Annotated in this window: 148 protein-coding genes and 3 pseudogenes; 67 read left to right on the forward strand and 84 right to left on the reverse strand. The window is 70.0% G+C overall.

All coding sequences use genetic code 11. The features are described from left to right. Nucleotides 1-36: 36 nt before the first annotated feature. The 4 genes from AC1DU4_RS02015 to AC1DU4_RS02030 all read right to left on the reverse strand — a co-directional run bounded on the left by AC1DU4_RS02015 (nucleotide 37) and on the right by AC1DU4_RS02030 (nucleotide 4,659). Nucleotides 37-1,485 (reverse strand): aldehyde dehydrogenase, encoded by a 1,449-nt coding sequence (locus AC1DU4_RS02015; RefSeq protein WP_477837442.1) that lies wholly within the window; start codon nucleotides 1,483-1,485, stop codon nucleotides 37-39. Nucleotides 1,486-1,582: 97 nt separating this feature from the next. Next, entirely contained in the window at nucleotides 1,583-2,797 is a 1,215-nt protein-coding gene (locus tag AC1DU4_RS02020) for a phosphotransferase family protein (RefSeq protein ID WP_477837443.1), read from the reverse strand. 184 nt (nucleotides 2,798-2,981) lie between these two features. Then, nucleotides 2,982-3,869 (reverse strand): ROK family protein, encoded by an 888-nt coding sequence (locus AC1DU4_RS02025; protein WP_477837444.1) that lies wholly within the window; start codon nucleotides 3,867-3,869, stop codon nucleotides 2,982-2,984. A 22-nt stretch (nucleotides 3,870-3,891) separates the two neighbouring features. Beyond that, a complete protein-coding gene (locus AC1DU4_RS02030; protein ID WP_477837445.1) occupies nucleotides 3,892-4,659 on the reverse strand; it encodes a class I SAM-dependent methyltransferase in 768 nt (255 codons plus the stop codon). Nucleotides 4,660-4,795: 136 nt separating this feature from the next. Between AC1DU4_RS02030 and AC1DU4_RS02035 the strand changes: the two genes are divergently transcribed. Beyond that, the gene (locus tag AC1DU4_RS02035; RefSeq protein WP_477837446.1) at nucleotides 4,796-6,034 is read left to right on the forward strand and encodes a glycosyltransferase family 4 protein; all 1,239 of its coding nucleotides are present in this window, start codon (nucleotides 4,796-4,798) and stop codon (nucleotides 6,032-6,034) included. Here AC1DU4_RS02035 and AC1DU4_RS02040 read toward each other — a convergent pair. Then, a complete protein-coding gene (locus tag AC1DU4_RS02040; protein WP_477837447.1) occupies nucleotides 5,972-7,813 on the reverse strand; it encodes an MmpA family trehalose lipid delivery protein in 1,842 nt (613 codons plus the stop codon). The two genes, AC1DU4_RS02035 and AC1DU4_RS02040, sit on opposite strands and share 63 nt — an antisense overlap. Before the next feature lie 32 nt (nucleotides 7,814-7,845). Here AC1DU4_RS02040 and AC1DU4_RS02045 point away from each other — a divergent pair, with 32 nt between their 5' ends. Further along, complete coding sequence (locus AC1DU4_RS02045; RefSeq protein ID WP_477837448.1) at nucleotides 7,846-9,057, forward strand: polysaccharide biosynthesis protein; 1,212 nt, start codon at nucleotides 7,846-7,848, stop codon at nucleotides 9,055-9,057. Here AC1DU4_RS02045 and AC1DU4_RS02050 read toward each other — a convergent pair whose 3' ends face one another. Together AC1DU4_RS02050 and pgfA are read right to left on the reverse strand one after the other, a co-directional pair. Continuing rightward, nucleotides 9,058-9,813, reverse strand: a complete 756-nt coding sequence (locus tag AC1DU4_RS02050) for a Mut7-C RNAse domain-containing protein (RefSeq protein WP_477837449.1) — start codon at nucleotides 9,811-9,813, stop codon at nucleotides 9,058-9,060. 131 nt (nucleotides 9,814-9,944) lie between these two features. Beyond that, a complete protein-coding gene (gene pgfA / locus AC1DU4_RS02055) occupies nucleotides 9,945-11,141 on the reverse strand; it encodes a cell envelope lipid trafficking protein PgfA (protein WP_477837450.1) in 1,197 nt (398 codons plus the stop codon). Between the two features lie 206 nt (nucleotides 11,142-11,347). On the opposite strand from pgfA, the pseudogene AC1DU4_RS02060 reads away from it, so the two are divergent. Further along, a pseudogene (locus AC1DU4_RS02060) lies at nucleotides 11,348-12,397 on the forward strand (acyltransferase family protein); the annotation flags it as partial. 23 nt (nucleotides 12,398-12,420) lie between these two features. On the opposite strand, the gene AC1DU4_RS02065 reads toward AC1DU4_RS02060, so the two are convergent. From AC1DU4_RS02065 to AC1DU4_RS02085, 5 genes are all read right to left on the reverse strand, one after another. After that, nucleotides 12,421-16,893 carry an alpha-(1->3)-arabinofuranosyltransferase domain-containing protein gene (locus AC1DU4_RS02065; RefSeq protein ID WP_477837571.1) on the reverse strand — a complete coding sequence of 1,491 codons (4,473 nt, stop codon included), beginning with the start codon at nucleotides 16,891-16,893 and terminating at the stop codon, nucleotides 12,421-12,423. A gap of 13 nt (nucleotides 16,894-16,906) precedes the next feature. Beyond that, on the reverse strand, nucleotides 16,907-17,077 hold the full coding sequence (locus tag AC1DU4_RS02070) for a DUF2613 domain-containing protein (protein WP_477837451.1): 171 nt from the start codon (nucleotides 17,075-17,077) through the stop codon (nucleotides 16,907-16,909). 41 nt (nucleotides 17,078-17,118) lie between these two features. Then, nucleotides 17,119-18,573: a glycosyltransferase 87 family protein gene (locus tag AC1DU4_RS02075; RefSeq protein ID WP_477837452.1), complete on the reverse strand. Its 1,455-nt coding sequence runs from the start codon at nucleotides 18,571-18,573 to the stop codon at nucleotides 17,119-17,121. 105 nt (nucleotides 18,574-18,678) lie between these two features. Continuing rightward, complete coding sequence (locus tag AC1DU4_RS02080) at nucleotides 18,679-19,770, reverse strand: isochorismate synthase (RefSeq protein ID WP_477837453.1); 1,092 nt, start codon at nucleotides 19,768-19,770, stop codon at nucleotides 18,679-18,681. 47 nt (nucleotides 19,771-19,817) lie between these two features. Continuing rightward, on the reverse strand, nucleotides 19,818-20,285 hold the full coding sequence (locus AC1DU4_RS02085) for a universal stress protein (RefSeq protein WP_477837454.1): 468 nt from the start codon (nucleotides 20,283-20,285) through the stop codon (nucleotides 19,818-19,820). Between the two features lie 89 nt (nucleotides 20,286-20,374). Here AC1DU4_RS02085 and AC1DU4_RS02090 point away from each other — a divergent pair, with 89 nt between their 5' ends. Both AC1DU4_RS02090 and AC1DU4_RS02095 read left to right on the forward strand, forming a co-directional pair. After that, nucleotides 20,375-21,577: a glycoside hydrolase family 3 N-terminal domain-containing protein gene (locus tag AC1DU4_RS02090; RefSeq protein ID WP_477837455.1), complete on the forward strand. Its 1,203-nt coding sequence runs from the start codon at nucleotides 20,375-20,377 to the stop codon at nucleotides 21,575-21,577. Between the two features lie 130 nt (nucleotides 21,578-21,707). After that, the gene (locus tag AC1DU4_RS02095; protein WP_072843320.1) at nucleotides 21,708-22,307 is read left to right on the forward strand and encodes a TetR/AcrR family transcriptional regulator; all 600 of its coding nucleotides are present in this window, start codon (nucleotides 21,708-21,710) and stop codon (nucleotides 22,305-22,307) included. Nucleotides 22,308-22,377: 70 nt separating this feature from the next. Here the strand turns inward: AC1DU4_RS02095 and AC1DU4_RS02100 are convergent, their stop codons facing one another. Both AC1DU4_RS02100 and AC1DU4_RS02105 read right to left on the reverse strand, forming a co-directional pair. Further along, complete coding sequence (locus AC1DU4_RS02100) at nucleotides 22,378-23,253, reverse strand: MaoC/PaaZ C-terminal domain-containing protein (protein ID WP_477837456.1); 876 nt, start codon at nucleotides 23,251-23,253, stop codon at nucleotides 22,378-22,380. Continuing rightward, nucleotides 23,253-24,599, reverse strand: coding sequence for a 3-oxoacyl-ACP reductase (locus AC1DU4_RS02105; protein WP_072843318.1), 1,347 nt, complete (start codon nucleotides 24,597-24,599; stop codon nucleotides 23,253-23,255). The genes AC1DU4_RS02100 and AC1DU4_RS02105 overlap by 1 nt, the downstream gene beginning before the upstream one ends. A 131-nt stretch (nucleotides 24,600-24,730) precedes the next feature. Here AC1DU4_RS02105 and AC1DU4_RS02110 point away from each other — a divergent pair, with 131 nt between their 5' ends. Then, entirely contained in the window at nucleotides 24,731-26,077 is a 1,347-nt protein-coding gene (locus AC1DU4_RS02110; protein ID WP_477837457.1) for an acetyl-CoA C-acetyltransferase, read from the forward strand. Between the two features lie 142 nt (nucleotides 26,078-26,219). Here the strand turns inward: AC1DU4_RS02110 and AC1DU4_RS02115 are convergent, their stop codons facing one another. Further along, nucleotides 26,220-27,761 (reverse strand): GMC family oxidoreductase, encoded by a 1,542-nt coding sequence (locus AC1DU4_RS02115; RefSeq protein ID WP_477837458.1) that lies wholly within the window; start codon nucleotides 27,759-27,761, stop codon nucleotides 26,220-26,222. 802 nt (nucleotides 27,762-28,563) lie between these two features. On the opposite strand from AC1DU4_RS02115, the gene AC1DU4_RS02120 reads away from it, so the two are divergent. Then, the gene (locus AC1DU4_RS02120) at nucleotides 28,564-29,397 is read left to right on the forward strand and encodes a glycoside hydrolase family 19 protein (RefSeq protein WP_477837459.1); all 834 of its coding nucleotides are present in this window, start codon (nucleotides 28,564-28,566) and stop codon (nucleotides 29,395-29,397) included. A 700-nt stretch (nucleotides 29,398-30,097) separates the two neighbouring features. Then, entirely contained in the window at nucleotides 30,098-32,563 is a 2,466-nt protein-coding gene (locus tag AC1DU4_RS02125) for a VanW family protein (RefSeq protein ID WP_477837460.1), read from the forward strand. 96 nt (nucleotides 32,564-32,659) lie between these two features. Here the strand turns inward: AC1DU4_RS02125 and AC1DU4_RS02130 are convergent, their stop codons facing one another. The 3 genes from AC1DU4_RS02130 to AC1DU4_RS02140 form a co-directional block, all read right to left on the reverse strand. Further along, nucleotides 32,660-34,495 carry an acyl-CoA dehydrogenase gene (locus AC1DU4_RS02130; protein WP_477837461.1) on the reverse strand — a complete coding sequence of 612 codons (1,836 nt, stop codon included), beginning with the start codon at nucleotides 34,493-34,495 and terminating at the stop codon, nucleotides 32,660-32,662. Nucleotides 34,496-34,594: 99 nt separating this feature from the next. Further along, a complete protein-coding gene (locus AC1DU4_RS02135) occupies nucleotides 34,595-35,194 on the reverse strand; it encodes a class I SAM-dependent methyltransferase (RefSeq protein ID WP_477837462.1) in 600 nt (199 codons plus the stop codon). Between the two features lie 35 nt (nucleotides 35,195-35,229). Continuing rightward, a complete protein-coding gene (locus AC1DU4_RS02140) occupies nucleotides 35,230-36,300 on the reverse strand; it encodes a DUF4185 domain-containing protein (RefSeq protein ID WP_083577063.1) in 1,071 nt (356 codons plus the stop codon). A gap of 333 nt (nucleotides 36,301-36,633) precedes the next feature. On the opposite strand from AC1DU4_RS02140, the gene AC1DU4_RS02145 reads away from it, so the two are divergent. Further along, complete coding sequence (locus tag AC1DU4_RS02145) at nucleotides 36,634-37,653, forward strand: beta-ketoacyl-ACP synthase III (RefSeq protein WP_477837463.1); 1,020 nt, start codon at nucleotides 36,634-36,636, stop codon at nucleotides 37,651-37,653. A gap of 59 nt (nucleotides 37,654-37,712) precedes the next feature. Here AC1DU4_RS02145 and AC1DU4_RS02150 read toward each other — a convergent pair whose 3' ends face one another. The 4 genes from AC1DU4_RS02150 to AC1DU4_RS02165 all read right to left on the reverse strand — a co-directional run bounded on the left by AC1DU4_RS02150 (nucleotide 37,713) and on the right by AC1DU4_RS02165 (nucleotide 45,422). Next, on the reverse strand, nucleotides 37,713-41,291 hold the full coding sequence (locus AC1DU4_RS02150) for a protein kinase domain-containing protein (protein ID WP_477837572.1): 3,579 nt from the start codon (nucleotides 41,289-41,291) through the stop codon (nucleotides 37,713-37,715). A gap of 187 nt (nucleotides 41,292-41,478) precedes the next feature. Then, nucleotides 41,479-43,200: an Ig-like domain-containing protein gene (locus AC1DU4_RS02155; protein WP_477837464.1), complete on the reverse strand. Its 1,722-nt coding sequence runs from the start codon at nucleotides 43,198-43,200 to the stop codon at nucleotides 41,479-41,481. 38 nt (nucleotides 43,201-43,238) lie between these two features. Beyond that, nucleotides 43,239-44,975, reverse strand: coding sequence for an Ig-like domain repeat protein (locus AC1DU4_RS02160; RefSeq protein WP_477837465.1), 1,737 nt, complete (start codon nucleotides 44,973-44,975; stop codon nucleotides 43,239-43,241). 243 nt (nucleotides 44,976-45,218) lie between these two features. Further along, nucleotides 45,219-45,422: a cold-shock protein gene (locus tag AC1DU4_RS02165; RefSeq protein ID WP_072843309.1), complete on the reverse strand. Its 204-nt coding sequence runs from the start codon at nucleotides 45,420-45,422 to the stop codon at nucleotides 45,219-45,221. A gap of 556 nt (nucleotides 45,423-45,978) precedes the next feature. Here AC1DU4_RS02165 and AC1DU4_RS02170 point away from each other — a divergent pair. Both AC1DU4_RS02170 and AC1DU4_RS02175 read left to right on the forward strand, forming a co-directional pair. Next, on the forward strand, nucleotides 45,979-46,380 hold the full coding sequence (locus AC1DU4_RS02170) for a hypothetical protein (RefSeq protein WP_477837466.1): 402 nt from the start codon (nucleotides 45,979-45,981) through the stop codon (nucleotides 46,378-46,380). A gap of 316 nt (nucleotides 46,381-46,696) precedes the next feature. After that, the gene (locus AC1DU4_RS02175; RefSeq protein ID WP_477837467.1) at nucleotides 46,697-47,308 is read left to right on the forward strand and encodes a hypothetical protein; all 612 of its coding nucleotides are present in this window, start codon (nucleotides 46,697-46,699) and stop codon (nucleotides 47,306-47,308) included. A gap of 107 nt (nucleotides 47,309-47,415) precedes the next feature. Here the strand turns inward: AC1DU4_RS02175 and AC1DU4_RS02180 are convergent, their stop codons facing one another. Beyond that, nucleotides 47,416-47,796, reverse strand: a complete 381-nt coding sequence (locus AC1DU4_RS02180) for a hypothetical protein (protein WP_072843305.1) — start codon at nucleotides 47,794-47,796, stop codon at nucleotides 47,416-47,418. Nucleotides 47,797-47,975: 179 nt separating this feature from the next. On the opposite strand from AC1DU4_RS02180, the gene AC1DU4_RS02185 reads away from it, so the two are divergent. After that, nucleotides 47,976-48,443, forward strand: a complete 468-nt coding sequence (locus AC1DU4_RS02185; protein WP_477837468.1) for a PaaI family thioesterase — start codon at nucleotides 47,976-47,978, stop codon at nucleotides 48,441-48,443. Nucleotides 48,444-48,476: 33 nt separating this feature from the next. On the opposite strand, the gene AC1DU4_RS02190 is transcribed toward AC1DU4_RS02185, so the two are convergent. Continuing rightward, entirely contained in the window at nucleotides 48,477-49,067 is a 591-nt protein-coding gene (locus AC1DU4_RS02190; protein ID WP_477837469.1) for a helix-turn-helix domain-containing protein, read from the reverse strand. Between the two features lie 47 nt (nucleotides 49,068-49,114). Between AC1DU4_RS02190 and AC1DU4_RS02195 the strand changes: the two genes are divergently transcribed. Beyond that, nucleotides 49,115-49,975 (forward strand): class I SAM-dependent methyltransferase, encoded by an 861-nt coding sequence (locus AC1DU4_RS02195; RefSeq protein ID WP_477837470.1) that lies wholly within the window; start codon nucleotides 49,115-49,117, stop codon nucleotides 49,973-49,975. Between the two features lie 24 nt (nucleotides 49,976-49,999). On the opposite strand, the gene AC1DU4_RS02200 is transcribed toward AC1DU4_RS02195, so the two are convergent. Continuing rightward, the gene (locus AC1DU4_RS02200) at nucleotides 50,000-50,659 is read right to left on the reverse strand and encodes a DUF305 domain-containing protein (RefSeq protein WP_477837471.1); all 660 of its coding nucleotides are present in this window, start codon (nucleotides 50,657-50,659) and stop codon (nucleotides 50,000-50,002) included. Further along, nucleotides 50,656-52,173 (reverse strand): LVIVD repeat-containing protein, encoded by a 1,518-nt coding sequence (locus AC1DU4_RS02205; RefSeq protein WP_477837573.1) that lies wholly within the window; start codon nucleotides 52,171-52,173, stop codon nucleotides 50,656-50,658. Before AC1DU4_RS02205 ends, AC1DU4_RS02200 begins: the two co-directional genes overlap by 4 nt. Before the next feature lie 200 nt (nucleotides 52,174-52,373). On the opposite strand from AC1DU4_RS02205, the gene AC1DU4_RS02210 reads away from it, so the two are divergent. Then, on the forward strand, nucleotides 52,374-52,931 hold the full coding sequence (locus AC1DU4_RS02210) for a TetR family transcriptional regulator (protein ID WP_477837472.1): 558 nt from the start codon (nucleotides 52,374-52,376) through the stop codon (nucleotides 52,929-52,931). An 82-nt stretch (nucleotides 52,932-53,013) separates the two neighbouring features. On the opposite strand, the gene AC1DU4_RS02215 is transcribed toward AC1DU4_RS02210, so the two are convergent. The 8 genes from AC1DU4_RS02215 to AC1DU4_RS02250 form a co-directional block, all read right to left on the reverse strand. Beyond that, nucleotides 53,014-53,925 (reverse strand): SDR family oxidoreductase, encoded by a 912-nt coding sequence (locus AC1DU4_RS02215; protein WP_477837473.1) that lies wholly within the window; start codon nucleotides 53,923-53,925, stop codon nucleotides 53,014-53,016. Between the two features lie 101 nt (nucleotides 53,926-54,026). Next, a complete protein-coding gene (locus AC1DU4_RS02220; RefSeq protein WP_477837474.1) occupies nucleotides 54,027-55,190 on the reverse strand; it encodes a thiolase family protein in 1,164 nt (387 codons plus the stop codon). A gap of 30 nt (nucleotides 55,191-55,220) precedes the next feature. Further along, the gene (locus AC1DU4_RS02225; protein WP_477837475.1) at nucleotides 55,221-56,000 is read right to left on the reverse strand and encodes a crotonase/enoyl-CoA hydratase family protein; all 780 of its coding nucleotides are present in this window, start codon (nucleotides 55,998-56,000) and stop codon (nucleotides 55,221-55,223) included. Continuing rightward, on the reverse strand, nucleotides 55,997-56,761 hold the full coding sequence (locus AC1DU4_RS02230) for an SDR family NAD(P)-dependent oxidoreductase (RefSeq protein WP_477837476.1): 765 nt from the start codon (nucleotides 56,759-56,761) through the stop codon (nucleotides 55,997-55,999). Before AC1DU4_RS02230 ends, AC1DU4_RS02225 begins: the two co-directional genes overlap by 4 nt. A gap of 82 nt (nucleotides 56,762-56,843) precedes the next feature. Beyond that, nucleotides 56,844-57,992 carry an acyl-CoA dehydrogenase family protein gene (locus tag AC1DU4_RS02235; RefSeq protein ID WP_477837477.1) on the reverse strand — a complete coding sequence of 383 codons (1,149 nt, stop codon included), beginning with the start codon at nucleotides 57,990-57,992 and terminating at the stop codon, nucleotides 56,844-56,846. 50 nt (nucleotides 57,993-58,042) lie between these two features. Continuing rightward, nucleotides 58,043-59,233: a CaiB/BaiF CoA transferase family protein gene (locus tag AC1DU4_RS02240; RefSeq protein WP_477837478.1), complete on the reverse strand. Its 1,191-nt coding sequence runs from the start codon at nucleotides 59,231-59,233 to the stop codon at nucleotides 58,043-58,045. Then, nucleotides 59,230-60,567 carry an MFS transporter gene (locus AC1DU4_RS02245; protein ID WP_477837479.1) on the reverse strand — a complete coding sequence of 446 codons (1,338 nt, stop codon included), beginning with the start codon at nucleotides 60,565-60,567 and terminating at the stop codon, nucleotides 59,230-59,232. Before AC1DU4_RS02245 ends, AC1DU4_RS02240 begins: the two co-directional genes overlap by 4 nt. Before the next feature lie 181 nt (nucleotides 60,568-60,748). Further along, a complete protein-coding gene (locus AC1DU4_RS02250) occupies nucleotides 60,749-61,753 on the reverse strand; it encodes a LysR family transcriptional regulator (RefSeq protein WP_477837480.1) in 1,005 nt (334 codons plus the stop codon). 153 nt (nucleotides 61,754-61,906) lie between these two features. Between AC1DU4_RS02250 and AC1DU4_RS02255 the strand changes: the two genes are divergently transcribed. Then, nucleotides 61,907-62,326, forward strand: a complete 420-nt coding sequence (locus tag AC1DU4_RS02255) for a YciI family protein (protein WP_477837481.1) — start codon at nucleotides 61,907-61,909, stop codon at nucleotides 62,324-62,326. Between the two features lie 15 nt (nucleotides 62,327-62,341). Next, a complete protein-coding gene (locus tag AC1DU4_RS02260) occupies nucleotides 62,342-63,628 on the forward strand; it encodes an RNA polymerase sigma factor (protein WP_477837482.1) in 1,287 nt (428 codons plus the stop codon). Nucleotides 63,629-63,803: 175 nt separating this feature from the next. Here the strand turns inward: AC1DU4_RS02260 and AC1DU4_RS02265 are convergent, their stop codons facing one another. After that, nucleotides 63,804-64,223, reverse strand: coding sequence for a hypothetical protein (locus tag AC1DU4_RS02265; protein WP_477837483.1), 420 nt, complete (start codon nucleotides 64,221-64,223; stop codon nucleotides 63,804-63,806). Between the two features lie 74 nt (nucleotides 64,224-64,297). Here AC1DU4_RS02265 and AC1DU4_RS02270 point away from each other — a divergent pair, with 74 nt between their 5' ends. Then, the gene (locus AC1DU4_RS02270) at nucleotides 64,298-64,510 is read left to right on the forward strand and encodes a hypothetical protein (protein WP_477837484.1); all 213 of its coding nucleotides are present in this window, start codon (nucleotides 64,298-64,300) and stop codon (nucleotides 64,508-64,510) included. 83 nt (nucleotides 64,511-64,593) lie between these two features. Here AC1DU4_RS02270 and AC1DU4_RS02275 read toward each other — a convergent pair whose 3' ends face one another. Both AC1DU4_RS02275 and AC1DU4_RS02280 read right to left on the reverse strand, forming a co-directional pair. Next, nucleotides 64,594-64,914, reverse strand: coding sequence for a hypothetical protein (locus tag AC1DU4_RS02275; RefSeq protein ID WP_477837485.1), 321 nt, complete (start codon nucleotides 64,912-64,914; stop codon nucleotides 64,594-64,596). Between the two features lie 174 nt (nucleotides 64,915-65,088). Further along, nucleotides 65,089-65,748, reverse strand: a complete 660-nt coding sequence (locus tag AC1DU4_RS02280) for a hypothetical protein (protein WP_477837486.1) — start codon at nucleotides 65,746-65,748, stop codon at nucleotides 65,089-65,091. A 254-nt stretch (nucleotides 65,749-66,002) separates the two neighbouring features. On the opposite strand from AC1DU4_RS02280, the gene AC1DU4_RS02285 reads away from it, so the two are divergent. From AC1DU4_RS02285 to katG, 3 genes are all read left to right on the forward strand, one after another. Beyond that, nucleotides 66,003-66,374, forward strand: coding sequence for a hypothetical protein (locus AC1DU4_RS02285; RefSeq protein WP_072843290.1), 372 nt, complete (start codon nucleotides 66,003-66,005; stop codon nucleotides 66,372-66,374). Between the two features lie 404 nt (nucleotides 66,375-66,778). After that, nucleotides 66,779-68,473 carry an alkaline phosphatase D family protein gene (locus AC1DU4_RS02290; protein WP_477837487.1) on the forward strand — a complete coding sequence of 565 codons (1,695 nt, stop codon included), beginning with the start codon at nucleotides 66,779-66,781 and terminating at the stop codon, nucleotides 68,471-68,473. 440 nt (nucleotides 68,474-68,913) lie between these two features. After that, the gene (katG, locus tag AC1DU4_RS02295) at nucleotides 68,914-71,073 is read left to right on the forward strand and encodes a catalase/peroxidase HPI (RefSeq protein ID WP_477837574.1); all 2,160 of its coding nucleotides are present in this window, start codon (nucleotides 68,914-68,916) and stop codon (nucleotides 71,071-71,073) included. Nucleotides 71,074-71,099: 26 nt separating this feature from the next. Here the strand turns inward: katG and pdxR are convergent, their stop codons facing one another. After that, nucleotides 71,100-72,545, reverse strand: a complete 1,446-nt coding sequence (gene pdxR, locus AC1DU4_RS02300; protein WP_477837488.1) for a MocR-like pyridoxine biosynthesis transcription factor PdxR — start codon at nucleotides 72,543-72,545, stop codon at nucleotides 71,100-71,102. Nucleotides 72,546-72,625: 80 nt separating this feature from the next. On the opposite strand from pdxR, the gene AC1DU4_RS02305 reads away from it, so the two are divergent. Continuing rightward, the gene (locus AC1DU4_RS02305; RefSeq protein ID WP_477837489.1) at nucleotides 72,626-73,252 is read left to right on the forward strand and encodes a pyridoxamine 5'-phosphate oxidase family protein; all 627 of its coding nucleotides are present in this window, start codon (nucleotides 72,626-72,628) and stop codon (nucleotides 73,250-73,252) included. Between the two features lie 52 nt (nucleotides 73,253-73,304). Here the strand turns inward: AC1DU4_RS02305 and AC1DU4_RS02310 are convergent, their stop codons facing one another. The 5 genes from AC1DU4_RS02310 to AC1DU4_RS02330 form a co-directional block, all read right to left on the reverse strand. After that, entirely contained in the window at nucleotides 73,305-74,120 is an 816-nt protein-coding gene (locus AC1DU4_RS02310; protein WP_477837490.1) for a mycofactocin-coupled SDR family oxidoreductase, read from the reverse strand. Beyond that, the gene (locus AC1DU4_RS02315; RefSeq protein WP_477837491.1) at nucleotides 74,117-75,661 is read right to left on the reverse strand and encodes a flavin-containing monooxygenase; all 1,545 of its coding nucleotides are present in this window, start codon (nucleotides 75,659-75,661) and stop codon (nucleotides 74,117-74,119) included. The genes AC1DU4_RS02310 and AC1DU4_RS02315 overlap by 4 nt, the downstream gene beginning before the upstream one ends. Before the next feature lie 22 nt (nucleotides 75,662-75,683). After that, nucleotides 75,684-76,286 (reverse strand): TetR/AcrR family transcriptional regulator, encoded by a 603-nt coding sequence (locus AC1DU4_RS02320; RefSeq protein ID WP_477837492.1) that lies wholly within the window; start codon nucleotides 76,284-76,286, stop codon nucleotides 75,684-75,686. Nucleotides 76,287-76,422: 136 nt separating this feature from the next. After that, entirely contained in the window at nucleotides 76,423-78,861 is a 2,439-nt protein-coding gene (locus tag AC1DU4_RS02325; protein ID WP_477837493.1) for a beta-glucosidase, read from the reverse strand. 148 nt (nucleotides 78,862-79,009) lie between these two features. Then, nucleotides 79,010-79,627: a TetR/AcrR family transcriptional regulator gene (locus tag AC1DU4_RS02330; protein ID WP_477837494.1), complete on the reverse strand. Its 618-nt coding sequence runs from the start codon at nucleotides 79,625-79,627 to the stop codon at nucleotides 79,010-79,012. 147 nt (nucleotides 79,628-79,774) lie between these two features. On the opposite strand from AC1DU4_RS02330, the gene AC1DU4_RS02335 reads away from it, so the two are divergent. After that, complete coding sequence (locus AC1DU4_RS02335) at nucleotides 79,775-80,752, forward strand: poly(ethylene terephthalate) hydrolase family protein (protein ID WP_477837495.1); 978 nt, start codon at nucleotides 79,775-79,777, stop codon at nucleotides 80,750-80,752. A 99-nt stretch (nucleotides 80,753-80,851) separates the two neighbouring features. Here AC1DU4_RS02335 and AC1DU4_RS02340 read toward each other — a convergent pair whose 3' ends face one another. From AC1DU4_RS02340 to AC1DU4_RS02350, 3 genes are read right to left on the reverse strand one after another with little or no spacing between them, the layout of a single operon-like run. Next, nucleotides 80,852-81,616, reverse strand: a complete 765-nt coding sequence (locus AC1DU4_RS02340; RefSeq protein ID WP_477837496.1) for an SDR family NAD(P)-dependent oxidoreductase — start codon at nucleotides 81,614-81,616, stop codon at nucleotides 80,852-80,854. 20 nt (nucleotides 81,617-81,636) lie between these two features. Further along, the gene (locus AC1DU4_RS02345; protein WP_477837497.1) at nucleotides 81,637-82,773 is read right to left on the reverse strand and encodes a thiolase family protein; all 1,137 of its coding nucleotides are present in this window, start codon (nucleotides 82,771-82,773) and stop codon (nucleotides 81,637-81,639) included. A gap of 58 nt (nucleotides 82,774-82,831) precedes the next feature. After that, the gene (locus AC1DU4_RS02350; RefSeq protein WP_477837498.1) at nucleotides 82,832-84,307 is read right to left on the reverse strand and encodes an aldehyde dehydrogenase family protein; all 1,476 of its coding nucleotides are present in this window, start codon (nucleotides 84,305-84,307) and stop codon (nucleotides 82,832-82,834) included. 96 nt (nucleotides 84,308-84,403) lie between these two features. Between AC1DU4_RS02350 and AC1DU4_RS02355 the strand changes: the two genes are divergently transcribed. From AC1DU4_RS02355 to AC1DU4_RS02380, 6 genes are read left to right on the forward strand one after another with little or no spacing between them, the layout of a single operon-like run. Beyond that, nucleotides 84,404-85,021, forward strand: a complete 618-nt coding sequence (locus tag AC1DU4_RS02355) for a TetR/AcrR family transcriptional regulator (RefSeq protein ID WP_477837499.1) — start codon at nucleotides 84,404-84,406, stop codon at nucleotides 85,019-85,021. After that, complete coding sequence (locus tag AC1DU4_RS02360; protein WP_477837500.1) at nucleotides 85,018-86,031, forward strand: TIGR03617 family F420-dependent LLM class oxidoreductase; 1,014 nt, start codon at nucleotides 85,018-85,020, stop codon at nucleotides 86,029-86,031. Before AC1DU4_RS02355 ends, AC1DU4_RS02360 begins: the two co-directional genes overlap by 4 nt. Then, nucleotides 86,028-86,843, forward strand: coding sequence for an enoyl-CoA hydratase/isomerase family protein (locus tag AC1DU4_RS02365; protein WP_477837501.1), 816 nt, complete (start codon nucleotides 86,028-86,030; stop codon nucleotides 86,841-86,843). Before AC1DU4_RS02360 ends, AC1DU4_RS02365 begins: the two co-directional genes overlap by 4 nt. Beyond that, entirely contained in the window at nucleotides 86,840-87,820 is a 981-nt protein-coding gene (locus AC1DU4_RS02370; protein ID WP_477837502.1) for an SDR family NAD(P)-dependent oxidoreductase, read from the forward strand. Before AC1DU4_RS02365 ends, AC1DU4_RS02370 begins: the two co-directional genes overlap by 4 nt. A 9-nt stretch (nucleotides 87,821-87,829) precedes the next feature. Beyond that, a complete protein-coding gene (locus AC1DU4_RS02375) occupies nucleotides 87,830-90,073 on the forward strand; it encodes an acyl-CoA dehydrogenase (protein ID WP_477837503.1) in 2,244 nt (747 codons plus the stop codon). A 1-nt stretch (nucleotide 90,074) separates the two neighbouring features. Continuing rightward, nucleotides 90,075-90,896, forward strand: coding sequence for an SMP-30/gluconolactonase/LRE family protein (locus AC1DU4_RS02380; RefSeq protein ID WP_477837504.1), 822 nt, complete (start codon nucleotides 90,075-90,077; stop codon nucleotides 90,894-90,896). Here AC1DU4_RS02380 and AC1DU4_RS02385 read toward each other — a convergent pair. From AC1DU4_RS02385 to AC1DU4_RS02400, 4 genes are all read right to left on the reverse strand, one after another. After that, nucleotides 90,870-91,472 carry a TetR/AcrR family transcriptional regulator gene (locus tag AC1DU4_RS02385; RefSeq protein WP_477837505.1) on the reverse strand — a complete coding sequence of 201 codons (603 nt, stop codon included), beginning with the start codon at nucleotides 91,470-91,472 and terminating at the stop codon, nucleotides 90,870-90,872. The two genes, AC1DU4_RS02380 and AC1DU4_RS02385, sit on opposite strands and share 27 nt — an antisense overlap. 99 nt (nucleotides 91,473-91,571) lie before the next feature. Next, the gene (locus AC1DU4_RS02390) at nucleotides 91,572-93,092 is read right to left on the reverse strand and encodes a long-chain-fatty-acid--CoA ligase (RefSeq protein WP_477837506.1); all 1,521 of its coding nucleotides are present in this window, start codon (nucleotides 93,090-93,092) and stop codon (nucleotides 91,572-91,574) included. Between the two features lie 158 nt (nucleotides 93,093-93,250). After that, complete coding sequence (locus tag AC1DU4_RS02395; protein WP_477837507.1) at nucleotides 93,251-93,805, reverse strand: TetR/AcrR family transcriptional regulator; 555 nt, start codon at nucleotides 93,803-93,805, stop codon at nucleotides 93,251-93,253. A gap of 43 nt (nucleotides 93,806-93,848) precedes the next feature. Beyond that, nucleotides 93,849-94,739 carry a crotonase/enoyl-CoA hydratase family protein gene (locus AC1DU4_RS02400; protein WP_072843270.1) on the reverse strand — a complete coding sequence of 297 codons (891 nt, stop codon included), beginning with the start codon at nucleotides 94,737-94,739 and terminating at the stop codon, nucleotides 93,849-93,851. Nucleotides 94,740-94,987: 248 nt separating this feature from the next. Between AC1DU4_RS02400 and AC1DU4_RS02405 the strand changes: the two genes are divergently transcribed. The 4 genes from AC1DU4_RS02405 to AC1DU4_RS02420 all read left to right on the forward strand — a co-directional run bounded on the left by AC1DU4_RS02405 (nucleotide 94,988) and on the right by AC1DU4_RS02420 (nucleotide 100,223). Continuing rightward, the gene (locus AC1DU4_RS02405; protein ID WP_477837508.1) at nucleotides 94,988-95,716 is read left to right on the forward strand and encodes an SDR family NAD(P)-dependent oxidoreductase; all 729 of its coding nucleotides are present in this window, start codon (nucleotides 94,988-94,990) and stop codon (nucleotides 95,714-95,716) included. 38 nt (nucleotides 95,717-95,754) lie between these two features. Beyond that, complete coding sequence (locus tag AC1DU4_RS02410; RefSeq protein WP_477837509.1) at nucleotides 95,755-97,011, forward strand: serine hydrolase domain-containing protein; 1,257 nt, start codon at nucleotides 95,755-95,757, stop codon at nucleotides 97,009-97,011. Then, nucleotides 97,008-98,525, forward strand: a complete 1,518-nt coding sequence (locus AC1DU4_RS02415; protein ID WP_477837510.1) for a flavin-containing monooxygenase — start codon at nucleotides 97,008-97,010, stop codon at nucleotides 98,523-98,525. The genes AC1DU4_RS02410 and AC1DU4_RS02415 overlap by 4 nt, the downstream gene beginning before the upstream one ends. A gap of 72 nt (nucleotides 98,526-98,597) precedes the next feature. Continuing rightward, nucleotides 98,598-100,223 (forward strand): AMP-dependent synthetase/ligase, encoded by a 1,626-nt coding sequence (locus tag AC1DU4_RS02420; protein WP_477837511.1) that lies wholly within the window; start codon nucleotides 98,598-98,600, stop codon nucleotides 100,221-100,223. Nucleotides 100,224-100,274: 51 nt separating this feature from the next. Here AC1DU4_RS02420 and AC1DU4_RS02425 read toward each other — a convergent pair whose 3' ends face one another. The 4 genes from AC1DU4_RS02425 to AC1DU4_RS02440 form a co-directional block, all read right to left on the reverse strand. Continuing rightward, nucleotides 100,275-101,651, reverse strand: coding sequence for a flavin monoamine oxidase family protein (locus tag AC1DU4_RS02425; protein WP_477837512.1), 1,377 nt, complete (start codon nucleotides 101,649-101,651; stop codon nucleotides 100,275-100,277). A 93-nt stretch (nucleotides 101,652-101,744) separates the two neighbouring features. Continuing rightward, entirely contained in the window at nucleotides 101,745-103,346 is a 1,602-nt protein-coding gene (locus AC1DU4_RS02430) for a hypothetical protein (RefSeq protein ID WP_477837575.1), read from the reverse strand. 292 nt (nucleotides 103,347-103,638) lie between these two features. Then, nucleotides 103,639-104,670 carry a phosphotransferase family protein gene (locus tag AC1DU4_RS02435; RefSeq protein ID WP_477837513.1) on the reverse strand — a complete coding sequence of 344 codons (1,032 nt, stop codon included), beginning with the start codon at nucleotides 104,668-104,670 and terminating at the stop codon, nucleotides 103,639-103,641. Continuing rightward, complete coding sequence (locus AC1DU4_RS02440) at nucleotides 104,663-105,808, reverse strand: Rv3169 family protein (protein WP_477837514.1); 1,146 nt, start codon at nucleotides 105,806-105,808, stop codon at nucleotides 104,663-104,665. The genes AC1DU4_RS02435 and AC1DU4_RS02440 overlap by 8 nt, the downstream gene beginning before the upstream one ends. 99 nt (nucleotides 105,809-105,907) lie before the next feature. Here AC1DU4_RS02440 and AC1DU4_RS02445 point away from each other — a divergent pair, with 99 nt between their 5' ends. Further along, nucleotides 105,908-106,558 (forward strand): helix-turn-helix domain-containing protein, encoded by a 651-nt coding sequence (locus tag AC1DU4_RS02445; RefSeq protein WP_477837515.1) that lies wholly within the window; start codon nucleotides 105,908-105,910, stop codon nucleotides 106,556-106,558. Between the two features lie 13 nt (nucleotides 106,559-106,571). Here AC1DU4_RS02445 and AC1DU4_RS02450 read toward each other — a convergent pair whose 3' ends face one another. After that, complete coding sequence (locus AC1DU4_RS02450; RefSeq protein WP_477837516.1) at nucleotides 106,572-107,564, reverse strand: AraC family transcriptional regulator; 993 nt, start codon at nucleotides 107,562-107,564, stop codon at nucleotides 106,572-106,574. 466 nt (nucleotides 107,565-108,030) lie between these two features. Here AC1DU4_RS02450 and AC1DU4_RS02455 point away from each other — a divergent pair, with 466 nt between their 5' ends. The 5 genes from AC1DU4_RS02455 (at nucleotide 108,031) to AC1DU4_RS02475 (ending at nucleotide 113,756) form a co-directional block, all read left to right on the forward strand. After that, nucleotides 108,031-108,921: a TauD/TfdA dioxygenase family protein gene (locus AC1DU4_RS02455; protein ID WP_477837576.1), complete on the forward strand. Its 891-nt coding sequence runs from the start codon at nucleotides 108,031-108,033 to the stop codon at nucleotides 108,919-108,921. Between the two features lie 82 nt (nucleotides 108,922-109,003). Next, nucleotides 109,004-109,594 (forward strand): hypothetical protein, encoded by a 591-nt coding sequence (locus AC1DU4_RS02460; protein WP_477837517.1) that lies wholly within the window; start codon nucleotides 109,004-109,006, stop codon nucleotides 109,592-109,594. Between the two features lie 264 nt (nucleotides 109,595-109,858). After that, a complete protein-coding gene (locus AC1DU4_RS02465; RefSeq protein WP_477837518.1) occupies nucleotides 109,859-111,406 on the forward strand; it encodes a long-chain-fatty-acid--CoA ligase in 1,548 nt (515 codons plus the stop codon). 72 nt (nucleotides 111,407-111,478) lie between these two features. Further along, nucleotides 111,479-112,414: an alpha/beta fold hydrolase gene (locus tag AC1DU4_RS02470; RefSeq protein ID WP_477837519.1), complete on the forward strand. Its 936-nt coding sequence runs from the start codon at nucleotides 111,479-111,481 to the stop codon at nucleotides 112,412-112,414. A gap of 13 nt (nucleotides 112,415-112,427) precedes the next feature. Continuing rightward, nucleotides 112,428-113,756, forward strand: coding sequence for an MFS transporter (locus AC1DU4_RS02475; protein WP_477837520.1), 1,329 nt, complete (start codon nucleotides 112,428-112,430; stop codon nucleotides 113,754-113,756). Between the two features lie 96 nt (nucleotides 113,757-113,852). On the opposite strand, the gene AC1DU4_RS02480 is transcribed toward AC1DU4_RS02475, so the two are convergent. Both AC1DU4_RS02480 and AC1DU4_RS02485 read right to left on the reverse strand, forming a co-directional pair. Continuing rightward, a complete protein-coding gene (locus tag AC1DU4_RS02480) occupies nucleotides 113,853-116,273 on the reverse strand; it encodes a glycoside hydrolase family 5 protein (protein WP_477837521.1) in 2,421 nt (806 codons plus the stop codon). Nucleotides 116,274-116,392: 119 nt separating this feature from the next. Then, the gene (locus AC1DU4_RS02485) at nucleotides 116,393-117,259 is read right to left on the reverse strand and encodes a hypothetical protein (protein WP_477837522.1); all 867 of its coding nucleotides are present in this window, start codon (nucleotides 117,257-117,259) and stop codon (nucleotides 116,393-116,395) included. A 205-nt stretch (nucleotides 117,260-117,464) separates the two neighbouring features. On the opposite strand from AC1DU4_RS02485, the gene AC1DU4_RS02490 reads away from it, so the two are divergent. Then, on the forward strand, nucleotides 117,465-118,928 hold the full coding sequence (locus AC1DU4_RS02490; RefSeq protein WP_477837523.1) for a flavin-containing monooxygenase: 1,464 nt from the start codon (nucleotides 117,465-117,467) through the stop codon (nucleotides 118,926-118,928). A gap of 40 nt (nucleotides 118,929-118,968) precedes the next feature. Here the strand turns inward: AC1DU4_RS02490 and AC1DU4_RS02495 are convergent, their stop codons facing one another. Together AC1DU4_RS02495 and AC1DU4_RS02500 are read right to left on the reverse strand one after the other, a co-directional pair. Continuing rightward, on the reverse strand, nucleotides 118,969-119,865 hold the full coding sequence (locus tag AC1DU4_RS02495) for a mycobacterial-type methylenetetrahydrofolate reductase (protein WP_477837524.1): 897 nt from the start codon (nucleotides 119,863-119,865) through the stop codon (nucleotides 118,969-118,971). A gap of 5 nt (nucleotides 119,866-119,870) precedes the next feature. After that, nucleotides 119,871-120,641 carry an SAM-dependent methyltransferase gene (locus AC1DU4_RS02500; protein ID WP_477837525.1) on the reverse strand — a complete coding sequence of 257 codons (771 nt, stop codon included), beginning with the start codon at nucleotides 120,639-120,641 and terminating at the stop codon, nucleotides 119,871-119,873. A 268-nt stretch (nucleotides 120,642-120,909) separates the two neighbouring features. On the opposite strand from AC1DU4_RS02500, the gene AC1DU4_RS02505 reads away from it, so the two are divergent. The 3 genes from AC1DU4_RS02505 (at nucleotide 120,910) to AC1DU4_RS02515 (ending at nucleotide 124,952) form a co-directional block, all read left to right on the forward strand. After that, nucleotides 120,910-121,314 carry a DUF4259 domain-containing protein gene (locus AC1DU4_RS02505; protein WP_477837526.1) on the forward strand — a complete coding sequence of 135 codons (405 nt, stop codon included), beginning with the start codon at nucleotides 120,910-120,912 and terminating at the stop codon, nucleotides 121,312-121,314. A gap of 96 nt (nucleotides 121,315-121,410) precedes the next feature. Next, complete coding sequence (locus tag AC1DU4_RS02510) at nucleotides 121,411-122,343, forward strand: hypothetical protein (protein ID WP_477837527.1); 933 nt, start codon at nucleotides 121,411-121,413, stop codon at nucleotides 122,341-122,343. A 281-nt stretch (nucleotides 122,344-122,624) separates the two neighbouring features. After that, on the forward strand, nucleotides 122,625-124,952 hold the full coding sequence (locus AC1DU4_RS02515) for an FHA domain-containing protein (protein ID WP_477837528.1): 2,328 nt from the start codon (nucleotides 122,625-122,627) through the stop codon (nucleotides 124,950-124,952). A 73-nt stretch (nucleotides 124,953-125,025) separates the two neighbouring features. On the opposite strand, the gene AC1DU4_RS02520 is transcribed toward AC1DU4_RS02515, so the two are convergent. Continuing rightward, entirely contained in the window at nucleotides 125,026-126,279 is a 1,254-nt protein-coding gene (locus tag AC1DU4_RS02520; protein ID WP_477837529.1) for a DUF4303 domain-containing protein, read from the reverse strand. 48 nt (nucleotides 126,280-126,327) lie between these two features. On the opposite strand from AC1DU4_RS02520, the gene AC1DU4_RS02525 reads away from it, so the two are divergent. Further along, nucleotides 126,328-127,074 carry an SMI1/KNR4 family protein gene (locus tag AC1DU4_RS02525; RefSeq protein WP_477837530.1) on the forward strand — a complete coding sequence of 249 codons (747 nt, stop codon included), beginning with the start codon at nucleotides 126,328-126,330 and terminating at the stop codon, nucleotides 127,072-127,074. Between the two features lie 137 nt (nucleotides 127,075-127,211). On the opposite strand, the gene AC1DU4_RS02530 is transcribed toward AC1DU4_RS02525, so the two are convergent. Continuing rightward, on the reverse strand, nucleotides 127,212-128,249 hold the full coding sequence (locus AC1DU4_RS02530) for a beta-ketoacyl-ACP synthase III (protein WP_477837531.1): 1,038 nt from the start codon (nucleotides 128,247-128,249) through the stop codon (nucleotides 127,212-127,214). Between the two features lie 88 nt (nucleotides 128,250-128,337). Between AC1DU4_RS02530 and AC1DU4_RS02535 the strand changes: the two genes are divergently transcribed. Next, nucleotides 128,338-128,922, forward strand: coding sequence for a TetR/AcrR family transcriptional regulator (locus AC1DU4_RS02535; RefSeq protein ID WP_477837532.1), 585 nt, complete (start codon nucleotides 128,338-128,340; stop codon nucleotides 128,920-128,922). Between the two features lie 32 nt (nucleotides 128,923-128,954). On the opposite strand, the gene AC1DU4_RS02540 is transcribed toward AC1DU4_RS02535, so the two are convergent. Continuing rightward, a complete protein-coding gene (locus tag AC1DU4_RS02540; RefSeq protein WP_072843501.1) occupies nucleotides 128,955-129,500 on the reverse strand; it encodes a hypothetical protein in 546 nt (181 codons plus the stop codon). A gap of 153 nt (nucleotides 129,501-129,653) precedes the next feature. Further along, the gene (locus tag AC1DU4_RS02545; protein ID WP_477837533.1) at nucleotides 129,654-130,577 is read right to left on the reverse strand and encodes a LysR family transcriptional regulator; all 924 of its coding nucleotides are present in this window, start codon (nucleotides 130,575-130,577) and stop codon (nucleotides 129,654-129,656) included. Nucleotides 130,578-130,670: 93 nt separating this feature from the next. Between AC1DU4_RS02545 and mqo the strand changes: the two genes are divergently transcribed. Continuing rightward, nucleotides 130,671-132,167 (forward strand): malate dehydrogenase (quinone), encoded by a 1,497-nt coding sequence (gene mqo / locus AC1DU4_RS02550; protein WP_477837534.1) that lies wholly within the window; start codon nucleotides 130,671-130,673, stop codon nucleotides 132,165-132,167. A 37-nt stretch (nucleotides 132,168-132,204) separates the two neighbouring features. Here the strand turns inward: mqo and AC1DU4_RS02555 are convergent, their stop codons facing one another. The 5 genes from AC1DU4_RS02555 to AC1DU4_RS02575 form a co-directional block, all read right to left on the reverse strand. Further along, a complete protein-coding gene (locus AC1DU4_RS02555) occupies nucleotides 132,205-133,284 on the reverse strand; it encodes a metallophosphoesterase (RefSeq protein WP_477837535.1) in 1,080 nt (359 codons plus the stop codon). Between the two features lie 157 nt (nucleotides 133,285-133,441). Then, a complete protein-coding gene (locus AC1DU4_RS02560; RefSeq protein ID WP_477837536.1) occupies nucleotides 133,442-133,795 on the reverse strand; it encodes a glyoxalase superfamily protein in 354 nt (117 codons plus the stop codon). Between the two features lie 97 nt (nucleotides 133,796-133,892). Further along, nucleotides 133,893-134,960 carry an ABC transporter permease gene (locus AC1DU4_RS02565; RefSeq protein WP_477837537.1) on the reverse strand — a complete coding sequence of 356 codons (1,068 nt, stop codon included), beginning with the start codon at nucleotides 134,958-134,960 and terminating at the stop codon, nucleotides 133,893-133,895. Further along, complete coding sequence (locus AC1DU4_RS02570; RefSeq protein ID WP_477837538.1) at nucleotides 134,957-135,817, reverse strand: ABC transporter ATP-binding protein; 861 nt, start codon at nucleotides 135,815-135,817, stop codon at nucleotides 134,957-134,959. The genes AC1DU4_RS02565 and AC1DU4_RS02570 overlap by 4 nt, the downstream gene beginning before the upstream one ends. Next, nucleotides 135,814-136,215, reverse strand: coding sequence for a GntR family transcriptional regulator (locus AC1DU4_RS02575; RefSeq protein ID WP_072846814.1), 402 nt, complete (start codon nucleotides 136,213-136,215; stop codon nucleotides 135,814-135,816). Before AC1DU4_RS02575 ends, AC1DU4_RS02570 begins: the two co-directional genes overlap by 4 nt. 270 nt (nucleotides 136,216-136,485) lie before the next feature. Here AC1DU4_RS02575 and AC1DU4_RS02580 point away from each other — a divergent pair, with 270 nt between their 5' ends. The 4 genes from AC1DU4_RS02580 to AC1DU4_RS02595 all read left to right on the forward strand — a co-directional run bounded on the left by AC1DU4_RS02580 (nucleotide 136,486) and on the right by AC1DU4_RS02595 (nucleotide 140,582). Next, nucleotides 136,486-137,139, forward strand: coding sequence for a hypothetical protein (locus AC1DU4_RS02580; RefSeq protein ID WP_477837539.1), 654 nt, complete (start codon nucleotides 136,486-136,488; stop codon nucleotides 137,137-137,139). 372 nt (nucleotides 137,140-137,511) lie between these two features. Next, complete coding sequence (locus AC1DU4_RS02585) at nucleotides 137,512-138,963, forward strand: carotenoid oxygenase family protein (RefSeq protein ID WP_477837540.1); 1,452 nt, start codon at nucleotides 137,512-137,514, stop codon at nucleotides 138,961-138,963. Between the two features lie 180 nt (nucleotides 138,964-139,143). Then, nucleotides 139,144-139,722 carry a carboxymuconolactone decarboxylase family protein gene (locus tag AC1DU4_RS02590; protein ID WP_477837541.1) on the forward strand — a complete coding sequence of 193 codons (579 nt, stop codon included), beginning with the start codon at nucleotides 139,144-139,146 and terminating at the stop codon, nucleotides 139,720-139,722. Then, on the forward strand, nucleotides 139,719-140,582 hold the full coding sequence (locus AC1DU4_RS02595) for an RNA polymerase sigma-70 factor (protein ID WP_477837542.1): 864 nt from the start codon (nucleotides 139,719-139,721) through the stop codon (nucleotides 140,580-140,582). Before AC1DU4_RS02590 ends, AC1DU4_RS02595 begins: the two co-directional genes overlap by 4 nt. Before the next feature lie 44 nt (nucleotides 140,583-140,626). On the opposite strand, the gene AC1DU4_RS02600 is transcribed toward AC1DU4_RS02595, so the two are convergent. The 7 genes from AC1DU4_RS02600 to AC1DU4_RS02630 all read right to left on the reverse strand — a co-directional run bounded on the left by AC1DU4_RS02600 (nucleotide 140,627) and on the right by AC1DU4_RS02630 (nucleotide 149,962). Continuing rightward, nucleotides 140,627-143,245, reverse strand: coding sequence for a LuxR C-terminal-related transcriptional regulator (locus tag AC1DU4_RS02600; RefSeq protein ID WP_477837543.1), 2,619 nt, complete (start codon nucleotides 143,243-143,245; stop codon nucleotides 140,627-140,629). Between the two features lie 92 nt (nucleotides 143,246-143,337). After that, nucleotides 143,338-145,203: a phosphocholine-specific phospholipase C gene (locus AC1DU4_RS02605; RefSeq protein WP_477837544.1), complete on the reverse strand. Its 1,866-nt coding sequence runs from the start codon at nucleotides 145,201-145,203 to the stop codon at nucleotides 143,338-143,340. A 2-nt stretch (nucleotides 145,204-145,205) separates the two neighbouring features. Beyond that, nucleotides 145,206-145,889: an HAD family hydrolase gene (locus tag AC1DU4_RS02610; protein ID WP_477837545.1), complete on the reverse strand. Its 684-nt coding sequence runs from the start codon at nucleotides 145,887-145,889 to the stop codon at nucleotides 145,206-145,208. Nucleotides 145,890-145,948: 59 nt separating this feature from the next. Further along, on the reverse strand, nucleotides 145,949-147,070 hold the full coding sequence (locus AC1DU4_RS02615; protein WP_477837546.1) for an ABC transporter ATP-binding protein: 1,122 nt from the start codon (nucleotides 147,068-147,070) through the stop codon (nucleotides 145,949-145,951). Next, nucleotides 147,067-147,900, reverse strand: a complete 834-nt coding sequence (locus AC1DU4_RS02620) for an ABC transporter permease (RefSeq protein WP_477837547.1) — start codon at nucleotides 147,898-147,900, stop codon at nucleotides 147,067-147,069. The genes AC1DU4_RS02615 and AC1DU4_RS02620 overlap by 4 nt, the downstream gene beginning before the upstream one ends. Beyond that, a complete protein-coding gene (locus AC1DU4_RS02625) occupies nucleotides 147,888-148,817 on the reverse strand; it encodes an ABC transporter permease (RefSeq protein WP_477837548.1) in 930 nt (309 codons plus the stop codon). The genes AC1DU4_RS02620 and AC1DU4_RS02625 overlap by 13 nt, the downstream gene beginning before the upstream one ends. Then, complete coding sequence (locus tag AC1DU4_RS02630; protein WP_477837549.1) at nucleotides 148,814-149,962, reverse strand: ABC transporter substrate-binding protein; 1,149 nt, start codon at nucleotides 149,960-149,962, stop codon at nucleotides 148,814-148,816. Before AC1DU4_RS02630 ends, AC1DU4_RS02625 begins: the two co-directional genes overlap by 4 nt. A gap of 209 nt (nucleotides 149,963-150,171) precedes the next feature. Between AC1DU4_RS02630 and AC1DU4_RS02635 the strand changes: the two genes are divergently transcribed. The 6 genes from AC1DU4_RS02635 to AC1DU4_RS02660 all read left to right on the forward strand — a co-directional run bounded on the left by AC1DU4_RS02635 (nucleotide 150,172) and on the right by AC1DU4_RS02660 (nucleotide 156,820). Continuing rightward, entirely contained in the window at nucleotides 150,172-150,930 is a 759-nt protein-coding gene (locus AC1DU4_RS02635; protein WP_477837550.1) for a GntR family transcriptional regulator, read from the forward strand. Next, nucleotides 150,923-152,056 (forward strand): alanine racemase, encoded by a 1,134-nt coding sequence (locus tag AC1DU4_RS02640; protein WP_477837551.1) that lies wholly within the window; start codon nucleotides 150,923-150,925, stop codon nucleotides 152,054-152,056. Before AC1DU4_RS02635 ends, AC1DU4_RS02640 begins: the two co-directional genes overlap by 8 nt. Before the next feature lie 251 nt (nucleotides 152,057-152,307). After that, a complete protein-coding gene (locus AC1DU4_RS02645; protein WP_072846825.1) occupies nucleotides 152,308-152,676 on the forward strand; it encodes a hypothetical protein in 369 nt (122 codons plus the stop codon). Between the two features lie 494 nt (nucleotides 152,677-153,170). Then, the gene (locus AC1DU4_RS02650) at nucleotides 153,171-154,565 is read left to right on the forward strand and encodes an amino acid permease (protein WP_477837552.1); all 1,395 of its coding nucleotides are present in this window, start codon (nucleotides 153,171-153,173) and stop codon (nucleotides 154,563-154,565) included. Between the two features lie 87 nt (nucleotides 154,566-154,652). After that, nucleotides 154,653-156,200, forward strand: coding sequence for a histidine ammonia-lyase (gene hutH, locus AC1DU4_RS02655; RefSeq protein WP_477837577.1), 1,548 nt, complete (start codon nucleotides 154,653-154,655; stop codon nucleotides 156,198-156,200). A 23-nt stretch (nucleotides 156,201-156,223) separates the two neighbouring features. After that, nucleotides 156,224-156,820 carry a HutD family protein gene (locus AC1DU4_RS02660; RefSeq protein WP_477837553.1) on the forward strand — a complete coding sequence of 199 codons (597 nt, stop codon included), beginning with the start codon at nucleotides 156,224-156,226 and terminating at the stop codon, nucleotides 156,818-156,820. Nucleotides 156,821-156,870: 50 nt separating this feature from the next. Here AC1DU4_RS02660 and AC1DU4_RS02665 read toward each other — a convergent pair whose 3' ends face one another. From AC1DU4_RS02665 to hutU, 6 genes are all read right to left on the reverse strand, one after another. Next, nucleotides 156,871-157,899, reverse strand: coding sequence for an SDR family oxidoreductase (locus AC1DU4_RS02665; RefSeq protein ID WP_477837554.1), 1,029 nt, complete (start codon nucleotides 157,897-157,899; stop codon nucleotides 156,871-156,873). Further along, complete coding sequence (locus AC1DU4_RS02670; RefSeq protein WP_477837555.1) at nucleotides 157,896-158,435, reverse strand: TetR/AcrR family transcriptional regulator; 540 nt, start codon at nucleotides 158,433-158,435, stop codon at nucleotides 157,896-157,898. Before AC1DU4_RS02670 ends, AC1DU4_RS02665 begins: the two co-directional genes overlap by 4 nt. Before the next feature lie 33 nt (nucleotides 158,436-158,468). Beyond that, nucleotides 158,469-159,656 (reverse strand): SRPBCC family protein, encoded by a 1,188-nt coding sequence (locus AC1DU4_RS02675; RefSeq protein WP_477837556.1) that lies wholly within the window; start codon nucleotides 159,654-159,656, stop codon nucleotides 158,469-158,471. A 276-nt stretch (nucleotides 159,657-159,932) separates the two neighbouring features. Next, entirely contained in the window at nucleotides 159,933-160,895 is a 963-nt protein-coding gene (gene hutG / locus AC1DU4_RS02680; protein ID WP_477837557.1) for a formimidoylglutamase, read from the reverse strand. Beyond that, the gene (gene hutI / locus AC1DU4_RS02685; RefSeq protein ID WP_477837558.1) at nucleotides 160,892-162,088 is read right to left on the reverse strand and encodes an imidazolonepropionase; all 1,197 of its coding nucleotides are present in this window, start codon (nucleotides 162,086-162,088) and stop codon (nucleotides 160,892-160,894) included. Before hutI ends, hutG begins: the two co-directional genes overlap by 4 nt. 3 nt (nucleotides 162,089-162,091) lie before the next feature. Next, the gene (gene hutU, locus AC1DU4_RS02690) at nucleotides 162,092-163,786 is read right to left on the reverse strand and encodes a urocanate hydratase (protein WP_477837559.1); all 1,695 of its coding nucleotides are present in this window, start codon (nucleotides 163,784-163,786) and stop codon (nucleotides 162,092-162,094) included. A gap of 176 nt (nucleotides 163,787-163,962) precedes the next feature. Here hutU and hutC point away from each other — a divergent pair, with 176 nt between their 5' ends. Continuing rightward, entirely contained in the window at nucleotides 163,963-164,736 is a 774-nt protein-coding gene (hutC, locus tag AC1DU4_RS02695; RefSeq protein WP_072846830.1) for a histidine utilization repressor, read from the forward strand. Between the two features lie 51 nt (nucleotides 164,737-164,787). On the opposite strand, the pseudogene AC1DU4_RS02700 reads toward hutC, so the two are convergent. Further along, a pseudogene (locus AC1DU4_RS02700) lies at nucleotides 164,788-168,129 on the reverse strand (NAD-glutamate dehydrogenase); the annotation flags it as partial. Between the two features lie 101 nt (nucleotides 168,130-168,230). Beyond that, nucleotides 168,231-169,031, reverse strand: a complete 801-nt coding sequence (locus tag AC1DU4_RS02705) for an IclR family transcriptional regulator (RefSeq protein WP_477837560.1) — start codon at nucleotides 169,029-169,031, stop codon at nucleotides 168,231-168,233. Nucleotides 169,032-169,203: 172 nt separating this feature from the next. Between AC1DU4_RS02705 and AC1DU4_RS02710 the strand changes: the two genes are divergently transcribed. From AC1DU4_RS02710 to AC1DU4_RS02730, 5 genes are all read left to right on the forward strand, one after another. Further along, nucleotides 169,204-169,869: a HEAT repeat domain-containing protein gene (locus AC1DU4_RS02710; protein WP_477837561.1), complete on the forward strand. Its 666-nt coding sequence runs from the start codon at nucleotides 169,204-169,206 to the stop codon at nucleotides 169,867-169,869. Nucleotides 169,870-169,883: 14 nt separating this feature from the next. Then, the gene (locus AC1DU4_RS02715) at nucleotides 169,884-170,906 is read left to right on the forward strand and encodes a MerR family transcriptional regulator (protein ID WP_477837562.1); all 1,023 of its coding nucleotides are present in this window, start codon (nucleotides 169,884-169,886) and stop codon (nucleotides 170,904-170,906) included. Between the two features lie 48 nt (nucleotides 170,907-170,954). Next, nucleotides 170,955-171,227 (forward strand): hypothetical protein, encoded by a 273-nt coding sequence (locus tag AC1DU4_RS02720; RefSeq protein WP_477837563.1) that lies wholly within the window; start codon nucleotides 170,955-170,957, stop codon nucleotides 171,225-171,227. Nucleotides 171,228-171,317: 90 nt separating this feature from the next. After that, nucleotides 171,318-171,689, forward strand: coding sequence for a DUF4259 domain-containing protein (locus AC1DU4_RS02725; RefSeq protein ID WP_477837564.1), 372 nt, complete (start codon nucleotides 171,318-171,320; stop codon nucleotides 171,687-171,689). A gap of 14 nt (nucleotides 171,690-171,703) precedes the next feature. Next, nucleotides 171,704-173,305 (forward strand): hypothetical protein, encoded by a 1,602-nt coding sequence (locus AC1DU4_RS02730; RefSeq protein ID WP_477837565.1) that lies wholly within the window; start codon nucleotides 171,704-171,706, stop codon nucleotides 173,303-173,305. On the opposite strand, the gene AC1DU4_RS02735 is transcribed toward AC1DU4_RS02730, so the two are convergent. Then, nucleotides 173,191-173,958: a Rieske 2Fe-2S domain-containing protein gene (locus AC1DU4_RS02735; RefSeq protein ID WP_477837578.1), complete on the reverse strand. Its 768-nt coding sequence runs from the start codon at nucleotides 173,956-173,958 to the stop codon at nucleotides 173,191-173,193. The two genes, AC1DU4_RS02730 and AC1DU4_RS02735, sit on opposite strands and share 115 nt — an antisense overlap. On the opposite strand from AC1DU4_RS02735, the gene AC1DU4_RS02740 reads away from it, so the two are divergent. The 6 genes and pseudogenes from AC1DU4_RS02740 to AC1DU4_RS02765 all read left to right on the forward strand — a co-directional run. Beyond that, the gene (locus AC1DU4_RS02740) at nucleotides 173,939-174,736 is read left to right on the forward strand and encodes a hypothetical protein (protein WP_477837566.1); all 798 of its coding nucleotides are present in this window, start codon (nucleotides 173,939-173,941) and stop codon (nucleotides 174,734-174,736) included. The two genes, AC1DU4_RS02735 and AC1DU4_RS02740, sit on opposite strands and share 20 nt — an antisense overlap. A gap of 40 nt (nucleotides 174,737-174,776) precedes the next feature. After that, on the forward strand, nucleotides 174,777-175,028 hold the full coding sequence (locus AC1DU4_RS02745) for a hypothetical protein (RefSeq protein ID WP_477837567.1): 252 nt from the start codon (nucleotides 174,777-174,779) through the stop codon (nucleotides 175,026-175,028). A 103-nt stretch (nucleotides 175,029-175,131) separates the two neighbouring features. Continuing rightward, a pseudogene (locus AC1DU4_RS02750) lies at nucleotides 175,132-175,263 on the forward strand (agmatine deiminase family protein); the annotation flags it as partial. Between the two features lie 98 nt (nucleotides 175,264-175,361). Continuing rightward, entirely contained in the window at nucleotides 175,362-176,018 is a 657-nt protein-coding gene (locus AC1DU4_RS02755; RefSeq protein ID WP_477837568.1) for a hypothetical protein, read from the forward strand. A gap of 47 nt (nucleotides 176,019-176,065) precedes the next feature. Continuing rightward, a complete protein-coding gene (locus tag AC1DU4_RS02760; protein WP_477837569.1) occupies nucleotides 176,066-177,715 on the forward strand; it encodes a GMC oxidoreductase in 1,650 nt (549 codons plus the stop codon). Between the two features lie 49 nt (nucleotides 177,716-177,764). Continuing rightward, nucleotides 177,765-178,104 (forward strand): putative immunity protein (locus AC1DU4_RS02765; protein ID WP_477837570.1); only part of this gene is annotated, 340 nt, incomplete at its 3' end.

The raw sequence follows: 178,104 nt of genomic DNA on the forward strand, positions 1-178,104 counted from the left end.
AGGTGCACGCCGCGCGTTCGTCGGTCAGCGGGAAGCTCAGGCGCCGTAGCCGGGCGGCATCAGGATGGACTTGAGCTCGCAGTACTCGTCGAGTCCCTCGGGGCCGTTCTCGCGGCCGATGCCGGAGTTCTTGTAGCCGCCGAACGGCGAGCCCGGATCGAAGGCGTACCAGTTGATTCCGTAGGTGCCGGTGCGGACCTGCTTGGCGACCTCGAGGCCCTTCTCGATGTCGGTGGTGTACACCGAGCCGGCCAGGCCGTAGTCGGAGTCGTTGGCGATCGCGATGGCCTCCTCGACGGTGTCGTAGGCGATCACCGACAGGACGGGTCCGAAGATCTCCTCGCGGGCGATCGTCATCGAGTTGTCGACGTCGGCGAAGATGGTCGGCTCGACGAAGAAGCCCGTCTCCAGGCCGGCCGGCACGCCGCCGCCGACGACGACGCGGGCGCCCTCCGCCTTGCCCTTCTCGATGTAGCCGAGGACCTTGTCACGCTGCGCGGCGGTGATGATCGGGCCGAGCTGCGCGGCCGGGTCGTCCGGCATGCCCATCGGCAGGAAGCCGACGAAGTTGGCCATGGCCTCGACGATCTCGTCGTAACGCGAGCGYGGCGCCAGGATGCGGGTCTGGCCGACGCACGCCTGGCCGGAGTTCATCAGGCCCGACAGCACCAGCATCGGCATGGTCGCCGGGACGTCCATGTCCTCGAGCAGGATCGCGGCGGACTTACCGCCGAGCTCGAGGGAACAACGCTTGAGGTTCTGCGCGGCGATGGCGCCGATCTTGCGGCCGACCGCGCTGCTGCCGGTGAAGGTGATCTTGTCGACGTCGGGGTGCGAGACCAGGTACTCGCCGGTGGGGGCGCCACCGGGGACGATGGACAGCACGCCCTCCGGCAGGCCGGCCTCGGCGAAGATCTCCGCGACGAGGTTGGCGTTCATCGGGGTTTCCGGCGCGGGCTTGAGCACCATGGTGCAGCCGGAGATGATGGCCGGCGCCAGCTTGTTGACCAGCAGGAACAGCGGGACGTTCCAGGCGATGACGGCGGCGACGACGCCGACCGGCTCACGCAGGACCTTGCAGACGCCGAACGGTCCGGTGCGCTCCTCCTCCCAGGAGAACGACTCGGCCAGTGCCGCGTAGCTGTTCAGCACGGCCAGCGACGGGGTCTTCTGCATGAGTTCGACGCCCGCGCGCGGCGCGCCCATCTCGGCCGTGATCAGCGTGCACAGCTCGTCGGAACGCTCCTCGATCAGCTTCGCCGCCTTGACGAGGATCTCGGCCCGCTGCGCCGGGGTGGTCTGCGGCCAGGGGCCGGTCTCGAGCGCGGTGCGGGCGGCGGCGACGGCGGCGTCGATGTCCGCGGGGGCGGCGACGGGAACGCTGCCGACGCGCTCCTCGGTGGCGGGCGAGAACACCTCGAGGCGCTCGTCGGTGGCGGGTGCCACCCACTGGCCGCCGATGTAGAGCTTGTCGTAGTCAGTCATGAGTTCTCTTCCTTGCTGGTGTGGGTTTTCGGGCTCGTGGTGTGAAGGTCGCGTGGCCGCGTGCGCTACGGCGGCGGGGCGCCGGTCCGGGTGGGCGTCACGACACCCCCGACCAGTAGGTGCCGTCGAGCATCGCCTCGAGGGTCGGGCGGTGCAGGATCATGTCGTCCGGGTCGGCCGGGGGCGCGGCCTGCCCGAACGCGATGGCGCGCGCCTGCACGCGGAACATGACCGTCGCGTGCCGCAGCGCGGCGAAGAGGATGTAGTAGTCGAGGTTCTCGGCCCGGTGCCCGGAGGCCTGGGTGTACCGGGCCTCCACGTCCTCACGTCGCATGAAGTCGGGCAGCCCGGGCAGGCCCGCCAGCGTCGAAAGGTCCTCGAAGAACCGGTGCTGGAAGATCATCCACCCCAGGTCCACCTCGCGGGGTCCGACCGTTGCCATCTCCCAGTCCAGCACCGCGACCGGCGCGAAGTCCCGGTACATCATGTTGCCGATCCGCGAGTCGCCCCAGCACAGCACCGCGGGGGAGTCGTCGGCCGGGACCGTCGCCTCCAGCCGGTCCAGGCAACGCTCGATCAGCGGGGACCGCGGGCCCTGCGCCGAGGCCCATTCGTAGTACTCGCGCTGGTTGGCCAGATAGGCGCGGAACGCCTGCTCCCCGGTGGGGCCGCCGCCGGGCAGCTGCAGGAAGTCGAAGTGCCGCAACGGGTCCTCGATGGCGTGCAGCTTCGCGAGCACGTCCACCGAGGAGTCCTGCAGGGCCCGGCGCTGCTCGGCGGTGGCCTCGGTCAGCCAGGAACCGAAGGTGTAGGGCATCACGTCCGGCGGGACGATGCCCTCGATGCGCTGCATCACGAAGAACGGAGCGCCGAGGGCGGTCGCGTCGGGCTCCGACCAGTACGTGGCCGGCACCGGCACGTCGGTGAGCTCGCCGACGACCCGCATCACGTCGAACTGGGTGCCCATGTCGTAGCTGGGGAAGATCGGCATCGTCGCGGCGGCCGGTTCGACCCGGGCGACGAGTTCGTGGGTCCGTCGTGCCCCCGGCGCCTCGTGAATGGCGTCCTCCGCGGACTCGGTCCACGTCGCGTCGAACAGGATGGTCTCGCTGGACATGCCGTTCGCCGCGGGCAGGCGCACGTCGGTGACCTGTGGGTCGGCGCCGTCGTGCAGTCGGGTCCGGAGCCAGGCCTGCAGTTCGCGGCCCAGTTCGGCGGTGTCGCGTTGGGAACCGCTGGGCCGAGCGACCTCGGAGTAGTTCTCGTTGTCGCCCGGAGGTGCGTCGGTGGGTGCGGTGTCGGCTGTGCTCACGGTGTCCTCGTTCCGTCGTCACCGTGGCCGCGGCGCGGTCCGACGGTGAAATAACCGAGTGTGGTGAGGAGCACAGTAGAACACGTTACAGAACCCTCGCGGGCAAATCAGCCCCCATTTCGGTCGAGGTTGGAACGAAACCCCGAATCGGCGTCCGACCAGGGCCGATGTCGGGTGGGTTTCGCTACTCCGCCAGCATCAACGCGCCCGCGCCGAACAGCGTCGCCCGACCGCCGAGCTCCGCCGGCACGATCCGCAGGCCCCGGCTGAAGGACAGCCGCGCGTGCCGGTCCGCCGCCTCGCGCATCGGGCCCCACAGCGGCGCGCCGGACTGCCCGAAGCCGCCGCCGACCACCGCCAGGTCCAGGTCCAGCAGCGCGGCGGTCGACGCGATCGCCGTGCCGACCGCGGTGCCGGCCCGGTGCAGCGCCGCGAGTGCCACCGCGTCGCCCGCGTCCGCGGACTCGGACAGTTCGTGACCCGTCGTCCCGGTCCAGCCGCGGGCGTTGGCCCAGCGAACCGAGGACGGTCCGCTCGCGACCGCCTCGAGGCAGCCGAATCCGCCGCACACGCACGGCACGTCCTCGGCCCCCGGGACCACCACGTGGCCGATGTGTCCGGCGTTGCCGGTGCGCCCGCCGACGACGCGACCGTCCAGGATCAGGCCGCCGCCGACGCCCGTGGAGACGATCATCCCGATCTGGTTCGCGGTCCCGCGGCCGGCTCCGAAGCGCTGCTCGGCGAGTGTGCAGCAGGCCCCGTCGACGGCCAGCGCCACGCGGGCGCCGGGGAACAGCGACCGGACCGCGTCCACCAGCGGGAAGCCGGTGCGCCACTGCGGGATGTTGAGCGGACCGACCACGCCCGCGTCGACGTCGACCGGGCCGGCCGAGCCGATCCCCACCGCCGTCACCGGCCGCCCGTCCGCGACCTCGCGCAGCAGCGTCTCCGTCGCATCCCAGACCCCGGCCGCGGGCGTCGGGACGCGTTGCTCGCCGAGCAGCTCGCCGTCGGGGGAGAGCACCCCCGCCGCCAACTTGGTGCCGCCGATGTCCAGGGCGAGAACGGTCATCCGCGCAGGCTATCGGAGCCGCCTACTTGCGCATCACCAGGACGAGGTTGCTCACCAGCAGCTCGCGCAGCCACGGCAGTCGCACCATCCACCACGCCCAGCGCGGGTGGTAGCGCGGGAAGGCGGCCAGCAGCCGACCCTCGGAAGTCGAACGTGCCCAGCGCAACCCGTCCGCGGCGCCGACGTCGAACAGGGAGACCCCGAACCGGTTCTTCGGCTCGTGGCCCTGCTTGCGGGCGTACCGGCGGGCCGCGTACTCGCCGCCCAGGAAGTGCCACGGGCCGGTCTCGTGGCCGCCGAACGGCCCCCACCACAGGGTGTACGAGAGGATCATCAGGCCGCCGGGCCGGGTGACCCGCAGCATCTCCTCGGCCATGGTCCACGGCTCGGGGACGTGCTCGGCGACGTTGGAGGAGAAGCAGATGTCGACGCTGGCGTCGCGGATCGGCAGCGCCATCCCGGACCCGCGGATCGCGTCACCGGCGGTCAGGCCCGCCGCGTGCATCTCGCTGGGGTCGGGCTCGACGGGGACGTACCGCGCGCCGGCCGCGCGGAAGGCCTCGGCGAAGTAGCCGGGCCCGCCGCCGACGTCCAGGACGATCCGCCCGGACAGCGAATCCCCGTTCGCCCCGGCGTAGAGGTCCTCGACCAGTTCCAGCGAGTCGCGGGCCAGGGCGCCGTAGAAGATGTCGGGATCGGTCTGCTCGTAGCGGAAGTCCGAGAGCAGTCGCACCGACCGACGGAGGGTGGCCCGGCGGGCGAAGACACGGGTCACGGGGAGGGCGGTCACGGGGAGCAACCCTAGCGAGCGGCGGCGCCGACGCCGGTTTCCGGTCCGGGACCGCAACAATTCGCAGCGTGCAGCCGATAAGGTAGTCGTCGGCCGCGCCGCGGCCGTCACCGCCCGAGGGTCCAGGAGTAGTGCCGTGCGCGAGGTTCTGTTGTTGTGCTGGCGCGACACCGGGCACCCTCAGGGAGGTGGCAGCGAGCGCTACCTCGAACAGGTCGGCACCGGACTCGCGGCCCGCGGCATCAAGGTCACCCTGCGCACCGCCGGTTACCCGGGGGCGCCGCGGGAGGAGTTCGTCGACGGCATCCGGATCAGCCGCGGCGGCGGGCGGTTCACCGTCTACCCGCGGGCGCTGGCCGCGATCGCGGCCGGTCGGCTGGGTTTCGGCCCGCTCCGCGGCATCGCTCCCGACGCGGTGATCGACACCCAGAACGGCATCCCCTTCTTCGCGCGCGCGGTCGCGGGCGCGCCGATCACCGTGCTGGTACACCACTGCCACCGCGAGCAGTGGCCGGTCGCCGGGCGGCTGGTCGGCCGGATCGGCTGGTGGGTCGAGTCCGTGCTCTCGCCGCGGGTGCACCGGCGCAACCAGTACCTGACGGTCTCGCTGCCGTCCGCGGAGGAACTGACCGCGCTCGGCGTGGACCGTGAGCGGGTCGCGGTGGTGCGCAACGGCGCCGACGAACTGCCCGCCGCCGTGCCCGCCGGTGACGAGGCCACCCGGACCACGCATCCGAGCGTGTGCGTGCTGTCGCGGCTGGTGCCGCACAAGCAGATCGAGGACGCGCTGTCCGCGGTCGCGGCGCTGCGCGGCCGCACCCCCGGGCTGCACCTGGACGTGATCGGCGGCGGCTGGTGGGAGGAGAACCTGCGCGAGCGGGCCCGCGAACTGGGCATCGCCGACGCGGTGACCTTCCACGGCCACGTCCCCGAGGACCGCAAGCACCAGCTGCTCTCGCGGGCGTGGGTGCACGTGATGCCCTCCCGCAAGGAGGGCTGGGGCCTGGCGGTGATCGAGGCCGCGCAGCACGGCGTCCCGACCGTCGGCTACCGCAGCTCGCGCGGGCTCACCGACTCCGTCGTCGACGGCGTGACCGGCCTCCTGGTGGACGACGCCGCACAGTTGACGATCGCGGTGTCGGAGCTGCTCGACGCCGCCGAGTTGCGCGGCGATCTCGGTGAGAAGGCGCGGATGCGGGCGTCGGAGTTCTCCTGGACGCAGACCGCGGCGGGCGTGCACACCGTGCTCGCGGAGTCGGCCTCCGGCCGTTACGTCTCGGGCCTGATCGGGGCGCCGGACGCGGCGGCCGTCTCAGACCCGGTCGGCGCGGGTCCGGCCGCGGTAGGCCAGGGCGCCGAGCGCGCTACCGCCTAGCAGCAGCGCCCACGCGAGGTGCGCGGCGACCGCCGCGGCCCTGGCCCCCGCCCGGTGCGGCGGCGGCGCGGGTTCGCCCGGTACCCGGTACAGCGCCAGGTGCTCGTCGGCGAACACCGGCTCGAGCTGCGCCAGGGTGCGCCCGGCGTCACCGACCGGTCCGGCGGCGTCCCGCTCGACGAGCACCCAGCCGACCCCCAGACCGGGCAGGTGGTCGGCGGGACCGCCGCCGATCAGCAGCGCCTCGACCCGTTCGGCGCGGGCCCCCTCGCCCCCGATGTCCGTGGACTGCCCGGCGTCGGTGACGAGCAGCCGGCCGGTCTGCGGCACGTCGAGCGGCAGCAGCCGCGGCGCCGGGTCGAGCACGGGGGCGTCGCCGCTGTACGGGAACCGGCGGAACGTGCCCGACGGCAGCACCGCGACGTCCCCGGAATTACCCTCGAGCCGCGCCGCGACCTCCGACCACGACGACGGGTAGCGCACGGGACGCAGCGCCCCGCCGACGCCCCACGCCAGGTCCGGCAGCGCGATCAGCACCGCGGCGATCCCCACCGCGGCCGCCGCCGGATTCCTCGCGGGCGACGGCGTGGCCCGCTCACGGTCGCCGAACACCCGGCGGCCGAGCCGGTCCAGGGCGCCCGCACCGGCCGCCGCGGCCAGCGCGTAGCCGGGGACCGCGAGCGCCACCCACTTCTGGGCGTCGCGCAGCAACCCGGCGCCGGGCACGTGCACCACCGCCCACTCGCCGGCCTGCAGACCCCAGCCGGTGGCGGCGAGTGCGGGCAGCGCGACCGCCGCCGCGGCCGTCACCCCCAGCGCCGCGATCACCGGGTTCCCGCGACGGCGCCACAGCGACGGCACCCCGGCGGCCACCACCGTCAGCAGCAGCGCCGTGCCGACCAATGCCCACGGCGAGGTCCGGCTGCCCGGCACCGCGTCCGCGTTCCAGATCCCGCCGAGCCCGGCGAGGCTGCCGACGGTCGCCAGGCCGGGCTCGGCGCGGGCCGCGAAGGCGGCGACGCCGGCCGGGTCCGAGCCCTGCGCCCCGGCCCCGGACAAGACGGTCGCGACCAGCCACGGGGCCGACGCGACGAGGGCCAGCGCGGCGGCGGTGAGCAGCCGCGGCGTCCGGGCGCCGACGCCGCCGGGCAGCGCCAGCAGCACCAGGGCCACGGTGGTCGCGAGGATCGCGCCGGTCGGTGTCAGGCCGGCCGCGGCGAGCGTCAGGCCCAGCGGGCACCAGGCCCGCGGCGACCACGGCGCGGCGGACCGGCGCAGTCGCAGCGCGGCGAGCACCGTCCACGGCAGCGCCGCGTACCCGGCGAGCAGGCTCCAGTGCCCCTGCAGCAGCCGCTCCGCGACGTAGGGGTTCCAGATCGTCACCGTCGACGCCAGCAGCAGCGGCCCCAGCGCGACGGTCGGCTGGGGGCACCTCCCGCTTGCGGGGGACAGCGCCGACACCATCCGGGCGGCGCCCCAGCCGGCCAGCCACAGCGACAGCAGGGTCAGCGCCTTGACGAGCAGGCCGCCGTCGACCACGGTCGACGCCACCGCGAGCAACGCGTCCTGCGGGACCGCCCGGGCGGCCGCGTCCGTCAGGCCCAGCGCGGAGTCGGTGAGGTACGACCGGGGGGTGCTCACCGCGTCGCGTAACAGCAGGTAGCCGGGCCCGAGCAGCGGCCCGAGGACCAGCGCGGCCAGCACCAGGCTGTACGCCGCGGGGACGGCGTCGCGCGCGTCGAACCGGGCCCGGAGGAGCCCCGCGGGCCGCGCGATCATGTCCGCACCCTAACGGGTGCGATCATGGGCGGATGACACCTCGCCTCGCCACCCCGTCCGCGGTGGCGGGGATGACGATGGTGACGGTCGGCTCGATGACCGCGAACGTGGCGTCGTACCTGCTGGCGCTGCTCGCCAGCCGGCTGCTGGGGCCCGCCGGCTACAGCGAGTTCGCGAGCCTGCTCGCCGCGCAGTTGGTCCTCGCGGTGCCGGCCCTGGCCCTGCAGACCGTGGTCGCGCGGGAGGTGGTCCTCGGCGGCAGTGACGACGCGCTGCGCAGGCTGGGCACCCGGTGCGCGGCGATCGTCGCGGTGATCGCCGCGCTGCTGGTGGTCCCGGTCGCCGCGGTCCTCGACACCGGGGTCGGCGCGACCGGCGCCGCCCTGCTCACCGCGCCGATGCTGGTCCTGCTGGCCACCGAACAGGGGCTGCTGCAGGGCCGCGGCCGGTTCGGGGAGTTGAGCGTGGTGCTGGCCGCGGCGGGCCTGGCGAAGGTGGTGCCCGCGGTGGTGGTGCTCGCGCTCGGCGGCGGACCGGGAGCCGCGTTGGCCGCCGCGGCAATCGGGACGGGGACGGTGGCGGTCGGGGCACGGGTGGTCGCGGGCCGGGGCGCCGCCGCACCGTCCGGCCAACGAGTGGCGGAGTGGGGGCACCGCCCGCTTGCGGGGGTGGGGGTCGCGGCGGTGCTGCGGGCCTCGCAGGTGCAGCTCGCGCTGATCGCGTTGTCGTCGGTGGACCTGCTGCTGACCCGGGTGGTGCTGGACGAGGCGCAGGCCGGGCAGTACGCCCTGGGCGCGGTGGCGACCAAGGCGGCGTTCTGGCTGCCCGCCGCGGTCGGGGTGGTGCTGTACCCGAGGATGGCCAACCCCGCGGACTCGGCGAAGGCGGTGCGGTCCGCGCTCGGCGTGCTGGTGGGTCTCGGGGCGGTGGCGGTGGTCGGGGCCGCACTGGTCGCGCCGCTGGCGCCGCTGCTGGCCGGGCAGGACTACGCCCCGGTGCAGGGGCTGCTGTGGGCGTTCGCCCTCGCCGGCGCGTGCCTGGCGGTGCTGCAGGGGGCGTTGCTGTCCGCGATCGCCCGCGAACGGACCCGGATCGCGTTGGTCGCGTGGGTGGGGCTGGCGGTGGAGGTCGGGCTGATCCTGGGGTTCGTGTCGAGCATCCGGCAGCTGATCACCGTCGCGGTGGTGACCGCGGCGCTGACCGCCGCGGTCGTGAGCGTCGCGGCGTTGCGCTCCGCCGACTGATCACAGCACCACCCCGACGGCGGCGAGCCGCTCCCGCAGCCGCTCCGGATGGCTCCCGGGCCAGTACAGCCGCCCGCAGCCCGGGCAGCGGGTGAACTCGCGGTACTCGCGCGCGACGGCGTCCGGCACCCGGCCGAGTGCGGCCGCGCGGGGCACCCGTTCGAGCGGGCTGTTGCAGCGCGCGCACCGGGTCAGCGGCGAGATCCGGGACCACAGGTCGAAGCGGTCGAGCACCTCGCGCAGCTGCCGTCGCGGGTCGGTCTGGTGCACGAACGCGCCGTGCGTGAGGCAGGCGTGCTCGAGGAGTCCGACGTCGCGGGTCAGCACGGTACGCCGCTCGGCCCGCGAGATCTCGAGCAGTTCGTCGTCGCCGAAGTCGTTGCGGTACCGGCAGTCGAACCCGAGCAGACGCAGGTAGCCGGCCAGCCGGCCCAGGTGCACGTCCGCGACGAACCGCGGCTCGCGCAGCGGCAGCGGCCGCAACCGGGTGACGCCGGTCAGGTCGAACCGCTCGAACACCGGGTACACGGCCACCCGCTCGCCGCCGCGCACCCGGTGCCCGAACCCCACCGAGACGCCGTCCACGAGGATCAGGTCGACCTCGGTGTGCGGGACGCCCAGCGACTCGATCCGGTCCTTCACCGAGGGGGTGCCGTCGAAGGCGTGGGGGAAGGTCCGCCTGCGCAGCGCGGGCGCCAGGAAGTCGTTCAGCTCCTCGTAGAAGCGGAACTCGCAGTGGTGTCGGGGTGGTCGCATCGGCGTCGTCCCGGGGGTCTCGGGCGACCGGTCTCGACCGCCTCGTCCCGATTGCCAACGTACGCCCGCGGCAGGAACGCGGAAGGCCCGCACTCGGTGTCGAGTGCGGGCCCTCCGTGGATGTAGCGAGATTACAGCCGGGTGGTCGGCGGGTCCTGCTCGCGCGGGTCGACGGCCGGGAAGACCTCGGTCTCGTCCGCGGTCCAGTCCTGACGGGGAATCATCTCCGTCGCGGGGTCCTGCGAGTCGTACGAGCCGTAGGTCGGCTCCGCGGCGTTGCCGGGCTCGGTGGGCACCGGGCCGGTCTCGGCGTTCTCGGCCGGGTCCTTCGGGCCGCGACCACCACGGATACCGAGGAAGATGCCGGCGGCCAGCGCGATCACGCCGAGGATGCCGGCGATGATCGGCACGGTCCGGCCGAAGGTCGACAGCTTGTCAGCGCCGTCCTTCGCCTGTCCGACCTGGTACTCGATGGTCTCCTCGTTGAACGGCAGGGTCACCTTGAGGACGGTCACCTCGGGGTTGTTCGCCTCGCGGGCGTAGTACTGGTACAGCTGCTCCTGGCCCTTGACGATGACGCCGGTGACCGGGTCGACCCAGAGGTCGCGCTCGTTGGTGTACCAGCGGCTCATCGTGACCGGTGCCGCGCCGCCCGGGACGCCCCAGGTGTCGGCGGGGAGGCTCAGCTTGTTGGTCGCGGACGGTGCCACCTTGGAGAGGTCGACGGGGGCGACCTTCTGGTTGTAGTGGTACACCTTCAGTCCGTTGATCTCCGTCTCCTCGACGAAGTCGATGTCATGGGTGGCGCGCGCGTTCAGGTCGAAGTACGGGTACGCCTTCTGCTCCGCGTCGAACGGGAACTTGTACTGCAGCCCGTCGCGGTCCGGGATCTCCTTGGCGGGCTTGTCCGCGTCGATCTGGATGGTGCTGGTGCCACCCGGGATCGGCATCGAGCTGACGCGGTCGAGGCTGATGGTGTCCACGCTCGCGGTCAGCAGGCCGGTGTCGCCCTTCTTGTCGGTGCGCCGCACCGTCTGACCGGCCTGGACGGTGATCTCGTCCGCGTTCGACGGGTCGACGACGGTGACGTAGCGCTGCGCGACGATCGGCACGCCCGTGTCGACGACGGCCTTGCCCGCGGCCAGGGCCTTCGCGTCGAGCACGTCGCCCTTGCCCTCGGCGATCGTGGTGACCTCGAGGTCCAACGGGGTCTTCTTGAGCTGGCCCACGGTGTAGGTCGGGATCAGCAGAGCGGCCGCCAGTAGGAATGCGCCGAGCCCCACCAAGATGCAGGCGAGTGTCCTGCTCGGCCCTGAGCGTTCCGCCATACCGATTCTCCTTAGTCCTTCGTTGCCACGTCCCCGAGGCGGGGCCCGCAGGCCACGCCGAGCGAAGAGTGTCCGCACTGGGACACTCGGTGAGCCAGACAGTAACAGTGTCCAGCCCCAGATTGAGCTGGCACGCTCTATTTTGGGCACCGTAAGACGCGCCCGTGCGCGTGTGCGGCGCCGGTCCGGGGCAGACTGGACGCCAAATGGCTACCCAGGCAGCACTCGCGCAGCGCCCCACGTCGACCTCCCGGGGCTTCGTTCCCGCGCTCGACGGCATGCGCGGTCTGGCCGCGGCCGCGGTCGTCGTCACCCACGTGGCCTTCCAGACCGGGGCCACGTCGACGCCCGTCCTGGGCCGGGTGTGGGGCCGTTTCGACCTGGCGGTGGCGGTGTTCTTCGCGCTGTCCGGATTCCTGCTCTGGCGCCCGCACGCCGCCGCGGCCCACGGACTCGGTGCTGCGCCGGGAACCGGCCGCTACCTGCTGCACCGCGCGGCCCGGATCCTGCCGGTGTACTGGCTGGTGGTGTGCGTGGTGCTGTTGTTCCTGCCGGGCGCGGGCGGCGGCGGGACGGTGTGGGCGGCGAACCTGGCGTTGGTGCAGGTGTTCGTCCCCCTCACCCTCACCGACGGACTCACCCAGATGTGGAGCCTGTCGGTGGAGGTGGCCTTCTACCTGCTGCTGCCGCTGTTCGCCTGGGCGATGGTGCGGCTGCGCGGGCCGTCCGCCCGGCTGCGGGTCCCGGTGCTGCTCGGTGTCGCCGCGCTCAGCCTGGCGTGGGGGTTCCTGCCGATCCCGACACCGGACGGCATCCACGCCGACAACTGGCTGCCCGGGTACCTGCCGTGGTTCGGCGCGGGCATGGTGCTGGCCGAGCTGGTGATGCTGCCGGACTCGCCGGTGCACCGGCTGGCGCGCCGACGCGGCCTGATGGCGACGGTCGCGGTGCTCGCCTTCGGGCTGGCCTGCACGGAACTGGCCGGCCCGGAGGGGCTCACCCGCGCGGCGCCCTGGCAGTACGCGACCAAGATCGCGCTCGGCGCGGTGCTGGGCTTCGCGCTGCTCGCGCCGCTCGTCCTCGACGGGTCCCGCGAACACCGTTGGCTGGCCGGCCCGACCGCGCTGGCCGTCGGCCGCTGGTCCTACGGACTGTTCGTCTGGCACCTCGCGGTGCTCTCGATCGTGTTCCCCGTGTTCGGCATCGCGCCGTTCAGCGGCAGCTTCGTGTTCGTGCTGGTGCTGACGCTGGTGCTGAGCCTGGCGGTCGCGTCGGCCAGCTACGCGCTGGTGGAGGAGCCGGTGCGGCGTGCGCTCGCCGGCTGGGAGAGCCGGCGCCGGGCCGCCCGGGCCGCCCGCGCCGAGATCGGCAGCACCGCCAGGCCCACCGCGACCACTGAGACCAGCGCCGCCAGCTGAACCAGGGCCGAGTGCCCGACGTACCCGGTCGGGGACCGCCAGGGCCCGGTGGAGAGCAGCACGGCGCTGAGCGCCGTGCCGGCGCCGGCGATGCCCACCAGGACGCGGGCGGCCGTCGCGGGCGAGCGCCGCACCCCGACCGTCACCGCGAGCGCGGTCACCGCCGCCGCGACCAGCGTGCCGACCGGGCCGGCGACGAGGGTGGCCAGCGCCAGCACCCCGAGGTAGCCGACGGTGACGCTGCGCCAGGTGCGGGGGGCCGGGCCGAGGCCGTCCTCCGTGCGAGGACGAGGGCGCGGCCACGCCGCGAGCGCCAGCAGCGGGATCAGGGCGAGCAGTCCCACCCCGATGCCGAGCCGGTACCAGCGGTCGGTGGGGTAGGTCAGGGTGACGGCGCCGTCGGTGCCGGCGGGCAGGATCCAGCCCTGCTGCCAGCCGTCGACCACCACCGGGGCGAGTTCGGTGCCGTCGGCCGCGGCGGCGACCCAGCCGACGTTGTGCGACTCCGGGACCACCAGCAGCCGGTCGGCGGCGGCCGGGTCGACGCGCAGGTCGCGGCGGTCGGCGGACCAGCCGTCGGTGGGCACCCGGGTGGCGGGCAGGGCGACGGGCACGGCCGGGGCCGCGGCGACGCCCGTCGCGGTGAGCGCCAGGGCGTCCACCGAGAACGCCGGACCGGGCACCACCACCACGTCCTGCCGTCCTGCCGTCAGCGGGACCGCCAGGTCGACGCCGTCCGAGGGGGAGTCCTGGTCGGCGGTGACGACGCCGTCGGGCCCCTCGACCGAGCAGACGGTCGCGGGCACCGGTGCGCCGGAACGCAACTGGCCGACTGTCGCGGTGACGGAGGTCCGCAGCACGTGGCCGGCGAACGAGACGGCCGGTCCCTCGTCGCAGCCGACGGTGACGGTGCGCTCGGTCGCCGACCACGGGTCGTCGCCCGTGCCGGCGACCGGGCGGTCGCCCGTGGTGAGCACCCCGACCTCGGCGAGTCCGGTCGGCTGCTGCTGGGCGAACCCGAAGGCCGTCCGGTCCAGCAGGTCCTCCCAGCCGACGATGCTCAGCTCGATTCGGTCGGTGACGGCCGGTTCGAGTCGAATGACCTTGCCGTCGTTGACTTCTCGCACCTGCGGTCCGGTGCCGAGGTCCACCGCGACCGAGGTCGGCGCGGCGGGCAGCGTGCCGAGGCTCGCCGTCAGGTCCAGGCCGGTGACCAGGGTGGGCTCCGGAAGCGTCAGCGTCAGAGTCGGTTTCGCGCCCCGGCCGCGGGCGCTCTCGGACGGGGCGATCCAGGTGGTGCGGGGGTCGCCGTCGACGGCGGCGGAGGCGGCGCCGCGGGCGTCGCCGATCGCGGCCTTGCCCACCGCGAGTGCCCGGTCGGGGTCGGCGAGCAGCGCGTCGAGCGCCGCGCCCTGCCGGGACCGCACCAGCAGTCGCGGCGCGACGGCGGTGTCGTGGGGCACCGACAGGGTGCGGTCGAACACCCCGGGCTCCTCGGGGTGCAGGGCCAGGCCGACCTGGCAGCGCACCCGGTCCGCGGCGTCCACACAGCCGGTGTGGCCCGGGAGTTCCTGTCCCAGGTCCCAGCCGGCCACGGTCGCACCGGCGGGGGTCGGGGGCAGCACGGTGCGGTGCCGGATCGGTACCGGCACGGCGTGGTCCGAGTCCGAGTAGTCGTCCACGCCCAGCTCGCTGATCCCGAACTGCATTCCCGCCGAGCCGTCCTCGGTCCTGACGGCGGTCACCTTCAGCCACGGTGTGGGCCCCGGCGGCAGTGAGACCGTCAGCTGCGCCCCGGGTTCGGTCACCCGCACCATGGTGCTGCCGTTCGGGGTGGTGACCTCGATCAACTTCACGGGGGGGCCGAGCGCGGCGGCGCTGGTGCGCAGGTGCAGCAGCCCGCGGGTGATGGGGGCGTCGAGGTCCACCCGAAGCCACTGCCCGAGAGCGCTTTCGAGTCCGTTGCTGAACCAGCCGGTGGACTCGTCGCCGTCCACGGTGGCGGCCGGCCCCGCACCCGGTGCGGTACCGCCGAGCTGGGTGGCGTCCGACGCCGAACTCGAGACGGTGATCGTGGCGCCGTCCCACTGGCCGGTGACCAGGGGCGCGCCCTCCACCGCGTAGTCGGGCACCCGGTTGTGGGTGCGGCGCGGGTCGTCCGGGGCACGCAGCGCGGAGCTGTGGTTGTCCACCTCGCCGAAGTCGGTCTCCCGGTCGGTCGGGGTGTCGGTGACCGTGACAGTCTCGACGGGCAGTCCCGCACGGGCCGCATCGGCGGCCAGCAGCACGGGCGCGGCGGTCGGCCCCGCGACTGCCGTGTCGCCGTCCGGGGGCCGGGAGTTGAGCCGCAGCAACGACTCCGGGCCGCCCTGCAGGACCGGCACGGAGGCCAGGTCCACGGTGTACGGACCGGCGGCGACGGGGTCGGGCCGGGCTGGGTCCTCGACCCGGAAGATCTCGATCGCCGGGTACCGCGGCCGCAGGTCCCCGTCGGCGACGAAGCCGTCCACGTGCCCGGGGCCGACGTCCTCGCCGAACTCCGCGACCTTCGTCAGCCCGGGCGAACCCTCGACCGCCTGGTGGACCAGCAGCGGGCGGGTGGAGCGGGAGGTGTCGGGATCGAGGTCGTTGCGCACCACCAGGTAGCTGATGCCCTGCCCGAGCAGCGTCGGGGCCAACCCGTCGGAGGGGCTGCCGTCGGCGATCAGCCGCTGCACGGAGTCGAGGGCGCGGATCGCGCCGGGCGGCACCAGCGGCACCACGTCGCGGACCGCCCACGGGGTGCTGGCCAGCGCCTGCAGCGGCTCGTCGCGGGTCAGGCCCCACACCTGGCTGGCGAACGGGGCGCCGGGCACCAGCAGCGCGCGCTGCGCGTCCGAACGGTCGGGGGAGTCGCCGCCCGCGTGCTCGTCGAGCCAGTCCGCGGCCTCCTGCCAGTAGCCGGGCACCTCCGGGTAGGCGCCGCGCGGGGCGATCCGGCCGGTCCAGGCCACGGAGGTGGCGAGGGTGAGGGCGACCAGGAGCAGGCTGGTCACCGCGACCATCGGCTCCCGCTCGGGGTGCGCGAAGGCACTGCGCCAACGCGGCCCCGGCACGGACCCGGGCAGCGGGACCTTCGCCAGCAGGTGCGCCAGGCCCAGCACCAGAGGCAGCCGGACCAGCGGTTCGAGTTTGTGCACGTTGCGCAGCGGGGCGCCGCCGGAGTCGAGGAACTGCCGGACGGTGTCCGCGACCGGGGACCCGAGTTCGCCGACGTAGCCGGCCGCCAGACCGGCCAGCCCGACGAACAGGATCAGCGTCAGCCGGCCCCGCGCGGGCATCGCCCGCATCGCCAACCCGGCCATCCCGGCGGCCGCGATCAGCCCGGTCGCGACCACCGCGGCCGGCTGGGTGACCAGCACCGCGCCGCCGATGCGCTCGGGGGAGACGAACGGCGTCCAGCTGTCGGTGCCGCGCAGCACCTCGGCGAGGCTGGTCCACTGGGTGGTGACGCCCGACGACTCGATGTAGTCCAGGAACGGCGGGCTGACCCGGCCGAGCAGCAGCAGCGGCACCATCCACCAGGCGACGGCGACGACGCACAGCGGCAGCCACCACACGGTGAAACGCCACCAGCGGCGGTTCGGCCGGTGCGCCACCCACCACAGGGCGGCGACCAGGCAGGCGGCGGCGGTGGCGACGGCGTTGACCGCGCCCATCAGCGCGACGGCCAGCGCGGACTGCGCGGCCAGTCGCGGCATCGAGGCGCTCCGCGCCTGTGCGCCTTTCTGGTCGTGCTGACTACCGGAAAGGCGCACGGGCGACGTAGTCGCCAGGATCACCGGGAGCAGCACCCAGGGGGCCAGCATCATCGGCAGCGACTCGGAGGAGATCGAGCCGAGGGTGGTCAGGACGCGGGGCGCGAAGGCGAACGCGACCGCGGCGACGATCCGGGAGCTACGGCTGCCGACGCCGAGCGCCTCCGCGACCCGCACGACGCCCCAGAAGCCGGCGACCAGCAGCAACGCCCACCACAGCCGTTGGGTGATCCACGGCGGCACGTGCGCGAGCTGGCCGAGTGCGAAGAACGCGCCGTGCGGGAAGAAGTAGCCGTACGCCTGGTTCTGCACCTGGCCGAGCGGGGCCTGGCTGCTCCACAGGTGGGAGGCGCGGGCGAGGAACCCGATCGGGTTCGCGGTGAGGTCGTACTTGGTGTCGGCGACGAGCAGTCCGGGGGACTGGATGAAGACGAGCACCAGTGCCACGACGGAGGCGCCGAACAACCACCGCCTCGAGAGGGGTTCGGTGTTCGGCGCCTCGGACGTCGAGACTTCGGTGGTGCGGGTAACCGGGATCGTCGTGGAGCGGTTAGCGGCTGCCGTACTCGACCTGGTTCAGCAGGGAGGACGTGTTGTTGCCGCTGGTGTCGACGTCCGGACGGGTGTTGTCCGAGGCGGCCGCGGTAATGCCGAACACGGCGCCGAAGCCGAGGATCGCGCCGACCACTGCACTTGCCACACCGGGGACAAGGAACTTCATCTCGGATCTCCCATTTACTGCTGCCTGGACAACGTGTCGCGTCAAGGTATCACCCGGGCCGCCGGTGTCGGGTCCGCTTCCCCCTCGTCGGCCCGTTGCGTCGGCCGGATCGGCTCCGGCGCCGCGCCTTCCAGGACATTGCCGCCGGGGTCCGCGCCGGCGACGGCGGCCGGCAGCGGGAAGTCGTCGACGGCGCCGCGGGATCGGACCAGCAGGGTCGCGGCCGCGACGACGGCGAACGCCAGCGGGTAGCAGCCCGCGTAGACCGGTGCCAGGACGTGCGCCCACCACCGGTCTGGGTCGAACGGCATCATGAACAGCCCGATGCCGATCGGGTGCTCGGCGCCGTGCAGGCCCGGGCGGTCGGCGTAGTCGTGCCACCAGGTCAGCGCGGGGAGGGCCGCCGCGATCGGCACCAGCCACCGCGACGGCGCCGCGGAGGTGAGCGCGAAGTGCAGGGCCAGCACGAACAGCGGCACGAACCACACCCAGTGGTGTCCCCACGAGAACGGGGAGACGGTGGCCGCCGTCATCCCGGTCAGCACGACGGCGAGCAGTTCGTGCCCGCGACGGTGCGCGACCCGCGCGGCGGCGACACCCAGGACCACGGCGGGCACCGCGAACAGGAGCCACATCCAGGTCGGCGGCTCGAACACCCCGGCGTTGTCCGGGTTCGAGTACCGGGCGACGTCGTAGAAGCGGAGCAGCTGCCCCAGCACCCCGTTGACGGACTGGTTGCTCGGCGCGTCCACCGGGCCCACCCGTTCGGTACTGCGGAACTGGCCGGTCCAGTACGACCAGGCGTCGCCGGGGATCACCGCGAACCCGACCGCGACGGTGGCGGCGAGGGCGCCGACCGCGGTCACGCAGCTGCGCCACTGCCGGGTGACGGCGAGGTAGACCACGAAGAAGCCTGGGGTGAGCTTGATGCCGGTGGCGACGCCGACGCCGACGCCCTTGAGACGGGACCCGTCCGGCCGGGTCAGGTCCCACAGCACCAGCAGCATCAGGAAGACGTTGACCTGGCCGAGCCAGACGGTCGTGCGGACGGGTTCGAGCGCGGTGGCGGCCACCGCGAGCAGCACACTGAGCAGCCGCACCCGGCGGTCGAGCCGGTAGCCGAGGCTCTTGAAACTCAGTGCGACGGTCGCGGCCAGCGCGAGGAACGTCGCCGACCACCACAGGACGTTCGCGGCGGACTGGGTGATCAGCGCGAGCGGCGCGAACACGATCGCGGCGAACGGCGTGTAGGTGAACTGCATCCCGAACAGGACCGGGCCGTTGTAGACACCGGTGCGCTGTACGACGGCGTCGCCGCCCGCGCGGTAGATCGCCAGGTCCGCGTAGTTTCTGAACAGTCCGTAGAACGGGTTGTCCAGCGGCGCCGCGACCACGTGGAAGACCAGCACCCCGACCGCGGCGACCGCGGCGGCGGCCACCAGCGGCCACCCGACGACAGGCGCCTCGGCGGGTGTTCCCGGTGGCTTGGTCAACACGAGAAACGACGCTACGTCGAGACGACGACGAGGTGCGGGACCGGCGAACGGCGGTGTCGCCGGGCGACCTGGATCGGCGCCGGGGCCCAGGTCAGGGGTCCCGGGTCAGGAGGTTCCGGACACGCCCAGCGCGCCGAGCAGGGTGCCCAGCTTGGTGGAGGTCTCCGCGAGCTCGGCGTCGGGGTCCGACTCGGCGACGATGCCGCCGCCGGCCCAGGCGCGCAGCCGCAGTCCGTCGGCGTCCACCTCGGCGCACCGGATCGCGACCACCCACTCGCCGTCGCCGTCGGCGTCGCACCAGCCGACCGCGCCGCCGTAGAAGCCGCGGGGTTCCTCGGTCTCACGGATGGCGGCGAGCGCGGCGGCGAACGGGGTGCCGCCGACCGCCGGGGTGGGGTGCAGCAGCCGAGCCAGCTCCAGCGCGGTCGGCGCCGGCTCGCGCAGCACGCCGCTGATCGGGGTGGCCAGGTGCCACACCTGCCGGGTGCTGACCAGCCGCGGGGCGTCGGGCACGGTCAGTTCGGTGCACACCGGCCCCAGCGCGTCGCGGATCCAGTCGGTGACGAAGGCGTGTTCGGCGCGGTTCTTGCCGGAGGCCAGCAGCCGGTCGCCCTCGGCGCGGTCGGCGGCGGGGTCGGTGTGCCGCGGGGCGGTGCCGGCCAGCGGGAAGCACACCACCTCCCGGCCGGTGCGCCGCAGCAGCAGTTCCGGGCTGGCGCCGACGAGGGCGCGGCCGACGTACTCGCCGCCGGCGGGGCTCAGGTCCACCCCGAAGCCGTTGCCGACGGGGTCCTGCGCGACCAGCCGGGCCAGCAGCGACCACGGTCGCACCGGTTCCGACGCCTCGACGACCACCGACCGCGCCGCGACCACCTTGTCGAGTTCGCCGGCGCGCAGCCGCGCCACCAGCCGCGCCACCCGGGCCCGGTGCTCGTCGGGGGTGGGCAGTTCGCCGGTGATCCGGACCGCGGGCAGCGCGGGCAGCGAGTCGGGCCGCCACGGACCGGCGCTGCGGTGCGCGGTCTCGGGGGCGGTGAGGGCGGCGGGCCCGGCGGGGTCGAACGGCAGCGCGCCGACCACCAACGGCACCGTGCGCCGGGCGAGAGCCTCGGCGGCGGCGTCGATTCCGCGGTACTGGTCCCGGCTGCCGGAGGTGCGCAGGGTCCGGTCGGCGCGCGAGAGCAGGAAACCGTTCATGTCGGTTCCCGACGATAGTCGGCGCGCCCGGTCCCGGGCTCAGGCGGCTACTTGCCGGGCGGCACGATCAGCACCGGCCGGTGGCTGTGCCGCAGCACGTGGTCGGCGACCGAGGACTGCAGCAGCGACCGCACCCCGGTGGTGCCGCGGGTGCCGGTGACGATGATGTCGGCGTTCAGGTCGTCGGCGGTCTCGACGATGGTGGTCCAGATGGTGGCGGTGCACTCCGCGCAGCGGCCCTCCGCGTTGAGTCCCGCGGCGAAGGCCAGGTCGAGTCCCTCCGCGTTGGTGGTCTTCGCGTCGGTGAGGGCGATGTCCTCGCTGTCCTCGTCGGGCACCCACTCCGGCTGCATGACGCCCGAGAGCCCGGACATCCGGGCGGCCTGGCGGACCATCGGTTCCCAGGCGGTGACCACGACCGCGCGCTGGGCGCTGAGAAAACGGCCCGCGTACTCGATGGCGCGCTTGGCGTTGTCGGATCCGTCGTAGGCGATGAGAATCAGATCGGCGGGCATCGAGACCTCCTCGTTCCGGGGGCGATCTACCCGCCAGGCTACCTGCTGGCCGGTGTCCCGGGGCCTCGATCTGACCTAGGCTCGACGTCGTGAAGTCCACCCGGTTGCCCCGCGTCGTCGCCCTGTTCCTCGGTCTGGGCCTGCTCACCGCATGTGGCTCCCCCGCCACCGAGAACACGGCCACCGAGAACACCGCGACCGTGACGTCCACAAGGGTCGAACCCGCCCCCGCGGCGCCGGGGTCGGACCCGGTCACCGGGGCCCGGGACCAGAACCTGCCGGCCGTGTGCGGCGCCGACTTCCTCGACCGGATGTCGGAGCGGCACAAGCTGGCGCAGCTGCTCAACGTCGGCGTGGCGTCCACCGCGGACGCGATCGACGTGGTGCGGCGCGAGCAGGTCGGCGGCATCTTCGTGGGCAGCTGGACCGACGAGTCGATGCTGCGGGATCGGCAGGTGCCCAAGGTGCAGGCGGCCGCCGAGGTGCCGCTGATGGTGACGATCGACGAGGAGGGCGGCCGGGTGTCCCGCGTCGCGGACCTGCTCGGCGAGGATCCCGCGCCGCGGACGGTGGCGGAGACCATGACGCCGGAGCAGACCTACCAGTTGGCCCTCGCCCGGGGCCGCGGCCTGCGCGGCCTCGGCATCACCGTCGACTACGCGCCGGTGGTGGACGTGAGCTCCCAGCCCGCGGACTCGGTGATCGGGGACCGGTCGTTCAGCGACGACCCGGCCGTGGTCACGGAGTACGCCGGCGAGTACGCCCGCGGCCTGCGCGACGCCGGTGTGCTCCCCGTGATCAAGCACTTCCCGGGCCACGGTTCCGCGTCCGGCGACTCGCACACCGGCGCGGTGACGACGCCGCCGCTGGACCAGCTTCAGACCAGCGACCTGGTGCCCTACCGGACGCTGGTGACCACCGGCGTCGGCGTGATGGTCGGGCACCTGGACGTGCCGGGGCTGACCGAGCCCGGCGTGCCGGCGAGCATCAGCCCGGCGGCAATGAATCTGCTGCGGACCGGGACCGGCTACGGGGCGCCGCCGTTCGACGGGCCGATCTTCACCGACGACCTCAGCGGGATGAAGGCGATCACCGCGCGGATGGACGTCCCGCAGGCGGTCGGGGCGGCGCTGACGGCGGGCGCAGACGTGGCGTTGTGGCTGACCACCGCCGAGGTGTCGCAGGTGCTCGACCACCTGCAGCAGCTGATGGCGTCGGGCCAACTCAGTGCCGCGCAGGTGGACGCGTCGGTGCTCCGGGTCGCCCGGGCGAAGGGCGTGCTCAGCTGCTGACCGGCGAGGGCGGTGTCGGACGGTTTCCGCGGGTCAGGGACAATGTTCCACGGCAGACGCTCATTCTTACTCTAGAGTAAGATCGATCTCGGGGTACCCGCATCCAGTGGGCCCCGACTCTGGAGGACACATGGCTGGCGGCACGAAGCGGCTCCCACGGGCGGTACGCGAGCAGCAGATGCTCGACGCGGCCGTCGAAGTGTTCTCAGCCAACGGATTTCATGACACGTCGATGGACGCGATCGCCGCGACCGCGCAGATCTCGAAACCGATGCTGTACCTGTACTACGGGTCCAAGGACGAGCTCTTCACGGCGTGCATCCAGCGCGAGGGCGTGCGCTTCGTCGAGGCGATCACCCCGGCCGCCGACCCGCACCTGACGCCCCGCGAGCAGCTGCGGGCCGCGCTGGTGGGGTTCCTCGGCTTCGTCGACTCGAACCGGTCGTCCTGGATGGTGCTGTACCGGCAGTCGATGGGGCAGCAGGCGTTCGCCAGCCAGGTGCGCGGCAGCCGTGAGCGGCTGATCGAGCTCACCGCGAAGCTGCTCGAGTCCAGCACCAAGGACCCCGAGGAGGGCACCGACTTCGGCATCATGGCCGTGGCGCTGGTGGGTGCGGGCGAGGCGGTCGCGGACCGCGTGGCCGGCGGCGAGATCGCCGTCGCCGCGGCGGCGGACCTGCTGGAGAACCTGGCCTGGCGCGGCCTGGCCGGCAAGAAGCGCGACCACTAGGCACCTGCGGTGCTCGTGCGCGGTTGACGGGTCTGGGGACCCGTCAACCGCGCACGAGCGGCGGAGCCGCCTAACGCAGGGTGGCGGTGAGGTGCGGGTAGCCCTTCTTGGGGTGGCGCAACGCCAGGTCCCAACCGGACCCGTCCGGGCCGGTGACCTCGTCGGCGTACACGTTCACCGTGGCCGGCAGCACCACCGGCTTGCCGAACTTCACCCGGTAGGTGACCGCGTCGGCGATCCGTCCCTCGACCGCGCCGAGCACCGCCGCCGCGCTCCACATGCCGTGCGCGATGGTCCGCGGGAACCCGAAGGCCTTGGCGCCCAACGACGAGACGTGGATCGGGTTGCGGTCGCCCGAGACCGCGGCGTAGCGGCTGATGGTCGACTGGTCCACCCGCAGCGTGCGCATCGGCCGCGGCGGCGCCTCCTCGGCGCGCGCCTCCCGCGGCTCCTTCGGCGCATTCGTGGGATGCATCTTCAGGAACGTGCTGACCTGACGCCACACCATTTCTCGGCCCACCGAGACCTCGCTGACGAAGTCCACCTGGGTGCCCTTGGGGTGCGCACGCAGGTTCTCCGCGTGCACCAACAGGTCCAACGGCTCGGACACCGAGATCGGCCGGAACCGCTCGATCACGTTCTCCGTGTGCACGGAACCGATTGCCGGGAACGGGAACTCGTTCGAGACCATCAGCTTCATCGCCAGCGGGAACACCAGCGTGAACGGGTACGTGACGGGCAGGGCGTCGCCGAAGCGCAGGCCGCAGGCGCGGGCGTAGGCGGCCAGGTTGTCGGGGTCCACCCGCAGGCCCTCGAGGGCGAGGGCCTGCTTGGGCAGGCTCCGGCGGCCGCCCGAGCGGCGCAGCGGGAGAGCACCCAGCGCGGCCCGGGCGTAGACGTCCAGGGTGCCGGGCCGCTCGCGCAGCCGCACCACCTTCGCGGTCATCAGGCGCCCAGCAACGACTGGCCGCACACCCGGACGACCTGTCCGGTGACGGCGTTGGACGCGGGGCTGGCGAAGTACGCGACGGTCTCGGCGACGTCGACGGTCTGCCCGCCCTGCAGCAGCGAGGACATCCGGCGGCCGGCCTCGCGGGTGGCGAACGGGATGGCCGCGGTCATCGCGGTCTCGATGAACCCGGGGGCGACCGCGTTGATGGTGATGTCCTGCTCGGCCAGCACCGGGGCGGTGGCCTGCACCAGGCCGATGACGCCCGCCTTGGAGGTGCCGTAGTTGGTCTGCCCGCGGTTGCCGGCGATGCCCGCGATGGAGGACACGTCCACCACCCGGCCGCCCTTCTTCAGTGCGCCCTTGGCCACGAGGTGCTCGGTGATCTTCTGCGGGGCAAGCAGGTTGACGTTCATGACCAGGTCCCAGCGGCTCTCGTCCATGTTGGCGAGCAGCTTGTCGCGGGTGATGCCGGCGTTGTGCACGATGATGTCGGCGCCGCCGTGCCGCTCGAGCAGGTGCGCGGCCAGTCGTTCGGCGGCGTCGGCCGCGGTGACGTCCAGGGCGAGGGCGGTGCCGCCGACCTTGTTCGCGGTCTCCGACAGCGACTCGCCGGCGGCCGGGATGTCCGCGCACACCACGTGCGCGCCGTCGCGGGCGAGCACCTCGGCGATGGTGGCACCGATGCCGCGGGCGGCGCCGGTGACCACGGCGACCTTGCCCTCGAGCGGACGGTCCCACGAGGCCGGGGCGGCGGAGTCGGCGGCGCCGACCCGGATGACCTGGCCGGATACGAACGCGGACTTCGCCGACAGCAGGAAGCGCAGGGTGGACTCGAGCCCGGTCAGGCCGGTCGCGGCGTCGGGGGAGACATAGACCAACTGGGCCGTCCCGCCGCGCCGGAGTTCCTTGCCGACGCTGCGGGTGAAGCCCTCGAGTGCCCGCTGGGCGATCTGGGCGTCGACGCTGCCGGCCTGCTCAGGGGTGGTGCCGAGGACGACGATGCGGGCGCACGAGGCGAGCTTGCGCATCTGCGGGGCGAAGAACTCGTAGAGCTGTTCGAGCTCGGTGACCTGGCTGATGCCGGTGGCGTCGAACACCAGCGCGCCGTTGCGGTCGTCGTGCGGCTGGCTGAACGTGTAGTCGGAGAGCAGTTCTCGCACCGGCTCGACGAGCCTGCCGTTGCCGCCGATCAGCAGCGGGCCGGCCAGTGCAGGCTCGCCCGCCCGGTACCGGCGCAGCTTCTCGGGCTGCGGGAGCCCGGTCTGCTTGGCGATGAACGCGCCCGGCGCGGACGAGAGGAACTGGGAGTAGAGATCGGGAGCGCCCTTGCTGGCTGCCACGGTCCACCTTCTTCGTCGATCGGGCACCCGGCGTCCGGGTGCGGTGTCGACATTGAACTTACTCTGGAGTAAGTTCAATGTCGAGGCAGGATCCCACCGCCGAGCCGGATCGCACATACATGGAGACCGACGTGACCCCGAGAGCCCGAAACAACAAGCCGGCCGCTGCATCCAAGAGTGCGGCCCCCACGCCCGCCGGCCGGCAACTTCGTCCCGTCGCCATCGTCGGCGGCAACCGTATCCCCTTCGCGCGCTCCGACAAGGCGTACGCGCAGGCGTCCAACCAGGACATGTTCACCGCCACCCTCGACGGACTGGTGAGCCGGTTCAACCTGCAGGGCGAGAAGCTCGGCATGGTGGTCGGCGGCGCGGTGCTCAAGCACAGCCGGGACTTCAACCTGATGCGCGAGAGCGTCCTCGGCAGCGCGCTGAGCCCGTACACCCCGGCCTTCGACCTGCAGCAGGCGTGCGGCACCGGCCTGCAGTCGATCGTCGCCGTCGGCGACGCCATCGCGGCCGGGCGGATCGACGCCGGCATCGGCGGCGGTGTGGACACCACCTCCGACGCGCCGATCGGCGTCAACGACGACCTGCGTGAGTTCCTGCTCTCCGTCAACCGCGCCAGGACCACCGCGGACCGGGTCAAGCTGCTCGGCCACCTCCGGCCCGCGATGGTCGGACTCGAGATCCCGCGCAACGGCGAGCCCCGGACCGGGATGTCGATGGGCGACCACGCCGCGATCACCGCCAAGGAGTTCGGCGTCCGGCGCGAGGACCAGGACGAACTGGCCGCCGCCAGCCACCGGAACATGGCCGCCGCGTACGACCGCGGCTTCTTCGACGACCTGATCACCCCGTTCCTCGGCCTGACCCGCGACGACAACCTGCGCCCCGGCTCGACCGTCGAGAAGCTCGCGACCCTCAAGCCGGTGTTCGGCACCAAGCTCGGCGACGCCACCATGACCGCCGGCAACTCCACCCCGCTCACCGACGGCGCCTCCGCCGCGCTGCTGTCCACGGACGAGTGGGCCGCCGAGCGCAACCTGCCGGTGCTCGCGCACCTGGTGGACTCCGAGACCGCCGCCGTCGACTACGTGCACGGGCCCGACGGACTGCTGATGGCGCCGACCTACGCGATCCCGAAGCTGCTCGCGCGGAACGGGTTGACGCTGCAGGACTTCGACTACTACGAGATCCACGAGGCGTTCGCCTCCGTGGTGCTCGCGACCCTGCAGGCCTTCGAGTCCGACGAGTACTGCAAGGAGCGGCTCGGCCTGGACGGCGCCCTCGGCTCCATCGACCGCAGCAAGCTCAACGTCAACGGCTCCTCGCTCGCGGCCGGCCACCCGTTCGCCGCGACCGGCGGCCGGATCGTGGCCTCGCTGGCGAAGATGCTGGCGGAGAAGGGGTCGGGCCGCGGCCTGATCTCCATCTGCGCCGCGGGCGGCCAGGGCGTCACGGCCATCATCGAGCGCTAGACCGAACAACCGCTGGACCCAGTAAGAGGGGTCGCCGAGCCCTGCTCGGCCGTCGGCGCACGGCCCGGGAATCAGTCTGATTCGCGGGCCGTGCGCCTTTGGGTGGGATGCGGCCAGCCGGTGGCGGCACGAATCCAAACCCCTAGCGGTGCGCCACAGCTGACGGCCCGGCAGACGATTGTGCGAGCAGGAAGTCCGCGCAGCGTTCGCCGGTCATGATCGATGGAGCGTTGGTGTTGGCGTGCGGAATCCGCGGTAGCGCCGAGGCGTCGGCGACGCGGAGATTCTCGACACCTCGGACACGGAGCTTCTCGTCCAGGGGACTGTCGGGTTCACGACCCATCGCGACGCTGCAGGCTTGATGGTTTGTTGTGATCGCGTTGTCCCTGATGCACGCCTCGACGTCCGAGCCCGGGCCGGGGAGAAGTTCACGCCCGACGGTGGATGCGATCGGCTCGGTCGCGATGATCTCGCGCGTGCGCTCCAGCGCCCGCACCAGCGCATCGACGTCCTCACGCTCGGAAAGCAGGTTCAGCCGGATCGCCGGTGGTGTCGCGGGATCCGATGAGCGAACCAGGACACTGCCGCGACTCTTGGGTGTCCAATACGAGGTCAACACGGACAACGCGGGCCGTAGCTTCCGTTCCTTGGGGTCGGCCAGGGCGTAGGACGGGGTGAAGATCAGCTGAAAGTCGCATGCCGGGAGCCCGGCCGTCGACCGGATATGTGCCACTGCTTCCGCGCCGTTACTGGTGAGCTTGCCCCGTCGGCGTAACAGCCACTGCAGCAACCATTTCGGCTTCCCGACGTCCGCAAGGCCGACGTACCCGGGAGCGAGAGCCCAGATCGCGAACGCGGTCGGGTGGTCGGTCAGGCCCTGACCCACGCGGGGGCTGTCGACAAGCGGGGTGATCCCGACGCGGCGGAGATGGTCCGCCGGACCGATGCCCGACAACTGCAGTAGTCGCGGCGTGCCGAACGCGCCGGCGCTCACGACGACCTCCCGGTCGGCGAATGCCCGCTGGATCCGTCCACGCCGGCGGTATTCGACGCCGACGGCACGGCCGTCGCGGATGATCACCCGGCCGACCTCGGCCTTGGTGACGACGGTCAGATTCTCCTGGTGTCGGAGGTAGCCGCGGGCCGTGCTCCAGCGTTGGCCCTTGTGGATGGTGACGGGGGAGATCGCTGCACCGTCGAGTTCGGGTCCGCTGACGTCGTCGTTGGCGCCGACACCTGAGGCACGCGCCGCGGCGACAAAACACCGAGACAGCTCGTCGGGATACGGCACGCGGGCGACGCGCATCGGGCCCCGTTCGATCCGAGCGAACACCGGCGCCACGTCATTCCAGCCCCAGCCGGGCAGCTGCCAGCCGTCGTAGTCGAGACTGCTGCCCTTGACCCAGATCATCGCGTTCATCGCGCTGGAGCCGCCGAGCACCCGTCCGCGCGGTTGCGCGATCCGTCGGTTGGCGCAGCCGGGCTCTGGATCGGTTTCGTAGGCCCAGTCCAACGAGGTCCCGAACTGCCGGGGGTACGCCAGCGGCGCTCGGATCGTCAGCCGCCGATCCGATCCGCCGGCCTCGATCAACAGAACGGTCGACGCGGATTCTGTGGCCAACCGCCCGGCAACCGCGCAGCCGGCAGAGCCGGCCCCGACCACGACGAAGTCATATGTCGTCACGCGCAAGCTCCGTTCCCCTCGGAAGCCGCTGGCGTAGCTGGAGCCGGAAGGCCGGTATCTGACGCCCGACGGACGCGGTCCTCGCACGACAGTCGCCCCGTCCAGGGTAGGTCTGCACGGCGAGGGCGAACAAGCCCTTCGTTCTCGTCCGGCTTCGGTATCGCAAACCCTTCGCCGAGTCCGCCCGGGCGCACATTCGGGGGCGCCGGCCTGGGGCGGGTGGGGCGGGTGTTCGGTATCGGGAAGGTCACGGACGCGCTCCGGATGGTGTTCGCGTCGTTATCAAGCGCCGCATCCGGACCGGTTGCCGGTGTTAGGTAGGGCACTGACCGGGTGCCCCGTGTCCGCCCTCTGCGCGCCGCGAAGGTGGCCGGCGCCCGGGGTGGGAGGCCGCTCCGGAACGGCGCCGACGGCCGTCGTGAGCGCTGGGGATCGGGCCGCTCGCCCGCGTCGGATCGTTGGGCGAATCTAATTGCAGTACAACGATTCCGGGCTGCCTCTCGGTGGTTCGACGCGCCGACCCGCGGGCGGGGTGACGGCGGCAGTGCGGGCGTCGGAGTGCCGCCACGCCGAGTGCCGCCGGGACGGACCGGATTCGGCCGAATGTCAACCCGACACGCCAGAAGAAAGAATGTGACGCTCGTCTCGATTGGTTGAAACCTGGGCTACCTGCGACGTTACCTGGTTGTGACCTAATTGCTGCGTGACGGTGACCTGAGAGGGATGGGGAAGTCCTTCGCAACACCCGCGGCATCCGTTCGCCAGGCCGACGCGCCTTTCGGCCGAATCTTGGAGTACGACCTTGCACGTTTCACACTCGCGCCATTTCCGTGCGGCCATTGCCGCCGCCGCCTTGACCACCTGTGTCGTCGGTTTCGTCGGCCCCGGCGTCGCGAGCGCCGACACCACTGACACCGCCGCTGCGGGCGTCGTCGCTGCTCCGGTCCGGTTCCACGAAGCCGGGAACCTGTTCAAGGCGCTCCAGTTCCCCACCCTTCCCGGTGCCGACTCGGGGTCGGCCGACCAGGCTCAGCCCGGATCCGTGGAGACGGCCCCGGCGCCGGAGGCGGCCCCGGCACCCCCGCCGCCGCCCCCGCCGCCCCCGCTCGCGGTGACCCCGGACGAGCTGGCGCGCATCGTGCCCGGCATGCCCGCGGAGAAGATCGCGGCGTACGTCGCGCCTCTGAACGCGGCGATGACGCGCGGCGGTATCGACAACCCCGTCCGCCAGGCGGCCTTCATCGCGCAGCTCGCCGTCGAGTCCGACTCGTTCCGGACATTCGAGGAGTACGCGTCCGGGCGCGCCTACGAGGGTCGAGCGGACCTCGGAAACACCCATGCGGGCGACGGGGAGCGCTACAAGGGCCGCGGCGCCATCCAGATCACCGGCCGCCACAACTACGAGAGCGTGAGCGCGTACACGGGCGTCGACTTCGTCGCGCAGCCCGAGCTTCTCGAGGCACCGGAGAACGCCTTCACCACCGCCGCCTGGTACTGGACCTCGAGGAACCTCAACCAGGTCGCCGACACCGCCGGAATCGTCCGGGTGTCCGAGCTCGTCAACGGCGGCCACCACGCCCTCGATCGGCGGGTGCGGGACTTCCAGCGCGGCCTGGACGTTCTGCTCCAGCCGTGACGCGGACAGCGAGCGCCGCGACCGAGCGCTGACGCGGCCCACCACGCAGGGCCCCGGTACACGCCGAACCGGAGGGCCCTGCGTCTGTTCGCGCCGGGTCGGCTGCCGCCGGCGGCGCAGCCACCGTTCATGTCGCCCTGGCCGTCCTGTCGGTTCGTTCGCGCCGCGGCCCCGGCGACGATGTACAGCGTCTGTCCGGGCCACACGGCAGTCCAGGGGTGACGCGTTGGACATGGACGCGTGTTGGTGATTTCGGCGTCAGACCTCCGGCGGGCGGCTCCTGCCTCGAGAGTCCGCCCAGACACCCGCTCGATTGCGCCGGGAATCGTCGAGCACGGACGGTCGCGGGGGTGCACGGCAGCGGCCGGCGGTCGCGGCACTCTGGCGGTTGCCGCTCGGGATTCGCGGGTAATGCCTGGTAGTCGCACGAATCGCGTCGCCGGGACCCGGATTGGAAATATTTTGTGATGGATGTGTAACGCCTTGTGAGCCGACCCCGATACCCAAGTAGTCCCGCGTTGCAGCCAGACCCCCGACCCGGCTGCAGCGTGGGACTACCTATTTCTGCGGGCCGTCTTCTGTGCCCCCGCCGTCGCGCTCCTGGCCATCGTCCGGGCGGTGCACGTTTTGTCCCGTCTACCCTTGAGCCTCGGAAACGACCTGGCCTCGGCGGGGTGAAGCAATCAGTGGGAGGGCCGTGATGATCGGCGCCAACGGCGGTATCGGTGGAGATTCGGGCGAACGGGCGGAAACCGGCCCCGAATCGGATGCGCACGACGCCGCGCCCGATGTCGACGAGGCGCAGACGGTGCGGATCTCGCGTGAGCCCGATGTAGACGACGCCCGGACGGCTCGACTGACCAGGGCGACCGAATCGGAGCCCCGGGCGGACGCCGTCGCGCCGGAACCGGACGCCGACCCCGAGCGCGCGGCCGACTCGAAGTCCACTGCCGACGAGGTTGCCGGGTCCGGGACCGCCGCCGAACTCGCGGCCGGCGCCGAGGCAGCGCGCGGCACGGAGTCTGTGAGCGACGCAGAGCCCGTGAACGAGGTCGCCACCCACGCGGGGCCCGCGGCCGACGCCGACCCGACCACGGCGGTACCGTCCCCAGGTTCCGACCGCGATGCCGACCTCGACGCGCCCGATGATTCCGTCGCGCCGGTGGAGACGTTCACCGCGCCCGCCGTTGATCCGGGGGAGGTGAAGACCGAGGTGATGTCCGTGGTGCGCGTCGAGCCGCCGGCCGCCCAGTCACCGGAGGAGCCTCCGACCACCGTCGTCGCCCCGCCGCGGTCGATCACCCCGCCCTCGCAGCCTCGGCCCCAGCAGGCCCAGCCTCAGCAGGCTCAGGCTCAGCAGGCTCAGGCTCAGCAGGCTCAGGCTCAGCAGGCCCAGCCTCAGCAGGCCCAGCCCCAGTCTCAGACCCCGCCGCCCTCGGAGCCTCGGCCACTCAACGCCGACCCGGTGCCCGCCGACCGCGCGGGCGGGTCCGGTCGGTCCACCGGCGTGAAGGTCGCGATCGGTGCGGCCGCCGCGCTCGCCGTCGGCATCCTCGCCTACGGGGTCGACTACGCGATGTCCTCGGACCAGGTACCGCGCGGCGTCTCCGTCGCGGGGGTAGACGTGGGCGGGATGAACCCGGCCGATGCCGAGGCGATGCTGCGCACCGAGCTCGGTCCGCGCGTGCAGCAGCCCGTCGAGATCCGGGCGGGCGACGCGCAGGCGCAGGTGGTGCCGGAGCAGGCAGGCCTGGGCATCGACTGGTCCGCCACGCTGGACCGCGCCGGCGCCCAGCCGCTGAACCCGGTCACCCGGCTGACCTCACTGTTCTCCCACCGCGAGATCGGGGTCGTGTCCACCAGTGACGAGGCGGCACTGGCCGCCGCAGTCGAGGGGCTCCGCCCTCAGGTGGACCGCGCCCCGGTCGAGGGCGGCATCGCCTTCGACGGCCCCACCCCGACCGGTGTCTCGCCGCGCGCCGGCCAGGCTCTCGATGCCGCGGGAGCGGCCTCGGCCCTCGCCGAGCAGTGGGCTGCCGTCGGCGGCGTCGAGGTGCCGGTGAACGTGGCACCGGTCGCGGTGACCCAGGACGGCGTGGACCGCGCACTGCGCGACATCGCGACCCCGGCCGCGGCTGCCGACGTCACGGTGACCGGTAAGGACGGCAAGTCGGCTGTCCTGCGCCGCAACGACATCGGTGCGGTACTGACCTTCGCGCCGGACGGCAGCGGCGGGCTGGCCCCCGGGTACAACGTCGACGCCGCGGCGGCCCTGCTGGCGCCGCAGTTGGCGCCGACCGAGGTCAAGCCCAAGGACGCGACGTTCAGCTTTGCCGGCGGCTCGCCGAAGGTGGTGCCGTCCGTCACCGGCAACGTCGTGGAGTGGCACAAGACCCTCGGCGGCCTGCCGGACCTGCTGGCCGCGCCCGGCGACCGCAGTGTCGCGGCGGTCTACGAGGCCAAGGAACCGGAGCTCACCACCGCAGCGGCGGACAAGCTCGGCATCCGGGAGGTCATCTCGGAGTACACGACCGGCGGTTTCGAGTACGCGTCCGGCGTGAACATCCGCCTCGCCGCGGCCGAGATCAACGGTGCCCTGGTCAAGCCGGGAGGAACCTTCTCGCTCAACGGTCACACCGGTACCCGCGGCGCCGCGGAGGGCTACGTCGAGTCCGGGATCATCAACAACGGACGACCGGACAAGGCCGTGGGCGGCGGCATCAGTCAGCTCGCGACGACGCTGTACAACGCGTCGTACTTCGCGGGCATGAAGGACGCCGGCCACACCGAGCACAGCTACTACATCTCGCGCTACCCCGCGGCCCGCGAGGCCACCGTCTTCGACGGAGCGATCGACCTGCAGTTCACCAACACCGCACCGACCGGAGTGGTGATCGAGGCGGTGGGTACGAGTTCCGATGTGACGGTGCGGTTCTGGGGAACGAAGTCGGTGGAGGTGGAGTCCATTGCCGGTGAGCGCTACGCCGACACCTCGCCGAACACGGTGAACCTGCCCAAGGGCGCCGGCTGCGTCCCGTCCGGCGGCGCGAAGGGATTCACCACCAGCGACACCCGGGTGATCTCCGATCACAAGACGGGAGAAGAGATCTCGCGTCACACCCGCACGGTGAAGTACGACCCGGTGCCCATCGTCAAGTGCGAGTAGGCGCAACAGCCGCAACGCAAACAGCGCTGCCGCGCACCGACGATCCGGTGCGCGGCAGCGCTGCTGTCAGGGGTCTACCCGCGGTGAACCGGAGGCTCAGAACGCGGCTTCGTCGAGCTCCATGATGTCGTTGTCGACGGCGGCGACGATCGCGCGGCTCGCGGTCAGCTCCGGCAGCACGTTCTTCGCGAAGAAGGACGCGATGGCGACCTTGCCCTCGTAGAACGCCTTGTCCTTGTCGGACGCGCCGCCGTCGAGAGCCGCGAGGGCGATCTCGGACTGGACCAGCAGACGCCAGCCGATCAGCAGGTCGCCGACGGCCATCAGGAAGCGGACGGAGCCGAGGCCGACCTTGTACAGCTCGGTCGGCTGCTCCTGCGCGCCCATCAGGAACCCGGTGAGGGTGGCGGCCATGGTCTGGACGTCCTCGAGGGCGGTGGCGAGCAGGGCGCGATCGCCCTTGAGGCGGTCGTCGCCGGTCTCGCTGTCGATGAACTGCTTGACCTGCCCGGCGACGTGGGCCAGGGCGACGCCACGGTCGCGGGCGATCTTGCGGAAGAAGAAGTCCTGCGCCTGGATGGCGGTGGTGCCCTCGTACAGCGAGTCGATCTTCGAGTCGCGGATGTACTGCTCGATCGGGTAGTCCTGCAGGAAGCCGGAGCCGCCGTAGGTCTGCAGGCTGTCGGTCAGGTACTGGTAGGCCCGCTCGGAACCGACACCCTTGACGATCGGGAGCAGCAGGTCGTTGACGCGGAACGCGGTGTCCTTGTCGGCGCCGGAGACCAGCTTGGCGAGCTCTTCGTCCTGGTGTGCCGCGGTGTAGAGGTACACCGCGCGCAGGCCCTCCGCGTACGCCTTCTGCATCGCGAGGCTGCGACGGACGTCCGGGTGGTGGGTGATGGTCACGCGGGGCGCGGCCTTGTCGGTCATCTGCGTCAGGTCGGCACCCTGCACGCGCGCCTTGGCGTAGTCGAGCGCGTTGAGGTAGCCGGTGGACAGGGTGGAGATGGCCTTGGTGCCCACCATCATCCGGGCGTGCTCGATGACGTCGAACATCTGGGCAATGCCGTTGTGGACCTCGCCGACCAGCCAGCCCTGTGCGGGCACGCCGTGGCCGCCGAAGGTCAGCTCACAGGTGGTGGACGCCTTCAGGCCCATCTTGTGCTCGACGTTGGTGACGAAGACGCCGTTGCGCTCGCCGAGCTCGTTCTTCTCGAAGTCGAAGTGGATCTTCGGGACGAAGAACAGGCTCAGGCCCTTGGTGCCCGGTCCGGCGCCCTCGGGGCGGGCCAGCACCAGGTGGAAGATGTTCTCGAACAGGTCGTCCGAGGTGGCGGACGTGATGAAGCGCTTGACGCCCTCGATGTGCCAGGTGCCGTCGTCCTGCTTGATCGCCTTGGTGCGTCCGGCGCCCACGTCGGAGCCGGCGTCCGGCTCGGTGAGGACCATGGTGGCGCCCCAGCCGCGCTCGACGCAGGTGGCCGCCCACTGCTTCTGCTCGTCGGTGCCGTTGGTGTAGAGCACGTTCGCGAACGACGGGCCGGCCTGGTACATGAAGGCGGCGGGCTGCGCGCCCAGCATCATCTCGGCGATGGCCCACACCAGGGCGCGGGGGACCGGCACGCCGCCGATCTCCTCGTCGAGGCCCATGCGGTACCACTCGGCGTCCCACATGGCCTTGAAGGACTTCTTGAAGGGCTCCGGCAGGGTCGCCTCGTGCGTCTCGGTGTCGAACACCGGCGGGTTGCGGTCGGCGTCGGCGAACGACTCGGCCAGCGGTCCCTCGGCGAGGCGCGCGACCTCGGACAGCATGTCCTTGATGGTCGCGACGTCCAGGTCGCCCCAGGTGCCTGCGTTCAGTGCGTTCTCGAGACCCAGCACCTCGAAGAGGTTGAACTCCAGGTCACGGACGTTGCTCTTGTAATGGCCCATGTCTTCTTAACTCTCCCGGTGAGGTGCGGTCTCGCTGTGTCAGTACCGCCCAAGTGTACCTACTCGTCGGTAACTTACGCGATGTTACTCGTGATTCAGTTAGCTGCCAAGAGATGGTTTTGTCGCGATCACCACCAGGTCCGTCACGACGCCCGCGTCGTCGCCCCCGCCCTGCGGCGTGGCCACGACCCGGAGCCCGGTGCCGTCGAGGTCCTCGGTCAGTTCCTCTGGGAGGCAGAGTGTTTCGGGTTCCACGGGGAAGTGCGCATGCGCCACGGCGGCGTGTCCGAGTAGCAGCAACGTGCCGCCGGGGGCCAGCGCGGCCGCCGCCCGGCGCAGCAGCGCACGCCGCGGCGACCTGGGCAGATGCAGGTACGTGAGGAGTACGAGGTCATAGTTCGGCGGCAGTTCGACCTGCGTCACATCGGCCCGCACCCAGTCGACGCGATCGCGCACCGACCTGGGCGAATGCGCCGCCGCGCGGTGGCCCTTGGTCAGTGCGACCGTGGAGAAGTCCACCGCCGTCACCCGCCATCCCCGGTTGGCCAGCCACAGGGCGTTCCGGCCCTCGCCGCAGCCCAGGTCGAGGGCCCGGCCGGCGGTGAGGGCCGTGGCCACCGCCACCACGGTCGGGTCGGCGGCCGCGCCCCAGGTGAGTTCGTCGCCCGCGTACCGGGCGTCCCAGTCGTGTGCATCCATGCGCGTGACCGTAGTGGCGGGGTCGGCCCCGTCGGTCAGCGGTTGAGCGTGGTGCGCATCAGCAGCACGTTGTAGTTCGAGTGCACTGTGGTGAGGAAGTAGAGGTCGGGACCGGTCGACCACGGGTGCATGTACGCCCCGTAGGCGGTGGGCAGTTCGCGGGCGTCGAGTAGCACCTCCGCCGGACCCCACGGTCCGGTCGGGCTCGGGGAGCGCCGCATCACCACCGAGTTGAAGTTGTCGGTGGTGAGCATCAGGTACTGACCGAGGAACTCGTTGTACTGCACCGACAGCTCGCCGACGCCGCCGAAGACGATCGGTGCCGCGGCGTTGACGTCGCCCTTCTTCCATTCGGTGCCGTTCCAGTACTCGTAGGCGGCCAGGTCGCGAATCTGCTTCTCCGGCACCCGGGCCACGTAGGCGAGCCCGCCGCGGCCGGGTGGCGTGCCGTACTCGTAGACGAAACCGCCGTCCTTGAGGAAGGCGTTCATCTGGAAGTTCCGGTTGGCGCCGTCGCTGGGGCGGTTGGTCTCGGGGGCTTGCACCCAGTTCTCGCCGTTGTCGGTGGAGACCGCCAGGCTCGAGTAGTTGGTCTCCCAGTGCCCCGGGTCGCCCCAGTTCTTCACCGACATCAGTGACATGTACTGCACTCCGTCGACCGCCACACCCGCCGTGGGGATCCGGCTGATCTCGATGAACGGGATCTTCGGACTGGGAACGAGTTCCTTCGACTGGCCCAGCAGGTCGCGGGGTGTGCTGTCGAAGGCCATGCCGTCGGCAAGGTTGCGGTCGTTGCTCCGGTAGAGCGTGTTGCTGCGCCAGGACCAGAGGCTGCCGGCGAGCAGGTTCGGCACGCCGAGGCCCGCCGAGTCGCCGAATGCGGTGAGGGTCTGGCCGCTTCCGTTGTCCCACATGATGCCGAGGTCGGTGCCGAGGACATTGCTGTCCTGGGTGCGGTTGGCGCTGAGCATGCCGGTCGCCTGGGCCACGGCGGTTGTCCGTCCGCGCAGGTCAGGGAGTCCGTTCGTGCCGTTGAGTCCGGGAATCGGGTTCACCGTGTTGGGGTCGGCGGCGGCGGGCGGGGCCAAGGCCAGCAGCGTCGCCATCCCGAGAATCGATGCCTGTACGAATGTCCTGGCGTGCCCTGCGTTCACGCGAAACCCCCTCGGCTTTCCGTGTCTGCTCTCGTCGGAACAGGACGGGACCAGCGGGTCGCCGCCTGGGACACATGTTAGTGATGCGGAACACATTTGTCCGTGTGAGCAACGGGGCTCGTGTGAATTGCCAGGGTTCGGACGCCGCGCGAATCAAGAAACTGACACAGGTTCATTCCCGACTCCGTGACCGCGTGAGGGTCGTGCACAGTACGGTGTCCTGAGGAGTTCGTGGGTGTGCCCGAGCATCCGGTGCGACATTTTTGAAACAGAGGAGACAGGCAAATGGGTGCAGTGATCGCCAACTCAACGGAGCTTCGGCATTCCGCGATGCTCGGTCTGGGGGCGTACCGCCCGCGTCGTGTCGTGACGAACGAGGAGATCTGCGAGCAGATCGACTCGACCGACGAGTGGATCCAGTCCCGGTCCGGCATCAAGAGCCGTCGTTTCGCGGGCGAGGACGAGTCGGTGCTCGCCATGTCGATCGAGTCGGGTCGCCGGGCGCTCGAGGCCGCGGGCGTCAGCAGCCAGCAGATCGGCACGGTCATCGTCGCCACGTCCACCTACCCGGTGCAGACCCCGGCGTGCTCGGCCCTGGTCGCGGATGCGCTCGGCACCGGGGGCGCGGGCGCGATCGACGTGGCCGCCGGCTGCGCGGGATTCTGCTACGCGCTGGGCCTCGCCTCCGACCTCGTGCGCGCGGGCAGCCAGGACTACGTGCTGGTGATCGGCGTCGAGCGGATGAGCGACTCGACCGAGCCCACCGACCGCTCGGTGCGCTTCATCTTCGGTGACGGCGCGGGCGCCGTGGTCGTCGGCCGCGGCGAGGAGACCGGGATCGGACCCGTCGTGTGGGGTTCGGACGGCGCGCAGGGCACCGCCATCCGCCAGGAGCCGAACTGGGTGGACTTCGCCGAGAACCCGGCCCAGCAGCGGCCGTGGATCAAGATGGAGGGCACCTCGGTGTTCCGCTGGGCGGCCTTCGAAATGGGCAAGATCGCGCTGCAGACCCTCGACAAGTCCGGTGTGACGATGGAGGACCTGGACGCGTTCATCCCGCACCAGGCCAACGCCCGCATCACCGATGTGATCGCCCGCAGCATTCACCTGCCGGAGACGGTCGCGGTGTCCAACGACATCGCAGAGACTGGCAACACCTCGGCCGCGTCGATCCCGCTGGCGATGGAGGAGATGCTCCGTACCGGCAAGTCCAAGGCGGGCGACACCGCGCTGCTGCTGGCGTTCGGCGCCGGGCTGGCCTACGCCGGCCAGGTCGTCAAGATGCCGCCGCTCGCGCAGGCCTGACACCCGATCTTCCAGCCGGGGGCGTCCCCCACGCGGTCCGACCGCGTGGGAGGGCGCCCTCAGTCGTCGGCGGGCTCGGCGGCGGAAGTGCCGGAGCCGGGGCCACCGGACTCCGCCTCGGCCAACGCGACGACCCGGTCGAGGAACTCGCCCGGGACCTCGGAGCGGCTCGCGTCCCACCGTCCGGCTCGCAGGTCCGCCTGCAACGCAACCAGGCCCCGGTGGACCAGCGGACCGCCGTCCACCAGGTATCGGACCATGCCGTGGTCGGCGCAGGTCGCCGCGGTCGCCGCCAGTACCGTCTTGGCCTCGTCGTCGTGGCCCGCCGCGAACAGGCAGGCGGTGAGCAGCCGGTTCGCCTGCAGCAGCACCCGGTTCCGCCCGCTCGGCGCGAGCCGTGCCACCCATGCGCGGGCCAGGCCCAGTGCCTTGTCGGCGTCCTCCGCGGTCCCGGACCGCAGCAGCAGCCGCGCGGCGGTCGCGTCCTCGAGCTGGGCGGTGATCTCTGCGATCCCGTCGATCGGGGGGACCCCGGCCGGTCGCAGGGTCTCGATCTGCGGTGGGCGCGGCGGGACGGTCACGTCGAGCCCGAGGAGGACGCGTTCGTTCTCGATGCGGGCCCGTAGCCGGGGCAGGTCCAGCGTCGCCGCGGCGCGCGCGCCGTTCGCCAGCCGGGCCGCCGCCGCCGGCAGGTCGCCGTGCAGGGCCTTGATCCGGGCGCCGATGACGTACCGCGCCAGCATGAAGTCGACGGCGCCGCCCTCCGCGCCCAGTTCGCAGCTCTCGTCGAGTAGCTGCTCGGCCTCGGCCACCTTGCCCTGCTCGTAGAACAGCTCGCCGAGCAGCGCCCCGGCCAGCCGGGCGGCGTGCGACTGCCGGCCCGCCGACTCCTGGGCCAGCTGCAGTGACTGCCGGAACAGCTTCTCGGCCCGGACCAGGTCGAGCTGCTCGTTGGCCCCGATGCCGGCGAAGCAGAATCCGATCGTGGCGCTGAACGGCCCACCCAGTCGCCGGTAGTGGTCCTCGCTCCAGTCCTGCCAGTGCCGGACACCGTCGAAGTCGAACCGGCACAGCGCCGCGATGGACGCCAGGTTCGCCGCGGCCGCGACCACCCACGGCGGCCGGCCCTCGGGCCGCGCCAGGCACTCGGCCGCGAGCTTGTCGGACACCACCAGCCGGTCCAGGTGTGCGGCCATCACGCCACGCACCACATTGGCCTCGATCCGCAGTTCTGCTCTGTTCTCGGAGCCCGGGTGGGCCCGCACCGCGGTGCGGCCGACGTCCAGTGCGGCGCGTGCGGCCTCGGGTCGTTGCAGCAGCACGTTCGCCCAGGCCACCGCGAGCTGCAGCCGCGGCCGCGCGACGTTCGCCGCGGGCAGCTTGGCGACCAGCCCGAGCAGGGTCGACATCCTGGAGTGCTCGATCAGGTGGTAGCTGTCGCGTTCGACGAGCTCCACCGCCCGGTCGGGATCGCCGCCGAGCAGGGCCTGGTCGACGGCCTCGCCGGTCAGGCGCCGCTCCGCGAACCACTTGGACGCGGCGAGGTGCAGCTCCGCGGTCCGGCCCGGTTGATCGCGCTCGAGCCGGCGCCGGAGGTACTCGGCGAACAGGTGGTGGTAGCGGAACCACTCGCCGCGGGCATCGACACGGTGCAGGAACAGGTCTCGATCCTCCACCTCCTCGAGGATTGCCTGGCCACGCTGTACCCCGGCCAGCGTCGAGGCGAGGGACGCGCAGGTCTGTTCGCTGRCGGAGGTGGTCAGCAGGAAGTCGAGCATCTCCGGTTCCAGGGCGTTGAGCACGTTCTCCGCGAGGAACTCGCCGATGGCCTGGTGCCCGGCCAGGTGCTCGATGATCTCGGCCAGGCGGGCGGGACGCTCGTTGCCCCGCAACGACAGTGAGGCCAGTTGCAGCGCCGCCGCCCACCCGTCGGTGGACCGCAGCAGCCCCTCCACGTCGTCGGCGGCGAGCTGCAGGCCACCGAGGTCGACCAGCAGCTGCCGCGATTCGTCGGAATCGAAACGCAGTGCGGTGGAGTCGATCTCGATCAACTCGTCGTCCAAGCGCATCCGGCTCATCGGCAGTCCTGCGCGGTTACGGCTGGTCACAACCACCTGTAGGTGGTGGCAGCCGTGCTGGATCAGGTAGCCCAGCGCGGCGACGGTGGCGGGGCTGCTCACCCGATGCCAGTCGTCGATCACCAGCGCGACGCGACGGCCGGCGGAGTGGATCTCGTTGACCAGCGCCGTCAGCACGTAGGCCTCCGCGTCCTCACCGTGGTCCTCGAGTACCTGTCCCAGTTCCTCGGCGAGGGTCGGCTGGACCCGCCGGATCGCCTCGACGAGGTGCGAGAGGAACCACACCACGTTGTCGTCGTCGTGGTCGACGGTCAGCCAGGCGACGGCGACGTCCTGCTGGGCCAGCGCGGCGCTCCACTGCGCGGCCAGGGTGGACTTGCCGTACCCGGCGGGGGCGTGGATGACGGTGAGCCGGCGACGATCTCCGACCCGCAGCAGGTCGATCAGCCGCTCGCGCGAGACCAGGGCGCGGACCGGGGTGGGCGGCCGGAAGCGCGTGGCGGGCGCCGGCGGCGTCAGGTTCGTGGTGTGGCGGCGGCTGGCGTAGGACAGCCGGCGGGACCGGCCGGAGAGGTAGCCCGTCGTATCCGCGACCGCGGGCCGCAAGACGGTCGCGTCACCGTCGCGGCTGTCGGGGAGGACCTCCGACTCGGTGCCGCTGGGCAGTGCCATCTCGTCGACATCGAGTCCGTGCCTGCGCTCGGTCGCCTGCAGCGCGTGGCCGAACTCGGCGGCGGAGGCGGGCCGGACCTCGGGGTCCTGCGCCATCGCCTCTTCGATCACGTTGCACACGTCGGACGGGATGCCGTCGGTGCGCAGGTCGGGGATCGGTTCGCGGGTGATCCGCAGGAACTGAGACACCACCTTCTCGCCCTCGCGGCGCTCGAAGGCGGCATGCCCGGTCAGGGCGCAGAACAGCGTGGCGCCGAGGCTGTAGATGTCGGCGGTGCGGTCGGGCGTCCGTCCCGCGAGCACCTCCGGGGCGGTGAAGGCGGGGGAGCCGGTGACCGCACCGGTGGCGGTCTCGAATCCGCCCGAGATGCGCGCGATGCCGAAGTCGGTCAGCTGCGGTTCGCCGTAGTCGGTGAGCAGGATGTTCGCCGGCTTCACGTCCCGGTGCAGGGTGCCGGCGCGGTGCGCGCACTCGAGCGCCCCGGCCATCTTCACCCCGACCCGCAGCGTCGCGGCCCAGTCGAGAGGGCCCTGCTTCCTCAGCAGTTCTTGCAGGGAGTTGCGCGGGTGGTACTGCATCACGATGTACGGCCGGCCGTCGGAAGTGGCGCCGACCTGCAGGATGTTGACGATGTGGGGATGCCCGGAGAGCCGTCCCATCGCCTGCTGTTCGCGCAGGAACCGTTCGAGGTTGTCCGGGTCGAGTGCGCCGCTGAGCACCTTCACGGCGACCTCACGGTCCAACGCGGCCTCTCGGCACCGGTACACCACGCCGAAGCCGCCGCGGCCGATCTCCTCGGCGTCGACGAACCCGGCAGCATGAAGTTCCGCCACGACGCCCGGCGCGGACTCGTGCGGGTGACCGGACATCGACTCAGCCCCGTACATGGCTTCGGGCGCGTGTGTCTCGCCCAACCGAATGACCCGTCCTCATCTGATCACCTCTTGGTGCAGAGTCCTCTTCAGGGTAGTCCGGGCCGGGGCGGGAGGAAGCCCGTTGACGGCGGCAAAAAGCCGGCAGCGGGCACGTCGTGGTGACGTGCCCGCTGCCGGGATCAGAGGTGGTGCGGTGCGGTCAGGACGATCCGAAGAGGCCGTCCGCCGAGCCGGCGCCGCCGGTTCCGCCGCCGGGGGTCTCGACGGCGGTCACGTTGACCACCGAGGCGTCCGACGACGAGCCGAGGACGCCGGCCGCGCCGCTGTACACGGCGGTGACGCCGTGCGCGCCGACCGCGGTGAAGCTGTGGGTCAGCGTCGCGGTCCCGCCGGTCACCGGGACCGGTGCGCCGATCGCGGTGGTGCCGTCGAAGAACTGGACGGTGCCGCCGGCCTGGCCCGGGGCCACGGTCGCGGTGAGCGTCGCGGCCTGGCCCGCGGTCGCGGTGGCCGGGGCGTCGAGCGTGGTCGTGGTGCGGACCTCGTTCGGCGCCGGGACCGCCACCTCGATGCTGCGGGCGGCGGCGGTGGACGCCGTGAATCCCTTGGCGCCGTTGAAGGTTGCGGTGATCGAGTGCGTCCCCGCGGTGGTGAACTCGTGGGCCAGGGTGGCAACGGAACCGGCGACGGCGACGGGCGCGCCGATCGCGGTGGTGCCGTCGAAGAACTGGACGGTGCCGCCGGCGGGAGCCGGGTCGACGGTCGCGGCAATGCTGACGGCCACCCCGGTCTTGGCGTGGCTCGGCGTGGTCAGCACGGTGGTGGTGTCGCGGACGACGGTGCTCACGGTGACGGTGCGGGCCGCGGAGGTGGAGGCGGCGACGCCGGGTGCGCCGAGGTAGACGGCGGTGACGGTGTGCGTGCCGTCGGTGTCGAAGACGTGCGGGAGCTTCGCGGTGCCGCCGGTGAGCGCGACCGGTGCGCCGAGGTTCACGTCGCCGTCCTTGAACTGGACGGAGCCGCCGACGGTGGCCGGGCTCACCGTGGCGATGAGGTCGACGGTCGCGCCGTTGTCCGCGGTCGCGGGGGCCGCGAGCGTGGTCGTGGTGGCGGTGTCCGGGCGGGCGACGACGTTGATCGTCGCCAGCGGGCCGGCGCCGGCGTTCAGGGCCGCGCCGCCGCTGTCGCGCGGTGAGCAGCGGGTCGCGGACCAGTAGGACACACCGAAGACGGGGTCCTTCTCGTGGACCAGCGAGGTGTAGAAGTTCTCGTCAGCCTTGTAGTTTCCGGCGTTGCCGGTGGTGCGGACCTTCGGCTCCACGACGGATCCGACGGGGCCGGCCACGGCCGTCACCTCGATCGCCGGTAGCCGGTAGGTGGTGTCACCGCTGGCGTTGACGACGATGCCGCCCTCGGCGCCGTCGTTGCTGCTCGGCCCGTTCCCGACGGTCTCGTTGCCGCCGGAAAGGCGCAGCACCTGCCCGGCCGGATCCGGGTTGCCGTTCTCGGCGACCCGCAGCACGGACGGCGCCTTGCCGGCGAGGTTCACGGCGGTGCCGGGAACCACGGCGGCGGAGACGAACTGTGCGCCTTCGGGGATCTCGTAGTCGAACTTGAGCCGCGAGACGCTGGCGCGGTTGCGCAGGTTCTCGCCCTTGCCCGGCAGCGTCATCGCATTCGGCTGCAGCCGGTAGGTGAAGGTGTCGCCGGTGATCACGGTGGCCGGGGCGTCGACCGTGACGCCGGCCGCGATGGTCTTGTCGGTGGTGTCGAGCAGGCTCTTGAACTTGCCCCAGCAGGCGGCGGTGAAGTCGGTGTTGGTGGGTGCGGCGGAGGCGGGGGCGGCGAACAACAGCCCGCCGGTGGCCATCCCGGCGGCCGCGAGGACCGCCACTGCGCGGCGCATGGGCGCGTGCGACATGAGTACTCCTGAGGTGGTGGTGCGAGGGTGGCGGGTGGTCACGAGCCGAACGGCAGCGAGGCGGAACCGGTGCCGCCGGCCCCTCCGTCGCCCGTCTCGGACGCGGTCACGGCAAAGGGAGCGGAGGTGGAGGCCACGTAGCCGGCCGCACCGCTGTAGACGGCGGTGACGGAATGGCCACCCGCGGTGGTGAAGGTGTGCGGCAGGATCGCCGCGCCGTTGACCACGGTGACCGGTCCGCCGATCTTGTCGGTGCCGTCCATGAACTGGACGGTGCCGCCCGCGGAGGCGGGGGAGACGGTGGCGGACAGGTCGACGGACTTGCCGACGGTGGCCGTGGGCAGGGCCGTCACCTTGGTGAGAGTCGCGACGTCGGACGGCGCCGGGGCGCTGACGTCGACGGTTGCCGAGGCCGACTGCGAGGCCGCGAAGCCGAGCGAGCCCTGGTAGGACGCGGTGATGTTGCGGTGGCCTGCGCCGGCGAAGTTGTGTGCCAGGGTGGCGACGCCACCGACGACCTCGACGGGCGCGCCGATCGGGGTGTTGTCCTCAGCGAACTGGACGGTGCCGCCCTCGGGTGTGGGCGAGACCGTCGCGGACAGGGCGACCGCGGACCCGGAGGTCGCGGTGGCGGGCACGGTCAGCGTGGTCGCGGTCGGCGCGGCGACGACCGCGGCGGGCGCGACGTTGACGGTCTGGGCCGCGGAGGTCGAGCCGGTGAACCCGTCGGCGCCGTTGAAGACGGCGGTCAGGGTGTGCGCGCCTTCGGTGGCGAAGGTGTGGCGCAGCGCGGCGGTGCCGCCCACGACCGTGGCCGGTGCGCCGATGTTGGTGTTGCCGTCCTTGAACTGGACGGTGCCGCCCGCGGGGGCGGGGGCGACCTCGGCCGAGAGGGTGACGGCGGCGCCGATCGTGGCGTCGGCGGGCGCGGTCAGCGCGGTGGTGGTGTCCACGGCGGGCGCGACAACCTGGATCGTGGCCAGCGGCTTGGCGCCGGCGTTGAGCGCGCCGCCCTGGCTGTCCCGGGGCACGCAGCGGGTGGGCGCCCAGACGGTGCCGACGACCGGTGCCGACGCCTTGGCCAGCGAGGTGCTGTAGTTCTCGTCGGCGTTGTAGCCGGCGGCGTTGCCGCTGGTACGCAGCTTCGGGGTGATGGTCCCGGGAGCGACGGCGGTGACGGTGACGTCGACCGCGGGCAGCTGGAAGACGCTGTTGCCGCCGGAGTTGGCGGTGCCGTCGAGGTTCTTCTTCCACTTGGGCGCGCGGATGCCGCCCTCGCTGTCACCGCTGCTGCTCGGGCTGTTGCCGATCACCTCGTTGTTGCCGGACAGCCGCAGGATCGGGCCGTTGGCGTCCACGCTGCCCGCGTTGTTCACGCGCAGCACGTTGGGGGCGATGTTGTCGAGGTTGGCGCCGGTACCGGGCACCACGGCGGCGCTCACCAGGGTGGTGTTGGCCGGGATCTCGAAGTCGAACTTGATCCGGGACAGGTTGGTGGTGGTGCCGCCGGACTGCGAGTCCGGGTAGGAGCCGGGACCGTGCTGGATCCGGTACGTGAACGTCTCGTTAGGGGCGACGGTGGCGGGGGCGGTCACGGTGACGGACGCGCCGGCTACCTGGTGCTGGGGGCCGGCGAACTTCGAGGGGGTGGCCTGGCAGGCGGTCTGGAAGTTGACGGTGCCGGCGTTCGCGGGGGCGCCGATCAGTGCGAGTCCTGCGGTGAGGGCGACGACGCCGATGGGCGCGGCGGTGCGGTGCAGGCTGGATCGAGGCATGGGTATACCGGTCTCTCAGGTGGTGATGGGCGGAGATTTGAGAGAAAGTAGAACATGTTCTAACCATGTTGATGATACGAATGAGTCGGACAGTTGTACGCCCGTCCCAGTTGTGCTGTCGGGGTGGGTGCTCAGGGGGCGGACGCGGACAACGCAAAGGGCGCCTCCGTGAACGGAGGCGCCCTTCGGTGGTCAGGTGGACGCGTCGCCGAGTCGGCGAGGTCCCCTAGACGAAGTCGCTATTTAGACGGTGCGAACGCCGGTGGCCTGCGGGCCCTTCTGGCCCTGGCCGATCTCGAACTCCACGCGCTGGCCCTCGTCGAGGGTCTTGAAGCCGCTGCCCTGGATCTCGGAGTAGTGCACGAACACGTCGGGTCCGTCACCGTCCTGCTCGATGAAGCCGAAGCCCTTTTCGCCGTTGAACCACTTGACGGTGCCTTGTGCCACTTTTTTACTCCTGTTACTGCGAGCCGAACCTCAGGTCGAGGATCCCGGTCTCGACTACAGAGTGCCACCTCGCGGCCGCCGCGTCTACGGCGGGTCTATGCTTTGAGGTTCACCGCGCCGGGTTTGCAGTGCTCCGGGGCATTATGTGGCCTTGATCACATAACGCTATATCCGCACTGGTGCCGGCCTCCCGGGGGCCGTGGCGAGGGGCGGTCGGCCCTGCTTCGGTCGGTCCTGAACTCGGTCGACCGGGCAGCCGGCCGGTCGTCCGTGCCGCCGTCGCCAGGGCCGGGCTGTGGCCGCCCGCATCCGCGTGCCGGGGCCTGCGGATTCCGTTCCGAGTCGGGTCATTCCTCATGATTGATTGCAGTTTGAACGACCCGCGCAGTCGCGGGGCAGGTCGATGTGAGACCGAGATGCTCTCGGTCTCACCTGATTTGGGCGGCTCCGGGGTGGAGTGTCGAACTCGGCGGGATCCGGCGTGCTGCCATACCCTCAGGGGGCGCTTTCCATGACTCGAAGCAGGGCCGCCGACAGTAGGGGATTTCGTATGAGCATGACTCGAAAGTCATTGTCCGTATTCGCATTTGCCGGCGCAGCCTGCCTTGCCCTTGCGCCCGCGGCGTCGGCGGCAACCGGCTACCAGATCACCGCCGTGCCGCCGATCGGAACCATCTACTCCGACACCGTCACGACCCTTGCGGTCGTGGTCGCCCCCAGCCCCGTCGGTGCGGCCGGATCCACCCCGGTCGTCATCGACATCACCGAACCCGACGGCGACCACCGCACGCTGACGGCAGCGCTCACGCTGGGTGGTGCGACCGTGGCCACCTCGGTGCACGAGGCCGGCCGCTATGTCGCAGTCCTCACCTTCGCTCCGCCGGTCGGCGATCCTGCCACTGCCACAATGGCATTCGACGTCCTGGAGTCGCCGTTCGGCACCGGAAGCGCATCGTAGCGCTGGGTGCGGCGGGCCTGCGGCGGCATACTCGCTCGGCAAATTCGGCTGCGTCTCCCGGTTGCCGCGATCGCCGGAAGAGGTTTCGGCACAGCGTTTTCGGAGGATCCTCCCCGGGGCGAGTGCGCTCACGAGCGGTCGAGCTGACTGGCGGTCCGTGACCCCTTGCATCGGCTCGGGCCTGCGCGAAGGATTGGTGTTGTGGTGGCCGCCGCCGCGGGCCGTGTGGTGCCCGCTGAACGGTGGACCGCGACGTGCCGGCCACCGGAGATCGCGCTCACGGCGGGGCCGCGTTGCCCCGCCCGAGGAGGCAGACATGTTCATCCAAGTCATTCAGGGAAAGGTCGCAGACGAGGCGGGCCTACGCCGGTGCATGGACCGCTGGACCGAGGAACTGCAGCCGGGGGCGACCGGCTACCTGGGCTTCACCTGCGGAACGTCCGACGACGGGACGTTCATCATGCTGGCCCGGTTCGAGTCCGCGGACGCGGCTCGCCGGAACAGTGAGCGGCCGGAACAGGGCGTGTGGTGGGCCGAGACGGAGCGCTGCTTCGACGGTCCCTGCACCTTCATGGACTGCCCGGACGTCACCGAGTGGATGGGTGGCGGCTCGGACGATGCGGGTTTCGTACAGGTCATGGAGGGGCACACGCCCGATGCGGCCCGGCTGCGGGACGTGCTGACGCAGGCGGGCGATCCGGTCCACCGGCTGCGGCCGGAGATCATCGGCGGCACCCTCGCGGCCGACGCCGACGGCGACTACGTCGAGGCCGTGTACTTCACCTCCGAGTCGGACGCACGCACCCACGAGAAGGTGGAGATCCCCGACGACCTGCGATCGCTGTTCGAGGAGGAGCGGAACCTGATGGGGGAGGTGTCCTATCACGACCTGCACGAGCCGATGCTGGTCTCGGCGCGCCGGAAGTGACACTGGCGCACGGCGATGGAGCCCCCGGAGTGTCGGGGGCTTCTCCGGTGGAGGGGGACGAGGCGCGGCCCGCGCCGGGTCTCGGCTGGGCGGCCGCGGCCGGCCGGTCAGGGCAGCGGCAGGACGTGGGTGTGTGACTTGACGGCTTGCAGTAGTTCACGCCGCGACAGGGTGTGCGGGCCGCAGGCGCAGCGGGCCGGGACGGCGTCGTCCTCGAACGCGGTCGCCGCGAGCATGTCGACGAATTCGGAGCCGAGGCTGTCTCCGTGGTGAGCGGTGTCGACGAAGTCGCGCGAGCCGTGTGCGTGTGGTCCGCCCCCGGACACCAGTGCGGGGCCTTCGGGCGTCTTGTAGACGGTGGCCACCCGATGGCTCGACGGGCAGGTGACCCGGACCAGGGCGTGGTCGCTGCGCTGAGGACCCAGGGCCTCTACCGCTGCCCGGGCGGTCCGGCGGCGTTCGGATGGTGTGATTTCCAGGGTGTTCATTCCTCAATTGCACACCCGGAAGGCCGCGTGTCCAAGGGGGAATCTGCCAACGGTGGCAGTACCTCGTTGTCGCCGACCGATGGCATCGAAGTTGATACCGTGACGCGCAGTTCGTCCGCGGCGGCCGCCGTCGACGACTGTCCAGCCGTGATCCACCCATCAGAGGGGACGCCACAGCGATGTCCGTTACCAGTGAGAATTCCGAGTTCGCCCAGGCCGTGAACGGCGTCGTCGAGGCGGCGATTCCGGTGGTGCACAACATGGGTGTGCGGGCGACCTCGGCCAGGAGGGGGTATGCGTCGAGCATGGTCCCGGTCGAGGGGAACGGCAACCACTTCGGCGTCATGTACGCGGGTGTGCTGTTCACGGTCGCGGAGATGCTCGGTGGGGCGATCGCGGTGGCCTCGTTCGACGGGACCCGCTACTACCCGTTGGTGAAGGACCTGAGGATCACGTTCAAGCGCCCGGCGACGTCGGACGTGCGCGCCGAGGCGACGCTGGACGAGGACACGATCATCCGCGTCACGCGGGAGGCGGACGAGGCCGGAAAGTCCGACTTCACCCTGGAGTCGACGGTCACCGACGCCGACGGCGTGGTCGTTGCGGTGACGACGGGGCTCTACCAGTTGCGCGCGATCGGGCGGTAACCAACCGGTCCTGTCCCCTTGGGGCACGGACGATCACGGCTGCGGAGCGTCGTCCGAGGTGTGTAGGTGGGCCCGCTCTCCGTCGCGGTCGAAGATGGTGAGGATCTCCACGGGGCCGTCGTGCGCGCAGATGGCGTGCGGGACCATCGTCGAGAACTCGGCCGCCTCACCCGGCTGGATCAGCAGGGTCCGCTCACCCAGGTGCAGCCGCACCGTGCCGGACAGCACGGTGAACCACTCGCGGCCGGGGTGCACACCCAGCCGACCTTCGCCGGTCGACCGCTCGGCGGTGATGCGCATCTTCGCCACGGTCACGCCGTTCAGGGCGCCCTCGCGGGAGAGCAGCCAGATCGTCTGCCCCCGCGTGTGCTCCGGCTGCGGCCGGATCACCACATCCTCGTCGTCGGCCGACTCGACGAGCTGATCGAGCGTGGTGCCGAGGGCACGCGCAATGGGGACCAGCTGGTCGAGCGCGATCCGGCGGTGCCCGGTCTCGATGCGGCTCAGGGTGGAGGGGCTCAGGAAGCAGCGGGCGGCGAGCGCGTCCAGCGACCAACCCCGGGCCAGCCGCAGGCCGCGGATGCGCTGGCGGATCAGGGCGTCCACATCGGTTTCTTGCGTCATAGGCAATATGGTATGCCTGTTGCGCATTTCGGCCCTACTGTGGAGGCATGACACAGCACGACCACCACGACCGCCACCGGAGCCACGGCCACGGGCACGGGCATCACAACGACGCGGATCTGGCGGACCTGCTGGACCTGGACGCCGAGGTGCACGGCTCCTACCTCGGCGACCTGACCGAGTGGCTGGGACGCCACACTCCCGACGCGCCGAGCACGATCGTCGACGTCGGCGCGGGGACGGGCACCGGCAGCCTCGCGCTGGCGAGGCAGTTCCCCGCATCCGAAGTGATCGCGATCGACCGGTCGCCGGTGATGCTCGACCGACTCCTGGCGGCCGCCCGCGGGCGGGGCGTGGCCGAGCGGATGCGCGTCGTGCAGGCCGACCTCGACCTCGGCTGGCCCGCCGCAGTCGGTGGGGTGGACCTCGCCTGGGCGGCCTCGTCGCTGCACGAGGTCGCCGACCCCGACCGGGTGCTGCGCGAGATCCACGACGCACTGAACCCGGGCGGCCTGCTGGTGGTCGTCGAGATGGACGCGCTGCCGCGCTTCCTGCCGGACGACCTGGGGACGGGCACGCCCGGGCTGGAGGCACGCTGCCACGAGCTGCTGGCCAAGGCGGAGTGGAACGCACACCCGGACTGGCGGCCGCACCTCGGCCGGTCCGGCTTCGAGGTCGCCGAGCAACGCAGCTTCGCCGTCGACGCGAACCCGGCACCGCCGCGCACGGGGCTCTATGCGCGCGCCTACTTCACCCGCATCCGTGCGTTCCTCGACGGCCAGTTGGACGCCGACGACCTGGCCGCGCTCGACCACCTCCTGGACGACGAGAACCCCGGCTCGCTCCTGCGCCGCGGCGACCTGACGGTCCGGGGCAGCCGCACCGCCTGGGCGGCGCGTCGCCCCTGACTGGCGATCCGCCGGCCGGATCGCCTAAGGGAGGGGTTGCCCGCCGCGCTGGGCCAGGAGGACGCTCATCAGCCCGGCCTCCTGTCGCTGGGTCGCCATCATGTCGCGAGCCGCCTGCTTGACCGGTCCGCCGGTGAGCATCGCGTCGGCGGCCTGTGCCATCGCGACGCCACCCAGGTGGTGGCGGTACATCAACTGGAGGAACAACACCTCGGCGTCGCGGCCACGGGCGGCGGAGAGGGCGTCGAGTTCGGCCATGGTCGCCATGCCGGGCATGAGACCCGACGAGGGGTCGGATGCGGCCGAGGGTTCCGGATGGTGGTGTGCGCCAGCGGCATCCGCCGTCATCCAGGACATCGGCTGCCGGTTGGTGGGCGACGCATCGGCGAGGCGAAGCCAGCCGAGGAGCATGCCGATCTCCACGGACTGGCTGTCGTGGATCTGCCGGGCCAGTGCGGCGATACCCGGTTCGACGCCCGGATCGAGGCGCTGTGCCATCTGCATGGCCTGCTGGTGGTGAGCCGCCATGTCCTGAACGAAGCCGATCTCGGTGGCGCTGAGCACCGGGTCGGCGACGGGCGGGTCCGCGGGGGCGACCAATGGCCGCAGGGCCGCGCCGATCACCAGCAGCAGCACTGCCAGCGACGTGAACGCGACCCCGCGCACGAGGGTGGACCTCGTCATGACCCGAGGGTCGACCGCTGGTTCGCCGGCGGGGTGTAGACGTCCTCGTCGAGGTGCAGGGCGAGGAAACCGTTGTCGGAGCAGGTGACCCAGAGGTCGTTGCCGCGCCACTCCGGCGGCGACATGCACCAGTCGGTGGACAGGTCGCCGCCGAGGGTCATGCCGGTGCGCGTGCTCTGTGCCTGGGCGGGATCGAACTCTCCGCGCTCCTTGGCCGCCGGCACGGCGAGTGCAGCGAGCGCGGGGTATCCGAGGATCGAAGCCAAGGCGTGTGGCGAGTTCCAGCGCTCCAGGTTGCGGCCCTTCATGGCCGGCGGATTGAAGTAGCCGATCTCCTTCGCCGCGAACGGATCTCGGACGTCGAACACCCGGATGCCGGAGGAGGCCCAGCCGCAGGCGAGGGCCGTCGGATCCACCGGCCGGTCCGCCGTGCAGTAGTGCGAGTCGTAGGCGAACGCCGATCCGCCCGAGGCCGACGCCATCTGGCTGTCGATGTTCTCGGGGAGGTTGATCTCGAGCTTGATGCCGCCGACGATCTTCGGGTTGGCGTCGTCGGCCACGTCGATCAGCTTGACGCCGCCGGACGCGCCCTCGTCGACGGTGAAGATGTACGGGTGGCCGTCGTAGGTCACCGGGACGCTGTGCTGGGTGGCGAATCCGTCGGTCCACGTCATCTGGGCCAGCACGGGCACCTGCGGATTCGGGTCACGGCGCTGCACCGCGCTGGTGTCGAGGACCCTGAGGCCGCCGGCGTTGTCCGCCAGGTACATCCGGTTGCCGTCGGGTCTCATGCCGAAGCCGTGCGACGACGGGCCGGACAGGCCCTGCCAGATCACCCGCGGATTCGACGGATCGGTCAGGTCGACCGCGCTGACGAGTCCCGGGACAACTCCCGCAGACCAGTAGGTCATGCCGTCGGGCGAGAACCCACCCTCGTGGGAGGTGATGGGCAGCGGCATCTGCAGGTTGGTGCCGGTCCCCGGGTTGAGCAGCCGAGGGTGTGCGCAGTCGGAGATGTCGTACACCGAGAGCAGGCCGGACCCGGTGAGCGCCGGAACACCGGTGCCCACCAACAGCTTCCGGCCGGAGTGGACCTTCAGGCTCTCCCACGTGCCGGCGAGCATGGCCGGCTCGGTCAGATTCACGGTGGGGACCGGGTTGGTGGGGTCGGAGACGTCGAGGACCTGCACGCCCGGGGCGGGCCCGAGCAGGTCGCCGGGGAAGATGGTGCCCAGGTAGGCGCAGTGGTCGAAGCTGGCCGAGATGATGCCGGCGCCGCGGCCGGCGAACCCGCCGACCCGGGAGATGTTGCAGTTGTAGCCCTCGGTGCTGCGTCCGCTGTCCCGGTCGGCCGCGGGCACGTCGCCCTGCATTCCCGTCTCCGGTCGTGAGCCCGGTCCGCAGTCTGCCGACTTGGCCACGCTGCGGCCGACCTCGTGCGACTCGATCACCACACCCGAGGTGTCGGGTGGTGGTGCGGCGGCGTCGCTGACGACCGGCAGCAGCAGCGCCATGGCGGCTGCGCCGGCGACGGCGCGAACGGCGTTCAAGGACTTCACGTTTCGATTCCCCTCAAACCGGACACCTCTGTCCGGATGGAAATGCAGTGTGCGTCACACCGGGTGGCGGAGTCAATAGTGTGGGCCGGGCCCGGTGCGCGCCGCGGCGCGCACCGGCGGTCGACCGTGCGCTCGGCGTCATTAGGCTGGCGGGCGTGAACTCTGTGCGTCGGGTCAACCGAGGACCCAAGGCCGCCGCGGAGAACCGCGCCGCGATCGTCGTCGCCGCGAGAGAAGTGTTCGCCGAGCACGGCTTCGACGTGCCGATGAGCCTGATCGCACGCACCGCCGGCGTCGGCCAGGGCAGCCTCTACCGGCACTTCCCGAGCCGGGACAGTGTCGTCCTCGCGGTGTTCGAGGAGAACATCGCCGTGGTCGAGGAACTGGCACTCCGGCCCAATTCCACCCTCGACGACCTCCTCGACGCGCTGGTCGAGCAGGTAACCACTTCGACCGCGTTCATCGCGATGGTGCGCCCCATCGGCACCGACGATCCCCGCATCATCGAGGTCAGCGGGCGGCTGACCGCACTGCTGGCCGGCAAGCTCGACGGTGCACGCCGCGATGGCGCGGTCCATGAGGACGTGGACGCGGGCGACGTCGTCCTGGCGCTGGCGATGTTCGCGGCCATCCTGATCGAGGCGGACGAGCCGACCCGGCGCGAGGTCGCGGCGCGGGCGTGGTGGATGCTCCGGCGCGGGCTGCGGCCGTAGCGTCACCCGCCGGACCAGTCGGTGCGCCGGGGTAGTCGGGCGGCGCGAGCTCCACTCACCCCCATCGCGAGGACCAGCCCGCTCAGCGCCAGTCGTCGACGGGTTCGGGGCTGCCGGCGGCCATGTGGCCCCAGCAGTCCGGCCGACTGCCGTCGACGTCGGTGTGGCCGTAGGTGACTGCCAGCCCGTGCGAGGTGAGCACCTGCCCGGCGAACCGGCGGCGATCGGGATCGGCGGCGAGCGCGGCGACACCGCGGGCCACGAAGGCGGGCGACTCGGAGATGGCGAAGCCGGGTTCCGCGACGAGGGCCTCGCGCCAGGTCGGCTCGGTCACCCGGTAGATCTCGAGCATTGCCTCCGACCGGATCCAGCCGGGAGTGACCGCGACACAGGTGGTGTCGGTGTCGGCGAGTTCGACGGTCATGCCCGTCATGATCCGCTCGACGTTGGCCTTGACGAGGTCGTAGTAGGGGCCGACCAGCTGCCGGTAGTTCTGGTTGTACTCGTGGGTGCCGTCGGTCATCTCCACGACGAGGCCGGCGCCGGTCTCCAGGACCAGCGGCATCGCCCGGGACAGGGTGATCAGGTGCGTGTGCACGCCCATCTCCAGCATGCGCAGACCGCCGGCGAGGTCGTGCTGCCAGATCGGCTTGTTCCACTCGGCGTAACGGTCACCGCCGAAGATGTCGTTGACCAGGACGTCCAGCCGTCCCCGCTCGGTCCGGATCCGGTCGATCAGCGCCTCGACCTGGCCCACGTCCAGGTGGTCGACGCGCAACGCGGTGCCGCTGCCGCCGGCGGCCGCGATCAGGTCGCCGGTCCCCTCGATGGTCTCCGGCCGGTCGATCTCGGAGCGGCCGTGGTCCCTGCTGCTGCGCCCGGTCGCGTACACGTGCGCACCCGCCCGGGCCAGTTCGACCGCGATCGCCCGCCCACAGCCGCGGGTGGCCCCGGCCACCAGTGCCACCCGTCCGTCCAGTCGTCCCGCTGCCACTCGACAAGTAAGGGGTAGCGGGACAACTGGTGTCAACCGCTCGACCGCGGCTGCCGGGGGTGGTGTCCCGCGCGGAGGGCACGCCCGCGCGGGACACCGGGTCAGTTGGCTACGGCCAGGTTCTCGAAGATGGTGGCGTTGGCCATGCCGCCGCCTTCACACATGGTCTGCAGTCCGTAGCGCACTCCCTCGGCGCGCATGTGGTGGACGAGGGTGGTGGCCAGACGGGCACCCGACCCGCCGAGCGGATGGCCGAGCGCGATCGCGCCGCCGAGGGGGTTCACCCGGTCCTCGGGCGCCCCGGTGGCTCGCAGCCACGCGCCGACGACGCTGGCGAACGCCTCGTTGACCTCGAACGCGCCGATGTCGTCGAGGGTCAGCCCGGCCCGCTCGAGCACCCGCGCGGTGGCGGGGATCGGACCGGCCAGCATCGTGACGGGGTCGTCGCCGACCACCGTCGCGGTGTGCACCCGGGCGATCGGGGTGAGCCCCAACTGACGGGCCCGCTCGCCGGACATCACCAGCAGCGCGGCCGCGCCGTCGGAGATCTGCGATGCGTTGCCCGCGGTGATGCGGCCGTCCTCGGGGAAGATCGGGTCCAGCTGGCCCAGCTTCTCGAGGGTCGAGGCGCGGCGAATTCCCTCGTCGGACTCGAGCTTCGTCCCGTCCGGGAGGATCACGGGTGCGATCTCGTCGGTGAAGCGCCCCTCGTCGACGGCGCGGGCCGCCCGCTGGTGTGAGCGCAGGGCGTACTCGTCGAGCCAGGTGCGGCTCAGCTCGTACTTGGTGGCGATGGACTCGGCACCGCGAATCTGGTTGAACTCGATTCCGCCGTAACGCTGCTTGATCGCGTCGCTGTTGGCGTCGCCGAGGCCGACGCGTCGCGCCGATCCCATCGGGATCCGGGTCATCGACTCGACGCCGCCGGCGACCGCGATGTCGTACTGGCCGGAGATCACGCCCGCGGCGGCGAAGTGCAGCGCCTGCTGGCTGGAGCCGCACTGACGCTCGATCGTGGTGCCCGGCACCGACTCCGGCCAGTTCGCGGCGAGGACGGCATTACGGGCGATGTTGCCGGCCTGCTCGCCGACCTGGCCCACGCAGCCCCACACGACGTCGTCGACCAGACCGGCGTCGACGCCCGCCCGGTCGAGCAGCGCGTTCAGGACGGTCGCGGACAGGTCGACGGGGTGGACCTCCGCCAGGCCGCCCTTGCGGCGCCCGACGGGGCTCCGGACGGCTTCGACGATGACTGCATCACGCATGGTGTGTTCCTGTTCTGTCGTTCTCGGTGATCACGTCGCGGTCCAGGTCGGGGCGCGGCGTTCGGTGAACGCGGCCGCCCCTTCCCGCGCGTCGTTGGAGCCGAACACCGGCATCACGATCTGCCGGGTCCGCTCGAAGTGCTCCGCAACCGGCCAGGCGGGGGACTCGTCGACGACCCGCTTGCTGGCCTGGACCGCGAGCGGTCCGTTGGCGGCGATCTCCTCGGCGAGCTCGATCGCGGCCGCCAGCACCGCGGACTCGGGGGCGAGGCGGTTGACCAGGCCGAGCGGGTGCAGTTGCGCGGCGGTCATCGCCTTGCCTGTGAGCACCATCTCCAGCGCGATTGCCCGGGGCAGTCGCGCCGGCAGCCGGGTCAGCCCGCCCGCCGCGGCCACCAGGCCGCGCCGGACCTCGGGCAGGCCGAACGTCGCGGTCGGCGCGGCGACGACGAGGTCGGCGGCCAGCACGATCTCGAAGCCGCCGGCGAGGGCGTTGCCCTCGACGGCCGCGACGAGCGGCTTGCTCGGCGGGGCCTCGACCAGTCCGGCGAACCCTCGACCCTCGATGCGGGGACTTTCGCCCCGCAGGAAGGCCTTGAGATCCATTCCGGCGCAAAAGTTTCCGCCCGATCCGGTGAGCACGCCGACCCGCAGGCCCGGGTCGGTGTCGAGCAGGTCGACCGCCGCGGCGACCGCCTGTGCGACCTCACGGTCGACCGCGTTGCGGGCCTGCGGGCGGTTGAGCGTGATCACCAGGACCGGTCCCACCCGCTCGGTCAACACGACCGGTGCGGGTGCCGCGTCGGTCATCGCGGGGCCATCCGGATCGCGCCGTCGAGGCGGATCGTCTCGCCGTTGAGCATGCCGTTCTCGATGATGTGCGCGGCCAGCGCGGCGAACTCGGAGGGCTCGCCGAGGCGCTGCGGGTGCGGGACCGAGGCGGCCAGCGCGTCACGGATGTCGTCGCGGGCGTTGAGCAGCAGTGGCGTGGCGAAGACGCCGGGCGCGATGGTGCACACCCGAATCCCGACGCCGGCGAGGTCGCGGGCCGCGGGCAGGGTCATGCCCACCACGCCGGCCTTGGAGGTGGCGTAGTTGATCTGCCCGATCTGCCCCTCGTAGGCGGCGACGGAGGCGGTCAGCACGCACACGCCGCGGTCGCCGTCCTGCAGCTCGTTCTTGGCCATCGCCTCGGCCGCGAACCGCAGCACGTTGAAGGTGCCGATGACGTTGAGCCGGATGACCGACTCGAACGGCTCGAGGTCGGTGGCCTTGCCCTCCTTGGTGAGGATGCGCATGGGCCGACCGCGGCCGGCGCAGTGCACGACGGACCGCACCGGGCCGCGCTCGGAGGCGGCGGCGAACGCCGCGGCGACCGCATCCTGGTCGGTCACGTCGGTCGGGACGAACTGCGCGGCCGGGCCCAGCGCCGCGGCCTGCTCGGCCCCGGCCGAGCCGGGAAGGTCGAGGAGGGTGACGGTGGCGCCGGCTTCGACCAGGCGGGTTGCGGTGGCCAGTCCGAGTCCGGATGCGCCGCCGGTGATTACGGCGTTGGTGTCCTTGATCTGCATGTCGATGATCCTTCGATGCGGTCCGGGCGCGGGGCGTCCGGGGTGGGAACGGGGTGTGGCCCGCCGGGGCCGGATGGGATGCCTACAGGCCCATCGACTTCGAGATGACGCTCTTCATGACCTCGCTGGTGCCGCCGAAGATCCGGGTGACCCGGGCATCGGCGTACAGCCGCGCGATCGGGTACTCGCTCATGTAGCCGTAGCCGCCGTGCACCTGCAGGCACTTGTCGATGACCCGGGCCTGCATCTCCGTGCAGAACAGCTTCACCTTGGCGGCGTCGGCGGGGGTGAGGGTGCCGGCGTCCAGCGCGATCAGCGCCTGGTCGACCAGCGCCTGCCCGGCCTGCAGTTCCGTCGCGCACTCGGCGAGCACGAACTTGGTGTTCTGGAAGTCGGCCAGCGGCTTGCCGAACACCAGGCGCTCCTTGGCGTAGTCGATGGCGAGGTTCACGGCGGCGGTGGCGGTGGCCAGGCCGGTGATCGCGATCGAGAGTCGCTCCTGCGGCAGGTTGTGGGCGAGCATGCCGAACGCCTTGCCCTCCTCGCCGAGCAGGTTCCGGGCCGGCACGCGGACGTTGTCGAACGTCAGCTCGGCGGTGTCGGACGACTTCATGCCGATCTTGTGCAGGTTGCGACCGCGGATGAAGCCGGGCATGTCACCCTCGACGACCAGCAGCGACAGGCCCTTGCGGCGGTTCTCGGGATCCTTCGAGGTGCGCGCCACCACGATGACCAGGTCGGCGTTGATACCGCCGGTGATGAAGGTCTTGTTGCCGTTGAGGATGAAGTCGTCGCCGTCGCGGACGGCGGTGGTGGTGACGCCGGCCAGGTCGGAACCGATGCCGGGCTCGGTCATGGCGATCGCGCTGACCAGGCCGCCGTCGGCGAAGCCGGGGAACCAGCGGTCGCGCTGCTCCTCGTTGGCGTACTCGAGGAAGTACGGCAGCACGGTGTTCAGGTGCACCTGGAACCCGCCGAGAGAGGCTGCGGCGTAACCGATCTCCTCGTAGACGACGGTGTTGAACAGGAAGCTGTCGATGCCGCCGCCGCCGTACTGCTCGGGCACCTGCAGGCCGTTGATGCCGATCTCCGCCGTCTTCTTGTAGAAGTCGCGGGGGATGGAACCGGCGGCCTCCCAGTCGGGCAGGTTCGGGGTGATCTCCTTGGCGATGAACTGACGGACGGAGTCGCGGAAGGCGTCGTGGTCTTCGGTGAAGATGCTGCGCTGCATGGTGTTTCCCTTTTCGAGAAGTGTGGATGGCGGCAGGTGGGTGCCGGTGGTCAGCGGATGCCGACGACCTTGTCGGCGACGAGCGCGTCGACCTCGTCGGCGGGGTAGCCGAGCTCGGTGAGCAGTTCGGCGCTGTGCTGGCCGAGATCTGGGTCGCCCTCGGTCGAGAGCTTGGGCATGCTGCCCAGGTGCCAGGGCGAACCGAGGGCGGTGTTCGACACCCCGTCCGTTCCGCTGACCTCGATGAACAACCCGGACGCCTCGACATCGGCGCTACGCATGGCCTCGGGATAGGTGTTGATCTTGCCCGCGACAACGCCGTTGGTGGTCAGGAGCTCCATGGCCTCGTCGCTCGTCATCGTCGAGAAGGCGCCACGCAGCTCGACGAGCATCGCCTTCCGGTTCGCCACCCGCAGTGCGTTGCTCGCGAAGCGCGGGTCCTCGGCCACGTCGGGACGCCCGATGAGGCGGCACAGTCGGCCGAAGTGCGCGTCGGAGTAGGCGGACAGGACCAGGCTTCCGTCCTTGGTCGTCATCACGTCCGCGGCGGGGGCGATGCTGGGCTGCCCGTTGCCCTTGCGCACGGGCTCCTCGCCGGTGATCAGGTACTGACCCCAGTTCGTGCCCTGCAGGTGGATCGCGACCTCGAGCAGCGAGACCTCGACGGTGTCGCCCTCTCCGGTGCGGAGCCGGCGCACGTAGGCCGCGAGAATCGCCTGCGCGCAGACGTAACCCGAAGCCGCGTCGACGATCTGGGAGCCGACCTTCTGCGGCTCGCTGTCGGCCTCGCCGGTGACCCACATCATGCCGCTCTCGGCCTGCGCCGCGATGTCGAGCCCGGGTCGGTACTTCGACGGTCCGTGCAGGCCGAATCCGCTGACGGTGGCGTAGACCATCCACGGGTGGGCCGCGAGGACATCCTCGGCGCCGAGCCCGAACGACTCCATGACGCCCGGGCGCAGGTTCTGCACCACGATGTCGGCGCCGGCGATCAGCTTCCGGGCGATCTCCTGTGCCTTCGGGTCCTTCAGGTCCAGGGCGATGGCCCGCTTGCCGCGGTTGTAGTTCTGCAGCATGGCCTCGCCGGCCGGGCCGATGCCGCGGGCGGATTCGCCGTGCAGCGGCTCGACCTTGATCACGTCGGCGCCGAGGTCGACGAGGATCTGGGTCGCGGCCGGGGCGGCGATGAACTGTCCGAAGTCGACGACGCGAACGCCGTCCAGGGGCTTGTTGACGATCATGCTGTCTCCTCGACACTGGGTCGTGCGGCTTGTTCGACGCGGCGGCGGATGACGGCGATGTCGCGCTCGGGGTTGACCAGGAACACGGCGATCACCGCGCCGACGATCATCAGGGCGCCGCTGGACTGGAATCCGATCGCGTAGCCGGTGATCTTGTCGACGGACGAGCCGACGGCGAAGCCGAGCACCAGCGGTGCCACCATCCCGGAGATGCTCGCGACCGCCGACAGCATGCCGAGCACCATCCCGCGCTTCTTCGCCTGGACCACGTCGGCGATCGCCGAGAGTGCGACGCCGAAGGCCGCGGTGTTCAGCGAGAACGCGAGGGCGATCAGGATCAGCTGCGGCATACCCTGCTGGAGGAAGGTGAACCCGGCCATCGACAGGCCGGCACCGGCGACGAGCACCGCGCTGAGGTAGCCGCGGGCGATCCGGCGGGAGACGCCTCGCGCGACCAGCCGTCCGGAGAACCAGCCGGCGGCGATGGCGCCGATGGCGGCGAGCCCGTAGGGCAGCATCATCAGCTGACCGGTGGTGGCCGTGTCGTAGCCCAGGCCTTCCTGGAGGTAGACGGGCAGCCAGGCGATCTTCAGCGTGGTCGACCAGTACGAGCTGAACATCAGGATGGCGATGCCGACGACGGTGCCGGTCTTGAGAATCGCCTTGTACGGGGCATCGACCGTCTCGACCACGACCGTCGAGACCGGGGCCTCGTCGTCGTCACCGGCGGTGCGGCCGAAAATCAGCCAGGCCGCCGCCCACAGGATGCCCATCGCGATCAGCACGTAGAACGCGGCGTGCCAGCTCCACCTGGAGATGATGAAGGTGAGGGTCGGTGCGGCGATCAGGGTGCCGATCGAGGCGCCCGAGGAGACGAAGCCGCCGGCCATCGCCCGCTTCTCCGGCGGGAACCAGGAGTGCGCGGCGTGGTTGGCCAGTGCGAACGCGGGACCCTCGGCGAATCCGAGGATCACCCGGCAGGCGATGAGGACGCCGAAGCTGACCGTGCCGAGCAGCGGGATCATGGTGGCGACCCAGGTCAGCATCAGGCCGGCGAGCAGCCAGCGGAGGTTCACCCGGGAGGAGAGCCAGCCGAAGAACAGCGCGCCGGCCGCGAACAGCCAGAAGAAGCTGCTCTGCAGGAGGCCGAACTGTTGCGGGCTCAGCCCCAGGTCCTGCTGGATCTGGACACCGGCGAACGCGATGACGGATTTGTCGGCGTGGTTGATGAGCATGAAGAGGACCAGGAGGCCGACGACGATCCAGGCACGTCGCTTGTTCGTCGGCTTCGGTGGTGACGCCGAGGCGATCGGAGGCGCGGTGGTTTGAGTCATGGTGGTCCCTTCGGAGGAAACGATGGGGACACCGGCGGCGTGCGTGTGGGCCAGGACCGGAAGGTGACTGCCTGTGTGGATCGTCAGTCGCGCCGCGGCGGTGTGATCGGGTACACACCATTGAAAGTGCAGCGACCGATTGGGTCAAAGACAAAAAATGTTGCAGAAATACTGCAATCGCCTATGAATCGAGGTCCGCCGCTGCGTTGTGTTCGCGCATCTGGCGGTCGCCGGCGTCCCGGGTCAGCCTCGCGGCCTCGACCAACGACCGGCCGAGGGTCATGTGGCCGACGACGGACTCGGCGAACTCCCCGAAGGAGTCCCGGGCGCACGCCAGGAACGCGGTCGAGGCCGCGGACGTCCGTCCGGGCCGGCGCACCACGCCCATCCGGCGGGTCAGTCGCGGCGTGAGTTCACGCACCACCCCGCCGCGCGGCAACGCGTCGAGCCCGGTGCGGAGCGCGACGATCGACACGCCGCCGCCGGCCAGGACGATGGGCAGCACGGCGCCACGCTGGCGCACCTCCACCGCGACGTCCGGCTCGACGCCGTGCATCCGCAGCGACCGGTCGATGAAGTCCCGGGTCGCGGTGCCGCGCTCGCCCATGACGAACGGGACGCGCGAGAGCTCCTTGATCGGCACCGGGTCGGGCCAGCGCGATTCGGTACCGGGCGGGCACACCAGCACCAGCTGCTGGTCGATCAGCTCCTCGCCCACCAGTTCGTCGGTCGGCAGGGGCAGCGACAGGATGCCCAGCTCGCAGGCCCCGGACCGGACGAGCGAGACCACGTCGGCGGTCTCGTCGCGCTCCTCGATGTGGAAGCGCACGTTCGGGTACTGCTGCCGGAACTTGGCGACCCACACCGACAGCGGGTCGGAGGACAGGTCGGACAGCGAGGCGATGTCGATGCGGCCACCGCGCATCGCGCCGACGTCGCGCACGGCGTTCTCCGCCGATTCCACGTCGCGCAGGATGGCGCGGGCGGGGCCCACGAGCGCCTCGCCGGCGGGGGAGAGGACGAGCCCGCGGCCGACGCGGTGGAACAACTCGGTGCCCAGGTCCTTCTCGAGCTTGCGCACCGCCTGCGAGAGTGACGGCTGCGCCACCCGCAGCTGCGCGGCGGCGCGGGTCACCCCGCCGAAGTCGACGACCGCGAGGAAGTACTCCATCTGGCGCAGGTCCATGGGCCAAATCTATCGGCCGGTGCGCGTGTCGCGCCCGGACCGGCGTTCGACGGGAAAGAAGATCGACGGTGGTGTCGATCCACGGCATTCCCCGTTCGACCTATGGGTGAGAGGGTCCGAGGGAGGGCCCGGTAACCGAGGGAGAGAAGAACCATGAAGTACATGCTGATCATGCGCGCGACGGACGAGGCCTACGCGGAGATGGCGAACGCCGACATGAACGAGATGCTCGAGACCGTCGGCCGGTTCAACGACGAGCTGGTCCGAGCGGGCGTGCTGGTGGCCGCGGAGGGGCTCGACGACGCCGCCGAGGGTGTGGTCGTCGACCACTCGTCCGAGCAGCCCGTGGTCACCGACGGTCCGTACGGCGAGACCAAGGAGCTCTTCGGCGGCTTCTACATCCTCGAGGTCGCGTCGAAGGAGGAGGCGGTCGAGTGGGCCAAGCGGCTCCCGTCGGCGGGTCCGGGCTTCAAGACCGAGATCCGGCGGGTCCCCTCGATCGACGAGTTCCCGCAGGACAACGAGTGGATCCAGAAGGAGCGGGCGTGGCGCGAGGCCACCGGCCAGCTCTGAGCGGGCCGGCAGGCGATGGCCTACCCCACCGGCCGTGAGGCCGTCGCCGCGGTCTGGCGGATCGAGTCCGCGCGAATCGTCGGTGCGCTCGCGCGGTACACCGGCGACTTCGCGCTGTCCGAGGACCTCGCCCAGGAGGCGCTCGCCGAGGCGCTGGTGACCTGGCCCCGCGACGGCGTGCCCCGCAACCCCGCGGGGTGGCTGCTCACCGTCGGCCGGCGCCGCGCGATCGACGCGTTCCGCCGCCGCTCCGCCCTCGACGAGAGGTACGCCGCCCTCGCCCACGACCTGGGCGAGGGCGGCGTCGTCGCGGGCGGCGCACCAGCCGATCCCGCCCGCGGCGCGGGGGACGTGCTGTGGGATCCGGACCAGATCGACGACGACGTGCTCGCGCTGATGTTCGTCTCCTGCCACCCGGTGCTGTCGAAGGAGGCGAGGGTGGCGCTCACTCTGCGGGTGGTCGGCGGCCTGACCAGCGACGAGATCGCCCGGGCGTTCCTCGTCCCGACCGCCACCGTGCAGGCCCGGATCACCCGGGCGAAGAAGACCCTCGGTGCGGCGCGGGTGCCGTTCGAGGTGCCGCCGGCACCCGAGCGCGCCGAGCGGCTCGGCTCGGTGCTCAGTGTGGTCTACCTGATCTTCACCGAGGGGTCCTCTGCCAGCTCCGGTGGCGAACTGATCCGGTTCGACCTCGCGAGCGAGGCACGGCGGCTCGCCAGGGTGTTGGCTCGGCTGGTGCCGAACGAACCGGAGGCCCACGGACTGCTGGCGCTGCTCGAGCTGACCGCGGCGCGCTTCCCCGCCCGCACCGGTCCGGACGGCGAGCCGGTGCTGCTCGAGCACCAGGACCGCCGCCGCTGGGACCGCGCCGCGATCCGACGGGGACGCGCCGCCCTGGTCCGGGCGGAGCAGGTCGGCCGGGGCCTCGGTGCCTACGGCCTGCAGGCGGCGATCGCCGAATGCCATGCCGTCGCAACGTCGGTCGCGGCGACGGACTGGGAGCGGATCGTGCTCCTCTACGAGGCGCTCGGCCGGCTCGCCCCGTCGCCGGTGGTCGACCTCAACCGGGCGGTGGCGGTGTCGATGGCACAGGGGCCGGCGGTGGCGCTGCGGATCGTGGACGAACTGGCGGCTGCCGGGGCGCTGTCGACCTCGCACCTGCTGCCGACGGTCCGCGGCGAGCTGCTCACCCGGCTGGGACGGACCGACGAGGCGCGGGCGGAGCTGGAGCGGGCGGTTCGGTTGTGCGGCAACGAACGTGAGCGGGAAGTGCTGCGGCGCAAGCTCACCGACCTCGGCTGACGGCCCGGAGGTAATCGGAGGTGAGCCAGCCCTTGCCAGTTGCCGTAGCAGTGAGGACTGCCCCCGCTTCGGTTGACGGTTGGTGGGGCAAGTGGTTCAGGCCGCAAGTGCCGCCACAGTCGCCGGCACCGCGATCGAGGTGATCGACCCCCACCGCGTGATTATCGAGTCCGGATCATGAGTTGAACATGCCCTGGGTGTCGTTGCTGAACTGGGTCCGCATGTCGTTGATGGGGTCGCGTGGCGCGTAGAGGATTACGGTGGGACTCTTGTTGCCACTGCCCTCTGGGCATTCGACGAAGGTCTTGTGCGCCCCCGGGCCGAGATTCGCAACTACTGCGGGTTGCAACGTTTGAGAGCCCGTTCCCTCGTTGAACGGGCCGTATTTGGTTGGCCCGAGGAATCGCGTGCACTTTGGCTGCGGAGTGGCGGTTCCGTCCCAAGCGATCGTCCAACTGTCGGTGCCGGACGGCGTGACCGAGATTGTTGGGGGCGTCGCAGCCGGGGCGGTGCCGGATCCCATTCCCACGCCCACTGTCACCAGGGGTGTGATGACGGCGGCGGCAAGCGCGACGCGCCCTGAGTTCCTATCCATTTGTCCGCTCCTTTCAGGCGGCCGTGTCGTACGGACGTGCGGCGCGGCCTGCGGAAAGCAATGACCCTCCAAGTATGGTCACCGTCGGGTTCGAGATCACGAGTCGTGACTACTCGAATTTCGCCGCTGACGGCGCAGCGAAGGTGAGAAGCACCGCGACAGTGGCCATGACGGCGAGCACCATGCGCAACCTCCACTTGTTCTGGGGTCCTTGCCTCGGCTACGAACCGAACATGTCGCATGTCGTTGCTGAAATGGGTAGTTCGGTTGTGCAGCAACGAATGTGAGCGTTCAGTCCTGGGACGCTGGCTCGTCGACGGCATTGATCCGGGTTCACGCACGTGGACCGAATCGATCGTCTTGGCGAGAGCTATCCGAAGCAGGAAGGGCAGTTCCGGATCAGGTCCCGAGTCGACCTGTCCATGGCATCGGTCATGTTCTGTGCCATCCGCAGCGCCTGGCCTCTCTGGCTGATCTGGTTCTGCAGCTGGGGCATCTGAAGTTCTCCTTCGGTATCCCCCGGGTCAACCTCTACGTACCAGTGCGCTCGCCCTGCCGCATCGGTGCTCGGGTCCCCGTGGGCGAGTCCGATGCCGGTGAGCGTGAATCCGACGGCGAGCATCGCCAGGGCAGATCGCCGGATCGCCTTGTGGGGCAGCTTTGATTCCTGGGAGTGGGTGAAAGATTCCATGAAGGAAAGTCTTGCTCGAATACTCGGGAGGCAAAGGACACCCAGGGTGCCGAGTTTCTCACCCCCGCAGCCTTCGAGGGTGCTCGGGGTTCAAATGAACGTGAGCGGGCGGGCTGGGCAGCAAGCTCGCAGACCTCGGCTGACCCGTAGTCGGACGTCCGGCGGCTCTGCGGGTCAATATTCGCGGACCAGTGCGGGATGCCGGGCGCGAAGGTACAGCCCGTAGATCATCACGACATCGTCTGCGAGCCGCGGCCAGGCGGACCGGTCGTGGTCGGCCAGCTCGGCGAGGGCATCCGCGACCGTGACCGTTCCGTTCGCGTGCCTGCGCAGGACCGCGGTGGGGTCGTCCCAGTCGATCGCCGTCGCAGTCGGGTCGAGGGGGCCGTGAGCGGCGATGGTCGCGGCGTCGGCCGACTCGGTGTATTCGCCGCGGGCGACCGCTCGGCGGGTGTCCTGGGCGATCTCGGCGTTGGTCTCGAGTGCCGCGGCGAGCCAGTGCCGCGGATCTACGGTCGAGCGGACCAGGACGGCGACGAGCGGTGTCGGGTCGGGCCGGGTCCCCTCGGTCACGGCGCCGATCACCACGGCCACGTCGTCGTCGACGACCGCGAGTGGGTGTGCGGTCAGGCTCAGTCGCGGCGCCCCCAGCAGGTGCGGGCGCGGGTGCGAACCTTCGGAACCTCCGGAGCCTTCGGCCGCGAGAAGTTGTCCCAGCAGTGGTCCGGTCGCCCGGCGCGCAATCGACCAGCGGTCGCCCTTGGAGATGGCCTCGAGGAGAATTTCGACGGTGTACAGCGCACCGACCCGTCGTGGATCCGTGTTCCGGTTCATCGACCAATCATGTCGGCATCGCCCGCTCCTCGGCTGGAGGACGCGGCGCTTCGCGGTCCGGAAGCGCGAGGTGGAGTTTCGACGGTGTACAGGTGGATGGTCGGGTTCGGCTGGGCGGCAACTGGTTCGGCCGGGGATACGATTGTCTTCGCTTGCTTCTCTGCGGACCACGGGAAGAAGGACGACGGCCACTCTAGGTGATGCGGATTCGCGAACTGGAGCAGGCGAACCCGGGTTCGACGAAAGGAATTCCAATGTTCACCCGCAAAGCTTTTGGTCGAACGGCGGCCCTGATCGCGGCGGCCGGAGCGCTCTCGCTGGCGGTTCCTGCCGCTGCGTCGGCTGCTCCCGCCCCCTTCCTGCCGTCCTCGATATCGAGTTGCGCACCTGGTGAGTGGCTCACGTTCACCGCCGACCGGGTTGCGCCCGACCGGATCAACTACACCACCACGGCGCCGCAGTCGAAGTGGAACGGTGCCGTCGTCCAGTGGACCAACATGACCACCGGGTCCCAGGGCTTCGCGTTCCTCAACGCCCCGCCGGCGAGCGTCGGAACGGGTCCGGTGGTGAGCATGGTGGTCGGTATTCTGCCCTGTGCGGTGTCCTCGGGTGCGGTCGTGTCCTGACGTGCGTTGATGCTCTGGACCACCAACTCACTGGCATGTTCGTGACGTGAGGAGCATTCGAGTTGCGTGTCGCTTCTTGCCCTCGCCGCGGGTGTGTTCGCGCTGATCGCGGCCTGCGTGGCGTCATGGCCAACATCGGCGTTCACAAGCTGCGAGGTTGCCCCAGGGCATGACCCGGTCGCGGGTAGCGAGTCGTTGATCGACCAAGACAGGTCCGGGTACGCCCTGGCGTTGTTGCTGCCGGCCGTGCTGTGCGCGGGAGCGGTCGACACATCGATCGACCGCGACCCTGAGCAGCCGGATTCGCCCAGGCGCTACCCGCGTTCGATGAACAATTGTCCAACAAATTGTGAATCAGGGATTAGGGTCTGAGCGTCTACCCTCCTACATCTCTGAGGTGGCCCGTGCCCATTCCGTCCCGCAATGTCTCCCGTCGCGCCCTCCTGACCGGCCTCTCCGCCCTCGCCGGCGCGAGTCTGCTGCCCGCCACCGCGAACGCCACACCGGTGCTGCGCCAGGCCCCGGACGCTGGGGCGGGGCTGATCCGCAACCCGGAGTTCGGCAACGGCGTCATGGCCGGGGTGCCGCGCACCGACGGGGCGACGTTGTGGACGCGGGTCGGCGGCGCGGGCGGCAGCGGCAGCCTGGGGACCGGCAGCATCGATCCCGGCAGCCTGGGGGCCGGGAGCGCCGGTAGCAGCGGTAGCAGCACGGCGGGCGGCGAGCTGGCCCTGATCGTGTCCAAGCGTGAGGACCTGTCCAGCCCGGTGCTCGCCGAACGGGTGCAGGTTCGCGAAGAAGCCGATGGCACAGTGCATTTCGATGTGAACGGGCTGGCTCCGGGGGAGTCCTACTACTACCAGTTCCGGGGCAACGGGGGTGAGTCGGAGGTCGGTCGGTTCCGGACGCTGCGGCCCGCCGACTCCAACGAGCCGGTCCGCATCGGCTGGTTCACCTGCCAGGGCTTCGAAGAGGGCTACTACGGCGCGCACCGGCACCTCGCCGAGGAGGACCTCGACTTCGTCGTGTGCCTCGGCGACTACGTGTACGAGTTCACCAAGCCGGGTGTGCGGGGACTCGACACCAACCCGTTCCCGCAGACCATCGAGGGCATGCGGGCGAAGTACCGCAAGTACCGCGCGGATGCCGACCTGCGGCTGATGCACAGCCAGCACGCCTTCATCCCGATCTGGGACGACCACGAGTTCCGCAACAACTACAGCAAGGACGGCTGGACCTTCCCGGTGGTCGCGCCGATCGACAGCGCGGTCGGCTTCCAGCAGAAGAAGCAGTGGGCGTGGCAGTCGTGGTTCGAGCACATGCCGGTGCCGCGGTTCTCCGACGACCCGTTGCGGACCTACCGCTCGCTGCGGGTGGGCAAGACGGTGGAGCTGTTCGCGCCGGACAGTCGGCAGTACCGCGACGGGCAGCCGTGCGGCGACGTGGACGCCACCGCCTGCGCGGACACCGAGGCGGCGGGCCGGACCATGCTGGGCGCGACGCAGAAGCGCTGGCTACTCGACGGCCTGACCCAGTCGGACGCGCGGTGGAAGGTCGTGGCGAACGCCAGCATGATGATGGGCATGGTGGTGGCGGACGACGGCGCTCGGGGATACCTGGACACCTGGGACGGGTACGGCGCCGAGCGGACCGAGATCCTGTCCACCGCGGCGCAGTCGGTCGAGAACCTGGTCCTGGTCACCGGCGACGACCACGACGGGTGGGCCGGTGAGCTGTGGGACACCGGATTCGCGCCGGGCACGACGAGCGGCGCCCAGGTCAATGCGCCCGGCACCCGGCGCGCGGGCGTCGAGTTCGTGGTCCCGTCGGTCACTTCCGCCAACACCGGAGACGGCGGCGCCACCGGCAGCGGTGACAACACCGGCGCCGCGCGTGCCGAGGAGATCAGCCGGCGGGACAAGAACCCGCACGTCAAGCACGTCGACATGGTCAGCCACGGCTACGGGGTCCTCGCGGTCGACCGGGACGAGACGCGATTCCAGTTCCGGTCCGTCGACAAGCTGAACCCGAATGCCGGGGTGACCACGTCGAAGACCGTGCGGACGCCGGCGGGACAGTCGGTGGTCGAGTCCGCCTGACGCACCCGGACTGGCGGTGAGCGGCGGGGCGTCGATTCGATCGCGTCCCCGCCGCGTCCCCGCCGCGTCCTCCCGTTCGAACTGCCTTCCTTTTCAATCGCGGACGCCGGGGCGACCACGGTCGCCCGAACTCTTGACTCACTCCGGAAAAACGCGCCATTGTGTAGGTGTGCCCTCGACGGGGGATTACGCAGCGCCGCTGCGTCTGATTGAGGTACGCGCGACCCGCCCGCGGGCCGCGCGACCAGAGGCTGTGCGCGACCGTCCACCCGTCGGCACCGTCGCGCGGCAGAAGCCCCGTGCCGGGGCCCACCGTCGTCTCGTCCGCCACTCCTGCGGAGTCGACATCACTGGATTCGCGACCACGTCGGTGACTACCGATTCACGCACTCCCGGAAGGAAGGTTCGCCGTGTCCAACAGTGAAAGCGAATGCCCGGCAATGGACTCCCCGTCGCCGCAGGAACACCAGCCCAGGACCAACCGGGACTGGTGGCCCAACCAGGTGGACCTGCAGGCGCTGCGCCAGCCCTCGCCGCTGGCCGATCCCATGGGCGAGGACTACAGCTACGCGGCGGCGTTCGAGACGCTCGACGTGGACGCGTTGAAGCGGGACGTCATTGAGCTGATGACGTCGTCGCAGGACTGGTGGCCGGCGGACTACGGGCATTACGGGCCGCTGTTCATCCGGATGAGCTGGCACGCGGCCGGCACCTACCGCATCGCGGACGGCCGGGGCGGCGCCGGCGAGGGCGCCCAGCGGTTCGCCCCGGTCAACAGTTGGCCCGACAACGCGAGCCTCGACAAGGCACGCCGGTTGCTCTGGCCGGTCAAGCAGAAGTACGGCCGCAAGCTCTCCTGGGCGGACCTGCTGGTCTTCGCGGGCAACTGCGCGATGGAGTCGATGGGGTTCAAGACGTTCGGCTTCGGCTTCGGCCGTGACGACATCTGGGAGCCGGACGAGGTGTTCTGGGGGCCGGAGGACACCTGGCTCGGCGACGAGCGCTACACCGGCGACCGGGAACTCACCGGTCCCTTCGGCGCCGTGCAGATGGGCTTGATCTACGTGAATCCGGAAGGGCCCAACGGAAGGCCGGACCCGATCGCCGCGGCCGTCGACATCCGGGAGACCTTCCGCCGGATGGCGATGAACGACGTGGAGACCGCCGCACTGATCGCCGGCGGTCACACCTTCGGCAAGACCCACGGCGCGGGCCCGGCCGACCTCGTCGGACCCGAACCCGAGGCCGCGCCGATCGAGCAGCAGGGACTGGGCTGGAAGAGTGCCTTCGGCACCGGTGTGGGCAAGGACGCGATCACCAGTGGCCTCGAGGTCGTGTGGACGCCCACGCCGACGAAGTGGGACAACACCTTCCTGGAGCTCCTGTACGGCTACGAATGGGAGCTGACCAAGAGCCCAGCGGGTGCCTGGCAGTTCACGGCCAAGGACGGTGCCGGTGCGGGCACGATTCCCGACCCGTTCGATGCGTCGGCGGGGCGGGCCCCGACGATGCTGGTCACGGACCTCTCGCTGCGGCTCGACCCGGTCTACGGTCCGATCACCCGGCGCTGGCTGGACCACCCGGAGGAGTTGGCCGACGAGTTCGCCAAGGCCTGGTACAAGCTGCTGCACCGTGACATGGGGCCGGTGACGCGCTATCTCGGTCCGTGGGTGCCGGAGCCGCAACTGTGGCAGGACCCCGTCCCCGCGGTCGACCACGACCTGGTCGGGCCGGACGAGATCGCCGCGCTCAAGGCCACGGTCCTCGCCTCGGGGCTGTCCGTCCCCCGGCTGGTCGGGGCCGCGTGGGCGTCGGCGGCCACCTTCCGCGGCACCGACAACCGCGGCGGCGCCAACGGGGCACGAATCCGTCTCGCGCCGCAGAAGGGCTGGGAGTCCAACGACCCGGCCGCGCTGGCGGAGACGCTGGCGACCCTCGAACGGATACGCGCCGACTTCGACGGCGCGCGGTCCGACGGCATCAGGATCTCGTTGGCCGATCTGATCGTCCTGGCGGGATGCGCGGCCGTCGAGCAGGCGGTGAGAAACGCCGGGCACCACGTCACGGTCCCGTTCGCACCGGGTCGCACCGACGCCGCCCAGGAGCAGACCGACGTGGAGGCGTTCGAGGTGCTCGAGCCCCGGGCGGACGGGTTCCGCAACTACCTGCGCGCCGGGGAGAAGACGCCCGCCGAGCGACTGCTGGTGGACAAGGCGAACCTGCTGACGTTGACGGCCCCGGAGATGACGGTGCTCGTCGGCGGGATGCGCGCCCTGAACGCCAACTACGGACAGTCCGCCCACGGCGTCCTGACCGACCGGCCCGAGGCGCTGACCACCGATTTCTTCGTGAACCTGCTCGACATGGGCACGGAGTGGAAGGCGTCCGCCGAGTCAGAGAACGTGTACGAGGGCAGCGCTCGCGGCACGGGCGAGGCCAGGTGGACGGCGACCGCCGTCGATCTCGTCTTCGGGTCGAACTCGCAGTTGCGGGCGCTCGCCGAGGTGTACGCGAGCGACGACGCGCAGCCGAAGTTCGTGGCGGACTTCGTCTCCGCGTGGGACAAGGTGATGAACCTGGACCGGTTCGACCTGACCTGACCTGCGCCGGTGGGGTGCGGCGGCCGTCAGCTGTCCGGTCGGCCGACGTGCCGCCGCACCACGTCGGCGATGACCGCCGCCACGGTGTCCGCCTGGGTCTCCGGGAGACGCGCGTAGCCGCACACCAGTCCCCGCGGGTCGCCCGGGTCGGCGAGGTACGCGGACAGCGGCGGCACGGTGATTCCGCGGTGACTCAGAGCCGCGGTGATCGCGGCGTCGTCGCTTCCGTCCGGCAGCCGGAGCACCAGGTGCAGCCCCGCTTCGACGCCGTCCAGGCGGACGCCCGTGTTGTGCCGCCGGAGCGCGGCGACCAGGGCCGTCCGGCGTGCGGAGTAGGTGCGTGACGCCCGCGCGAGGTGCCGGGTCAGGGCACCCGACTCGATGAACCGGGCGAACGCCAGTCCGGTGACGGCGCAGGCGGTTTCGCCGCTGAGTGCGAGCGCCTCGGAGATCGGGTCACGCAGCGCTCGCGGCGGCAGCATCCAGGCCAGCCGCAGCGACGGGGTGAGGACCTTGGAGGCGGTGCCGATGTAGGTCACGCACTCGCGGCCGCCGTCCAGGCTGCGCAGCGCCGGCAGCGCGGACACGTCGTACCGGAACTCGCCGTCGTAGTCGTCCTCGATGAGCAGCCTCCCGGCCTCGACGGCCCATTCGACCAGTCGGGCACGACGGGGTGCGGGGAGGCGGGCGCCGAGCGGGTACTGGTGTGCGGGCGTGCAGTACACGGCCGCATCGGTCTCGAGCAGCGACCGGGGGTCGAGGCCGTCGCCGTCCACCTCGACGGAACGCGTTCGGGCGCCGGACATCTGGAGCGCCCGGCGGGCGTCGACATAGCCTGGCTCCTCGAACGCGACATCGCGTCCCGCGAGCCCGGCCGCCACGGTGATGGCGCGCAGGGCCGACGCCACACCCGGCACGATGACCAGGTCGTCCGGGTCCGCGACGATGCCGCGGGTGCGGCGCAGGTGTCCGGCCAGGGCGAGCCGGAGCTCGGCGTGGCCGCCGGGACCCGGCGGGGTGAACTGCACGGGTGCGGCGGCGGCCGCCCGCCAGGCCCGGCGCCAGTCCGTGGTCGAGACGAGGGAGGTGTCGGGATGGCCCGGGGTGAGATCCCACGTCGGCGGGGGCCGCCGCGGCGGGTGCGCCGACGCGGTCACGGCGGCAGTCGTCGGGACGTGTGAGGCGGCCCCCGCGGTGGCCGCGGAGTCCGCGCCTTCCGCGATCCGGGTGCCGGAACCCGGACGCGCGACGACGTAGCCGGCGGCGACGAGCTCGTCGTAGGCGTCGACCACGGAGGACCTGGCCACCGCGAGGTCGGCGGCCAGCGTGCGCGTCGACGGGAGCGCGTCCCCGGGGCCGAGCCGGCCCAGCCGGACCTGCTCGACGATCGCCTCCGCGATGCGGTGCCGCAGCGGCGCCGCGCTGACCGGCAGTCGCAACGCGAGGTTCAGGTCGGGGGAGTGACGGGACATGTCTGCCAACTTAGTGGTCTGGCTGTTTGGTGTAATTCTGGACCTACTGAGCAGTCCGGAAACCCGGCACGATTCGGTGCATGGACCGGATCAGGAGATACCCAGAACTCGCCAGTGGCCACCGGCCCGACCTCGACGCGGTGCTCGACGCGGCGGCGGTCGGCACCCTCGCGACGGTGGTGGACGGAATGCCGTGGGTGGTGCCCATGCTCTACGCCCGCGACGGCGACCGCATCGTGCTGCACGGCTCGACGGGCGCGGGTGCACTGCGACACGTCGCGGCCGGTGCTCCGGCCGCGTTCTCCGTCACGATGCTCGACGGAATCGTGGTGGCGGACACGCTTTTCGACTCCACGGCGAACTACCGGTCGGCCGTCGTACGCGGTTGCCTGACCGGCTTCAGCGGAGACGAGGCGGTGCGCGCCCTCGACCTGCTGTCCGATTCGCTGATCCCCGGTCGCAGCGCGGAGGTGCGTACCAACCTGAAGAAGGAGCTCGCGGCGACGCTGGCGATGGCCCTGCCCATCGAACCCGGATGCTGGACGGTCAAGGTGCGCGACGCGCCGCCACCCGCGCCGTCGACGGACTCCGGCGGATGGGCCGGCGTGGTCCCGCTGCGGACGGTCGCCGGTGAGCCGGTGCCCGCACCCTGGGTGGCCGGGGGCACCCCGCCGCCCGAGTCGGTACGCCAGCTCGTGCACATGTGAAGCGCCGGTGGGGTCGGCACGGTGCCGACCCCACCGGGTGGACCCGGTTCGGTCAGCGCGCGAGGAACCCCTTGTCCACCGGTATCTGCGCGCCGGTGATCACGGCCGAGGCGTCGTCGGCGAGCCACACGACGGCCTCCGAGATCTCCGCCGGCTCCACCAGAGCGTCGGTCTTGAGCAGGTTGGGCGGGTAGCTGTAGACGTACGTGGGGTACTGCTCGAAGAGCTTGTACATCGAGGTGTCGTTGCCCAGTGCCGTGTTGGTGCCGTACGGCAGAACGCAATTCGCGCGAATGCCGAACTCGCCCAGTTCCACCGCCAGGGCCTTCGTCAGGCCGACGACCCCGAACTTGGCCGCGGCGTAGTGACCGCAGCCGGGAGGCGCCTTCACACTCGCCGACGAGCCGACCGTGATGATGGACCCGCCGTTGCCGGCCTCGATCATCGCCGGCACCGTCGCCTTGATCGTGTTCCACACCCCGGTCAGGTTGACGTCCACGGTCTCCTGGAACTGTTCGGCCGAGATCTCCCAGATTCGGCCCCAGTTGCACACACCCGCGTTGGCGACCACGACGTCGAGGCGGCCGAAGGTCTCGATGGTCTCGGCCACCACCGCCTGCTGGCCCGCCAGGTCCCGCACGTCGACCTGCCGGGTCAGGACCTTGCGTCCCTCGGACTCGATCAACCGCGCGGTCTCCTCGAGATCGGCGGGCTCGGCCATCGGGTAGCCGCTGAACTCGGCGACCTGTTCACAGACGTCGACGGCCACGATGTCCGCCCCCGCCTGCGCCATTCGAACTGCATGCGAACGGCCCTGTCCCCGAGCCGCTCCCGTCACATAGGCGACTTTCCCTGCGAGTGAGCTCATGTCTGAACCTCCGTGAGTGTGTAGTCGAATGCGTAGTCGTCGAACGATGAGAACCGGCTGAACCAGAAGGCACCGCTGATGGTCTGCGGCCGGTAGTAGAGGGCCTCGCCCTGCGAGTTGACGAAGTAGGTGCGCAGGCCCGGGTTGCTGTCCACGGTGTAGGCGCTGATCGCCTTGCCGTGGCGGTGCATCTTGCGCACCCACCGGGCGAACGCCTCGGTGCGTACCTGCGCCACCGTCGCACCCCTCCGTCCGGTCTCGGTGATCACCCGCACGGCGTGCCGCGCGGTCAGGTCCACGAACGTGTGCCACGCGATGCCGACGTACCCCTGCGGGGCGACCAGCGACCAGCGGTTCGGCAGGCCCGGGTGCGCGCTGCCGCCGTAGGTACGCAGGCCGTTGCGGCGGTAGTCGTCAGCCAGGTCGAACCCGTGGGGGCCGACGACGGCGCCGCTGCGGTACGTCTCCGGGTCGGTGAACAACTCGTATCCGGTGGCCGCGACGATTAGGTCGTACGGGCGCTCGGTGCCGTCCGAGGTGCGGATGCCGTCGGCGGTGACCCGTTCGATCGGGTCGACGACCAGTGACACGGACGGATCCGCGAGCGCGGGGAAGAAGGTGCTCGACAGCACCGGCCGCTTGGCGAGGATGCCGTAGTCGGGAACGAGAGCATCGCGAATGCCGTCGTCGGTGACGTTGCGCCGCAACAGGGATCGGTAGATCGACTGCCAGATCCGGTCGTACTGCGGCATGACCGCGGCGAGGAACTTGCGTGGCAGCAGCGGCAGCACGTTGCAGAGGAACTGCATCGGCAGTTCCATGGCGGCCAGCGCGGACCCGTTGACGACGGCGCCGGCGCCGGGGATCGAGAGGAGGCGGTGGGCCCGTGCGGACAGCGCGACGTCGGGCTTGGGCAGGATCCAGGACGGTGTCCGCTGGTAGATTTCGACGCTGCGGGCCTGCTGGTAGATGGCCGGGACGATCTGCACCGAACTCGAGCCGGTGCCGATCACCGCGACCCGTTTGCCGGACCAGTCGTAGTGGGGGTCCCAGGCGTTCGGGCGCAGGACGGTTCCGGCGAACTCTCCGAGTCCCTCGATGTCGTTCGCGGACTTGGCGTTCACGTAGCCGCCCACGGCGTTGATGACGAACCGTGCGCGCACGGGGGCATCGTCGTCGATGTGCAGTACCCACAGCCGCTCCGACTCGTCCCACACCTCTCGGCGGACGGTGCAGTTTCCGCGAAAGTACTTGTGCAGGTTCAGGTCGTCGGCGACCCTCCGGTTGTACTCCTGGATCTCCGGGCCCGTCGGGAACAGACGCGACCAGTCGGGCTTGCGGGCGAAGGGGAACTGGTAGAACAGCGTCGGCACGTCCACGGACAGGCCGGGGTAGACGTTGTCGCGCCAACTGCCCCCGAAGTCGTCGCTGCGTTCGAGGATGACGAAGTTCTCGATGCCGGCCTTCTGCAGGTGGTGCGCGGCGGTGATGCCGCCCGGCCCGGCGCCGATGACGGCGACGTCGACGTACTCGTGTGTCATGCCAACTCATTCCTGTTGGTCGTCAGTGACGTGGTGCCAGCCCGTCGAGCATGAGGTCGCCGATGCGCGTCCGTGCGTCGTCCGCGCTGCTGAATCCGGCCACCGAGAACGGCAGGATCTCCAGGCTCAGGAGGACCCGCACGATCAGGTCGCCGGCGTGCATCGTGTCCAGGCCGGCGTCCACCTCGCCGCGCCGCTGGGCGTCGGCGACAAGCGTGGCCCAGAAGGCGGCCCAGGTGCGGCAGAGTTGGTCGCCGTAGTGCTCGAGCAGCGTCGCGATGATGCTCTCGGTGCGCAGCGGGGGGACCAGGGCCTGCGGGGTGGTGGCGTGTTGGTAGATGAGGGCGGCCGCCTCGCCGACCTGGCTTCGCAGCGTCTCCTTGGGTGTCACGGCCGTGGCCAACCCGTCGATGAAGGCACTGCACAGGTAGTCGAGGCCGGCGTTGACGGCGGACTGTCTGTCGCCGAAGGCGTTGTACACCGTCCCCCGGGACACCCCCGCCGACGTGGCGACCTCGCTCAGGCGGAATCCCCGAACCCCGTTGCGTCGCACGCATTCTGCGGCTACCCGAACCAATTCGAGGGGTGGGTCGGCGACCCGTGCCCCGGCGTTCTCGCTGAGCATGTTGCACAAGTTACGTCAAAGTGTTCAAGCTGGCGCCCGAATCGAGAGAACTGGGGCAGCTACGCAAACACGCCGGCCCACCGCCATGRGGCGGTGGGCCGGCGTGCTCTCGTGCTGAGATGCGTCAGCGCCGCTGTCAGTCGGTAGCCGCGATGCGCAGGGTGAGCGGGCAGTTGGCGGACGAGCCGCCGACCTGGAGGTCGTACGCACCGGGGCGGTAGGCCCACTTCCGGCTCGCCTCTTCCCAGGCCTCGAAGGCGCGCTGCGGCAGGGTGACGCTCGCCGTCGCGGTCTCGCCGGCGGCCGCCTCGACGCTCGCGAAGCCGGCCAGCGCGCGGGCGGGCCGGGACGGGTCGCCGTCGACCGGGGCGAGGTAGACCTGCACGACCTCGCGTCCCGGCCGGGATCCGGTGTTGCGGACCCGGACCGTGACGGTCTCGCCGTCCCACTCGGCGTCCTCATACTCCCAGGTGGTGTAGCCGAGGCCGTGCCCGAACGAGTACGCGGGCGCGACGTCGGACCGGTCCCAGGCGCGGTAGCCGATGAACAGGTCCTCGCTGTAGACGAGCTTGCCGTCGGTCGGGGTGACCTCGGTGACCGGGCAGTCCGCGAGGGTGGCGGGCCAGGTGGTGGGCAGCCGGCCGCCGGGCTCGGCCGCGCCGGTGAGCACCTCGGCCAGCGCCGAGCCGGCCTCCTGTCCGGGGAACCAGCTCAGCAGCACCGCGGCGACGTCGTCGCGCCACGGCATTTCCACGGGGGCGCCGGAGTTGACGATCACAACCGTGCGCGGGTTCGCCGCGACGACACGGGCGACCAGCTCGTCCTGACGTCCGGGCAGCGCGAGCGTGGTGCGGTCGAAGCCCTCGGACTCCACCTTGTCGGTGGTCGCCACGACGACGACGGCCACATCGGCCTGGGCCGCGGCGGCCTCGGCCTCGGCCATCAGCTCCTCGGGATCGCGCTGCGGCTCGAGGTGCCCCAGGCCGAAGCTGACGATTGCGATGGGGGCGCCCTCCATCTTCATCGGGTCGTACCGCAGGGAGACCTCGACGGTGCGCCCCGCCTCGAGTTCGACGACGGCGCGGTCCTTCGGCGAGCCGAAGAACATCTCGAACGGGTCGAAGCTCTCCAGTGCCTGCTCGCCCTCGAACACCGTCTCGCCGTCGACGGTCAGCGTGAACTGGCCGATGCCCTTGGTGCCGAAGCGGTGCGGGCCGGAGAACTCCGGCGTGAAGGTGCCGAGGATCTCGACGGTCTGCAGCGATGGGTAGTCGATGCCCTCGGGGAGGGCGCCCATCCACATGATGTTGCCGTCCGCCAGCGGGAGCTCGCGCTGCAGCGTGCCGTCGGCGGTGAGGCAGCGGGCGCGCAGGGTGAACCCGCGGTCGGCGATGCCCATCTCGTCACTCAGCACCGTGCCGACGTTGTAGCTCAGTGTGCCCTCGGGCAGCGCGGCCGTCAGTCCGTCGAGCGGGGAGACGACGGTCTCGGGGAAGACCATGGCGGAGCCGCCGCCGAGCACTCGGGCTTCGCGTGCGGCCAGGCCGATGAGGGCGACGGTGGACTCGGGGGTGATCGGCAGGACCGGGCTGTCTGCGACGTCGGCGTTGCGGGCGAGCACGAAGGAGCGGCGGGCGACCTCGCGCGCGATCTCGCGGCCGTCGACCGTGGCGGGGAGCTCGGCGACCGCAGCCGGTGCGCCCTCGAGCAGGCCGACGCGTGCCGCGAGCAGCAGGACGTGCCGGACGGCCTCGTCGACCACGGCCTCGTCGACGTCGCCGTCCCGGACCGCCTTGACCAGGAGCTCGCCGTAGACGTTGGCCGGGCCGGGCATCGCCACGTCGAGGCCGCCCAGGATGGCGCCGGTCGTCGAGCGCGTGCCCATCCAGTCGGAGACCACGATGCCGTCGAAGCCCCACTCGTCGCGGAGCACGCCGCGCAGCAGCTCCGCGTGCTCACTCATCGTGGTGCCGTTGACGCTGTTGTACGCGGACATGATCGCCCACGGGCCGGCGTCGCGGACGATCGCCTCGAACGGGGCGAGGTAGAGCTCGCGCAGGGCTTCGGGGGAGACGATGTTGTCGACGAACATGCGGTCGGTCTCGGCGTCGTTGGCCACGAAGTGCTTGACGGTGGCGCCGACGCCGCCGGACTGCACGCCGCGGACGAAGCCGGAGCCGATGGCGCCGGTGAGCAGCGGGTCCTCGGAGTACGCCTCGAAGTGCCGGCCCCCGACGGGGGTGCGGTGCATGTTCACGGTGGGGGCGAGGAGCAGGTGCACGCCCTTGCGGCGGGCCTCCTGAGCGAGCAGTGTCCCCGCCCGGGCGATCAGCTCGGGATCCCAGGATGCGGCCATCGCGGTGGGCGAGGGCAGCAGGACGGACGGGTCCTCGGGACCCCAGCTGGCCCCGCGCACGCCGACCGGGCCGTCGGACATCACGACGGAGCCGAGACCGATCTCGGGGAGCGGCGGCAGCGTCCAGATGTCCTGCCCCTGGAGCAGACGCGCCTTCGCGTCCAGATCCAGCTTGGCGAGCGCCGATTCGACGGCCTGGCGGGTCGCTTCGTCTTCCATCGTGAACTCCTTCGTGGTGCGACCACGACGCCGCGGGCGCGGGCGCGGGTCCGCCGGATAGGCGATACACCCAGGCTACATTTTACCTAATGTTTATTAGGCGTCGTTATGAAAAAGTTATCGATTCCGGATCGAGTGGAGGCCTCGGCTAGCGCAGGTCGGCCGGGTCCTCCGCCCGCTCGGCCGCGGTGAGCAGGGTGACGAGGTTGCGGAAGGCCGCGGGCATGTCCACCTCGTCCGGGGCCAGCAGCCACTGGATCTGAATGCCGTCGAGTACGGCGATGAGCAGCGGTGCCGCCTGCTCGGGGGTGAGCCCGCCCGGCATGCGGTCGCCGAACTCCTGGTGCAGGAAGCCGGTGAAGGCCTCGCGGGCCGCGGCGTACCGCTCGGTGAAGAACTCGCGTGCCGGATGCTGTCCCGTCGCACTCTCCGCGGCCAGTGCCGTGTACGTCTGGACTACGCCAGGGCGTTCCGCGTTGAACTCCACGATCTGTTCGAGGTGGGACAGCTTCACGTCCGTCGATCTCGAGAGAATGGCCGCGGTGTCCCACTGGTCGCGGGCCTCGAGTACGCCGATCAGCAGGTGCTTCTTGCTGGGGAAATAGTGCAGAACGCCCGGCTGCGTCAGTCCGACGCGCGCGGCCACCGCGGCGAGCGTGGTGGCGCGATACCCGCGCTCCGCGATCTCGGCCATCGCGGCGTCGAGGATGGCCTCGCGCCTGGCTTCCGCCTTGGCTGCTCGTCCGCCCCGCTGTCGCTCAGTCACAAGGCGAGCCTAACGACGAGGGCCATGCGCCGGTGTGGCGACCTGCGGCGGACCCGGGATTCATAACGATTTTGTAACAAGGCCTAAGGGGCATTAGGTGCGGTAGCTAGTCTCGGGCGTATGAAAAGTCGCTTGAGTAGAGGTGTAGTGCTCCTCGCTGCGGTAACCCTGGCTCTGCTGGGGTCCGGGGCCACGGCGCAGGCCGGTGCACCCGCGCCGGGCGCCGCGCCGACGAAGTCCGTCGAAGCCACGTACTCCGAACGTGGACCGTGGGAGGTCACCAAGCAGCAGGGTTTCGGCTGCTGCGATTCCTCCGGCCACAAGTTCGACGTCTGGTATCCCACCGACCTCGGTGCGGACGGCACCGAGCACCCGATCATCACCTGGGGTAACGGCACCTTTGCGCACCCCTTCCAGTACGACTACCTGCTATCGCACCTGGCGTCCTGGGGTTTCGTGGTGATCGCGCCCGACAACACCAACACGGGCTCCGGCCAGGAGATGCTGCAGGCGGTGGACTTCCTCGAGGGCCAGAACAATGACCCGTCGAGCGTCTTCTACCAGACGCTGGACACCGACAACATCGGCGCAATGGGCCACTCGCAGGGCGCGGTCGGCACCCTGAACGCCGCCATCACTTCCGGCGGCGCCATCAAGACCGCGGTCCCGATCGAGCTCCCGGGGCAGTTCATGTGCTCGCTCAACCTGCCGAAGCCGGAGGCCGCGATGACCATCTGCACGGATCCCCGGCAGCTGACCACCGGCTCCGTCCTGTACGTCAACGGCTCCGGCAGCCCCATCTCGCCGTCCACCCAGCCGCTTCCGTTGGAGCAGATCGGCCCCCAGTCCGCGCAGGGCTACTTTGCCGCCACTCCGGATTCGGTGCAGAAGGCGATGGCCACGCTGAACGGCCCGAACCACAACGACATTCAGGGCCAGCCCGGATGCCCCCCGAACGACCCGGGCTGCGTCAGCGGCGTGCAGGGGTTCCTCGGTGTCCTCACCGCCTGGAACATGGACAAGCTGCAAGGCGACGACTACGCGCACGGCGCCTTCGTCTCCGGCACCGGCGAGCTCTTCGGCCAGACCGCCTGGAGCAACCAGGCGAGCAACATCACCGGCTGACCCCGGCGGCGCCGGCGATCGGCGCAACTTGAAGATCTTCCACGCGATCGGTTCCTGCCAGCGGCAGGAACCGATCGCGTGCTTTTGTGCGTCAGCAGGTCACCGAGGCGCCATGCGGATTCCTCCGTCGAGCCGGATGGTTTCGCCGTTGAGGTAGCGGTTCTCGAGGATCGACACGGCGAGCTGGCCGAATTCGTCCGCACGCCCCAGTCGCGACGGGTTGGGCACCGAGGCCTCGAGGCTGGCGCGCATCGCGTCGGGCATCCCCGAGAGCAACGGCGTGTCCATGATTCCCGGCGCGATCGTGCACACCCGGATGCGCCGGGCCGCCAGGTCGCGGGCGGCGGTCAGGGTCATGCCGACGATCCCGGCCTTGGATGCGGTGTAGTTGATCTGGCCGATCTGCCCCTCGAAGGCCGCGACGGAGGCGGTCATCACGATCGCCCCGCGTTCGCCGTCGACCTCGTCGGTCCTCGCGATGCGCTCGGCGCCGAGGCGCAGCGCGTTGAACGATCCGACCAGGTTGAGCTTGATGACATGCTCGAAGTCCTCGAGCGAACCGGCGTTGCCGTGCTTGTCGAGGATTCGCATGCCGCGGCCGCTGCCCGCGCAGTGGACGAGGCCGCGGAGTTCGCCGTCCTCGGTTGCCGCGTCGAGTGCGGCGGCGAACTGGTCCGTGTCGGTTATGTCGGCCGGTGCGAAGCGGGCGTTCGGGCCGAGATCCCGTGCGGCGGCGTCGCCGTCGGAGGACGGCAGGTCGACGAGGGTCACCAAGGCGCCGGCGTCGATCAGCCGCCTCGCTGTCGCGTTGCCGAGTCCGGAGGCGCCGCCGGTGACGGCGACGGAGATTCCCTTGAGTTCCATGATGCGAGAGTCCTTCGAGGTCAGAGGAGTTCGACGATGGTCGCGTTGGCCATGCCGCCGGCCTCGCACATGGTCTGGAGGCCGTAGCGGATGCCGTTGTCGCGCATGTGGTGGACGAGCCGGGTCATGAGGATCGCGCCGGAACCGCCGAGCGGGTGTCCGACGGCGATGGCGCCGCCGAGCGGATTCAGCCGCTTCTCGTCGGCGCCGGTCTCGGCCAGCCACGCGAGCGGCACGGGGGCGAAGGCCTCGTTGACCTCGAACGCGCCGATGTCCTCGATGGACAGGCCCGAGCGGGAGAGAGCCTTCGCGGTGGCGGAGATGGGGCCGCTGAGCATCATCACCGGGTCGTCGCCGGTGACCGCGACGGTGTGGATGCGGGCGATGGGGGACAGGCCTCGGTCCGCGGCGATCTTGCCGGTGGTGACCAGCAGCGCCGCCGCCCCGTCGGAGATCTGGGATGCGTTGCCCGCGTGTATGACCCCGTCCTCCTTGAACGGGGCCTTCAGCGTCGCGAGCTTGTCGATCGAACCGCCGCGGCGCAGCCCCTCGTCGGCGGCGAGCCGGCCCTCGACCGGCGCGAGCTGCGAGTCGAAGGCACCCGTGTCGATGGCCTGGGCGGTGAGCTCGTGCGAGCGCAGCGCGTACTCGTCGAGGGTGCGGCGGTCGAGGTTCCAGCGCTCGGCCATCATCTCGGCACCGAGTCCCTGGCTGAAGCTGTCCACGCCGTAGCGCGCCTGCACGCTCGGCGGCGTGGCCGAACTGCCCTCCTTGGCCGCGCTGCCCATCGGCACCCGGCTCATGGACTCGACGCCACCGGCGACGACGAAGTCCGCGTGCCCGGCGATCACCGATGCGGCGGCGAAGCTCAACGCCTGCTGGCTCGAGCCGCAGGCACGGTTGACAGTGGTACCCGGGACGGACTCGGGCCAGCCTGCCGCCAGCGCGGCGGTGCGGGCGATGTTGCCCGCCTGCTCGCCGGCCTGGACGACGCATCCCCAGATGACGTCCTCGATCTCGGCGGGGTCGATGCCGACGCGGCCGGTGAGGGCCGCCAGGACGTGGGCGGACAGGTCGGCCGGGTGCAGGTCGGACAGGGACCCGCCGCGCTTCCCGATGGGCGTTCGAACGGCGTCGACGATGACGGCGTCGTGCATGTTGTTCCTCCTGTGGTGGGTTGGATCTGGTGGTGGCGATGGGGGCAGGGGCCTCGGGTCAGTGCGTGATGACGCGCCGGCGTAGGAACTCGTCGACGGCGCGGTCGGCGTACGCCTCGAACGGCCATGCCGTACCGGTGGTTTCGCGCCGGCCGACCGACACGAATTCGGCGTCGATGCGCTCGGCAACCTTGGCGGCCCGGTCGAGGTCGGACCCCCACACAGAGGTGCTGAGGACATGCGAGGGTTCGTTGATGCGGTCGAGTGTCTGGTCGAGGTCGTGGTAGCCGATGACGGTGAACACCGGGCCGCTGTTCGCCGTCTCGGTGATGGCCGATCCGTCCCTGTCCTGCAACAGGGTTGGCTCCAGGAAGTGTCCCGGTAGGTTGGTGCCGCGGCCGCCGCCCGTGACGAGCACCCCGCCGGACGCGATGGACTGGCGGAGACGGTCTTCGGTGACGGCCAGCTGCCCGGCGCTGTGCAGTGGACCGACCGTGATGCCGGGCGTCATGCCGTCGCCGACGGTCAGCGGCCGGACGGCCTCGACGAACGCGTCGCAGAAGTCGTCCACCAGATCGGCAGGGACGTAGGCACTCTTGGGGGCGTCCAGTGTCTGCCCCGCGTTGGCAAAGGCGCTCTTGGCCAGTGCTGTCGCCGCGTCGTCGACGGGTGCATCGTGGAGGAGTAGCGCGGTCGCGCCGGAGGCCGTGGTCGTCGTCACCGGAGTGAGGGTCCGGGCCGCCTGGCCGACGATCCGCTGCGCGCCACCCCGGGTGCCGGCGTAGGAGACCAGGCCGACCTTCGGGTGGGCAACCAGGGCGCTGGTTGCCCTGCGGGTGCCGACCGGGACGTCGAGAACCCCTGCCGGGAAAACGGAATTGAGAATCTCCACGGTTCGCGTTACCGAGAGCGCGACGGTGGGCGGAGGCTCGACGACGACCGTGTTGCCGGCGGCGATGGCGGGGCCCACCTTTGCGGCCATGCGGAGGATCGGCAGGTCCCACGGGACGAGTACAGCGACGACCCCAACCGGCCGGTACTCCACCGCGGCGGTGCGTCCGTCGTAGCGGTGGGCGAGGGCATCGTCGTCCCAGCGGATCTCGGCGGCGTCGGCCAGGCACTTGGCGGCGAGTCGAATCTCGCCCTCGGATTCGCGGAGGGGCTTGCCCTGTTCCATGGTCAGCAGGGGCGCGAGGGTGTGCACGGCGTGCAGGAGCTCGCGGGCGCAGTCGGCGAGACACCGCTGCCGCGCCTCGCGGTCGATGCGCCAGCCGGCGAACGCGTGGTGCGCTCGCGTGAGCATGCCGTCGAGCTGATCGGCGGCGGTGACCGCGACGGTTCCGATCTGCTCGAGGGTTGCGGGGTTGACGCACCTCAAGGCCGAGCCCGTCTGCCACGGGTCGGGCTGCGGTAGCGGGCGAGTTCGTCCGGGTTGCGTGATGCCCGAGCCGGTGCAGGGGATGTCGACGAGCCTCCTCGACGAGCGTCCGTTCCGACGGGAAGGCGGGACCTTGTCCGCGAGGTCGTCGTTCATCGTGTCTCCTCGGTGCATCCACCGTCTTGCGTCGGTCTCGGTTCGTATTCCTGCGAAGCGTCCGTCACGACTAATGTAACGGGTTAATATGTAATGGTGAAGCCTGAGACATCGGCCCGCACTGGGCGTCCACGTGACCTGAGCAAGGACCAGGCGGTACTGGTCGCCACACGTCGCCTGCTGGCAGAGGTGGGGTACCAGCAGACGACGGTGGCCGCAATTGCCCGGATGGCCGAGGTGAACACGCCGGCCATCTACCGGCGGTGGCCCACCCGCGAGGCGTTGATCGAGGAAGCCGTGCACGGCACGGGCGGGCATCCGCTGCCCGAGGAGTCCGGAGACCTGCGCACCGACCTCGCGACGTGGGTGCGGGTCTTCCTGGTCCGGGCCGCGCGTCCCGCCGCACGCGCCGGGGTGCCGGGACTGCTCGCCGATTCCCAGTCCGAGGAGGCGCGTCAGCGCCTGCTCGCCATCGGGGGGCCGGTGCGCCAGGCCTTCCGGGACCTCCTGGACCGCGCCGTCGCCCGGGGGGAGATCGACGCCGGGGCGGATGCGATGTTCCTGTTCGACCTGCTCTCCGGCGCCACGACGATGCGTGGCCTCACCCGGGGAGCGGCGGACGAGGCGAGCTTCGTCGATTCGCTCGCCGGCGCCCTGTACGTCCTGGCCGCGCACGCGGCCGAGGCGGCGGACACCAAGGCGGTGCACCGGTGAAGATCGACGTGCAGTTGAACGGCCGGCCCGAGGACGCGGCCGTGCGCGCGCGTGAACTCGTCGCGCTGGGTGCGGACGGGTTGTTCACCTTCGAGGGCGCCCACGACGTGTTCGTTCCGCTCGTCGCGGCGTCGACCGTGACCTCGGCGGACCTGATGACGAACGTGGCGATCGCGCTGCCTCGAAGCCCCCTGCACCTGGCCCACACCGCCTACGACCTGCAGACCCTGAGCCGCGGGCGGTTCCGGCTGGGCCTCGGCTCGCAGATCCGGCCGCACATCGAGAAGCGGTACGGCGCACAGTGGTCCAAGCCCGCCGCCCGCATGCGCGAGACGGTGCTCGCGATCAAGGCGATCTTCGCGGCCTGGGAAGGCCAGGCGCCGCTGAAGTTTCAGGGCGAGTTCAGCACGCACACCCTGATGCCGCCCACCTTCAACCCCGGACCCAATCCCTACGGTCCCCCGGAGATCTGCCTCGGCGCACTGGGGCCGTTGATGACGCGGGCGGCAGCCGAGGTCGCGGACGGGCTGCTCGTGATGCCGTTCAACAGCGTTCGGCACTTCCGCGAGCGGACCGTGCCGGCCATCGAGGAGGGACTCGAGCGCGGCGGACGGTCGCGATCCGACCTCGCGATCTACCCCCAGGTGATCGTGGGTGTCGGCCGCACACCGGAGGAGCTCGACGCCGCCGCGCGGGGGGTGCGGGGCCTGCTCGGGTTCTACGGGTCCACCCCGGCGTACCGACCGGTGCTCGAGGTGGAGGGCTGGGCGGACGTGCAGCCGGAGCTCAACGCGCTGTCCAAGCGCGGCGAGTTCGCCGCGATGACGGAGCTGATCGACGACGACATGCTCGGCGCCCTCGCGGTGCACGGCACGCCCGAGCAGTGCGCGGCGCAGATCGTCGCCCGCTTCGGCGACCACGCGGACCGGGTATGCTGCTACTTCCCCGGCTACCCGGTCTCGGATCTCCATGTCGCAGAAATGATCTCGGCCGTGAAGGCGGCCCGATGACGGCCGGGGTGCGCGTCGAGGTCGAGCACGGGGTCGCGGTGGTGACCCTCGACCGGCCCGAGCGGCGCAATGCGTTCACCAAGGAGATGGGCCGGGCGCTGGGGGAGGCCTATCGGGCACTCGACGACCACGACGACGTCCGGGCCGTCGTCCTCACCGGAGCGCCGCCGGCGTTCTGTGCGGGCGCCGACCTGGCCGGCGGCGACGGCACCTTCGCCGCACCCGACAGCGACACGTTCACGGCCTCGCCCGTCAATCCGCCGGCCTTCGACCTGCGCAAGCCCGTCGTCGCCGCGGTGAACGGGCATGCCATCGGCATCGGGCTGACGCTCGCGATGCAGGCCGACATCCGGATCTTTGCCACCGACGCCAAGTACTCGATCCCGCAGGTCCGCCGCGGGGTGATCCCGGATGCCATGTCGCACTGGACCGTTCCGCACATCGCCGGCATGGCGGCCGCCGCGGACATCCTGCTGACGGGTCGCACCTTCGACGGCGCCGAGGCGGTCCGGCTGGGCCTGGCGAGCCGTAACCTGCCGGCGGACGAAGTGCTGCCCGCCGCAATGGACATCGCTCGTGACATCGCGGTGAACGTGGCACCGATGTCGGCCGCGCTGTCGAAGAGGTTGCTGTGGCAGACCGTCCGGCACGGGTACGGGCCGGAGCAGGTGGCGGCCCTCGAGACGGAGCTGCACCTGCGGGTGATGGGCAAACCCGATGCCGCCGAGGGCGTTCGCGCGTTCACGGAGCGCCGTGCACCCCGGTGGACCTCGCGGCTGTCCACGCAGTGGCGGGAGGTCGCGCCGGAATGACGCCGCGGCCCACCGAGCGCACCGCGACCACCCCCGACGCCCCGCGCTCTCCCGGCGCCGCGCTCACCACGGACGACGTCCTCGCCGGGGTCGACCTGCGCGGTCGCACCGTGCTCGTCACCGGGGTGACGAGCGGTCTGGGCGGCGAGACGGCCCGGGCGCTCGCCGGCGCGGGCGCACACGTCGTCCTCACCGCACGCGACACCGCCGCGGCCGGCGCCGTGGCGTCCACGATCCGCGAAGCGCACCCCGCCGCCGAGCCGGACGTATTCGGAGTCGACCTCGCGAACCTGGAAAGCATTCGTGCCCTGGTGGTTCGGCTCGCCGAGCGACGCCTGTCGGTGGACGTCCTGATCAACAACGCCGGGGTGATGTACACGCCGTTCGAACGCACCCGGGACGGGTTCGAGCTGCAGTTCGGCACCAACCACCTCGGTCACTTCGCGCTCACCACCCTGCTGCTGCCGACACTGTCGGCTGCCGCCGACCGGTCCGGAGTCCCGGCTCGGGTGGTCACGCTGTCCTCGGACGCGCACCGGGCGCACCCCGTGGATCTCGTCGATCCGAACTTCGAGAGCCGCGCCTACGACAAGTTCGTCGCCTACGCCCAGTCGAAGGCCGCGAACGTCCTGATGACCGTCGAACTCGAGCAACGGGCCGGAGACTTTGGCGTGCATGCCTTCTCGGTTCATCCGGGGGTGTCCGCCACCGGACTCGCACGCCACATGTCCCGGGCCGACATGGCGGAGATGAAGCGGATGTCGGCCGGCACCCCGAACGTGCTGACGAAGCTGAAATCCATCCCCGCCGCCGCGGCGACGACGGTGTGGGGAGCAACCGCGCCCGAGCTCGACGCAGTCGGCGGCGCCTACCTCGCCGACTGCGGAGTCGGCGCGGCCAGCGACCACGCCACCGACCCCGCGACCGCCTCAGACCTGTGGGAGTTGTCCACCAGGCTGACCACCCACGTGCACTAGGAGGACCCCATGGCTCTACCGATCACCGAGGATCAGCGGGCGCTCGCGGATTCCGTCGCGGCCTTCGCCCGCCGGTGCGCGCCGATTGCGCACACCCGCAACCAGTTCGACGCCCTGTCCGCCGGTACCGGCCCCGACCCGGTGTGGGAGGCCGTGGTTCGTCAGGGCCTGCACAACATGCACCTTCCCGAGGTCGTGGGCGGTTCGGAGTGCGGGCTGCCGGCGCTCGCGGTGGTGGTCGAGCAGCTGGGCAAGGCCATGTTCCCCGGACCGTACGTTCCCACGGTGCTCGCCAGTGCCGTCGCCGCGACCGCATCGAACGGCGCCGACGACCTGCTCGTCGCCTTCGACGGCGGCGCCACCGGTGCACTCGTCGCCGGGAACCGGCTGACGGCGCGGCCGGCGGCCGGCGGCTGGGAGGTCGAGGGGACCTCCGACCCGACCCTCGGACTGCCCGGCGCCGGACGGGTTCTCGGGCGCGCCGCACTGGCGGACACCCCCGGCGGGGACCTGTGGTTCTGGCTCGACCGCGCCGAGTTCGACGGGCCCGGTACGACCGCGAAGGTGACGGCCTGCGAGGCGCTCGACCCGACCAGGTCGGTGGGGCGGCTCGAACTCGCCGGTCACCCGATCCCGCATGACCGGGCGCTGGCCGGGGTCGATCCGGCCCGGGTCGACCTGATCGTCACCTCGCTCCTGGGGGCGGAGGCCAGCGGGATCGCGGCGTGGTGTGTGGAGACCGCCGTCGACTACGTGCGTACCCGGCACCAGTTCGGGCGCCCGGTCGGCAGCTTCCAGGCGGTCCAGCACAAGGCCGCGCTGATGCTGGTCCGGTCGGAGATCGCCTGCGCCGCAGTGTGGGACGCGGCCCGCGCCGCCGACGGCGCCTCCGACCAGCAGCGACTCGTCGCGGCGCAGGCGGCACTCACTGCGGCGCCGGCCGGCGTCGACCAAGCGCTCGACTGCATCAGCCTGCTCGGCGGTATCGGATTCACCTGGGAGCACGACGCGCACCTGTACTGGCGGCGGGCGGTTGCCGTCGCCTCCGCGGTGGGTACCGAGGATGCCTGGTCGACCCGGCTGGGGGAGGCGGCCCTGCACACGCAGCGCGACTTCTCGTTCATCGACGAGGACACGCAGCCGCAGCTGCGGGCACGGGTCGCCGCGGTGCTCGACGACGTTCTTGCTCTTCCCGACGACGAGATCGCGACGGAGGGCTGGGCACCGACCCGCGGCGGCGCGCGGCGGGCCAGGCTTGCGGCGGAGGGCCTGGCCGCGCCCCACTACCCGTTGCCCTACGGGCAGGACGCGGGCGCGGTGGAGCAGGCGGTGATCGCCGACGAGTTCACGCGCCGCGGCCTCGACCAGCCCAACACGGGTATCGCCGAGTGGGTGCTGCCCACACTCATCACGCACGGCACCGCCGAGCAGCGGGACCGGTTCGTGTCCGCGACGCTGCGCGGCGAGCTCATCTGGTGCCAGTTGTTCTCCGAGCCCGGTGCCGGATCGGACCTCGCGGGTCTGTCCACCAAGGCACGCAGGGTCGACGGCGGCTGGGTGCTCACCGGGCAGAAGGTGTGGAACTCGCAAGCGCGGGAGGCAGACTGGGGCGTGTGCCTGGCGCGGACCGACGCGGACGCACCGAAGCACAAGGGCCTGACGTACTTCCTGATCGAGATGGCCTCGCCGGGTGTGGACGTGCGGCCACTGCAGCAGGCCACCGGGGTCTGGGAGTTCAACGAGGTGTTCCTCGACGAGGTGTTCGTGCCCGACGACTGCGTCGTCGCCGGCCCCGGTGACGGCTGGCGCCTAGCCGTCACCACCCTGTCGAACGAGCGACTCAAGATGGGCACGGCAAAGTTCGGGCACGGCGCGGCGGCGACGGTGCGGCAGCTGCTCGACGGCGGTGAATACGGCGCCACCCACGACGAGGTGGTCCGGGTGCTCGGCCGCAACACCGCACGCGAGCTCTCGGTGGGCGCGATGAACCTGAAGACCGTGCTGCACCGACTGCACGGCACCGAGGACGCCACCGGGTCGGCGACCAGCGTGCAGAAGGTCTTCCACGCGATCGCCCAGCGCGAAGGATCCCGTGCGCTGGTCGCCCTGCTCGGGCCGCTCGGTTGTGTGGGCAGCCCTGAGCAGCCGTATGTCCAGGACTACCTGGGCGTCCCGGCGGTGCTGATCGGCGGCGGCACCATCGAGATCCAGCTCAACGTCATCGCCCAGCGCGTGCTCGGCCTGCCTCGCTGACATGGACGTCACCCTGCTCGCGGACGGCCTCGGCTTCACCGAGGGGCCGATCGTCCTGCCCGACAACAGGGTCGCGATGGTGTCGATGAGCCGAGGATCGGTGCTCGTCCTCGACCGCGACGGAAGCGTCGCGGTCGAGCACCGGGTGGGCGGCGGCCCGAACGGTCTCGCGCTTGGTCCCGACGGCGCCTTCTACGTCGCACAGAACGGTGGTATCTGGGCGGCGCAGGGCACGGCCGAGCCGGGAATCCAGGTCGTCCGCGACGGGGAGGTGTCCTATCTCGCGACGGGGATGGACGCGCCCAACGACCTGGTCTTCGGGCCGGACGGGCGGCTGTGGGTCACCGACTCGCGGGAGGAGGTCGACTTTGCCCACCCGGAGAGCGCGCTGCCCGGTCGGGTCTGGGCCGTCGACATCGACAGCGGCGAAGCGGAACTGCAGCTCGAGGGCCCGGTCTTCGTCAACGGGATCGCCTTTGACGGCGACCAGCTCTACCTGACCGAGACCGTCAGCGGACAGATGGCGAAATATGATGTGACACAGGGTCGTCCCACCGGTCGGGCCCATTTGCACACGGTGTCCGACGGACATCCGGACGGGCTCGCCGTCGACGCCGCCGGTCGACTCTGGGTCGCGACCACCAGCGGCGACCGCATCGACGTCGTCGGCCCCGAGGGTGAACTCGAGGAAAGTTGCCGCCTGCCGGTGGGCAGCATGCCCACCAACATCTGTTGCGGCGCAGCGGGTTCGGGGGAGTTCTACGTCACCGCGGCCGGGACGGGCGCCGTCCTCCGACTAGGGGGCCGCGCCGATCACCAGTGATCGGGCGATGTGCCGGTAGCGGTCCGCGACCTCGTCGATCGACAGGCGCCCGGACGGGTCGAACCACTGGCACACCCMGTTGATCAGATCCATCAGTGCCAGGGTGGTGATCTCGACGTCGCCTCCGCCGGCCTTCGGCCCGCGGATGGCGGCGACGGTGTCGCGAACCGCCCGCTGGTAGGTGGCCTGCAGACCGACCACGGTTTCCAACTGGTCGGGGGAGAGTGCACCGCGGTTGCCCCGAATGGTGAGCAGTTCGGTGCGCCGCGCGCTGCTGATCTTCAGATGGAGCGTGATCGCCTCGTCGAGTCGATCACGTGGCGGACGCGTCGAGTCGCCGAGCACCGGGAGGAGTGCGTCGTTGAAGTCGATCATGAACTGCCGGGATATCGCGAACAGCACATCCTGCTTGTTCCGATAGTGGTGGTACATCGTCGACGACGAGATTCCCGCGGACTCGGCGATCTCACGGATCGTGGTTGTGCCGTACCCACGTTGGTGGAAGAGCCGAGCCGCCCCGACTCTGATCTGCTCGGCCACGTCGACACCGGCCTCGAGGCCAAGGTTTCTCGCCACTTTCACCTCCGACGTGAACCACCAACCGGTTCCGGGCGTCTTGCAGGAAAAAATCTAGCAGGACGGCCGACGCCTGGAACCGGTCGGCATTCGCCAGACTCAGCGGATGTCGGACAGATCGCTTCCGAGGTCGGACGGCACCACGATCTCCCGCTTGAGGATCTTTCCGGTCGCACCCTTCGGCAGTGCGTCGACGAGCACCACATGCCGCGGGTACTTGTAGGCGGCAACTCGACGCTTCGCGTACTCGACCAGGTCCTCGGCGGTCGCGGTGCCGCCGGGCCGCAGTGCCACCACGGCGCACACCTCCTCGCCGAGTCTCGCGTCGGGGACGCCGATGACGGCGACCTCCGCGACATCCTCGTGCTCGTAGAGCACCTCCTCGATCTCTCGGGGGTAGACGTTGTATCCGCCCCGGATGACGAGATCCTTCTTCCGGTCGACGATGAAGTAGTAGCCGTCGCCGTCGCGGCGGGCCAGATCGCCCGTGCGGAACCAGCCGTCGGGGATCGCCGCGGCGGTCGCGGACGGGTTGCCCCAGTACCCCTTCATCACGTTGTGGCCGCGGATGGCGATCTCGCCGACCTCATCGCCGCCAACCTCGTGTCCGGCGTCGTCGACCAGGCGCATCTCTACGCCGGGCACCGGAAGCCCGATCGAGCCGGCCTTGCGTTCGCGATCGGGGAGGTTGAACGAGACCACCGGGCTGGTCTCCGACAGGCCGTACCCTTCGAGCACGGTGCAGCCGAAGGCCTGCTCGAAACCACGCATCACCTCGACCGGCATCGCCGAACCGCCGGACACGCACAACCGCAGACCGGACAGGTCGAACGACTTGCCGTCGGGATGGTGCAGCAACGCGGTGTACATCGTCGGGACACCCTCGAACACCGTGACGCGGTCCCGTTCGAGCACCTCGAGAGCCGCCGTCGGGTCGAACCGGGGCAACATCGTGAGGAGGGCGCCGACCTTGACGACCGTGTTCAACGCAAAGGTCTGGCCGAAGACGTGGAACAGCGGGAGCGCGCCCAGGACCACGTCGCTCGGCGAGAGGTTGAGCAGGACCTCGGCCACGACGTCGCAGTTGGCCGAGAGGTTCGCGTGGGTCAGCTCGGCCCCCTTGGGCTTGCCCGTCGTGCCGGAGGTGTAGAGGATGACGGCGGTGTCGTCGTCGTCGCGTTCCTCGTACGCGGGCGCGGGCGCGGCCAGTGCCAGGAGCTCGTCGAACCCGTTGGCGGTCACGATGATCGGTTCTGTTCCGGTGGCGGCGGCACTGGCCTGGGCAGCTTCCGCGACGTCCTCCCACGCGAAGAGCACCTTGGCGCCCGAGTCGGCGAGGTGGTACGTCAGTTCACGCTCCTTCAGGAGCGGATTGAGCGGGACGACGACACCGCCGGCCCTGAGCACGCCGTAGTAGCAGATGGCGAAGGACGGCACGTTCGGCAGGCAGATCCCGACGACGTCGCCCGGCTGGATTCCCCGGTCCCGGAGCAGTCCGGCGACGCGTGCGGCGGCGGCATCGACGGCCGCGTAGTCCAGAGTGAGGTCGCCCAGTCGGAGGGCCGGCGCATGCGGGGTGTTCGCGGCGCTGGCCGCGAGGTTGAGTGCGAGGTTTCCCATGTTTGTCTCCTGTGGCCGCACGCGAGCGGGCATGGCTCGTGCGGCGGTGTCGAATGACCGGGACTGGCGGCAGGGTAGCAGCGCCGATTCGTGAGTTCAGAGCCTTCGTGCACAGCCAAGTTCGATGAAATTGACTGTGCACGAAGGATTCCGATGTTTCAGGTGCCCGGGATGATGCTGGTGCCGAGGCGCCAGATGGTGTCCAGCAGGTCCTGCCGTGAGGGGGTGACCTCGCGGCTCATGGCCTCGGCCATGAGTTCGCGGAAGGCGCCGAGGAACGCGGCCGCGGCCAGTCGTGCGTCGACCGCGGGATCGACCTCGCCGCTGCGTTGCGCGTGAGCGATGTTGCGCGCGGCCATGTCGATCTGGGTCGCGAGCCGCTCGGCGTCGGCCTGTGACGCCGACGGCTCGCGCAGTCGCCTGCCCACCACGATCGGGGCGAGCGGATCCTCGCGCAGGAAGTCGATCTCCCTGGACAGGCGCAGCCGCTCCCGCTCGATCCAGCCCAGGTCCGCGGACACCGTGACGGCGAAAACCGCGTCGTCATAAGCGTCGTAGAAGGCGTGGACGACGGCCGCGACCAGGCCGTCCTTTGCGCCGAAGTACCGGTAGAGCAGCCCCGGAGAGGCCTCGGCGCGAGCCGCGACCTTGGCCACTTCCAGGGTGCCGCCGGTCTCCAGCAGTTCCGCGCGGGCGGCCTCGATGAGGCGCAACCGAGTGGCGCCACCTCGGGCCGTCAGCGCGTGGGGGGATCTGTCAGGGGATGATGACATTGTTCGGGTCCGGCTGCTCTTCCTTGGGTGCGGTGCTGTAGTCCCCGAACGGCGTGTCCCGCAGGGTGGTGACAGCGCCGACGCCCTGGTTCTCGGCGAGCTCGATGAACTCCAGCGCCTCGGGGGTGTTGCGCATCAGGCCGTCGAGGATCGGTCCGAGCATCTGGGTGCTGGCCAGGCCCATGTTCTCGTACGCCTGGTTCACGATGAGCTTCATCGCGGAGAGTTGGGAGACGGGAATGCTGGCGAGCTGCGCGGCCTGCCGTGCAACCTCGGCTTCGAGTTCCGCAAACGGCACCGCCTTGTTGATGAGTCCGATCTCAGCTGCCTCCACGCCCGAGACCGGCTTGCCGGTCAGAGCGTACTCCTTGGCCTTCGCCAGCCCGAGTCGGTAGATCCACATACCGGAGAGGTGGCAGCCCCACATTCGCGCGTACGGGGTGCCGATCCGGGCGTCCTCGGAGGCGATGACGATGTCGGCGCCGAGGGCCATCTCGCTGCCGCCGCCGATGCACCAGCCGTGGATCTGGGCGATCACCGGCTTGGGGCTACGCCAGATGCTCATGAACTTCTGGGTTGGGGACTCCGACTGCGCGGTCGCCATCACGAAGTCCTTGCCGGCGTCCCACTTGCCGTCGGTCGTCAGCTGGTCGTCCCAGTGCTTGAATCCGCCGCTGAAATCGTAACCGGCACAGAATGATCGGCCGGCTCCGCGGACGACAACGACCTTGACCTCCGGGTCACGATTCGCCTTCGTCATCGCGTCCTGGAGCTCGTCGGGCATCGGCGGAACGATGGTGTTCAGGCGATCCGGGCGGTTGAACGTGATCGTGGCCACGGGGCCTGCGACGGAGTAGATCAAAGTCTCGTACATGTTCCACCTCTCGTTGGTAAACTGAATTCACTTTAGCTTTGGATCGGCGCGGTTGTCTACCCCCTCCGCACCCCATTGACGGAGTCGTAGTGACGTGGGTAACTTGATGCGCATTCGAGAGGTCGATCGTCTGATCGACCCAATGCCATTGGGCGCAAACATCATCCAGTAGGTCGATGTACACAGGAAGGCGGTTGTCCGCCATGGAGTTGTCATCAGTTGGTCCCGCAACGGGCCCGGGTCCCGGCATGAAGGTCATCGTCACGGGTGCAGCCGGCGGGATCGGTGCCGCGCTGATCGGGGCCCTCGCGGCACTCGGCTGCGAGGTCGCCGGAATCGACCGCCCGGGAACGGCCCTGCCGGGCGACCTCGCGTCGATCCCGCTCTTCGAGGCCGACCTCGCGGACGAGACGGCCGCGGCGGGCGCGGTGGAAGGGGCGGTGTCCCGCCTCGGGGGGCTGGACTGTCTGATCGGTGCCGCCGCCAGCGTCGCGACCGTCCACCGCGCCAAGTCGTTCTCCCCGAGCGTCTTCCGTCAGGACATCGAGTCGAATCTGATGTCCCAGTTCTGGACCGCGCAGGCCGCCTACGCCGCGCTGACCGAGAGCAGTCGCGCGAATCTGGTCCTGTTCTCCTCGACGGGGGCCCTGGACGGTCTGCCCGGTCAGGTGTCGTACGGAGCCGCCAAGGCGGGAGTGCTCGGGTTGGTCCGCACGCTGGCGGCCGAGTGGGCCGACGCAGGTATCCGGGTCAATGCGATCGTCCCCGGGCTGGTCGCGACCCCCAAGGTTCTCTCCATGCCGGAGGAGACCCGGGACCGGGTGCTGCGGAACGTCGCGATGAAGCGCCTGGTCGAGGTGGACGAGGTGGTGGCGTCGGTGTTGTTCCTGATGTCGTCCGGGGCCGGCGCCATCACCGGCCAGTCCTTGCGGGTCGACGGGGGCGCGGGGATCAACACCCAGGGCCTGTACCGCTGATCTTCCCTTCCTCGTCGCTCGTGAAAGGAGCTGTCGCAATGACGAATTGCGATCGGGCAGGAGCCGCGGCGCCGGTGAGTGGCGTGGTCGACCCGGCCTTCGCCGCGGTGGCGGAGGAGTTCGACCGGAATTTCACCGCGCGCGGCGAGGTGGGAGCGTCCCTGCACGTGCTGGTGGACGGCAGGCCGGTGGTGGACCTGTGGGGCGGTGTCGCCGACCCCGAGACGGGCCGGCCTTGGGAACGGGACACGGTCGGTGTCGTGTTCTCGTGCACCAAGGCCGCGGTCGCGCTCTGCGTCCACCTGCTCCTGGCGTCCGGCGAGATCAGCGAGGACATGCCGGTGACGCAGGTGTGGCCGCAGTTCGGCGCGAACGGCAAGGGCGACATCACGATAGGAATGCTGCTCAATCACTCGGCAGGGATCCCCGTGCTCGGAGAGCCGCTCGGATCCGGCATGCTCGAGGACTGGGAGTACATGGTCGGCCGGATCGCGGACCAGGCGCCGTTCTGGCGGCCGGGCGAGCGGCACGGCTACCACCCGGTGACCTTCGGGTTTGTGCTCGGTGAGGTGGTGCGCCGCGCCACCGGCTCGTCGATCGGCGAGTTCTTCGCGTCGGAGATCGCCGGTCCGCAGGGGCTCGACTTCTGGATCGGACTGCCGTCGGAGATCGAGCCGCGTATCGCTCCGATCGTCAAGGGGATCGCCGGCGAGGTCACCACCACGCCGTTCCTCGATGCCGCACTCCACCAGCGTGGTTCGATCCCGAATCTCTTCGTGTTCAACTCGGGGGACTGGTCCCGCGTGGGCGTGAACACCCGCGCCGGCCGGGCCGCGGAGATCCCCGCGGCGAACGGTGTCACCAACGGGCGAGGCCTCGCGCAGATGTACGCGAACGTCCTTCGCGGTCCCGTCGTGGGAAGTCTCGGAGGTCTCGAATCGGCTCCGGCGCATTCGATGCCGGTGTCCGACGGCTTGGACGCGACCCTGCTGATGCGGACCAGGTTCCGCGGCGGGTTCATGCTGTCGATGGACAACGGCGCGCACCTCGGCGACGGCCACAGCATGCGGATCGGAAGCCGTGCCTTCGGCCACTGCGGGTCGGGCGGCTCGATCGGGTTCGCGGACCCCGAGTTCGGCCTCAGCGTCGGCTACACCATGAACAAGCAGGGCCCGGGGACGCTGCTCAACGAGCGCGGACGGGCCCTCGTAGATGCCATCTACCGCTCACTCGGCCAGTCCGTCCCGCCGCCGCCGGCGCCACCGGAGCCGCAAATCGAACAGGATCAACGATGACTTCTCCCAACGCACAAGATGATTCGACACGGACAGACGTGCTCATCCTCGGCGCCGGCTTCTCCGGCCTCGCGGCGGCTGCGACGATCTCCCGCGCGGGCGGGCTCGACTACCTGCTCCTCGAGCAGGGCGACGACGTGGGCGGTGCGTGGCGCGAGAACACCTACCCCGGGTGTGCGTGCGACATCCCGTCGCCGCTCTACTCGTTCTCCTTCCGGCAGAACCCGGGCTGGCGACACCTCTTCGCGCCGCAGCAGGAGATCCTGGAGTACCTCCGCGACACCAGCGCGGAACTTCGGATCACCGAGCGTATTCGCTTCGGCACCAAGGTCACCGGTGCCGACTGGGACGAGCAGGACGGGTCCTGGAGGGTCGACACGGAGGACGGCGCGGTCTTTCGGGCACGATTCCTGGTGTCCGCGATGGGGGTCCTGCACCACGCCTCCTACCCGAAGCTGTCCGGCATCGAGAACTTCCAGGGCCCGGTGTTCCATTCCGCGCACTGGGATCACTCGTGCGACCTCGACGGCAAGCGAGTGGCCGTCGTGGGCACCGGTGCGAGCGCGATCCAGTTCGTTCCCGCCATCGTCGACCAGACCGCCAAGCTCGCGCTCTTCCAGCGGACCGCCCCGTGGATCGTTCCCAAGGTCAATCGCGCGTTCAGCGAGGACGAACGGGAAGAGATGCGCCGCAACCCGATCAAGCGATGGAACCGCCGCGCGCGCCTGTTCTGGATTCACGAGAAGCGGGCCAAGGGATTCGTCTCGGACACGTCCAAGATGGGTCCCACGAAGGCCCTCGCCTCGGGGCACCTCCAGCGGCAGATCCGCGATCCCGAGCTGAGGGCAAAGCTCACGCCGGACTACGAGATCGGCTGCAAGCGACTGCTCATCTCGAGTGACTACTACCCGGCCCTCGCCAAGCCGCACGTCGACGTCGTCACCGCCGGCGTCGAGGAGGTCCGTGCACAGTCCGTGGTCGCCACGGACGGAACCGAGTACGACGCCGACGTCATCATCTTCGGCACCGGCTTCGATGCGCAGAACAGCCTCAGCCGGGTGCCGATCCGCGGACGCGACGGCGTGGCCCTCGGTTCGCAGTGGGAGTCGGGTCCGGAGGCGTACCTGGGGACGACCGTGGCGGGGTTCCCGAACCTCTTTCTGCTGTGCGGCCCGAACACGGGCCTCGGGCACAACTCGCAGGTCTTCATGATCGAGGCCCAGGCCCGGTACATGGCCAAGTGCCTGCGGTACGCGGGCCGCGGCGGAGTGATCGAGGTTCGGCGGGACGCCCAGGATCGCTTCAACCAGTTCCTGCAGGGGAGGCTCTCCTCGACCGTCTGGCAGGCCGGTGGATGCAAGAGTTGGTACCAGGATCCCGTCACCGGGCGAAACACGCTGCTGTGGCCCAAGTCGACGCTGTCGTACTGGGTGCGCACCCGATTCCTTCGCCGCGCCGACTATCTCCGCCAGGCCAGCACCAGATCCACCCAGCCGTCCGTGACCGTCGGCTGACGCACCTTCTTGCGCACTTCGTTCGATCCGACCCGAGCGGGCTCCGGCCGCACTTCAGTGAAAGGCTCTGCAATGTCGACGATTCCCGAGTTACTCCACCGCAACGCCGAGCAGTACGGCGACATGCCCGCGTTGTCCCACGACGGTCAGCTCCTGACGTGGAACGAGACCCGGACGGGCATCGCCAGGATCGCGCTGGGGCTCTCCCGTCTGGGCGTGCACAAGGGTGATCGCGTCGCGATCATGATGTCCAGCCGTCCCGAACACTGGCTGACGGACCAGGCGGTCGTGCATCTCGGTGCGCTCCCGGCGACGGTCTACGGCACGATGCCGTCCTCCCAGATCGCGTACCTCGCCAAGCACAGCCGGGCCAGGGTGGCGGTGCTCGGAGGCGTCGCCGAGGTCGAACGCTGGCTGCCGGTGCTGGACCAGTTGCCCGAGCTCGAGCGCGTGGTCGTGCTGGATCCCGAGGCCTGCGTGGCCGACGACGAACGCTTCGTCAAGTGGTCGGACGTGGTGACGGAGGAAGTGGATCTCGAGGCGTTCGAGGCCGCCTGGCGCGAGATCGGCGAGGACGATCCCGTGACGCTGATCTACACCTCCGGCACCACCGGCGTCCCCAAGGGCGTGCTGCTCACGCACCGCAACGTGATCGCCAATGCCGAGGCCAGGGACGCGGCTGCGCCGACGCCCCAGCACTTCCGCAGCGTCTGCTACCTGCCGTTGGCGCACATCGCCGAACGCATGGTGTCGGTCTACATGGCCATCCACAAGGCCGGCCACGTGACGTTCTGCCCCGATCCGAGCCAGTTGGTCGGGGTGCTCCGCCAGACGCGCCCCACCAGTGTCTTCGGCGTCCCGCGGATCTGGGAGAAGCTTGCCGCGGCACTGCGGTCGCGACCGGGTTCGTCGCTCGCGGACGTCGGACTCGACCAGGTCACCTGGGCATGCAGCGCCGCCGCGCCGCTGCCGGTGGACGTGCAGGAGTACTTCCGGGAGCAGGGCATCGCGATCGTCGAGGCCTGGGGGATGACCGAGACCACCGGAGTGGCCACCTCGACGAGCGAGACGGACTTCCGGTTCGGTTCGGTCGGCACCCCGATCCCGGGCACCGAGATCAGGCTGCTCGAGGACGGCGAGATCCTGGTGCGCGGCCCGATCGTGTCGGCCGGGTACCTCCAGGAGGACGGATCCGTCGTCTCCGTGACCGACGACGAGGGCTGGATGCACTCGGGCGATGTCGGTCGGGTCGACGAGGACGGACACCTCTACATCATCGACCGCAAGAAGGACCTGATCATCACGTCGGGCGGGAAGAACATCGCCCCGGCCGCGGTGGAGGCGCTGCTGACCAAGCACCCCCTGGTCGGTCAGTCGCTGGCCTACGGCGACCGCCGGCCGTACTTGGTGGCACTGATCGTGCTCGACCAGGAGGCGGTGACGGCGTGGGCTGCCGCGCAGGGCATCGACGTCGCGTCGCCGTCGGACCTCGCGACGCATCCCGACGTGATCGCGGAGATCGACCGCGCGGTCGAGCTCGCCAACGAGGACCTCGCGCGGGTGGAACAGGTCAAGCGCTACCGGGTGCTGCCGACCGAGTGGACACCGGAAGGCGGGGAGCTCACCGCAAGCCTGAAGATCAAGAGGCGCGCCGTGCACGAGAAGTACGGCGACGTGTTCAACGCGCTGTACGCGTAGCGATCCGCCTCGCCCCGGATCAAACCGGGGCGAGGCGGCGAGGCGACATCGTCATCCGATCCGGGCGATGCGGCCGGCTTCGCGGCGGCCGGACAGCAGGGCGCCGTGGACGGTCGAGGCCTCGGTGGCGTGGGTGGCCTCGCCGGCGAAGAAGACTCGGTTGCCGATCGGTTCGGCGACGGTGGCCGCGTCGTCCGGCGTCGAGTCGATGCCGGGGTAGGAATAGGAGCCGCGGGCAAAGGGGTCGGACGCCCAGCGCGTCATCCGGTAGGCGCGGGGCTCGGGCACGCTCTCGCCGTACATGGCACGTAGGGCGAGCATCCCCTCGGCGACGGTGGTTGTGTCGTCGAGGCTTTCGATGCGGCGCGCGACCGACCCGCCGCGTAGCGCGACGATCACCGGCACACCGGTGACGCCGTGCAGCGGATACCACGCGGCCATCGGTTCGTTCGGCAGACCGAACTGGGCGATGACCTCGGCGTCGTCCCAGAACCGGGTGTCGAAGCGCAGGTACAGCTTGTTGTAGACGCCCATGCCGAGGCGCCCGATCGCCTCCAGTTTCGCCGCGGGCAACGGCGGCTCGAAGGCGACGGCACCGGCCTGCAACACGCCCAGCGGCAGGGTGACGATCACGTGATCGGCGCCGAAGACACCGCGGTCGGTGTGCACCCGGACGCCGGCGGCGTCGTGGACGATGCGGTCGACGACGTGGCCCACACGCACGTCCAGGCCGTCGGCGAGGCGGGTCGCGAGCTCGTCGTAGCCGCGGGGGAAGACCACCTCGTCGCCGCCGTGGCCTTCGTGGTGCCGCGTGATCCACAGCGGGACCCGGTCGGCGTCGGCGCCGAAGGCGTCCTGGACGAACTGGTGGACGGTGTCCCGGACGTGGTCGGCGCGGATCCCGGTCAGGCGCAACTGCGTCAGCACCTGGTCGACGGCGGCCGCGAAGGACCTGTTCGCGAACGCCGGCCGTGCGGACAGCTCGTCTATCGCGGCCATGGCCGCCTCGGCGTCGGCTTCGTACTCGGACCGTGCGGCCGGGCCCAGGCGGTGGCGGCCGCTGTAGGCGGTGACCTGGCTCGTGTTGAGCACCGCGGTGGGGAGGCCGAGTTCGTCGCGCAGCTCGGTGACGGGGTTGCCCTCGACCCCGTGGATCCAGGAGGCGCCCAGGTCCAGCGGCAGGTCCGGCCAGCTCCGATCGGTCCACAGGCGGCCGCCCACGCGGTCGCGCGCTTCGAGCACCGTCACCGGGCGGCCGTCTCGGGCCAGGTCGCGCGCCGCGGCGAGCCCCGCGATGCCCGCCCCGACAACCAAGACGGAACCCGATGGCGGCGGCGAGGCTTCGGCGCTGCGGCGCCCGAAGCCCGGCACCGACGTGGTCGTGTGGTTTGCGGCTCCGATCGACACGGACCGGCGGCTCGGGCTCATGGTGGTTCCCTTTCCTGGGCCTTCCGCTGGTTGTGTCAGCTTCGGGCAGAGCGTCCTTTGTGGATCCGCGATCATCGGAAGGAGCGTGCGTGGCTATCGCACGACCAGGTCGTGATCGGTGGCGCTGAGGGTGATGGGTGCCACGCGCTTGCCCCGCGACCAGTCCCGCACGAACGCATCGAGGGTGGGATCCGCGCCACGCGCGTCGTATGCGGCACGGGGTACCTCGATCGCACCGACCAGATGCCTCGGCTGGTCGTCGAGGCCGGTACCGCGCGGCCCCAGGCGCAGGCCGTCCGCGGTGTGCAGGAGTACCGGGATCGTCTTCCCGTCGGGTGCGGTGACCGTGGCGGGCCGGGTGGTCGCGGCCGGATCGAAATGCTCGACGGACAGCCGGTAGGGCGACGGTCCGGCGTGCAAGCCGGCTTCGTCCAGCAGGCGCGGATCGAGGATCGAGTACGGAACCTGTGCCTCGACGAGCAGTTCGGCGTCGATCAGGGTGTCGCGAGCGGGCAACTGCGCCGACAGATTCCACGGCGCGGGCGGCGCCAGGGTGTCCGACGACCGGTCTGACTGCGGATTCTTCAGCGGGGTGCCGGGCAGGGGCGCGCCGGTGGCAGTGAACGACCAGGCCGGGGCATTCAGGTCTTTGTGCCAGAAGCCGGACCTGCCGTCCCGGCGGCCCGCAACCCGCAGCTCGCGACGGTCCGGGCCCACGCCGGTGGAGTGCACGCTGATGGCCGAGGTGATCTCGCCGGGGACCTTGGGCTGGTGCACCCAGTCCTGGGCGGGCAGCTGGATCGCCGCGAAGTGGTGGAACCACGACTCGAACGCGGAGTTCGGCGCGGTGGGTTTGCCGCTCTGATCGTCCCAGCTGTAGCGGAAGAACACCGAGTCGCCGCCGGTACCGTCGATGTCGTAGTTGCGGGTGTACATGTCGCCGTACTTGTTCATCACGAAAGTGGTTGAGGCCGAGGAGGACAGCGCGATCGACTGGAAGCGTCCGCCCACCGGGCCACCGATCTCGTAGCTGTCGTCGTCGGGCAGCCACGGGTCGGCGTAGGTGATGCGGCTGCCGTCCCCGGTCAGTGCAGGCACCATCGTCATCTTCGCGAGCCCGAAGAAGTGAATCCGGCCCGCGACGTCCGCATAGGTCTGGTTGTCCCAAGGCGATCCGACACTCAGCGCCCAGGTGCCGGGATCGCCGCCGGGCAACTGCTTGCCCCGGCCGGTCCACAGCGGCGCCCCGAACGACGAGGTCCAGTTCCAGAAAACCGGGGCCTGCGAGGCGTTGTCCATGGTGTAGATCCACCCGTCCTCGTCGACCGCGACCAACTCGTCGTCGTCCACCGAGATCCCGACGAGGCGCTCGCGCAGACATGTCGGCAGCGGGGCGTATCGCCACGGCTCGGGGTTGGCGCCATTCCACACCCGGGGCCGGGTGAGCAGCGCGTTCCCGGCAAGTGCGTAGTCCCAGAACTTGTTGAACTGTGTGGTCTGGGTACGCAGTTCGACGCTCGCCGGGGCGTCCGACCCCACAAACTCCGGCAGGCCCGCCAACCCATCCCTGGCTCCGAACGACGGCAGACCGGGCGGCACCTGCGCGGTGCCGAAGGGGACGCAGTCGGCGGGTGCACTCGATACGGGTGCGGCCGTCGCGGCCGGTACCGACGCGGTAAGTCCCACGACCGCCATCGAGCAGACGAGGGTGGTGCGAACCCGAAACCGGGGGGAGTCGTCGAGATAGGTAGGAATGCTCACGATCTGACAATAGGGTGGCGTCGATGGTTTGTTACACATCGCAGGTTGGCATGTCTATCTCGTCGTTGCCACGTGATCATCGTAGGGCGCTGCCGTAGCCGCCCTCGGCATGCGTGACACGTGAAGGGCCCCTGGCGCCGGTGTGGGGTCTGTCGACCACACACCGACACCCGGGACCCCGTGCCCCTGGTGAGCTCCATCCAGTTCACCAGGGGGTGAACAACTTCTAGGCGTCGCCCAGGAGTTGTTCGAGTCGGGCCATGCAGAACCCGGTGATGCTGACGTTGTCACCGAGGTTCAGATGGGTGGACAGGCGCAGCAGCGGAACCGAGAGCAGCACCGCGCCGAGCACCTCGTTGAACAGCAGGTTCTGCACCTTCCAGCCGGTCAGCTCCTCGTAGCGGGCGACGGTCTCCTCCCGCGTCGGGGTGCCGGGCAGGGCCGGGTGTCCCTCGTACTCGCTGCACGCCCAGTCCAGGAACAGCACCCAGGCCAGGTCGGCCTCGTGGTCGCCCAGGTACGCCATCTCCCAGTCGAGTACGCCGGCGACCGAAAGGTCCGGCGTGTACAGGATGTTCGACATGCGGGCGTCGCCCCAGACCAACGTCACGTGCTCCGGGTCGTAGAGGTTGGCCWTGAGCCAGGTCAGGGCCTTCTCCATCACCGGGGGCAACTCCGGTGCCGCCCAGCGCACGGCCCAGTCGAGGTAGTTCACGATCTGCTCGACCGGCTTGTCCCCGAACTTGGGCATCGCCAGGAAACCGAGCCGCAGCTCGTCGGGGTCCAGGAGATGCACCTGCGCCATCGTCTCCACGCACTCCCACCACATCTTCGCCCGGCCCTGCTCGTCGGCCTCGAAGTAGTTGCCGGCGGTGTGGTACGACGGGAAGTCGCTGGGCGCCTCGGCATTACCGATGCGGTCCATCACGTAGTACGGAGTGCCGAGCGGGTTGTCGTCCGCGTCGATCCACCGGACGCTGGGGACCGGGAGATCGGTCGGCGCGAGCCGCTCCGAGACCAGGTACTGGCGCCGCAGGTCGTAGTCCGGGAACAGCGAGACCTCGGGCGGCCGTCGGAAGACGTACCCGGCCGACTCGTGCTCGGCCCCCTCGAGGTTGAACAGGTAGGTCTCGGTGGAGAACCCGCGTTCGGTGCGCTTCCAGTCGACGATCTTCGCGTTCTGTGCGCCCGGAATGCGCTGCTGGACAATGGGTTCGAGGGCGGCTGCCAGGTTCTCCGGCGCGACCCGCTCAGTCATTGCCCGCACCGGATCGGTTGGCGCTCCAGTCGGTGTAGCCGTAGCGCGGGTTCACGCCCATGAACACCATCTCCACCAGTCCGTGTCCGACCTTGTCGCCCATCCGGACCTCGACGAGCGTCTCGCTGAGCATGCTCACCTTGCGGATCTCGTCGACGTCGGTGATGTCGACGTCGAAGCTGTCGCTGAAGTCCTTGCCGCGGTACATGCCCGACGCGTAGCCGTTGTACTCGTCGTACCCGGCGAGGCCCGGCCAGAAGTCGCACACGGGCTTGACCTCGATGACGTCGGTCGTGCGGTCCGCGCGGTGCACGGTGAACGTGCCGGACTTGACGACGCGGAGGTCGTCACGGAAGTCCAGGTCGTGCTCGACGTCGATGATCGGCAGCGGCTCCTTGCCGGAGTCGATCGGGAAGAGCACCTCGCCCTCGAACTGCCAACGCTCCCCGGTGTGGGTCTCGCGCTGTGCGAAGTGCACCACCTCGTCGTCGAACTGGAAGATGCCCATGTAGTAGAGGACGCCGGCCGGCACCTCGGAGGGCTGCATGTTCCCGCCCTCGGGCAGGCTGCCGCCGCCGCCGCCGTGGCGCACACCCCACGAGTGGTCGCGGCCGAACCACCAGTTTTCGGGGTCGATCTCGATGCGCTCGCCGTCGATCTCGATCCAGCCGGTGATGGTGCCGTTCTGGTAGAACCGGCGCGCATCCTCGCGGACCCGGCCGCGGCTGCGGTGGAAGGCGGCGGTCTGCTCGTAGACCGGGAAGTCGCCGGAGAAGTCGAGCTGCAGGCTCAGGCCGTGCTCGTTGGACTCGACGGTGGAGCGCACCTTGCGCAGCGGCTCGACGATCTCGTACGTGTACGGGCCGACGCTGAACGCGTTCAGGGCCCCGGTCTGGGGGTTCAGCTCGGTGGACAGGCGGACGACGCGGGCCTGCTCGCCCTTGCGGGTGACCATGGCGTAGGCGTCGAGAACGTTGCGGTTCGGGTACTTCGCCATGCCGGTCATGATGCTGATCTCGCCGGACTTGTCGAAGCCGTACATCACGATGCGCTCGGTCCAGCGCAGGTCGCTCTGCGAGACGTGATCGAGGGTCGTGGGGAGCTGGTGGATGAGCAATTCGTCGTGCGGGGTGATCATGGCCTGCCCTTTCGTCGATGGATGCCTGACCGCAATCTATTACGGAGCGCTCCGCAACGTATTGGTTTCGCCGAAAGACGTCCGGTACTGTCCGCGGTTGTGGATGAACGCAGAGATCGCCGAACCGGCACCGCCGGGGTGGGACGACCTCGCGATCCGCAGGTCGACGAGGCCATCCTCGCCGCCACCAGGGAATTGCTGGTGGAAAGCGGCTATCAGAAGACCACCATCACCGCGATCGCCCGCCGGGCGAAGCTGGGCACCGCCGCGATCTATCGGCGCTGGGCGACCCGGGAGTCGCTCATCGAGGACGCGATCTTCGGGATGCAGGACGTTGCCCTGCCCGAGGCCACCGACGACCTGCACGCGGACCTGCTCACCTGGACCCGGATGTTCCTCGTGCGGATCGCGGAACCCGCGACCCGGGCGGCGATCCCGGGGCTGCTGTCCGCCTACCATTCCGACGATGGCGTCTACGAGCGTCTGGTCACACGATCCGAGGACCCCGCCCGCGCCGCGCTGACCGCGCGGGTGGCCGCGGCCTTCCCGGAACGTTCCGACGACGCCAACGCCGCGGTCGCCGAGGCCGCCTTCGACCTGCTGATGGCCGCCACCACCATGCGAGGCCTCACCAGCGGTCTCGCCGACGTCGACGCCTTCTGCGCCCGCACCGCCGACTCGTTGGCGCTGCTGGTCACGGTGGACCGCGCCGAGTTGGGTGCCGGGCCGGCGCCGGATTCGGCGAACTGAGGCTGTTCCGGTTCTAGCGTGCGGCCCGCCATGCCGTGGGACTGGATCCGAACTCGGTTCGAAACCATCGCGAGAAGGCGGAGAGTTCGGAGAACCCGAGCAGTCCGGCGATGTCCGTCAGGGAGCGCGTCTGTTGAGTGACGTACCGCTGGGCCAGCTCCGCCCGGGTGGCGTTCACGATCTCCGAGAATGACGTGTCCGCCCGGGCCAGCTGTCGATGGACCGTGATCCGGTTGACTCCGAGCGTCTTCGCGACATGCTGCAGTGAGCACCGGCCGGTGGGGAGCGTCGTCTCGATCAATTCACGGACGCGATCGAGGTCATCGACAGGCCGTGGTCTGGCGATCGTGTCGATGTACTCCTTCGCGAAGGACTGGAACAGCGGGTCGAACAGGACGTTCGGGAGGTCGAGGTCGCGGGCATGGAATCCGAAGCCGTTGAAGTTCTCGCCGAAGTGGACCGCGCTTCCGAAGGTCTGGAGGTGAAGTGCCCGGTTGGCTGGACTGGCGTGGGTGAAGTAGATGCTGAGCGGATTCCAGTTGTTGCCGACGATGATCTTGACCATCCGTGCAAGTGCCCAGACGGTCATCTCGGAAAAGTGMCTCGAGGCGCCGTCGGTGGTGTTGAAGTCGACCCGGACCTTCGCGACGTCGTCCGCCTCGGCGATCCGGATACGGATGGCCTCGCTGCGAATGTGCTGATACCGGCCGAGCAGTGTCAGCACGCCGCGCAGGTCAGGTTCGCCCTGCGCGGCGACGCTGATGGGACCCAAGTTGGTCATCTTGCGGCCTTCGGCCAGGCGAATTCCGAGATCCTCGAGCCCCGTCGCCACCGCCGACCGCTCGAGGAGCTGAACCGCGGCATCAATGGCGATCCACTGGTTTGGCATGGCCAGGTCAGCCGTCTGGAGTCCCACTGACCTGAGGAGGGGCAGCGGGTCAACCTTCCGTGACCGCATGAGATCCAGATAGCCGGTCAGGGCGGCGTTGCGGACAAGCAGGGTCATCGCGGCGTCTTTCCGATTCTTGTGGAACGGCGGAGTGGCCTTCCGTCAGTCGTGATCGACGGGACAGGTTATCCCCGGCGTGCGCAACGAGGTCAGGTTTCTCCTGCGGACGAGGCCGAGTGCCTCCTGCGCTGGGATCATGCGACTGCGCACGGTTCGCGTGGTGGTGATCGAGGGTACCTCGCAGATCCGGGCGTGGACAGCCTCCGGAGCTGCTCCGGGCCGTTCCCGCCAGACGCCGGCCCCGCCGTTCGTCGTGGCCACGTGCTCTGTGCGGAGTAATAGCGCGTCAACCGAGATGTAACTCGAGGTCAAATTATCCCATCGAGTGACCGCTACAGTTTCGGCATCCGGTACTGCGAATCCACTCATTTGGTCCGCAATTGACGAACGCCGGCAGTTGATCTTGGCCTCGCCGGCCAATTCGAAAATCTTCCATCCGCCCGAAGGTAAAGGACTGGCCTCCATGCAAAATTCCGCCGAAGTCAAGGGATCCGTGAAAGCTGAGAATTCCTTGATCAAATCAAAGCAGCTCACCCGACACATCGGCGCCGAACTGTTCGACGTGCAACTCCCTGACATCACGCGGGACGAGACGCTCTTCGCCGAAATGAAGTCGCTTCTGTTGAAGCACAAGGTGCTTTTCCTTCGGGATCAGAACATCACACGTGCTCAGCACGTCGAGTTCGCGAAGAAGTTCGGTGCGCTCGAAGACGGCCACCCGAACACGGATGCCGACTCGGGCGTGGTCCTGCTGTACAAGGACAACTCGAGTGAGGGGCATTACGAGAACGCCTACCACAGCGACACCAGCTGGCGCGAGTGTCCGTCCATGGGCTCGGTTCTGCGCTGCGTGGAGAAGCCGGAGATCGGTGGCGACACCGTCTGGGTCAACATGGTCGAGGCGTATCGGGAGCTCCCGGACCGGGTCAAGGAGGACGTGAGGTCCTTGCGTGCCCGACACAGCTTCGAGGCGGTATTCGGCGCCGCCAAGCCGCTGGAAGAACGGTACGAACTTCGAGAACGATTCCCCGATGCCGAGCATCCTGTGGTGCGCACGCATCCCGAGACGGGGGAGGAGATCCTCTATGTGAATGTCTTCGCCACGCACTTCACCAATTTTCACACCCCGGATCGCGTCCGTTACGGCGCCGATTACTCACCGGGTGGAAGCGATTTGCTCAACTACCTGAAGAGTCGGGCAGCGATCCCCGAGTACCAGGTTCGCTGGACCTGGACGACGGACAGCATCGCTATCTGGGACAACCGATCAACACAGCATTACGCGGTGCAGGATTACTGGCCCGCCGTCCGAAAAATGGAGCGCGCGACGATTGCGGGCGACAAGCCGTTCTGAGATTCGCCATTCTGACGTATTTGCTGCGGGCCGGACACGCCCGGCATGTACACCCCATTTTCAGCCTTTGAAAGGAATCGCAATGAGCAAGTTCGACGTCACCAAGACGAATATCGCGGTCGCGCAGCTGATCGAGCGGACCGACAACCCGCGGCACAAGTACTTGCTGCATGCCTACAACCGGCACCGCAACCTCGAGGTCGCCGGCCGGTGGGAGGAGATCTTCGCGCCGGACATGATGGTCGAGAACCCTGTCTACAACTTCAGCACCTTCGGCCGCACGGTTCGGCTCGAGGGAGCCGACGCGATCAAGAGCATCTACAGCGAATGGGCCGGCACCGGGGAGTGCATCTTCTACGTCGAGGACGAGAAGATCGCTGTCGGCGACAACCTGATCAGCACCGACTTCGTGCTCTACCAGCAGACTCCGGGAGCCTCGCTGGTGGCTGAGGGTGTCGACGTCGACCCGCAGGCGACCTACCTGATGAAGAACCGGCAGTACATGAACTGGCCCTACGACGACGAGGGCCGCCTCATCGGTGAGGACGTGTGGGAGGTCGACGCATCGACCCGCGAGTACATCCGACTCGCCCCTTCCGAGGTACTCACCTGTGCACAGTCGGCGCCGCTGCTCGAGCACCTGATCACGCCGTTGCCGGAGCGCCCCTTCTAGGGATTCCTCGCCTCTGCCCCGCCGAAGCTGTTGGCGGGAAGCGAGATACCGCTCCGTCAATGCCCCGGGACAGCCCGTCGCACACTTGGCGGCCCGGCGTGGACGCACCTGCGCCGGGCCGCGCGAGCTCCCAGTAGGGCTGTCCGCGACCGACCAGATTCCCCGCCGGCCACTTCGCCGGCGGGCGCCGGCGCCACCAGACCGATATCCGCCGGCGAAATCGCAGATCCAGCGTCGGCCGTGCCAAACCGAGAGAGATGCCACATGCTCAATCTGTCCATGTTCCTCGAGGATTCCGCTCGTCGGTTTCCGGACCGTGACGCGCTCGTCCACGGCGAACAACGGTTCACCTACGCCCGGGTCGACTCCGCCTCGAACCAGGTAGCCAACCTGCTCGTGTCGAGCGGGATTCAGCCCGGCGACAAGGTGGCGCTTTCCCTCCCGAACGTGCCGTGGTTTCCGATTCTCTACTACGGGATCCTCAAGGCCGGCGCGGTTGTGGTGCCGCTGAATGTCTTGCTCAAAGGCCGTGAGATCGCCTATCACCTGGCCGATTCGGATTCCAAGGCGTATTTCTGCTTCGAGGGGACGTCGGACCTGCCGATTGCCGAGTTCGCCCGCGAGGGCTTTGACGACACGCCGAACTGTGAACGTCTGTTCGTCGTCGGCGCGGACCAGGTGCCTGGAGGTGCGGACAGCGCCACTCTGGCGCTGGCGGACCAGTCCAACGAGTTCGAGAGCGTGATTCGCGAGGCCACCGACACCGCGGTGATCCTGTACACCAGTGGCACCACCGGCCGGGCCAAGGGTGCCGAGCTCACGCACTCGAACATGGTGCTCAATGCGCTGGCGTCAAACCGCCTCTTCGACTCTCAGCCACACCACCACGACACGCATTTGACCGCGCTACCTCTATTCCACACTTTCGGTCAGACCGTGAACATGAATGCCGCGATCTCGGTGGCTGCGACATTGATCCTGTTGCCGCGGTTCGATGCCAAGTCGGCATTGCAGATCATGAACGAACAGAACGTGACTGTCTTCGCCGGCGTGCCGACCATGTACTGGGGTCTGCTCGAGACGCTCGGCACGGTCGACGACGGAATCGACGTGGAACGAATCGCGACGAATCTGCGCAAGGCGATCTCCGGCGGCGCATCGATGCCGGTAGAGATTCTCAAGCAGTTCAGGCAGCGATTCGGCGTCCAGATCCTCGAGGGTTACGGACTCTCGGAAACATCACCGCTCGCGGTGTTCAGCGATTCCGAGAGCGACGCGCGAGCGGGGTCGATCGGCACGCCGATCTGGGGCGTGCAGGTCCGGCTGGTCGATGCGGAGTGGAATATTGTCACCGGGCCGGACGTGGTGGGAGAGATAGCAATTCGAGGCCACAACGTGATGAAGGGTTACTACAGCCGGCCCGAGGCCACCGAGGAAGTGCTGCGTGACGGTTGGTTCCGAAGTGGGGACCTCGCCCGCCGCGACGAGGACGGCTACTACTACATCGTCGACCGGGCCAAGGACATGATCGTGCGGGGTGGTTTCAACGTCTACCCCCGGGAGATCGAGGAGGTACTCATGACGCACGAGGCGGTCTCGTTGGCTGCGGTGGTCGGAGTGCCGCATGAAAGTCATGGCGAGGAGGTCAAGGCCTTCATCATCCTCGACAAGGATGCGGAAATCTCCGAAAGTCAGCTGATCGACTGGACCAAGACGCAGATGGCCGCCTACAAGTACCCACGGCAGATCCAGTTCGTGGCCACGTTACCGATGACCGCCACGGGAAAGATTCTCAAACGCAGCCTCGTCTAGGCGCGTAGACATCCGACAGCGCCGGCAGCCGTGGTCCTTCGTAATGCGACCCGGACGGCAGTCAATTACCTGATGATCACTGGCCCGATGGGGCAATGCTACCTGGAGAAGGCGATGCTTGAAGAGATGCAAATTGTGGTTGGAGACGTCCGGTCGCCGGTAAAGACCAACTGCCCCTTGGGTTCCGATGAGGTCGTGCTCTTCGTACACGGAAATCCCGGTTCGGCCGGCGATTGGGATCCAATCCTGACGAAAGTCGCAACCTTCGCTCGGGTGATCGCCCCCGACATGCCAGGCTTCGGCGACGCCGAGCGTCGAGTGGATCAAGGCTACGACGTGCAGTCGCAGGCGGAACACCTCGACGGCATCGTCAAGCAGTTCGGGGTCAAGCGTGCGCACCTGGTCCTCCACGATTTCGGGGGTCCGTGGGGTCTCGCCTGGGCCGCCGCTCATCCGCAGCAGGTTGCGAGCGTCACGCTCATCGACACCGGCGTCAACAGAGACTCGCATTGGCACGGGTTCGCTCGGCTGTGGCGAACTCCGTTCGTCGGGGAACTGGTACAACTGCTGATGACCCGCCGGGTCAACCGGGAGATAATCGGGCGAAAGAACCCCGCCTTGCCCGAGAATTGGCTGAACCAGATTGTGGACCACGCCGCCCCTGTTGGCACCAAACAGGCAGTGCTCCAGATGTATCGGTCAATGGATCTTGTCGTCCTCGAGAGCAGCTTGACGGACCCGCTACGGGATCTGGACGTTCCGGCGCTCGTCGTGTGGGGCGCGGACGATCCCTTCTTCCCCGTCGACTTTGCCCGGCGTCAGTTGGAGAGCTTCCCGGGCGCGCAGGTCGCAATTGTGCCGGGAGCGGGGCATTGGCCCTGGCTGGATGCGCCCGACAAGGTCAACGAAATTGTGTTGCCGTTCCTTCATGCGCAGCTCGACGACGCGTCATCCGATGCGGCCGGTGTCACGGGCCGCGACCTGCCCGAGGCCACGGTCGGCCATTAGTCTAGGAGCACCAATGGGACTGCGTGCCCACTCCCTCGAACACTCGGCCGACGTAGCCGTCGTCGGTCCGGGTGCCCGGTCGACGAAGTATCCGTGGATCGTCTTCGCCCTCACCTTCGGTCTGCTGCTCGCGGACTACATGTCCCGGCAGGTTCTCAGCGCGGTTTTCCCGTTCTTGAAAACCGAATGGGCTCTGTCTGATTCCGAGCTCGCTTCGCTCTCGAGCATCGTTGCGCTGATGGTCGGCCTCCTCACCCTGCCGCTGTCGTTGTTGGCGGACCGGTGGGGCCGGGTCAAGAGTCTGATTCTCATGGCGCTTCTCTGGAGCATGGCCACCTTGTTGTGTGCGGTGGCCGGCAGCTACGAACAGATGCTCGGAGCCCGGTTCCTCGTCGGAGTGGGCGAGGCCGCGTACACCAGCGTCGGGATCGCGGTCGTGCTCAGCGTCTTCGCGCCCCGCTTGCACGCCACCCTCAGCGGAGCATTCATGGCCGGAGGATCATTCGGATCGGTCATCGGTGTCGCGCTCGGCGGTGTCATCGCCGTCCACCTGAGCTGGCGTTGGTCGTTCGCGGCCATGGCGATCTTCGGTTTGATCCTGGTGGCTCTGTACCGCGCACTGATCACCGAGCACAAGCTCGCCCAGCACGCGGTTGACGACGTGCCCGCAGTCGTTGCTGCGACACCGACGAGGTGCCGGGTGCCGGTCTCGAGCCTGTTCACCAATCCGGCGGTTGTGTGTGCCTATGTCGGCGGCGGACTGCATCTGTTCACTGCCGGGGTGTTGCTGTCTTGGCTGCCAAGCTTTTTCAACCGCTACTACGGCTTGGCCCCTGCCAAGGCAGGGGTGGTGGCGGCAGTCTTCGTTCTGCTCGTCGGCAGCGGGATGGTGATCTGCGGCATCATCACCGACCGAGTCGGTCGTGTGGACACCAGCCGCAAATGGACTGCCGCGATTGTCTTCTGCATGATCTCGCTCGTGTTCCTGACACTGGGATTTCGGGTCGGTACCGGGCCCGTGCAGCTGGTCCTGATCGGAATCGGAGCTTTCTTCTCCGGTGGCGCGTCGGGTCCGTCGGCGGCGATGGTAGCGAACCTCACGCACTCCTCTGTGCGGGCCTCTGCAATGGGTACGCTCGCAGTTGCCTACAACCTGCTGGGGATGGCGCTGGGCCCCTTCGTCGTTGGTGTTCTCGCCGACCGTTACGGGCTCCTCGCTGCGCTGCAAATCTGCCCATTGGTGTACCTCGGCGCGATCGCCGCGCTTGTCGCCGGCAAGCGTCTCTATCCGGCCGGGGTTCGAAAGTTCGCTGCCCTAGGCGCGGGCACACCGTCTCCGTGAACGGCCCGACCCATGCGGCTTCACCCACGCAGATTGGGGAACGCGTGGGCGTTCAGGAGTAAGCGTGGGTCACGGGTGTCGGTGTGGTCCTTCCGGTCAGGAACCGTCGGCGTGCAACTCGTAATCCCCGGTGGCGCAACCGGTGAGCAGCATTCCGTCGCCGGCCGGGGTGGTCTCGACGCCCTCGATCCCGATCGTGTCGACGGCCGAGGCGCCGCCGCCCGGCTCGCCGGGGATCCAGACCTCGAGTCGGCAGCTGCCGTCGCCGGCACGGCCGGTCAGCTCCAGTCGGTCGCCCTCGGCCGCGAGGTGGGTGATCCGCCCGGGGGCGAATCGCGGGTAGGCGCGGGTGAGCTGGTCGAGCAGTGCGGTGTTCCGCGGGGCGTCCTCCCCGGTGCTGCACAGCACCGGCATCAGTCCGTCGCCCAGTTCCTGGATGCCGTTCTGCGGGTCCCCGCAGGCCTGCTTCCACACCCAGTAGGCGCCGCCCTGGGCGTGCGCGTCCTGCTCCTTCGCGAAGCGGGCGGCCTTGTCGACGAGCCCGTCGCCCCAGTAGCCGTACTCGCCGGTCCAGACCGGGACGCCGCCGTACTTGTGTGCCACCCGGTCGGCGAGGGTGAAGCCCCGTTCGACGCTGACGATCGTCGGCAGGCCCAGCGAGGCGTCCATCGTGATGGACTCGGCGTACAGGTGCGGGGAGAAGACGATGTTGGTGTCGTCGGTGAAGCCCGCCGGGGGGCCGCTGTCGAACCCGAGGCCGGACCACAGGATGCTCGGCTCGAAATAGACGATCTGCTCGGCGCCGGCCTCCCGGATGGCGTCGATGGTCCGGTCGTAGAAGCGGCCGAGCAGCACCGAGGAGGTGAGCGGCGCGGTCTCGCCGAAGTTCGGCTCGTTCAGCAGGTCGAATCCGGCGACGGCCGGCTCGTCCTTGAACTCGCCCGCGAGCATCGCCCAGGCCTGGACCAGCCGGTCCTGCACGCCGTCGGTGTCGTAGTAGAAGTTGTTGAACGCGCGCCCGCCCGCCGGGGAGATGTCGCGGCCGGTGAACTGGCAGCGCGGTGCGCCGTCGGTGATCGTGGCCCACTCGGGCGCGCCGTCGTAGCCCCACATGGGCGAGGTGCCCGGCCGGCAGCTCACGTCGTCGGGCGACGGGGCGTTCGACCAGCCGTCCTGGTGCATGTCGAGCACGGTGTAGAGGCCGTGCGCCTTGGCCTGCGCGACGGCGACCCGGATCCGGTCGACGTAGGCCTCGTCGTAGCGGCCGCGTTCGGGCTCGAGGGCCGACCAGGACAAGCCGAGCCGGACCACGTTGAACCCGTGATCGGCGATGCCGGCGAAGTCCGCGTCGGTCAGCGGCAGGGTCGACGGGACCTCCGGGCGGGGCGCGTAGAAGTCGACGAGCTGGTTGACGTTGACGCCGCGCAGCAGCACCTCACGGTCCGCGGTGTCGGTGATCGTGTCACCCGAGACGCGCAGGGGGAGAAGGGTGCCGGTCTCGGCGGCGGCGATCGCGTCGGCCGTGGYGGGCGGCGCGGGCTCGGCGTCCGCAGTGGCCAGGAACGGCACCGCGACCACGAGCGCGGCGAGCGCGACCGCGCCGACGGGCACCAGTGGGCGGCGGGCCGAATCGGGCGCCGACTGCTCGGCGTCGTGCTGCGTCGAACGACGCCGGGCCCACACGGCCGCGAGCCCGACGATCCAGCCGGTGCAGGCGCCGTAGGAGACGCCGTCCGCGAGCCGGATGTAGGTGGCCATCAGCGGCCAGAGGTCACCGGCGAAGCTGTCGTCGGAGAGCAGTCCGACGAGCGTCGCGGCCAGGGCGAGCAGTGCGCCGGCCCCCATCGCCGCGAACCACCCGGCGAGGAAGGTCGCGGCAGGCCCGCCCGTCACCCGGCGACTGAGCGCCCACTGGCAGCCGATCGCCCCGAGGGCGAGCACGACGACGCCGCCGATCGTGGCGAACGCCCCGTTGAGGGTGTTGGGCGCGGGCATCCACCGGTCGTACGGGGCGCCGGCCCACCACTGTCCCGCCAGGACGGGGGCGAGGGCACCGAAGGCCAAGGCCCCGCCCCAGACCGACGGCGCCTGCGGGAGCGGGTCGGGGGCCTGGCGCCGTCGGCCGGCCACCGCGACGACGCCCGCGACGATCAACGCGGCCGGAATCGCCTTGGCGAGGGCGAAACCGCTGCCCCACGCCGCGGCCGCGAGGTCTCCCGCCGCGACCAGTGACATCGCGAACTTGGCCAGCAGCACGGCGAGCACGACACCCGAGGCGGTGGCCGCGAACAGCCAGCGGGAGCCGGCGATCGTCCGCACCGTCCACCACGTGAGTCCGAGCAGCACCGGCAGGTAGACGACGAAGGGCGCGATCTGCCAGGGCGCCCGGATCGGCCAGAGGTGAGCCCCCGTCCAGCCGAGCAGACTCAGCAGGCCGCTCGGATCCGCGGCGGCCTGCGCGATCACCAGCACGCTCATTGCGAGTGTTGCGAGCCAGGCGAGGCGATTTGCGGGCACCGGTACTTCCCTTCGGTTGGGGACGATGCGCCAGCCTAGGTGTTGCCGGGCCCGCCGACCGGCCGGAGCTGGACGGTGGTCCAAGTTGTGGGATGGTCCGCGATCGGGTCCGGTCGTGATCAGTCGGCCGGGAGCAGGCGTCGGAGTGTGCGGACGGTCCGGGTCGGCCGCACCGGCTCCCACACGTCCCGGTCCTCGAAAGGCCAGGCGTAGACAGGACTTCCATCACGCACCAGCCCGAGTACCCCGGGTTCGCGCAATTCTTCCGCAGACCACTCGTACAGACGCTGCAATCGGGGTTGGATGATCCCGTAGTCCAGCATCCGGCCCAGGGGGTTCTCGTCGGCGATGTACTCGTGAACGTCGCGCTCCAGCGGATACCTGTCCGGCACGATGCGGGCGAGGGAGAGGAAGACTCCGGTCACGGCGACGGTGGGATCGCCCAGTGCCGGACCGATTCCGCTCAATCGCCGCAGGGCCAGCCGGGGCGCGGACACCAGTGCATGCGCATAGAGCATCCGCAGCAACATCACATTGAGGAAGAAGCGCTCGGCCGCGTTCTCCTGCTCGGCGAGGCCACGGTTTTCCAGGTAGGCGGCGACGATGCTCGCGTTGTGGGCCCGGTACCAGGTCCGGCCACGAGGATCCGCGACAAAGGACATCCACAGGCGTATCACCGGGGACGACGGCGCGCCCCCAAGTCCGGCGCTCCGGGCAACCGCCTCGCAGCCGTCCCGCAGCAAGCGCTCGTTGACGGCTCGCCACCACGGGCTGCCCGCCGGAGTGGTGTGCAGTGACGCGAGCACACCCCGCGCCAGTTCCCAGCGCATGAACGCGAGAGCAGCACGGCGGAAGGGCAAGTGGTCGGGCGCCCGCCCGTGCGGGCCGTGATAGGTCCGTGCGAGCAGTTCGAGACGCTTCGCGGGTCGTTCTCGTACGGCATCCACCTGCTCGAGAGCCAGATCGGCAGCCGAGAGTTCCGTCATCTTTGAATGATGGGCGCACTTCCGGTGACTGTGCAAGCAGCATGAGCGGGGGACCTTCCCTCTCCGTCGCCGATCCATGCATTGCCGAATCCGGTAACTTCTCGGCCGGGGAGCACCGGTGGTAGCGCTCACGCGGCTGCGCCCATGGCGTCATACCTGGAACGACGACGAACGGGGCAGGGAATTGGGATCACGCAGACCGTCCGTGACGATCATCGGCAGTGGATTCGGCGGCCTGGGCATGGCGATCGCCCTGCGGAAGGCCGGCATCGAGGACATCACCGTCTTCGAGAAGGCCGACGACCTCGGCGGCTGCTGGCGGGAGAACACCTATCCGGGTGCGGCCTGCGATGTCCCGTCGCACCTGTACTCGTACTCCTTCGAGCCCAAGACGGACTGGTCCCGCCGGTTTGCCCCGCAACGCGAGATCCTGGACTACCTGCGGCACTGCGCGACCAAGTATGACGTGTTGCGGCACATCCGGTTTCGCTCCGAGGTTGCCGGCGCGCGCTTCGACGCCGAGGACAACCGTTGGGACGTGAGACTGGCCGACGGCACCGTCCATCGCACCGACGTCCTGGTGTCGGCCTGTGGGCAGCTCAGCCGCCCGGCGTGGCCGCGGATTCCCGGCATCGAGTCATTCGAGGGCGAGATCTTCCACTCGGCCAACTGGAATCACGAGTACGACCTCGACGGCAAGGACGTGGCGGTGATCGGCACCGGCGCCTCGGCGATCCAGTTCGTGCCGCAGATCGCGCCGCGGGTGCACCAACTCCGGCTCTTCCAGCGTGGGGCGGCGCACGTGCTGCCCAAGGCGGACTACCCCTATCCCGCGGCCGTGCTGGCGGCATTCGCGAGGGTTCCTGCCCTGCAACGTCTCTCGCGCTGGTTCACCTACTGGACGTTCGAGGCGCGGGCCATCGCGTTCACCCGCGTCCCGCGGCTGATGGCCGCGGTCGATCTTCGGTTCCGGCGTCACCTGCGCCGCGGAGTCGGGGATGCCGACGTGCGCGCCCGGCTCACACCGACCGACCCGATCGGTTGCAAACGGATCCTGCTGTCCAGCGACTTCTACGACGCGGTGACCCGACCGAACGTCGAGGTCGTCACCGACGCCATCGCGACCGTCACGCCCGACGGCCTGGTCACCGGGGACGGTACGCGGCACCGGGTGGACGCGATCATCCTCGGGACCGGTTTCGCCGCAACGGACTTCCTGGCCCCGATGCACATCACCGGACTCGACGGTCGCGGACTGCGCGAGCAGTGGGCCGAGGGAGCCGAGGCGCATCTGGGCATCACGGTGTCCGGCTTCCCGAACCTCTTCCTGCTCTACGGACCGAACACGAACCTCGGGCACAGTTCCATCGTGTTCATGCTCGAGTCGCAGATCCGCTACGTGATGCAGGCAGTCGGCCGACTGTCGGGCGGTGAGGTGCGGCGGCTCGACGTCCGCGCCGAGGCCCAGCGCGAGTCGAATGCGGTGGTGCAGCGGCGCATCAGTGCCACCGTGTGGGATCGCGGCTGCACCAGCTGGTACACGACGGACTCGGGCCGAAACACCAACAACTGGCCGGGATTCACGTTTGCCTACCGGTTGGCCACCCGCCGACTTCGGGACGCCGACTTCGAGCCGCAGCCGCACGCGCAGCGCTCGGCCGCGCGGTGAACGCCGTGCCCGGCCGCGCACCGCACCGCCGGGTGTCTGGTCACCGACCCGCCGCCCCGCGCGGTGACCAGTAGTCGAGCATCGCGGCGAAGGCCTCGCACGCGGCCCCGGAGATTCCGTAGGGCGCCTCGAGATGCACGCTCAGCGGAAATTCGAGATCGCGCATGCCGTCGACGACGCGGCGGTACAGGTCCAGCAGGTCGCGTCGACGCTGCCGCGGGGAGCCGGTCGCGGTGCGTGCGACAAACTCCTGCTCCCGACGGACCGACTCGTTCCCAGGATCGCGGATGAGCCAGTCGATCAGTCGCACCTGCTGTTCCATCTCGGGGACGAACCCGAACGACAGCAGGATCTCGGGGCGGTGCTCGGAACGGGTCGCGAACTCACGCAGGAATCCCACGACCCGTTCGGAGTACAGCAGCTGGGTCAGGGCGAAGGTCGCCCCGCTGGCGCACTTGACCGCGAACCTGTCGTGTTCGCCTCGCCGCGTGGGGATCAGCACCACACCGCGGTGCGGGATCAGATCGCGGCAGCGAACGAGGGCCTCGTCGGGGGTCACGCCGGGAGCGTCGRCGGCGGGCAGCCCRTGCGGCTTGCCGACGAAGACGATGCCGTCCATGCCGGCGTCACGCAACCGCCGGACGCGTCCGGCCAGGTGCGGCCCGTCCTGGAACACGGTCACCTGGGTGCACAGGCCGGCGACGGCGCCGAGCGACGGTCGCGCCGCCTCCCAGAAGTCCAGCACGTCCATCCGCGGTGTCAGCGCCACGGGACGATCCGAGTCCTCGGAGATGATCCCCGGGATCATCACGTGTCCGACGCGGTCGGCCAGCCCGTGGCGGACGCCGAGCTCTGCCGCCGCGTGAGCCTCCTCGACGGCCCGGCCCACGCCCGCCCGCAGCTCGGGCGGCACCAACTCCAGTGCCACCGTGTTCATCGCGGTCAAGAACGTTCGGCGGTGGCCAGCCAGGCCGGGGCGAGGAGGCGGTCGGAGGAGTCGAAGCCGAGTCCGGAGGCGACGGCCGCCAGCGCCGACGTGGGCTGCTGCGCCAGGTCGGCTCGGGTGAACGCGGTGGTGTAGGTGGCGGCCTCGAGCCGTCGGACCACCCAGCCCGCGTCGGCGAGCGTGCCACGGAGGTTGTCCTCGCTGATTCGGAAGGGTCCGGGGAACTCGTCGGGGACCCGGTCGGAGAAACACAGCACGTGCAGGCGGGCGTGCGGGCGGGCGGCACGGTGCAGGGCCGCGACGTAGCCGTGGCGCTGGTCCTCGGGGAAGCAGTGGTAGAGCGCGCTGTCGACGACGGTCGTGAACCGGTCGGTGTAGTCGGTCAGGGTGGTGGCGTCGGCGACGTCGAAGACGACGGCCCCTCCGAGCCCGCGCTGCCGGGCGCGTTCGCGGGCGATGGCGATGGCCGCGGGTGCGGCGTCGAGTCCGCACACCTGGTATCCGCGGCCGGCGAGGAAGATTGCGTTTTCGCCGGGCCCGCAGCCGATGTCGAGGACTTCGCTGGCGATCTGGCCGTCGGCCTCCAGACCGCGGACCACCGGCTGGGCTTCGCCGATGTCCCACGGCACGCGGTCGAACTGGAACTCGGTGTACCGAGCGGTGTCGGATGGCGGCGCGGCGCGCCGGAAGGTCTCGAAGTCGCCGCGGTACAGCGCATCGAATGCGGCCGGGCTGGGTTGTTCGGGGAGGGGGACTTCGGCGCTCACGGTGTGCTCCGTGGGCCGCGTCTTGTTTGCTCCATCGCATCGCCCATCGTCGGATTCGCGCAGAAGCTTTGGCTGGTCGAGTAGCCGATCGCGTCCGAGTCTAGGCCCGACCAAACGCAAAGTGAACCTTCTCGTCCCTCGGGGGGCCGACACCGTACTGAAGCAGTACGGCCCTGGCTGAGCGCCGCCCGCCTGTGCGGATTGTCGGTGGTCGATCGTAGAGTCGGCACGACGGGCTGAGCGGCCCGCGGATCGGGAGGTGCGGGGCATGGGGACCTGGGGTTACGGACCGTTCGAAAACGACGGGGCGGGCGACCTGCTCGCGGCGCTCCGGGCCGGTGATCCCGACATCGACGACTACCTTGCGCACGTCGGCGAGGAGTACCTCGAGGCAGACGACGCGCAGGCAGCGGTCGCGCTCGCGGAGGTCGTCGCGGTGGCCCACGGACTCCGGCCTGCGCCCCCGCAGCTCGACGGCATCGACGCCGCCGCGTACACCGAATCCCTGGCCCCGGCGCAGCGCGCGCGGATCCTCACGACGCTCGAGCGCGCAATCGCCGACAGCGACACCTCGGAGCTCCACGAGCTGTGGGCCGAGAACGGTCCGGAGGATCTCGAGGCATGGAGGGCGCCGATCCTGAACAGGTTGGAAAGCCTCAGGGCGCTGAGCTGAGCTCGGCCGGGCCGAGTGGCGAACCCGTCGACTTCGCCGCTACGACAACCACCGTCGGGGGCAGGCGCCGGGTTCGAGTGTTTGTAGGCTGCGCCCATGTCGAACGGATTCCTGACGCCTGTGGGCGCCGCGTTGATGATGCCGGAGCGGAGCACGGTCACCTCGCATCCGGCCGGCTGGCTCGTATCGTCGCCCGAAGGGGTGGAGGTGTTCGATTCGACTTTCGGTCGGTCGCTGCTTTCGGCAGCATTCGAAGGATGCGGTGCTTCGACGGTGTCCGACGCACTCGACTACGCGGCGGTCAGCCTTCGGGACCGGGCGCAGCTGCGCAGGCCGGACGGATCGATCGTGTGGGAGCACGTCCACGACGGTTGGCCGGAGTGGGGAACCGGTTCCGCGTATTGGGATTCGGTCAGCGAGACGCTCGCGTTCACCGAGCCGGGTCACGACAGTGATCGCTGGTGTCTTGTCCGTGCCGGAGAGATGGTGGCATCCGTTGAACTCACCGAGCTGACCGCGGGAGGTTCATTCGTTTACCGCACCCCCAGAGGGCATCTCGGGCTCTCTGTCGGCGCAGGGCAGGACGGCTGTGCGGTCTACTGGATCGACCCGATGCGGCTCGGCAACGATCTCGATCCGATCGTGTACGACGAAGAGGTCGTTCTCGACGTCGGCCGGTTCGATTCGATCGTGACGCTGACGCACGAGTCGGATGTCATGCGCGTGCGGTCGATCGTGGACTCGGATTCGTTCGTGTCGATACGTTCCGAGGACATCGATTCCGGCATCGAGGAGTTCGTGCCCTTCCACTGGGCGGTTGGTTCCGAGGATCGACTCGTCGTGTGCGTCGGCGACGACGAGAATCAGATTTTCGTTTCCGGCGCAGCGGATCTGGGATCCTGGAGGCAGCTCGATCCGCCGGCCGGTCTGGGTTCGGACGCTCGTCTCGTCGGTGGCATCGACGGATTGTGCGCGAGCTGTGACTGGCCTTCGGGAACGGTGCGCCTGTGGCAAGGTCCGGTGGTGTGAGCCTGCGCCCGCGAACGTCACCGGGCCGAGGCCACGGCCACGGCATCGCGGACGAGGGCGTCCGGGTCCGTCGCCAGTGACGATCGTGCAGTACCCGCTGCCGGGAGCCGGGCGATCGCACACCGCGCCGCGCAGGGCGGGGTGTTCGGCGAGCGCCGCCTCCACCGGGCCGTAGTCCGGCGGCCCACCGGAGACCGAGGGGGAGTCGGCGCTCTGGCGTGCGTGCGACCATGGAGGGGTCGACGCTCTACAGCCGATGATGCTGACCGGAGGCAGTGGCGATGGACGACCGGGCGAATCGAGAGCACCCGCGGGTCGTGGTCGAGACCGAACACGGCCGCGCAAGCTACGGCGCGGGCAAGGCCGTACGCATCGGCCGGGATCCGCAATTGGAGATCACGATCGTCGATCCGGTGGTGTCGCGCGAGCATGCACTGCTCAGGTGGAACGACGGATGGCAGCTCGTCGACTCCGGCAGCAAGAACGGTATCTACGTCGACGGCGAGCGCCGAGAAAAGGTCCCCGTCACCAGCCACGTCCTGGTCCGCCTGGGCGACGCGGTCGAGGGGCCCGTCGTGCGGATCTCGATCGAAGATCCCGATGCGACGCGACAGGACGTGGGCGGTCGATGGGACGAGTCGACGATCGAGGTAGGGGCCTCGAGCGCCCCGCCCGCGCCCCCGACACCGCACGAGGCGGTCCCGGCGGGATCCCTCACGGTGGGACGGTCGCCCGACAGCGACATCGTCGTCCGAGACGTGCTGGCCTCACGCCATCACGCCATCGTCCACAACGTGCCGTCCGGCCTCGAGATCGACGACCTGGGGAGCGTCAACGGAACGTTCGTCGACGGTGCCCGGGTGTCGCGCGCGCAGCTGACCGACGGTGACGTCGTCACGATCGGCAACACCGATTTCAGCGTGCAGGAAGGCCGACTCGTTCGACGGCAGGCGATACCCCCGACCGCCGGCGGTCTGCGTGTGGACGGCGTCGGACTCACCATCGAAGGCGGGCGGCGGCTGCTCGAGGACGTCACCTTCACCGCCCAGCCGGGGAGTCTCACCGCAGTGATCGGTCCCTCCGGCGCGGGAAAGACCACAGTGGCCACCATCATCTCCGGTTCGGAAAGACCCACGGACGGCGTGGTCGAGTTCGAGGGCCGCAGCGTGCACGTCGAATACCAGGTCCTGCGTTCTCGGATCGGGATGGTCCCCCAGGACGACGTCGTGCACCGGCAGCTGACCATCGGGCAGGCGCTCGGCTATGCCGCGGAACTGAGGCTGCCGCCGGACACGAGCCGGGCCGACCGTGAGGAGGTGATCGCGACTGTGCTCGACGAACTGCAGCTGTCCGAACACGTCGCCACCAGGGTCGACCGCCTGTCCGGCGGACAGCGCAAACGCGCATCCGTCGCGCTGGAGTTGCTGACGGGGCCGTCACTACTCATCCTCGACGAACCGACCTCGGGTCTCGACCCCGCGCTCGACCGGCAGATCATGGCGACGTTGCGCAGCCTCGCCGATTCGGGCCGCGTCGTCGTCATCGTCACGCACTCGCTGTCGTACCTCGAGATGTGCGATCAGGTTCTGCTGCTCGCGCCGGGTGGCAAGACCGCCTACGTGGGACCGCCGGACCGGGTGGGGGCCGCGCTCGGCAGCACCGACTGGGCCGACATCTTCGCCCGTGTCGCCTCCGACCCCGACGGGGTGTTCGCCGAGTACCGCGCCACCCGCCCGGTGGTGGAGGCGCCACCACCGAGCTCGCCGGGGCCGCTCGGCAGTCCCGCGCACACGTCGCGGCGCAGGCAGTTGAGCACCGTCGCCCGCCGCCAGGTTCGGCTGATCCGCGCCGACCGGGGCTACCTGGTCTTCCTGTCACTTCTGCCCTTCGTGCTCGGCGGGCTGGCCTTGCTCGTGCCGGGCGACACCGGGTTCGGTCCGTCGGGTGCCGACGTATCCGGTGAACTCACCCAGATCCTGGTGGTGCTGATTCTCGGTGCCGCCTTCATGGGCTGTTCACTGACCATCCGCGACCTGGTCGGAGAGCGCATGGTCTATCAGCGCGAACGTGCCGCCGGGCTGCTGCCGTCCGCCTACCTGACGGCGAAGATCGTCGTGTTCTGCGCCGCCGCGATCGTGCAGTCGGTGATCATGGTGCTGATCGTCTTCGTGGGCAAGGGTTTCCCTGGTCACGGCAGCATGATCCCCTCCGGCTCCGTCGAACTGATCGTGGACATCGCCGTCACCACCTGCTCCTGCGTGCTGGTCGGATTGGCGTTGTCGTCGGTGGCGCGCTCGAACGAGCAGGTACTGCCGATGCTGGTGGTCACGATCATGGCGCAGCTGGTGATGTGCGGAGGGTTGATCACGATCACCGGTCGCGCCGTACTCGAACAGTTCGCGTGGCTCTTCCCGTCCCGCTGGGGGTTCTCGGCCGCGGCCTCGACGGTGGACCTGGTCACGAATGCCACCGGCACCGAGCCGGACACGCTGTGGCAGCACACCGCATCGTGGTGGCTGCTCAGCATCGCCATGCTGGTGCTCATCAGTTGCGTGCTCGCAGTCGTCACCTACAGCCGGCTCCGGTTGCGCCGTCCGCGCCGGGGCTGACCGACTACGACGGCGGCCCGGCTGGTGTGCGTGAGTGTTGTCGCAGTCGGCCGGGCTCCACCAGAGCCGTGGCTCAACGCACGGCTGGACCGCGATCGCCGGCCATTGCGACGGCATCGCGGACGAGGGCATCCGGATCCGTGGCCAGGCGGCGCAGCTCGGCGTCGTACCGCTCTTGCAGGTTCGGGGTGAGCGCCGTGTCCGTCAGCACGAACACGCCGTGCCGCCGCACCGCGGCCCAGGGCGAAGCGAGTCCCACGAACGCGGCCTCGGCCTCGTCCGTGTCGATCGTGCAGTACCCGCTGCCGGGAGACAGCCGATCGCACACCGCGTCGTGCAGCGCGGGATGCTCGGTCAGCGCAGCCTCCAACGGGCCGTAGTCCAACGGCTGGTGGACGCCGACGTCTCGGAAGGAGGTGTACGGGGCGGTGAGCCCGCGGACGGCGACCTCCCGGGGCAGCCGATCGAGCCGGGCCGTCACCAGATCCATCCGACCGAGACGGGAGAGCGCCGCCGCTGCCCAGGCTCGATCGGGTTCCCCCAGTCGACGGTTGCCCACAATCGCATCCAGTGCTGCGACCACTTCCGTTGTGGGGATGCCGAGTTCGCCGAGCAGCTTCGCCCACAACCACTTCTCGCGGGCCACCGGAAGATGTTCCAGTATCGCGGACACCGCGTCGGTTCCCAGCTCACGGAGCCAGGCGCGTGCGCGTTCGGTACCGGGAGGCGCGTGGACGGGGGAGTCGGCGATCGCGATCAACTCGACCACCCTCAGGTCGGGCGGCAGCGCGGCGAGCCGGTCCAGCGCCCGCTGCTCCTCGTCGAGTTCGGGGAAGTGCCTGCGCACCTGGGTCTTGGTCAGGCTCAGCGGAATCAGCTCCCACGCCTCGTCCATGGCCACCGCGACGAACTCCCGGCCGACGACCCCCTCGTCGATCAGTGTGCGGCGCGCCGCCTTGCAGGCCTTGGCGACCGTGCGCTCGAACCGGTGGTGGACGGCATGCCAGCGCTCGCCGTCATCGGCCGTCGCGGCTGCCTCGACGCGCTCGGCCAAGCGGTCCTCCGCCTCGCCCGGGTCGAGCTGCCAAGGCCAGTCCGCCGGGCTCCATCGCAACGCGTCGGCATCGTGGCGGTCGGTCGCGACCGACGCGAGGGACTCCTCGCTGGCGACCCCGATCATCGGCCACGCGATCACGCCGCCGGCCTGGGCGCAGAACTCGTGGACGGCGGCGCCGTAGATCCGGTCGTCGACGTACTCCGCGCGCATCCGGCGCACGAACGCCACGATCTGATCCCGTACGGCCGCTTCCACGCTCGCCCAGTCCACCCGTCCGACCGTAGTGGAGGGCACGGACGCCCCGGATAGGCTGCCCCGGTGAGACCGGATCTCGAACAGCTGCGTTCCCTGCTCGATGCATCGCCCGGGTTGGCGAAACGCCCGGCCGGGCCGGCGTCGCGGGACAGGATCGAGAATGCGCAGACCCGCCTCGGTCCGCTGCCCCCGTCCTACCGGTGGTGGCTCGGCGAGTACGGAGCCGGGTGGCTCGGCGGTGCACCCATTGCGACGGCGGCGCCGGTGGAGTCCGCCGAGGAGTCCGACGAGGCGATCACCGCCGCGTGGCGGTCGGCGGGGACCCGGCTGTGCTTCCACACGGAGGAGGACGGCGACGAGCACCACTTCGCGCTCGATCGGCGCGGCGCCGACGGCGAGTGGCCCGTGGTGCGCCGCGACCGGTTCGACGGGGCCGAGTACCCCGTCGCGGAGACCTTCGCGGGATTCCTCGCGGTGCAGGACGCCCTCGCCCGCGGGCTCCGGGACGGCCCGAACCCGACGATCGCCGCGCTGTGGCGTTCGACGCCAGGCGTCCTGCGCGATGACGGGGTGCTCCTGTACGGACCGCACCAGATCCAGGAGCGCAACGAGACGTTCGAGGTGCGACGGTACGCACCCGACTGGATGCTGGTCGGCGACGACAGTGGTGGACGCGGCCTCTTCATGCGGCACCACGGGCGGGACCGGCGCAGCGTCCGCCTGCTCGACCTCGGTGCGATCGGCGGGGACCTCGCCGTCGACGGCGAACTGCTCACCGACAACCTGCTCGACTGGTTGGGCACCGGATGAAACGGGACGTCCGGACGGGCTGCCGCCGGGCTCGGGTCCCGACCCGTGCCATCGCCGATCCGGCCGACGAGTAGCGCCGGCCGGATCGCGGGTGGTGGGCTCCGCGCGATGACAGTGGGCCCGTCAGGCCCGGTGGCTCACGCGATCACGGGGAGCTGGACGACCTGTCCGGCGTAGGCCAGTCCGGCGCCGAAGCCGAGCAGCAACGCGGTGTCGCCGGGCTTGGCGTCGCCGGACCGGATGAGCTGCTCCATGGCCATCGGGATCGACGCCGCGCTGGTGTTGCCGGTTTCGACGATGTCGCGGGCGACCGCGACGTCGTCGGGCAGTCCCAGCGTCCGGATCAGTGCGTCGGTGATGCGGCTGTTGGCCTGGTGCGGCACGAAGGCGTCCAGGTCGTCCACCGTGACGCCGGACTTCTCCAGGGCGTCGCGGCACGCCTTCTCCAGGAAGGTCACCGCCCACCGGAACACCGCCTGGCCGTTCATCCGGATGTAGGGCCGCTCCGGGGCGTCGCCGCCCGCCTCGACGGCCTCGACCTCGGCGAAGTACTGCTTGAAGTCCTTGTCCTGCTTGATCGCGGTGGTCTGGCTGCCGTCCGAGCCCCACGCGACCGGGCCGATGCCCTCGGCCTCGGAGGGACCCACGACGACCGCGCCGGCGCCGTCGGCGAAGATGAACGCGCAGGTCCGGTCGCTCGGGTCGAGGAGGTCGGACAGCCGCTCCACACCGATCACCAGCACGTGGCGGGCCTGCCCGGCGCGCACGAGGCTCGCGGCGTTGCCGAGCGCGTAGCAGAAGCCCGCGCAACCGGCGGAGATGTCGTAGGCCGCGGTGTCGTGCATGCCGAGCTCGGTGGCGACAATCGCCCCGGCCGACGGTCCCAGCACCATCTGTGACGAGGTGGCGAGCACGACGGCGTCGATCTGCTCGGCCGCGAGGCCTGCGGCGGCGAGCGCGTCGTTGGCGGCCGCGACGCTCATCGAGACGATGGACTCGTCGGCGTCCGCCCAGCGGCGGGCCTTGATGCCGGACCGGGTCTGGATCCACTCGTCGGTGGAGTCGATGCGGTCGACGATCTCGGCGTTGGGGACGACGCGGCGGGGCCGGTACACCCCGAGACCCAGCAGGGCCGCATGGGTGACGGGGTTGGCGGTGGCAATACGGGCGGGCACGGCGATCCTCTCCATGTGAACCGATCGGTTCATACTGTTGAGATCTAACATGAACCAATCGGTTCACACAAGGTCGGAAGGGGCCTGCATGACCACGGCACGACCGCGAGCTCGACTCCTGTCGAGCACCATCACCATGGTGCAGGAGCTCGGGGTGAACGCGGCTGGCCTGAGCGAGCTGCTCAAACGCAGCAATGCGTCACGCAATTCGCTGTATCAGCACTTCCCGTCGGGCAAGGGTCAGCTCGTGGAGACCGCGACCCGGATCGTGTCAAGGGTGGTTCATTCACACCTGAGTGTGATGGCGGAGAAGCTGGCGAGCGCGCCGTCGGTGGAGCAGTGGCTCGACGAGCTGTTCGCTTTCTGGGTCGAACCGCTCGAGTCCAGCGAGTACCGGCTGGGCTCGTTCATGATGGCGGCCGCGCTGGACGAGCTGGACCCGGCGGTGCAGTCCGCCGCCGGGCAGGCGTTCACCGACTGGACCGCCCGGCTCGCCGACGGCATGGTCGCGGCCGGCATCGAGCCCGCGGCCGCGCGCTCGATGGCGGGGCTGCTGTTGTCGGTGATCGAGGGCGCCATCGTGCAGGCCCGTGCGCTCGAGTCGAGCCGGCCGTTCGACGATGCAAAGGCCCAGCTCGGGGTCCTGCTGGGCCAGCACCTCACGCCCCGCTGAGCACCCGGCCGTCGCGGCGCGATCCGGGCCGATCAGGGTCGTCCGGGCACCACGGAGATCGTTCCCTTGCAGACGGCGTTCTGCGGGTTGACGAACCACCATCCCCCGCCGGTCTGGACTGTGACGGTGAAGTCGACCTCGCCGGTTCCGGTCCAGGTCCGGTTGATCGGGATCCCGGGCTTCTGCTGCAGGGCCGGCTCATCGCTGACGCTGCGGCCGGACTGACCTGTCGTCTTGTTGGTCCAGTCGACCAGCACCCGCGTGCCGTACCAGTTCACGCCGAAGCTCGGCAGGAGGCCGGGAGGCGGCGCGGGCAGTTCGTTTCCGCCGCTGAGCAGGATGGCCGGCTCCAGTGCGGCTCCGCCGGGACGCAGCGACTCCCCGGACGCGGCGTTGATGTTCCAGGTGAACGACGGTGCCCAGAAGAGGGGATTCGCGCTCGTGCACGTCATGTTCGTCGACGTCGGCGGCGCGGGCGCCGCGCTGGCGACGGCGCCCCCTCCGGCCACCATCGCGGTCCCCAGCGCAATGGTGGCGAGTGCCGTGGCGCCCATTCGGCGCAGCGGTCGATTACTCATGATCACTCCCCTTTTGATCCGATTTCCGCGCGAACGGAGGCGTCCGCCGCGCACCCCGTCCATCGAGTCGACGCACGGAGTTGTTACAAATCGTGCGAACCGGACCCTACGCGCACAACCGAATTCGGGAGTGCCGCCACGCGCGACTGATCCTCAGGTGGCGGGCCCTGCGGTGTTTGCGATGAATTCGCTTGCTCGGCTGACGATGTGGCTGCGCAGCCGTGCCACGGCCGCGGTCGCCAGGTGATTGCCCGTGGCGAGTCCGATGGCCCGGTCGCTCACCCCGGATAGCGGGACGCTCACGAGATCGGGGTGCGGGGTTTCCGCGGTCGGCAGCACGGCGATGCCGAGGCCGTGCCCGACGAGGGCCCGGATCGTCTCCAGGTCGCTGATCTCGAACGTCACGTGCGGGGTGAATCCTGCGTCGGTGCAACACGAGTCGAGTATCTGGCGAAGGTGGTACGACGGCGGACTGGCGATGAAGTGCTCCGGTGCGAGTTCCGCGAGGTCCACCTGTGTGCGTCCGGCCAGCGGGTGGGTGCGGGCGACGTGGAGCAGGAGGCGCTGGTGTCCCAGGACGGTCACGGGAAGGTCGTCGGGCGGCGGGATCATCACCGCGAGATCGAGGCGGCCGTCACGCACCATCCCGGCGAGCGCTTCGCCATGTGCCTGCACGAGGTGCAGTCGGATCTTCGGCGCATCCTGGTGGAACTCGGCGAGCAGCGAGGGGACGCTCACCGGTCCGAGGGTGTGGGGAAACCCGAAACGCACGAGTCCGCTGTCGGGGTCGGCGTTGCTGCGCACCGCGCTCACGGCGTCGTCGAGTGCCCACACCATGTCTCGGGTGCGCTCGTGGAGTTCGCGGCCCGCGGTGGTGAGGGAGACCCCGCGGCCGACCTGCTGGAACAGGGGCACGCCGATCGTTTGTTCCAACGCCTTGAGGCGCCGGCTCAGCGAGGACTGCGGCACGCCGAGCACGCCCGCCGCGCGGGTGATGTGGCCCTCGCGGGCGGCGGCGTCGAAGGCCGCGAGCAGCGGCACCGTGGCCGCGGCCTCGTCCGACAGGAACCGATCCATATTCGGATCATAAGACCTTGATTTGATCATTGGACGGATGAGTTGTGGGGGAGCACCCTGAGGTCCACCGTCGGCGACAAGGAGTTCGATCCCATGGACCACAGTGAATCGGTAAGCGCGGGAACAGGTGTCGACCGCGACGTGGTCGACGTCGTCCTGGTCGGCGGGGGCATCATGTCTGCGACGCTGGGAGCACTGCTCGCCAGGTTGCAGCCCGACTGGTCGATCGTCATGCTCGAGCGCCTCGACGAACTCGCGGGCGAGAGTTCGGGTCCGTGGAGCAACGCCGGCACCGGCCACGCCGGGTTGTGCGAGCTCAACTACATGCCCGACCCCGGCGACTCGGCGAAGGCCGAGGACATCGGCCGTCAGTTCCACCTTTCGCGCCAGTTCTGGGCCTCGCTCGTCGAGGGCGGTGACCTGCCGACGCCCGCATCGTTCATCAGCCCGACGCCGCACATGGACGTCGTCTTCGGCGACCGCGACGTCGACTACCTGCGCCGCCGGTTCGCCACCCTGCGGCGCTCGCCGCTGTTCTCGGCGATGGAGTACACCGAGGATCCCGAGACGATCCGCCGGTGGGCACCGTTGCTCATGGACGGCCGCGCCGGCACCGAGCCGATGGCCGCGACCCGGTACGCCGGCGGCACCGACGTCGACTTCGGCACGCTGACCCACGCCCTGACCGCCGCGATGACGGCCCGCGGGGCGCAGGTCCGCCTGCGACACGAGGTCACCGGGCTCTCCCGGGGAGCCGACGGCCTGTGGACGGTGACGGGCCGCGACCGCGACTGCGGCGACCACTTCGGGATCAGGTCCCGGTTCGTTTTCGTCGGCGCGGGCGGGTACGCCCTCAAGCTCCTGCAGAAGGCCAGGGTCCCGGAGGTCCGTGGCTACGCGGTCTTCCCCCTCGGCGCGCAGTTCCTGCGCACCGGCAACCCCGACGTCGTCACGCGGCACGACGCGAAGGTCTACAGCCAGGCTTCCGTCGGTGCCCCGCCGATGTCGGTGCCCCACCTCGACAGGCGCGTCGTGGAGGGCAACCCCGCGCTGATGTTCGGCCCCTATGCCACCTTCAGCACCCGCCTCCTGCGGCGCGGCCGCCTCGTAGACCTGTTCACCACCGTCCGGCTGCACAACATCGCGCCGCTACTCGCAGTCGGCGTGCAGAACCTGCCGCTCGTGCGCTACCTGATCGGTGAGTTGCTGGCGTCGCGGAAACGGAAGTTCGCACAGCTGAGGCGTTTCTACCCCGGCGCCGACCCGGCGGACTGGGAGCTGGTCCAGGCCGGTCAACGCGCCCAGTTGATCAAACCGCACCCCCGCAAGATCGGCGTCCTGACCTTCGGGACCGAGCTGGTCACCGGCGCCGACGGGACCATCGCCGGACTGCTCGGTGCGTCACCCGGTGCCTCGATCGCCCCGTCCGTGATGCTCGATCTGCTGGCCGGCTGCTTCCCGGACCGACACGAGTGCTGGGCGCCGACACTGCTGGCGCTCATGCCGGGCGTCGGGGGCGGAGTCGACTCCGACCCCGACGCCGTCGACCTGGACGCCGACCGCACCGGACGGGTCCTCGGCGTGGCGTGACGAGCGCCGAGGATCACGTCGGCGTCGCCGGTTCCGGTCAGGCCAGCCGGCGCTCGAACGCCATCGTCGCCTTCGCGGTGGGGATGTCGACGGTGTACACGCGGATGGTGACGGCATCCCGGTCGAGGTCCATCACCATGAATCCGACGTCGGTGTGGTTCTGGAAGAGGTTGTTGCGACCGACCTCGGCACCGGCCTTGCCGTGGCTGTTCTTGCCGGCAGCCCCGGACACGATCTGCCGGGTGCCCTTGGAGGCCGTCGTCGGCTCGAGGATCTGCAGCGAATGATCGTGCCCGGACAGGATGAACTGGCATCGGCCGACGACGTGGTCCTCGTAGAACCGCTTCGCGTGGACGCCGTTCATCGGCTCGAGCGGGATCCCGTCGTACTTGCCGGCGTCGCCGTGGGACCCGTTGCTGAGGTACGGGTGGTGGGTGACCGCGATCTTCCACTTCGCCGTCGACGACGCCAGCGCCGCGTCCAGCCAGGCGCGCTGCTCGTTCATGAACTGCCCGTCGGGAGCCCAGTACGGGGCGAGCAGCGGCGGGAGGTAGGCGGCGAGCGGGTTGAGGTCGAGGACGAAGAACTCGACGACCGGGTTCTGCTCGGGCACGCGCACCGAGTAGAAACGGCTGGGCATCCACCACTTGCGGGAACGCTGGTGGTAGTCGACCTCGTCGTCGCCGCGCAGCAGCCAACCACCGTCGCCGGGGAAGATCGCGCTGTTGTCGTGGTTGCCGAGGGCCATCACCCACGGGAAGTCGAGCCCGTGGTTCGGGTCCTCGAACTTCGTCTTGAACTGGACGTCGTCGTCGCCGTTGGGGCCGAGTTCGTAGATGTTGTCGCCGAGACCGAGCGCCATCGACAGGGGAGCGCGGCCGTGCAGGTCGCGGATCGCGTCGGTCACCGCCCACTGCGCCGGGGTGCCGGTCCCCGCGTCGCCGGTGAGGAGGACCCGCAGCGAGGAATCGGTCGGGAACGGAAACTTGCCCGGGTCGGCGGTGGCCGCGGTCGCGCCGGCGAGTGCCGGCGTCATCGCGGCGAGGGGGACGGCGGCACCTGCGGCCGCCGCACCGGCCAGGAATCGGCGTCGGTCGATCCCGTGGTACTCCGTCATCGTGTCCTCGTTCGTCTCGAAAGGGGGCGGGCGTTGACAAGAGCAAACCCGAATGTGGACGTTCGTTCAACTGTGCGCGCGCAAAGTCACCGGCTGTTCACCCGCATTTTGGGCGGAGTCCGCGCGCGGGCGATCCCGGAGCCTCGCCGGCACGGGTTCAGTCCTTGTGGCTCACGATGTTGAGGACGTTGCCGTCCGGTGCCCGGACGAAGAACCGTCGCACGCCCCAGGGCTCCGTCGTCAGCGGGTGCACGATCTCGTAGCCGAGTTCCTGCGCTTCCCGGTACGCACCGTCGACGTCGTCGGTGTGGACCGAGACGACCGAGTCCTCCGGGGCGCTGGCGTCGCGCGTCACGAGTTGGACGTGCACCCCCGTCTCGGGCGAGGTGTAGCGGGCGACCCATCCCATGTTGAACTCCTCGGTGCTCAGCCCGAGGTAGTCGGTGTAGAAGGACTTCGCCGCGTCGACGTCGGCCACGCGAAGATTGGTGGTGATGCGGGTGGTGCGCATGCGGTTCTCCTGCCTGCAACTGGTGCGGACGATGCTCGCCCAAAACCGGTGGCGTGTCGACTCGGCGCCGTGCCGCCGAGACCGCCCACGGTGCGCGTCAGGGGCGAAGTCTGCGCAGCGCCCACAACGACGGGACGAACAGGACGACCGAGAGTGCCAGTGCCAGAGCCGCTTCGATCAGCTGGAACCGCCGAAGCAGGCTGTCGGGGTGGAACCTGATCTCGAAGCGGTCCGCGCCCTGTGCGCGGACGCAGTCGGCCTGTTCGCGTTGCGCCACGACCTCGAGGGCGGCCTGGCGGGTCTCGTACTGGGCGAAGGTCTCGTCGGGACTTTGTTCCCAGCGTGGACCGGGCCCGACGGTCGCGCACCGGGAGAAGTCGATCGCCACCGATCTGCCCCCGGCGTCGACGTAGCCCGAATCCAGCAGCCAGGACGTCAGGTTCGGGGTGTCTCGCGGATAGGCGAGGAACTGGTTCGACAGATCGAGGGGCCGCGCCTCGACGGTGGCCGTCGCGTAGTGCGGGCGTGCACCGACCTGGAAACCGACGAGTATCGCCGCCAGCGCGACCAGCGTCACCACCATCGCGCCGATTGTGTTGCGCAGCAACAGTGCAGCGGCACTGCCCAGGATCAGCGCGAGGAATGTGTAGGCGCCGGCGACGAGGCCGGTCGACTGGAACACCGGGAAGGTCAGCGGCGAGTACCCGCCGTAGCCGTAGCCGCCGCCGGCGAGGTTCGGCGAAATTCCCGCCGACCGGGTCCACTCGAGCACGGAACCGAGGACCGTCACGGCGGCGGTGACCGGGACGAACACGACCAGCACCCGGGTCCAGTACCAGCGGGCGCGGCTCACGGACTGGGACAGTCCCAGCACATGCGTGCCCCGTTCGATGTCGCGGGAGAACACCGTGATGCCGACCAGCAGTCCCAGCAGGACCGGCAGGAACACGGTGATCAGGCTGATCGCCGTCAGTGCCGACTCCGCCCAGCACTGTTTCGAACCTCCGCCCGGCACACCGCATCCGAAGAAGGTGCCGTACGGCGTCGGGGTGTCGAAGCGCCGGTCGACCAGCCCGCAGAGCGCCGCCACGACCGTGAGCAGCAGGACGGACCCGACCGCGGCGAGGATCGTCGTTCGATGGTGCCGCCAGGTAACCCAGATCATGCTGCCTCTTCGTCAGTGGTGGTCAGGTAGGCGAGGACGATGTCCTCCAGGTTCGGCGGGTCCACCCGCCAGCCGTCGATCCGGTCCGGTCGCGGTCCACGCACGAGGTGGGCACGCTGCTGGGACTCGACGATCGCGCCGGTGCCGATCAGCGCCGTGGGATCGGCCGGCCCGGTGAGCAGGTAGTGCTCGCCGAGGAGTTCGTCGACGGCCCCGGACAGGCGGACCCTGCCGGAGCCGAGGATCAGCAGCTGATCGGCGATCTCGGCGACCTCGGACAGCACGTGCGAGGACAGCACGACGGTGGTCCCGCGCTCCGCCGCGTCCGTCATCAGGGCGCGCACGACGGACCGGCGCGCGACGGGGTCCAGTTCGGCCAACGGCTCGTCGAGGAGCAGCACCTCCGGCCGGCGGCCGAGTGCGAGGGCAAGCGCGACGCGGGTGCGCTGGCCGGGGGACAGCGTCTTCACCCGTGCCGACGGCGGGATCTGCGCCTCGTCGATCAGACGCAGCGCATATGCGTTGTCCCACTGGGCGTTCGACTTCGCGCCGAATCGCAGGATGTCGGTGACGGTGAACCCGCTGTAGAGCGGCTTGTGCTGGGCCACGTAGGCCAGTCCCGGGCAGATGCCGTTCCGGTCGGGACTGCGACCGAGCACCGACACCTCCCCGGAGTCGGCCTCGAGCAGTCCCACCGCGAGGGACATCAGTGTCGACTTTCCCGCCCCGTTCGCGCCGACGATGGCCGTGACGCTGCCGCGTTCGATGTCGAACGAGCATTGCCGTAGCGCCTGCTTGCTGCCGAAGCTCTTGTCGACCGCGCGCATGGAAAGTGCGCTGTCCGCCGCTTCACTCATGTGAACTCTCCTGTGTCCTCGCCGAATTCGGTGTCCAGTGCCGCCGCGACCAACGCCTCGAGGTCCGACCGGTCCAGGCCCGCGGACGCGGCCTGACGAGCCCAGGTGGTCAGCTCGTCCTGCAGCGCTTGCCGTTCCGCCATGCCGGGCTTGATCAGGGACTGGGTCACGAAGGTGCCCAGGCCCGGCCGGGCCTGGACGAGCCCGTCGTTCTCGAGCTCTCGGTACGCCTTGAGCACGGTGTTGGGGTTGACCGTGACGGCCGCGACCACCTCTTTCGCGGTCGGGAGTCGGTCGCCCGGATTCAGGTCACCGAGGCGCAGCGCCTGTTTGACCTGGAGGACCAACTGAACGTACGCCGGGATGCCGGATCGACGGTTGATGTGGAACTCGACCATCGAATCTCCATTTCACTATGACAATAGTGAAATGGATATTGCAGCGGCGGGGGCTGGTTGTCAACAGATGGCCGCGAGTCGTGGTGGTGCGTGTCGTCGACGGGCAGGGGCCGCGAAGGCCAGACCCGGCCGACGAGCCGGCGCGATGCTGCCCCAAGAATGGAAACGCCAGGTATGGTTGCCGCGCAACAGCTCTGGGGGGAGCACTCCTTCGCGTGACCCTGGTCGGCCGGGACACGGGAGAGCGGACAGTCGCAGAACGGACGTCGCATGAACACCACGGTCGTACGCACCGACGGCACCGAACGGGCCGAGATCATCCGGCAGGCCGACACGCTCTGGCGACGTGCCGGTGTCCGTGGGGCGGATCGACGGGTGTTGCGCGCGGAACTCGAGACCGAACTTCGCGAGCAGCACCCCGACGATCACGGCATGACCGCGTTCCCGGGCGAGGAGAGCGTGCAGATGCTTCGGGAGCGGGCGCACCGGCGTGGGATGTGCGGCCGCGCCTTGCGACTGGAGTTGGTGGTTCCCGCAGCGGTTGTCGGCATCGCGGCCGGCATGACCCTTCCTCTGCTGGTGCTCCTCGCCGGGCTGTCGCCACTGTCGGCGATCCATGTGGGACAGTACGAACGCCTGCTCCATGTCTCGTCCGGGATCCTGGGATATCTGGGCGCGCTGTTGTTCGTGTGGCGGGTCCTTCACAACTACGGTGATCCTCGCGCTAGGTCGACCGTGCGGTGGCTCGCCGTGCTGCTTCCGGTGGGTGCCGTGCTCAGTGCGGGAGTGGGAGTCGCCGTCACGAGGTGGCGGAACTTCGACGCGCCCCCCTCGGTGTTCGGCGTCGTCGGTGTCGTGGCCGTCGGCCTCGTGCTGGCGGTGGGGATCTCGCGGCTTCTGGCGGCTCGCCCGGCTTCGGAATAGTCTGAACGAGGCAGCGAGGCCGCCCATCCGGAGGCCGTGATGATCTGTGACCCGATGTGCTTCTACCCGTTCGACCGTCCGTGGGACTGGCCGTTCTGGCGTGCGTTGTTCCCCGCGTTCTTCTCGTCGTCCGTCACCTGGCCCTGGTGACCGGCTGACCCGGTACGGCCCGCTCGATCCGAATCCGTCATCCAACCCTTGATGCGTGGAGCCGGGGGACATCAGCGTCTGCGAACCTTGACCGCGACGTGGCGGGTAGGACCCAGAAACGGGCGCCGCATTTCGCCCCAACACCGCGGATGCATCTGCAAGGGTGGCCAGCGCTGGACAAAATCGTCCCGGGCGACAGAATCGTCCGGCGTTACGAGGGGGATGCCTGTGGGGAACTTCGTCGCGGACCGGTTCGCCCCGGTGCGGAAGGAACTGGTCGAATACGACCTCGACGTCCGGGGGGTGATCCCAGAGTGGCTCGACGGCCGGTACGTCCGCAACGGACCCAACCCCGTCGCGGACGTCGCGCCCGACGAGTACAACTGGTTCACCGGCGACGGGATGGTCCACGGCATTCGGCTGTCAGACGGTGACGCCGTCTGGTACCGCAATCGGTGGGTCGACTCGGAAGTGACGTCGCGGCTGCTGCATCGGGCGAGTCCCGACGAGCGGGGCAGGGCGCCGCTGCACGGCCCGTCCGCGAACACGAACGTCATCGGGTTCGCGGGTCGAACGTTGGCCCTCGTCGAGGGCGGTGCCGCATGCGCAGAGCTGTCGGCCGATCTCGACACGATCGACGTGTGTGACTTCGACGGAACCGTGCGCGGTGGATACACCGGGCACCCCGTGCTGGATCCGGTCACCGGGGAGTTGCATGCGGTCTCGTATCACTTCGGTCGCGGAAACACTGTGCAGTACACGGTGATCGGTCCTGACGGACGGCTTCGGCGCAAGACGTCAGTTCCGGTGCAGGGCAGTCCGATGATGCACGCGTTCTCGCTGACCCGTGACTACGTCGTCCTGTACGACCTGCCGGTCACCTTCGATCCACGTGCCGCAGTGCATGTCGGTGTGCCACGGCCGTTGCGTCCGCTCGCCCGGTTGGCGTTGAGTTCTGTCGTCGGCAGGGTGCGAATTCCGCCTGTGGCCATGAATCGAATGCCGAGGGTGCCTGCCGGCCGCTTCCCGTATCGATGGAACCCGCACTACCCGGCGCGTGTGGGAGTGCTGCGACGGGACTCGGATGACGCGACGGCCGTGAGGTGGACAGAGCTCGACCGGCCCTGTTACGTATTCCACCCGATGAATGCCCACAACGACGATCGCAGCATCGACATCGACCTGGTCGTCCATGAGCGCGTCTTCGATGCCGATCCGCTCGGTCCGACCGAGGGGCGGCCCAGGCTGGAACGATGGCGTATCGGCGTGCGCACCGGATCGCTCCGGCGTGACCGTCTCGCCGAGGAGCACATGGAGTTCCCCCGGATCGACGAGCGGCACGCCACCGGCGCGTGCCGGCACGGGTGGGCGGTGGGAGGCACCGACGACCTGTCCGGTGAACACCGCCTGATGCGAACGAATGCCGTCGACGGGGTTGTCGCTCAACGCGACTTCGGGAAGCGCTCTGCCGCAGGTGAGTTCACCTTCGTGCCCTCCTCTCCGGCTGCGCCGGAGGGCGAGGGTGTCGTGATGGGGTTCGTGACCGACCTCGCCGAGGAGGTCACCGACCTGCGGATTCTCGACGCCCAGACCCTCGAGGACGTGGCGACGGTGCGGTTGCCTCAGCGCGTCCCCGCGGGCTTTCACGGCAACTGGCTTCAGCAGTCACCCTGAGAGCGGGAAAATAGTGGAGCACTGGGGAGTGGCCGGCCTGTTCTCCCTCCTCGAGCAGCTGGGGGCCTGGCCTCCCGCCTCGTGAAAACCTGACTGCGCGAAATATCGAGGCCTTCGGGTGTCACATTCGACTCGTGGCCGGTGTCTTCATGCCGAGAGCAACGAATCGGAGGAGGAATCATGACGAGCACTACCCGAATTCCGAAGGCGGAGTTGACCGGCGTCTACGGCGCGGTGGTCAAGCGGATGTCCCGCAAGATGCTCGGCGAGGTGGCCGAGCCGGTCGAGGTGACCTGGCACAACCGAAAGGTGCTGAACTTCAGTTTCACCGTCGGCCGCAAGGTGCAGAAGTGGGACCGGTGCGACCAGAACCTGAAGTCGTTCGCACACATGGCGGTGGCCAGCCTCGTCGGCTGCAGCTTCTGCCTGGACTTCGGCTACTTCCAGGCCCGCAACGAGGGTCTCGACCTGACCAAGGCGCGGGAGGTGCCGCGCTGGCGCGAGTCGGACGTGTTCACGCCGTTGGAGCGTGACGTCATGGAGTATGCCGAGGCGATGACCCAGACCCCGCCGACGGTGACCGACGGGATGTCCGCGCGGCTGCTCGAGCAGCTCGGCGCGCCCGCGCTGGTGGAGCTGACCGCGTTCGTCGCGGTGGCGAACCTGATGACCCGCACCAACACCGCGTTCGGCATCGAGTCGCAGGGCTTCTCGGCCGCGTGTGGCCTCGAGCCCCTCGCACTACGCTCGACGACATGACCGACGACCCGTTCGTCACCCACCGCAGCCTGCTCTTCACCGTCGCCTACGAGATGCTCGGCTCCGCCGCCGACGCCGAGGACGTCGTGCAGGAGACCTGGCTGCGGTGGGCCGAGGTGGACCAGGCCGAGGTCCGTGACCCGCGCGCCTACCTGGTCCGGATCGTCACCCGCCAGGCGCTGAACCGGCTCCGGTCGGTCTCCCGCCGCCGGGAGGAGTACGTCGGGGAGTGGCTGCCCGAGCCGCTGCTCACCAGTCCCGACGTGGCCGAGGACGTCGAGCTCGCGGAGAACGTCTCGATCGCGATGCTCACGGTGCTCGAGACTCTCGGTCCGGTCGAGCGGGCGGTGTTCGTGCTGCACGAGGTGTTCGAGACGCCGTTCCCGGAGATCGCCGAGGCGGTGGGCAAGACGCCGGCGGCGGTCCGGCAGATCGCGCACCGCGCCCGCGAACACGTCGGTGCGCGGCGGCCGCGGATGCAGGTGGACCGCGCCCAGCAGCAGGCGGCGGTCGAGAAGTTCCTGGCCGCGGTCTCCACCGGCGACGTGCAGGCGTTGGTGGAGGTGCTCGCGCCGGACGTGGTGGTGATCGCCGACGGCGGCGGCTTCGCGGCGGCCTCCCGGAAGCCCATCGTCGGGTCCGAGCGGGTGGCGGCGTTCCTGGCCCGGGCGTCGAAGGTCACGGACCTCGTGGTGTCCACAGCCTGGTTCAACGGGATGCCCGCCGCCCGGATCGACGCCGGGGGCTCGCCGACCGCGGTGAGCCTGGTGGTCGAGGACGGCCGGATCGTCCGGATCTATGCGATCCGCAACCCGCACAAGCTGGGTTGGCTGGACAAGGTCGCGGAGTTGCGGCGTTGACCGGGTTGGCGCCTGCGTAGGGCGCGGTACCCGGGCCGCCCTGATCAGTCTCCGATCAGGGTGGCACCCAGTTCCTCTCGGTTGCAGGCACCGGTCTTCGATGCGGCGCGGTACACGTGGCCTTCGACGGTTCTGACCGAGAGCGTCAAGCGCTCGGCGATGTCCCGGTTCGACAATCCCAGTCCGACCAGGGAAACGATCTCGCGTTCCCGGGACGTGAGCGGTCCGGGTTGCATCGCTTCCCGCAGGGCGGGGGTGGTCGGGTCACCGCATTCCTGCGCAATCCTGTCCGCTCGGGAGGCGGCGGTGATGGCCGATCCGTGCAGGTCCTGATTTCGGTACGCGATGGCAGCGTGAGCGGCGGCGTCGGCGGCGGCCACCAGGTCGCCCATCTCTTCGAGTCGGACCGACGCCGCGTGCAGCGCGGCGCCGTCGTCGGCGGTCAGGGCGGCGGCAAATGCCGATGCGGCTTGTACGCGTGGACTGTCGAGCACGGCGGCCAGTCGGGTCAGTCGTGCCGCCGTCGTCCGATCCCCGAACTGCGTTGCCACCTGCAGGCACTGAACCTCACGAGCCGACTGGCCGTTCGCGCGGGCGATGTCGGATGCGTTGCGGGCGTGCGCTATTGCTTCGGTCGCCGCCCCGTGCGCTGCCGACACCCAGGCGCCGGCGAGGAGGCGTTCCGGTTCGAGGTAGGCCCAACTGGGGTGCCGATGTGCTTCGAGTTCGACGAGCGCCTGTGCCGCTGCGACTCGATCCCCGGAGATGGCGAGGGCCTGGGTTCTCGCGATTTGGTAGCGGTAGCCGAACCCATTCGTCTCGCCGGATGCGAACAGTGCCTTGACCGACAGATCGAGGAGGGGGAGGGCAGTGGCAATTCGCCCGGCCTCCAGCGCGGCGCGACCGGCGATCGCCGTGCCGAGGATGTAGGCGGCCCCGGGAAGGTCCACGGACAATTGCTGCAGGTGGCGTGCGGCGTCCTCGGCGGCCGCGATCCGCCCGGCCAGCGACAACGCCCCCACGTGTGCGTCGGTCAGCACGAACCGCATCTGCGCCGCTTCGAAGGACCGCGCGACCAGGGCGTTTCCCTCTTCGGCGGCGGCCTCGGCCTCCTCCGTCCTGCCGGCATCGCCGAGCGCGACCACCATCGCCCAGAGGGTCACCGCCTCCACGACGTCGGGGAGGCGCGTCACCTCCAGCGTCCGGATCAGCTCGATCGCCTTCAGCGGGTGTCCCACCGCCGCCCAGTAGACCGCGCGGAACGCCGTGAGCGGTGCCCGGCCGTCCGGCGGAGAACTTGCTTCGGCGACGTCGATGAGCGACTTCGCGTCCTCGGGGCGCCGGAGTGCGTAGAACATGTTGATCGCGCGAAGGAAGGCGACCCGTGAAATCTCGCGATCGGAGAATCCGGCGGTCGGAATCTGGGCCAGCACGGCGTCCGCCTCGGCGCCGCGACTGAGCCATGACAACGCATGGGCGCGAATGTAACTCGCCTCGACGGGGCCGCCGGCCGCGATCGCGGCGGCGGCCAGCCTGTCCGCCAGAACCAGATCAGCCCGCCATATCGCGCCATTCGCCGCGGTGGTGTACAGCTCGGGATCGGCGGGGAGGTCCGAGTCCAGGCTCAGTGCCGCGCGGCGGACGGTGACCCGCATTTCTTCGCCCCCGACCTCCGCCAATGCTCTCGCCACCTTGCCCCGCAGCCGGCGCAGCCGCATAGATGCGGCGCGAGCACGGCGCACCTCGCCGTACAGCGGGTGCGCCACCCGGGCCTGCAGCTCGCGTCCGGTTCCGGGGCGCTCTATCGCGATCAGTCCACGCGCATCGGCCTCCTCGATTGCGGCCGGATCGGTGATTCGTGCCAGCAAGCTGGTGTCGAGTGGCTCTCCCACGGCGAGCACGTCGACGACATCCGCTATCGGCGGTGGAAGTACTCCCATCCGTGCCTCGATCAACTCGATGAGACCGGGGGAGGAGACGGGCTCACCCGTCCAGCTCCACAGCCCGCCGAGCTCGGTGAAGCGGCCTCCGGACAATTCCTGCTCGACGACGTTGCGCAGGTACAGCACATTGCCGCGGGTGAGCTTCCACAACCGTCGCATGTCACTGGGATCGAGCGGCCCGCCGAGTGCCGCGCAGACGAGGGCGGTGGATTCCTTCTGCGACAGTGGCTGAAGTTCGAGCCGGTCGAGGAGACCGTCCTTGAGCAACGACCGGATGGCGTCGGGTACGGGTTCGCCGCAGCGGATGGTGACGATCACCTTCGCGTCGCCGCGCAGCACCAACTGGTGCAACACGAAAGCGGACAGGTCATCGAGCAGGTGAGCGTCGTCGACACCGACGACGACCTCTGTCTCGCCTGATCTGTCGGTCAGTGCGCCGATCACGCCACGGACCAGTTGCAGCTGATCCGTTCCCGGATCACCGGTCCACTCCGCGAACGCACCCAACGGCAACGAGCGTGCGGACGCTGTTGCCGCGGCCCATCGCACGACGCATCCCCTGGCCGCAGCGGAATCGAGTGCCTCGCGGGCGAGCCGGCTCTTGCCGACACCGGCGGGCCCGACCACAGCCACGCCGCGGTGGTTCCCGGTTCCGGATATTGCCCCATTGACAAAGCGCAGTTCCTCGGTGCGCCCCGTCAACGGCCAAACGCCCCGCATACTCGAATGATATGCGGGGCGACCGCCCTGGGGCTATGCCTCACCTTGTTGAGCCGCGATCGAGCATGTGCCCGCGAAACCGATGCGGACTGTCAGCTCGCCAGCTCGGATCCGTGCACCGAACCCGCGTAGCGCCGGGTGAACGACGTGCCGTCGTCGGTCGTGACGGTCACGTCGTAGCGGCCGTCGACCGTGGGCCAGCGGACGCTCGCTCGCCCGTCCGGTCCGACCTCGCAATCGCGCGGTTCCCCGCCGCCCTCCTGCGCCGAGATGGCGAAGGTCAGTGTCGTCGTACCGTGATTGGCCAGCTCCAGCTCCACCCACGCGTCCGTGGGCCCGCCTCCCCGCAGCGCCGCGCTGACGTGCGGATCGGCCGCGTCGCCGACCTGGGGCAGGGCGCCCGCGAAGTGACAGAGGAAGCCGTCGGCGCCGTGGACGGTGAAGTCGTAGCGACCCGCCGTGCGGGCGGCATCCCACTCGTAGGCGTCCGCGCCGCGCGGCGCGACCGTGAACGGAGTCCCCGAGAACGGCCGGTGCGCGTTGGGGAACACCGTGAAGTGGAACGCCACGCTCCCCTCGTTCGTCAGCTCGGCGCGGACCCGGCCGGTGGTGCGATCCACGACGGCGTCGGCCCAGGGCCGGTACGGCAGCCGCCGGTGTGGCCGCGTCCGCGGCTCCTGCGTCGGTATCACCTGGGACCCCGGGGTGGGCAGCGGCACCGGGGGCAGGTCCACGGCGGCATCTGCGGCCGCCATCAGCGCGTTCGTGTCCGGCAGCGCGGGGATCGAGTAGTCGGGATTGGCGAAGTCGAAGCAGCTCGTCAGGTCGCCGCAGACCGCTCGCCGCCACGCACTGATGTTGGGTTCGTGCACCCCGGTGACGAGCTCGAGGAAGCGCAGCACCGAGGTGTGGTCGAACACCTGGGAGTTCACCCAGCCGCCGCGCGACCACGGGGAGACCACCAGCAGCGGCACCCGGTTGCCGAGCCCGATCGGCTGCCCGTCGACGAACTCCTCGGGGGTCCCGGCGGCCGGGAAGGGCGGCACGACATGGTCGAAGTAGCCGTCGTTCTCGTCGTACATGAGGAGGAACGCGGTGTGCCGCCACACCTCGGGATTGGCGAACAGCGATTGCAGGGCGGTGTCGACCCAGTGCGCCCCGTACGCGGGGCTGGCATCGGGGTGCTCGCAGAACAGGTACGGCGACACCAGCCAGGACACCGTGGGCAGCGTCCCGTCCTGGCAATGCGCGTCGAAGTCCGTCAGGTCCCATCGCGTCATCGCGTTGACGTACCGGGGGTCGTCCTCGGCGAAGCCGTGGAACTGCGGGAAGTACTCGAGGGCGTTGTCCTCGTAGTTGCCGTCCCGTTCGTCCAGGCCGGGCGTGTGGTAGACGCGCCAGGAGACGCCGGCGTCGGAGAGACGCTCGGCATACGTCGTCCAGTCGCACACCGGGGTGGTCGGTAGCGGCGTGTTGTCGATCCACGGTCCGGTCGTGCCGTCGCGACCCGGTCCCACCGTCCCGGTCCACAGGTAGAGGCGGTTGGGGCTGGTGGGGCCGGCCATGGAGCAGAAGTAGGCGTCGCCGATCGTGAACGCGTCCGCGAGTGCGTACTGGTACGGGATGTCCTCCCGGGTGAGGTAGCCCATGCTCTGCTCGCCCTTGGCCGAGGTCCAGCGGTTCATCGCACCCCGGTTGATGGCGTCGTGGCCGCTCTCCCAGTCGTGCGGCAGGCCTTCCGCGTTCTGGGAGTTGTACCGGGTGGAGTCCATCCGGTACGGCAGGAGGAAGCCGCCGTCGGTGCGGGACCGCGCGGGCTGGCGGAAGACGCTGTCGCCGTCGGGGAAGGTCAGGGCCTGCCGGTCCTCGAAACCGCGGACGCCCCCGAGCGTGCCGAAGTAGTGGTCGAAGCTGCGGTTCTCCTGCATCAGGATCACCACGTGCCGGATGTCGTCCATGCTCAATGCCTTTCGGCCGGGTGCAACAGGGAGGCGAGGAAGGCGACGTCGGTGCCCTCGAGCGAGTCCAGGATCGTCCGTCCCGCCGCCGCCGGTACCGCAACGGAGGGGACGACGAGTACCGCGCATCCCGCGGCCTCGGCCGCCGTCACGCCCACGGGCGTGTCCTCGACCGCGACGCACGCGCGCGGGTCCACCCCGAGGGCCGCCGCGGCCGCGAGGTAGGGGTCCGGCGCCGGCTTGGAACGGGCCGTGTCCTCGACCGCGATCGTTGTGGTGAACCGCTCCGCGCCCAGCGTCTCACACACCAGGTCGACGACGCGTCGCGGTGACGCCGTCACGATCGCTGTGGGCGTCCCTGCGCGGACCAGGTCGTCGAGCAGCGACAGCACGCCGGGGCGGGGCACGACCTGGTCGGCGACCAGGGCCGTGAACACCGAATCGAGTTCGCGGGCAATCTCATCCGGGTGGGGTGCGGCCGGTCCCAGGGTCCGGCACAGGTGGGCCGCGGTGTGATCGGAGGGGCGCCCCAGGACATCCGGCGCGTCGGCGGGCGACAGGGGGCGTCCGATCCTCGCCGCGACCTGTTCGACCGCGTCCCACCAGAGTCGCTCGGTGTCGACCAGCGTCCCGTCCATGTCGAAGAGGACGGCGGCCAGGCCGTCGGGTCGGGTGTCTTGGCTCATCGTGCGCGTCTCCGAGGTCGGGGATTGGTTGAAACCGATTGCTGTACTGCACTTCTGGTTCATCCGGCGGCTCCGCGCGGGCGGTCCACCAGGGCCGGACCGTCCGGCAGTGAGAGGGTCACGGCCGTGCCCGCGCCGAGCGTGGTGGCGGCGGCGGTGGACACGTCCGCAAGGGCCTCGCGTCCGTCCGGCAACCGCACGGTCAGACGGGTGGTGGCGCCGCGGAACGTCGCGGCGACGATGCGGGACGTTCCGTCGTCGTCGGCCGTGACGCCGAGCGTCTCCGGGCGCACCAGCACGTCGACGTTGCGAGCCCCGCTCCCGGACCCGGTGGAGCCCGGAAGCTCCCCGTGGACGGGCAGACTGCGGCCGAGGACGTGCACCGCCCGCCCGCCGGCCGCGAGCTGTCCCGGGATCCGGCTCATCACCCCGACGAACTCGGCGACGAACGCCGTAGCGGGGCGCTCGTAGAGCTCGGTCGGCGGCGCACACTGTTCCATCTGCCCGGACCGCATGACCGCGACCCGGTCGGCCATGGAGAGCGCTTCCTCCTGGTCGTGGGTGACGAACAGCGTCGTGATGCCCAACTGCTGTTGCAGCCGGCGGATCTCCTCCCGCAGGGTCTGCCGCACCTGCGCATCGAGAGCGGACAGCGGCTCGTCCAGCAGGAGGACGCGGGGCTGCAGCGCAAGGGCGCGCGCCAACGCAATTCGCTGCTGTTGGCCACCGGAGAGTTGGCTCGGGTACCGCGCGGAGTGTTGGGCCAGGCCCACCAGTTCCAGCAGTTCCATCGCGCGGACGCGCCGGGTGGACTTGCCCGCCCCCTGCATCCGCAGACCGAACGCGACGTTGTCGACGGCGGTGAGATGCGGGAAGAGGCTGTAGGACTGGAACACCATGCCCACGTCCCGCCGGTGCGCGGGGATGTTCGTGATGTCCTTGCCGTCCATGAGCACCATGCCCGCGTCGGGACGTTCGAATCCGGCGACGGTGCGCAGAGCGGTTGTCTTGCCGCATCCGGACGGGCCGAGCATGGCCAGCAGCTCGCCCGGGTGGATCTCGAGGTCCAGCCCGTCCAATGCGGTGGTGGCACCGAAGGTTCGGCGTAGTCCGCGGAATTCCACGGTGGAACCGGCCCCCGCCGTGGTGGCGGGCGTCGGATCGGTCAGTAACGCGGTCATGAGGCCTCCTCGAGGCGTTTGGTGCGTCCGGCTGCGGCGACGAGCATGAGCAGCGCCCAGGTGCCGAGCAGGCCGACGATGGACACGGCCACCGACATCTGTGCCTCGGAACCGCTGACGACGACGGTCCACACGGCGAACGGCTGGTAGCCGAGGAGCGCGGCGACGGCGTACTCGCCGAGTACGAGGGCGAGGGTCAGGAAGGCGGCATTGAGCAGCGCGCCGCGCAGATTCGGCAGCAGGACATGGATGAAGGTGCGCGGCCACGAGGACCCGCACGACCGCGCGGCCTCGACGAGAACCCGAAGGTCGAGCGAGGACAGGCCGGCCTCGAGCGTGCTGTAGGCAAGCGGCAGGGCCATCAGTGCGTAGGCGAGCACCAGGATCACGGGAAACTCGGGGTCCTGCAACGCAACCAGGCCGTCGAACAGCGGTGTTCCGTAGTAGCGATCCGCGCCCCACCTCAGCAGCGTGGTGATGCCGGCGCCCAGGGCGACGGCCGGGACGACCAGCGGTAGCAGGCACACCGCCTGCACGAGCGTGCGCAGACGGGGCACGGCGATCCGCACCGCGAGCAGCGCCGGCACCAGCACGCCGAGCACCACCGCGATCGTCGCCGCGGCCACCTTCAGGGTCAACACGAGGCTGCCGGCCAGGCCCTTCGCGCCGCCGATGCCGGTGTAGGCGTCGAGACTGACCTGCTGGCCGGGCGATCCGATGCCCACGCTGAAGGCGAGCGCGCACGCGATCGGGACCACGAAGTAGAGGCCGGCGATCAGGAGCACGAGCCGTCGGCCGTGGCCGGGCCCGGTCGACGTCACGCCAGCCATCGGGCACTCCTTCGCTGCAGCGGCAGGTAGACGGCCATGACGATCGCCGCGATCAGCACCATGTCCAGGCCGAGCGCGAGGGCGATGTTGCCCTGCCCCACCAGGACGTCGCCGGACAGGCCTGCCGCGATCTGCACCGTGACCAGCTGCACGGTGCTGCCGGCGATCGCCGCCGCCGTGGCGTAGGTGCTGAATGCGGTCCCGAACAGCAGGACGAACCCGCCCAGCAACGACGGCAGCAGGATCGGCAAGGCCACGTGCCGCCAGTACTGCACCGTGCTCGCGCGATTGTTTGCGGCCGCCTCACGCCACTGCACGCGCAGACCCTCCAACGCCGGGGTGAGGGTCAGGACCATCAACGGGACGAGGAAGTAGAGGTAGACGACGGTCAGTCCCCGCATGTCGTAGAGGCTCCAGCCGAGGTCGCCGAGGTGGAAGGCGTTGGTGAGGACGCCCGCGTTGCCGAGGGTCGCCACGAACGCGAAGGCCAGGGGAACTCCGCCGAAGTTCGCGAGCACACCGGCCGCGGCCAAGACCGCCCCGCGCAGGGCCCGGAACCGCGACGTCACGATGGCGTGCGCGATCGGCAGGCCGACGATCGCCCCGATCGCCGCGGCCGTCGCCGAGAGCTTGATGCTGCCGATCAAGCTCGATCGGTACGGATCCTGCAGCGTCGCAGTCATGTTGGCCGTCGTCAGCCCGCCCTCGCCGGAACCCGTCGAGGGTGCGGTGAACGCGCCGATCACCATCGTGGCGACGGGGAGACCCAACGCGACGGCCGCGAACAACAGCAGCGGCAGGACGCCGAGCCAGCCCCCCGCCGCCGCCCGGTGGCCGCGACGACGGGGGATGGACGGGGTGTCAGCGGCGGGGGCCGGGGTGCTCCGACTCCCGGCCGCGGTCATCTGGATGCTCATCCGGCGAGCACGCCGCCCCAGCCTTGGCCGACGACTGCCTTGGCCTGCGTCGACTGTTCCTCCGTCGGGAAGACCGGTGCGGCGGCGTCGACCTCGGGCAGCCTGGCCGCCGCGGTGGCGTCGAGCGTCCCCGCCTGCTCCATCGCGGGCATGAGCACCGGCCGGGCGAAGCCCTTCAGCCAGAGGTTCTGGCCCTCGGGGCTGTAGAGGAACTCCTGCCAGAGTCGCGCCGCCGCCGGGTGCGGCGCCCACTTCACGATTGCCTGCGAGTAGAACTGGGCGAACAGGCCGTCGGCCGGGATGGCGACCTGCCAGTCGACCCCCTTGTCGCGGAGCGAGTCGCTGTAGCCGGCATTGAGGTAGTCCCAGTCGACGCTGATGGGGGTCTCGCCCTTCTGGATGGTCGCGGGCGTCGACTCGACCGGGTTGAGGTTGCCGACCTCGCGGAGCTTGGCGAAGTAGTCCAGACCCGGCGCGATGTTGTCGAAGGAGCCGCCGTTGGCGAGCGTGGCCGCGTAGACGGCCGCGAATGCGGAGCCGGACTGCGTGGGGTTGCCGGTCAGCGCGACCATGCCCTTGTACTGCGGATCGAGAAGCTCGGCAAAGGTCTTCGGGCACTTCACGACACGGGCATTGCAGCCGATCGAGACGTACCCGCCCATGTCGTTGTACCACCGCGCGTCGGTGTCCTTCTGCCCCGCGGGGATGTCGTCGAACGCCTGGACGCGGTACGGCGACAGAATTTCCTGCTCGGCGGCGCTGATGCCGAAGGCGTGGCCCACGTCGAGGACGTCCGGCGACCGGTCCTGTCCCTTGCGTGAGGTCGCGGCGTTGATCTCGTCCTGACTGGAGGCCTCCGGATTCTCGACCTCGACGTCGATCCCGTACTTCGCCTCGAAGGTGTCGATGATCTCGCCGTAGTTGGCCCAGTCCCGCGGCAGGGCAATGGCGTTCAGCTTGCCCTCCTCCTTGGCCGCGGCGATGAGGCCGTCCATGCCGCCGAAGTCCTCGGCCGAGGTGGCGGTCGCGGCCGTGCCGGCGTCGCCGTCCGCCTTCGTGGTGGTCAGTCCGCAGCCGGCGAGGGCCGACAGGGCGATCGCCAGCGAGCAAGCGAGGCTCGCCCGGCGAAGGTGGTGTAGTCGCATGGTGTCTCCCGGGATCAATGTTGTCTATACAACGTGACCTCATTTCGCCAGAGCGAGGTGGCCGCTGGGTGAACGAGTCGTAATCGAGCCGTGAAGATTCACCGGCCAGGAACCGTCGCATCCTTGCGGATGTGCGTCTGTGACCAGTGTGAATAGTTCTGGGAGCTACGATCGGGACCAAGATGACCGGGCCAGAAGGGAGACGAGCATTGGCTGAGTCGAGGGGCAAACGCCCCGGGGCCGAGTACGAAAAGTTGGCAGCCAAGTTGCGGGAGGCGATCACATCGGGGGAGTTCGGCTCCGGGGACCGGCTGCCCAGCGAGGAGAGCCTCGCCGGGACGTACGGAGTCTCCCGTGGCACGGTCCGTCAGGCGCTGGCCGTCCTGCGCGCGAACGGGTTGGTCACCTCACGGCGTGGCACCCGCCGCGTCATCCTCGGGACGGCGCGCACGCAGAGCTTCTTCGAACTGCTCAGCTTCAGCGGCTGGGCGCACTCGATCGGCGAGGATCCCGGAAGCCGAACGGTCGCCGTCGAGCACCGGGTCGCCCTGCCGCTCGAGTGCGAGCAGCTCCAGCTCGCATCGGGATCGCGGATCTACCAGGTGGTGCGGCTGCGGACTCTCTCCCGCGTCCCCGTCATGCTCGAGCGCGCGATCTACCCGGAGCAGATCGGAAGACTGGTCGCGGACCTGCCGCCGGAGGCCACCTCGCACGCGTCCCCCCTGCTGGACGCGGGCGTCGTGTTCGCCGATGCCGATCACACCGTCGACCTCGTCGAGGCGGATGGGGACGACGCCCGTCACCTGGGGTGCGTCGAGGGCTCGCCTCTGCTGCGCGAGCGCAGGCGCGTCACCGACCCGGCCAGCACCCCGCTGCTGTGGTCCGACGACCGCTTCCTCCCCGGCACGGTCTCGTTCACCGTGCACAACTCGGTGGCCAGCACGGCCCTGTCTCGTCGCCGTGGCTAGCCCCGGTAGGCCGACGTCGCTGCCGGAGCTGCGGCTCAGTCTCCCGGCGGTCCGGCACAACGTCGAGCTCATGGCGGCGTGGTGCCGCGACCGCGGCGTCGAGCTGAGCCCGCACATCAAGACGACGATGACGCGCCCCATCGTCGAGCGGCAGCTGCGTGCCGGCGCGTGGGGCGTCACGGTCGCCACGGTTCGCCAGGCGTCCCTGGCCCTCGAATGGGGGGCGCGGCGCATCCTCATCGCCAACGAGGTGATCCATCTCCCCGACCTCGAGCAGTTGCGCGCGTGGCTGGACGCGGACCCGACACTCGAGCTCTACCTGCTGGTGGACTCGACGGCGGGCCTGAGCCTGGCGGGAACGGCCATGCGGGGCGCCGTCAATCCCCTGAGGGTCCTCGTCGACGTCGGGACGCCGGGCGGGCGAACCGGTGTCCGTACGGTCTCGGCGGCGGTGAACCTCGCGCGGGAGTGCGAGCACACGTCGGGAATCGCCCTGGCGGGCGTCGCTGGGTACGAGGGCGTTCGCCCCAACCGGCGGGACGCGGACGTCGTCGCGCAGGTCGACGAGCACTGCCGGGAGACGGTGGCGGCCTTCCGTGCGGTGTCGCCGTGGATCCGGGCCGAACGGCCCGTGTTCAGCATGGGTGGCTCCGCCTTCCCGGACCGGGTCGTCGACGCCATCGCGGACCTTCCCGACCGGGGCGGGCGGCTGATCCCGGTGCTGCGGTCGGGTTGCTACGTGACGCACGACCACGGCACGTACGCGGAGGTGTCCCCGGTGCCGGGACTGCGTGCGGCCCTGACGGTCCGGGCCGTGGTCCTGTCCGCGCCGGAGCCCGGGCGGATCGTGGTCGGCGCGGGGAAGCGCGAACTGCCCTACGACGCGGGCCTGCCGGTCCTGGTGTCCGCCACCGATTCCCGGGGAGTGCCCCGTGAGGCGGCGAGAGCGACCGCGACCCAGATCTACGACCACCACCTCGTCCTCACCGACGCCGAGGGGTTGGACGTCGGTGACGTCGTCGACCTCGGGATCTCCCATCCCTGTTCGGCTTTCGACCGTTGGCCCGACATCACGGTGGTCGAGGACGGCCGAGCGCAGGACGTGTGGCACCCGCAGTTCCGTTGAGCCGAGGTGAGGCATGCGTATCCGGCCGGGCAGGGGTAACGGTCGGGCGGGCAAATCGGATGTATCGGTAGGTTTTCGGTCATTCGACGGAGGGGGATTCATCGATGATGGGTATTCGAGCGAGGCGCGTACTCGCCGGGGGCGCGGCCGCGGTCGCGATTGGTGTAGGGGCGGTGGCTCCGGCTGGTGCCACCACCGATCCGCTGGCGCCCGTCACTGCGGCGGCTTCCAGTCTCGAGGCGCCCTATGGGATGACCGTCAAGACGCTGACCGCCGCCCGGGACGCCGGGTTCCCGATCTACGAGGCGGCGGAAAAGGTTCTGTACCAGGCCCCGAAGAGGGCGTTCTGGATGATCGAGTACCGGCGGGTGTCCAGCGACTACGACCTGAGTTCGCCCACGACGAAGTTCGTGGCCGTGGGTGCGGTCGGGCCGGACACCTTCTGGGTGTCGCCGGACTCGGTCCCCGGGGTGATCAGCATCAACAGGACCTGGCACCACCAGGACAATGTCGCGTTCCCGATGGTGGGATTCGAGCAGACCGATCAGCGCTTCACCAACAGTCCGCTGGTGCAGCTGCCGGGCGGTGGCCCGGGCATCGGAATCGCACTCATCACCTAGCGGGCCCGGTCTGGCGGTTCCGGTTGCTCGTGGTCCCCTCATCCGCGGTGCGTGGGTGAGGGGACTTCCGTCTCGTACTGACGATTCACAACGCCGGCGTGCCCATGCGCGTATCCACGAGCGGGCCTTGCGTCGACAGGCGAGATCACCCGCAGCACTCAGGCCTGGCGGGTCGAGCGTCTGGGGGGACTTCCTCGGCTCTGCTGCGTCCTCGCGCGAGTGACCTGCCGCTCGACGGTGGGGGTGAGGGCCTGTCCGGCGGTGTCGGCGGTGCCGGTCGGAGGCCGCTCCACGTGCGGCAGGTCGGGTATCCCGACTCGCTCGCCGAGTGGTCGACCGCCGGCGGGTTGCCGGTACTCGACCGAATTGAGTGGCGGCGAACCCTTGACGAAGCTGTATATACAGGACTATACATATCGCGATGGTGTGACTCGCCGCACAGTGCGAGGGGCCGGCCCGGCCGGATCCACCAGCACAGTCCAGGGAGATCGATTGTGAAAGACACCGCCGCGGCCCTGACCCGAGGTCTGACAGCACGCCACATCAGGTTCATCGCCTTGGGTTCGGCCATCGGGACCGGACTATTTTACGGATCGGCGGAAGCGATCAACCGGGCGGGTCCGTCGGTGTTGCTCGCCTACCTCATCGGTGGTGCGGCGATCTACATCGTGCTGCGCGCGCTCGGCGAGATGGCCGTGAGCAATCCCGTGTCGGGTTCGTTCGGAGAGTACGCGAGCAAGCACCTGGGGCCGCTCGCCGGATTCATGACCGGCTGGACGTACACCTTCGAAATGATCGTGGTGTGCCTCGCCGACGTGACCGCATTCGGCGTCTACATGGGCTTCTGGTTCCCCGACGTGCCGCGGTGGATCTGGGTGCTGTCCATCATCTTCTTCATCGGCGCGATCAACCTGCTCAGCGTCAAGGTCTTCGGCGAGGTGGAGTTCTGGTTCACCCTCGTCAAGATCGTCGCGATCGTCGCGATGATTGCCGGGGGAATCGCGATCCTGATCTTCGGGTTCGGGATCCACGACACCAGCGCCGGAGTGAGCAGTCTCTGGTCCGACGGCGGCTTCTTCGCCACCGGGTTCGGCGGGTTTGTCAGCTGCTTCGCGATCGTCATGTTCGCCTTCGGCGGCACTGAGATCATCGGCATCACCGCGGGCGAGGCGGAGGACCCGGAGCGCACCATTCCCCGCGCGATCAACACCGTCCCGGTGCGCATCATCCTGTTCTATGTACTCACCCTCGCCGTGATCATGGCGATCAACCCGTGGCAGTCGATCGGATCCGAGGGCAGTCCCTTCGTGCAGATCTTCCAGGGGCTCGGCATCGGACCGGCCGCGACAGTGCTGAACATCGTGGTGATCACGGCGGCTCTGTCCGCGATCAACAGCGACATCTTCGGCGCCGGACGGATGATGTTCGGTATGGCCCAGCGTGGTCAGGCCCCCGCGTCGATGGGCAAGGTCTCCCGCAACGGGGTGCCCTGGATGACGGTGGTCATCATGACGATCACGCTGCTCTTCGGAGCGCTCCTCAACTACCTGATCCCGGACAAGGTGTTCCTGGTCATCGCGTCGATCGCGACCTTCGCGACGATCTTCGTCTGGCTGATGATCCTGCTCTCGCACTACCGCTCGCGGCAGCGGATGGATCCGGCCGAGGTGGCCGCGCTGAAGTTCCCGGTGCCGTTCTGGCCGTACGGGCAGCTGATCGCGATCGGCTTCCTGGTGTTCGTGATCGCGGTGCTCGCCTTCGACGCCGACACCCGCGTCGCACTGGTCGTCGGCGCGGTCTGGCTGGCACTGCTCGCCCTCGCCTTCCGCCGGTGGGTGCGACCCGAGCCGGCGCCGGCCGAACCCCTACACGCGGACCGCGTGTCCTGACCCACCGACAAATTTCTCGCTACCGCTCATTCGAAACGGAGAACAATCATGAGCACGAACACCCTCCCGCACATAGAGAAGCGCGCAATGGACATGAATGAGCCCGTCGTCGTCGGAGTCGGCGCCGTGACGCCGGAGGAGTTGGTGCGCGTCGCCCGGTTCGGCGCACCGGTACGACTGTCCGACGAGGCGCTCTCGGCGATCGGGGCCAGCCGCAACCGCATCCAGGCCCTCGCCGAGGACCCGAGGCCGGTGTACGGGGTCTCGACCGGATTCGGTGCGCTCGCTACCAGGCACATCCCGCTGGAGATGCGCGCACAGCTGCAGCGCAGCCTGATCCGCTCGCACGCCGCCGGATCCGGTCCGGAGGTGGAGCGCGAGGTGATCCGGGCGCTGATGCTGCTGCGGCTGTCCACGCTGGCGACCGGCCGGACCGGCGTCCGACCGGAGGTGGCCCAGGTCTACGCGGGGCTGCTGTCGGCCGGTATCACCCCGGTCGTCCACGAGTACGGCAGCCTCGGCTGCTCGGGCGACCTCGCGCCACTGGCGCACGTGGCGATGGCCGTGATCGGGGAGGGCACGGTGCGGGACGCCGACGGCGAGCTCACCTCGGCCGCCGAGGCCCTGGCCGCCGCCGGCATCGAGCCGGTCGAGCTCAAGGAGAAGGAGGGCCTGGCCCTCATCAACGGCACCGACGGCATGCTGGGCATGCTGGTGCTGGCCTGCCACGACCTGCACAAGCTGCTCTCCCTGGCGGACGTCACCGCGGCGATGAGCGTCGAGGGGCTGCTCGGCACGGACAAGGTGTTCGCGGCAGACCTGCAGGCGCTGCGCCCGCAGCCCGGTCAGGCCGTGGCGGCCGCGAACATGACCCGGGTGCTCGCCGGATCGGGAATCGTCGCCAGCCACGCCACCCCCGACTGCACGGTCGTGCAGGACGCCTACTCGCTGCGGTGCGCGCCGCAGGTCGCGGGCGGCGCGCGCGACACCCTTGCACACGCCGAGCGGGTGGCCTCGTTCGAGCTGGCGAGCGCCGTCGACAACCCGGTGGTGACCCTCGACGGCCGGGTCGAGTCCAACGGCAACTTCCACGGGGCGCCGGTCGCGTACGTGCTCGACTTCCTCGCGATCGTCGTCGCCGACCTGGCGAGCATGAGCGAGCGCCGCACGGATCGATTCCTCGACGTCGCACGCAACCACGGGTTGCCGCCGTTCCTGGCCGACGACCCCGGCGTGGACAGCGGGCACATGATCGCGCAGTACACGCAGGCCGCGATCGTGTCCGAGCTCAAACGGCTCGCTGCGCCCGCGAGCGTCGACTCGATCCCCTCGTCCGCCATGCAGGAGGACCACGTGTCGATGGGCTGGTCGGGCGCCCGCAAGCTGCGGCGTGCCGTCGACGGGCTCACCCGGGTGCTCGCCATCGAGGCGCTCACCGCCGCCCGTGGCCTGGACCTGCGTGCCCCGCTCGAGCCGTCGCCCGCGACCGCCGCCGTGCGCGACAAGATCCGTGAGCACGTCCAGGGGCCGGGCACGGACCGCCACCTGGCGCCCGAGATCGAGGCCGCGGTGCAGTTGGTCGCCTCCGGGGCGCTGCTCGACAGCGCCGAGGCCGTGGTCGGCAAGCTCAGCTGACCCGCTCCGCTCGCCGCAGTCGAATGACGAATCGGACTTCAGGTGAAACCGAGTACGGGACACCGTCGTTCCGTACCGCGGCGTCCGACCGCAGGGTGGTGCCCTGGCTCAACGGCCAAGGCACCACCCAGGTGGTCGCGGCGACCGACCAGTGGCGGGTGAGCATCGCCGAGGAACCGACCGAGTCGAGGTTCTCGGTCATCGAGGGATACGACCGATTGATCACGCCCATCGGCTCGGTGTCCCTCGAACTCGCCGGGCCGCCCTTCGTCGCCGCACCGGGCTCGGTCGACGCGGCCACCGTGGTGCGCCACGTCGTCGATCCGTTGCACACCTTGGCCTTTCCCGGCGAGTGGGCGCCGGCATCGCGGGCGTCCTCGCGCACCCGGGCGCTCAACGTCATGGGTCGGCGGGGAGAGGTTGACATGACGGTGGAGATCGGCTCCGCCGAGATCCCCGACGACTCGGCTTCGGTCCGGATCTTCCTCGACCTCGTGACCGAGGCCGCCCTGATCGTGCCGCCCGGCGAACCGATGCCGCCCGTGCCTCGGGGTCGGTGCGCGCTCGTCTCGATATCGCCCGCCGGGCCGCACGCACTTCGGGTGTCGTCGACGGACTGACGATGGTCCGCAGGCTCGAACGCCCGCGTCCCACGAATGCGTTTGGCGGACTAGCGAACCGGTGTTCGAGTGGGGATGTGTGTCCCGAATTCGCTCGCAACCAGGTAGTCCACCCAGGCCCGCAACGCGGGCCGCACCGGAGGCGGCACCAGTCCGGCCCGCTCGGCGAGTGCCCGTGCGGATTCGGTCGGATACCGGTCGGCGGAGAGGAAGCCGAGGGTCTCCGGATCCGCGCCGGTCAGCCGCGCGGGCAGCCTCCGGATGACCCCGACCGGCACGTGGAATCGAGGGGGTCGCACGCCGAGTGTCTGTGCGACGTCGCGGAGCAGCTCGCCCAGCAGCGGGGTGTCCTCGTCCAGAACCCACAGCGCCGCAGCGGGTTCCGCGTGCTCGGGCACGGCGGCGAGGAACCGGGCGAAGTAGTCCGCGGTGACCACGGGGACCCAGACGTCCTTGCCGCCGGGGATCACCGGGAGCTTGCCGCGGTGGAGGTCGCGGACCATGTCGGCCAGCCCGATGAACTGGGTGGTCTCGCCGGTCTCGGAGTCGCCGATGACAGTCGACGGGTTGACGATCGCGTACGGAATGCCGTTGGCCTCGGCGTGATCGCGCACGGCGTGGTCGGCCTCGACCTTGCTGGCCTCGTAGGCGCCCTTGTCCCGGTAGAGCGTCGCGTTCACGGTGACGCCGGCCACGCGGTACCCGCTGATGTGCACGAACCGTCGCAGCTGTGGCAGGTCCTGCGCCCAGCGCAGCGCGGCCACGGCCCCGTCGACGTTGACCGTGCGAGCCTCGGTCTCGGTGAGCCCGAAGGCGAACCGCCCGCCCAGGTTGTAGACGTCGCGCACGGTGGGCAACGGGTCCAGGCCGAGGCCCGGCGCGGTCAGGTCCCCGTCGACGACGGTCAGCCGCTCGGTGTTCCCGCCGTGGGCGGCCACCCAGTCGCGGAGCTCGTCGCCGCGTTCGGCCGCGTTCCGGACCATGGCGGCGACGTGCCTGCCCTGTCGGGTGAGTTCGGGGATCAGCCATCGGCCGATCAGTCCGGTGGAGCCGATGACGAGGGTGTCGGGCGTGCTCATGAGGCCTCCAGTAGTTTCCGGACGGCGCGGACCGCCGCGTCGATGGGTTCGCGGGACCGCCGCACCCGGCCGACGAGGAGTGCGCCCTCGATGAGGGCGAAGACCTCGGTGGCCAACGCGGCGTCGCCGAGGAGGTGTGCGAGGGAGGCCTCCCAGTCGGCGTAGATCTCGGCGCACACCCCGCCGAGCGGGGCGGTGCCCGCCGTCTCGAGGGCGACCGTCGCGATCGGGCATCCCTTGGTGAAGTCGGAGGCGACCTGCCGGTCGGCGAGCGCTTCCAGGAGCCGTGCGATGACGTCCGCCGGCGAGCCGCCGAGGGAGTCGGCCATCAGGTCGTCGAGCGTGCCCGCGCTCTGCCGGAGCGCGGCCTCGACCAACTCGTCCTTGCCGCCCGGGAAGTGGAAGTAGAGCGAGCCGCGCGGCGCCCCGCTCCGTTCGAGCACCTCCGTGACGCCGGTCGCCGCCACGCCCTTCTCCTCGACCGCGGCCGCCATGACCGTGATCATCCGCAGTCTGGTCTCCTCGCCTTTCTTCATGAGGTCAATATAGACCGGTCTACATATTTTGTTCTACTCGGCCAGTGCGCGAAGGGTGCGCAGCATCTTGCGGCTCATCACGAAGCTGATCGGTTCGAGCAGGGTCGGGCCGAACGCGAGACTGCTCGCCCGCCCACCGCTGTGGGCGTAGCGTCCCCGCTCGATCAGGCGGGTGCCCCCGTCCCCGTCGTCGAGCAGGTGGAACGCCCACAGCGACGCGTCGGCGCCGTCGGGCGACGAACCGATCAGCACCAGATGCCGGCCCGGCTCGATCGCGGCGACCGTCAGCGGTGGCGCTTTGGGGTGCAGCAGCACCGGATCACCCACCGCGAGGTGTTGGAACCGGTCGAGCACGTCGGTGGCGTTCTGGACGTGGCAGCCGACGAGGTTCTCGAGACCGGGGTAGCTGTAGAACCCGCCGCGGCCCTGGCCGAGCTGAACGATCCACGGCCACAACCGCTCCGGTGGTGCCGCGACGGTGATCGCATGGGTGTAACTCCAGGTCGCGTCGGGGACCAGGTCGTCGCCCGGGAAGGTGGCCGCGGCTTCTTCGTCCGTGGCACCCCAGGTGGCGCGCCAGTGGCGCAAGGGTCGCGCGAGCAGGTTCGCCGCAATCAGGACTGCGCCGCCGACCGACTCCACCACGGTGTGGGCGCGGTCGGTGGCGACCGCCCCGGCGCGGACCGCTACGTCCGTCTCCGCGGGCGGGCGGTGTCCGCGCTGGGCGAGCCACTGGTCGCGGCGCAGTCCCGGGACCACGTGATGCCGGATCGAGCCGCGGGTACTGACCGGCGCGAGCAGCCACCACAGTGCGTGCACGTACGCCTCCGCCCGCTCGGGGCCGTCCCATTCGTACACGCCCCGATAGACCTCGCGCTCGTCGTGGGCGACCCACAGTTTCGAGACGAATCCGGGAAACCCCACGAACAGAGGGGTGTTGAGCAGGCTCTCCCACCGGAACAACGTGTGTGCCCGTCCGTGGATCCCACGGAGACGGAATTCGACCACCAGCACGCACGGGTCGGCTGTCGGAGGTTGCACCACCACGGTCTCCCGGTAGACCCGGCCGCGCGCGTCGTCGAAGCCGAGTTGCTCGCCGACCCACGAGGTACGACGGCGGACGCGCCGTCGCGACGCCAGCACGGCGGTCATCGCGACGGAACGGACGATCCTTTTCGCGGCCACGCCGAACGCCAGATGCTCGGAAGTCGAACCGGACATGGTCACCTCTCCGGCGGCGACGGCGGAATCGTCCGCATGGCCACCTGCTCAAGACCCGTCAGTCGGACTCTAACTGAGCGGGCCCCCGGCAGCACCGCGTCAGACACGACTCCGTCAACGGACACGCTCATGGCAGTGTCGCGACACGGTAACTCGACCAGTTCCCTGAAACGGACATGTTCGGTTGGGGGACTGTTTCGGCCGAAACGTTGGAAATCCTCGGCTCGACGCGGCGGCGGGCGCACGCGTCGAGCCGAGGACGTTTGGGGGTCGGGCTCAGTGGGTCCGGGGGCCGAGCGCGGTGGTGACGATCCGGTGGATCAGTCGCGCCGCGGTCCGCGCCGTGCGGTTGTCCACGTCGAGAGCGGGGTTCAGCTCGGCGACGTCGACCAGCCGTAGCTTGCCGCTGCGCGCCACCAGGTCGCACACCCGCTGGATCACCTCGAGCGGTACACCGAACGCGGCCGGGGCGCTGACCCCGGGGGCGACCGCGGCGGGCAGCACGTCGAGGTCGATCGTCAGGTAGACCACGTCGACGTCGTCGAGGAACTCCTCGACGAACGCCTGTACCGCAGGAAGATTCGTCGCCGTGCAGTCGTCGTCGAGGAGATGGCGGACGCCGAGTTCGGCCGCGGTGGCGAACAGCGCCGAGGTGTTGCTGGGTTGCGAGATGCCCAGGACCGCATAGTCGAGGGCCCGGCCCTGAGCGATTTCGCGGTCGGCCATCTGCCGGAACGGGGTTCCGGAGCTCGGCCGGGGGGCGCGCCGAAGGTCGAAATGTGCGTCGAGGTTCAGGACACCGAGGCGCGCACCCGATGCGACGGCCGCCGAGTTCGCGATGCCGAGATAGCTGCCGTACGCCACCTCGTGTCCGCCGCCGAGGACGGTGACGAGGCCCCCGGCGTCGAGCAGTCCGGTGACGGCCGAGCCGAGCCGGTCCTGGCCGCCCTCGAGATCCTCGCCGACGACCTCGACGTCACCCGCGTCGAACACCCGGACCGGGGCGGCGAGCGACATGGAGGCGAGCGCGGTACGCAGCGCGGCCGGGCCGTCGGCGGCGCCCGGACGCCCCTTGTTGCGGCGCACCCCCTCGTCGCTGCGGAACCCGATGAGAACGCCTGCGCCGGAGCCGGTTCGGCCCTCGAGCGGTGCGACGGCGCGGTGCCAGCGCAGGTGTTCGTCGCCGGGGCCGTCGTCGCGCCCCGACCAGGCCGCGGGGGCGAGGTCCACGCTGCTCATCGTCGGTGCCCGTCCTTCCAGACCTCACGCACCAGCGCCACCCCGGGCCGGTAGGCCAGGTGCAGGTGGGACGGTGCGTCCAGCGCGATCAGATCGGCTCGGGCGCCGACCCGGATGCGCCCGATGTCGGTGCGCTGCAACGCAGCGGCGCCGCCGGCCGTCGCGGCCCACACGGCTTCGTCCGGGCTCATGTGCATCTCGCGCACCGCCAGCGCGATGCAGAAAGGGATGCTGGTGGTGTAGCTGGTTCCGGGATTGCAGTCCGCGGCCAGTGCGACGGTGGCGCCGGCGTCGAGTAGAGCGCGGGCGTCGGGGTACTTGTTGCGCGTGGAGAAGTCGGCTCCGGGCAGCAACGTGGCGACGGTGTCGCTCGCCGCCAGCGCCTCGACATCGGCATCGGTCGTGTAGGTGACGTGGTCGACGGACGCGGCGTTCAGCTCGACCGCCAACCGAACGCCGGCGCCGTAGCTGAGCTGATTGCCGTGCACCCGCGGGGTGAGCCCGGCGGCGATGCCGGCCTCGAGTACGGCCCGCGACTGGTCGGCGTCGAACGCGCCCTCTTCGCAGAACACGTCGATCCACTTCGCGTGCGGGGCACACTTGGGGACCATTTCCTCGACCACCATCCGCACGTAGTCGTCGCTGCGTCCCGCGAATTCCGGCGGCGTGACGTGCGCGGCGAGCAGGGTCGTCTCCGCGGTGTGTGCGGAGGCGACCTCGAGGCTGCGCAACTCGTCCGGGACCGACTGCCCGTAGCCGGACTTCGTCTCGATCGTGGTGGTGCCCGAGTGCAGCGACTCGGCGACGAGCCGGGCCACGTTCGCGCCCAGTTCGCCGTCCGAGGCGGCCCTCGTGGCGGCAATGGTGGTCCGGATACCGCCTGCTCCGTACGGGGCGCCGGTCATCCGGGCCGCGAACTCCTCCGCCCGTTCGCCGCCGAAGACGAGGTGGGCGTGGCTGTCGACGAACCCGGGCAGGGCGGCCCGGCCACGCAGGTCGTATCGGGATCCGGCACTGCCCTCCGGGATTCGGGATCGGGGGCCCACCCACTGGATGAGCCCGGCTCCCATGACCACGGCGGCGTCGTGGATCAGGCCGAGCGGGCCGGCGCCGTTCTCGGGATCATTGGTGACCAGGGTGCCGATGTTGTCGACGACCGTCCACCGGCCGTCCTGCCCGGGTGCGTCGAGCATGGGTTACGCCTCCCGCATCGGGATGCGAACGCCGCGCTCGGCGGCGACCTGCGTCGCGTGCTCGTACCCGGCGTCGGCGTGCCGGATGACGCCCATGCCCGGGTCGTTGGTGAGGACCCGCTCGAGCTTCTGCGCGGCGAGGTCGCTGCCGTCCGCGATGCACACCTGACCGGCGTGGATGGACCGGCCCATGCCGACGCCGCCGCCGTGGTGGATGGACACCCAGGACGCGCCGGAAGCGGTGTTGACGAGGGCGTTCAGCAGCGGCCAGTCGGCGATGGCGTCGGAACCGTCGGCCATGGCCTCGGTCTCGCGGTAGGGCGATGCCACCGATCCGGAGTCGAGGTGGTCGCGGCCGATGGCGAGCGGCGCGGACAGCTCGCCGGAGGCGACCATCTCATTGAACTTGAGCCCCGCCTTGTGGCGTTCGCCGTAGCCGAGCCAGCAGATGCGGGCGGGCAGGCCCTCGAACTGAACCTTCTCGCCCGCCATGGTGATCCAGCGCTTGAGGTGCTCGTTCTCGGGGAAGAGCTCGAGAATCGCGCGGTCGGTGGCCTCGATGTCCTTGGGGTCGCCGGAGAGCGCCGCCCACCGGAACGGTCCGAGGCCCTCCTCGAAGAGCGGCCGAATGTAGGCGGGAACGAAACCGGGAAACTCGAATGCCCTGTCGTATCCGCCCTTTCGGGCCTCGTCACGGATCGAGTTGCCGTAGTCGAACACCTCGGCGCCGGCATCCATGAACCCGACCATGGCCTCGACGTGCGCGGCCATCGACTTCTGTGCCTCGAGGGTGAAGTGCTCGGGGTCCTTCTCGGCCATCGCGTGCCAGTCTTCGAGCGCGATCCCGACCGGCAGGTAGGACAGCGGATCGTGCGCGGACGTCTGGTCGGTGACGATGTCGATCGGGGCGCCCATCTCGAGCAGGGTCGGGAAGACCTCGGCGGCGTTTCCGACCAGGCCGATGGACAGCGGCTTGCGGGCGTCGCGCATCTCGACGGCCAGCGCGAGCGCGGCGTCGATGCTCTCGGCCTTGGTGTCGAGGTAGCCGTGGGCGATACGGCGGTCGATGCGGGACGGGTCGACGTCGACACAGATGGCCACGCCGTCGTTCATGGTGACTGCCAGCGGCTGCGCCCCGCCCATGCCGCCCACGCCGGCGGTGAGGGTGATGGTTCCGGCGAGGGTGCCGCCGCTGTGCTCGTAGCGACCGGTGGCCGCGAGCTTGCGCGCCACCGCGCCGAAGGTCTCGTAGGTGCCCTGCAGGATGCCCTGGCTGCCGATGTAGATCCAGGAGCCGGCCGTCATCTGGCCGTACATCATCAGGCCCTCGGCCTCGAGCTTGCGGAAATGCTCCCAGTTGGCCCAGTCGCCGACCAGGTTGGAGTTGGCGAGCAGGACCCGCGGCGCCCATTCGTTGGTACGGAAGACCCCGACCGGCTTGCCGGACTGCACGAGCATCGTCTCGTCGGACTTCAGCGTCTGCAGCGTGCGGACGATGGCGTCGTAGGCCTCCCAGCTGCGCACGGCGCGACCGGTGCCGCCGTAGACCACCAGGTCGTCGGGTCGCTCCGCGACCTCGGGGTCGAGGTTGTTCATCAGCATGCGCAGGGCGCCCTCCTGCTGCCAGCCGAGGCAGGTCAGTTCGGGGCCGCGCGGGGCCCGGACGGGCCGGGGTCCGGTGGGGGAGTGGTTGGTCATCTCGGGTCTCCTGACGATGGTGTGTGACCCCCATGACACCTGTTCGATGCGACGCGGAACAGTGCCTCCGCCGAGAATTCTCGGATACGAGACAGGTTGAGTTGAGCGCCTCCGGTCGGGTGCCGATCAGTCGGCCGATAGACTGGGGTGAAACGAGAGTGCCCACCAACGGGCGGATGTGGACGGGGATCAGGGTGGCGATTGACGAGTCCGATGTGGCGTCGCTCTATCGGGCCCGCGGGCACGAATCCGCGCCCGCCTATCAACGGGTCAAGAACCTCATTGCCGAGCAGATCGTCTCGGGCCGTTGGCCGGAGGGAGACCAGCTGCCATCGGAGAACCAACTCGTCAACAGCCTGGGGTTGTCTCGAATGACCGTCAACCGGGCGTTGCGCGAACTGAGCGCGGACGGGCTGGTCGTGCGGCTCATGGGTGTCGGCACGTTCGTCGCCGAGAAAAAGGTCAGCTCAGCACTTTTCGAGGTACGCAACATCGCCGACGAGGTGACGCACAGGGGACACCGGCATCGCAGCGAGGTGGACTTCCTCCGCGCCGAGCCCGCCGAGGCGATCATCGCGCACCAGTTGGGAGTGCCCGACGGGAGCCCGGTGTTCCATTCCCGGGTGGTGCATTTCGAGGACGATCTGGCCATCCAGGTCGAAGATCGGCACGTCAATCCGGAGATCGCGCCCGAGTATCTCGACCAGGACTTCGCCGCGCAGACGCCCAACAACTACCTGATGTCGGTCGCGCCGCTCGGCCGGGGCGAGCACGTGGTCGAGTCGGTGCTCGCGACTCCGGACGAGTGCCGGCTCCTGGGGATCGGCGAGGCCGAGCCGTGCCTGCTGATCCACCGGCGCACCTGGTCCGAGGGCAGGCTGGTGAGCACCGCGCGACTGGTACACCCGGGCTCGCGTTACCGGCTCGAGGGCACCTTCGAGACGCAGTGAACCCGGAGCGGCCGCGGTGAGCCGCGGCCGCTCGCCCCGGCGGCGATCGGCTCAGACGCTACCGACCAGGCTCCGGATCTGGCGCACCGCAACGGACATGGCCGCGACATCGACGGACGAGTTCTCGAAGATCGCGTCGAGAGTCGAGCGTGCCCGCAGGAGACGGGTGGAGTTCCGCTCCTCCCACCGCGCGATCATCTCGGCGGCGGATTCCCCGGCGCCCGCCGGGTTGCCGAGCAGGTCCAGGCACAGCGCGCGCAGGGAGCCGTAGAGCTCGTCCCGCATCGCAAGGCGGGCAAGTGAGTTCCATCGGTCGTGGTAGGCCAGTCTCGACACCGACTGCAACAGGTGCACCGCGCCGAGATGTTGGCTCAGTGCGTAGTACAGCTCCGCGACCTCGGGCACCTCTCGGCCGCTGACGTCGGCGACCTCGATGATGTCGAGCAGGCCGAACTGGTCGAGCAGCAGGTGAACCCGGGCAGCGAGATCGTGCGGGACACCGGCATCGACCGACGTGGCGACCCGCGCGTGCAGATCGGCAAGCTCTTGTCCGCGAAGCCAGTCCGGGACCATGTGTGCGTGGCGGGCGAGTCGGGGCGCGAACCTGGCGACTTCGGCGCCGATGTCGAGGGGCTGCGGCCGGTTGGCCAGCAGCCAGCGCGAGGCCCGGTCGAGCACCCGCTGGGTGTCGACCACCAGGGCATCGGTGACGGCCGTCGGCAGTCCACTCTCGTCGATGTCGGCCCACAACCGGTTCAGGTCGAAGATCCGGGCCGCGACGACGTGGGCACGCACGGCGTCGGACCCGATCGCCGCCGAGTCCTCCGCGAGGCGGAACGCGAAAGTGATTCCGCCGTGGTCGATCACGTCGTTCGTCAGCATTGTCGTGACAATCTCGCGGCGTAGCCGGTGTGAGTCCAGGTGGTCGCCGAAGCGTTCCCACAGGGCGTCCGGGAAGTACGCACGCAGCCGGTCGCGCAGCGCCGGATCGTCCGGCAGGTCACCGGCCAGCAGTTCGTCCTTGACGGCGAGTTTGACGTGCGCCATGAGGGTGGCCAGTTCCGGAGAGGTCAGCCCCTGGCGGTCCTGCGCACGCCGAGACAGCTCGCGCTTGTCCGGTAGCGCCTCGAGCACGCGGACCAGTCCGCGGTCGTTCTCCAGCCTGGCGATCATCCGGGCGTGTACGCCGAGCGCGGCGGCGGCAGTGGATCGGCTCACGCCGAGGATCCGGTTCTGGGAGCGGTTGTCCGCCAGGACGAGTCGGCTCACCTCGTCGGTCATGGAGCGCATCAGTGCGTCCCGCTCACCCGCGGCGAGGTTTCCGGACGCCACCATGCCGGCGAGCAGGATCTTGATGTTGACCTCGCGGTCGGAGCAGTCGACGCCGGCCGAGTTGTCCAACGCGTCGGTGTTGACGCGGCCCCCGGCGCGGGCGAACTCGATGCGGCCGAGCGGCGTCAGCCCCAGGTTTCCGCCTTCCGCCACGACGCGGGCTCGCAGGTCGCATGCGTCGACCCGGACCCCGTCGTTGGCCTTGTCTCCCACCTCGGCGTGGGACTCGCTCGATGCCTTGACGTACGTGCCGACGCCGCCGTTCCACGCCAGATCCACCGGGGCGCGCAGGATCGCGCCGATCAGCGCGGCGGGCGCGAGGGCGGTGACGTCGTCGGCGAGACCCAGCGCGCCTCGCGCCTCGGGGCTGATCGGGACCGATTTCGCCGAGCGCGCCCACACCCCGCCGCCCGCGCTGATCAGCGCGGGGGCGTAATCGGCCCAGGAGGAGCGGGGCAGGCCGAACAGTCGGTTGCGTTCCGCAAACGACGTCGCGGCGTCCGGGGTGGGATCGAGGAAGATGTGACGGTGGTCGAAGGCCGCGACCAGTCTGATGTGCGTGCTGAGAAGCATGCCGTTGCCGAACACGTCGCCGCTCATGTCGCCGATGCCGACGACCGAGAAGTCCTCGCTCTGGGTGTCGCGGCCCATCTCGCGGAAGTGCCGCTGGACGCTCTCCCAGGCGCCGCGCGCGGTGATGCCCATCGCCTTGTGGTCGTACCCGACCGAACCCCCGGAGGCGAACGCGTCGCCGAGCCAGAAGCCGTACTCGGCGGCGACCTCGTTGGCGATGTCGGAGAAGGTGGCGGTGCCCTTGTCCGCGGCGACGACGAGGTAGGTGTCGTCGGTGTCGTGGCGGACCACGTCGCGGGCGGGAACGACGGCGCCGGTGGCCGAGTCGATGTTGTCGGTGACGTCGAGCAGGCCGGCGATGAACTGCCGGTAGCACGCGACGCCCTCGGCGAGGTGCGCCTCGCGATCGGTGGCGTCGACGCCCGTCGGCGCGGGCGGTTGTTTCACGACGAACCCGCCCTTGGCGCCGACCGGCACGATGACCGCGTTCTTCACCGCCTGCGCCTTCACCAGTCCGAGCACCTCGGTGCGGAAGTCCTCCTTGCGGTCCGACCACCGCAGGCCGCCGCGGGCCACGGCACCGAAGCGCAGGTGCACCCCTTCGACCCGCGGCGAGCAGACGAAGATCTCGAATCGTGGCCGGGGGCGGGGGAGTTCGTCGATCTGCTGCGGATCGAACTTGAACGAGAGCAACGGCGAGCTGCCCCCACGGGTGAAATAGTTGGTGCGCAGGGTGTTTCGGATGAGTGTCGTGAAGGCGCGCAGGATGCGGTCCTCGTCGAGGCTGACCACGCTGCCGAGTGCGTCGTCGAGCCGGCCGGTCAGCGCGTCCTGCCGCTCCTCGTCGTTCGCGGCCGGGTCGAAGCGGGCTCCGAACAGCTCGACCAGCAACCGGGCGGACTCGGGGTGTGCGGAGAGGACCTCCGCGATCCTCACCTGGCTGTACGGAAAACTGGCCTGGCGCAGGTATTTTGCATAGGCGCGCAGCATCGACGCCTGCCGCCAGGTCAGACCCGCGCGCAGCACCAGGTGGTTGAAGGTGTCGACCTCTGCATCGCCGCGCCATGCCGCGGCGAAGGCGTCGGTGAATCGTGCGGCCATGCCGGGGTCGGACGGGGCGGGATCGACGTCGAGGGCGAGGCCGAAGTCGTAGATCCAGCAGTGGCTGCCGGCCGAGTCGGCCATCGGGTAGGGGCGCTCGTCGAGCACCTCGACGCCGAGAGATTGGATCACGGGCAGGATTCGGCTGAGCGAGACTGCTGCTCCGTCGATGTAGAGCGTCAGGCGCAGGTGGCCCCGTGCGGCGCCCGTCGGCGGGTGCAGGGCCACCTCGAACGAGTCGGAGCGCAACCCCTCGATTCGGGTGACGTCCGCGACGGCGCGTTCGGGGTCGAAGTCGTGTTTGTATGCCTCCGGCAGGGAGTCGGTGTAGGACTTCGCCAGCAGCGGATCTGCCATCCGGTCGCGGAAGTCGTCGTCCCAGGCCTGCGTCATCGTCGGCTTCTCCTCGTGCGGCGGCAGTTGTATATACAGGACCATACAACCATGTGAACTGCCTCACAAGGGGTCGAATCGTGGTGCCTGCTCGCTCAGCGTGGCGCGGGGACGTGGCCCGAGATGTGGGAGGTCAGGCGCTCGGCGCCGCCCAGCAGGGTCTGACCCACGGCGTCCGGCTCGGGATAGGCCAACTGTTTGCGCCAGGTGGTGCTCAGCGCCGMCACCGCACGGCCGTTGTGGTCGAACACCGCGGCGCCAACGGACCGCAGGCCCGTCGTCACCAGGTCCACCTCCTCTGCCCACCCGCGCGAGCGGGCCTCCGCGAGGATGCGGCGCAGTTCGGTCAGCGTCCGCGGGCCGAGCCCGGTCCGAGTGATGAAGTCGCCGCGCCGGGAGTACAGCGCCTTGACCTGAGCGTCGGGCAGGGCGGCGAGGATGGCGCGCCCGTTGGCGGTCAGGTGCGCGGGCAGTCGCACCCCGATGTCGGTGATCAGCGAGACCTCGGCCGCGGGTCCGGACGTGGGGCGTTCCTTGAGGAGGTAGACGGTCTCGTTGCCGTGCAGGATCCCGAGGTGCACGGCCTGTCCGAGTTGCATGGCCAGTCGGTGCAGGATCGGCTGCGCGAGCCGCTCGAGCGGCTCGTGGCGCAGGTAGGCAGAGCCGATCTCGAAGGACGTCACCCCGAGCCCGTACGCCTGCTCGCCCGGCACGTACACCACGAAGCCGCGCTCCACCAGCACGGACAGAATGTGGTACACCGACGAACGCGGCAGATCCAGGTCGCGGGCGAGCGCGGCCGCCTGCACCGGACCCGGGCGCTGCGCGAGTCGCACCAGGATGTCGAGGGCGCGACCGACCGCCGGCGATGCGCTGGAACTCGCTGGCCTGACCACGCTGCCGATTCTGCCAGCCTGGGCGCGATCGTCACCGAGCTCGGCCCGAGCGGTCGTGTCATACGGATTTGGATTGGTTCCAGCGGCGTGTCCTGCATGCTGACCATTGGGCCCCTGACGCCGGGACTTGACCCTGACACAGTGACAAGGACTCGAATGGTCGACGAAGGAGGTGGTTGTCGTGAACACAACCAACCGCGGTGGGCCGAATGCCTACCTCGTCGACGCCCTGGCCGCAGCCGACCCGTCGGCTCGGCTGCGGGCGGCACTCGCCGCAGGCACGGGTCGCGATCCCGGTCTCACGGAAACTCTCGTCGCTCGGTGTGCCGTCGAACCGGACTTCTTCGTCCGCGACATGCTGACCTGGTCGTTGTGCCGCCTGCCGGCCGAGATCACGGTGCCGAGACTGGTCCACGAGCTCGGGTCCGGCACCGCGCAGGCCCGCAGTCAGGCGCTGCACACCCTGTCCAAGATCGGCGATCGGCTCGCCTGGCCCGCGGCGTCGGCGCTGCTGCACGACGAGCACGACGAGGTCGCGCGCAGCGCGTGGCGGGCGGCCGTGGCGCTCGTGCCGCCCGACGACGAGGTCGCGCTCGCGGCCGATCTGGCGACCGAGCTCGGACGGGGCGACCGCGACATGCAGCTCAGCCTGAGCCGCGCGCTGGTGGCGCTCGGGGACGCCGTCCTGCCGGTCCTCGACGCGGCCGGGGCGAGTCCCGATCCGCGTATGCGTGCGCACGCGGATGCCACGAAGCAGCTCTGCCACGACCCCGACAGCGCGTTCACCCTCTCGCTCGAGATGGCGAAGCGCGTCGCGGTCACCGGCCCGGACACGTAGCGGGAGGAGACGGGATGTTGATCGGTGAGGTCTCGCGGCGGTCCGGCGTCAGCACGCGGATGTTGCGGCACTACGACACGCTGGGGTTGGTGAAGCCCACCGGCCGCACGTCCGGCGGCTACCGCGAGTACTCCGCCGACGACATCCGCCGCCTCTTCCACGTCGAGAGCCTGCGGACCCTCGGGCTGTCGTTGGACGAGGCGAGGCGCGCACTGGACGAGCCCGATTTCGCGCCGGGCGATCTGGTGGGAGACCTCATCCGTCACACGCGGGAGCGGATCGCCGCCGAGGAGGAACTGCTCACCAAGCTCGAACGCGTCGACGCCGCCTCGCCGGCGGAGTGGGACGACGTCCTGCGCGTCGTCTCCCTGTTGCGCGCGCTGGAATCGGAGTCCGGGGCCCGGCGGCAGCAGGCGATCCTGTCTCAGGACGGGAACGCGGCGCTGCCCGTCGCGGCGCTGGTCGAGGCGGCCTTGTCGGAGGACGACCCCAATGTGGCCGGGGCACTGCGGTGGTCGTTGGCGAGGGCCGGTGGTCGGGGACTCGCGGGCCTGGCCACCGGTCTCGACTCGGAGAACGTCGACGTCCGGCGTCGGGCGACTGTCGCGATAGCGGCGGTGCAGACTGCGGAGGCAACGGTGCTGCTGAGACGTGCTCTCGATGATTCCGACGCCACGGTCCGCGGGCGTGCGGCCCTCGCGCTGGGCTCTCGGGGGAGCGTCGACTCGACGCCTGTCCTCCTCGAGATGGTCGTCGAGGGGCGGCGTGATGTCGAGGCCGCCGAGGTGTTGGGCCTGCTGACGGAGGTCTCGCCGGGGGACCATGACGTCGTCGGGGTCCTGCAGGACAAGCTCGACAGTGTCGATGACGCGGGCACGCGGCTGCGAATCACGCAGGCGCTGGCGGAGATTCCCGGGCCGGCGGCACAGGAGGCGCTGGCACGGCTGGCCGACGACGGTGATCCGACGGTCGCGGGCACCGCAGCGGCGATCGTGAACACGCAGGACCGCGGACGGCGGCTGCGCCGACGGTCTTGACATGCAGTCAACCAAGCCGACCGCATCACCCGTGACCTGCTGGACGGCATGCCTTCCGAGTGCGGACCATTCACCTTCATCGGCGCGCTCGAGGGGTACTCAGTCGGCGACATCCTCTTCGACGACACCGTGACAGCCGCCGAGCTCTGGTGGGCGCCAACCCGATACGGACCCACGTGGCTTGTCCTCGGAACCGCAGCCGACGAATCGAGTTTCTGGCGACTCGTCGACGACGACGGTGACCTCAACACCCTCGGAGCCCACGGGCCGGCAACACGCCAGCGCGCCACCATCATCGGAAGTCTCGCCCAAACCAACTGAGTCGCCCGGGACCCGGTCCGCCGATCGGCGGAACGTCGGTGCTGTCTGGTTCAATGTCGCCAGAATCGGACGCGGGAGGGTGAGGACACCATGGGGACTTGGGGCAGCGGCAATTTCGACGACGACACCGCCGCCGATCATCTTTCGGACCTGACCGGCCGGCTCGTCGACGAGGTCACCAAGGCGATGTCCGGTGACGCGGTCGAGATCGAGCCGGACGAGTACTGGGGCGTCGCGGTGCCTTGCAACCTGGAGTTGCTTCACCTGCTCGCGCAGCAGCCCTACGTCGGGGTCAGCCTGCCCGACCCGGAGACCATCGTGGGCTGGAAGGACCGGTTCCTGGCCGTCTGGGAGGGGGCGATCGACGGGCTGGAGCCCAAGCCGGACTACAAGGAGCGGCGGCGCGAGGTCCTCGTGCGGACCTTCGACCAACTGGCGGAGTTGGCGAGGCGCGAGGGATGAGCACGGAGCGCACATTGACCGAATCCGAATCACCGTCCACTGCCGCACCCGGCGATGTCTTCGTCTTCCCCCTCGAACGGATTGGTCGCTACGGAGCCTGCCAGGTCGTCGCGGTCGACGAGTCCCGGGATCTCGCGACGGCCGCAGTCCTCGCTTGGACGGGCACCGAGGTTCCGGACGTCACCACGCTGGCCGGCGTGCCGCGGATGGTGCGGGACTACATGTTCTGGACCCCGGAGGAGATGTTGAGGAACGTCCCCCTGCGCGTTCCCGCTTCCTACCTTCGGATCGGTTCGCTCCCCGTGACCGGCGAGACCGTCTCCCGTGYCTACTTCGCGTGGGAGTTCGACCGGGACGTCGAGCGGCAGTGCCGCTGGGACTCGATTCCCAGCGAGACGAGGACCGCGTTCTCGGCCGCACTGGACGGTGCAGAAATGGCGCCGACACCAGGCCTCACGGACTCGCGCAGCGGTGAACAGTACGAGGCGCGCCTGGCCCATGCCCGCCGATTCAGTGACGACGCCGGCTACCGGATCGGCGACGACTTCAGCCTGGAATCGCTGCGCGCCTGGCCCGCCCTCTACCAGGTGGAGCTCCACGCGTGGCGCGACGACCTCCTGCCGTTCCTGGAAAGGTCACTGCTGGTGAAGGAACTGAGCCTCACCGGTCACGGACAACGGGAACTGGACTTCTCCCGCACGAACCTCGACCAACTCCAGATCGACATCACGGGACTACAACGACTCGTGCTCCCGCCGAGCCTCGACCACCTGACCTTGCGCGGCGAAGGCGCGGTCAACAGCTTCGACTCGCTGGACGCAATGATCGACGAGCTGAGCGCGGAGGAGCCCGCGTCGGAGCAGATGCTGCAGGTGGTCGCCGAGCGGGACGGCCGCTGGATCACAGTGAACCTCACCGGCGCCGTGCCGCCGGTGCGCGGCCTGGAACGCACGCACGGCCTGCGGATCAGCGCCATCGAGGAGCTCGCGCTCGGCGACATCGCCGAGCATTTCCCGGAGGTCTCCTGGCTCCACTTGTTCGGAGCCCCCGGCCTACTCGACGAACTCGAGGAATTGCAGAGGCTGCCGCAGCTGACGACCCTGTGGATCTGCGACCTGTTCGGCTACGACCCTTCCGACTTCCCGGGCCCCGACGAGCTCCCGTCCCTCACCGGCCTCGATCTCGACAGCATCCCCGCAGACGTCGCCACCGGGGTGCGCGCCCGGTACGCGTTGGTGCCGCGGGTCGAACTCACCGTCCGCAAACCTCGCAAACCCGAATGGCTGGCCGAGAACCTCGAGAACCCGCTCCGCCACTGGGACGGCCGTGACGGCATCCCCGATGCGGTCTCGAAGAAGGCGCGCACAGCGTTCGTCGCGGCGCTCCGTCAGGTCCGCGAGGCCTGCGGCGCCGACGAGCCCGTGCACACCGAAGCGGTCACCACGGCGGTCACCGAGTTCCTCGACACAATCGCCACTCTCAACCGCAAGCATCAATTCCTCTACACCCTGGAACGCGATGAGGTCATCGACGCCGTCGACGCCCTGACCGAAAGCCTTTCGCCCGAAGCTGGTCGCGCTCTCGAACCGCTCATCGAGGAAGCGCTGGACGACTGAACGTCAGTGAAGCCCTCCGGGTCGTGGCACACGAACAGCTGCTGGTCCCGCTCGAGGGTCGCCCACGCGCGGGTGGGCGTCGGGTGTGGTGACCCGCCAGCCGCTTCGCCGTTTCCGTCCCAGCGCCAGCGGTGGATCGGGCAGTCGATCGTTCCGCCCACGACGGAGCCGTTGCTCAGGTCGCCGCCCATGTGCGGGCAGCGGGCGTCGAGAATCCTGATCTCGCCCCGGCTGTCGGCGAACGCGACGAGCTTGGTGCCGAACACCGCGATGGCATGCGGCTTGCCATCGCGGTAGTTCTCGGCCGGTCCGAGGCAGTGCCATCCCGTCTCGACAGCGGTCAACGTGCGTCCCTTCGTTCCTGGTGTAGGCGCGCACCGTCCAGGGTCCAGTCGCGCGGCGCGGCGCGGCGTAGGCGTCGATTGACGCAAGCGTAGAAACGGCCGTGGCCGAGGTGGAACGACTTCTCCCACAGGGCGGGAGGGATCGAGCCGCGCAAGTGGTGCGTATCTGAGGGGTGGCTGTTGCCACCCCTCAGGGGACTGTTCGCATGCCGGGCACTCGACGGATGCTGGGGATCTGAAATCGACCACTCGCTGGGAGAGGCCCCTCGACCGGAAGGAACCCACCGCCATGCCACGCATCCTCGGCATCACCGTCACCGACGTACATGAACACGGGCCGCCGGGCGTCGCCTTGCCCGCCGTCGAATCAGTCCGGAAGGCGGTCCGCCACCATTGGGCCTACGCCCGGATCGGCATGTACCTGCTGCTCGCATCCCTGCCGCTGCTTGCGATCTCGGCTCACGTGTTCGGTGTGGTGCCGATGAGTGCCACCGGTCCGCTGGTGATCATTCCGCTCGCGGCCACCCTCGCCGTGTTGTGCGTGTTCGCTCCGCACCCGATCGACCGCATCGTCGGCCATGGCCTCGGCTGGGGGATGTTCGCGTGCCTGGCGTATGACGTCTTCCGCCTCGACACCGTGTATCTGCTCGGTCTCTGGGGCGACTTCATTCCGCACATGGGTACGTGGCTCCACTCGGGAACCGATGCCCGGACCGGCGCGATCGTCGGCTACCTGTGGCGCTACCTCGGTGACGGCGGCGGAATCGGAATCGCCTTCTTCCTCATCGCCCTCGCTTTCGGCCTCCAGCATCGGTCACGCCGCACCGTCCTCCTCGCGTTCGTCGGCTTCGCGGTGTTCCCCGTCTGGTCCGGCCTCATCGGGACGGTGGCCCTGTCGCCGCGCGGTCAACAGGACATGTTCCCGCTCACGCCGACGACGATCACGCTGTCGCTGATCGGGCACCTGATCTTCGGGCTCGTGCTCGGCCTCGGCTTCCTGCGTGCGCGGGACAGCCTCGGCCGGCACTGGCCGTGGCCGCCGCTGTTCCCGGTGCGGTCGAGGGCGGGTGCGGGACGGCACGTTTGAGGGTCCAACGATGCCTGGTCGCCGCTCGTACCATGTGGTGATGCGGCGCGTTCTGTTCGTCATCTCCGGGTGTGTGCTGAGCTGGGTGGTCGGTGCCGTCGTCGTGCGCCTCGGCTTGGACTGGGCGGACACCTTTCCGTACAGCGAGGCGTCCGAGTGGCGCTATCTCGGCATCGCGATCGCGGCCCTGCTCGTGGCGATCGGCGGGTCGGGGACGACGGTGCTCGTGGCGCGCCATCGCCACGCCGAGTACAAGGACACCGAATCCGGCAGGCCTGACGAGGGCTCCTGATCGCAACAATCTGGATGAGTTCCAGGTGCACGTCGCCGACCAATGGCTGTCGAGGTCGTCAATGTCGCCGCCCGCATCATCACCGAGAGTTGCGTCGTCCTCGACAACTCTGTTCCCCGGTCGCCGAATCGTGCAGATCAACATCGCCGCCATCGCCGCCGGCGGCGGCGGAATCCACCGCACCACCCGGCAGGAACCTGCGGACTGGAGCCGCGCGAGGACGTCCGTAAGGTGAGGCCTTGTGTCTGACCGAGAACTCCTCGCAGGCGCGAGCGTCATCGAGCTCGGCCCTGCCGTGGCCCGCTGACGGTAGAACCACAGGAAGGTCTCCGCGTGCCCACCCCTCAGCTCCTCGAATCGCTCCCGGACCCCGAGGAGTTGCGGCGCCGCAGCATCGTGCTGGCCGCACTCGACACGGTGATGACCACGGGCTCTCCCAAGTACATGTACCGACCCGGCTGGCGGGCCGACGAGTCGCTGGCCTCGATGGACAACGGTGCCGGCGACGAGTACTCGATCATCTTCGGTCCCAACGGAACCTACATTCGGGGATTCGACCACGAATCGGTCATGAACACCTACGACCGGGCCGAGGCCGCCCTCTGGCCCGGGCTCACCGACCACCTGCCCACTGTGTTCCGTTCCTACACAGACGATTTCACCCTCGACGGCGTGCCGACGATGACGGTGTGCCTGTGGTGGGCGGTGGGTGACTCGTCGTGGAACTGCTCGGACTTCGCCGATCCCGACGGCGATGCCTACGCGGACGGCGCGTCGTGGATGTTCGGGGCCTTGACCGACTGGACCCTGGACGGCTTCCTCGACCACGCGACCTACTACGGGTGTGAGATGAGTCCGGCTGTCGCGCACCACCTCATGGCGTCGCTCCCGCTCGCCGAGGAGCACATTGCCGTCCTGAATCCTGCGGCGGACGCGACCGGGGTCCTTGCCGACGTCGCGGCCCTCCGGTATCCCGTGCAGGCCGGCTGAACGCGCAGCGACGCCGCGCGCGGCCGTGGGCGCGTATCTTCCACCGAGTGACCACAGCCGAGTTTGCAGCACGCGTCCCGCACAGCCGACGATCCGTCCTCCGCGGGGCGGCCCTGAGCCTGGGTGCCATCGCCGCCGGATCCGTCGTCGGACCGTTGGCCAGCGCGCAGGTCGGGGCGGCGCCGACGGCGCTGCGCGGTAAGACCGCGGTCGTCGTCGGCAGCGGGTTCGGGGGCGCGGTCGCGGCACTGCGCCTCGGCCAGGCCGGTGTGCAGACCACGGTCCTCGAGCGCGGTCGGCGGTGGCCGATCGACCCGGCCGGCAACACCTTCTGCGCCGTCAACGAACCGGACCACCGGGCCGCCTGGTTCGCCGACCAGTCCCCGATCAACCCGCTGACCAAGTTCGTGCGCATCGACCGCTACCCCGGCCTCATCGACCGGGTCAAGGGCAACGGCATCGACGCGCTGTACGGGTCGGGGGTCGGCGGCGGCTCGCTGGCGTTCGGCGCGTTCACCCCGCAGCCGCGGCGCAAGGACTTCACCCAGGTCTTTCCCGCCCAGATCGACTACGACGAACTGGATCGGACCTACTACCCGCGGGCCCGGAAGATGCTGGGCACCTCGCCGCTGCCGGCCGACCTGCTCGCGCATCCGAACTACCGGGGGGCGCGGGCCTGGCTGGACTACATCGAGGACTTCGGCGGCGAACCCGTCCTGCACGACTTCTGCGTCAACTGGGACGTCGTCCGCGACGAGCTCGCCGGGCGCAGGCCCGCGTCCTACTCGATCGGGGAGGGCCCGTACGGCACCAACTCCGGCGCCAAGAACAGCGTCGACCACAACTACCTGCCAGCCGCCGAGGCCACCGGAAACGTGTCCATCCTGCCGTTGCACGAGGTGGTCGAGATTCGCGAGGTGCCGGGGCAGGACCGCTTCGAGGTGTCGGCCAAGCGGATCGACGAGACCGGCGCGGTGCTCGAACACAAGACGTTCGTCGCCGACTTCGTGTTCATGGCCGCCGGCTCGTTCTACACCAGCTCGCTGTTGGCCACCGCGAAGGCGAAGGGCACGCTGACCCGGCTGAACGACAAGGTCGGCAAGGGGTACGGCACCAACGGCGACTTCCTGATGTCGCGAGTCCTCCTGCGCCGCGACTGCGGCGCCAAGCAGGGTGGGCCCGGCGTCGCCGTCATGTACGACGACGACAATCCGGACGGGCCCATCTCCATCTCCTGGGAGGCGTCGCCGTTCCCGGACGTCGCCGGCGGCGGCATGATGGCCAACCTGATCCAGGTGATCACCGACGAACGCGGCAGCGTCGACTACAACCCGGTGACGGGCCGCGCCGAACTCAACTACCCGTTCGGCGAGGCGAACAGTGACGTCGACGCGCGCGGCAGGAACTTCGCAGGCCGCTTCCACGAGCGCACCGAGGTCCGGCAGGGTTCGCCCGCGACCGGGATCCCGGTCTACACCCGGCTGAGCGACTTCGGCTCGGGCTGCACCTGGCACGGACTCGGCGGTGCGGTGATGGGGCAGGCCTGCGACTTCGAGGGCAAGGTCGACGGGTACCCGAACCTGTTCGTCGTCGACGGTGCCCTGCTGCCGGGGTCGACGGCGCTGGTCAATCCGGCGCTGACAATCACGGCGGTGGCCGAACGCTGCCTGGACCGCTTCGTGCAGTCCCGATCGTGACGCGACGCCCTCGGGCGTTGGGCGGATGCAGGCAGAAGGAGTGCCAACCATGATCCTCCCGAAGGTCCGGGACCCTCGCTTCGTGACGATCCGACGCGGCGGGACCCTCACCGATTCGGATCACCGTCTCCTCGCCCTCTGGGCGGCATCGTGCGCGGAGCACGTCCTGGGTCTCTTCGAGTCGGCTCGGCCACAGGACCCACGGCCGCGTCAGGCGATCGAGCACGCCCGAGCCTGGGTGGGTGGCGAGGTCAAGATGATGCAGGCCCGGGCAGCGGGCGGCCATGCGATGGGCGCGGCCAGGGACCTGCGTGGGGCGCCGCGGCACGCCGCGTACGCCGCCGGCCAGGCCGGCGCCGTCGCACACGTCGCCGCGCACGAGCTCGGCG

This window comes from Rhodococcus sp. P4_F5 (assembly GCF_056401315.1).

Coding starts and splice junctions, on each gene's coding strand:
- AC1DU4_RS02455 (WP_477837576.1), top strand. CDS start 108,031: ATGCAAAATTCCGCCGAAGTCAAGGGATCCGTGAAAGCTGAGAATTCC.
- AC1DU4_RS02325 (WP_477837493.1), bottom strand. CDS start 78,861: ATGGAAGACGAAGCGACCCGCCAGGCCGTCGAATCGGCGCTCGCCAAG.
- AC1DU4_RS02305 (WP_477837489.1), top strand. CDS start 72,626: ATGGACCGGATCAGGAGATACCCAGAACTCGCCAGTGGCCACCGGCCC.
- AC1DU4_RS02195 (WP_477837470.1), top strand. CDS start 49,115: ATGACACAGCACGACCACCACGACCGCCACCGGAGCCACGGCCACGGG.
- AC1DU4_RS02185 (WP_477837468.1), top strand. CDS start 47,976: ATGTCCGTTACCAGTGAGAATTCCGAGTTCGCCCAGGCCGTGAACGGC.
- AC1DU4_RS02205 (WP_477837573.1), bottom strand. CDS start 52,173: ATGGCGCTGCTGCTGCCGGTCGTCAGCGACGCCGCCGCACCACCACCC.
- AC1DU4_RS02125 (WP_477837460.1), top strand. CDS start 30,098: ATGATCGGCGCCAACGGCGGTATCGGTGGAGATTCGGGCGAACGGGCG.
- AC1DU4_RS02255 (WP_477837481.1), top strand. CDS start 61,907: ATGAAGTACATGCTGATCATGCGCGCGACGGACGAGGCCTACGCGGAG.
- AC1DU4_RS02615 (WP_477837546.1), bottom strand. CDS start 147,070: ATGACCGCGTTACTGACCGATCCGACGCCCGCCACCACGGCGGGGGCC.
- AC1DU4_RS02720 (WP_477837563.1), top strand. CDS start 170,955: ATGCCTTCCGAGTGCGGACCATTCACCTTCATCGGCGCGCTCGAGGGG.
- AC1DU4_RS02745 (WP_477837567.1), top strand. CDS start 174,777: ATGCGGCGCGTTCTGTTCGTCATCTCCGGGTGTGTGCTGAGCTGGGTG.
- AC1DU4_RS02070 (WP_477837451.1), bottom strand. CDS start 17,077: ATGAAGTTCCTTGTCCCCGGTGTGGCAAGTGCAGTGGTCGGCGCGATC.
- AC1DU4_RS02050 (WP_477837449.1), bottom strand. CDS start 9,813: ATGCGACCACCCCGACACCACTGCGAGTTCCGCTTCTACGAGGAGCTG.
- AC1DU4_RS02405 (WP_477837508.1), top strand. CDS start 94,988: ATGAAGGTCATCGTCACGGGTGCAGCCGGCGGGATCGGTGCCGCGCTG.
- AC1DU4_RS02660 (WP_477837553.1), top strand. CDS start 156,224: ATGACGAATCGGACTTCAGGTGAAACCGAGTACGGGACACCGTCGTTC.
- AC1DU4_RS02605 (WP_477837544.1), bottom strand. CDS start 145,203: ATGGACGACATCCGGCACGTGGTGATCCTGATGCAGGAGAACCGCAGC.
- AC1DU4_RS02100 (WP_477837456.1), bottom strand. CDS start 23,253: ATGACCGCGAAGGTGGTGCGGCTGCGCGAGCGGCCCGGCACCCTGGAC.
- AC1DU4_RS02080 (WP_477837453.1), bottom strand. CDS start 19,770: ATGAACGGTTTCCTGCTCTCGCGCGCCGACCGGACCCTGCGCACCTCC.
- AC1DU4_RS02320 (WP_477837492.1), bottom strand. CDS start 76,286: ATGCTCAGCGAGAACGCCGGGGCACGGGTCGCCGACCCACCCCTCGAA.
- AC1DU4_RS02025 (WP_477837444.1), bottom strand. CDS start 3,869: ATGACCGTTCTCGCCCTGGACATCGGCGGCACCAAGTTGGCGGCGGGG.
- AC1DU4_RS02085 (WP_477837454.1), bottom strand. CDS start 20,285: ATGCCCGCCGATCTGATTCTCATCGCCTACGACGGATCCGACAACGCC.
- AC1DU4_RS02180 (WP_072843305.1), bottom strand. CDS start 47,796: ATGAACACCCTGGAAATCACACCATCCGAACGCCGCCGGACCGCCCGG.
- pdxR (WP_477837488.1), bottom strand. CDS start 72,545: ATGTCCCGTCACTCCCCCGACCTGAACCTCGCGTTGCGACTGCCGGTC.
- AC1DU4_RS02380 (WP_477837504.1), top strand. CDS start 90,075: ATGGACGTCACCCTGCTCGCGGACGGCCTCGGCTTCACCGAGGGGCCG.
- hutU (WP_477837559.1), bottom strand. CDS start 163,786: ATGACCAACCACTCCCCCACCGGACCCCGGCCCGTCCGGGCCCCGCGC.
- AC1DU4_RS02275 (WP_477837485.1), bottom strand. CDS start 64,914: ATGGAATCTTTCACCCACTCCCAGGAATCAAAGCTGCCCCACAAGGCG.
- AC1DU4_RS02485 (WP_477837522.1), bottom strand. CDS start 117,259: ATGACGGAACTCTCGGCTGCCGATCTGGCTCTCGAGCAGGTGGATGCC.
- AC1DU4_RS02440 (WP_477837514.1), bottom strand. CDS start 105,808: ATGATCACCCCGCACGACGAATTGCTCATCCACCAGCTCCCCACGACC.
- AC1DU4_RS02095 (WP_072843320.1), top strand. CDS start 21,708: ATGGCTGGCGGCACGAAGCGGCTCCCACGGGCGGTACGCGAGCAGCAG.
- AC1DU4_RS02145 (WP_477837463.1), top strand. CDS start 36,634: ATGGGTGCAGTGATCGCCAACTCAACGGAGCTTCGGCATTCCGCGATG.
- AC1DU4_RS02350 (WP_477837498.1), bottom strand. CDS start 84,307: ATGAACGACGACCTCGCGGACAAGGTCCCGCCTTCCCGTCGGAACGGA.
- AC1DU4_RS02740 (WP_477837566.1), top strand. CDS start 173,939: ATGCCACGCATCCTCGGCATCACCGTCACCGACGTACATGAACACGGG.
- AC1DU4_RS02280 (WP_477837486.1), bottom strand. CDS start 65,748: ATGAACCGGAACACGGATCCACGACGGGTCGGTGCGCTGTACACCGTC.
- AC1DU4_RS02465 (WP_477837518.1), top strand. CDS start 109,859: ATGCTCAATCTGTCCATGTTCCTCGAGGATTCCGCTCGTCGGTTTCCG.
- AC1DU4_RS02285 (WP_072843290.1), top strand. CDS start 66,003: ATGTTCACCCGCAAAGCTTTTGGTCGAACGGCGGCCCTGATCGCGGCG.
- AC1DU4_RS02470 (WP_477837519.1), top strand. CDS start 111,479: ATGATCACTGGCCCGATGGGGCAATGCTACCTGGAGAAGGCGATGCTT.
- AC1DU4_RS02345 (WP_477837497.1), bottom strand. CDS start 82,773: ATGCACGACGCCGTCATCGTCGACGCCGTTCGAACGCCCATCGGGAAG.
- AC1DU4_RS02230 (WP_477837476.1), bottom strand. CDS start 56,761: ATGCAGATCAAGGACACCAACGCCGTAATCACCGGCGGCGCATCCGGA.
- AC1DU4_RS02365 (WP_477837501.1), top strand. CDS start 86,028: ATGACGGCCGGGGTGCGCGTCGAGGTCGAGCACGGGGTCGCGGTGGTG.
- AC1DU4_RS02610 (WP_477837545.1), bottom strand. CDS start 145,889: ATGAGCCAAGACACCCGACCCGACGGCCTGGCCGCCGTCCTCTTCGAC.
- AC1DU4_RS02585 (WP_477837540.1), top strand. CDS start 137,512: ATGCCTGTGGGGAACTTCGTCGCGGACCGGTTCGCCCCGGTGCGGAAG.
- AC1DU4_RS02375 (WP_477837503.1), top strand. CDS start 87,830: ATGGCTCTACCGATCACCGAGGATCAGCGGGCGCTCGCGGATTCCGTC.
- AC1DU4_RS02725 (WP_477837564.1), top strand. CDS start 171,318: ATGGGGACTTGGGGCAGCGGCAATTTCGACGACGACACCGCCGCCGAT.
- mqo (WP_477837534.1), top strand. CDS start 130,671: ATGGACCACAGTGAATCGGTAAGCGCGGGAACAGGTGTCGACCGCGAC.
- hutH (WP_477837577.1), top strand. CDS start 154,653: ATGGACATGAATGAGCCCGTCGTCGTCGGAGTCGGCGCCGTGACGCCG.
- AC1DU4_RS02370 (WP_477837502.1), top strand. CDS start 86,840: ATGACGCCGCGGCCCACCGAGCGCACCGCGACCACCCCCGACGCCCCG.
- pgfA (WP_477837450.1), bottom strand. CDS start 11,141: ATGGCGGAACGCTCAGGGCCGAGCAGGACACTCGCCTGCATCTTGGTG.
- AC1DU4_RS02545 (WP_477837533.1), bottom strand. CDS start 130,577: ATGGATCGGTTCCTGTCGGACGAGGCCGCGGCCACGGTGCCGCTGCTC.
- AC1DU4_RS02410 (WP_477837509.1), top strand. CDS start 95,755: ATGACGAATTGCGATCGGGCAGGAGCCGCGGCGCCGGTGAGTGGCGTG.
- AC1DU4_RS02200 (WP_477837471.1), bottom strand. CDS start 50,659: ATGACGAGGTCCACCCTCGTGCGCGGGGTCGCGTTCACGTCGCTGGCA.
- AC1DU4_RS02625 (WP_477837548.1), bottom strand. CDS start 148,817: ATGAGCATCCAGATGACCGCGGCCGGGAGTCGGAGCACCCCGGCCCCC.
- AC1DU4_RS02575 (WP_072846814.1), bottom strand. CDS start 136,215: ATGGTCGAGTTCCACATCAACCGTCGATCCGGCATCCCGGCGTACGTT.
- AC1DU4_RS02425 (WP_477837512.1), bottom strand. CDS start 101,651: ATGAGCCCGAGCCGCCGGTCCGTGTCGATCGGAGCCGCAAACCACACG.
- AC1DU4_RS02310 (WP_477837490.1), bottom strand. CDS start 74,120: ATGAGCTCACTCGCAGGGAAAGTCGCCTATGTGACGGGAGCGGCTCGG.
- AC1DU4_RS02045 (WP_477837448.1), top strand. CDS start 7,846: ATGACACCTCGCCTCGCCACCCCGTCCGCGGTGGCGGGGATGACGATG.
- AC1DU4_RS02250 (WP_477837480.1), bottom strand. CDS start 61,753: ATGGACCTGCGCCAGATGGAGTACTTCCTCGCGGTCGTCGACTTCGGC.
- AC1DU4_RS02505 (WP_477837526.1), top strand. CDS start 120,910: ATGGGGACCTGGGGTTACGGACCGTTCGAAAACGACGGGGCGGGCGAC.
- AC1DU4_RS02580 (WP_477837539.1), top strand. CDS start 136,486: ATGAACACCACGGTCGTACGCACCGACGGCACCGAACGGGCCGAGATC.
- AC1DU4_RS02270 (WP_477837484.1), top strand. CDS start 64,298: ATGGTCACCGTCGGGTTCGAGATCACGAGTCGTGACTACTCGAATTTC.
- AC1DU4_RS02510 (WP_477837527.1), top strand. CDS start 121,411: ATGTCGAACGGATTCCTGACGCCTGTGGGCGCCGCGTTGATGATGCCG.
- AC1DU4_RS02560 (WP_477837536.1), bottom strand. CDS start 133,795: ATGCGCACCACCCGCATCACCACCAATCTTCGCGTGGCCGACGTCGAC.
- AC1DU4_RS02140 (WP_083577063.1), bottom strand. CDS start 36,300: ATGGCGACGCTGCTGGCCTTGGCCCCGCCCGCCGCCGCCGACCCCAAC.
- AC1DU4_RS02645 (WP_072846825.1), top strand. CDS start 152,308: ATGACCGTCAAGACGCTGACCGCCGCCCGGGACGCCGGGTTCCCGATC.
- hutI (WP_477837558.1), bottom strand. CDS start 162,088: ATGCTCGACGCACCCGGGCAGGACGGCCGGTGGACGGTCGTCGACAAC.
- AC1DU4_RS02460 (WP_477837517.1), top strand. CDS start 109,004: ATGAGCAAGTTCGACGTCACCAAGACGAATATCGCGGTCGCGCAGCTG.
- hutC (WP_072846830.1), top strand. CDS start 163,963: ATGTGGACGGGGATCAGGGTGGCGATTGACGAGTCCGATGTGGCGTCG.
- AC1DU4_RS02565 (WP_477837537.1), bottom strand. CDS start 134,960: ATGATCTGGGTTACCTGGCGGCACCATCGAACGACGATCCTCGCCGCG.
- AC1DU4_RS02175 (WP_477837467.1), top strand. CDS start 46,697: ATGTTCATCCAAGTCATTCAGGGAAAGGTCGCAGACGAGGCGGGCCTA.
- AC1DU4_RS02245 (WP_477837479.1), bottom strand. CDS start 60,567: ATGACTCAAACCACCGCGCCTCCGATCGCCTCGGCGTCACCACCGAAG.
- AC1DU4_RS02555 (WP_477837535.1), bottom strand. CDS start 133,284: ATGACGGAGTACCACGGGATCGACCGACGCCGATTCCTGGCCGGTGCG.
- AC1DU4_RS02620 (WP_477837547.1), bottom strand. CDS start 147,900: ATGGCTGGCGTGACGTCGACCGGGCCCGGCCACGGCCGACGGCTCGTG.
- AC1DU4_RS02670 (WP_477837555.1), bottom strand. CDS start 158,435: ATGAAGAAAGGCGAGGAGACCAGACTGCGGATGATCACGGTCATGGCG.
- AC1DU4_RS02400 (WP_072843270.1), bottom strand. CDS start 94,739: ATGTACGAGACTTTGATCTACTCCGTCGCAGGCCCCGTGGCCACGATC.
- AC1DU4_RS02665 (WP_477837554.1), bottom strand. CDS start 157,899: ATGAGCACGCCCGACACCCTCGTCATCGGCTCCACCGGACTGATCGGC.
- AC1DU4_RS02595 (WP_477837542.1), top strand. CDS start 139,719: ATGACCGACGACCCGTTCGTCACCCACCGCAGCCTGCTCTTCACCGTC.
- AC1DU4_RS02415 (WP_477837510.1), top strand. CDS start 97,008: ATGACTTCTCCCAACGCACAAGATGATTCGACACGGACAGACGTGCTC.
- katG (WP_477837574.1), top strand. CDS start 68,914: ATGGACTCCCCGTCGCCGCAGGAACACCAGCCCAGGACCAACCGGGAC.
- AC1DU4_RS02715 (WP_477837562.1), top strand. CDS start 169,884: ATGTTGATCGGTGAGGTCTCGCGGCGGTCCGGCGTCAGCACGCGGATG.
- AC1DU4_RS02170 (WP_477837466.1), top strand. CDS start 45,979: ATGACTCGAAAGTCATTGTCCGTATTCGCATTTGCCGGCGCAGCCTGC.
- AC1DU4_RS02160 (WP_477837465.1), bottom strand. CDS start 44,975: ATGCCTCGATCCAGCCTGCACCGCACCGCCGCGCCCATCGGCGTCGTC.
- AC1DU4_RS02630 (WP_477837549.1), bottom strand. CDS start 149,962: ATGCGACTACACCACCTTCGCCGGGCGAGCCTCGCTTGCTCGCTGGCG.
- AC1DU4_RS02515 (WP_477837528.1), top strand. CDS start 122,625: ATGGACGACCGGGCGAATCGAGAGCACCCGCGGGTCGTGGTCGAGACC.
- AC1DU4_RS02260 (WP_477837482.1), top strand. CDS start 62,342: ATGGCCTACCCCACCGGCCGTGAGGCCGTCGCCGCGGTCTGGCGGATC.
- AC1DU4_RS02735 (WP_477837578.1), bottom strand. CDS start 173,958: ATGCCGAGGATGCGTGGCATGGCGGTGGGTTCCTTCCGGTCGAGGGGC.
- AC1DU4_RS02190 (WP_477837469.1), bottom strand. CDS start 49,067: ATGACGCAAGAAACCGATGTGGACGCCCTGATCCGCCAGCGCATCCGC.
- AC1DU4_RS02600 (WP_477837543.1), bottom strand. CDS start 143,245: ATGCGGGGCGTTTGGCCGTTGACGGGGCGCACCGAGGAACTGCGCTTT.
- AC1DU4_RS02475 (WP_477837520.1), top strand. CDS start 112,428: ATGGGACTGCGTGCCCACTCCCTCGAACACTCGGCCGACGTAGCCGTC.
- AC1DU4_RS02155 (WP_477837464.1), bottom strand. CDS start 43,200: ATGTCGCACGCGCCCATGCGCCGCGCAGTGGCGGTCCTCGCGGCCGCC.
- AC1DU4_RS02535 (WP_477837532.1), top strand. CDS start 128,338: ATGACCACGGCACGACCGCGAGCTCGACTCCTGTCGAGCACCATCACC.
- AC1DU4_RS02540 (WP_072843501.1), bottom strand. CDS start 129,500: ATGAGTAATCGACCGCTGCGCCGAATGGGCGCCACGGCACTCGCCACC.
- AC1DU4_RS02235 (WP_477837477.1), bottom strand. CDS start 57,992: ATGCAGCGCAGCATCTTCACCGAAGACCACGACGCCTTCCGCGACTCC.
- AC1DU4_RS02420 (WP_477837511.1), top strand. CDS start 98,598: ATGTCGACGATTCCCGAGTTACTCCACCGCAACGCCGAGCAGTACGGC.
- AC1DU4_RS02240 (WP_477837478.1), bottom strand. CDS start 59,233: ATGATCGTCAACAAGCCCCTGGACGGCGTTCGCGTCGTCGACTTCGGA.
- hutG (WP_477837557.1), bottom strand. CDS start 160,895: ATGAGCAGCGTGGACCTCGCCCCCGCGGCCTGGTCGGGGCGCGACGAC.
- AC1DU4_RS02390 (WP_477837506.1), bottom strand. CDS start 93,092: ATGGGAAACCTCGCACTCAACCTCGCGGCCAGCGCCGCGAACACCCCG.
- AC1DU4_RS02130 (WP_477837461.1), bottom strand. CDS start 34,495: ATGGGCCATTACAAGAGCAACGTCCGTGACCTGGAGTTCAACCTCTTC.
- AC1DU4_RS02265 (WP_477837483.1), bottom strand. CDS start 64,223: ATGGATAGGAACTCAGGGCGCGTCGCGCTTGCCGCCGCCGTCATCACA.
- AC1DU4_RS02430 (WP_477837575.1), bottom strand. CDS start 103,346: ATGGCGGTCGTGGGACTTACCGCGTCGGTACCGGCCGCGACGGCCGCA.
- AC1DU4_RS02590 (WP_477837541.1), top strand. CDS start 139,144: ATGACGAGCACTACCCGAATTCCGAAGGCGGAGTTGACCGGCGTCTAC.
- AC1DU4_RS02220 (WP_477837474.1), bottom strand. CDS start 55,190: ATGCGTGATGCAGTCATCGTCGAAGCCGTCCGGAGCCCCGTCGGGCGC.
- AC1DU4_RS02040 (WP_477837447.1), bottom strand. CDS start 7,813: ATGATCGCGCGGCCCGCGGGGCTCCTCCGGGCCCGGTTCGACGCGCGC.
- AC1DU4_RS02675 (WP_477837556.1), bottom strand. CDS start 159,656: ATGTCCGGTTCGACTTCCGAGCATCTGGCGTTCGGCGTGGCCGCGAAA.
- AC1DU4_RS02315 (WP_477837491.1), bottom strand. CDS start 75,661: ATGACACACGAGTACGTCGACGTCGCCGTCATCGGCGCCGGGCCGGGC.
- AC1DU4_RS02135 (WP_477837462.1), bottom strand. CDS start 35,194: ATGGATGCACACGACTGGGACGCCCGGTACGCGGGCGACGAACTCACC.
- AC1DU4_RS02225 (WP_477837475.1), bottom strand. CDS start 56,000: ATGACCGACGCGGCACCCGCACCGGTCGTGTTGACCGAGCGGGTGGGA.
- AC1DU4_RS02570 (WP_477837538.1), bottom strand. CDS start 135,817: ATGAGTGAAGCGGCGGACAGCGCACTTTCCATGCGCGCGGTCGACAAG.
- AC1DU4_RS02340 (WP_477837496.1), bottom strand. CDS start 81,616: ATGGAACTCAAGGGAATCTCCGTCGCCGTCACCGGCGGCGCCTCCGGA.